The sequence below is a fragment of the Bradyrhizobium sp. IC3195 genome (assembly GCF_020193585.1).
Classification (GTDB): Bacteria; Pseudomonadota; Alphaproteobacteria; order Rhizobiales; family Xanthobacteraceae; genus Bradyrhizobium; species Bradyrhizobium yuanmingense.
Window position 1 is genome coordinate 169,182 of sequence record NZ_JADYVG010000006.1, and the last position, 169,850, is coordinate 339,031.

Sequence of the window (169,850 nt, forward strand, 5' to 3'; positions counted from 1 at the left end):
TCTGCCTGGGGTCGCCGGAGACTTCGCGGATCCGCTCTGACAACAGGCGGACGAGCCCGGCCTTGATCTCTTGCGCCTGCGAGGCGTTGGCTGCGGTGTCGCCGGTCTCGGTCATCAAGAGCGATCAACTAGCCCGGATAGTGCCGTTTCGCTAGGTTTTTTCACCCCGGATCGCGTCGGTTGCGGTGAAACACGCTGATGCTCCGGCCGCAAAGGTCCTGCGCGGTCGTTTCGTAGCGCTTGCTTTTGGGCGGAAACCTGTGACATTTCGACCGGCTCCTTCTTCCGGTGTGTGACCATGCGCGGCATTTTGACAGCAATGATGTTTCTGACCTTTCTGGTTCAGTCTGCTTCTGCACAAGGGACCAAGGATCAGGCCAACACGACTAGCTCCAGCATCGTGACGACGACCGACAAAAAGAAGCAGACCACCCAGGCTGCCTCGCGGCCTACGGCTGTCCGGAACGTGGGTAGCGGTTCTACCGGACAGGCGGCCCAAGGTGTCTGGAGGAATGGCAAGCTGATCGCGGTGCCTCGCTGAGGTCACCCGTGCCGCGGTGAGGTCGCGCAACGAACCGTGATGCCGTCGTGAAGGAACGGTGTTCCCTCCCTGACGTTCTTGCTCGGGAGATATCGCATGAAACGAATAGTCTTGATCACACTCGCCCTTGTGGTGCCTGCGGGCGCCTGGGCCCAGGGCGTCAGCGATCCGTCGACACCCAACCGCAATGTGATCATCGTCAACCCGTCGCAGCCCGCGCGTCCCAACGCGACGCCGAATATCCCGAGCCGGATCGAGCCTCCCGTGACGACTTACGGACGGGCCCGGCCCTATCACGGGAATACAACCCGGGGCAGCGGGTCGAGCCGCCGTTACTAAAGCGTTTTCGGGCGAAGTAGATACCCCTTCGCGCGTCGTGGGCCTGCCTATTGCGGGTTGACTTCGACCTCCAGAGTCGACGTCCCGGGATCATGACGGTTCTTGCCCGAAATCAGCAGCGTGAACTTGTCGGCGCCTCGCGCTTCCCTTTCTGCCGAATAGCGAAAGCCGGACCCGACCACCGCCAATTGTCCCCGTGATGGCCCGCTCACGACGGATACGTTGAAGATCTGCATGTAAGACCAACGCAGTCCCTGAATGCAGTCGGCGCCAGGGGCGATCGACATCGTCCATTTCACCGTGTCTTGCGACAAGGCGAAGGGCGTGCGCTCCTTGATGCAGAGCGGGCTGGCGTGAGCCGTGAGGGCGGACATGGCATACGCCGCAACGGCAACGCGCAACAACGATACCAGGCTTGCACGCATTCTCGCCAACTCCATCGACGGATGCCGAAGTCTAGCAGCGATGGCCTAACGAGGCCTTAGAACGACGCTATTGTCCTTGCGGCGCTCATCCGATGCCGATCGCAGATAGGTCGATCATCGGTCGGCCTCTCTCCGGATCATGCCATACTAGACCTGTTTTGCCCGACGGATCAAGTCAGGACTTCGGAAAATACGTAAGTCATTCATTCGGTTGGTGCCGGCTACTGTGCATGGGGTTGTTTTTCGCTTTTTGAAGGGACGGCCGCTGCGTTCCGAAAATGTTGCAATTGGCAGCCGTATCAGCTGAAGTTGCGGCTGCTGCTCGGCCCGCCATCGGAGTCATCGGAGTGCGACCCGTCCGCTGCAAGTCCCTGTCAGACCGCCGGAGACCGGCGCGCGCGCCGGTTCAGGCGGCCGTGGCTGCCGCTGTCGGATTGGCTCTCTACGCCTGCCCGCTCTCGTGCCGTGCTCAGACCGAGCCGGAGCCGTCCATCAACAACTATCTTCCGCCGAGCGAGCCGGAAGTCTCGCGCGACGAATGGCGGCAGCGCATCGAGGATGCGCGACGCCGTGCCAAGGGGGTTGCGCGCGAGCGGCGCGAGCATCCGGAGCTCTACAAGCCGGCTCCGGAAGATCCGGACCTCGTCGCGACCGAACGTCTGCTTCGCGATGACAGCCTGCAGCGAGGCGACATCGTCGCCACCAAGAAGGGCATGTTCGTCTACCAGGGGCGATCCGATCAGCCGCGCCGCGATCAGGACTTCGTGCCGGTCAACCCGAAATCGGTCCGCTGATTTAGTACCGCCGCAAGATCTCGTTGAATCTGGGATCGGTCACCTTCGTCGTCTCCAGCAGCAGCGACTTGCCTTGCGGCGTTGCCTGCACATAGGCCGCGATCAGCAGCGGCTCGTAACGCGAGCGGTTGGCCAGCGCCGACCGGATGTCGGATTGCGCCAGCAGCTTGATCTCCTCGTCGGTTGCCGCGGCGCTCGAGGTCACGGTGCGGACGCGTGAGAAGGCAACGTCGATCGGCACCGACCCGGTCAGGTACGACATCCTCACCGCAGGCGTGACCGCCTCGGCGGCCTGGGCCTGTAGCGTGCCGAGCGTGAGCCAGAGCGCCGGCCTGATCGGCGAGACTTTCAAGGCTGCCACGACAGCGGCTTGGGCCGTCTTGTTCTCGCTGGCCCTTCCGCCTGCCTCGGCCGACGGACGATGCAGAACGTCGGCGGCCATTGCCGCCGCATGATTTGCCAGGAGGTCGCCATCCCACGAAAAGGATGCCAGGCTGCCTGCGGCCGCGAGCTTGGCCTTGTCCGGCGGAATCTCGCCCGAGAACAAGTCGCTGGCGCGAAAGTTCGGCCGTACGAGATCGCCATAGAACGTCATGCCGGCGTGGAGCGCCAGCGCGATCGCGGTCAAGATGCCAATGGCGCGAAGCGTGATCACCGAAGTTGCGGCCTGAGCTTTCAAATTGCGAGAAGACTATCGCCTTGGATCGTCAACAGGGTCAAGTTGCCGGTCGCATAAGCGCCGGTGTCGATGTTGATGCGATTCGACCGGATATCGGGCGCGCTGACCGGCGTATGGCCGTGCACGACATATTTGCCGAAGCGCTCCTCGGAGGCGAGGAATTCCTCGCGGATCCAGAGCAGGTCCTCATCCTTCTGGCGATCGAGCGGGACGCCCGGTTTGACGCCGGCATGGACGAAGAAGAAGTCGCCGCAGGTAAAGGACGAGGGCAATTGCTGGAGGAAGGCGAGATGCTCCGGCGGGAGCGCACGTCTCAGTCCCTCGATCAGTTCGACCTGCTGCTCCGCGGAAGGGTTCATCGTCGGCGTGACGCCATAGGAGACCAGCGTCAGCAGGCCGCCATAGTGGCGCCACTCCTGCAGGCGGGTCGGGTCCTTGAGCACCTCGAGCAGGAAGACCTCGTGATTGCCCTTCAAACAGACCGTCTCGTGCGACTTCGAGCGTTCGATCAGGAGATCAAGAACGGCGCGTGAGTCCGGGCCGCGGTCGACATAGTCACCGAGAAAGACCTGAATGGCGCGTTGCGGCGCCGAGCGGGCCAAGTCGGCGTCGATCACGGTTAACAGCGATTGAAGCAAATCGGCGCGGCCATGCACGTCGCCGATCGCATAGACGCGGACGCCGTCGGGAAGCCGCGGCTTGGTCTTCTTGCGAAAGCGGGAGGAAAGGCCCATCGGGTCGGTCGAATCGCATCCAGCGTCACGAGCGGAAGTCGTGACCGCTCTTAGCAGAACAAGTCACACATCGGTATTCTTAATTGTTTCCGACCGATGAGCCCGCATTTTGATTAAAGCCTCGCGTGGCCTTTGAGCCGTATTTCAAGAGGTCTCGCGTAGCGTCTCCCCAACAAGAACGGGGAGCGCGACATGCGCAAAGTTGTGAAGTTCCTGGCGGCCGTCGCCGCCATCGTCGTTGCTGCGGGGGTGCAGCAGAAAGCGGAAGCCGCCTTCGTCGGGGCGCCCCTGGGGCTGCGTGGTGCCATCCACTACATCAAGTTCGACCAGCCGACGCTGCCGCCGATGGCGTTCACGCTCTTCTGCCTGAAGTACAAGGACGAGTGCAAGCCGCGGCCGCAGCGGATCGTCTTCCGGGGCGGCCGCCTGAAGCTGACGGCCGAGCGCATGGCGCAAATGCAAGAGGTCAACCAGCGGGTCAACGCCGCGATCCGCCCCGAGGCCAACCTGGAAGGGCTGCGCGGCGAAAAGTGGCTGCTGCATCCGGCGAGCGGCGACTGCAACGATTACGCCGTGACAAAACGCCACGATCTGATCGCCAAGGGCTTTCCGGCGCGCTCGGTGCTGCTGAGCGAGGTCGTGACCAGCTGGGGCGAGCATCATCTCGTGGTCGTGGTGCGCACCTTCTCCGGCGATCTCGTGCTGGACAATCTCTCCGGCCACATCATGTCGTGGTCGAAGAAGCCCTATCGCTGGGTCCGCATTCAGTCGCCCAAGAATCCGAACTACTGGGCCTCGCTCGGCGACCGCGCGGTCTGATCAACCGCGCGCTATCGTGATCCGGATTGACTGACGCTCTGCGACAGCCCCAGTCCCAAGATCACCGAAAGGCAAAGGATTGCTGCCGGGTGCAGCAATCCGGGACCGGCAAAGCTCTGAACCAGCGCAAACAGGACGCAGGCCGCGGCCGCCGCCGGAAAGAACGAGTCGCGTCCGCGCTGCAGGGCGCCGACGAACAGGCGGACCAAAGCGAGCAGGCTCACCGCGATCATGGCGACCAAGCCGACCCAACCCATCCCCGCGAACACCGATGTGGCCGCCGAGGGCGCCGTCAGGACGGCGCCGGCATCGCTCTGATAGATCCTGCCCACCGCAGCAAAGGTCCCCGCGCCGGCACCGTACCAGCGGGTGTCGGCCAGCATGCGCTCGAGGGCGGCCTTGGTCTCGGTCCCCATCTCCGGAACGAGCCGCAGCAGGATCGGTCCGGAATTCTTTTCGAACAGGAAGGTCAGCACGATCGCCGCGCCGATCAGGGCTGCCACCGACAAGGCGCTCGCGGCCAAAGGCGACAGATCCAGTCTGCGGATCACGAGGATCAGCAGGATCAGCACGACGCCAAAGGTCGCCGCGATGGCGCTGTTGGTCCCGGACAGCCCAAAGATCGCGGCGGCACTGACCAAGGCTCCGACCAGACCGCAAAGTCCGATCGCGACCGAGCGAACGATCGAATGATGCGTCTCCGCCCGTTCAGCGGCGAGCTGCATCACCGCCAGATTGAGCATGAGGCCGAGCCCGGCCAGGCTCGTCGTGAGGTCATGGGGCACGGATCCGGCAAGCGCCGGCGAGAGCCGATGCAGGTCCAACATCAAGGCGGAGATCGCGGTTACGCCGCTCAGCACGAACAGAACCAGCTCGGCACGGCCGCGGTTGCGGACCACCAGGATCGCGACGCCAAGCAATGAGATCGCGGCCAGCGCCAGCAGCAGCGCATTCACCGTCAAGCCGATATCGGCCGTGATCGGCCCGAGCGACAGGCCACCGATTACCTCGTGAGCGCTGGCCCAGATCGGATGCGCAAAGCGCAGCGGAAGCGGAGCGAGCTGGGCCGCGATGCACAGCGGAATGGCGAGCAGAATCCAGCGGCCCCAGGAGGTCGCACGAAGATAGTGCTCGTAGTCGGCCTTGCGCGAGCTCGAGGCCGCGGCCAGCAGGCCTAGCGCTGCGGCGATCGACCCCAGCTGCGCCCCCAATGAGGCGCCGGCGATTTCGAGAGCGGAAGCGGAAACGATGGAGACGATGAGGGCAAAATAAGCGAGGGACAAACGGCGCGCTCGAAGCGAATCCTGAAACGGTCAGGTCACCATACAAGCGGGCGGTGCGTTTTCAAACAGAGGCTTGCGTTGCGATCAGCGCGTGGCCTTGACCGGCCGACCGAAGACGCGGGTGGCGCGTGCGGCGGCAAGGGCAAAGCGCGCCCCCGAGCCGAAGAGGTAACCGCCTTGGAGGGCGATGGCGGCGAACGCCGCAGCCTTCATGCCGTCAAGGAAGCCCAGGCTGGTCATCATGCTGACCGGCAGCATGGTGAGCACCAGCGCAAATGTGACCGGCAGGAGCACGAACACGCGAAAGCGTTGGCCCAGCACGGCACCTGTGAGAAAGCTGAAAATCAAAAAGGGGGTCATCCGAAACACTCTCCGTGCTCCGGACCCTAGATTCCCCGCCTAAAAAGACCCTTAAGTTGTATGGCTAAATTTAGCCTATTGGCCGCAATTTGCCAGCAGCGAATGATAGGCCTCCCGCAGCCCGTTGAGCGCCACCATCCCCTTGATCTCGCTGTCGCCTTCCCTGACCACCACGGACAGCGAGGCCGTCGTCTGCCACTTTCCGGCAGCAAAGGCCGAGACCTCGTCGGGCAACAGCACGGCCGCTCCCGCGGCCGCCATGCTGCCTTCGAAGCTCAGGGTGCCGCCGCCGCTTGCGGCAATGGTCACCTTGGGGCGGCTCCGGGGCGGGAAGGGCCGGATCAAGGCCACCAGCACATCGACCTTGCCCTTCGGGGCGCAGCGCACGATCAGGCCGGCGAAGTCCGGGTCCGATTGGGTGGTGTCGGCGGTCTTCATGATGGCCGCGAAGCTTTCGCCGTCCTTGGCCCCTTGGGTCCGGGTGAATTTCCAGACGGACGTGGACGCAGGGGCGGCCACCTCAACAACGGCCGCGCCGCGACACCACGCACGGGCGCTGCCAGGGCACTCGGCGGCGGGGCCCCATGCGCGATCGGCGGCGCCAAGAAGGGAGCCCGCCAACAGCAGGATCAGAAGGAGGCCAGACACGGGGAGTTCCTATCCTTAATAGCCCCAGACTTAGCAGACGGCGGCGGGGTCAAGAAGCCTTGAGCCCGACACAGCGTCCCCACGATTGGGGCGAGCTGCTCACCGATCGGGCACGCGAAATACAACAAATAGTCACAAAGACTTAAACTAAGCCCGAAACAGTGTCCCGCACGCAACAGTAGCCGACCGATCGCTCCGTTAACTACCGGGAACCCTTGTCGCACCACCCCCTAGGCCGTACCAATCAAGGGCTAATTGGGGTCTCCTGGGGCGCGATTGATGCATTCCTTTGCCAAGTCATATCTTTTCAAGCCAGCATTTCTGGCCGCCGCTTTGGCGCTCGGAGCCTGCTCGACAAATCCCGGCTCGGGTCCGCTGACAGACGACGTCAACAACAAGATACAGACGGAAAACGCGCCGGCCTACGAGCTGGTGCCGCTCAATCCGGCGACCGTAAAGATCCTGCACACACACGAGCCCAAGGGCCTAGCCGGCGTGTTCACCGATCGCCGCCCGCCCGCCAGCATCGTGTTCGGCATCGGCGACGTTGTCAGCGTCACCATCTTCGAGGCCGCGGCAGGCGGTCTGTTCATCCCGGCGGAAGCCGGTGTCCGCCCGGGTAACTATGTGACGATCCCGGATCAGTCGGTCGACAATGATGGCTTCATCACCGTGCCCTATGCCGGTCAGATCAAGGCCGCGGGCCTGACGGCGGTCCAAATCCAGCGCGCGATCGTCGAGAGGATCGGCAACCGCGCCATCGAGCCGCAAGCGGTCGTGGCGATGTCCTCGCAGCGCACCCAGCTGATCAGCGTGCTCGGCGAGGTCAATTCGCCGGCGCGTTATCCGGCGAGCGCGGCGGGCGCGAAGGATCGCGTGCTCGATGCGATCACCCGCGCCGGCGGCATCAAGGGCCAGGGCTTCGAGACCTGGGTCATGCTGGAGCGCGGCGGACGTCGGGCCACCGTGCCGTTCGAGAATCTCGTGATGGCGCCCGAGAACAACGTCTATGTGCGGCCCGACGACAGTATCTACGTCTATCGCGAGCAGCAGAAGTTCCTGGCGTTCGGCGCCAGCGGCCAGAGCGGCGAGTTCAACTTCGACGCCTGGCGCATCAACCTCGGCGAAGCCGTCGGCAAGGCCGGCGGTCTGCTGGACGGCCAGGCCGATCCGGCTGCCGTGTATCTCTATCGCCGCGAGCCGCGCGAGGTTGCGGCCCAGCTCGGCATCGACGTGAGCAAGTACACCTCGGAGACGATCCCGGTTATCTTCAACGTGAACTTCCGCGATCCGGGCGGCTTCTTCCTCGCCACCAAGGTCATGATGAAGAACGGCGACATCATCTACGTCTCGAACTCGCGCAACGTCGAAGTTGCCAAGTTCCTGAACTACCTGCGTGTGATCATGGCGACCGGCAGCGATAGCATCAATCTCGCCAACGACGCCCTGATCTTCCGCAACAACATCAAGCTGGCGCCGTAAGACGCCGACTTGATCGACCAAAGACGATGGCACCGGGGCTTGTCCCGGTGCCATTTTCGTTTAGCGGACCAATCGGTATTGTCTCCGCCGGGGGCAAGCTCGGATCAAGGCGTCACTGAGTAAGGCGCTCCGGTCATCGGTCACCCGCAGCGCTGCAAGGGGCTTCATGCGCTTTCGAGCATTCTGGCATTTGGCTCTCGTCCCTTTCGCCGTCGCACTGGCGCCGGCCGGGACAGCTCTCGGCGCTGCCGCGGAGCTGGGCGTCCGCCATCGCATCGATGTGATGATTTCCGCCGAGCCTGATGCTCCCGTCCTGTCGCGCCTCAAGGGCGCCAGGGGCGAGCTGACCTTTACCGTCCGCCTCTCGGCGAACTCCAAGGAGAGCAAGTTCTTCGGCATGCTGCGCCCGTCCTTCCCCGACATCGTCGTTCCCGACGGCCCGGGCAAACCGCTGGTGCAGCAGACCAAACTCTGGGAGGAGGACGTCTGCCATCAGCGCCGCGGCCTGCCGAAGGTTACCGTGACCCAACTCGGCGGGCATTTTGCGCAAGGGGAGGGGCGGATCGAGATTTCCGCCATCAACCGGCACATCGGCGTTCTGGTCCCGCCCGACGAACTAACACCCGGAATAAAACTCGATCAGGGGAGTGATAGCTTTGGATTATTCTATGCGTTCCGCGCGCAGAGCCGGAACAGCCGCCTCAACGTGGATCTGAAGATCTATCCGATCGATTGCTTCCTCTAGGCGCGAGCAAGGCTCGCAAGACATAACGATGCGCCTTTGGCTTCCCAAAATTCGCTGGTCATGGAGCTTGCCCGCGGCCTTCATCCTGTTCTTCGTGGCCGCCGGCGCGCCGTTTCCGTTCGGCTCGACCAATGATCTGTCGATCGCGTTCTGGTGCCTGTGTCTTGGCGTCGCGGTGATCTTCGCGCCGACGCGCGATCTGCGCAGGCCGCATCTCTGGCTGCTTGCGGGCATCGGCGTGATCGTTGCCGCCTATGCCTTCGTGCTGCACGAGCAGCTTTCCGATCATCCCTTCCTCGCGCCGTTCCAGCCGATCTGGAAGCAGGCCTCGGATCTGCTCGGCGTCCCGATCGCCCCGTCGGCGTCGATCGTCAAGAACGAGGCGTTCTTCGCGCTCGGCGCGCCGCTCGCCAACATCCTCGCCATCGTGCTCGGCATTACCGTCGGCGCCGACCGGATGCGCGCGCGCCGCCTGCTCTGGGTGATCGCGATCTCGGGCGCGGCTTATGCCCTTTACGGCGTCGCCTCGTTCCTGATCGAGCCCACCATGATCCTGTGGCGGGACAAGACGGCCTATCTCGGCAGCGTCACCGGCACCTTCATCAACCGCAACACGGCAGCGGCCTATTTCGGCTCGGCTGCGGTGATCTGGATGCTGCTGATCCTGGAGGACGTTCGCCGCCGCCTGCCGGAGCGGCACATCGAATGGCGGCGTCTGTCGCTCGACCTGCGCGCGATCCCGCCAAGACAGATCCTGCCGCAGCTCGCATGCCTGTTGATCTGCCTGATGGCGATGTTCATGACGACCTCGCGCGCCGGCGTCGGGCTGTCGCTGCTCGCGATGATCGTCGCGTTTACGTTATTCCTCCGGAAAGACCTGCCGCCGCGCACCGGCATCTGGATCTCGCTCGGCTCCGGTATCGCCGTCGCGCTCGGCTTGTTGCAGCTTTTGGGCGGCCGAGTCTCCAGCCGCTTCGACAGCAACGGCCTGGTCGACGAGGGCCGCGTCGAGGCCTGGAAATCGACGCTTCGGATCATCGCCGACAATCCCTGGTTCGGCACCGGCATGGGCACCTTCCAATGGGCCTTCCCGCCCTACCGCAGCCCCAACATTTCGATTCGCGGCGTCTGGGATGCCGCGCATTCGACGCCGCTGGAGCTTGCCTCCGAGGTGGGCATCCCGATGGCGCTGCTGGTGGCGCTCAGCTGGGCCATCATGCTGCTGGTGCTGGCGAGGGGCGTGTTCACACGCCGGCGCGACGTCATCATCCCGCTGGCGGCGGCGGCCACCGCGACGCTGTCGCTGCTGCATTCGTGCCTCGACTTCACGCTGCAGGTGCCCGGCTACAGCATTCCGTTCTTTGCGCTTTTCGGCGCGGGCCTGGCGCAGTCCTTCTCGAGCCGAGACGGCCGCCCGGCGGCAGACGCGGTCGCCACCGCACCGCGAGCCGAGGGCCGCTCCGCAACCGCCGCCACAGCGGCGCTTGCGCAGGGCGAGCTTCACAAAAGTGTCTAGATTTGAAGCAGTTGCGCCGTTTACGAAGTCTTTAGAATAAGTGGACAGTCCTTTTCACTTCCGCTAGGTTCCTGCACTGCACAGCCATTTGCCCGGGCCGAGGAAGCAAATCGGGGCAGCTGATTTTTTGGAGGTTGATTTATGGACGTTATCCGCATGGCGCTTCGCATGGCTGCTGCCGCGGCCTTCGCCGCGACCATCACCACCGCCGCCAGCGCCGCGGTTTACCCGCCGCAGCGCCAGCTACCGGCCACTGTCATTTCCGACTTCAAGGCCGCCCCCAACAGCCTGTTGCAGCAATATCCGACCGGCGGCCCGCAGCTGATTTCGCGCGTGCGCGACCTCGGCGCCTCCGACCCGACCACGCTGCCCGGCCTGATCGCGCTGCTCAAGGATCCCGCGACCACCAAGGACCAGATGCGCGCGATCGTCGCCGGCCTCGCCCAGGTCGCCCGCATGGCCGCGCAGAGCGACCAGGCCTTTGCCAATGAGATCCAGACCGCGATCGCCGGCATCGGCAACCCCGAGGTGATCGCCGCCTACCAGGCCGCGACCGGTGACGTCGCGATCGCCGCGACCGGCGGCGGCGGCGGTGGTGGCAGCGGCTCGGGCGGTCCGACCGGCAACAACTTCCCCAACGGCGGCAGTGGCGGCGGCGCCGTCAGGTTCGGCAACAACAACAACGCCAACAATCCGCCCGCTACCGCCGGCGGCGGCGTCGGCGGCACTACCCCCAATCAGGTGAGCTCGCGCTGAGCGCGGATCAGTGAAGTCCTTGTGAACCTCCCTGCAGAGCGGCGCCATCGAGCGCCGCTTTCACGTTCGGATCGTTAACGTTCACGCGAATTCTCGGGTGAAAGCTGCGTTGCGCTGCATCAACGGCGTTCAACTCCAGATGACGCTGTGCTACTTTACATATAGCGACGGAGCAGGGGGCTTTGTTTCCGAAGGCCGCGAGGCAATGGCCAAGCCTCCATGAAGGCTTCCTTTGCTAAAAAGCAAATCGCGGATCGATTTCAGGAACCAATAAATGTTGCAGGTGAACAAGCCGACCTCGGAGATTAATCGGGAGTTCGTTGAGGCCGAAAGTTCGCCGGCGCAAACGTTGAGATCCTACCTCGACACTATCCGGCGGCAGTTCCCAACCATGTTGGCTGTTATGTCGGCTTGCGTTATCTTGGCTCTAGTCTACCTCTTCACCGCCGCCCCCCGGTATGCGGCGACGGCTTCGATGGTAATCGACACTCGCAAGGTGCAGTTGTTTCCGCAGCAATCTGTCGTAGGCGACACTGCGGTTACGTCCGCAATGGTAGAAACTCAAGTTGAAATTTTGAAGTCTGAAAATATCAGCCTTGCAGTCATCCGCGATCTTCATCTGACCGATGATCCCGAGTTCATCGGGAGTGGCGGCGGCTTTATTGGTGCGATTTTTAATACCATTTCCCCCAGCAACCGAGCTTCTTCCGAATTCGAGTCCACGCGCAAGGCACTGGGTAGATTCGAGAGCAGCCGCACGATCAGACGGCTTCCCCTTACATACGTTATGGAAATCGGTTTCACATCTCGCGACCCAGCTAAAGCGGCGCGAATCGCCAACGCGATCGCGGATGCGTATATCGTCGACGAATTGGAATCGAAGTACCAAGCGACACGCCGCGCTAGCGTGTGGTTGCAGGACCGGATCAGAGAGCTGCGTACGCAGGCCTCTACGGCTCAGAAGGCAGTAGTCGACTTTAAGACCGCAAATAACATCGTTGATACTGGCAAGGGGCTGATGAACCAACAGCAGTTAGCTGAGGTGAATAGCCAGCTCATAACGGGCCATACGGCAACAGCGGAAGCAAAAGCCCGAATGGACCGCATCAATGACATTCTCAAGCAAGATATTCCAGACGCGTCGGTCGCCGATGCGCTCAAGAACGACACGATTGTTAAGCTTCGCGGGCAGTACGTGGACATGGCGTCCAAAGAGTCGATTTGGTCCAACAAGTATGGAAGGGATCACCTCGCCGCGGTCAACTTGCGAACGCAGATGGCGGAAATCAAAAAGAACATCATCGACGAGTTGAAGCGGATTCAGCAATCCTACAAAAGCGACTATGATATCGCGCTGACCCGTGAGGAGAGCATCAAAGCGAGCCTCAACAATCTTGTTTCGGAATCGCAGCTGACCAATCAGGCGCAGATCCAACTCCGCGAGCTGGAGAGTAATGCACAGTCATACCAGGCAATGTATGACAACTTCCTTCAGCGCTACATGGAATCAGTGCAGCAGCAATCCTTCCCAATCACAGAGGCTCGGGTCATTAGCGCAGCGACCGCTCCATTAGGCAAGAGTTCTCCCAAAGGGACAGTGGTACTATTGGCTGCTCTTATGGGAGGGCTTATCCTTAGCCTTGGGATAGCAGTAGCACGCGAACTAACCGACAACGTATTTCGAACCACTGGGCAAGTCGAAGAAGTGTTAGGCGCGAGCTGCATTGCGATTTTGCCCGCGCTTAACCCCGCTGGTGTGCCGTCAGTGCTGCGTGGTGCACTTGGGACTAAATTTTTGAAGCAGCAGGATCAGCCAAAGCTCGATCTATTGCGTTACGTGGTCGACAATCCTTTGTCCCGATTTTCGGAGGCCATGCGCACTCTGAAGGTGGCGGTTGATCTCAATTCGATAGTACGCGAGAATCGCGTCCTAGCGGTCACTTCGACTCTTCCAAATGAGGGCAAAAGTACGCTCTCCACCAATCTTGCTCAGCTCATTGCCCATAGCGGCGCCCGAGTAGTTCTAGTGGACGCCGACCTTCGTAACCCGTCGCTCTCCCGTGCGCTTGTGCCGGATGCGCAGGGAGGTCTCGTCGACCTGGTGGCCCACAAGGTTCAGCTCGATGACGTCATCACATTTGATCCGGAGACAAAGCTCGCCATAGTATCCGCGGGCACCACTTCCAAGCTTCTGCATACCAACGAGATCCTCGCGTCCAAGCCGATGCGCGATTTCGTGACGCTGTTACGCTCGAAGTACGACTATGTCGTGCTCGACATGCCGCCGATGGCGCCGGTGGTGGACGTGCGCGTCACAGCGCCCTTCGTCGATTCTTACGTGTTCGTAGTGGAGTGGGGCCGAACAAAAACAGATGTCGTCCGACATAATCTGCGCAGCGCTCCGGAAATTCAGGGCAAGCTCTTGGGCATAGTACTGAACAAGGCTGATACAAAGCTTCTTGCGCGCTATGAATCTTATCATGGCCGTTACTATTATGAGAAATATTACGCGCGTTACGGTTATGTCGAGTGAAGGAAGTCGCCCTCCCCAGAGTGCCGGTAGCATTGTTCGGCCTTGTAGGCCTTGTTTGGTCGCTGCTTGCGATCGTTTCGTTCTGGATGATTTTTGAGGAACGAATTATTTCTGCACAGATCCTTGCGGATGGTCGGTTCAAGCGTGGCGTTCTGGCCGATGCATTGTCCCGCATGGAGGCAAAGTCCCCGCCGTTGCTGCATCCCGATTTTGCGCGGGCCAAAGCTCTCATCACCTTACGCGTCGGTGACGAAGCAGTGGCGGAAGACGTCTCTCTTAAGGGCGCTGCTAAGGCGCAGAGGTTGCGCTCTGCACTGGCTGTGAACCCAGCGGATTCTTTTCTCTGGCTTATGCTTTATTTGGTCGAAGTCGAACGGAACGGCTTCGACGTCTCTAAGCTGCCGTATCTTGAGCAGTCCTATGCAATGGGGCCAAGGGAGGATTGGATCACGGTTCGCCGCAATAGAATTGCGCTTGCGACTTTTGCGATGCTGAGCGATGCGATGCAGGAGAGGGTGGTGTCCGAGTTTGCCGCTCTCGTCGGGAGCGACTTGATTGAAAACGCAGCAGTTAATCTACTCAGCGTGGGGCGGCCCCAGAGAGACCGCTTGCTCGCTAGTCTGAGTTCCACAGACATTATGCTGCGAGAGGCGCTGATGAAGAGGCTCTTGCGCGATGGTGTGAAGGTGAATGTGCCGGGTGTAGTTACTGATGAATGGCCGCGGCAATGACGCCGCGACGGTGCGCTTCACGCTAAACGGGACAACCGATCTGGCCGAGAGAGCAGTCTCATCCAAATATGCCGCGTGGGCGATTCTAACTAATTTACTACGCCTTTAAGGTCCGATAGCGTGCGAAGGTGCCACGTTGTATTTTTGAACGTGATTTTTTGCTGTTTAGAGCTACAAATTTTACTAGTGATCAGCTATCCAATGACGTCCAATTTAGCAAGTGAAGGACGGCCGGTCTCCAAGGTCGTCGATCTGAGCATCTTGAAGATTCTGCACATTATCGGTACGGCCGATCCTAGAAGTGGGGGCCCGATCGAGGGCCTCATTCGCTCATCCGAAGCTTTGGCAAGGCTTGGCCACTTCCGGGAGATAGCGACCCTTGACCATCCTGGGGACTCTTGGGTCAAGGATTTCCCGCTTCCCATTTTCCCGCTCGGCACTCTTCCCGTCCAGGAGAGGCGACGTCTCGATTGGCGACCTTGGGTCCATTACGGTTACACTTCGCGCCTGGTACCCTGGCTGAGAAATCACGTGGGGAACTACGATTTGGTCATCGTCAATGGGCTCTGGAACTATTCCGCCAGCGGCGCCAGCAGGGTGTTGCCCGGCGCGGGAATTCCCTATTTCGTGTTCACGCATGGGATGCTCGATCCCTGGTTCCGAAAAGAATATCCTATCAAGACCGCGTTCAAGCAGGTTTCTTGGTGGCTCAACGAAGGGCCGCTCCTGCGGAACGCCAACGGAGTGCTCTTCACCTGCGAGGAAGAGCGCTTGCTCGCCCGCAAGGCATTCTGGCCGTACCGGCTTCGAGAATTTGTCGTCGGGTACGGCACCACCGACGTAACTGGCGACCGTGACATCCAGGTCACCGCGTTTCGGCAGCGACTGCCCGCGCTCGGAGACCGCAAGTTCTTGCTATTTCTGAGCCGCATTCATCCCAAGAAAGGATGCGATCTACTCGTCGATGCATTTGCCGAGGTTTCGTCCTCAGCGCCCGACCTTGATCTCGTCATCGCTGGACCCGACCAGTCCGGCTGGCTCGGCGAACTAAAGCAGCGAGCTGGCGCTGCGGGCGTCGGCCATCGCATTCACTGGCCCGGGATGCTTGATGGCGACGTTAAATGGGGCGCGTTTCATGGGTGCGAGGCATTTGTGCTTCCCTCTCATCAAGAAAATTTCGGAATCGTCGTAGCCGAAGCACTCGCCTGCGGGAAGCCAGTTCTCATCACCGACAAAGTGAACATATGGAGAGAAATCAAGCAAGATAGGGCAGGGCTTGTGGCCGCGGATGATCCAGCTGGCATTCTTTCCCTCCTGAGGGGATACTTGAGTTTGAGCCTCGACGAGCGGCAGAACATGGCAGCGGCCGGACGACAAGCCTTTCTGAAGCGGTTCGATATCGAGCAGAACGTCCTCTTGCTGCTAGATGCATTGCGCGCTGGGATTTCGCATGGACGTCCTTGACGCCAACAGCACAACGCCCATGGAAGGCGGTCCTAGTTTCTCGCTGAGGAATCGTCTGTTTCGCGTTGCCTGGAACGTTACTTGGAGCCTGCTCGCTTCGTGGACCCCGCCGTTTATGCACGCATGGCGGCGTTTCTTGTTGCGGTCGTTTGGTGCGAAAGTTGCCAGAACCGCTGGAATATATGGCAGCGCTAGGATCTGGTATCCCCCCCATCTGGAGATCGGGGAGCACGCCTACATAGGTCCTCGAGTGAACGTTTATTGCATGGCGAAGATCAGCTTTGGCGAGTATTCGCTGGCGTCGCAGGGAGCGCACATCTGCGCCGGTACTCACGATATCGACGACTTCAACTTCCAGCTAAGGACCAGACCAATTGAGATCGGGGCGCAGGCCTGGATCGCCGCCGAAGCGTTCGTCGGACCCGGCGTCAGAATTGGAGAAGGCGCCGTTCTCGGAGCTCGAGCGTGCGCTTTCCGTGATCTAGAACCTTGGACCGTGTACTCGGGAAATCCGGCTCAACCGCTCAGAAGGCGGAACTATCATCCGCGCGCATCGTCGAAAGCATGTTAATCCGATTTCGAGACATTTCCGATGTGCCGATTGCGGATTTCTGCGTCGTAGGTGCGGGACCGGCCGGCATCGCTCTCGCCTTAGCACTCGCCGATTTTGGGCATTCGGTTCTACTCGTCGAGTCGGGGGAGGAGACGCCGACTCTCTCGACACGCGAACTGACCTGGGCCGAACTTCGAAACAAGCAGACTCACGCCCCGTCGGAAATTGCATCATGTCGAGCCTTTGGCGGTACCTCGTGGTGGTGGGGCGGGAGATGCGTTCCGTTCGACCAAGTCGACTTCGAACATCGCCCTTTTGCGCCGGGAACGGAGTGGCCGCTTTCCTACAATGAGATGACGGGTTGGTACTCCAAAGCAGCTGAATTTCTTAACTGTGGGACAGGCACGTTCGAAAAGGAGCCGGGCGACTGGGCGCAACCTGGCCAGATCTCGATCTCAATTCGTGAACTAGAGCGCTGGACGCCAGATACCAATTTGCAACGCACGTATCTGAAACGTGTCCGTGAGTCACAAGCAATTACGCTTCTGCTCGGCGCGACGTTGACCGACATCCATCTCGATAAGGAGAGCGGGCAAGTTCGAGAGATATCGCTGGCAGACCGAAACAAAGCGACCAAAGCTTCCGTTCGGGTCTGTATCCTGGCCTGCGGTGGACTTGAAACCACTCGGATCATGCTCCTCTTGAAACGAAAGTACTCGACTATTCTCCCCAGCGCTGATGCCGTCCTTGGAAAATTCTACATGGGCCATATCTCCGGCAAGATCGCCGATGTGGTGTTTTCCGAACCAGAATTGATCGATGAATTCGACTTCTTTACCGAAAACGGTCATTTTGCTCGTCGTCGCTTCACGCTGAGCAAAGAGACACTAAAGCGACAGGAGCTCCTGAACATCGCGTTCTGGACGGACAATCCTCCCTTCCACGATGCGAGCCATGGTAGTGGGATTCTATCCGCAGTGTGGCTTATGCTCGCGACGCCGTGCATTGGCCGTCGCTTGGTTTCAGAAGGTGTTCGGGTCAGTCATGTTGGCCCTGGCCCCTACACGATCAAAAGTCACCTCATTAATATCGTTCGATCCCCCACCTCAGTGCTTTCCTCGGCGATGCTGCTGCTCCACGAGCGCTACCTTTCGTCGCCTCGCAAGCCTGGATTTCTGGTTCGAAACAAAGGTGGACGATACGCCCTACACTATCATGCGGAGCAATTGCCTACAAAGAATTCGTACGTAACGCTGTCCGACGAATTGGACCCGCTCGGCGTGCCTCGTTTGGCGATCGATTTCAACTACTCCGAGCTGGATGCGCGGTCGGTCGTTCGAGCACATCGAATCTTGGATCAATTTCTTCGAAGTTCAAGAGCCGGATATTTGGCTTATCGAGCCGCTCAAGAGGAACTCGTCACTCGCGTCATGGAGCAAGCCTCCGATGGCTATCACCAACTCGGAACGACGCGTATGGGCCGCGATCCTGCTTCGGGGATCGTCGATGAAAATTGCAAGGTTCACGGAACACGCAATCTCTTCCTGTTAAGTGGCAGTGTGTTTCCATCGTCCGGTCAAGCCAACCCGACATTTCTGATCGTAGCGCTCGCGTTCCGGCTCGCCTCACACTTGGCGGCAGCATCCAACACGCTCGCGGCAAGATCGGTTCACGCAGCGGTATAGGTTTCTCAATGCGCACCGTCTATCACCCGACCCTCAAGCGTGGCGTCTCTGTACTCGGATTCGGATGCGCGTCATTAGGATCCCGGATTTCTCGATGCGAAGGTATGCGATCGCTTGGACGAGCGTACGAGTTGGGGGTCAACTGGTTCGACGTCGCTCCACCATATGGGGACGGACAGGCGGAATCCATATTGGGATCTTTCCTTGGTGGCGGCCGCCGAGATCATGCTGTTATTTGCACAAAGGTTGGAATTGCTCGGCCCGAGATCTCGACCGTGAAAAGAGTTTTGCGGCCCCCCGCGCGCTGGGCTGTTCACGCGTTTCCAGGCCTCCGAAAACAGATCTCCCGAGCTCGTTCGGTTGGCTCGCGGCCGCCGCTTGAGCCTGCGACCATTCGAAAGTCATTAGAGGACAGCCTTCGACGGCTGAAGACCGACTATGTAGATGTACTCGCGCTGCACGAGCCACGCATCGAGGACTGCACAAATACGAAGGTCATTGAAGAATTGGAAAATCTCCGAAGGGAAGGGCTCGCAAGAGCAATATCTATCGCCGGATCTGTTGATGCGATTCTGGTGGGTGCCAAGTTCTCGAGAACATTCGACGGCGCTCAATTTCCGAATAGTCCGTTTTCCCGAAATATTGACGAGATTTGCAAGGTCGATGTTCTTGAGCGCCTCTTTCTAGTGACGCATAGTGTTTTCGATCCACAGGTTACAAGTCGCCTTGTCCAATTGCTGGAAAGCAAGGCCGGCCTACCCGAAATTGAGAAATCGCCGACCAAGCTTCTGATCGACTACGCACTAACCAAAAACTCTGCTGGCACTGTGGTGTTATCCATGTACTCCAGTAGACACATTATCGAAAATTGCATGAGAGCCTCGCGGGAGATTGATCCGAGCTTGTTGGATTTGGTCGACAGCCTTGTTTCGTCCACCGACAACAACTGCAACTCGACTGGCTGAGTTTCCCCGATGGCCGACCTAGCTGTCATTATCCTGACCTACAATGAGTCAATCCATCTCGAGCGAGCGCTACGGCACATCAAACATCTCGCTAACGAGATATTCGTCATCGACTCCTTTTCCACTGACAACACGATCGAAATTGCGAAATCGCACGGTGCGACCGTCCTTCAGAACAGATTTGTCAACTACGCTAAGCAGTTCCAGTGGGCCCTGGAGAATGCTCCCATTATGTCGAGCTGGATCATGCGGCTCGATGCGGATGAGATCATCGAACCCGATCTTTCGACCGAGATTAATGAGAAGTTGCCCTCACTGCCGTTGGATGTCACCGGTATAAATCTACGTCGGAAGCTTATTTTCATGAATCGCACGATCAAGTATGGCGGACGCGGAGTTTTAGTGCTCCTGCGCATTTGGCGTCGGGGTCATGCCGAAATAGAAGACAGGTGGATGGATGAGCATATGATTGTGCGCGAGGGAAGAACCGTGACTTTCCTTGGCGGTTTTTCCGATTACAATTTGAACAATTTGACCTTCTTTACGGAGAAGCATAACAAATACGCCACGCGTGAGGCTATCGATGTCCTCAATCAGCGACTGTGCTTCATGCCTAGACCGGAGCGCATGTTAATTGAGAAAAGCTCGCTTCAAGCGGCCGCCAAACGTTACGTAAAGGAAGAAATATACAACAAGATTCCCTTCCAGATCAGCTCCGTCGCGTACTTTTTGTATCGCTACATCGTTAGGCTGGGCTTTCTCGACGGAAAGGAGGGCCTCATCTACCACGTACTGCAGGGCTTCTGGTATCGCTTCTTGGTGGGAGCAAAGATTCAGGAACTCAGCAGCTCGGTCGATGACTTACGAGAGCCGGAAGCAATTAGGGAGAGACTGCACCGAATTACCGGGCTTACCTTGAAGTAACTTCTCTGGGCTGCACTCCGATGTGTTATTCCGACCGTTTGGTATTGTTCGAGTGTGAACTAGTAAGTTCGCTTTGGCGAGTGCCGCCTTGTGTATCTCGGCGGCTTGGAATCCGACTTATGAAATACTGGCCTGACTTCGCGCCGCTGAGTAGCCACCAGTACGCATTCGGTAGGCCGAAGGACTGCTTGGACTAATCAGGCGGCCAGCGTCGGATGTTCTTTGCATCCGGACGAGCGCGATCAGGTTTTCGATAGTGTGTGAACTCCAAGACGGTCTGTAACAGGTTGAAGCGGCGGCTCAATAACTAGTACGAACAAAGGGAGGGCAGTCGCCGTCGATCTTGCAAGGTAACGGATTGCTAAGTTCGAGGCGTCCGATAGTCCCGCTCAAAGACGATATGCGCGTTAGCGTTGCTCCACCGATTTGAAGCCAGTCTGGAACGAAAGGAAGTAAGTCCCCTGCCCGAACCCATTGAAAAGGAACTGCTAGCTCAGCCAACGAAGATCGAACCGACGCATGGCTTGAGCCATCATCGCCAAATATCTTCGTGCACTTGGAACTAGGGTAGTAGCGCCGCGCTACAGAAAAAACGAGACTTCCCTCATTCGTCGCGAAAACGCCGTCAGTGGTATAGCTCTGTCCATGGTCCGTCGTGCGCAGTCCAGTTAAACGGCGCAAGGTTATACTTGTGCTCGACGCATCCATACGCGAGATGGCTCTTACGTAGTAAACATCCCGACTGTGAGTATCATTTACGACGTCACCTGGCCCTAATAAGATACCTTCAACGGGGCCCTTGCCGAATCCAGGAAGGGCCGAACGCGAGATCGTGAATGATACCTCCGACCCTCTCCAACGAACCTCGTTCAGCGAGTATTTCTTACGGTCTATCTCGAAAGTAGGTGCACGCGGGATTGAGAAAACCTGATGACCATCGTGAAGTCGCTCAGCCCACCAAGGGAGATATGTGGGTTCTCCGTTCACGTTGGCGGCCGCAAAAACCGGAAAGTCTCCCGGTCCCATGCTGTACGCCCCAGCTAAGTTTGATCCTTGGATGGGGAGTTCCGAATGCTGAAGCATCACACGAGAATGGCCTGATGCCATGAACCCATTTGTAAACGCCTTCGCGATGATGCCGCTTACATGGCTAACGTCAGCCGCCCCGCCGGCGAGAAGTTGCATTGCCGCAACATCTCGCAACTCGACAGAGCAGTCGAACTGATGAAGTCCAAAGCCACCGAGAAACAAACAGCTACGAAAAACAGCTTTGCCGCGGGAGCCGGCGAGCAACACCTTGGGTGAAAATTCCTGTCGTTTAACGGAAAATTGAAATTTACAGTGGTCAAAAGTAATAGTTCCGCTCAACCGGCTTTCGGAAGGCAGAAAAGATCCTAACGAATGGATGCTCTCTCCATAGCAGCCTAAGAAAATTGGAGAGCTTCCGCCTTGCGGCAATCGCCCTCCGACGTCGATATCTAGCAGCAAAGCGACGTTGTCGAAAGAGCAACCGGAAATAACTCCCATCCAGGCGCCTCGTCCATTGCCAAAATTTACGCCGTCTAGTGCGGTGTGGCAAAAATGGATTCTGCAATTTTCAATATTGTTACACCGAGCATCGGATTGAGTCAGCGCAACACCCGTAACATTGTAAGAAATATCGCAGTCGCGTATCGTTAGGAAATCGCCATTTGATGCGTCGGGCACGTGGCTCGGTTGTACGATGATGCCAACACCAAAACCGTTAATTTGACAATCCTCGATAAAGACGTGTGACGAGAAGTTCTTTTCGTACTGCGTGGTAATTCCTGAATATGCCGGGTAGTGAACAGGAGGATAGCTAAATTTGCCCGGCTTGCCAGCATATGCGTCTATGGCGATACCGGCATATGGGGCGGTCCGATTGTTTGCCAAAAACTGGACGGAGTCGCCAAACCAAGATGCGCGATTTGTTCTATCGGGGATAAGATCATACTTACTGGTGAGGTAATCGTGGTTCACGCCCCGCAACGCCAAACGGCGTATGTGGACACGTCGGCCACCTTGCACATTTATGCATGGACTATCATGGAATGAAGGTTCAATCAGCGAGTTTGTGGCTTCTCGTCCAGTGGCGTGCTGGAACGTTTCGCCAAGCAGCGTAAGGGTCGAAAATCGGTTGCCATAGCCAATGTGAAGAGTCTTGCGGACGCGATAGCGCCCAGCAGGTAGCAACACCGTACCCGGAACCGCAGGTTCGTAAATCGCGCAGTCAATTGCCATCTGTATCGCTTCAGTATCATCTGCGATACCGTCTCCGACGGCCCCGAACTCGCGAACATCGATGTAACTATTGATAACCAGTTGCCAAAGCCCGCCGACGGCATCTGTTATCGCAGGTATGAATTGTGAGACTCTTTCCGCGCGTCGAAAATATCTCGGTTGATGACCTCCAGCTGCTATAGCGACGAGCTCGACCCCTCTTGGCACCGCGGCTCGCCTCAATGCCTGATCGTCAGCAAAAATAGTTACACTTGACGACTGGGCAGACTTTGCCCAGGCGGTAGCGCTTGGCCGCGCGGCTAACCCAGACGTAGCAAGCCGCATCAGGACACGACGGCTAAACAAGCCCTTCATCTGTTGCCCATAACTTCTCTTGCTGGTGGCAAGCTCGGAGCCTTGCGTCTGTTCGTAGTTGCGGAACCAGTAAAAAACCTATTCAGAGCTACGAGTACCGCAATGAAAGGAAGCTGACCTAGAAGCTCGCCCAGCGCTTCGAAGAGACTTGGCGGCACTTTCTTCACGGATAGTACAACGAAAAGGACCGAGTATAACCATTGCATGGCGGTGCCGCCACTACCCAAGAGCCGAGCCAAGAATGCGAAGAGTATTCCTGTCAACATGCCGTTGATGGGGATCCATAGCCAACCTCCCTCTCGGTATGCGACCAAGCCGCCGAACGCGGTGAGGCTTCCTGTTCCGCCGATCAGTGTGCTCCATGCCCAGACAGACAATTCGGTGTCCATTGTGCCATCAGTGCTCAAAAGAAACGGCTTCTCACCTATGAGTAGCTTTGGGAAGGGGATCAAGAAGACGCTGCTATAATACGTGAGTCCGGGGGGCGCTGAGCCGTCAATATGGGGCTTCATTCGAATAGTTACGTTAATAAGATCAGCGCGATCGACAATTGAGCGAAGGCCTTTTTCAAACGGATTGTCGCCTATCGAATAGCCAGTAATCGCTCCCTGACCTGTGATGCTACTTCGCTCGGTGCGCAATTCCCGCAAATAGATAGCGAAAGGGCTGAAAAACAAGAATGCAACAATTGCCGCAACTAAGAGACGTAGTGCGCGCTTCCTCTGTCTAGTCATGTATAAATTGACCAGCAGCATCATTACTGGCGTAAGGGCAACGAGGCGTTGGCCCAGGCCGGCGCTCATAACCAGCGCTACAAGGAACATTGAGCCCAATATGATGAGCTGTGCAAAACTTTGGTCTCGCCAAGTCGTTGCAACTAGTGTTGCCAGTAGCGCTAGACTAAGGCCGCCGAAAGCAGCAATAATTGCAAAGAAGGGAGACCGTTCCCGAAAATAGGCTTCGAAATCGGTAGCGGCGTAGCTCGTTATGTCCTGGGTCGAGATGTAGGTGACGAATACCGCGAACGCAGAAACACCGAAGAAAATGCGGTGTCGCTTGAGAAAGCTGTCGACCAGACTTAGTTCCGCTGGGCGCACTGTTTTGAAATACTTTCGTCCTAACGATGACCCAGCGACGACCCCGATCAGAAACAGTGTGTGTATAAGAAGTGCGACGAAGATGTCCTCGTCCGAAAAGCGATCTAGATTGGCGAGGCGCTCAAATAGCACAGGCAATACGAAATACCCAATTGAAAATAGAGCTATGACTCCAAGCTGGCAGTCGAGCACATGATTGCTGCCGAGCATGCGCAAGATGAGATAGGAGCACAATGACAAATGGACAAGCGCGAGTAGTGTCGCCATCTCTATGTCCCTTTCTGTTGACCCGTTCCGCTTATAGCGCCTTTTGAGGCATCGTTGAGCCAAAGGTCGCGATGGATCTTCTAGCCGCTATCAACGCCAAAGTGGATAGTTGTCTATCGGCGTACCAAGGCAAAATTGAATAGTCCTGTTGGAGCGTTGCGCCAACTATCCGCTTGGCCGCTCGGATGATTTGTCTCTTCCGAATCAACTGTCGGAATTCTCGGAAAGCTATCATACCCGGAAGTACGCGTGCCTGCAGTGAATCGCGCACGAATGACGCTGTCTCCTCAAAACATGATGACGAAGCAAAGAGCGATTGCCCTGTCGCACATTTTACGAGGTACTCCACCTCGCTCATGACACTGGAAGTCATATGATCAGCGAGTTTGGTGCGCGAGAGTCCGCTATCGTGAATGCGGTATTCAAGAAGCTTTTCGTTGAGCCGAGCAAAATTGAAGCGATCTACTGCTCGAAGCCAAAAATCGTGGTCTTCGGCATATCGAAACTCACGATAGCCACCAAGACTGTCAATTACCTGTCGTCTCATCATAACTGACGGATGAATTATGGGTTTCATCCTCCGTCGGTGCAGCAAGCCATCACGGACCAAACCATTGTTAACACCGAGCTGCACTTGCTGACCGACTCGCTTACCTTCAGCGGCGATTATAAAGACATCTGTGCATAGGATGTCGATTTCTGGATTGTTATCTAGAAAGGCGACTTGCCTAGCAAGGCGGTTAGGAAGTGCGCGGTCATCCGCATCCATGCGCGCGATAAGAGGCGCGCGGGCTTCAGAAACCGCGCGGTTTAAGGAGGCGACGAGCCCTGCGTGAGCATGTGATATCAGTCGGACGCGTTGGTCAGCATAAGACGCAATTATCGCAGCGCTATCGTCTGTGCTGCCGTCATCGATAATGACAAATTCAAAATCTCTGAAGGTTTGTGCGAGAATGCTATCCACGGACTCCCGGAGGTATCTCGACGCATTGTACGCAGCCATCACGATACTGACGCTCGGAACGCTCAAATCTTATCTCCTCTTGAGCTTTCAGTTTGAGGCGCAAAATTAGAGAGCTGGCGACTAAGAAACACAGATATCCAAGTTGCGATAGCCGCAGTGATGAGGGCTCCGAGTAGAGTAGCTAAACTAGACCGGTTTTTCTCACTGAGCATCGCAACAAAGACGAGGGCAGGGAAATGAACGGCGTAGATTGTGTAGCTTTCGTTGGCAACAGACCTCAGAAATGTGCCAGCTTTGAATATGATTTGCTGCGAGCAGCGCGCTCCTAGAGAAAACAGTGCTCCTGCCGCGCAGGAAGTGACCGCTGACAAGAGAGGCGGCAGAACATTCGCGAAAACAACTAGCGCGAAACCTGCCAAGAAGAGAGCTGATGGCTTGGACAATTGTGAGAGCGAGAGATTGCGGAGACATGCTCCCGTTACCCAAACTACGAAAAGTATGCTCCACTCCGGACGCACATAGCCGAACGCCAAGGTCGACCCAACAGTGACTGTTGCAGCAAGCTGTAGATTGAGTTGCGCGAGCTTCAAGATTGCAAATCCACAAAAATAGAACTGCGCGATATAGCCGAGAGTCCAAAGAGGACCATTTGATCCAAATGCATCCACAAACGTCGGCTGCAAGAAGAGCAGTGTGCCAAGGAAATTGGTTACGGTAAAAGCGGCTACAGCGTCATGTCCCAATACATTTCGGTAAAGATCGAGCTTGTGCATCGCGAGTAGGCCGAAGCCGTCAAATACGGCTGTTAGCAAAAGGGCGACGATCGCCGTGGGCAGAAGGCGAAATAGGCGGCTCCGGGCAAAGTCAGTTGCTCGAGGCACCCTCCCCTGCCGAAACTCGAAAAGAAGTGTCCCGCCGACCAGAAGTCCACTCAAAAAAACAAAAATATATGCGCTTTGCGGGCCAAAGCGAAAGAGCAGTTTAAGAAGAATATCTGAAACATTTTGAGTGGGAGCAATGAGGAGAAGTTGCATCGTGGGCAGAAATAGAGCTACGGCATGCCCGACGACAACTTGGAGGATGAGACATAGGCGTATGATGTCGAGCAATTGTGATTCAGGGCGCGTGAGTTGAATCTCGGGTCTCCACACGCTGCTCATGGTGCTGCTCCCCGAGACAATAAGCCTTGACGAGCAATGCGAGCGAGGCGACGGACACGATAGTCAATCTCGGCGCGCGTGAAGCGGGGGGAATCGTTTATGTGGTCGAGCAGAGGAGGCGTCGGAGTAGCGTTGCCGATGGGTATGAATCCTCTGGGAGTAACGTAAAATCGGTCTTCGTCCAATTGTGATGGGTTTGGAAAGTGGCGCTTCTGGAAATGGACATACATAAACTCTTCGATGTTTAGCACGTTATTCTTCCAAAATAGTCGTTTGGTCCTTCCTCGGTCAAAGCAGAATGCCTGATGGCGATAGTTTCTGTACCAACGATAATTGTTCGTCCTCTCAAATCTAGAAATATGAGGGTCAATATCGGCTACGACACTCTCGTCAGAATGGAACTTGCCACCGTGCCTTAACCAGATGCGATTTACTCCAATATGTTCGTCGAATCCGAAGTGGTTCGGGTCGCTCAGAATTCGTCGCCAATCAAGTTCAGGATGTGAGCGCCGGTAGAACGTATTGGTTTCCTCGTTGTTGCGGTACAATGTGAAGTGACCGACGGAGAAAATTTTGTCAAAGTTCGCGAGTAGGTTCGGGCGTATATAGGAGGCCAAATCCCCGAAGAGCATGTCGAGATCACAATGTCCCCAAAAGTCACAGGGTTCATTGCGCTCGACTAGTGCAGAAAAGAGAGGCCGGAGATCGCAGAGCTTGTACGGCGTGCTCAAGGCGACGCGAACTCCTGCAAAATCCGAGATGCGGTCGGCGAGGCTTCCGAGACTCATTGGACAGACGCTGACATTGATCGGCAAATCGTAGTCGACGGCGGCGTCGGTGATAAGTCGCCATCGGATTTGAGGATTGTATCGGCAAGACATCAGCCATAGAGGCAAATAGTTTGGTAACTGGCCAAAATAGGCTGCGATTACGACGATTGCTGGTGTAGGTGTCATTGCGGTTGCTCGTGCTTTGGAGGCGTCGAGTCGCCGGCGCTCAACGTTCCAATCGCGATTCTTTCGCGCTCGGCTCCGATCGATTGCAAGAACCTCCAGTAGCGTTCACCATAGGAAGACCAGCTGAAATGTTGTTGATCAGCCTCTGTGAGGATCGCTCGATCGGGAGGGAGAATGTCGAGCCGGCTTACCATGTTATCGAGGGCAGCGAGTAAGGAGGCGGCATCGCCTGCTGTGCATATCTCCACGTACCTTGGGTCGTGCAATTGCGCCCGAATATCCGGCGCGCCTGTCAGTTGACTGGCTACTATAGGTAGTCCAGCTGCGAGGGCCTCGAGCAGGACCATCCCGAACCCATCTTCGCGCGACGGGAGTACCAGCAAATGATGATCTTTCATGAGAAGAGCTAGTTGTTGGTGTGTGCGAACCCCGATATGGTGAATATTGGGAAGGTTGGACGCAGGCGCATCCGTGATGGCTCCAACGTGGGTTAGCGTCCAGTTGTTTCTGCGAGCCATCGCGGTCTGCAAAAGGTCTACGCCCTTGCGGATTGACCAGGCCCCGGTGAAGAGAAGTTTCAGGGGGGCTGACGGTCGTGGTTGAGGCCTGAAGACCGATAGATCAACCCCCAAGGGATTCAAAAACAATCGCTCACGGCTGAAACCGTGTTCAACAAAACTTTCTAGAGCGTGTCCCGAGAGAACCGATATGTAGTCGGCAACTGCGTAACCATCGAGCTCTCGCTGGATCCAAGCGTCGCTCAGAGGGGCGCCACCTCCCGCAACTACCAGCGAATTTTGAGAAAGGACATGTCGCGATCCGCGTTCGAGAATTACCGTTGCGCCAAAGCGACGTTTCGCCTCTCGCGCGGCGAGAACCGTCAGGCTCGATAGTCCTATGAATACATCACAAGGCGGAAGGCGATTTGCTATTGCGAGGTCGGTTGGACGGAATAATTTCTCCGTCGCCCAAGAACGCAACCGTGAAACGGACGGTGCAAGAGCAAGGGCAGAGAGGGGCAAGAGCCGCTCAAACAAAGAAATCGAAACCACATCCGAAATTCCGTCGCGCCGCAGTCGGAAACGCGGCACGTAACTGAAATAGGTAAGTTCAATCGGCTTATTCTGTAATAGGGCGGCGAGTCGACGGAGGTGGAAACCGGTCGTGGTGCCAATCACTACTCGTAGCTTGCGTTGCTCATCGTTCATTTCGCCTCCCTCATCCTAAGGGAGGAGGATAAGTACTTAAATAGTGCCCAGGTCCCAATGAATTTGGCCGCTTCGGCGAAGCATCTCGCAATTACAGCTCCAGCAGCTCCCATCCAGAAGACCCCGATCGGAATCATCATCACGGTGAATATTGAAAGGGCGGTCTGAATCTTTAGCAATTTGGCGCTTCGACCCAGGGCCAGTATGGCGTTGTCCATAGCATGGGTAGCAATGGAAATTGTTTGCGCGATGCTGAACACGAGCATTAAGACGGTAGCTCCCTGACGATAGGGGGCGGCTAGCATGAGGTCGGTAATAAAATCGCCTGCAGCGAAAATAGCGATAGCGCCGGCAGCTCCAATCAAGAGCGCCGCGAGAATCCATCTGTACATTGATTGCCTTAGAAGCGCGGAATCCTGCGCAGCAACATAGAGCTGAGGGCGAAAATAGTTTGTCAACACGGCAGTGGTGAGAGCGTATGGCCGAGATACTAGGCTTGTGGCTGCTACGTAGGTCCCGGTCTCCGCAGCTCCCATCATGGATCCGATGATAAAGCGATCCAAGAAGGTGGAAATCCACCCAAGTGGGGCCATCGCGGCGACCGGTACTCCGAAAGTAAGTGCTTGACCGATCGTCTTTCGAGCCGCCCCTACGTGTACGTGTCTAAAGAAGCTGCATCTGGCGAAGATGACAGTAAAGAGTGCACAGGACAACAATCGAGAGATGAAGTAACCTATGAGATACGACAGCCAATCTGCTCGCCATACCAGGAGCAACATGCAAGTGCAGCCAAAGCCCAATATTGCTTCACCGGTACTCCAAAAGGAGAGTCGAACGAAGTCGCTCTTCAAGCTGAGCAGAGCCTGTTGCGTCGACTTTGTGAGTTCTGCCGCGAGATAGGTCACTATCGCAATTGGAACCCAAGCGTAGAAAATAAGACGCGGCACCGTCAAAGATAGAAGTGCGCAAACAAGAGTCGCAACGAGCGCCAATGTTGCGCAACCGACTACTGCTAGATACAGCAACCCAACTGCTAAGCGACGCCGATCTTCTAGTCCCTGCAGACGTGAGCAGAGGGCAACGACGGTCTGATGAAGGGCCATGACCGAGATGCCGTCTAACAGGGAGACGGCTCCCATACATAGCATAGCAATGCCAAACGATTCTCGGTCGAGGAGCTCGGTGTAGACGCGAAGTCCACCAAAAGTAACCAGCGCTACAATGATCTGTCCCCAAAGGACGTGAACGATCTTCAGCATGAGGGCCGGACAAACAGAGATACCGAACACCTTACCGTCTTAACATAAGGAAGATACTGCTCCTTGAGCTGTGCATTGTCGCTGTATAGGGTCGAGGTTCGTTGCCGGCCTTCGAGGCGCTCAGTCAGTAATTTCATCAAACTGCACGATCTTTTTTCGATTCGCGGATTCTAAGTTCGAGTTCCGGTTCGCCCCACTTGTAAGCACGCTGACGCCCGGACTGCGGCGTCCTGTGCCGCAAGATAGAACTGTTGGTGATCTTTCCAGATTGTGCATGAGCAGCCGATTCTGCAGAGCCTCTAGTCATGGCAGAGTCCGCGATTGATCGAGAAAATGCTGATGAAGACTCATCTATATCGATTCCTGCCGACCCGCCCTTGAGCCACTGACGCGCTTCGACGGCATGCCTTGAACTAATCTTCCCACTCTCTGACAAGCGTAACGCAGCGTATCAACATCAAGGCCGTCAGTCCTGCGCTGTAGGGCCAAATTAGATAGGACATTCTCGCGACGTCGAATCTGCGTTCTATTCAATGCGCATTACTCGGCCGAATGCTGACAAGCATTGTACTAACGAGGATCCTAAGGTCCAACCACAAGCTCCAATTGTTGATGTACCACAGATCATACTCCACGCGTTTCTGCATCAGCTCGAGTGCGCGGGTTTCTCCGCGGTAACCATTAACTTGGGCCCAGCCGGTGATGCCAGGCTTCACATGATGGCGGAAGGCGTAGTTGCCGATGATCTGCTCGTATTCGGTGTTGTGTGCGGCGGCGTGGGGGCGGGGGCCGACCAGCGACATGTCGCCCTTCAGCACGTTGAACAGCTGCGGCAACTCATCGATCGAAGTCTTGCGCAGCCATTTGCCGATTCTCGTGACGCGCGGGTCGTTCTTCTGCGCCTGCACAATCGTCGGGCCGTCCTCGAGCACTCGCATGGTGCGGAACTTGAAGATCCTGAACGCGCGCCCTCCGAAGCCGTGGCGGGTCTGGCGGAAGAACACCGGCCCCGTCGAGGTCAGCTTGATCAGGAGCGCGGTCACCAGCATCACCGGCGCGAACACGAACAGCGCAAGGCTGGCGCCGGAAAGGTCGAGCGCGCGCTTGAGCGCGCGTTCGCGCCACGTGAGCGGGGCGCGGCGCAGCTCGGCGGTGAAGGTGTTGCCGGTGCCGGAAAGCGGATAGCGCAGGAAGCGCGCCGTGGTGGGGTCCGGCACCAGATGCACCGGCACGGGGAGGATCTTCAGCGCGTCCAGAATGCTGTCGATCGCATGCTGCCGGCTCCAGTTGATCAAGAGGAAGACGTGCTCGATCCGGTGCTCGCGCGCGTAATTGATCAGCTCCTCGAAGCGCGGCGCCAGCGAGGAGAGCAGCAGGGGCGAGGCGAGCTCCTTGGCCGGAATCTCCATCACGCGCATCAGGCGGTAGCCGTGCTGGCCGAGGCCGTCGACCGCGTTGGAGGAGGTGGCAAGGCCGAACTCGGCGATCAGAAGCGCCCGTCCATTGGCGAAGGCGCCGGTGCGCAAGGCATGCGCGGTCCAGCGCGCCGCCACGGTCTTCCAGGCCAGCAGCGCGGCGAGCCCTACCAGATAGAATGAGATCGTGGTGCCACGGGAGAACTCGTCGCTGACCTTCATAGTGAAGGCGATCGCCAAGAGCGCGCCGAACAGGAAGGTCCAGGTCGTCAGCGTCATCCGGAACGTGCGGGGCAGGTTGGTGACCGTCTTGAGGCGATAGCCGCGCTGCACGACGGTCAGCAGGACGAAGTTGATGGCCACCAGCACGCTCGCAGCCGCATAGACGTCCGCCTTGCCGAGCGTGCCCGCGGTGACGACGTGATACCCGACCGCGCAGCCGATGCCGCTGACCACGATCAGCGCCGCGTCCACCACCGCCAGCAGCCGCTCGACAACCACAGGTCGTAGCCAGCTCGGCGCAAAGCCTGCAGATGCGGACGCGACCGGCTCGACCACGCGAATTTCCGTCGTCGAATCATCGACGGGCACCGGCCGAGTGGAAAGAATCGTCATCCTGCCAAATCCGTTGACGCAAAATTCATTAGCCCGAACAAGCCGTGCTATCGGGCAAAATCGCTGTTAGAACAAGGCGAAGGAAAAATTAACCTTACCCCACAAGCGTGCATTGTAGCTCATCTCGCCTCGAGTGATATGTTTAATTTTACAAACCGTTAGGAAGTCCTCGTTGCCTCGCACCCAGTCCCGGCGGCGGACCCGATCGAGAGGGAAGCAGTACTTCGCCATTGGCCTCGCGGCCGTCGCGTTGGTGGGAAGCATTCTTCTCCTTCTTCGTCCCGATGCGGCCCCCATCCGAGCTCCGGTGGCGTCCAGGCCCGTCGCGATCAAGCTCCTCCTTGATGGGCCCTATGGCGCGCGGTTTGCCGGCGAGCTCGCCGCATCGAGACAGGGATATTTCTCCTCCCGCATTGAGGTGTCGGCGCAGCCCGAAGGCCCTAACTTCGTCCAAACCATTGCACGCCAACATGCCATCGGCGTGACGAGCGGCCAGAACTTCCTGCTGGCGAGCTGGCGCGGCGTTCCCGTGACGGCGTTTGCCGCAAGCCTCCTCGATACCTCTGTCGCGATTTTCACGCTCGAAAGCTCCGGCTTGCGGCGGCCGGCTGATCTGGTCGGAAAGCGGGTCGGCTACCGCAGGGCGAGTGAGGGAGACGTCGTCTTTGATGCCATGATGGCGCAGCTCGGGCTGCCCCGAAGCCAGATCTCCAAGGTCCCAGACCGCGACAGCTTCGAATCCCTGAGGGCCGGGGAGGTGGATGCGATCATCGCCGCCATCGATGAGCAGCCCGATCCCTCCAGTCCGACTTTCGCGAAGCTGAATGTCATCAAGCCGCAGGATTACGGCATCCATGTCCCGGGCCAGGTCTATTTCGCGAGCAATGATCTCATCCATGACCAGCCGTCCGTGATCGCCGACGTCCTTCAGGGGCTCATTCGAGGATGGCAGTTTGCCTACGCGGACTATGCACGGAGCGTGCCCGTTCTCGCCGGCACCGGCCCGGCGAGGCTGAATTCCGAGCGGCTGAAATTCGAGCTGCAGCAGCAGCGCCCGCTGGTGCTGCCGACGGGCGGCCGCATCGGCGACTACGACGAAAGCCGCTGGCGGACGCTTCGGGATATCCTCCTGTTCGCCAAGCTCGGCGAGGAAGACGTGCCTTTGGCTCAGACGGTCAGCTACCAGTTCCTACGGGATGTGTACCGCCGTTCACCCGACCTCGCGGCTCCAGGCGCCTGGAGCCAGGAGAAATAGGACCAAAAATAGGACCAAGAAGCCACACTTGCGCGCTATATCGTCCCAACAGGCCCTCGGCCGCCCCGGCATCGGTTGCATTTCCGTCGGTGGCCTTGGTAAAGTTCGGTTCACTATTTGGGCTAGTCGCGGAGTGGCTTTACGGACCGTGACGTTGGTCGGCTGGGGTCTGGCAAGCGCGGGTCGGAGTTCAAATCCGCAGGGGCGAGGAGCTTTTAGATGTTCAAGACGTTGATGCGAGCAGGTCTTTTGGCTGCAACCGTTACCTTCTGCGCAGCGAGCGGAGCGAGCGCCGCCATGCAGATGCCCGCGCCGGCCGCCTTGCTCACAGGCGAGAGCCAGGTGACGCCCGTTACGTTCTGGGCGCAGCCGTATCCCTACCGGTATGTGCCGCGGCGCCATTGTCCGTTGGTGCGGGTCGAGACACCCTATGGCTGGTACATGGATCGCGTTTGCGCGCCGGTCGGTCCGGTCCTGCGTCGCGCATACTAAGATTGACGTAAACCGAGAGCGGCGACTGCCGCCTGTCACCGATCCTTTTCAAGGCGGTCGCAAGATTTATGCGGCTGCCTTGCTCGTTTTTGTTTCATTGTGTGCTGACCTTTTGTGCGCGGAGCGCAGGTTCACTATGAATATCTTTGCCGGGCTGGGGCGGGCTGTCGCATGGTGAAGATTGTGTTACCTGTTCGGCGGGGCTGCATCGGCAGCGTGATTGCGTAAAGCGGCCGTCGCCGGATCTCGTCAGGTGTTGCGATCCAGCCAAACGGATGCTGACAGAGGATACAATGACAGGGGCTCCAACCTACGATCTCGCTGGCAAGCGTGTCTTCGTCGCGGGTCACCGCGGCATGGTGGGATCAGCTGTCGTGCGCCGGCTTGCGTCGGAGAATTGCACCGTGCTCACGGCTGATCGGCGTGAGCTGGATCTCACGAAGGAAGAGCCCACGCTCAGATGGCTCGAGGCCAATCGCCCGGACGTCGTGGTTCATGCCGCTGCAAAGGTCGGCGGTATCGCAGCCAACAACAATTTCCCGGTCGACTTTCTCTGCGACAACCTTGCGCTTGAATTGAGCGTGATCCGCGCAAGTCACGCGGTTGGTGTGAGGCGCCTCCTGTTCCTCGGCTCGTCCTGCATCTATCCGAAGCACGCCAAGCAGCCGATGGCCGAAAGCGAATTGTTGACCGGGCCGCTCGAACCCACCAACGAGTGGTATGCGATCGCCAAGATTGCAGGCCTCAAGATGTGCCAGGCGTACCGCCGGCAATATGGCGATGATTTCATCTCGGTAATGCCGACCAATCTCTACGGCCGCGGCGATAATTATCATCCAGACCATAGTCACGTACCGGCCGCGTTGATCCGGCGCTTCCACGAAGCCAAGCTCGCCAATGCGCCCAGCGTCTCCGTCTGGGGCACCGGCACGCCGCTCCGCGAATTCCTCAATGTCGATGATTTTGCGGATGCCTGCGTTTTCCTTCTGAAGAACTATTCGAGTGAGCAGCCGATCAATGTCGGCACTGGCGATGAATTATCGATAGCCGAATTCGCGACCACGGTCGCGGAGGTCGTGGGGTACGGGGGCAAGCTCGCGTTCGATATATCCAAGCCTGACGGGACACCACGCAAGCTGCTGGATAGCTCGAGAGTCCGAGCGCTTGGTTGGCAGCCGAAAGTTGCTCTACGGGCCGGCCTCACAGCGGCCTACGCAGACTATCTCTATGGCAACGGACGTCATCTGGAAGTCGGCGCAACGCGCTGAGTAGACTACTTAGATTGCTAGAGAGTTTTTTTATTCTGAAGTTTGAATTGGGGCGGGCTTTATGCGTGTTCTCTTGGTTGGCATCAATTATGCTCCCGATCTGATCGGTGTGGCGAAATACAACGCCGAGCTCTGCGAAAGTCTGGTAGCAGAAGGCCATGAAATCAGAGTGATTACGGCGCCTCCTTATTACCCCGCCTGGAAAATCCCTTCTGCATTCAAATCCTCGTACTTCAGATCGAGAGATGTTGACGGTGTTCGAGTAACGCGTACGCCGATTTATGTGCCCGAACATCCCTCTGGCGTTCGACGGCTAGTCCATCACGCTTCATTCGCGCTCACGAGCTCGGCGCCGGTTCTTCTTGAGGCGATATCCTGGCGGCCCGACGTCATGATCGCTGTCGCGCCGTCGCTGATGTCGGCAGCCTTCGTCTCTTTCGTCGCTCGTCGCGTCGGCGCCAAATCATGGCTTCACGTGCAGGATTTCGAGGTGGATGCGGCGTTCGATCTTGGTTTGCTGCGCAATCCTTCTTTGCGAAAATGGATGCTTCGAATCGAAGCGACGATCCTCAAATCGTTCGACAACGTTTCAACCATTTCTCAAGCGATGGTAGAGCGGTTGAGGGTCAAGGGACTGCGGCCCGACAAATCCGCGGAAGTGAGAAACTGGATCGACACCACTGCGATCTGTCCGGGGCCTCGAGCGACCAAATACCGTCAACAGCTGAACCTGGCTGAGGGCGATATCGTTGGACTGTATTCCGGCACGATGTCCAACAAGCAGGGCCTTGAACTCGTGATCGAAGCCGCGATTGGCCTGGAGCGAAGTCATCCGCATATCCACTTCATCCTTGCAGGCGAAGGGCCTCACAAGATGAAGCTCGAGCAGCTTGCAGCCGGGCATCGCAATATCCACTTCCTGGGGCTTCAGCCCAATGACAGCTTTAATCAATTGATGGCCACGGCCGATTTCCATCTGATTCCGCAGAAGGCCGAGGCCGCCGATCTCGTGTTGCCCTCAAAGCTCGGTGCGATCTTCGCATCCGCTCGGCCGGTCATTGCGATGGCTGAAGAAGGCACCGGTCTCGCGGCGGAAGTCACGAATGCGGGCCTTGTGATTCCACCGGGAGATTCGTCGGCTCTCGAAATCGCAATTTGCCAGCTCAGCGACGCGCCCGCCCTCCGCGAGCACTACGGCGAAGAAGGAAGAAGGCGAGCTCTTGATCGCTGGGATCGACGCACGATCGTGCGCCGGTGGTCGGAGGCCATGACAGGGCAGGGCAATGCGACAGGGCAGACGAGTGCCAGCCGGACGGGCGCTGCCAACGATATTGGGCATCCTGTGGAGGATGCCGTTCGATCGCCCTGAGGCATTCGACAGCAGTTGGATACGGTCCAAAAAGAATGAGCGCCGCAATGGGCGCTCATTTGCTTGCTTGAGTTGCTCGGTAGCCGATCTATGAGAACTACTCGTGGCGCGGATAATATCTAAACCCGTGCTGCTTGATGAGCTCGTCGCGCTTTGCGGACTCGAGATCTTCCTTCATCATTTCTCGAACCAGGCTTTCGAACGACGTCTTGGGCTCCCAGCCGAGTTTCCGCTTCGCCTTTGACGGGTCACCTAGAAGCGTCGCGACCTCGGTGGGGCGGAAATAGCGGGTATCGACCGAAACGACGCACTTGCCGGTCTTGGCGTCATATCCCTTTTCTTCGACGCCGCTTCCTTCCCAGCGGACCGTCATGCCGACTTCGTTGGCTGCGACATCGACAAACTCTCGGACCGAATGTTGCACGCCCGTAGCGATCACGAAATCCTCGGGCTTGTCCTGCTGAAGCATCAGCCATTGCATCTCGACGTAGTCGCGCGCGTGTCCCCAGTCGCGCAAGGCATCCAGATTACCCAGATAAAGCCTTTCCTGCAGTCCCAGATGGATGCGCGCCAAAGCACGCGTGATCTTTCGGGTCACGAAGGTCTCGCCGCGGACGGGAGATTCGTGGTTGAAGAGGATGCCGTTGCAGGCATACATCCCATAGGCTTCGCGGTAATTGACCGTGATCCAGTAGGCATAGAGCTTGGCGACCGCGTACGGTGAGCGCGGATAGAACGGCGTCGTCTCCTTTTGCGGGATCTCCTGGACCAATCCGTAAAGCTCGGATGTTGACGCTTGATAGAAGCGTGCCTTCCTCTCCAAGCCGGTAATACGCATGGCCTCGAGGATGCGCAGGGTGCCCAGAGCGTCGGAATTCGCCGTGTACTCCGGCTCTTCGAACGAAACGGCAACGTGGCTCTGCGCCGCGAGGTTGTAGATCTCGTCTGGCTGCACTTGGCCAACAATGCGGATCAGGCTCGAAGAATCCGTCAGATCGCCATAGTGAAGCCGAAAGGGCGGGTCGGGCTCATGCGGGTCGAGATAGAGATGATCAATTCGGTCCGTATTGAAGAGGGAGGTCCGGCGCTTCATGCCGTGGACCTCGTATCCCTTCTGCAGAAGAAGTTCGGCCAAATAGGCGCCGTCCTGCCCGGTGACGCCGGTAATAAGTGCTCGTTTCTTTGTCATAATAATCTCTAGGTTCTGTGAGCCGTTCGTACTCGAAAACGAAGAGAATAGGGAGATGGGCTGGGTCAGAAAAGCAAGCTTAGATTAACAGCGTTGAGGTCTGCGCAATAGGCAACAGAGTCCTGCTAAGGCTATTTCGAACTTGTATTCCCAACGGTGAAATTCTGGCTTTATGAATGTTGTACGATTTGTGAATTGAATTTGGCCTGGAGCTTCAGATTTTGAACAAACGCATAATCCCCCTGATCATGTGCGGCGGTGCCGGCACGCGGCTGTGGCCGGCCTCGCGCGAGGTTCGGCCCAAGCAGTTCCTGCCGCTGTTCGGCACGCGCTCGACGTTCCAGGACACGCTGCTGCGCGTGTCCGATCTCTCGCTGTTCGACCGGCCGATCGTCGTCACCAACGCGTCCTATCGCTTCATGGTGCTGGAGCAACTCGCCGAGATCGGCATCGAGGCCGACGTGATCCTCGAACCGATGCGGCGCGATTCCGGCCCTGCGATCGCGGCCGGCGCCGTGTTCGCGCAGAACCGCTCCAGCGAGGCGATCGTGCTCGCGCTCGCCGCCGATCACGTCGTGCAGGATAATGCCGCCTTCGTCGCCGCCTGCCGCGAAGGCCTCACCGCTGCGAATGCCGGGGGCATCGTTACGTTCGGCGTCAAGCCGGAGCGGCCGGCGACCGAATACGGCTACATCAATCCGGGCGAGGTGATCTCGGGCGAGGTGCATGCGGTTGCACGCTTCGTCGAGAAGCCGGATGCGGTGAAGGCCTCCGACTACGTCAATTCCGGCTATCTCTGGAACAGCGGCAACTTCATGTTCCCGGCGAGCGTGCTGCTCGACGAATATCGCAGGGTCGATGCGGCAAGCGTCGAGGCCGTCACCAATGCCGTCACCAATGCCGGCCGCGATCTCGGCTTCGTCACGCTGGAGCCCGAGGCGTTCGGCGCGGCCAAGGCGATCTCGATCGACTATGCGGTGATGGAGAAGACCTCGCGCGCCGCCGTCGTGCCGGTGTCGTGCGGCTGGTCCGACGTCGGCTCCTGGCATGCGGTTTGGGAGCTGTCGGAGAAGGACGCGCAAGGCAATGCCGCGCACGGCACCGCCGTGTTCGAGGATTCCCGCAATTGCAAGGTCACCACCGATTCCGCCCTGGTCGCGCTCGAAGGCGTCGACGATCTCGTCGTGGTCGCGACCGCGGACGCGGTGCTGGTTTCGCGGCAGAAGGATGCCAACGGGCTGAAGCGCCTGGTGACGAAATTGAAATCGGTCGCGCCGAAGGTCACCGAGGAGCATCTCAAGGTGCACCGGCCCTGGGGCAGCTATCAATCCGTCGACAATGGCGAGCGCCACCAGGTCAAGCGCATCGTGGTGAAGCCGGGCGGGCGGCTGTCGCTGCAGAAGCACCATCATCGCGCCGAGCACTGGATCGTGGTCCGCGGCACGGCGCAGGTCACCGTCAACGAGACCGTGAAGACGGTGCATGAGAACGAGTCGATCTACATCCCGATGGGCGCCGTCCACCGGATGGAGAATCCCGGTAAGATCCAGCTGGAGCTGATCGAGGTCCAGACTGGAAGCTATCTCGGGGAAGACGACATCATCCGGATTGAAGACGACTATCAAAGAGCCTAAGCGCCCCCGAACTGCGCATTGCGATGATCGTCGCTGTGTCCGCCGACTTCTTCGCGGATTTCGGTCACCGTGATCTGCGTCGACAAGGACCAGAAGAAAATCGCGACAAGATTACCCGGGCTTGACGAGCTGCTGGCGAACAAAGCCAAGCGGCTGAGCTTCACGACTGACATGAACGAGCCGGTCGCAGCGATCATGCTCTGTTCATCGTGGTTGGCATGCTCCCGTCGCGAGGACGGCCATGCCAATCTGTCCTATGCTTACGCCGCCGCCCGTGAGATCGAGTCGCAAACCGGCTTCACCTGGGGTAACGAGATTGACCGTGTGGGTCGGCACCGGGGACGAACCCATCATCCGGGAAGCCCAATCGCTACGCCGATGTGGTTGACGCCTTCACTTTCAAATTCCTGCACGCGACGATTCAATCTAGGATTGTTCTAGCCTTTAATTGAACGCGTAATTTCCTGGAGGTAGATAAGTCAATCTGAGCCACGTACTTTAGTAAAATTATGACGCGGGGACACTTTGAGGCGAGTTCAAACGGGAGAGATATATCAGCCGTGAGGCACATCGCCCATTGATCGCCATGCTGATTGCGTCCTAGATCGGAGGGGGCTGGAGGCGAGCCGAAGGAACGGCTGATGCCAACTACTCTCCAAGAACAACTGGACCAGGTTGAACGCGACCTAAAGCTATACATGGAGTTCGATACCAAGGAGAAAGATCGTTTCAATCGTGAGTCATACTTGTGGACTGCAGAGGATCGCATCGAGTGGCAGGAGATACAATCTGACAATGCTCAAAGACTCCGGGAACTGCTCGAGGAGCGCGACCGTTTGCGCAGTCGGCTCGGCCAATGAAGCGACAGTTGGCCGGCTGCCCTAATGGCAAGTGCGAAAGATCGCAGCCGCTCCGACATTTCCCTCAAAGGCCTGCACGCTTTGCCCGAACTTATCAGTCCGGCGAGACCGAGAGCGGCTGTCGCTCCTGCTTGGAATTATATGTGCGCTGCTTTCGGGGCGGTACATGGAATACTTTCATCTGTGTTGGACCTCCATTCCAAGCTCTACGGCGGGTACTCATTTGGCCTGCCGATGCTCGCGACAGAGAGCCTTGATATCTCTCCAGGCCGGCCCGCTCGCCGTCTGTTGATTCGTGAGCTCGCCGCTCACATCCGGCCAAATGTCCTCGCCTGTGTATGCTTGAGATGATATCGGTCCCGAGCGGCTCGCAAAAGGTTGTCACAAACGAAAGCGAGATGACGCGAGGTCCAGCGTCCGCGAGTCCACATCGCGCTCTGCCGCATTCCGCAATGCTTTCATGCGCGGAGCCTCATCGTTAAGAGCTATTCGAGGCACTTCGGCGTCCTTGGTTGGCTTTGTGGCTAGCAATGTGAGCGCGGTCCGCCGCATGCGAGCGTTGAAGGTTGTGAATCTCTTTCAGCAGCATCAATCGGCGGAGTTGTGCTCCGTTCAGGAGCGATTCAAACAGGACGAGGATCTCGCGCGCTTGAACGTACACTTCCATACTGATGGAGTGTTGATCGAAGCCGTACGATCGAAGGCGGGCTTCGATATCGAGCGCAGCAGAAGCGTCCAGTTGCCAGTCTAAGGCGTTATTGATGGTGTAGATTTCGGCTACATCCTGGAAGTCTGGGGCAATGCCTGCCAGATCGACACGGCGAAGGGTCATCTCGACGGCCTTTTGGCGACAGGCGCTCAGGAGCCTATGCCGCAGAATCCGGTAGCGTTGCATCTCCCAGGAGAGTTCAGCGATGTCGATAGCGAGCAGCCATTCGATGGCAGACTGAGGATCGAGGTCGCGGAAGATGACGGCCTGAAGAGCCTGGTAGTGGTCGATGTTCTCTCCGGGAAGAAGTTGCGGCGGAGGGCACAACGCCTCAAATTGAGGCGGCAAGACGCTCGTCGGCTGAGATTTAGACAGGTTGACAGGACCATTCATTGATCTTGCGCCTCCAGACGTGAAGGCGGTGCAGCAACTGTTGCTCCGTTCGCCAGATGGACGGGGCTGGCATTCCAAAGCTGCTTCGCGATCGGCAGAGGCGCAATCTGCAGGTTGGTCCACCAGGCCCTTTCGTCTCCGTGCCGATGTAGAGATTGATGATGCGATCGGCACAATGGCACCGTGAACTCGTCGCCAACCTTGCGTCCCAATGTGCGTGGTTGAGCAAACTTCAGGTGATGCGCATCAGCCGGTGTCTTCTGACAAACCAGACAGCCCTGGCTGCGGATAAAGGCGAGGTGATCCTTGCTCCGTCGGCGAGGCGGCTCTTTCGGGAAGGCAAGTCCGGCTCGCGCTCCGGGAGAGGCGTTGGCAGGTGCGTGAGCGTTGCCGGAGATCTGCGAAGGATGTTCCTCAAGTAGAGACCGTCCGGCCGCTGACACAGGCTGTTGGTCTGCTACATTGATATCCGGAAGGGCGGCTTCCTCGAACCTCTTCTGGTAGGCGGCTTCAAGCAAGCGAGCGTCTGCTTCAAGGAGGGTGTTCTTGAGTGGGAGGCTGATCTTGGCCCAGGCAAGCAGCTCGTCGCTGCCTTGCTGAAGAGTCAGTTCGCCCAAGAGCCGATCGAGAAGCTCGGCGGAGCGTTCCGGAGCCAAGATCGGGGGGCGGTTCAGGACGCGTCCAGGTGGCTTTCCTTTCGGTCCTGGCGCGGTCTGCGGCTCCGCGGCAGCAGCAGACCCGGTCACAACATCAGGCGCGTCCAGATCGTCCTCGCCGGCGATCCCGACCAGTGCAAATAGGGCATACCGACGGGCATAGCTGAGCGCCGCCCCCATCCGGTGCGGCGCCTCGACCTCCTTGGAGAAGCAGACCGGCAGGTCCGAGGAGATCCATTCCCCGGAGGCGTGGGCGAGAAGGGTGGTGAGATGGATCTGCCCAGTGACCTGCTCAATCCGGGTGGTCTGGATGGTGGCGATCTCCTGCTGGCTTAACGTCTTGCGGACGATGTCTAGGCCGGACGCGAGGGACGCGTAGCGGAAGGTTCGATCATCCTCGCGCGGGAATGGTGACCGGATCACCGCGGTCAAGGTTTTCTCCGGGTTTGTCAGTTCGGCCTGGGCTCGGGCGAGGGCGGCCGCGATAGTCCCGATGCGCTCACTGGATTGATGCATGGGGCTCCTCCGTCGCCTGAGCCTCGAAGCTGATCGCGCCAGACTTGGACCGCTTGGCCTTGATGCCATGGCCGGCTGCTTCCTTAGCGTCCTCCGGCATGAGTTTCTTCAAATCGGCTTTAGCAGCCTCATGCTGACCGTGTGGGTCTCGCGTGCGAAGATAGGTAGCCGCCAGTTCCGCCCATTGGTGGGACGAGGACATGTCGACGACTCTGACAGCCTCCAGCCTCGGGCGCGGCGTCTCGATGTTGAACAGAACGGGCGGCTCGCCGCTCTGAACGCAGCGCCAGAACTTCTTTTCGGCCGTCAGGAGGAGATGCTGGTAGAGCGGGTCGGCGTGGATCTTGATCTCAACCCATTTGCCGCCGCCGGTGATGATCGAGAGAACGGCGCTGCGGGAGGCGGTGACCCACATATTGTGCTGCAGCTGAGCCATATGCTTCTCGGCCGCAGCTTCCTCTGTGAAGGCCCAGGGCAGCATGAACTTGGCTTCGAACACGGCGCCGGTCTGCTCGACGGTCCCGTCCAGCGTTGCCGCCATCCATTTGTGAACGGGATGGCGGACGCGCTTTTGGATGTCCTTGACCGTGTGGCCGCTCGCCCGCTGGTACCAAGCGCGGTTCAAGACTTCCGTCACGGTCCCGAGCTGAACGATCAGATTGTCTGAGAGATCCTCAGGTTCTGCTTCGCCGCGCTTTTCACGCCAAAGGCGGACGAGGCTCTCCTGGTCATCCCCCATGATGATGCGAGCGTCCGAGCCGCCGATGAAATGACGGCGGTCGTTCGGGTTGAACCTGATGATTTGATATTGTGGCCCGGCCGGGCCGTCACTCTGTACGCTGCGCACCGGTATCTCCTACTCCAGAACAGCGGCGCTCCTCGCCGCACTGCCTGAAGCCTCGCATCTGCGAGGTGAGATACCGGCGGCGCTATCGCGCGCCGGCCGACTCAGTAACGCTCCAATCGCAGCGTAATGCCAGTTCTTTCTGCAGCAATCTTGTTGCTCTTATCGCCGGACTTTCAGCGATCGGCCGCCCAGCATGCCTCGCTCTCGCAAAGTGACAAATCGAAGCCAATCATCCCTGGACTGGGAGCTCTGCCGAAATCCATCTGGGTAGCGAGGTGAGCGTGAGGTGCTGGCTCCGCCGCAATCGGCGATCCAATTTCGGCATCTCGGCGACTTGCATGGGAGGCCTGCCTGAGCTTCAATGGATCAGTTTGAAGCTCAATTTGATATTGTGACTACCTCATTGTCCCGGATTATGTATGCGGGTCTATTTGATTGTCCTTGGCTGCTGGCTGCTGGTGAACTTGCTTTTTGTGATGATTGTGGTCCCGCCGCGCAAGTCGGCGGCCGCGAAGCCGCTAGTCAGGGTGATTAGCGCTATCAAGAACCTCTTTAGGAGGCCCACCAAATAGCGATATTCGGCTTGCATTCTGGTCTGCGAGCAGAGCGAGGCGGAGGCAGTTGCATCCTGTGCTGGACGGAGGAAACGTGCGGGCAGAAAAAGAATCGAACGAAGCCGTATGACCTCAGGGCGGAAAATCGAAGCGAACCGGCTGAATGCCAAGCGAAGTACTGGGCCCAAGACAGAAGCTGGAAAGGCCAGATCGAGCCGCAATGCTCGTCAACATGGGCTCTCGCGATGGAATTTCGAGGACGATGTCAGCGCAGACTTGGCAGATCGCCCAGTGAAAGCAGGGCATAAGCTGGACCAAAGTTCCCCCGACGTGGCTGAACTTGTCTGTGCGAATATGCGGTTGGGCCTCATACGCCACGCGCGTCACGAGTTGCTTGCTGCCTTGCTTAAATCCCCCAGTCTAAAGTTGGCCAAACGCTTGGCAGGATTGGAGCGCTATGAGAGGCCGGTCCGGGCCGCGCAACGGCGTTCCTTGAGACGGCGGCAAAGGCAGTACTGACATGGTAAGCCCGATTGCATAAGTCGCGCCTATTGACGGTGCCAATCTCGTTGTGTTCGGAGCAGGAAGAATCTCTAGCTATTCGCGTTATGGGCTCATTCGGGCAAGGGAGGCAACGGCGTCATCAAGCCGTCCGACGTCATAGATCAAGTGCTCTATTCTCATTGAGACTCAATTGCCTCAGCTAAGCGTTCAGCGGTATTTGGCGATGCTCGATCGGTTGCGCCGCTCTGAACTCCCTCCGCGAAAGACACTAGTTGCTCGTTTGCTCAGTTTTCTCAGCAGCTCGTCGAGACGTTAGCTTAGGCGAATCAAGTCAGCCGCAATTTGAGCCCAGAGTGGCTAGCTGTTGGGCAGGGGCAGATGGCTTGGAGGCCTGCAGCTTCGATCTGGCGATAGTGCGCTTTTGTTATTACTACCTTTAAGTTGCAATTCCCGCGCCGATCCAGCCTTGTCGATGTCCGGCCGGTGAGCTACTTTGGATTGTGCGTTACCGGTTCTCAGCAGCGGATTGAACCGGGACGTGGGTCAAGACGGGTCGTCCGATTAGCCGCTTTAAGCGACGTGCTGACCGGTCGCGTCGGTTGCTCCTAGGAATTCCATTCGAACAGTTCTCGGTTCACGCCAGCACCTTTTCTCTGAAGTCCTGATTTTGCGTCGTCGGAGATTGCGTTGTCGAATTTCGACCCTTTTGACGTAATCGTCATTGGAGGCGGTCCGGCCGGCTCCACCATCGCATGGGCGCTAGCTCGGCAAGGCGTGCGTGTGGCCGTTATCGAGCGCGCCATCTTTCCACGCGAAAAGGTCTGTGGCGATTTCGTCGAGCCGGCAGGCGTGCGGCTCCTGGAGCGAATGGGAGTTAGCGAGGCAATGAAGGTCGCTTCGCTGTCACCGATAACATCAACTCGTATCTACTTCGGCCCCAAGCTCGGTTTTCGGGGGGACATTCCCTATTATCAAACCGAACATGGATTGCCCCCGCACGGTTTTGTCGTACCGCGCCATATCCTTGACCAGCACCTCCTAGACCGTGCGCAAGCCGTATCTGCGAAACTATATGGTGGCTATGCGGTGGGGGGTATCCGACGGGAAGATGGCTGGATCTATGTGACTGCCCGAGCCAAGAACGCCGGCGTTACACTCAAATCTCGGCTGATCGTAGGTGCGGACGGAGCGGAGTCGTTTGTCGCCAGAGCGTTCAAGCTCGAATCCAGCAACCGCGCTCACATCTCGGTAGCACAGCGGGCCTATGTAGAGGGTGTCTCGGTCCAGAATGGAGAAGCAACCGTCTGGTTCGATGAAGACATCGTGCCGGGGTATGGCTGGTTGTTTCCGATGGAGGGAGGCAGGGCGAACGTCGGAGTTGGCACTCTAAGCGAGACCTGCAGCCGGCACGGCCATTCAGTACCCAGGGCTTTTGAGACGGCCATCGAACGACTCAAGATTCGGCACCCAGGCTGCTCCGGCATCAAGCTGGTCAGCAAGCCGATCGGCGGGGTCGTGAAGATGTATGGGGGTGCCGGTCCGAACTATTTCGACGGAGGAGTTTTGATTGGGGATGCCGGCTCGTTTGCCGATCCCATGACTGGCGAAGGTATCACGCAAGGCATGGAGTCAGCCTTAATCGCCTCTTCGACCTTGCTGAGGGCTCTCGAAGCCGGAAGATTTGATGCTGCATTCCTGGCGGCGTTCGAGCGCGACTTTCGAGCTTACTTTGATCCTGGCATGCTCTTCCTGAGCTTCTGCGCCGCCGTGATGCGAAATTGGCACTTTCGGGAATTTTGGATGAGATCGGCAATGCGCGGCTGCGAAAGGGCGATGGTCAACAAAGACTTTGCCCGTATCGCAGGCGCGGGTTTCGGCGGCTTGAATGTGCATCCCCTCGGAGTTTTGCGAGAGATTGGTGCGAGCCTGCTTCACTATCTCGGCGAAGGAGCGATGAACGTGATGCGCAATGTTCTCGTTCACCGATCAGTCGGTCGCGAAGCGGCATTTACCGATCTCGTGGCGTTTCGGGACGCATGGAAAAGGTCCGTCGAGGCCGATCCCGGTTGGCATGCGGCGTGGCTGGCGGACGTCATGAGAACAGCCGAAAGACTCGGCCCATCACTGGCAAACCGGGAGAATCCCAGAGTTCGAGGATTGGCGGTCTAACCATCATGAATCTTGAGGAGAATGCCTGTGGTCTCTACTGCATCTCAGCCCGAAGACTCTGTCCCACCCCTGCAAAACGAACGAGAAGTGGCAATCATAGGGGGCGGTATCGCCGGGTTGACCTGCGCGCTGCGCCTCGCAGAGCGCAAGTACAAGGTGACGCTATATGAAAAGGATGCTGTGCTGGGAGGCCAACTCTCCTCACAGAAGGGCGGAAAGAACGGGATGTATCATGACGTTTACACCCATTTGTTCTGCGACTGGTATGTGAATTTTTGGAGAATCCTAAAGAACGATCTCAAAATCAAACGAGAAGACGTGTTCGAGCCGCGTTTGAGCGTCAAGATTCTACTTAATCCCTCTGATCCCCGACGTTCGAGGAACAGCAACGCACCCACATACGTAGAACTAAAGAACCCCAACACGTTGCAGCACGTTTTGGACAACCTCTCATCAGGAGCATTGCCCCGACCCGACATGTTTTTGGTTGGTTTCACGCTCTTAGACTTGGTCTCTCAGCCGTTCAGCATGTCGACGCTCCAGCAACAGTCCTTGAATGGCTTCTTGTACTCGCGTCCGTACGCTACCGAGGATTGCGCCGATCTCCACAACACTATTCTGAACGAAATTTGGTGCACCTCGAGCAGCGATACGTCTGCTGCCGCCTACAAAGACTTCGTCAAGCACTCGCTTGGCAGTCGGGGTTTGCCTTTTGCCTGGCTATTGCGCGGAAGCCTTGAGGAGACGTTGATCAAGCCCTGGTATGATAAACTCAAGGAAGTTTGTGACATCAAAACGTCTGCTTCCGTCACAACTATCGAGATAGCCGAGGATAGTAGAGTCGAGCTTACGCTGAATGATGGTTCTAAGCAGACACACGCTAATGTGGTGCTGGCTGTGCCAGCTCCTGCGCTTGCAAATCTCGTGATGACAGGCTGCGCCGGGCGAAGCATTATCGATCGTATACCCCGACTTTCCGAACTCCAACGCATGCGAACGGCAAATATTCTCGTCGTTACGGTGGTTTTCAATCAGAGGCTTCCCGACATACCTCGCGAGCACGTTGGCTTGGCCGGCTCTCGCGGCTATTTGACGTACATCGATATTTCGCAGCTATGGACAAATTTAAGCAAAGGGTCTCAGACAGTTCTGGTGCTAGCCGCTTCGGATGCCAGTGGTTATCCCACGCCCAAAGATAAAGATGATGAACTGTGGGCCCATATGATGCTGGAGGAGCTGGCCAGGTATCTGCCTTCGGTGAAACCTGGAAAGGAATGGGGGGACGTGGACAGCAACATCGACTATTCAAATTCATTTCCGCAGAATAATCGCGCCCATCCCCTGTTTCTCAATGACATGAATTCAGAGCAATTGCTGGTGGAGCCACATTATCCGAACCACTTGCGAAACGTGTTCTTTTCCGGTGATTTCTGTCGCAACGATGTGAACATGGCGACGGTCGAGTCGGCCGTTCTGAGCGGGCTTCATGCGGCACACCAACTGGTGAAAAAGACGGATGGAAAGTCCGACATCACGGTTGCTGCTTACGATCTCCCGAGTTCTGCTCAATTTGCAGCAGCAAAGCTCACGTTGCTTCCGCTCGCTTATGGTGCCCTGGCCTGGTCAGCGGTGAATGCCGGGCTGCGTGATCTGGCGAACAGGGAGCCCGAACTCCCCAGAGAGGGACCAACACCCACCTCAACACTCGCGGTGATTCCCCCGAGATACCTTGCCGATCTCGTGATGAGCCTCGAAAATCTGGCGGTTGCGTTGCTTTCCCGCGACGAGCCAAGCGGTTCAAGCTGGCTCGTGCAGCAGGCTCTTGCAGCATTAGCGCAGCGCCTGATCGCTGCGAGCGATCGTTTGCGTGACAACTCAGAAGGGTCGGTCGACACACAGCGTACATTCGCGCTGGTGTCGGATGTAATGAAAACAATCGGTACTCAGATGAGTGAACCCCGTATCGCGCCTGTGGAAATGGCACGCTCGCGACCGACGCACAAGGGGACGAGCGGGTTGCTGCGCGGCTCAGGATACTACCGTCCAAACGACGCTTATGCTCGACGGCACCGTGCGAAGCCTTGAGGGAGGTGGGCGATCACGATTGTTGAAGAGCATGCGACGGAAGGGGGGACGATGTCGACGGCAACGACAGAAAACATAATAGCTCAGCTGGGTTTCAGAGAAGAGATACTACAGCTTCGGGAGATCCTGGATTCCTGGATTGGCGGCGTCCACGATCAAATCAAGCCGCTGCTAGAATGGCAATTCATAACCAGCTCAAAATATTTCAGGCCCCTGACCGTGTTCAGTGTTTATCGAGCGACGACGGACGAGCCGATTCCGAACCGGTTGATTTACTCCGCCGCTGTAGTGGAGATGATACACAATATGACGCTCGTCATCGACGACATCGTCGACGAGTCGGAAATGCGCCGGGGCAGGCCGACCTTGCACTGCCAATTCGGACTCTTGCAGGCTCTCATGGCAGCCGGCTACATCGTGGCGGACGGCTTTCGGATGACGGCGGGCGATAGGATCGATATCCGCTTGATTTCAGATTTGATCAAGCGCCTGGGGGCGGCCGAATGCCTGCAGTGGAACCTGCGACGGCAGCCGCTCGGTGTCGAGGATTGGCTGATGATCGCCGGTGAGGATACAGGTTCGATGTTTGAGACGTGCGCGTGCGTCGCGACCAGGGACGATCGACTGCGCAAGTTCGGTGGGCTGCTCGGTGTCCTCTATCATGGATGCGATGATGTGGGCGACGTGAAAGGGCTGGAATCGCTCGGCGGAGGCGGAGAAGAGGACCTCAGGGATGGGATCCTAACGCTTCCCGCGTCGATTGCCATTCAAGACCCCAACATTGCAGAGTTGTTCTGCAAGCCAACGCGAACCGCTGACGAACTCAAGGAAATCGCGCAAGCCGTGAAGGCGGCCGTGCCGGCTGCCGAGGAGCGGCTCGATCAAATTGCCGCCGAAGCCAAATGGGAGGCACATCTGCACTGCGCTAACCCGTCGATTCTTTACGCGCTTGTCGATCATACGCGAGAGCTGTCGCGCCGTTAGGCCTTAACCGACGCGGCAAGCCTGGACACTTCGGAAATGAGCGATTTGGCTTCCCTCAGGTCAGGAGTCTGGAAAGTTTCGCGAAGGGTCGAGTAAATCGGTCTCAGGGTTTCCAGCGCGGCGCTATGATCGCCTCCGAGTGATAGCAACCGCGCCAGGCCCGTCGCGGCACGAAGCTGCCAGGCCTTGTGGCCGAGCGATCGCGCCAATTCCAAAGCATTCCGAAAATCTGCCTCAGCCATCCCGGGCTGTCCCGTTTCAAGTCTGAGGTGGCCGCGCCAGGTGAGAGTATAGGGTCGCCAGATCAATTCCTGGAGGTTCGCGACCAAAGCGTCCTCCACGGTTTCCAATGCCTTTGCAAAATTGCCGGATCGGGCGTGGGCCTCCGAAAGCAATGTGAGGAAGTAGGTTATCGCCACTTTCGCGCCCGAGCTGGCGAAGCCAGCCAGCGCTTCGTTGATCAAGTCCACGCCCTCGGCGTTGCGCCCAAGCTGCGATCTGGACCAGCCGAGCAGGATGCGCGCCAAATCTGAGGCATAGCCGAGGCCATGTTGCTGCGAAACCGCGAAAAGCCTTTCAGCGACAATCTCGACCCGTCGTGGAGCCTTGAGACACCAATAGAAGTTACCCTTGAAATGCAACGCCATTGCCATGGCATAGGGATCACCACTTTTTTTGGCGAGGGTCATCGCACGAGACATCCGCTCACGCGCGACATCAAGGCGGCCCGCTTGCCAGGCGGCTCGGCTCGCAACCCCTATCGGAATGATGAGATAGGATGCGGCGGAGATGGACTTCGTGTCAAGCAACGGAGACAGCTTGGCGAAATATTCCTCCACTCCTGCAATGTCTCCGGAGTAGAACCGCGCCTGTACCTGCGCGTAGTGAGCAAAGAACAAGTGCTGAGAGTGGGGACCTTCCGTCAAGGCGATATCAAGGATGTCCTGTGCGAGCGAGGCGGCGGTTGTATAATCACCTGTGAAGAAAATGGATGCCCAGGTCCGGGCGCCCTGACGCACCAGCTGAGCGACGTCGCCAAGACGTTCCGCTAGCGTCCGGGCTCGTGCGCCAAGCTCCATCGTCTCCGGTGCAGAATAACCCTTGGTGACCTGCAGTACGCGCACCAGCAAACTGCAGAGGTCCAGGTCGACCCTGTCGCGTTCCTCCGATGGCGACAGCCGCTCCAGCAAAGCGCTTGCCTGACGAAAGGCTTCTTCAGCTTCCTTGAAAGCGCATCTTGCAAGCGCAGCCTGCCCCGCATTCTTCCAGGTCGCAATCGCGAGTTCGACTTCGGCTGCCTCCGACCAATGCCGTGCAAGCAATGCCGGCTGCGCGGCGGCAAGGGCGGGAAATTGTTCGGCTACCGTCCGCGCGACAGCGGAATGCAGCTCTCGCCGCTCGCTCTTGAGCAGCCCTTCGTAGGCAGCGTCGCGGATCAAGGCATGCCTGAATTGGAAAGTCGCCCTGGGCGGCTTGCCTTGCGTATAGATCACATCCGACCGGACCAGCGCATCGAGTGCTGCCTGCACAAAGTGGTCTGAACCCGGCATGACTGCTCGGAGCAAAGCATAGTCAAAGTCGCGCCCGATCACCGCCGCGACCTGCGCCACTCGCCGCGCTGGCCCCAGACGGTCCAACCGGGCTGTTAGCGAGTCGAGCAAGGTCGCTGGAATATCATTTGGTGTCAGATCTCGCTCGCCGTCCAGAAGAAAGGACAGCAATTCCTCGGCGAAGATTGGAATGCCATCGGAGCGCCTGACGATCCGGGCTACCACGTCCTCGGTCAGGCCAACGTTTGGGGATCCTGCTATCATCTGACCGATCTCGTCATCGCTCAGTCTTCCCAGCACGATCGACTTGTCGGTCTTCCGCAATTGCCAAGGCGGACCATACCCCGTCCTTGCGGTGGCAATCAGCAACAGCGGGATGTTGGCGCTCCGCTCCATCAACATCCCAATCAGCTCGATGCTCGAGGGATCAACCCAATGAAGATCTTCGACAACGAGAATCAGCGGCTGGCGCTTGGCGATTTGCAGTATCCATTCGGCCAGTCCGACCATGAGTCGCCCTCTGGCTTCCTCGGGAGCCAGCTGTTCGGGCGTGTCCTGCGCTGGAGAGAGATTCAGCATCTCCGCGATGAGAGGCATCATCGCCGCGGGATCAAGTCCGTTAAATCTGATTGCACGCTCGAGCTGCCTTAACTGATCCTGGTCGCTTTGTTGTTCCGCGCCGTCAAAAGCTTGCGCGAGGAGGCCGGTGACCGAATGGAATGGCGTGCTCTCAGCGAACCGTTCACCGGCACACTCCATCCAAATATGCGCATCCTTGATGCTGGCACGGAATTCTTCCACCAAGCGCGATTTTCCTATTCCAGGCTCACCGGTCAGAAGGACGTACCGCCCTGCGCCGTTGCGCGCGCAGGTCCAACTCGACCGCAGCGCCTCGAACTCACGCTTGCGGTTGACGAATGAACTAGGCCCGCGAACGCGACCCTGTCGCCAGGTTCGACGAATACCGCTCGGAGCAACTGCGCGGTAAAGGTGGATCGGGCGCGCAATGCCTGCGAGCGGGCAGCTGCCATGGTCCTCGACGACGAACTTGCGCGCCACGAGATCGTGCACGGCAGCGGTCATGAGGATTGAATTGGGCGCGCATTTGGCCTGAACACGCGAAGCGATGTTGGGCGTATCGCCAAAGACTTCGACTTTGTTGGTACCTAACTCGTCGATGACGACCCATCCACTATGGATACCGACGCGCACCGCGAGTTCGGTGCTTGTCTTGCCTGCAAGTTGCCGGTTCAGAGGACCCATGGACTCGATGATTGCGAGTCCGGCGCGGACGGCACGTTCTGCATCATCTTCACTGGCAGTCGGCCAGCCGAAATAGGCAAGCACGCCATCGCCCATGTATCGGGCGACGTAGCCGCCGAAACTCCCGATGGCGTCCCCGGCTGCCTCAAGACACTCGGTTACGATGTCGCGCCACTCTTCAGGATCGCGTTCGGATGCAAGGCGGGTCGAGTTGACAAGATCTGCAAACAGCACCGTCAAATGGCGTCGCTCGCGCCGAACACGTTCAGTCGGGCGCCGGAAGATGTCGGGCGGGCTCAGCCCGGACAAGGCAGATACTGATAAAGAGGCGCCGCAGTCCGCACAAAAACGCTTGGGCTGCGGACTTGTCGCGCCGCATTTCTTGCATCGCATGCCACGCTCGCAACGTTACGTCGCTCGATCCTAACCATACCTGGCCGAGCGTTAGATCGTACCCAACGGCATTGATGAGCCTAGGCTACCATCGTTTGAGATCATTGGGCAAAGACCAATTACCGTGGCAGGTGAGCCATGGGGCCTGAATGGTAATTCACTACTTCTAAGAGCAGCTGGCGGCGAGATCTATCAGAGCCACTGCTCACAGGCCTCCATCACAGAAGGGGAGGAGCGAGGGACAGCTCTGCGGGTCAAGATCAGGACCAGGATGGGGACGTACGCGCGCACTTCTGCGAGGTCTACTCACTAGGCGAATAGCCGCGGCAAGCGCTTACTGCTTTTTCGCACCCGCGCGGATGAACCGCCGAAGCAAGTTCAGTGGATCGGCTCCAAGCGCGTCGGCGATCGCGATGAACTCTATGATGTCGAGGCGTCGCTCACCGCCCTCGTACTTCGCCACAAAAGACTGCGGTTTGCGGAGCTTCTTGGCGAGGGTGTGTTGGCGGATGCCTGCCTTATGTCGCGTTGCGACAAGAAGGGCCATGAGGCGGGCATATTCGGCAGATTTGAGGGACTTTTCCATAGCCGCCGGGCGCGTTTCGAATCGGCGGCAGCCAATCTGATCCTGGAACGGGATTATCCCAAAACAGGATAGAATTAACCCTTACGTGCGAAGCTGGCTGGTGAGGCGCTCGGTTGCGCTGGACTTGTACGGCCAGCGGAGCGCAATGGCGGGGTATGACCAACCCCCAAAGGAGACTCACAATGCTCGCTGAACTGCATCAGGACGCGCTTACATCCCACTCCCGCGCCTCGAATATTCGGGAGCAGGCGCTGCTCCATCTCCTTCTCGGGCAGCTGATGGCGGCGCGCTGGCAGCAGGGCCGCCACGACATCGAGGTGCTGACGAGCGAGGTGGACCGGGGCGGCTACGACATCGTGCTGGAAGCCAACGGTATCCTCCGGCACGTCCAGCTGAAGTCGACCTTTTCCGGCTCCAGCGTCCGGCACGTGACGGTCAGCACCCGGCTGCTCGAAAAGCCCAGCGGCTGCGTGATTTGGCTCGAGGTGAATCAGCGCACGCTGGCCTTCGAGCGCTACTTTTGGTTCGGCGGCCAGCCGGGAGCGCGGCTGCCCGACCTGGGCTCAAAGGTCAGCCGGCATACGCGCGCCGACAGCAACGGGCAGAAGCTCGAACGTCCATTGCACCGCGACCTCGGCAAGGCTTGCTTCGAGCAGGTCGATAGCGCGGAACAGCTGCTCACCAGGCTGTTCGGCTAGCTCGGCGCAAGAGAGGAGAGCGGCCAGCCATCCGGAGTCTGGTAGGCACGGCCGTTCTCTCGTGGGACACCTGAACCTTGCGCTGCAGAGGGGTCTTGCGGCTGCGCGGGGCGAACAAGGGCAAAAAACCGATAGGCCTTTAAAGGCCCAGGGGAGGCCGTGGAGAAGATTTGCACTCGGCCCGCACTCCGACAGGTCCGGAATCCCATAAATCGAGCGCAAAATGCAGGTCTTTGCGAGCACGCTCATCGAATTCCGCCAAACAATATTCAATAAAAACAACAATGTGGTGCCTCGCCTAAAGCAGCGGGGACGGTCCTTCTGGTGCAAGTGTGGCCTGCGGCTGCGAGCGGACAGCTCGGCTCATCCGCGCGACGAGACAGTTGGCACAAGTTATGCTATAATTAGCTGATACATTTCTGAGGAGCCAACTTAATGCGTAAGCTTCCCGAAACGATACAATCGCCCGCCTTCGGCTTCGATAAGCCGGCAAAGGAACGCATCATCGAGGCCTCCGACAAATTATTCCGTCTTCTCGGAATCAGGGTCGCGGACAGCTTAATTGCCAAAGACGCGCATTCAAACGTGGACACCGTCCGCAAGTATTTTGGCCATGGTGATCTGCTGATCGCCCGCTTCGTCAAGTCGCTGATTGCGGAGTGCGAGGCGTATTGGCGCAGTCTCGCCGCGGAGTATCCGAACGATCCTGGGGCGCAGCTGCGGTGGTGGCTCACGTTCGAAGAGGATCAAGACGGCTATATGATCCAGCCGCGTGTGTTGCTCTCACGCACGGCAGCGGAATTGTTTGAGCCTCGCCAGCAGCATCACCCGCTGCTGCGGGAGATCGAAGAATATTGGCAGGCGGAACGGCGGCGCGTGGTTGGGCTGTGTCGGGCCGCGGGCTTGCGCGATCCTCTCGAGCTCGCGGACAAGCTACTGTTGCTGGTGCACGGCGCACGCAACGAACGAGGTGCTTACGGGCGCTTGACCCCGAGCCGCGTGCTGCAGAGGGCCGGAATTGAACTGATCGTTGCTCACGGAGCTTCTGGCAGGCCCGCAGCCGTGCACGCTCCCGACTTGGATTGAGGCTGGGCATGACCAAGACCGATGACGCTGCAGTGGTGGTCTTTACCTCGGAGACGCGGCAAGATCTCCTGGCTGGGTCGGGTTCGCGGGGCTGGGTCCTCAATCCCAAAAGCGTCGAGCGCTGCCCCTATCTTGTTTGCTGCAGGCGGCAGGACTGGAACAACAAGGCCGAAGGCATTCCTCCCCGGGCCGCCTTTCTGGTCGGCCGGATTTCATCGCTGACGCCGCTCGATGAGACCAAGAACTCGCGAGGGCAGGCTCGTTTCCACATTGGAATCTCGGACTTCGCCGACATCGCGGTTGCGGAGGTCTGGCGCAAGGAGCTGCGCAACCCCGTTGCCTATGCTGGCCTGAAGCAGCTCGGGATCCCACTCAAGCGGCTGACGTTTCAACCGGTGCCGGAGGCGCGGCCGACGGACTCCCATGCGTCGAAGGGTGGGCTGACCATCGCCGAGGCGAAGAAGGCGTTGGCCGCCACCTTTGGCGTGCGGCCCGAAGATATCGAGATCACGATCAAGGGGTGACGGATTAACCAATGCCGCAATGGCGGGCCGTCTATCGAGCGAGTCGATTTGAAGTATCTGCATAGATGATGATATAGTTTTGGCTTGTCTGCTGGAGAGGCCTCATGAGTGATTTCCGCGTTGACCACCTGCCCATTGCCGAGCTGAAGCCGAACCCGGCCAATGCCAGGCGGCATTCGCGCAAGCAGCTGCATCAGATCGCCGCCTCGATCCGCGAGTTCGGCTTCAACAGCATCGTGGTGATCGACGAGGACGGCATGATCCTGGTCGGTCATGGCCGTGTCGAGGGCGCGCGCATGGCCGGCTTGGAACGGGTGCCGGTGCTGCGGGTCGGCCATCTGACGGCGGCGCAGAAGATCGCGTTCGCGCTCGCCGACAACAAGATCGCGCTGAATTCGGACTGGGACATGGACCAGCTGCGCGAGCTCTGGCGCGAGCTGATGGGGGTCGAGATCAATTTCGATGTGGAGGTCACCGGCTTTGAGACCGCCGAGATTGATCTCTTGGTCGACGGCGAATCGGCGCGCGACAAGCCCGACAAGAGCGATCTGGTTCCGGCCGTGGGGTCAGATCCGGTCTCGCGGCTCGGTGATCACTGGGTGCTGGGCGAGCACCGCCTGCTCTGTGGGGACGCCTGCGATGCTGCCTCTTTCGCCGATGTGATGGATGGCGAGCAGGCGCGCATGGTGTTCACCGACCCGCCTTACAACGTGCCGATCGACGGACATGTCAGCGGGCTCGGCGCGGTCAAGCACCGCGAATTCAAGATGGCCTCCGGCGAGATGAGCTCTTTGGAGTTCGCCGGCTTCTTAAGTGTCGTGTTCGGCAATATGGCGCAGGTAAGCGTGGATGGCGCCATCCATTTCGTGTGCATGGATTGGCGTCACATGGACGAGGTGCTGAAGGCGGCCGGCGGGGTCTATTCCGAGCTGAAGAATCTCTGCGTTTGGAACAAGAGCAACGGCGGCATGGGCTCGTTCTACCGCTCCAAGCATGAGCTGGTGTTCGTCTACAAGGTCGGGCAGGGGCCGCACGTGAACACGGTCGAGCTCGGCAAGCACGGCCGCTATCGCACCAACGTCTGGGACTATGCCGGCATCAACAGTTTTGGCGCGAGCCGTGCAAGCGAGCTCGAAATGCACCCGACGGTAAAGCCGACCGCGCTCGTGATCGACGCCATCAAGGATTGTTCGCGCCGCGGCGATATAGTGCTTGACCCGTTCTCCGGATCGGGGACGACCATCATGGCCGCCCAGAAGTCCCGCAGGCGGGCGCGTGCCATTGAGCTGGATCCGCTCTATGTCGACGTCGCGATCCGCCGCTGGCAGAGCTATACCGGGCAGGCTGCGACAATGGCGTTGTCGGGCGAGACCTTCGCTGAGATCGAGCAGCGCCGAGCCGATCCACTGCAGTAAACGGCGTTCGGCGATGTTCGAGCTCAACAGAATTTGCAACGAGCGCACCCTTTTCAGGTCTGAATCCGGTGAATGCAGTGGTGGTGAGGCAAGCTTACCGTTCGGCAACCAATTTGCGGCGATCATGCGGGTTCTCAGCAAGGAGGCCGAAAATGGGCAAGCAGGCGGCCATGGCCAAGCTAGTCGCAAAGCGCCGCGCAGAGTCCGGTGGCCGCTATCATCACTTGCACCTTTATGATGGCGGGAGTTGGGACCTCGACTTCGTCGTGCCTTGGACAAAGTCGGCGTGCTATCTGGATGCGGACCTGATGATCATCGGGCAGGATTGGGCCTCTGAGGATTATCTCCGGCGCAACAATGATGCGAAACAGCGTGCTGATCGCGCTGTCACCGGACAGGACGCCCATCTCGCAACCAACCAGAATCTAAAGCGTCTGCTGACACTGCATTTTGGTCTGTGCTTTTCGCGGACCTATGCCACCAACGTACTGGTCTATATCAAGCCAGGCGGGATGAGCAGCAAGGTCCCGAAGAAGGATCTTACCCGCTGCGCCACAGCCTACACCTTGCCTGAGCTCGAGATCGTAAAGCCGCGAATGGCTTTATGCCTTGGGGCCGTGACATTCGATTCCGTCCGGTCAGCTCTCGGCTTGGGAAGGCTGGGATGGCAGGACGCCTGCATTCCCTCTGCACACACACGGTCGGGCCCCACGGAGATCTACGGCGTCCCTCATACCGGCAGTTGGGGTACGAAGAACGCGGGAGGACCACAAGCGGTCGACGCGATCTGGGCAACTCTCGCCCGCCGCTTCCACGTGCTCGCAGGCTCTGCTCGGGAGTCGTTTGCTGTCATCGATGTTGATCGATGTGTTGGGACGAAGAGCGCCCAAGCTCGATCAGCGCGCATCGCGTTTTTCAAGAATGCGCGCCTCTGTTGATTAAACCGCTGACCTGAGCTATGAAGAAGTCACCTCGCACCAGAGCTTCGGTTGAGCCCATGTGGGCTTTGCGTGATGCACAGACCGGGCAAGTAGTACGTAAATGATGGCGTGACGCCTGATGGGTTCAAATTCCTGCAAGCAGGAATTTGGTGAACCCGGAGGCCACGCCATTTTTGTGTGTGCGAGTGTCCTCCTGAAGTCATCAATCAAGACTCGAGGAGCTCACTATGGCTCGTAATCGCAAGGGACAGTTTGAAAAGGGGACGACTGGCAATCCGAGGGGGCGGCCGCGGAAGCAGCGGCATCCTATCTCCGACGATCAGGTCCGCCGCGACTTCTTCGAGGCGGAGGAGACGCTGGTGCCGATCGTCGTGGGAAATAAGCGCGAGATGGTCCCTGCGCGGGTGGCAATAGACAAGCAGCTGATCTTTAAGGCGGCGACAGGCGATCCGCGTGCTATGGCACAGTACTACAAGCGGAAGGATCGGTTTGTCGTTGAGTACGCCAACCAGCAGCTCGAGAATCTGCGCGTCATTGTCGAAAGCGAAGACCGCTTGCGTCAGTTCCCCGAGGACGTCACAGACGAATTTAAGAGAGCACTGAGCCTGCTGAAGCAGACTATAGATCGACATTACTATCCGATTTAGTCGGATCCGGCGCCGACCCGCCATTTTTGAGCTAACTACGAGAGGAGTGCATCATTGCACTCCTCTTCTAGTTTTAGCTTGTCCTTGTCATCGGCCAATCCGGCCGGCGCCCTCAAACATCCTGCCCTTCAGCATTGACGCGTGCGCCGAGCCTGCTAGCGCCCTGCTAAGACCCTGTAAGAGCCCTGATCGCCTCCTGTTCTGAAACCTGTTCGGATCGCGGCCGCGCTTCGCTCACCCCTCGCAAGCTCCTCAAAAGGCGCCGTTTTCTCCCGCGTGGCGGCCGTGGCGCGATTCCCGCGGCTATTTATCAGGCGCATCAGGTCAGGCCCGACAGCCTGGCCACGCAGGCCTCGAACCCCCGCGTCCGGCTCGGCAATCTTTTCAGCCGCCCAAATGAAAGCGGCCGCTACCGTTTGGTCGGCGCGGCGGGTTGATGATTGCGGACGTCCGGGTTGCGGTTAGCCAGTCGTTCCGGCGCGTCATCCGCACCGTACCAATATCTCCACCAGCGCTGCGACACCGGCCGTGCCCGCGCCTTCATGGCTGCGACTTCCTCGACCGGGCCAAGCTGCAACGCGTCGCATCGCTTCATGGTGCTGGAGCAACTCGCCGAGGTCAGCATTGAGGTCGACGTGGTGGTTCAATTTTGCGCATTGAGCGCCTACTATATCGAGTGGCCTCTTCGCGGGAGAGGATGCATACTATCCGAGTTGAAGATGCCTTCTTGACCCCGACGTCGGGTCTCACGCTGCCTCGATCTTAATCGCTTAACTCCATTAATTGACCGCGGGCGCGCATAGTCACGCAAAATACTTAGGTGTCGATTGACAGAAGAGAGGTTTGAAGTGCTAGACGCGCTTCGCGGCTTCGCCGCCATTGGCGTCCTGTTTTTTCACATCTCAATCGTCGGTGCGCCGCAGTTGGCACCTCACGGCTATCTGGCGGTGGATTTCTTCTTCATGCTTAGCGGGTTCGTGCTTTCGCACTCGTATGCGATGCGTCTTCAATCTCGCAGGCTAACAGTTGCCAAATTCCTGCAAATTCGCATGAAGAGGTTATTGCCGCTTAGTTTGTTGGGACTCTTGTTGGGAACAGGGTATTTCTTACTCCGATTGGTGCTTCAGAAACATTCGCAATACGCACTTTCTGACATCCTCGGCGGGACGGCCTTCAACGCGGCTTTGGGTAAGTCAGGCTCCCACAGACACGACATTTCCCACCAACACCCCAATGTGGTCGTTGTCATTTGAAATCGCCGTCAACTTACTTTGGGCGGCGCTGATATTGCGGGTAGATACGAAGTGCGCCTGGGTGATCACCGCTGTCACTGGTGGACTCCTTGCCCTAACGATCCTTAAACACGGTACCGCCGATCTTGGGGCTACGTGGACTACTTTTTTCGGAGGTGCTGTTCGCACCCTGTTCGGCTTCTTTACCGGCGTTCTGGTTTGGCATTACCGCCCCAAACCATTCCTGCCCACACTTCTACTTTGGCCAATGCTCCTTCTGCTCGCGACCGTCTTTTGCCTTCCGATCCGAAGCTCTGTGTTCGATGCTGTTTCGATCGTCCTTATCTTTCCACTCCTATTGTATCTGTCCGTCGCTTGCCATCTCCAGCAAAAGCAGCGTCTTCTTAGTGTGCTAGGCCGCCTTTCGTATCCACTCTACATCGTTCACGTTCCAATCCTTATGACGACGGTCGGTCTGCTAAAGGCAACTCATCTTGAGCAGGCAGCCTCTTGTTACCTCTTTACACTAGTACCGATTTGCATTCTGCTGGCGATCGGTCTGGACAAGTATTACGATTCCCCGATCACGTCGGTTCTTGCAAAGCACAGGGTCAGGTCTTTGTAGCTTCAGAGCCTGCCAGCGCCACCGGGCAACCCGAAAGTGCGCGTCATATTTTAGGCACTCGCTGCACAAACCTAAACCAGCTTCTCTGAGAACCTTTGTCGCGAAAACCGAGCGAGCTGCGCTGGCGCCGAGCAGGCGGCACCAGGAGCTTCTGCTCGCGATGCATCTAATTTGCTGGTCGCGCTTTCAGAAATGCGCTTCAATCATCCAATACATACCGGGTCACTGGATGGTCGCTGATGACGAACAGCCTTGACGAGGCGCGGTACGATGCAGTGGTGTTGGGCGCTGGAATCAGCGGCCTTGTAGCGACATCGATCTTGCTGCGCGACGGCGCGAGGAACGTCCTTGTCGTCGACGAGTACGCCTGGAGCGGTGGAAACCACATTGACTGCAAGGTCGGCGACTACACCTTCGATGTCGGCAGCTACATCTTCCAGGACGATTCGCCGTTATTGGCGCACTTTCCCGAGTTGTTACCGCTCTATATTCAAATCTACCCGTCGTGGGGGCGTCTCACTCCGCAAGGCGCAGTAAGTCACTATCCGCTATCCATCAAGGACGATCTGCTTTCAGCCGGCCCGTTGGAATGGCTTTGGATGGCGAGCTCGATCATCTTTGCCCGAACCTTCCGCCGCAGGATCCGAAGTGCCAAGGACTTTGCAACCTTCTGGATTGGAAGGCGGTTACTGGAGCGCACAGGGCTCGGTTATTATTTGAGCCGGTTCTACGGATTTCCTGCCGATCAGGTCGACGTCAAGTTTGCAGAGAAAAGGATGCTTTGGATTAAGGAGCATGCGACGCTGCGAAACCTTGTTGGGCGGGCCTTTCGTCGTGCCCCCAATGTGGCTTCCAATCAACAACTTGTTCGACCGCGGGAGGGCTTCGGATTCCTGTATCGCAAGGCAATGGAGCGGCTCGAAAGTCAAGGCGCAGGCTTTGTGCTGGGGACCAAGATAGCTCGCGTTCAAAGGCAGAACGGCGAGTTTTCGATTGTCCTGGCGAACGACCGTGCGATCTTCGGCCATCGCCTGGTCTCGACCATTCCCCTAGCACGCATCCAAGATCTGTGTGGTCTGCAAACGCATCGAGAGCTGAAAACTGTGACGTTGCTGACGTTGTTCTATAGCTTTTCCGGTGAGAGAGGCTTCAAGCAACCAATCCTGTACAATTTTTCAAGCGAAGGGGCGTGGAAGCGCCTCACGATTCATTCCGATTTTTACGGCAGGTGCCACGGCCGAGAATTCTTCTCCGTCGAAGTCAATGCTGAGCACGTGGCGCACGACATTGGTACGGCAGATAGCGACTTTAGAACTCACACCTGCGACAACAGACTGTTTTTGGGCGACCTTCGGCTCGAGGGCACGCATATGCTTGACAATGCCTACCCGATCTACACCGACCAGGCCGACGAACACGCGGCAAGCACGGTGGCCGCACTGCGCAAGTTAGGCATCGAATCGATTGGACGGCAAGGCAGATTTGACTATCAACCGACCGCTCGCGACTCCACCTTAAAAGCCGAAGCGGCGCTTCGTTCGGATCAGCCCGGTCAGACGTGGTCTGGATCAGATGCGAGCGCGCCCTAGACTTCATCAGGTAGATTGCAACACTTTGTACTGGGCCTGTTGAAGACGCGGTCAACGGGTGCTCGGGCAACAAAGGAGCCTTCGAAGCGGAAATTGGGCGTCACTCAGTGGCGGTCGAGCAGGGTGGGAGTGCGGGCGGCGGGCTCATGCGCCATCTTCCTGACCGCGCCAATGAGGCCGCGCAAGCGACCGCAGTTCGTGCAAAAAACTGGCGTGTCATCGAGGGCTCCGTCAGCACACTGAAACGTAACCGCCAGGGTCGCGCAGTTCGAGCAAACGGATTCGAAAGCTGTGGACTGGGTCGAACTCGCTCTCATCATCATCCCTCAATGGTTCGATCGATCTCGCAACTCGAGAGTGTCGCAACGGCTTCAAGTCGGATCTCCCAATCGAGCGGTGATCAAATCTTCGGTTCAAATGGTTTTCTGTGCTCGCAGAGGGTATCAGGCCTCCTGTCTTCAGAGATGTCCGGTCGGGGCGGCGAGTCGACTTTCAATATGCTGCATCCTCGAATAGAGCCGGGATGGTAGCCAGCATGATCTTGCTGTCGAGTACCATGGACCAATTGCGCGCGTAGAATGCATCGCAGGCAACGCGCCGGCGGTAAGTGGTTGTACTGCGACCGCTCACTTGCCAAAGGCCGGTAATTCCAGGACGGCAGGAGAGGTAGGCGTCGACCTTGTACGCGTACCGCGCCAGTTCTTCTTCGGTGACCGGCCGAGGTCCGACGATGCTCATGTCACCGCGAATGACATTGAACAACTGAGGCAATTCGTCGAGGCTGGAGCGACGCAGCGCTGCGCCCAACAGCGTGACGCGAGGGTCTGCGCGCAACTTGCGAGTGGCCTTCCACTCGGCGGCGGCCGCAGGATCCGACTCCAACAACCGTTGCAGCCGCTCCGCTGCGTCAGGGGCCATGGTACGAAACTTCAGACAGTCGAAGGTCTGACCATTAAAGCCAACCCGTCTATGACGAAACAGCACCGGTCCTGGCGAGAACAAAATCAAGGCCGAGCAACAGAGCAACAGCAAAGGAGAAAGCAGCAGAATGCCAAAAGCTGCCAATACAAGATCAACCGATCTCTTTACGCCTGTACCCACGGGACGCGGTGCCACGTGGGCGGGAGAACGTCTCTTTGCGGAAATGAAAGGCAACTCGCCGCGTGTATCGACCACATTGGCCATTGCGGGAACTCCATAAAACAAAACCTAAAATGCCTTCGAGCTCGTCCCCTCTTTTCTTGCTGTCTCATCGCCCCCCAATGCGAGCAGATTAAATTCTGACGGCGGTGCAAAATTAATACAAGTTTAAAGTTTCGGCAGAGCCAGCGGATTTTTTCGGCGCAGTATCAATTGAGCTCGTGATGACTTTGCGATTTGAAAAGGCGGAAGCAGCGCCTCTACCTTCCTTCAGTTTTGGTAATAGGAATAGCGCCGATCGGAATAACCCTCAAAGCGACGCATAAACGCTTCGTCGGTTTTGTTGAGGACGGTGCCAAGCAATCGCTCCGAAACAAGCGGCGATGACTGGATTGCCTTGAGGACCTCGTTGGTGGACGTGCCCCATTCAACCACCATCACAAAAGCGTCAAACAGGCTTGCGACCGCTCTGACGTCAGCGATGGGCAAGATCGGCGGCAAATCGCAAATGATGTAGTCGTAGTCCTCGCGAGCTCGCTCCAGTCCCAGCCTGACCGATGGCGCACAAAGCACATCCGAGCTGTTCGAGGGCGGTGCCCCAGATGGCGAGGGGACGACATCGAAGTTGAAATTGAGGTCGTTGATGATCGCGTCTTTGAGACGCAACCGATCGACCACCATCCGTTGCAGCCCCAACCGGCGCTCGTAGCCAAGCATTTTGGACAAGGCCGGTTTACGCAGATCGGAATCAATCAGAAGCGTGCGGGCTCCGCTTCTCGCAAGGAATGCGGCGAGCGCCGCGGTGGCGGTTGTCTTCCCTTCGCCGGGAAGGGCCGACGTAATGCCGATCACTTTTGGCTTGGCCGGATGCAGGTCGATGGCGACCTTGATGTAACGCAACGCCTCGGCCGTAGCTGAAAAAGGAGCGGCTTTGTTGATCTGCTGGAAGGCGCTGGCGTGACCGCCGCGCCATCGCGTCCGCAGCTTTGAAACAGCTGGGAAAGCGGCCAGGCAGGGCGTGCTCAACAGCTTCTCGAGCTGGTCACGTGTGTGGACCCTCCGGTACATGAATTGCTCTCGGGCTATTGCTGCGAGCGTGCCCAGGCCGAGCCCGCACATCGCTGCGAAAGCCAAAGCGATGGCGAGCTTGGGCGAGCTTGGCTTTGTAGGTGCCGACGCTTCCGTCACCACGCGGGCCTCGGTCGACGGAAACGACTGCTGTTGCACCGACTGGGTGAATCGAGATAGGAAGGCCTCGTAGATGCCACGATAGGTGTTTGCACCCGTTTCCAGCTCCCGCAGGTGAACCTGAGCTTGCCGCGTCGCCCCGGATTGCTGGAAGATCTCGATCATTCGCCTATCGATCGCCTCCTCCTGCGACTTCGCAATCTGGAGTTCGCTCTTATAGCTCTCCGCGATACGGGAGATTTCATCCCACATCGATCGTTGCAGCGCTGCCATTTCCGATCGCAGATTCCTGGCGGCCTCATGCTCGGCCCCATAGCGCGCGCTCCATTCGGCTTGCTTGTTTTGGTTCTCCAGGTATTTCTGACGTAGCTTGGTAATCACCGGACTGTTAAGCGCATCCGTGACAACCGGATCTGGGATCGTGAAATTCTCCTTCTCAGGTCGTTGTTCGAGAATGCGTTGTATACGCTCGAGCTTGGCGCGAGCTTGGCTGGTGTCGGCGCGAGCTTTGGCCAGTGCGACGCCGAGCTGATCGAGCTCAACCTCGCTCGCCAACTTGCCTTCGACGCCAATGATAATGCCGTTTTCGGCCTTGAAGTCCTGCACGGCTTTGTAGGCATTGCTGGCCTGCTGACGGAGTTCGCTGATCCGCTGTTCCAGCCAAACGCTGGCGCGTCGGGTAGCCTCGTACTTTGCCTGCAGCCGGTATTCGATATAGGCATCGGCGAAAGCATTGGCGATCCGTGCAGCCTTGTCCGGGTCAAGCGAAGTATAGGCGATCTGCTCGACGTAGCTGCGGCCCAAACGGGTGACGCGCAGATTGTCCTTGAGAACGCCAAGCGCGCGTCGCTCCAGCTCGGCAGACGAAGGCCTTTCTTCGGACGGTTTCGTTAGCCGCAACCATCGGGCCAAGCGGCTTGTGATTGCGTTGCCCGAGGCGACGAACTCTGGATCATCCGTGAGATGCAACTTGTTTATGACCGCTTTGCCGACCTTTTCTGACCTGGTGGTCTCGATCTCACTCTCCACAACAGCGTCGTCTACGCCTTGATGTTCCTGGGAATTCTCACTTCGTGGCGAAGTAATTCCCTTGGTATCAACGAACATGTCAGCCTGCGCCGTGAACTTGCGAGGCGCCATCCCGACGTAGAGCGAGCCAAGCGCCAACGAGGCGGCCGTCATGAAGGCAATAAGACGCCATTCGCGACGTAAGAAGTCGCGTAGCAGAAGCAGAGATCTTGCCTGATCAGGGGCGGCTTCTGTCGCCGTCGCATAGGGCCGAAATTCGCCGGCGATGTTCATTCCACGCCCTCAACTCAACTCGTTTTATGAACGCGTACAGTCCAAAAGGAGCGGCTCGCATCTGCTCGCACAAACAAGAATTGGCATTTAAACAAAAAGCAGTATCGCCCATTAAATTGATGTTACAGAGCCTAAATGCCGTGCAGGCTGTGCTCAAGGAACAGTCAATTGAGGGTTGATCTCATGCCGAGCGCTTCCTTGCTTTGCTGTCTCGATCTGGCGCGTTGGGCGAAAGGGAATCGATATGCGAACGCATTTTGCGGATGAATGGCTCGCGGCCAAACTGCTGGGCGTGAGCAACGATAGCCTCGGGCTCAAAGGTCATTCGCTCGAATCGGGCAATGCTATTGCTGATGGCATCAATGGTCTGCTCGTCGAAGAATAGACCAGTCAGGTCGTTTGCGACTGTTTCGGTAGCGCCCCCCCGCCCGAAAGCGATCACCGGACGTCCGCTCGCCATGGCCTCTACCGGGACCATGCCGAAGTCTTCTTCTCCCGGGAAGATGAGCGCGCGACAGCGCGCGTAATGGTGCTTGAGTTCCTCGAACGGCTGCGGTCCGAGCACGGAAACGGTCGGGCCGGCGAGGCGGCGAATCTCGGATAACATCTCGCCGCCGCCGATGACCACCAGCTTCTGTTTCAATTCGTTAAACGCGCGTACCGCAAGGTCGGGCCGCTTGTAGGACACGAGTTCGCCGGCCATCAGATAGTAGTCGCCGAGTTCGGAGGAGGGGCACGGCGAGAATGCTGCAGTATCCACTGGAGGATGAATCACGTTGGCGTCGAGACCGTAGTAGCGGCGGATACGGCCGGCGACGGTTGCGGAATTGGCAACGAAGCTATCGACCCGTGCGGCGGAAGCGACATCCCACAGTCTTAGATAGTGCGCAAGCGAGGGCATGGCCAGCCGCGCGAGCGAACCGGCGCTGGCTCGGTAATCGTGAAACATATTCCAGATGTAGCGCATGGGTGTGTGGCAATAGCAGACGTGGAGGGCGTGAGGAGGAGCAATGACGCCTTTTGCCGGTCCGGATTCGCTGCTGAGAATCAGATCATAGTCGCGCAAATCTAGCTGCTCCAGAGCGAGCGGCATGAGCGGGAGATAGGTCTTGTACATGCGTGGAGCGCGCGGTAGTCGATTGATAAAGGTCGAAACAACGCGGTGTTTGCGAATAGTTTCGGAAACCATTTCTGGAACATAGACGTGCGTATAGATGTCCGCCTCGGGATACATCTCGCAAAGAGCTTCGAGGACTTTCTCGCCCCCGCGCATCCCCACAAGCCAATAGTGAATGATCGCGACTTTCATGCAGTCAATCCTTCGCGAATTGATCAAAGATGTGCTGTGATTGCGCATTGGGATCGCGCGGACATCTATGCTTCAGCGTGGCAGGACCTCAGGGGCAGGCGGACAGCCTTCGGCCGGACCAGGCCCGCGCCCGTACACGTGGACATAGTCGACCAACAGCGTGGAAGGATTGGGTGTCTGATCGATCGGCCAACCACCGCCGAGGGCCAGGTTCACAAGAGGGTAGAGTGGACCGTCGAGTTCAGGTGGGGTTGGTTGGCTCCAGACCGGGGTTCTGTCGAAGAAGAACACAACGGCCTGGGGCGAGATATCTACGCCGAAAGTGTGGAAGTCTTGCACGAGCGCATCGTTCGGTACCGTGACCTTCTGCCCCTCGCCCCGGGTCTTCTGCGGTTGTTGCTTGTACCAGATGTGCGTGGCGGCCTGATAAGCGGATGTGAACTGCCCATAATATTCGATGACATCAAGTTCGACGTTTCCTTCCGTCACCGTGGCGGGCTTCAGAGCGGCAAGCCAGAATGCGGGCCACGTTCCCGGACCGGGCGGCATCTTCATACGTGCTTCGAAATAGCCGTACCGGGTTCCGGTCCCGGCGCCGGAAGCATCGGCCGCAGCCAGAAGACCCGACGTCCACTTGCCGTTCCGATCCTTCGAAGCGGTGATGGTGAGAACTCCGTCTTCCACCTTGAATGGCCCCCGCGGTCCCGGATTGGCAAATGCCGCGTCGCCGAAATCGCCCGACCAAGGGGTGTGTGCGGTCCAACGGGCAGCGCCCAGGCGGGTCGCTGATACACTGAGGTCGTTGAAGTCTTCAAGCAAGACGGGATGAAGTTCACAGGATGCAGGCTGCTCGGCCGCGAACGCAGAACCGAATGAAATCCCGACCGTGAGCACGACCGACGTGGCTGCCCAGGTCGGGCGTTTTGTTGCATGCCCCTTCTCGGTCATCTCGCTCTCCTTGATCCTGCATCGTGCACTTCGACATCACACCGCCCCTGCGCGGCCGCTGATCCGAACACCAAAGCCATACAGTGCCCCGACATAGACACTGGCGCCGAACAGAGAGATCACTCCCAGTTCAAAAAAGGCAGCCAGATGAAGCTCAGGCAGCTTGTATCGCAGGCTGATCACCAGAAGGGTCATCACCGCCGATGCGGCGGCGATTGGCCATAGATTGGCCGCCTCAGACGCGACGCTGGTCCCGACCAGTTGCCGGGCTCCCATCAAGGAGAGGACGAACATGATGAACGAGACCGCGGCCCGTGCCGCGACCACGCCTGCAAGCGAATAGAAGTAGAAACCCAAACACATAAGCAGGATCTTGGCGCACAGCTCGACCATTGTTAGGCGAAACACCAGATGGGTTCGATTGGTGGCCAGCGCCAACGAATGCAGAGGCTGATAGAACGCGCTGAGGACGGTCGACAATGCGAGCCACCGCAAGTAGAGACCAGCCTCGCCCCACTGGGGCCCCAGCAAGACCTCGGCGATCAAGTCCGCGGTCAACGACATTCCGATGCAAGCCGGCGCGGCAAGTGACATCGTGAGCCGGGACGCCTTCGAATAGGCATGACGGAGCCGGTCCTGGTTCTGGTTGATCTGCGACAGTGCGGCCATGAGAGGCTGCATCGCCGGGCCGATCAGGCTCTGGGTTGGCATCACCGATAGATCGCTCGCGATGGTGTATTGACCCAATGTGGCCTTGCTCGAGGAATAGCCGAGCAGGATTCGATCAAACTGCCAGCTCAGCGCGATGATGATCTGAGCGCCGCTCAGCCAACCGAGAAATGCCGAGAACTCCCGAAATCTCGACAGCGAGAGGTTTGGTCTGTAAGGGGCCAACAGGTACGACATCGATGTGGCGGCCAAGGACGCTGCGATGCCGCTGGCGACGATGGCCCAGTACCCAGCGCCAAGTTTGACTGCTGTCGCTGCAATGATCGCTGCGGCAAGTTTGCCAAAGATCTCGGCAACAAAGACTGGTCTGAAAACCAGGCTGCGGGTGTGCTCGACCATTCCAGGGCTATACAGGCTGCGAGCCAAGGGTCCGATGGCGCTCACCATGATCAAGCTGGCCAGGCGGGAATCCTGGTAAATCTGCGCAAACGGCCACGCCACCAGCAAAAGCACCAATGTCAAGACGAGGCCTCGGAGCGCGCTCAAGGTGAAGGCAGTATCCAAGTGCGACTTCGCTACGCTTGGCAAGCGGGTCAAGGCCTGCAGCGTGGGTACCTCGAGCACCATGTCCGCAATAATCGTTACGGTAGCGGCGAGGGCGGTGAGGCCGAAATCAGCGGGCGTCAGGATCCGTGCGAGCACCAGAAGCGTGACGAAATCGATAGCCCGGCCTGTTAGCCTAGACGACACAGTCCAAGCGGCGCCCAACAGGGTTTTGCGGGCAAGCACGACTCAATGCCTGCACGTTGCGACGAGGCACTGCCTGGTCGTTGATGCAGAAAGAGTGCCGGCTCGCGCGGCTTCATGAGGCAGCGGCGTCATCGCGAGTGCCTTTAATTGGAGTTGCAGGTCGCGGGCCCGAGCTCTTGTCGCTCGGTATGAGGGTCGCTGCGCGCTCCGGTTCAAGACGGCCTCTCAGAACGTCGGCGAAACCGAGCACGTTGCCGCGAAGTCGGCCCCGCCGATCGATGAAAGGTTCAGGTCTGGCGGCGCGCGCCAGGTTGATGGCGACGTTCCGAAAGATCTGCATGGTTGCCTGGCGAGGCGTCATCGTGCCTTTGCGCAGCAGGTAGATTGGATTGACGACTTGGGAATAGCCCAGGCGATCTCCGGCAACACGGCCCGCCTTCTGTCCCATATGCACGCCGCGGGCGCGGGGGGATTTGATCAGGCGGCCGCCTCGCTTTGCGAGCGCTGCGCCAAAATCCCGATCTTCCTGCCACCCATAGAGCACGAGCCGCTCATCAAAGGTGATGTTGCCGATCGCAGACATGCGGAAAGCCATGTTGCAGCCGTATGGGCTGAATGGTTCGATGCGCGGCGCTGCTTCGGGCGGCAGCGTGCTTTCCGTCAAGATGCGCAGCGCTTCATCAAAGCTGAGACCCGCTCCGAGGATGCCGTCAGCATAAAGATACCCAGTGAAGCCGACGACCTCTGGTTCGTCTCGAAACGTTTGCGCGGCCGCCGCCAACCAATCGGGATCTGCCAGAAAATCATCGTCGAAGAACACGATCACGTCGGCCTCATTACTGAGCGCGGCCAACGCGGTATTTCGCTGAGCCGGCAAGCCGCCGGGGCCGGTGACAAGCCGAACGCCGGGCAGCTTGGCGGCATTGCCCGCATCCTCACGGTTGACGCAAGACACGATGACGGCGTCCGGCTTGAGGGTTTGGGCCTGCAGCAAGTGAGTCAGGGTTGCCGTCACCGTTTCGGGTCGTCCTCGTGTCGCGATTGCCACTGCCACTCTGGGCATGCGTCCAACGGTGGTCTCACGCGCTCTCAGACCCGATGTAGGCTCTCGCATCAGCTCGACATATCCAGCCGCAGTGCGCGCCCAGGAGAACATCCCGATGCGCTCGCGGCCACGCCCGACCAGTTCTTCGCGCTGATCGCCGGATGTCGAGAGTTGCCGAATGCACTGCACCCATCGTTGTGGATTGTCGGGGGGAGCAAGCAAAGCGGCATCGCCACATACTTCGCTCATGCTGGCGCGATCCGAGGCAATGACGGGACAACCACGCGCCATGGCTTCGATGATCGGAAGCCCAAAGCCTTCTGTCCATGATGGAAAGATCAAGCACAAGGCGCGATCCATAAGATAGGCGAGATCGTCATCCGTGACGCGGCCGAGCAAGGTCAGGCCGCGAGCGTCCGTTAGACGTTCAGGCGAAAATATGTCGGCGCCGCCACCGGCGACGATCACGCCGATGTTCATTGCGGCGAGTTCCGGCGCGATGGTGCTAACCAGCTGCAGGTTCTTATGCGGAGCGCGCGATCCGAGCGCCAGCACGAACCGGGTGCCGGCCGCAACCTGGCAATCCTTGCGCGCAAGGCTGGGGTCCCAGGCCAAGGCGTGCTCGTGTCCATTTGGAAGCACTGCAATGTCCGCGTCGCGTAGCGGCAGGTGCCGGGCAAGTTGTCGGGCCGAATAGGGGGAAACGGTGGTGATCCTTGCCGCGCGCTTCGCCAACAGCGGTTGCAGGGTGCGATAGATCGCGCGAAACGCTGGTCGATAGCTCTCCGGTGCGTCGAACACGTTGGCGTCGTGGATACACACGACCTGATCCGGTTTGACGGCCGGCGCTGTGTTGCCAAGATTGAGCAACGGACCGGGCCACCGCCCGGGAAGAACCAATTGCTCCCAGAGGTGTCCGCCGAGAGGCCCCGCCGGGATAAGCGGCATAGCCTCAAGCCGAGGATCGGGGGCGGCCTTGGGGGCAATGATCGGAACGATTGCGCCAGACCCGACGAGCGCCTGGTTCATTGCCGTCGCGACGCACTGGGCGTAGCGCTGCACGCCGCTCGTGGGCTGAGTCAGATAGCGGCCATTGACCGCAAAACTGCTGGATGCATTCATGCTTTGGCTCCCGATGGTTCGGACGGCGTTAGCAACACTCCTTCGAGGTGATGCCGCGGTGAGGCGCAAGCCAGCGCGGCGAGGGCGTAGAACAGCAGACCTTGCTCCACGGATGGAGCCGCCAACGTGTCGCCGATGATGAGAGCAAAACATGCATTGCGCGCGGCTAGGCGAGCGTCGGTCTCATAAGTACGCGGACCATTCAATGGTGCGAACAGGGCTGTTGCCGCGAAAAGGAGGTAGAAGGCAGTTCCCGGAATACCAACGTTGGCAAGCAGTGCGATCGGAAAACTCGATGTGCGGATAGTTCCGAGCCCAACGCCGAAACCAAAGGAGTCAAAGAAGTTCTGCAGGGCAGCCGCGTTCCACTGGCTGCGCTCGACGGCCGAGGTCGAAGAGGATTTGTTGAGAATCAACGTATCGACATAGCTACGCGCCGTTTCGCTGGCTCGCTCGTCGAGGAGCACGCCCAAGATCACGATGACCAAGAGGATCGGCGTGCATAGCACGGCCGCGGAACTGAGCGGACGGTTCGGTTGAAAGCCCGATCGCCGCAGAAGGCCGGCGTAGAGGATCAAGCCGACCAGTGGAGCCCCAGCAAATCCTGTCGAGGAGGTTGACAGAACGACCAGCGCCAGCGATGCAAGCGCCATCGGGCCGGTGAGCATTGGCATGCTGCCGCTCAGAAAGAGGGTGCCGGTGAACGCGAACGCTCCGAGAGTGGCGCGCGCGAATGCGGAAGCTTCGGGAAAGGAACCGACGATCCGCTTTACACCGTTAACCTGATCATCGGCGTGCATTGTGTACCGGGCGTTCCGCATGAAATCGAGGAGACTTTGGGTGCCCGTCGCATACGTTCCGATGTCCAGCACGGCGAGCAGGACGTTTCCGGCGCAATAGCCGAGTACTGCGGCGACAACGGCGCGAAAACCGGCATGAGTCGTTGCGATCGCGGCCGTGATCCCGAAGCAGGCAAGATCCGCTGCCATGTAGACGGACTGAGTAAAATTGCTGGACACGGGCCCAAGCGGGACGGTTGAGCCGGTGTCGGCGTATTCCGACGCGCCAAGAGGAACGATCTGCGTTGCGCCAGCCAGTAAGCGCGGCATCAGGACAGCAGAGCCGACGCCAAAGATCACCAAGCACAACAGCCAGAATCCGGGTTGGCCGAAGCTCAGGGCTCGCATCGCAGCGGCAGCCTCGTGGCGCCGAACGAGCACTGCCGCCATGGCAAAACTTAAGAACAGGTGTGCCGGTTGAATGTTTGCGCCGCCGACGAGGATGGCGGCGGCCGCGCCAAACAGGGCAGTGCCCATCAGCACGCCGAAAGTGGCGCGATAACCGAGCGGCAGGCAGAGCAACCCGAGTAGGATGGTCAAAATCCCGATCGGTTCTAGCGACATGGCGCACCGCCGGGGTTTGACTCGAGTACGCTGCGACACGTCATAACCGGAGTCGCGGAGCCAGCGCGGCTGACCGGAGATGGCACGTGAAGTGCTGCTGGATTCGGCATCGGCATTTTCAATGCTGGCGAGCCATCATGCCCCTGATAGAATGTATGGAATCAAGCATCGGCAGCAGAGCGTGCTTAAGAACGGGGAATTGCCGAGCTATTGCGCCCTCACGCCAGAGTTCAAATCGCAGCGATGCCAGCCTGCTCAACACCGGCTGGGGTTGCTCGGCGCGCAATGCCTGCAGCACATCGGGTCTGCCAAAGTCGACGGATCGGCCCGGCACTTCGAGGCATCGCAATTCGCCGGCGGTAGGCCGCGTAATGGCCCGCTTGAGCCGAACCCAGGCGGCATCGGCATCGCGTAATGCCGCTGCCCCGCCGTCGATCGGAAGGCTGTCTACGTAACTGAGCGCGCCGAACAGCAATTCGTTTCCGAGGCTGGAATCGCTGATCCCAAACCGGATGTCGCCGCAATTGGCCGCGACATCCTCTCCCTCGTCGACAAAAGAAGTGACCGAGGGGATCCTTGGCTCGAACAGGCTCTCAATCAGATGCCAATACCGCAGGACTGAGGAACGGACGTCGAGCGGACTATAGCGATTGCGCTCAAGCAAGAGACCGAAAACCTGCTTGAAATGTTCTTCGCTGTGTCCCTTATAGTTTGATCGGGCAAACTGAATGGTTTCAATTTGTAGCGCCGGAAAGGCACTGGCCAATAGCCGCTGCGTGCTTCCGTAGAGACCGGTATCGCACAGCAGAATTCGGCGAGCATCGCCTCGGAGTTTGGCAAAGTGCCGCTCGAATAACGCGTTCTGCACGCGGATGTCAGACAAAACCGCCTTCGCGCGATCGTCGAACAACATGGTCAAGAATACGTCTGCACGAAATGGCTGCTTCCATTCCTCTGACAGCTCGTAGCGTCCTCCACCAAGGGCACGAGCTACATCCAGAAACGAGCGGCCGCGAAACTCACGGGCAATCTCCTCGAGCGCGGAAGCGCTGCGAACCAACACCGCAGCGCGCGCCGCAACGAGGCGTGAGACCATGAAGTTCTGCCGTGGCATGCCGAGCGGCAGCGAAAGCCGAGCGATGACTCGTTCGAAGACTTCCCTTATTCCAACACCGCCCCGGGCGCAAAACAGCAAGGTCGCCTTGTCGCATGCGTTCACTTCGGCGGCGTATAGCCAAATCAGCAAACAAAACTGAGTGACGATGGGCCCAAGGACAACACGTCCAAACGCGTACGCATTTTCGGGTGGCTCCGCTGCCGAGCATTTGCCGCGCTTTGGTCGCGACAATGCGGCCCGAGCAGCAACCAAACCGCCATTCGCCTTGCGCAAATAGCTGAACCAGACCGGCCGGGGTGTATGAATGACAGTTAATCCATGTGCCGAGGCGCGACGGACGTCGGCATGCGGATCATCGCCGATGTGCAGAATTCGTCCTAAGGACACCCCTTCTGCTTCGGCGACCAGGGCAAACAGGGCACCGTCACGCTTGGTGCATCTCTGATCGGCGCTGCTGTAGATCTGATCAACAATATCGTGCCCATGAAAATGCGAGATTAGTCCATCGAGGTCAGCAGACGACAGCATGGTGTCGCTGACGGCGACAACGCGGCTGCCCGCCGCTCGGCGTGCGCGCAGAAATCCGGCCAAGGTCCGGTTTGCAACGAGCGAGGTCTTCTCGATGTCGAGTTCAATTGCCAATCGCGCAACGCTCAAGGAATCCGGAAGACCCAGCAAGCGAAGTTGCCGATGGATCACGTCGGGCAGTCGGACTTCACCGGAACCGCGCACGGCGAGCGCTCGGAAGGCAATTCGCTCGGCTTCTTGTCTGGCTCTCGCCAGCAGAACAGGTTCGATTTGCCAACCGCGCGCCCGAAGAAGGTTGCTGAATAAATGCTCACCTTGCACAATACGTGAGCGAGCGGAGCGCACGGTTCGCAGCAGAAGCGTATCAAAGACGTCGACGGATATCAGATCGATTCCATCGGCGGCTCTGACGCGCTCGGCTAGCCTATGTGATTTCATAAATTACCAAACTCCAACGCACCGAATGACGCAAAACACGCGTAACGGTCGCAAATTGATTTGTGCTAGGCGGGCTCCGCAATTAGATGTTGCTCAGATCAATAAATTGCTTGTAGCATTTTGCGTGCCAACTCTGAGGGGCGTTCATATTTAAGAATTATATGGACCGGCGAATTACCAGCCGAATTCTCACGATCTCAGCTGACCGTTCCAGCGAGGGGTATTTAGAGAATAATGATGCGATCGCTTACTAAGCATGGGATTTCCGCGCTCGCTTCTGTTGCCTCCAGGGCCGCACAAAGCGCGTCGTTGCGCAGGATGATCTTCAATGGCATCCGCTTGCGGCGCCCTGAAGTGGAACGTTTTGGTCGGATGGACGAGATCCGCTTCTTGGCCTATTGCTTTCTGAATCGCGATCGATCGCGATCGCAAATACTTCAAGACCTGTGGGTCAGCTACGAGCTCGGAGAGAAGCAGGGCGGATTCTTTGTTGAGTTTGGTGCAACCAACGGCGTTACGAATAGCAACACCTGGCTGTTGGAAAAGGAATACGGCTGGCAAGGAATTCTAGCTGAGCCGAATCCAATCTGGCACGACGCGCTCGCACAGAACCGGACTTCGCGCAAGGATCGTCGGTGCATCAGCTCTAGCTCAGGCAAGAAGGTGCGTTTCTTGGTAACGAACGAAGTGGATCCGGAGCTCAGCGGGGTAGCCGAGTTCGCTTCGGGTGACCACTTTGCAGCTGTGCGTTCTGCCGGCCAAGAGATCGAAGTTGAGACGGTTTCGCTGAACCAGCTTCTGGCGGACTGCAATGCCCCTCGCAGGATTGACTACATGTCGATCGATACCGAGGGGAGCGAGTACGACATTCTAAAGAGCTTCGATTTCTCCCGCTACAGCATCGATTTACTCAGCGTGGAGCAGAATCGGCAAACGGAAGCTGCGATTCAGGCGCTTCTTGCGACGCACGGATACAAGCGAGTCTTCGCGGAGTTCTCGCAGTGGGACGGTTGGTATGTCCATTCGGAGCGCATGACCACTCGGCGTGGCACGAATCTTGACCGGCGCTTTGGTGCAAGCCCCGTTCAGGTGACGTTGGTCGAGAAAACGAATGGCTGACCAGACCCGGACTGAGCTTTGAATGAAAGAGTTTTCAGCACGAGCAAGAATGCCGAACACATGTCATCGTTAGAGCCCGCGGCTGAAGCAAAGCGCATCAATGTCGCGATGCTGCTCAGCTGCAGTTCCTTCGAAGGGTTTTTTGGGTGGGTGCAGGGTCAGACGCGCGCTAGCTATCTCGAGCGGTATCGAAACGATTGGGCGTGGTACTATGCTCGCGGTTTGAGCCGAAACGGGATTAGGCCGATGCTCTATATCCCCTCACTGCGGGAGTCGGGAAAGTTTGCCACCGATGTTGGGATCGACGTTCGATTTCTGCCGCTCGAGAGTTGGTACCAGCTGATCGAACGGGTGTGGGTCAAGCGCCTGTCGCGCCGTTCGCGCTGGTCCCTATATGCTGAGGAACGGTTGAACACGATTGCATTTTTGCGGCCGCTTCGGAAAGCGCTGGCAGCGGACAGAATTGATCTGCTGTACGTGCAGGAATATTGGAGCGGCAGGTTCGATCACCTCGCAGGTCGAATTGATTTGCCAATAGTCGGTGCAGATCATGGCGGCCTGCCGGATCGTGTCGTGAAGCTGTTCAAACGCGATAGCTTTTGCAGGGCGGCGTTGCTCTATGGTCAAACCGAGCAGGAGTGTCGCATCGTCAGTCGCTATGGCGGTCGATCCCGTCTCCAGCCGAACGGCTGCGACGTATCGGAGTTCTTTCCGGATGCGGCCGCGAGCCGTTCCAAAACGATCCTGACAATCACGCGTTTGACCAATAGGCAAAAGCGCACGACCGACCTCATTCGCGCACTCGCCAACCTGCCAGAGGAATGGACACTGGATATTGTCGGCACGGGGCCGGATAAGGCCCTGATGCAGGGGCTCGCCGCCAAGCTCGGCTTGTCGCACCGGGTGCGATTTCATGGATTTGTCGACCGATCCAAGGTGCGCTCCTTGCTGTGCCGGTGCGGCGTATACGTGATGCCCTCGGCGAACGAGGCGGTGGCACTTGCTGTCCTGGAGGCAATGGCTTGCGGTGCGGCGGTGGTTCTGAGCCGCATACGGGCGTTTGAGCAATTGGTCACGCACGGAGTTAATGGCGTGCTATTTCCCGTCGGTGACGTAACAGGTCTATCCGCCGCCATCCTCGATGCCTGGCGCAATCACCAATCACTTGGCCGAGCAGCAATCGAAACTGTCCACCAAAGCTACAATGCGGAGAAGCTGTACGCGGAGCTGGCAGATAGTCTGCGAAGATCCGCTCATCACGCTGTAGCCACCGCGGCGGAATCAAGCTTGAACTTGGAGGCTTTGTCTTAGCGGCATGAGGCAGGAAATCATAGGCGACGCTCCCCCATCTTTTGAGAAGGTTTGCGTAATGAAGGAATTGTACGAGGGTGATGCTTACGGAAAGAACAATCCGACATGGCATGAGGAGGATGCGCCGTGGAAGGCGGGTCACGTCGCGCAGATGATTCGGCGAAACAACATCCCGACCCAGCGTATATGCGAGATCGGCTGCGGGACGGGCGAGATCTTGTTGAACCTGGAAAGGACGTTTCCGGATGCGCGCTTATCGGGGTACGAAATCTCGCCCGATGCGTTCAGGCGCGCAGCAGCAAAAAGTACTCAACGTACGAAGTTTCACTTAAGCAACCTCCTCGGCGAACACGATTTAGAATTTGATGTTATCCTCGCGATTGACGTGATCGAGCACGTTGAGGACTATATCTCATTCATAAAGCAGTTGCGTAGGTTTGGAACATTTAAGATCTTTCACATCCCGTTGGATCTCTCCGCGCAATCCATTTTGCGGGCTTGGCCGATTGCCGACCTCAGACGCAATGTCGGACACATTCACTACTTCTTCAAACAGTCAGCGTTGGCCACGCTCGAGGATTGCGGCTACACGATTGTCGATCATTGTTACACCGCTAGTCGGTTGGAATTGCCCAATCAGGCCTTCACAAGCCGTCTCATGCGAGTGCCCCGCCGCCTGATGTTTGCCTTCAATGCGGATCTCGCGGTGCGCTTGCTAGGCGGCTACTCGCTGCTGGTCGTCGCAAAATGAGGACCGATCGGAAAGTCGGCTGGGAATGCGGTCATAGGCTGAGCCCGGTGATCGGCCTCAGTTGGAAGCGATCGATTCTGAATTGGACCTTCGCTTATCCGCTGCAGCCAGCTGGTCTGGCGCAATCAGCTTGCGCGGATAGGCGCGATACAGCGCGCGGATAGTGACCCCGACAAAGTAACCGCCTTGCAAGATGGCTTGGGTGGCCAGAACTGCAAGCACGGCTTCAAGCCCGCCGAGACGCTGATTAAGTGTCAGGAAGATCGTGACAAACAGGACAAGCAAGGCAAAGGGGAGCAATGCCCGAAATCGGAAGCGCAGCCCCAATACCGCTCCGAAAATTGCTAGTCCAATCGCCGCGTATTCCATTCCAATGCCCTGCGATGCGCGAAGTCCCTTCGGGAGAGCTGAGCTGAACCAACGTCCTTGCGAGCGGTTTCGTGCCCCTCACGCCGCTTGGGGCCGTAGTTCGATACCTTGCCTCGCTTCCACTGACGAACCCGTCAAATTACGGAATCACCTGTTGCGAGAACGTAAACTCGTAGTGTGGCAAGATCTTGTGGCGGTGCAGCACTCACCGGGCGCCAAACCGGTTTGGTGCATTCGAACAATAACTTAGGCCTGCTTGTCAGGCCAAGCCCTGTGAAAGCCACCGACGAGCCAGAATAGCAAGCAGAGGAACCAGATCAAGTTGGAGGTTCCCCCCGTCAACGGATTTTTTCGCCACAGGGTTTGGTGTTTCGACCGATGGCACCTTGGCAGGGTATTTGCAGCGCAAGCACCGTTGTTTGTATTTTAGCTGAGGTCAATCATCCCGGTGAACGCGCTGGACCAAGGACTGGGGTCTGTTGCCTCTTCCCTGGCTATCTGCCGCAGGTGTGCATGCGTATTGTACAATTACTCAATCATACACGCCGGCTGAACGGTCATGTGCATGCGGCCGTGGACCTCGCCTGTGCGCAGGTGAAACTCGGCCATAAAGTCGCAATCGTGAGTGGCGGCGGCGATTTTGATGCCCTGCTCGCGGACAACAACGTCGAAACCATCCGCATCGGTTTGGAGCGTCGACCGAAGCAGCTGCTGCAGGCCACGCTGTCGCTCTATCGGCTGATGCGCGATTGGCGGGCGGAGGTGGTTCATGCCCATATGATGACCAGCGCCGTCATTGCCTGGCCAATTTGCAAGTTGCTCGGAATCCCGCTCATCACGACCGTTCACAATGAATTCGAGCGAAGCGCAGTCCTTATGGGCCTCGGAGCGAGAGTGATCGCGGTTAGTGCAGCCGTTGGCAAGTCAATGCGAAGACGAGGCATCCCACAGTCGAGGATCCGCGTGGTTCTGAATGGGACAATCGGTGCAGCGCGTTTCGAGCAAAAGGACCGCACGCCAGCCTCCCTTCAATCACCGGCGATCGTGTTCGTTGGCGGACTGCATCCGCGAAAAGGGCTATCGGACCTCTTTTCAGCGTTCGATATGGTTTACGCTGCGCTCGGAGCAGGACGCCTATATATTGTCGGAGACGGTCCGCACCGCGAGCAATATGCCGTCCAGGTCAGCTCGATGGCATGTGCGTCAGCGGTGACCTTCTTGGGCGCTCAAGATAATCCGTTTCCGTTCCTGTCAGGAGCGGACGTATTCGTGTTGCCCTCGCATGCTGATCCCGCTCCGCTGGTGCTGTCGGAAGCGCGGGAAGCTGGCTGCGCCATCGTGGCGACTGAGGTCGACGGAATTCCTGAATTGCTTGAACAGGGAAAAGCAGGCGTTCTCGTTCCCGTGGGCGACCCGCAAAGACTTGCTGAAGTATTGCGCTGTTTACTCCAGGACCGACAAGCCGTGCTGGAATGGAAAAAGAAAAGTCAGTTCAATGTAGAGTTTCTTACAATTGAGCGAGTCGCTCGGCAAACGCTGGCGATTTACGAAGAGGCGTCTGGTCACATTCATGCTCACGCCTGAAGCAAGCAATGTCAGTGACCCAGCTCCAGCGACGGCGTGCTCGAGAATAGAGGCAATCGATGCTCCTAAGCTCGCTGTCATCATCACCTGCTTCAATTACGAGGCTTACATTGAGCGAGCGATCAAGAGCGTCTTAGACCAGAACTGCGATGCCTGCGAACTCCTGGTGGTGGACGATGGCTCAACTGACGGCTCCTGGGAGACGATTACCCGCTGCGCGGTGACTGCATTCAAGATCGAAAACCGAGGGCAGCTAGGGGCGTGCCTGTTTGGGCTAGAAAAGACCCAAGCAAGATTCATCTTGTTCCTCGACGCCGACGATGAGCTCAAGCCAGGTTCACTGGCCAGAATCTTGGCGGAATTGGACGAGCGGGTTGCAAAACTTCAATTTGGTCTGACGCTCATCGATGCCGAAAGCAGGCCTATCGGATCGTTTTCGTCGCTCGAATCGTTTCGGGAGCGCGACCGATTGGTCAATGAGGTGCTCAAACGCGGCGTCTACAAGACGCCACCGACGTCTGGGAACGTATTTCGTCGGGATGTCTGCGAGCTGCTGCGCGAAGTGGATTATGACAAGGCCGTTGACGGGGTGGTTTTGTTTGTTGCTCCGTTCCTTGGGGACGTCGTCAGCCTTTCCGAAGAGCTGGGAAACTACCGCGTGCACGGCCTCAACGATTCGCAGCTCGGTCAGCTTCCAAGCGCTTCGTTGCTACAGCGCGATATCAAGAGGTTTGTGGCGCGTACAGAGCATTTGCGCACGATTCTCGCTCGAGTGGCTCCGGGCCGAAGATTGGTTGAGCCGCAGGGCGCCTTTTACTATCGCGAGCGCAGCTTCTGCCTCCAGATTGTATCGGGAAGCAGCTCACGCGCTTCGATGCTGCCGAAACTGATGGCCAGTGTTGGCTCTGAGCCTTTCCCAATCGTTCAAAAAATTGCACTGGTTGCTTTCTTTGCGCTTGCGGCCATGCTGCCTCGCGAACCAGCCAGAGCACTGATGGCCTACAGGTCTCGAAACCGGAGACGATCGGGACGCCTCCGCTTGGTTTCGCGGCGCTAGATAAGGCGCTGCCATTGGCTCAGTTGCGGCCCTTCTCGGTGTCGCCATTCACCCCTGGGAGCCGACCGTTCACGGGCCGAGCTATCGGTTCCACCCATCTATCAAACTAGATCATGGAAGCTGAAGAGTTGGCCGAGCACGTTTCCGATCGCGCCCTGCGGCAGGTTCGTACCGTTGAAGCTGACGGAGTCCACGTAAAGATTGCGGTCAGTTTCGGGGGTGCCGTCCCAGCGGTCGTTGAGAAGGTGGACCAGGACAGTGTGATCGCCGGGTCCCCAATCGCCGTGCACGGCAATGGTCTCGGATTGATTTGCCGCATGCGATGCATGGGCCGTCAATGTCCCACCGACTTGGTTGCCATCGACCGAGATAGTGTAGAGCGCGTCGCCCAGATAGGCATCTTCGCTGATCTTGAACACGAGTTGATCCGGACCGGCGCCGATCGATGTCGATGAGCCGTTTTGTGTTTGGGAAGGCGTACCGGTCGGGTTTGTCTGCAGTACAGGCGTGGTCGCTGGCGCGCTCGTGTCGGGCGTTGCACCATCATGGAAGCTGAAGGTTTGTCCGAGTACGTTTCCGATGGCGCCTTGCGGAAGGTTCGTACCGTTAAAGCTGACGGAGTCCACGTAAAGATTGCGGTCGGTATCCCGGGTGCCATCCCAGCGGTCGTTAAGGAAGTGAACCAGGACAGTGTGATCGCCGGGTCCCCAATCCCCGTCCACGGCAATGGTGTCGGATTGACCGGCCGCATGCGATGCATGGGCGGTCAATGTCCCGCCGATCTGGTTGCCATCGACCGAGATGGTGTAGAGCGCGTCTCCAAGATAGGCATCTTCGCTGATCTTGAAGATGAGTTGATCCGGACCGGCACCGATTGATAGTGATGAGCCGTTTTGTGTTTGTGAAGGCGTACCGGTTGTATTTGTCGGAGGTGGGGTCGTTATCACCGGTGTGGTCGGTTCGGCCGATGCAGCATCATGGAAGCTGAAGGTCTGTCCGAGTACGTTTCCGATGGCGCCTTGCGGAAGGTTCGCTCCGTTGAAGCTGACGAAGTCCACGTAAAGATTACGGTCGGTATTCGGGGTGCCATCCCAGCGGTCGTTAAGGAAGTGAACCAGGACGGTGTGATCGCCGGGTCCCCAATCCCCGTGCACGGCAATGATGTCGGACTGACCGGCCACATGCGATGCATGGGCCGTCAGTGTCCCGCCGACCTGGTTGCCATCGACTGAGATGGTGTAGAGCGCGTCTCCAAGATAGGCATCTTCGCTGATCTTGAAGACGAGCCGATCGGGACCGGCGCCGATCGATGTTGATGTCGGCGTTGCTTGGGGTGTGCTCGACGCAGTTACAGCACCGTAGGTCCCGGGATCATCACCCGCGGGAGATGAGACTGGCTCTAGAGAAACGGCTGTGGCCGACGGGTCGGCAGAATAAACGCGGATGTAATCGATCTTAATGGTGATAGGTACCTGCGCGAGGCTGGCGGGCTCTTGCGTAGCCAGATTCGCCAGAAGGTACATTGGTTGATGCATGTCGCTCGGCGTTGCGCGACTCCCAACCAGCTGGCCATCGACATAGAAACTGATCTGCTCATTCTGCCAATTCACGCCATAGGTATGATAGCCACCAGGATTTGGCAATTCGCTGTAGACCTGGAGCTGCGTCTGCCAGTTTTCATTCAGCACTGGGTCGGTTGTGTGAATGGTGCTGTATACCCCTTTGCTCCAGATGCCATAGTGCTCAACCACATCGAGTTCTTGCCACCGCCCGAGCCCGTTCGGGTCAGGAAGATTTTTCACGGGCAGCAGCCAAAATGCGTCCCAAGCACCCGGTGAGGACGAGAACTCTGCCCGTATCTCGAAGTAGCCGTACTGTTGCGAGAAACTTCCCTGGGTTGTTATCAGTCCGGACTCCCAGCTTCCCGGAACTCCGAATGGAGTACGATCCGGAACAGCGGTAATCGCAAGCGCTCCTTGGGAAACAGAGAAAGGATCGTATCCCGAGCTGGGGTCGACGAACGAGCTGGTGCCGAAGCCAACGTCGGACGCCGCATCGCCCCGCCATTCGGCTCTGGTGTCCGCCCACTTCGTGCCGACGCCAGTAAGTGAAATGCTCCTGGAATTGAATTCATCGTCGAAAGTCAGCTTGTAGCCGCTAAGATCGATCATCGAAAATCTCCGCGAGTAAAGCCCTGAGCGGTACGAACGAAATATCTGCGCGAGAAACGAATGCTTCGAAGTTGCTGCGGTTAAACGTGCGAGAGACTTGATCGCGATGCGTTGTTCGTTCGACGGCTCGGAGTATCAAACTTGCGTCAGTACACAGTTCACACGAATCGGATCGTCAGTGTCGGCATGTGAGGGCCTGACATACCGCACGCCCTTCGAGAGCGAACTTAATGGACCGGATTCACCGCGATCTCTCTCGACTATACGCCCGTTAAGCCTGGAAGTGCATGGTGACGGAAGCGCATCCCTGCACCAATTTTAGGCGATTGCCCCGGCGCGGACGCTGACCTCGCGGTCCTGCGTGAATCCTCCTGAATCACAACAGACGCAGAGCAGTGGGCTTGGGCTCGAGCCAGTCAGCTGCGGTCGGCTGATAGCGCGTCATAAGCCAACCCGCCATGACTTCGGACCAAGGCGCGCATGGACCAGGTCTCGTCGACTCTCGGCAATTCCACGGAGCTACGATACGGTAAGCCTGCGTGTCCAGAGTTGCGGGTCGTGACGCGATTGTATGCGCAGGAAAGCGTATTGGTCGGAAGCTTCGTTGACGTTGAGAATGGCCGTACTCAGATTGTCGAGAACCAAAATAGCTCTACCTTCTCGGACAAGCAGAACCAGGTGGTTTTCTCCGGTTGCCCGAATGCCAACCTCCGCAAGGAGAAGAGACGAACTCGGCCAACCAGCTCGCAGCAGGAGATGGCGCTTTGTGACAGCATAGTCCGCGCAGTTTCCCTCGCTGGGAAAGATCTGCCAGTCATAGTCATTCCGGCTTGCCGCTAACGCCTTCGGCATGATGCTGAAATTGACCATGGAATTGATCTGGTTGAGCTGTCGCCATCGCTGACTACGAGAACGGAAATCTGTGATGCGCAGATCGCCATGTTGCTGGCAATCTTCGGGATATCGGACGCAGAACAGCGCGAACGAAAGGGGTGCGGCGACTTGCTGTTCAAAACCGCAATAGGCCGGTTGGCCGCAAATCCAATACATTATGGCAAGTGTGCTTGCAGCATATCGGATCATCACTTGGGCGCCTGACAGAAACGACTACACCATCGCTCCATCTTGCAGGCGCAAAAATTGGAGCGCTATATCAATTATGGGGCAATTGATGCCTAGCCTTGAAGCGTCGCTGCCGCAGCTGTTTGCCAAACCAACAACGCGGCGCTGGCGCGCGAACGTGGTCGCAAGGATGCAATCACCGCTCCAGAGAAGCGGGACAGACTTCCACCTGAAAATTGGCTTCGCTGTCCAAAAACCTGCTTAGTACACTGAGGGCGCCAGCGTCGTTTCGAGCAGCCGCCGGCCCAATTTGCGGTGCCATCGCGGTGGCTGTTGGACCCGCAGAATGCACCCGGCTCTCAAGCCGAGCGACAACATAGCTGCGATCAGCCAGAGATCATCCATGACGGGGTTAGCCTAGCTATTCGCGCCGCCTCAGCTTGTAGCGGTCGCTAGGAGCAGACGTATTTCAGAGCCGTCGCCCGATCATCCGCGAGATACGATCTTGGTCATTGCCTGAGTTATGCCGACGCGCGCGAGAATGACGACAGAGATCCCGCAGACACCTCCAGCCACTTTGACCAGCACATCCATGAGGTGACCATGTCTATCAGCAGTTAGCAGCTGCAAGGCCTCCAGGATAACTGCGCTGCCGACGACGATTAGGGTTATGAGGATAGTGCGATTCGAGTAGGCCAGCACGAGCACGAGACCGAGGATGAAGAATCCGGCAAAGCGCTCGACGTTAGGCGGCGCAATCATGGGCCGATCGTAAATGGGAGCGAGCGTCACAACAGCGACGAGGGCGAGGGCCAACCATCCCGCCGCCAGAAAGAATTTGACCATGTCTTTTTGATCCAGGGTTCGTGTTCGGTGCAATGAGGCGAACAGCGCGAACATTTGGCCCTGTGCCGCAGCGGTTATCAACCGTATCGGGTGATGAAAAGGTAGGCAGGGGCCGCACGATCGATTGGCAGAGACCGTTTTACGCGCGAGCCTGTATTTGCGTTCGTCCGAGTGAACGAGTTGTGAGCGCCTGCTATGGCGGTAGTTCGCAGCGGTTGACGGCTCCGAAGCTTGCGGGTGCGATGCCGCTACTCCGATGTTGCTGCGCATCCCGCGTTCGGGACTCCCATCAAGCGAACATCTCCGTGAGCGCAAACTGGAATCGAGAGTGCGCCGTCGGGAATTTCGATCTGATCCTTCAGCGCGGCCGGCGCATCGGCGCGCTAACGAAGCGCTGATTTCTGCTCTCGCGTAGCAGCAACACCCGTTTGGTTTGTGCGGCGTTCAGCAGGCCATCGAACAGGATCAGGACTTCGCGCGCCTGGACGTAAACTTCTGTGGTGACGGCGTCTCGATCGAAGCCATAGGCGGCAAGCCGCGCCTCGATCTCGGTCGCAGCGATGAGATCAATGCGCCAGCTCAGCGCATTTTTGCTGCGTGTAGTCTTCGGCCTGGGGTTCGAAGTCGGGATCGATCCTGGCCATGTCGATGCGCCGTAGCGCCGCTGCGATGGCCTGTTGGCGATGGGTCTCGAGCAATTTGTGCCGCAAGGTGCGGTAGCGCTGGATTTCCCAGGACAGTTCGGCGACATCGATGGCGAGCAGCCACTCGATGGCGGATCGGGGCGCAAGGTCGGCGAAGATCGCCTGCCGCAGTGCCAGGTAAAGCTCGAGGTGTTCGCCGGGCAGCAGCAGGGGCGGCAGTGCCAAGGCCTCAAACTCCACTGGTAGCGCGGTCGCGGTCAGCTGGTGTGTCGTTTGGATGGGACCGTTCATCGTGGTGAGGCCTCCAAGCCCAGGCTAGCGGGAAGGGGCGCGGCCTCGGTCGGACCCTGCGCCGGGCTCGTTGCCCACAGCTCCTGCGCGAGCGGCAGTGGGGCGATCTGCAGGTTCGCCCACCACGCCCGCTGGATCGAGAACAGCCACAACCCGAAGCAGATCCGGCCGTGATGGGGCATAGCTCGATCAAGGTTATATCTGACGTCTACGGGCACTTCTTTCAGACGCTGACGCGGATCAACGCGCCGCCGAAGCATTTCAGGCCCGATTGCTCGGGAGCTAATTTGATGTTGGATTGGTTTAAGTCTCTGTTTGGGCAAAACAAGGTAATCGCCCCCTCCTGGCCCTTGCATCTCGATGCCAGCTCCGAAGTTGCCTATCTGCGGCTCTCAAAAGCTTACCCGTCGGCGCGAGCGAATGGATTAGCGAGGCGGCCCAACTCTACTCAACCAGCGATGTTGTCTTCGATGAATGGGACAGCGCAGGCATACTCGCTGTTTCCGAATTCACGACTTACGCCAAGCACGACTGCGATTTTCGCTTGGAGTCCGATCGCGTGATTTTCACTCGCAAGTGAGCGCAACACCAGCGCAACATCAAGGAGCTAAGCCATTGATTAGCTCAGCGCCCAAAACGTTTCTACCCCGCCGGTTGCAGGCTAGAGTCCTGCCGGGAGCGTAACTACCCCCTAAAATATCAATAGCTCGGCCGCTGTGCCTGTCTGAACGCACACCAGATGACAATTAAATTGCTGAGTTCACACGGTACCTCACCTGACCCAATGCTTCTGTTGCCCCGTTAGCCGCGCATACGTGCCGCTCTCATGCTGCTCTAGCCAGCCTCGCTCCTGTGCCAGCGCGACTGGGGCGCGGAACTGCTCGCCGGTCCCGCTCTGCCAGGAGGGGATGAAGATGCGTCGCGAAGCGTTGCATATTTGCAACCCGCGACGCCGGGCCGGTTAGTAAGCTCGTGGACCGGAATGACGAAAACATATTTCGCTTTGATATGATCGCGGGGACGAAAAATGTTTGATGTTTATCGCAATGGCAAGCGTGACGTGCTCGTTCTAAGCGCAGGCTCCTCAATCCCAGGCGCTTGTTCTACAAATAGGTGGCGCAAGAGCAGAACAAGAATTCTCAAAGTAAGCGAGGAGATTAGGTCAACGGTTCAGCGACAAGGGTATTACGTCCGTAGCTTGCGGGTCACGAAAAAAGGACTGATCTAATTCGGGCGCACGGAGACCCCGGCACACTACCACCAAGCCGCTATGCTCTCGCTTTTCTGGGTGCCAGCCGCTACTTGCCTAAATTGCCGCCGGCGCTGGCCCGGCCATTCCCGAGCCGACGTTTGCCGAATTCCGATAGCGTTCTCGACGCAACCTGCATACCGCAACTCGGCTGCTCGCAACCTCCTGGCTGTTTGTCAATCGCTTTGGCGTAAAGTTCGGAGTACGACATTTCTACGGGAGGTGCGAGCATGGTCGTGATGGCCAAGCTCGTCCGAGTTGGCGTGTCCAGATGTTCTCGCGTAACCTCCGCCTAGGGCGTCGAGATCAATCCGCTTGCTGTGGCAACTATCCAGCGATTGCCCCAGCGCAAGATAGAGTCAATTCGCCCGATGCCAGGGACCACGTCACCGCGTGCTGCCATTCGAATTCCGTCGGGCCCTTCGAGCACCGCCGTTCCCCCGCGAACGTCCAGCACGGCCCAACCTGCAATGGTCGTTGGTCTTGTCTCGACGGCCGACAGGAGCGGCCCCGCGGGCGCGAGCGAGCCCGTTACAGACGCGTCCGCGTCGACAGCCGAAGAAGCTGGGCTCGAAGTGTCCGCGGATTGCGCCCCACTCGCGGTTTTGGCCAGAGGCCTCGCAGCAACGCTCGCGATGACTGTGGAGGGTTGCGTTAAAGCAGGCGCTGTTCGCGAGGCCGACGCTGCCACACTCTTTCGGGCGCTTTCGGCCTTACCGCCTGACTTTGTGTCCGGCGTGCGGCGCGAAGCCGTTTCTACCTGAGCAGCCGGGCTGAGAGCCGAGAGAGCTGCAGGACCATACCAAGCAACAGCCCAGCCCAATCCGAAGCCCCCAGCCAAAGCGAGCACAACGAGCCAAATAGTGGGTTTTGAGGGACCGCTTGGCGCCAATAACGCCAGGACCTCATCTCGCGTAGAGGTCGAGAAATCCAATCGGTCGAGAGTGACAGGCCGTGTGGCGACCTCGCCACTGCCGTGATCTGCGACGGTCACGATCCTTTCCAGTGTATTCGCATGGTGCAATGGCATGCTTAGGTCCCTTGCGGTCGCCAATGATCGTGCCGGGACCTAAACCAACCCTTAACAGCCGGTGCACTCAGCACGCGTAACGGAGCCGTGGATCGAAGGGCTATCCAAGTGATAAGGGCGCCACCCCTGCTGGGCAGCCGTCGCGCGAGTAAAGGGCAGAATGGGACTACCAGCCTGAGAGACCGGGCGCGCGTGAATGCTGCGGTACCGGGCGTGTAGCTTTGCCGAACAGACCGAGCTTGCGGAACGAAAACGACCCGAAAGACAAGCGAAAGGAATGCGCTGTGACAATGGTGTAGGGGACTTAGCGTAGCCCTTTTAATCCGCTCGTCATTTATGGGTTGTATACTCCAACCCTGGATTGCATATTTTTCCCCGTTGTCGACCGCCTTTGCTTTCAACAATCATGATTTGGGCAGTAATGAGTAATCGAAGTCGGGTTTGCAATTATTCGACTATTCTGGGCGAGCGGGTCGAGGGACTGCTCGCACTGTTTCGAGAACTGCAGACCCTCCGGCGTCGCCTACGAGCCGCGCAGGCGAGAACGATTGCGAGCACTAGCCGTACTCCTAAAGCTCGTCGTAGGAGAGTGCTTCGGCGGAGATAGCGATTGCGAGCTCGTACCGCGGTTCAGTGCGATGATCGAACTTGCCGTTTCCGCTTTCTGGGAAGCTCGCGCCAGATCGCTCGACCGCGACCTCATGATTCACGACCCGCGGAGCACCGAGGCATCGCAGCAACAGTCGCACAGCTCTTTGGATCGGTGCACGATAGTTAATTTGCGTCGCGTGCGCGATTCAGGCCTGCTCTCTCCTAACCAACCAGTCAAATCTATGGGGGCGAGAATGATCGTACGGGCCGGGGCTATTGTTGCGTTGTTGCTGATCCCGCTGGGGTCCGAAGCCTTCGCTTCGCGTCACCAGAGGCTGACGGGGCGCATCTCGTGCAGCGAGGTTAGATACTACGTCGCGAAATATTCGGCACCAGTGGCCGAGATGTACGCACGCAATCATGGCGCTACTGACGCACAGATCGAACGGGCGCGACGTTGCTTGGCCTCAAACGAGACTGCAGAAACCGAGCGACCGCGCGCTTATATCGATTAAGGTCGTAAATCGGCCCCCATGGAAGTGCTCTTGTGTGTCGTCTGCTACACAAGGATGTAGAGCTGAGTGCTAGCATTGCCGAACGGATCGTGCTGCGGATGCCAAACGGCTCAGAGATCGGCCGAAGAGTGCGGGGTACGCGCCGAGATCATGAAGAGCTGGGTGGCCCGCGACAGCCACTTAAAGCTTGCTGAGGCTTACGAAGTTCTGGCGCAATAAAGCAGGTCGGCACCTCTTTTGCTACATCCCGCCGGGAAAAGGGGCTCCAATTCTTGTTTCGCGCTAACCTTCACGACATGTGAGTCGGGGGGATTCATGGAACGGAAGCCTTTCGAGAGCATGGCTCTTGAAGAGCTCTGGCAACTTCATACCGTCGTCAATGATATTCTGGCCGAGAGGCTTTTGGCGAAGAAGGAGGAGCTAGAGCGACGACTGGAGCTCCTCAAGCGAGAAGACAAAGCTTCCCATTAAAGCCTCGCAATCGGCTCGCGGGTTCACGCTGGCGAGACTAGCCGCTTGAGGGAACCGTGATTGCTGGCGCGAACCGTTCGGAGAATGTTGCAGCCTTTGCATCCCGTGCCGCGGAAAGGGCGGCCGAAATAAACGTGGAACATCCGATGGTTGCGAACGCTAAGAGGGCCGTACCGAAAATTAGGCTACGCATTTGAGCCTCCCGCAACGGGCGTTACCAGCAGAGTATCGGATTGCATTGTTTCAGCTTCGCTTCGTTGGGAGCCTCAAATGGCTTCGTACACGCGGCCGTGAATGGGCTCCATATGCACGATAAATCTCACGGTTGATCGCCGGGCGGCTAGCGGCGTGCTTGTTCATTGATCTACGCAGCATGCTGTAGTGTTCCCTCCAGGAACAACGCGACCTGGCTGGACGCGGTAGCAGTGGTTTAAATTTGTTAAGGACTACGTTCGCCGAAAAGGGAAGACTTCGAGCGGGTGCCCAACGGCGGGCCCAAAGAAGAATAAGTTGGGGGCGTCCATGAGCACCCGCGGTCGAGCGGTGACTCCTGCTGCTGCAATTCGCGAACGTCTTCAGAGCATTGTTGCTGCACTGTTTGAATTAGAGGAAATCCGAGCCCGAGTTCTCGCGGCTGAACAGAGGGAAAAACCAACAATGCCCAAGCCGAAGAAGCGCCCCCGCCGAGGCAAGCCCACTGGCAGGAAGCGCTAGCCACCGTCGCCCATGGCTTGCGACCGCGCGCCGGGCGGCTAGGAGCGACCGTGCCTGCTCTCAGTTCGACTGTCGGTCTTGCGTGCCATCCCTCGCACGACCTGTTGCCAGCTCCTCCCCGAGGGGGCTTGGGTATTTCCATGGAGCCCGATTCACAAAAGTGAATCCCAAGTAGCCGATTTCTTGGAATGAAGCTGTGTTTGCCGACCAGACGGCGGCAGACCTCTCGGTCCCAGCTCGTTTTTCGATCCGGAAAAACCTCCAGGCTGGGGCCGATGTGGTCTACTCCGGAAGCGAGCCTTTTCCGTCTAGCAGCCGCAACATAAGTGCAGCTCGAGCCAACGTCCGGCACGCCGGCCGATGATGGGGCCTGCTCATTGATCGATAGCAATGGTCTTCTCGGGTGGCGAGGGATGGTCGGCTTCCAGGGAGCTTGCGATGGGCACCGATTACATTGGCGGAAGCCGCCCCCGGCATCGGCACGTAGCAGAGGAGTACCGAACTATAGCGTTAGGTACGTCAGATGAGGGCTGCGTGGGATCTACCTTAGACTTGCAGACGATTACGATCTGCTCGCTGCAAACGAAGATAGGATTGCCAGCAATGGCAAGCTCGTAAACTAGAGGTCGCTCCATTGCGACTTTATGCCGAACTTGGCATTGGCCCATCTCGGATTTCTAGGCCCTTATGCTCGAGTGGCACTGACCTCGGCAGGTGACCACACTTCGACTGCTGTTGCAGCTTGAGCCGGACATCGGCCGGCAAGCCGATCATGAGTACGCCGGCCCAGTTTTGGGCTATGCGGGCCTCTGTCTGAGGTCGCGATGATGCACTCAACGCCGGCGGGCGCAACCATGGCCCGCGGATCACAGGACGCATCCGCACCGAGCCGATTGGGCGTAGGCCGACAGGCGCGGGTCGATCCCGGCATGCGCCTCGCAGAAGCGGTCTATGATTTGGGTGACTTTGTCGCTGTAGTCGCGGTGCCAGTGCCCAAGGCCGTGGAGAGCACTTTCCTGACAGGCGATCGATTCAAGCTGAAGGATACGGTCCATGGTTTGCAGCGCGCAATCGTGGAGCGTTGGGAGGTCGGGATCATCGGCAAGAGCCAAGTTCGGAAACGCATCCCACCACTTATAGCAAACACCGTTGAGTACATTGCTCGCGGCTTGGCTAAGGTGAGACAGGCGATGCTCGCAACGCGGCTCGAACAATTTGACAAATAGAGCAGCGACAGACCTGACGCAGCGAACACGGCCTTCGACCGGAACATCAGTTGAACAGAGCCACCGGCGGTCGCCGCCGGCATTGGTATTCATCAGGTAGGTTAGGCCCTGCGCGATTTGGACGTCGGCAAATCCCTGTAACGCAGGCTCCGGGTCTTCAAATAGTCGAGTGAGATAAGCTACGACTTCAAGCACCGGCGGATACCACCAATCATGCTCGGGATCGAAGTACCAAAGGTGCTCGCTGAAAGCGAACCTCGCGCCCAAATGCGTGCTCCAGCCAAGCATCAAAGCTGAGGTGTTGAAGGCGCATCGCAAGTGCCGCGGCTTAAACTAGCAAGTCGATCAATGACGTCGCGGCTAGGCAGTGCCGGCAATGACCATTCTCCTCATATGCAAATCATAGCCCTGATCTTCAGCCAAAATTCCCTGTTCTGTGGTGGCACCCGACCACCGCGACACGCTTGTATTCGAAGGCGTTTCTGTCGTTTCTTACGTTGCCACGGCGGCGATTGCGCTGCGGTTTCCCTGTAATATTCCCTGTTACCAGGGAAGGTCGGCCTGCTTTCCGCGGCCCCGACCAAAGACCCCGGCGCTTTGAGAAAAACGAGCGTGATCAGCTTCCGCTGGCGAGGTGCCCGGCGCTCGTGAAGTCGATCGAGTTGAGGTTGATTGCGGAAGCCGTTTGGGCGCGACATTGTCGATGCGACTCTTACGAGCCGCGCGTGCGTAGCCGTCGTGGCTGGATGGCGCGGCCCCAAACGAAAACCGCCGCCAGCGTTTGCACATGGCGGCGGTTCAACGAAGCTCGGCTCTTGGCCGAACCGCTCCGGCGGCGCGTTACCGCACGTACCAATATCCCCACCAGCGCTGGGACACCGGCCGTGCCTGCGCCTTCATTGCTGCGACTTCCCCGACCGGGCGAAGCTGCGGGCCATAGATCGCGGGCGGGTAGACGTCGTCCCAGAACACAAGTCCGCCCTGGACGGCGGCCGCCCGGTGTGACGGAGCAAGTGCGAGCTCGGCGGCCGGCGCGACGGAGACCGTTACGGTAAGGCCAAGAGCGGCCAGGGCAATGGATGGAATAAGGGCACGGAAGTTCATTGGATTGAATCCCTCATGAAATGCGATGGGTGATAATGCGACGGGTTCCGGATGGTTGCAAGGGCACGGGCTGGCCGGCTGACGCCGAACTTCCGGTTGCAGGGGCGCATGGTGTCGCCAACGCGCGTCGGATCGACCGCGACGGACCTTGATGCATTGGGCTGCGAGAACGTCTCTTAGATATGTCGTCGACATATATATAGAGAGAGTATTCGATGATCATCTCCGGCCGAGACGAGATCAGCCCGAGGTCGGCAGCGTTGCCGCGCGCGCGACGTGCATGCAAAGGAGACCGAACCTTGAACATTTTTTTGGCGCTCGTGAATCCCCGAGAACCATGATGTCGACACACTGCTCACTCTTGATAGGACGCGCACGATCCAGGACGACTCCCAGGACGACTCTCATGACTTCTGCGTTTGTCTCTGCTTCCATTTTCGGCGCTGGCCTCATTCTCGGATACGCGCTACGCGCCTGGCGCGTCCAACGAAGAGCCGTGAGCTCATCCAGCAGCGCCTCGCGCCGGGCCTCGCGGCCCGCTCCGACCTCGACGTTCGGCCACGCCCGGCGAGCCTTTTAGGCATCATCCCATTCGATGACGGTATCCAGCTTCACACTGAACCCGATGGGACATGACGACATGAGTGAGCCCAAGAAGGATGCGCCGCGACGCTACATCGTGGACGGCGCCGGACAGCGCGTGCTTGTCGGTCTGACGATCTCGGAAACGATCGAGTTCGAAGCGCTGGACAAGCCGGACGCCCGTCCCGGCGCCGAGCTGCTCGGGGAGGCGGCGCGCGTCCGAGAGGCCAGGCTTGGCGAACGTTGGGTGGAGCTCTACGTCAAGCACGAGCGAGCGTGGAGTGACTGGATGGCCCAGACGCGTGCGCAATCGCCGCTGCCGTTTCTCAACTGAAAATGGTGAACGTCCATTCCCTCCCCAGACCGTCTCGCGCCTCGGTGGCAGGAGGCTGAAGATCATCACACCGCGAGCATGCGGCTTCCCTGGATGCTCATCAGGGTGAGGTTGCCGGTCGCATAGGCACCGGTGTCGATATTGGCGCGGTTGGCCAGCAATTCGGCGCTGCGGACCGGCGTATGACCGTGGACGATATATTTGCTGAACTGCTCCTCACTGCGCAGGAATTCCTCGCGAATCCAGAGCAGATCGCGCTCGGTCTGCTCGGCGAGCGGCACGCCCGGGCGAACGCCGGCGTGGACGAAGAAGAAGTCTCCGCAGCTGAAGCTCAACCGCAGATTGTCCAGGAATTCCAGATGCTCGGTCGGCATGGCGCGAATCAAGTCGCGCAGGATCGATGCCGGCTCGTCGCGCTTGAGATCGGGGGGAGCAAGCCCGTAGGACATCAATGTCTGGGTGCCGCCGAAGGCAATCCAGTCCTCGAATAGGGAAGGATCTTCGAACACCCTCACCAGAAAGGCCTCGTGGTTGCCCTTGAGGAAGACCGCATTTCCCCGGCGGCTCCGCTCGACCAGGATGTCGAGGGTTGACCGCGTATCCGGGCCGCGATCGATGTAATCGCCCATGAAGACTTCGACGGCATAGCGCGGCCGGCTGCGCGCAACGTCGGCGTCGATCACCCGCAGCATGGGCTCGAGCAGATGCGCGCAGCCGTGAATATCCGAGATCGCATAGATGCGGACGCCGTCCGGCAATTGCGGTTTGGGAAGCGACGGCTGGGATCGCGCAAAAGATTTCATGGCGCTCATCGATCGGGTGGTCGGAATAACATCCCCAAGTCGCCGGCACCGGAGAGCGTCCATCCAACGCGAACACGGCGAGTTCCATCGGGGCGCAACCCGTTGTCCGTCCCGATCACGCCAAAAGAAGGGCACGGCATTTTTTGCCGACTTGTTTGATGCACTTCAGGAACGAGAGGGGTCCGTAGGAATTGCATCGCTGCCTCGAAGCGTGCGGCAAGTCTGCATGACTCGCCGCGGATTCTCGCATACACCCGCAGATAGAAATCCGATGAAACTCTCGCGAGTGATTCGATGTTGCGTTCGTCGGCAGCAAGCGGCGCCTCAAACTTGAGCGAACAGCGGCTCGTGCAACGACAGTGTCGCATTGGATGCGGAACTTGATTCAAAATAGGGCAGTTCGTTCGCTCGTATGTCAGCACTGTGACGACATTTTCAGCGCACCGAATTTCGCCGCGCATCTCAACGCGACACATCGTCCGTGCGCCGCAAAAGTTTCGCGTGCAGCGCCACAATGTCGCTGCGATCGACCAACACTTTCCGTGCGGGGAATTGACGAGTCTTCAGCATCACGATGAGCGTCAGGCACTCTCTCGATACGCAGAGGTTCGAATGGCTGTTGCAACTTACGGTTCTGAAAGCGCTCATGCGCTGTCATCTGCGCGCGGCAGTGCGCTTCAGAGGCCCTTTCAGGTCGTCGTCATCGCTGCTGACTTTCTGTTGATCCTGCTGAGCTACGCGGCGGGAGCTTCGCTGTATGGCGTGGTGGTCGCATCGCCGCCCGACGGTGCATCGGTGGGGGCCGGATTGTTTGTCGGTGTGGTGTTCGTCGGGATCGCCTATTTCCGGGACGTCTATTCCACGCACCGCCTGCTCAATCTGGTTTGGCAGCTTCGAATGGCGGCCTTTATCTGGCTGACGTCGCTCACGATCCTCGCCGTCGCGGCCTTCCTGCTGAAATCGACGGACAATCTGTCGCGCGGCACCGTCATCGTCTTTGCCGTGATCGGCGGGCTCGGCTTGATCAGCCTGCGCTTCGTCTGGCAGGCCGTGTTCGGCACGAGCTTTGCGAGAAGCCGCCTGGTCGACCGCAAGGTGATCCTGCTCAGCCTGAAGCCGCTCGACTTCACCTCGAGCCGCTTCAAGGATTTGCGCAGGAACGGCTTCGACGTCATGCGCCATTTCGTGCTCGGAGAGGACCGGGATGACGGCCAATGGGAGCGGCAGATTCGCGACGTCATCCGTCAGTCGCGCGCGGCCGATGTCGATGAATATCTGCTCGCGATCGACTGGAACGAATTGCCGATGCTGCGCAAGCTCGGGCCATATTTGCGCGCCGTTCCGCAGCCGATTCGCCTGCTGCCGGACGATTCCGTTGCCGACCTCGTGACCCGCCCGTTCCTGCCGGTCAGCGGAACCGTCGCGGTCGAGATCCAGCGGCCGCCGCTGACCATTCTCGAGCGGCTGCAGAAGCGCTGTCTCGACGTCGGCGTCGCTCTGTTCGCGCTCGTGCTGCTGACGCCGCTGCTGCTGACCGTAGCCGTGCTGATCAAGCTGGATTCGCCGGGAAGCGTCATATTCCGGCAGTCGCGCCGCGGCTTCAACGGCAAACCGTTCGAGATCTGGAAGTTCCGCACCATGACGGTTGCCGAGAATGGCGAGACGGTGACCCAGGCGACCAAGGGGGATGCCCGGGTCACCAAGATCGGGCGCTTCCTGCGCATGACCAGCATCGACGAGCTGCCGCAGCTCTGGAACGTGCTACGGGGGGACATGTCGCTGGTGGGACCGCGTCCGCACGCGCTTGCCCATGACAATTATTACGACGAGCTGATCAGCAAGTATGTCTACCGCCATCACATGAAGCCGGGCCTGACGGGCTGGGCTCAGGTGAACGGATTCAGGGGCGAAACGCCAACGATCGATCTGATGGAAAAGCGGGTCGAGTACGACGTCTGGTACGTCAGCAATTGGAGCATCTGGCTCGACCTGAAGATCATGGCCCGCACCGCGTCCGCCGTGATGTTCCAAGAGGCCTATTAGCCGCTCGATCTCTCAATCGCCGGAAACCTCCGTGGACGGGGCCTCAGGTTCCATTTCGCGGTGGCCTGCGGAAGAGCCGCATGATCGCATCGCGCAGCGCGAGCAGCGGCGGCACGAGCACGAAGAAGGCTCCCATTGCGACGGAGACGATGACATGGCGGATCGAGAAAGGCTCGTCCTGCTCGATCTGGCGCCGGTTCGGGTCGATGGGCGCGGGTGAGAGCGTCGTCGCCATGGGGTGGCGGAGCGGCTTGCGTGGAGGGACCACGATCAACACGAACAGAATGTTGAGCAGGACCCAAACAGTCAAAATCGTCAGGACGATCAGCATCCGAGCCTACCGGAAAAATAACTGCGAGTATGAGCCGAGTTTAGCCCCGGGGAACCGAGAAAGAAAGATGCCTAAAGTTTCGGCATTTTCAGGCCTCAAGGCTCGGATCGTCTCGTCTTATCGACAGCTGCTGGCACCGGCACAAACTTTCCCGGCGACCACCGTATCCGTCAATCCTTGCTTTTGGCTAGAGCAATAACTGCAAGTTGTGGATTCCGGACGAATACGGAGCCCGCGAGCAGGTCCGGAGCGCTTGCCGCATCTCGGTCCGTGCGCGAGGGCGCACGGGATGCCCTTCAAGCGACCGCCAAGCACGAATAAGGCCCGCTGCCAATCGGCAACGGGCCCGAGCTCATTCCAGTTGTTCAGTGGGAGCGGCGCCTCGCCTCCGCCTAGGCGTGCTCGACGTAATAGCTGTTGTGGTGCTTGCCCTTGTAGGCCTCGATGCGCTTGAGCATCTTCGGGTTCGCGCGGTTGAGCACGGCGCCGATCAGCTTCTTCTGGAGGACTTCCGAACCCGAAACCGACTCCTGCAGAGCGGTCCGCGTGGTCTGGCCCCATTCGATCACGTAGACCATGGCGTCGATCAGGAAGCTGACGGCCTTGGAATCGGCCACCGGCATCACCGGGGCGAGATCGATCACGATGTACTCGTAGTGCTCCCTCAGCACCTTGAGCAGCTCGGCCATTGCCTTGGATCCGATGACGTCGGCCGAATTGACCATGCGCGAGGCCACCACGGAGGGCAGGAAATCCAGTCCCGTCTCCTTGCTTCGCTGCACGTGGTAGCCGAGGTTCGCGGGATCGTTGAGGGCCTCCACGAGGCCGGTCTTGGCGTTGGGCGCGAGCTCCCGCGTCAGCGAGCGCGTGTGCAGATCGCCGTCGATCAGAACCGTGCGATGCCCGGTGAGGGCGATCAGCTGCGCGAAATTGGCGGCCACCGTCGTCTTGCCCTCCTTTGGAAGCGAGGAGACGATGCCGATCACCTTGATCTCGCGGGTCAGACGCGCGACGTCGATCGAAACTTTGATGTTGCGCAAGGTCTCGGCAAAGCGTGAGAACGGATGATCGACGACGTAGCGGGACAGATCGGGAGGGCCGGTCTTCGCTGACGTCGGGAGCAACGTGCCGGCCGTCGTCGGCGAACGTATGTCCGGCAGCACGCCAAGGCATTTCACGCCGAGCTCATCCTCGACCTCGCCGGGGGTCCGCAGCACGTCGCTCAGCAGTTCACGCGCAAATGCCGCGCCGAAGCCGAGGCAGAGGCCGCCGACCAGGCCGCCCACGAGGGCGAGGACCGTTCGCGGCGAGCTCTTGCGGTCCGGCTTGGTGGCGGTGCTGATGAGGCGGGCCTCGCTGAGGGGAAAGCTCTGGTTCTGCGTCGCGCTCTGCAGCTTTTCCAGGAAGTTGTTGTAGAGATTGCGGTAGGTGTCGGCGGCACTTTCGAGATCGCGCAGCTTGACCTCGGCCTGGCCCTTGTTGCCGGCCTGGGCGACGAGCTCCTTCACGTTCTTCTCGAGCGAGGCCTCCCGGCTCTTCGCGATCTCGTAGTCGCTGCGATAGGCGTCTGCGATCCGACGCAGTTCGTCGGCGATGTTCTTGCGCAGCTCCTCCATCTTGTTGGCCAGATTGACCGCCGCAAGGTGGGACTTGCCGTAGCGCCTGGACCAGTCGGCATATTGCGCCTGGAGGTCGAGATATTGAGCGCGCAGACGGGTGATCACCGAGTTGTTGAGGGCGTCCGTCACGGTTGATTGCGCAACATCCTGATCGGAGATCGTGTCGATCCGGTCAAGCCGGGCCTTGGCTTCGGCGGTCGCAGCCCGCGCCTGAACTAGCTGCGTGTTGAGGTCCGACAATTGCTGCTCGGACATCAGGCCGCGGCTGGTTCCGACGATGTTGTTCTCGGCCTTGAAGGTCTGGACGGCGCGATCGCTGGCCGATGCCTGCTCGCTCAGCTCGAGGCTGCGCTGCTGCAGCCATTCGGTGGCCCGCTTGGTGGACTGATATTTGGCCTCCAGGGCGCCGACGAGATAGGCATTGGCGATCGCGTTGGCGATCTTGGCGGCTTTGTCGGGGCTCCGCGCTTTATAGCTCAGCGACAGCACATATGTCGTCAGCACACGCTCCGTACGCAGATTCTTCTGAATCTGCTGGACGACTGCATGTTCGATTCGCTCCTGGCTTGCTGGTTCGCCGGAGCCGAATAGCGATGTCAGCTTGCCGATGATGATAGAGAGCAGGCCGGGCTTGGAGCCGTTGAACTCCGGGTCTTCTGTCAGCTTCAGGCGGCGGACGACGGACAGAATGAGGTCGTCCGAGTTGATGATCTCCACCTGGCTGTCGACGTAGCCCGTGTCGATCAGGGCGCTGCTGGCGTTGCTGTCCTTGTCCAGAACTTGCGTCTGCCGCGTATCCATCATGATGCGGGCGTTTGCCGTATACATGGGCTGCGCCATGGCCAGGTAGACGATCACCAGGGCCAGCGAAGCTCCCGTACAGACCGCGATGATCGGCCATTGGCGGCGAAGGACGTCGGCCACGCGCTCGAAGCTGAGGACCGCCCCGCCGAATTCGATGCCGAATCGGTGCCCCGACTGGAAATGTTCCCTAGGCTGGTACATGTGCTAATTCGCTGCCTTTGACGATCATGGATCAATTCGGAAGGGGGACGGGCTTGAATGGATTGGCCAGCTTGGTTCTCCACTCGCCTTCGAGGAGTGCTCCGCCACGGCCCGGCTGCGGCGAGGTCTTGATTTGCGATTGGGCCTGGACGCCGGAGCTGTCCTCTCCGGCGCCGGAATAACCGGCCTGCACGTTGAGATCGCCGATCCGCTGCACGAAATCCCTGATCTTGCGCGCGGCGTCCGGCTTGGTCGACGTGCAACGTGCTTCGGCAAGGCGCAGCGCAGCGCCGATGGACGAGCGATCGGCTGAAGCCGACGCCGAGATGAGCGTCTGGACGGACGGCAGCACCGACGGATTCGTCGCGACATAGCGCGCGAGCCAATACCGCAACTTCTCCTTGTCATTGCGCAACCGCTCGAGGAGCGAGGACGGCGACTTCACGAAGGTGTCGAGTTCGAGTTGCGAGGCGCGGTCCGAGAATTCGACGCACTGCGCGCGGCAAGCACCAGCGCTCGACACGATCAGCGCAGAACCAATCAAGACAATCGCTAGCCATCGCGGCTGCGCATGACGACGTGTTAGTCCGCGGCCCATCCGTGTTCCTTGCTTCTGTTGCAATAGGAGAACAGGCGAAACTTGACAGGTAACTGTGTCATCTTTTTGTGCGACGCAAAAGCTGGTGCAAAGCTGGCGACAAAACAAGCGCGAGCCCGCTTGTTCGCCGGTTGCAAAAACAAGTTCTACAATGCCTGCGAGATCGGCAAATCACGCCCATGAATGTTGCAACCTGAAAACATATCGGGCACTCGCGCAGCCGCTCGTCGCAAAGCCGACACAAGTCACGAGGCGCGTTTATTGTTCCCCGTTGGCGAAAGAATTTTTCGTGCGACATTGGCACGCAGCAATCAACGTGCTCAAGAGCCTCGATCGCAACAGTGCCGAATTTCGCGCACACTTTGCGCGCAAATACTCGCAATCATCCCATGCCGATTGGCTTGCGCGCCGAAGCAGGCGTACGTCGGATGAAAAGTGGCATGAACTTGGCGCTCGCATGTCCGAATGATCTGCAAGCTTTGAAATTATTGTCGGTCGTCATGCATCGAATGCGGCTCCGCGATTGCAGAGATTGATCACGCGTTGAGACCTGATACACACTGCTGCGGTGCAACAGCTACGGAATGTTGATGTGACGGAGTTGGTTCATCGTGAGAAGGCGCACGTCCTGCCGCTCGACAGCATCCGAGGGATCGCCGCGACTTCCGTGGTGATCCACCATCTGCTGCTGATGCCAACCTTTCTCGCGGCATTCCCGCACAACGCCTGGATCAACTGCTCCTTCTTCAGGAGTGCATGGCTGCTGGTCGATCTGTTCTTCGTTCTCAGCGGAATGGTCATGGCGCTCAGCTATGTCGAGAACGACTTCACGCGCTTCTCGCTGCGCGAATTTATGGTACGGCGCCTGGCGCGAGTCTACCCGCTGCATATCGTCATGCTGCTGGCAAACCTCGTCTTTCGCCTGCTGCGCATCGGCCTGGTCATGGCGGGGGTGGTCGTCGCCGCGCCTGCGGCGTTCGAAGTGAACAATGCCTATTCCTTCGGCCTCAACGTCCTGCTTCTCCACTCGATGGGGTTCATCGACTATCTCAGCTGGAATGCGCCGAGCTGGAGCATCAGCGTTGAGTTCTACACCTACCTGGTGTTTGGTCTGATCGTTCTCATTGCCCTGCGCATGCGCTCGCTGGCGTGGTTCTATGTCCTCTCCGGGCTGCTCGCGGTCGGAAGTCTCGTCTTCATCATCTTCGTGCTCGAAAAGAAGAGCATCGAGCTTCAGACGGATTTCGGCTTGCTACGCTGCTTCGTCGGCTTTTTCCTGGGCGTCTTGATGGTGAGGATCGTCGATCGCCTGCCGGCCAAGCCGCGGCCTGCCGCGCAGGGCGCATTGCAATTCGTCGCCATGATCGCGAGCATCGTCCTGGTGTCCCTGGCTGAGGCCAATCCTGCCGCGACCTTCCTCGCGCCAGTGATGTTCGCGATCTTCCTCGGCAGCCTGCTGGCCTTTCCGGATGCGCTGCTGGTGCCGCGGATCCTGGTGGCCAAGCCGCTGATCTGGTTGGGGCGTCGTTCGTACTCGATCTATATGGTGCACGCGCTCGTGGTGCTGCTGGCTGAATACTTCGTGCGGGGCGTGGGGGCGGGGCGAATCGCCGCCCTGGATTCGATCTGGGCAGGCCTGCCGGCGACGCTGAATCTCGTCGTTTCACTGGCCGCCGTGCTCGCGGTTTCGCACCTCACCTATCTCTATGTCGAAATTCCCGGCGGCAGGCTCCTGCGAAATGCATTCGGAAGCCCCCCGGATTTTGCGCCATCCCCCGCCCGATCGGCGCGGCTGAGCAACTGAGCCGCGCATGAGCACCTTCGCGCTGCAACCCCGCAGGATGATGCTGATCAGCCTCAATATCGAGGCGATCGCGCTCGCAGCCTATCTGGTCCGGGATGCCTTCGGCGGTATGATGCGGTACTACACCAGCATCATGCATTTGGACGCGCTTTGGTTCGTGCCGGATGGCATTGCGCTTCTGTGCCTGGTCCAGTTCATCGTGCATTGCATCTTGCGCAATCGCAGTATCATGGCTGCAGTTGTCCTCGTGCAGATCATGCTGTCGCTGGTGCTCGGCTACTTCATGCTGGGGACGGTCAACGCGGCGATGTCGTCGTTTAAGATGATGCTCCCGGTGTTCGTCGGATTTTGTTTCTGCGACACCAGTCTGGGCTCCTACAAGAAGTTGCTGTCGGTCATCGCCGCGACGTTCTACCTCTCGCTGATCGGCGTGCTACTGACGAAATTCTACTTCATGCCCTGGGTCGGATACAAATATGAGTCCTTCGGCGCCGTTCGTGAGGCGGGTCGCTTATGGTGGGCCTATGGCGGTGACGATCAGCGTCTCACGGGCTTTGCTGCCGAAAGTACCATGGCGGCCTTCTTCATACTCGTGTCCTTCGCAATTACGTCGATCCGTAAGAGCACGCTTTGGTGCCTTCTGTACGGCTCTCTTGCGGTCTACATCATCCGTCTGACGACCAGCAAGACGACCATGATCGTCCTCGTGCTCTACTTGATTCTGCTGGTGTTCGTGCGGATGCTCCCGGAGAAGTCGCGCTTCTCCGCGATACGGAACATTGCATTGTGGTCGTTTGCCGCGATCCTGGTGCCGTTCTTCATGATCGTGCTCGCTTCGGGTACCGCCGCGGTGCCGCACACGACCCTGTTCAGCATCGTCGACCGCATCAACAACAGCTGGCAACTGCCGTTCGTCTACCTGAGCCAGCTCATGCCCGTTGGTCTCGTGACCGGCTGCGGCGTGGGCTGCTTCAACTATCCGCAGAAGCTGTTCTCGCCGCTCGCCGCCTTCTGGGTTCCCGTCGACAATTTCTACATCGGCACGTATCTGATGTTCGGACTCCCGTTCGTCGCATTCATGGTGATGGTATTCCGGGCGACGTTCGGCACGACCGACGTCTACAAGCTGACGCTGATCTTCGTCGTCAACTTGTTCACGATCACCGTTCTGAATTACGGCCCGGCGTCCGGCCTGCTGATCATCGCGTTGAGCTTCAGCGAGGTGTTCTCGCGGCGCGCGACCACCGCGCGGGCGGGCGACGCCGTGCCAATCATCGTACGGCCACCGATGCCGTCATTAGAAGGCTTCCGCCCGGATGTACCGGCGGCGAGCGGAAGCAGGTGAGAACGAACAATGCATAAACGGCTCGCATTCATCGACACACTGCGCGGCATTGCCGTGCTGGCCGTCCTGGTCCAGCACGTGTTCGAGGTCATCCTGGAAAAGCACCCGACGGGTGTCTATTACGGGCCCCTCCACGACATATTCGGCTACTACATGAACTTTGGCCGGTTCGGGGTCGTGTTGTTCTTCTTCGTGAGCGGCTTCGTCATTCCGTTCAGCTTCCCGGACAGCGCCACGCCTGTGCGCGATTTTACGATCAGCCGCTTCTTCCGGCTCTATCCGGCTTATTGGACTTCGATCGTTGTCGGGCTCGTGTCGGTGCAGCTGCTGGATTCGAAGAGTTTTCCGCTGGGGCAGATCGCCGCTAACGTGACGATGTTGCAGACTTTCGTAAACGTCCCGAATCTCTGGGTGTTCTATTGGACGCTGGCGATCGAACTCTTGTTCTACGTCGGATGCACCATTCTCTTTGCGATGGGGCTGCTCAACCGGCGCCTCACGGCGGTGACCATCGTCGTTGCCGCCGCGCTGGTGGGAACCACAGCTGCACTTTTCGTTGAGAGCAGGGCAGTCTCCTCGGTGATGGAGGTCGGCTTGAACCTCTCGGCGATGTTCCTGGGCAAGATCATCCGCGACACCGTCATTGGCGGCAAGCTGCGGTGGACGCATGTGACCGTCTGCACGCTTCTGTATGCGGTCTTCGCCGCCACCCTGTCCGACCGGCGGTTCGGCGGCGTGTATCACGAGAATTTCTTCTACAGTTATTCGATCGGATCGGCCTATATCTGCGCGGCGCTTGTCTTCATCGGCTTTGCCGTGTTCGGCGAACGGATGGCCTGGCGCCCGATGGCATTCGTCGGCGTGATCAGCTATTCGGTCTATCTGATGTCGCCGTTCGCGATCGTCTACGTCCACCGCCTGGTATGGTTCGGCGACGGACCCCTCGGATGGTCGATCTTCCTGGTCGTCATCCTGGCATTGTCGATCCTCGTCAGTTGGATGACATACACGTTCATCGAGAAGCCCAGCATTTCCTTCGGGCAAAGATTCCGCTCCGCGCGAAGAAAGCCTGTCGTCCTCGAGCCAGTGCTCAGCACCCAGGGTGCCGCAGAGTGATCAAGGCACCTCACCAGCCGGGCGCCGCCTATGATGGATCGTTCCTTCCTTCGGTCCAGGGCCTTCGTGCCATCGCAGCGCTGAGCGTGCTGATGGATCATTTCTACGACATGCCGAAGGCAGGCATGTACGACATCCCGAATCCCGGTTTTCTGCCGCCGCTCTGGCCCTGGCTGCAGTCGGTGATCAATGTCGGCGGGCACGGTGTCGAGCTGTTCTTCATGATCAGCGGCTTCCTGATCCCGGCCAGTCTGATACGCCACGGTTCTCTGTCGCGGTTCTTCTTCGACCGCGTCCTGCGCATCATGCCGGTGTTCGTCGTGCTGCATCTTGCGCTGTTCGCGATCGGGCCGATCGTGGCCTACAAGTTCTTCCGCGGGATCGATCTCACCAGCTATCTCGCGATCTTTGCGGCCAACCTGTTCTTCGTGCAGGACGCGCTCGGGTTGCCCATTGCCCAGCAGAATGCCTGGACGCTGACCTATGAGTGGGCATTCTACATCTGGTTTGCGCTGACATTCTCGATGTGGCGCGCCGGCGGCAGGCTGCTGGCTGCGCCTCTGATCCTGCTGGGCGTGGCCTGCCTGATGCGCTGGCCGATCACCGCGTTCTTCTGCATCGGGATGCTGTTCAGCGCGACGGGATTTCGCATTTCCATTCCCGGACGGCTCGGTCTGGTCGCAGGGCTCGTCTGCGGGGCCGCGCTGTACGCGAGCCTGGTGCTGTTTCATCCGTTCGTGGGCCTCATTCCCGGATTTCTGCTGTTCGCCATGGTGCTCGCCCCGGAATCAGGCCTCGGGAAGGCCCTGAGCACGCCGGCGCTCCAATATATCGGCAAGATCAGCTACAGCCTCTATCTCGTGCACCCCTTCGTGCTCTTCCCCTTGCAAGTGGTTGGCCTGAAGCTGGTTGCCGCCGGCGTCGACCGCTGGCTGCTATGGGCGGCTTTCATCGGACTCGGGCTGGTGATGTCACTGGCTGCAAGTGCGATCAGCTATGAACTGATCGAGGTCCGGCTGAGGCGCTTGCTGGACGGCGCGTTCCGCAGCACGTTCTTTCGACCGCTGAAAGTGGGGCAATCGGCTTGAGAAAGCGCGTGTCGCGCTCACACGGTACGACCGGCGAGCCTGTGATAGGATCCAAGCAACCGTTCGGCAATGTGGTCCCAGTTCAGAGGGCCGGCCGCGGTCTGCCGCGCGCCGTCAGCCAACGTTGTGGCGAGTGAATTCGACGTCAGCACGCGCTCGAGTGCATCGGCGAGCGCAGTGGCATCGCCGGGAGGGACCAGGAGACCATTGACGCCGTCCGTCACGACGTCGGGAATGCCACCGGTGGCGCTGGCGACGACGGGACGCGCATTCCCATAGGCGGATGCGAGCACCCCGCTTTGTGATGCATCCTTGTATGGCAAGGCAACCACCGTAGCAGATTGAAATAGACGTCCGGTATCCGCAGGCGAAATGTAGGCATTGATGGTCTTGACCGTCGGCATTGCCTCCATCCGGGCGCCGAGCCGTGTCATCTCGGGGCCGCGCCCGGCGACGATCGCTTCATGCGCGACGCCGCGCTGGGCCAACATGTCGATCGCGTCGATGAAAACGTCGAGGCCCTTGTAAGCCCACATCCGTCCAAAAAACAGGATGCGTCCGGATTCGGGCTCGGTGAACGAGCTTTTGTCCGGCGGAACCATCAGCACGCCGTGCATGCTGGAAACCGTCTCGCCCTTGAAGTCGGGCGAGGCGCGATGAAAATCTGCAATGCAGCTCTCGCCGTGCGTCGTGACGATCGAGGCGGCCGCACGCATGCGTCCGCGCCAGGCATCTTCACGGGGCGAGGTGCCGGAGCCGCCCTCCGAGTGCGGGATAGCATCGTGAACGGTCAGCACCAGGGGAATGCCGAGCGGACGCAGGAGCTGAATCAGCTTGGACGTGTAGATCTCGGGAACTTCGTGACAATGGATCACGTCCGGGCGGAAGGAAATTATGTCGATGAACGAGGCAGGGATGCCGATTGCGCCGCCGCGCCGCAGACTGAGGTCGCGAATCCGTGTCTCGAACGGCGCCGTCACAGCGATATCGGCAAGCTCCCATTGCTGGTTCGCGTCTTTGCGGTTGAGCACAAGCCGAACGTCGCAATGATGCGCCAGTCCCGATGCGAGCCGGTAGGAATATTCCGCAAAATGCGGCGCGTAGATGGCCACGCGAAGGCGCTTGGCCATGTTAGTTCTTTCCGCTCCAGAGGTCGATCGGGAATGCACTCATCAAGGCACGATGATCAAAGTTGAGGCGCGCAGCTCCCCCCATCTCGCGACCTTCGTCAATACTCGTCGCAAACTCGACGGCGAACCGGCCGGTGCCCTCATAATAGTCATGATACTTGAACTCGGCCTCTCCGCTGCTCAGCCGTACGTATCGAGCCGGTATCCCGAATGCCTCGGCGACGATGATGCCGTGGAGCGAGCTGGCCAGAACCAGTTCAGCTTCGAGTATGGCGTCAATTCGGCGGTTCCAGGATCCCAGCGGTGAGACCACCGTATCGGCGGCAGGGTCGACGATGTTCAAATCGTGCAAATTCGGAACAAACACCCACGGCTTCTTGGCAGTAGGGCGAAAACGATTTGGAAACAGCTGAGGAAGCAGCAACGCCGGATCTCCGAACACTTCGGGAACCGCGATGCCCCGGCGCTGCAGAACTTCCCGGGTACGGGGGCCGCGCACCGCTCGCACGTCCAAATTCTGCACGCGATGGTTGAGGTCGCCTTGGCCGGGGCGTCCGTTTACGCCGCTTCCCCAGATCACATCGCCATTTCGCGCGTAGTGGAGCACGGAGCCGATCGCGAACAAGCGCGCTTGCCGCGGCACCTCATCGGCGAGCGTATAGCCGAATTGCCGCAAGAGATGGTCAACGACAACGATCGAAAGATGATCACCGAAATTGATCGTTCCATCGTCGGGACGCCAGAAGAACAAGTCCACGTGCGGATAGGGCAGTTGATGAATAAAGTCGCAGCCGACCTCGTTGATCAGCCGTCGTAGATTGCCTCGAAAATTCATGCTGCCTCGGATGTAGCTGCTTTCTTGCCGTAGTGTCCTCGTAAACAAGGCGACTATTGGACCATAGCAGCCAATGGCTCATCGACGAATGTCGACCTAACCCCGAATTGTGACAGGCTTCCAGTTGCGCCACGAGATTATCAAGCCGCGCTCGATCGTTTCGGGCGTCATTTGGTCGGCGCTCGATTCCGCGGTCGGGCAGGCGCTCACGCTCGCAATCTACATGATCATGGCGCGGCTGCTGTCGCCGCAGATTCTCGGCATCGTGGCAACGGGAGCGCTGGCGCTCGAGTTCTGCCGGGCAGTCCTGATCGAGAGCATCGCGATTGCCGTCCAGGCGCGTCCCGATCCGAAGGATGAGGATTACACTGCCTCGTTTTGGCTCATCGCGGGCCTCTCCTTGTTTGCAGCACTCGCACTGTTCGCCTCGAGCGGCGCCATCGAACGATTCTCCGGTCTTTCGGATCTTGCCATCGTTCTCAAAGGATTTTGCATCGTGGTGGCCGTGCAAGGCCTGTCACGGACGCACGAAGCCTGGCTGACGCGCAATCAACTCTTTCGATCCCTCGCCATCCGTTCGCTTTCTTCAATCTCGGTTGGCGGAGCCGTAGGGATCGCGCTGGCGATACAGGGTTACGGGATCGTTGCGCTGGTCGGACAGCTCGTCTCGACTTCGTTGATCTCGCTGGTCAGCCTTTGGATCCTGACGCCCTGGCGCCCTCGGCTCCGGGTCAGCCGGCAGGCTGTTATCGATCTCCTGAGCTATGCGCGCTACGTGGCGCTGACGGGAATCACGAACTTTGCCAATGCCAATTCCGATCTGATTTTCGTCACTTGGTATACCGGCGCCGCCGGCGCGGGCTTCTACAGCCTTGCCAAGCGCCTGGTCAACGCCGTGAGTACCGTGATCGGGAATGCGTTGAACCGCGTGTTCTTTTCGACCATCGCTGGCCTCCAGCATGACCGGGAAGCATCGCGTTCGACGCTGGTCGACTTCGTCAAGTACACGTCACTGCTGACGGCCCCGCTTTTCGCGGGCATAGCGGCTCTGGCACCGGATCTCATCGTCGGTTTCTTCGGATCCAAGTGGGGCGAGGCCGCCCCTCTACTCGCGATCATGTCGATCACCGGGTTCTTGACCACGATCGGCCTCTACAATCACTCGGTGATCCTGGCATTCGGCAAACCGCACTGGCAGACTTGGCTGACGCTGATATACGCGGTTTCGAACATAACGATCTTCATCCTCGCTGCGCCATTTGGCCTTATCGCCATCGCTGTCGGCTATGTCGTTCGCGCCTTGTTGCTGTATCCACTGTCCGCCGGAGCCTCGATGCGGATCTTGGCGCTCGGCATCAGGCCCTATGCCGCGGCGCTGATGCCGGCACTTGCGGGCTCCGCGGTGATGGCGTGCGCGGTGGTTGCTGCCTCCATTACCATGCCGGCCACGTCGCCATGGCTGCGTCTCTCCGCGCTCGTGCTGCTTGGTTCTTCGGTCTATCTTGCCGTTGTCATGGCGGTCGCCCGGCCGGCCGTGGTGCGGATATGCCAGGAAGTCTGGGGTCGTGTGCGGCGATCGTCTAAGACCTAGCCAGAATTCGGCCTGCACGCACCAGCTAGCTTGCGTTGGCCGCCTGTCTGGCCTCGGCAAGATCGAGCGGCTCGGGCTTCGGGACGCGGGCTGATCTTGCCCCGCCAGGCGCAAGCCGGTTGATCAATCTTCTAGCGGGATCTTCGACGTAGCGATATGTCACGTCGGCAACGACTGTCAGAACGATGCAGCAGACCAATGCAAACACCGGAAACATGCTTGGCTGAAGTCCGAAATAGTGCCAGGCCGGCTTGAAGAGCAGGATCAACAGCACTTCGTGCATCATGTAGATGGCATATGACGTGTTGCCGAGGCGGCCGAGCCAATCGGAGCCGGGAAACCGCGCGAAGGCGCTTTCTCCCGTGGCTGTGACGAGGATCGCGAGAGAGAACAGTATGATTGCAAGGTCGGGCTTGGCAAAGAAGTTGAGAACCAGAACCGAGACGGCAAACAGCGCTATTCCGGCGAATGCAACCGGCTTCTTGCGATAGTCGCTCGAGAGCCTGAACAGGACGGTTAGGAGAATCCCGTTCAGGAAGCTCGGAAGCGCCCGTAACATCCCGAAATCGAAAGTTGCCCCGTACATCTGAGAGCGTTCCTGCCAGATCGGCAGGTGAGCATGGGCAAGGATGCCGTAAGAGAGCGCGACGATGATCGCCAGCATCAGCGGCGAGATCCTCCCGGCCAGCAGCATGAACAATGGGAATAATAGGTAACAGAACAGCTCGGCGCTGATGGACCAAGCCGGCGAGTTGAAGCTGAGATGATCTGTAATACCCCATGCCTGCACGAGGAAGAGGTTTTGAATGAAATCCGTCAAGCTCGCGTGCGAGGTCGGACCGGATATGCCCATGAGAGCAAGGACCGCGAATATCAACAATGTGAGCAGATGCAAGGGGTAGATTCGCGCGATCCGCCTGATGAGGAAGCGCGCATAGGAGCGCGGGCCTGTCGAGGTTGAAGGATAGGAGTAGGAAATCACGAACCCGGACAGGATGAAGAACATGTCCACGAACAGGCCATAGGACCCGTTCCAGGCCGGTGAGATGCCCTTGTCGATCAGCTTCAGGTGGAAGATGAAGACCCCGAGCGCGGCGACGAAGCGGTAGAAGTCGAGAACGACAAAACGTCTTGCTTCACTGGCTTCCATCGGGGCTCGGTTTCCTTGCACGTTTCGTCGCTCTTCTAGAGACGAATTGTGACGCAAGTTCGCAAGCGCGGCGGCCGATGGCGGCACAACCCGACGATCCCTCCGAATTCATGGGGCTCATCCAATTGCGGATGGCAGAGAGCCCTTTGCTCATCGATGAGGCAGGCGCCCGACCAACGAGCGATCAGGGGCCGGGACATGGTCCCGGCCCCCAGCGACGTTGGCGCCCGTTTGGGCAGGTCTCACCGGCTCAAACGAACACGAAGTCGTGGCTCGTCAGGCTGGAGACGTAGACGTTCTTCAGCAGAATCGAGTCGGTCGCCGAGAACGTGATGAGCGCGTTCGTGCCGGACTGCGTGATCTGGAGCTGGCTGTAGTCCTCCGCCAGCAGTTTCGAGATCGCGATCGTGTCGTGCGTCGTCCCGCTGCCGGCCTGGAAGTTGAGGATCTGGTCCTGGCCGTGGTCGTACGCGATGGTCGTCGAGTTCGGCGCCGCCGAGAACACGTCATTGCCGGCCCCGCCCTGGATCGTCACGCCGCTGGCGACGGCCGTGACGTTATGGGTGCCATCGGACTTGGTCTGATCGATGAACTCGAGCGCCTTGGCGGTGTTGTAGCTCTCGTGCTGCGTGACGCCGGCCTGTCCGTTGAAGTTGAACAAGAAGACGTCCCTCGAGCCGTCGGCGTGGCTGGCGATCTCCTGGGTCTTGATGCCGGCACTGTTATAGATGTCGGTCAGCTTGCTGCCGTCATTGTTGATGACCTGGGTATAGTCCAGAGTGCCGTCGGCGTGGGTCCTTGTGATCTCGACGATCTTGCCCGAGGCATCGAGGTGCTGGTGCTGCGTCGTGTAGGACTGGCCTGTGATGTTGTAGTTCCAGTTGTCCGACGTGCCGTCGGCGTTCTTGATGTAGGCAGCGGTCTTGATACCGCCGGTGTAGACCGTGGTGGAACTGTAGCCGTCGCTCTTGGTCGTCACCTCGGTGGTGATAATTCCTTTGGCGTCATACCAGCCCGAGGTCTTGGTGCCGTCGGCGCTCTGCACAAGAGTGAATGCCAGGCTGTCGTCGGCGTGGGTCCGCACGATGTGCGTCAGGAAACCGGTGGTATCGTAGGTATCGTGCTCTTTCGTGTAGTTCTGACCGATGACGTTGAAGAGATAGACATCCCTCGAGCCGTCGGAGTGATAGTCGGTTTGTGTCTTCTTGAGGCCTGAAGCGTCGTAATTGGTCACGACGCTGCCACCGTCGCTGCCGACGACCTGGGTATAGTCGAGCGTGCCGTCGGCGTGCCAGCGGGTCACCTCCGTCGTCTTGCCGGTCGGATCGAGATGCTGGTGCTGCGTGGCATAGCTCTGCCCGGTGATGTTGTAGGTGTAATTGTCTTGGCTCAGGTCGGCATTGGTGATGTAGGCCGCAGTTTTCAGGCCGTTGGTATAGACCGTTGTCGAGCTGTAACCGTCGGCCTTCGTGATCACCTCGCTGGTGAGGACCCCCTTTGCATCGTACCAGTCCGTCGTCTTGGTCCCGTCCTTGCTCTGCACCAGCTTGAACGCCATGCTGCCGTCCGCGTGCTTCCGGATCAGCGTCGTAAGGAAGCCGGTTGCATCGTAGACGTTGTGTTCGGTCGTGTAGTTCTGGCCGGTGATGTTGAAGAGGAAGACGTCCTTGCTGCCATCAGCGTGGTACTCGGATTGTTTCGTCCGTACTCCCGTCGCGTCATAGATGGTGACGACGCTGCTCCCGTCGTTGTTGACGACCTGGGTATAGTCGAGCGTGCCATCCGCGTGCTTGCGGGTGACGGACGTGACCTTGCCGGACGGATCGATGTGCTGGATCAGCGTGGCGTAGCTCTGGCCGGTGATGCCATAGGCATAATTGTCCAGACTACCGTCGGCGTTCTTGATGTAAACTTTCGTCTTGACGCCGTTGCTGTAGAGGGTTGTCGAGGCGAAGCCGTCGGCCTTTTGGACCACCTCGCTGGTGAGGCTGCCGGCGGCATTGTACCAGTTGGTCGTCTTGGTGCCGTCGGCGGTCTGCATCAGCTCGAAGGCCAGGCTGCCGTCGGCATGCAGGCGCGTCAGGGTCGTGAGGAATCCGGTCGAATCGTAGACGTCGTGCTGGGTCGTATAGTTCTGGTCCTTGATGTTGTACGTCCAGACATCCTTGCTGCGATCGGCATGGTAGGCCGTCTCGATCAGTTTCACTCCCGTGGCGCTGTACAACGTGATCACGCTGCTGCCGTCACTATTGTAGACCTGGGTCGAGTCCAGCGAGCCGTCGGCATGGCTGCGGATCACCGAAGTGACCTTCCCCGAAGCGTCGAGATGCTGCACCTGGGTGGTGAAGCTCTTGCCCGTGATGTTGTAGGTATAGTTGTCCTGCGAGCGGTCCGCGTTCTTGACGTAGGCGGCTGTCTTCACGCCGTTGGTGTAGAGCGTGGTGGAGTAATAGCCGTCGGGCTTCTGGACGACTTCGCTCAGCAGGGTGCCGGCCGTGTTGTAGGTGTCGGTTGTCCGGGTTGCGTCGGTTCCGACATGAACGAATTTCGTCTGCACGCCGCCGGTGTAGCTGATCACGTCCTTGGAGCCGTCGCTGTGGACGATGGTGGTCGAGGTCGGCTGCCCGCTTGAATTGAGGCCGGTGTCGGATTTCGAGAGCAGCTTGCCGCTCGAATCGTAAGTCCTCGTGCTGGTCCAGGTCGCCGCCGAGTTCGTCACCGAGAACGAATATCCGCCCTGGATCTTCGAGAGCGCGTTGCCGTAATGGGCGATCATGTAGTCCATGGTCGCCTTCGACGCGACCTGCAGGACGTGGGAGTCGGTCAGGGTGATTGTCTGCAGCGCCGTCGAGTCGCTCAGATCGGACAGTTGCGGCACGATCTCCGCAGCCGTTCCGGTGACGCTGGTCCTTGTGTCCGGGGCGGGCGGCGTGGTCGGGGGCGCGTCGATCTCGATGATCACAGGGTGATCGCTGACCGGAATGGTGATGGTGCTGACGTCGGTGTAGCTGGCGATCGCTGTGGTGCCGGTCAGCGTGTCGTACACCTTCACGGTATGATGGACGGCGCCGAGGTTCACCGTCACCGTCTGGGCCGCATTGGACAGCTCGGTATCGGTGGCATCGTTCCAGAGCTTCGGCTCGGCCCAGACGACGAGTTCGTAGGCGCCATTGCTCTTGCCGAGCACCATGCTGTTGCCGGTGGCCGGCATGTTGCTCAACGTGTAGTTCAATGGGTCAGTCGGCTGCAGGCCGCCCTTGCCGTCGTCGGCCAGAATGGTCGTCAGGTTGTGAATCGCCGTCGCGGCGAGCTTGGGCGTGCCGTCGGAATTGAACAATCCGAAATTGGCTTCCGGATTGGTGTTGGCTGCAGACGAGTCGCGGTCGAACAGCTCGTAGAGGTAAGTTGCACTCACGCCGGCCTTGTAGGCGACGACAAGCGTGTTCAGGATCGATTTGGCCTGCACCGTCTCGTTGGCGCCGAGATACTGGGTGTTGTTTTGCGTGGTGTAGCCGGTTTCCGTGATGACGACAGGCTTTCCCGGAGCCGCGGCCATGACGGCGCTCAGCGTCGCCGCAATGGAGCTGCTCGGATTGAGGCCGGTGCTGACATAAGCGTGGGCGTTGGCATAGTCGACCGAGCCCGACATGTTGCCGAGCTGGCTGTAGCCTTGCGGATCGTTGTAGGCCAGTGACAGATTGTAGACGGGGATGCTGGCGAGCGTCGCGTTGGCATTGACGGCCTGATAGAGCGCACTCTGGAACTGGGCCGCGGCCGAAAGGCTGGAGCTGCCATTGTAGCTGAAGGGCTGGTGATTGGCCTCGTTGAGCCCCTCGATGGCGGTGATGCTACCCGAATAGCTCGTCGCGAATTTTTGGAGCGAGGCGATGTAGTTCTGCAACCCGACCGTACCGGACTGGGGCAGCGCAGACGATACCAGAAAGTCGAACTTGTAGCCGGCGGCGGCCAGGCCCTCGACGACCGGCTGCGCAGCGGGGTTCGTGCCCATCGCGTCGCGGAGATGGGTGACGCCGATATATTCGAGGCTGTCGGCCATCAGCGCGAGGTTGTTGTAGCCGGTCCATCCGAAACCGGCGTGCGTGTTGACGCCGATGGAGTTGATGAAGCCGCTGGCGGACAGGATGGTTTGATCAGGCATTGCAAACTCGGGTTTCAGCGCGAACGAAATTGCTCGCAGGGATTTGCGTCGAAGCTTCTCTGTCGAGTGTGAATTTCAGATAAAAATCGAAGCTACAAATCGCGAGTGAAATGCGGTTCCTTGTGCAGGAACAGCTCGACTCGTGTTGCAGCAGAATGCTGATGCGATGCCCGTGCAGGATGGCGTGAGAATGGCGCTTTCAAGATTTCCACGATTCACGCTGCTAAATATATGCGCAAGCCGTGCGAGTTCGATCCAACGCTTCGGCTTGAGAGCGTGTCATACGAACGCGGCGGTGGGGTGCGACTCTTTCGTCTGCGTCATCGGATGGCACAGGGAGTCGGCAGATGCCATTTTCATGGGCGATCAATCTGAAAGATTTTATCGCACTGGTTGTATCCGTATTTTCCCGGATATGACCGCTTGGTTTGATCGGGGAGGCGCAATGGTTCCGTCCAGGACCTGAATTTGAGCCGTGGCCCAACGGCTCAGTTGCTCGCCCGCTGTGTTCCGATCCGTGCCGGATGCGGCGAATTGGGCTAGCCGCGACGGGCCAGCATCAGAAAGTCACCGCGCCATCCGACGATCGCCGTTGCGAGCGCGGCGATCACGATCTTGCCGGCAAGCCATGTCGCGGGCTCGGTCGGCATCGCGCCGAGTGATCCGATCAGGACGGCGGCCACCAGCGCCTGCGCGACCAGTGACCAGCGCGGGAATGCCTCGAACCGCAGGGTCGGACCGAGCGCAAACAGAATCGCTGCCAGCGTGGCGAGGCAAGCGCAGCCGACCGCCTGGTGCGGCGACAGGCCGGCCCATGCCGCGGCCAGCGCGACGGCAGCGACGATCGCGAGCTGGCCGGCCGCAACGATCACGAGCCTCGTTGCGAGCTTCTCCAGGTGCGGAACGACCGCGACGGTCGCCTGGAGATGCGTGTGCAGGAAATAGAAGACGGCCACAACAGGTGCCGTCGTCAGGAAGCCATCAAGGCTCTCCCGCGGCACCAGGATACGGGCTGCATCCGGAATGAAGCCGACGAGACCGCCGAGCAGCACGAGGGTCGTGCAGACCATGAACTCGAACATTCGCCGCGTCGATTGCACCGACTTCATGACGGTTCCGTGCTCGAAATCCTTCACGACATCGGGATAGCTCACGGTGTGGATCGCTGCATTGAGGACCCAGAACGGGCGTTGCAGCAGGTCGAGCGCAATCGAGAATCCGGCGCCGGCGCCCGTCGCGCCCAGCCGGCCGATGATGATGAAGCGGAGCAGCACCGGCACCGAGAGATGGATGACGGACGCACCCGCCGCCAGCATGCCGTAGCGGGAGAAATCCTTCCAGTCGGCCAGCATCGTCCGCAGCGGAACGCGCTCCAGGGGGGTGCGATAGGCCACCAGCCCCGCGAGCAGGCCCAGGGCGTGGCCCGCACTGACGCCGAGCAGCGCCGCTTCCGCCGTTCCCCAAATCGCCGCACCCGCGGCGGCTCCGGTCAGAAGGGCGGTAGCGCGAAACGCCAGGAGAGAGGAGGCGACACCCAGCCGGTCGGACAGGCGGACCGACAGCAAATAGAGGTCGGTCAGGCCCTGAAGCACGGATATGCCGAGGCCCAGCGCGATGATCCCGGCCGGGAGTACGCTGGCCAGAGATGCGCAGCCGCCGACCACGACGAGCGCGCCTGCGCTCGACAGGCCCGCGGCAAAGAGCGACCACCTCAGCCGCGCCGCCTCGTTCTCCCCGGCTGCTGCCAGGAAGCGCAATCCGGCGAGCTGCAGCCACTCGAACATCAGGACGCAGAGCAACTGGCTCGAGGCCAGTGCCAGCGAGAAATTGGTGTAGTCGGAGGCGGGCAACAGATGACTGATCGCGAAGATCAGGATGATCGCCGCGGCGCTCTGATAGAGGTAGCCCGCCATCGCGAAGAGGCGTGTCATCTCGGAATGAGGCGCTCCTTGCCGACGGCCCGCGGCGCTTCAGTCGTTGCTGCGCGCACGCGCGACATCCGTTGCTCGCGCAGTTGCTCGTACAGATTCTTGTAGGATGACAGCACGTCGGCAAATACCCATTTGTTGGTATCCGCGATCAGGCGCCGGCTGATCTCGTCGATCTTGTGCGGATCGGAGGCGACTGCGAGCATGCTGTCGGCCAGGGATTGCGGATCGGCTTCGGTCAGCCAGCCCGTCACGCCGTGCTCGATGACCTCGGGCATGCCGCCAAAGCGCGTTCCGAGCAGCGGCCTGCCGGCCGCCTTGGCGTCGGCGACGACGAGCGGACCGGGGTCGTGCCAGATCGAGGGGGCAATCACCACGTCGACCTGCTTGTAGAAATCGTCCGGCACCACGAATCCCATGAACTCGATACGCGCATCCGGCGCGAGCGCCCTGAGGCGCCGTTGTTCCTCGTCGCTGACGCGACCGGCGATCAGCATCCGGATGCGATCCCGAGGCAGCATGGCAAGGGCATGCATCAAATTGTCGATGCCCTTCTCCTCAGTGAGCCGGCCGATGAACCCGAACGTCACTTCCGTGGTGCAGACCGGGCGAGGGTAGGGCTCGCGCGGCGGCTCGGTCGAGGCGTTGCGGATCACGGTGCGGATCGGCGTCTCCGCGAACATGCCCATGTCGGTATGGATCGACAGCACGCGCTCGCTCACGCCGACCACGGCGCTCAGCCAATGCGTCGCCCGCTTGCGATGAAAGGTCAGGATCCCGCAGCTCGTGCAGGTGTGCTCGCAGGAGTGCCCCTTGTCGAAGCGCGAGCAGCGCGGGCAGGTCAGATAATAGTCGTGAAGCGTATGCAGCACCGGCACGCCGAGCTGGGCGGCAACGCGCCAGATCGCGGTGGTGAGACCTGACAAATTGTTGGAGTGCAGCACGTCCGGCTTGAAGGCCCGGATGCGTTCCGCGATCAGCGGCGCCTGCATCTGCCAGTCGTCGACCGCATGCCAGATGCTGCGCTTTACGATGTTCTTCGGCAGCGAGAAGGGCAGATGGAAGTTGCGCACCGGCGCAGAATAGACGTTGATGCCGTTGCAGCTTTCACGAATCTGCTCGGGCGCGGATGCGCTGCGGATCACCTCGACCTCATCTCCGCGCTGCACCAGGCCTTCGGCGAAGCGCCGCGCGAAGACCTCCGCACCACCGACGATCTTCGGGGCCTGAGGCGTCGGATAAAGCGTGGACGTCAAAAGAACTTTCATCACTTAACCTCATGTCTTGCAAAATCGCGCTTACCGCGCCGGCCTTATCTCCAAAGCGGGCATGGCACCGTTGCTCGCTGCAATGAGAACCGGCGTGGTCGAAACCGGAATCCAGGCACCGGACGCAGGTCTTGCGGCCGAGTCGCACGGCATCGCAAAGGTTGCGCCGTCCTGATCGCCCTTGATCCGGACCTCGTAACGCCGCTCGGGAGTCTCGGACCACACCGCAACTCTGGCGCCGGACGTCGTCGTTGCATTGATCGACACGACGCCACCGGCGAGCTCGCGTTTCTCGGCGCTCAGGCTGGAGCGGATGAAAGCCCAGGCGCCCTGAACCGCGCAGGCGACGGGCTTCGGCGAATTGTCGAAACGGTAGAGCCCGAAATTGTGCTCCAGGTCCGATGCGTCCTTTCCACTGTCCTTGAGTTCGTAGAACCACATTCCTTTGAGCCAGCGCGCCGCGGTCGATGCCCACAAGATGAGCTGCGCACTATTGTCGGACTGGGCTTGTTCGCTGACGCCGCATTTATTGCTGGCAGCCGTGGTCCACCCCGTCTCGGTGACATAGATCGGAAAATCGGGGTTTCCGCTCGCCTGGCCGACCAGGCGGTGAAACGCCGTCAGCCTGTCGATGATTTCGGCCGAGGTGCGCTTGCTCGGCCCCATACAGAAATTGTAGAGATGGATCGATGCGCCGTCCGCATATTGAAGAATGCCGGTCCGCAGCATCTTCTCGGTCCATGTCCAGCCCAGATCGTCGCCGAGGGCGCCGACCAGGAAGGGTGCATTCGGCGCCACCCGCTTGACTACCGGCCGCGTGACCTCGGCAAGCGCCCGATAGTTTTCCGGCGAGAACGCAGGATCTTTCTTCGCGGCCAGGTTCCATTCGTTCCAGAGCTCGAACAGCGGATGCTGCGCCACCACGGATTGCGCGGCCGCCGCCGCATAATCGGCGAACCGCTGCCGCGCCTCGTCAGTCGTCGGTGGCGAGGAATTCGGAACGAGATGATGGCCGAAGGCGAGGATCAGGAGAGGGCGGGCGACGCCGGACTTGACCTGCGCTTCGAGCCTGCCAAGTCGGGGTGTGAAGCCCATCCGGCGTCCCCCAACCTCGAACTCGGACCAGGGAAAATCATCGCGAAAGGAATTGAGACCAAGTTGCTTGATCTGGGCGACGTTTTCCGAAGGCACGTATCCGCGCGCGCTCACCGGGCCGCCCAGCCCCTGATGCGTGCCGACCCCGAGCAGAAATCGGGCATCGAGCGGTTGCGCCTGCTGCGCGCAGACCGAGACCGGAAGAAGAATGGATGCGATGAGGCTCGCGAGGCGGCAACTGCCGCGACCCAAGGTGCGTCGAAGCGGTGGTGCCATCAGAAATTCTTCGAGAGATCCGACTGCAGCCCCGCCTTCGCTTCGAGGGGCGTCTGGTCGTCCCGAAGCAGCTCGACATAGACCTGCTGCAATTGCGCATGCGTCTTCTCGACGTCATAGAGCTGCTTGAAGCGGTCGTAGCCGCGCTGTCCCAGCACCTTGAGGTCGAGATCGAGCGCGCGCCGGAAACCATCCACGAGCGGCTGCACCGCGACGGGCTCGCAAAGCACGCCGGTGACGCCGTCGACGACGATCTCGGGCAAAGCGCCGCTGCGGAATGCCAGGATGGGCTTGGCCGCCCGCATCGCTTCCAGGGCAACGAGGCCGAAGGCTTCCCATCGTGACGGAATAACGACGAGGTCGGCCGCCTCGAGCTGGGTCTCGATGGTCGGCCGGTCCAGCCAGCCCAGCAGGGACACGTTGGACGGCACCGTCGGGCCTTCATACTTGTTCACGACGGAGGCGCCGATCATGCGGATGTCGAGGACGTCCTCGAGCGCGCGCGCCGCTTCGATCAGCAGATCGAAGCCCTTCTGCCGATCCAGGCGTCCGATGAACAGCACCTTGACCTTCTTGGAGGTCCAGTCCGCCGAGACCGGCTGCGGCGTGCGGCTCTTCGAGATGCCGTTGTGGACCACGGTGAGGCGGTCGGCGGGAATTCCCGCACGCACCGCCTCGCTATACTCGTCGCCGGAGATGCAGATGATTCGGTCTGACGTGCGCGCAAGCAGGTTCTCCACCGCCTTCGTCAGCTTATGACTGAAGCGGCCGGTCTCGCGCGAAAATGCCCAGCCGTGCGGACAATAGACGACGCGCGGTCCGCCCGAGCGGGCCGCCAGCGCGGGCCGGAGCACGAGCCCCGCAAGGGACGAATGCAGGTGCACCACGTCCGGTCTGAAGGCATCCAGCGCTTGCATGCTTGCACGCAACATCTGGAATAGGCCGGCGACGCTGCGGCCGGATCGCTCGAATGTCGTAATCTGGTTGTCATCGATCGCGCCGAGGTCGCCCCGATGATCCGACGGCACGACATAATGCACGTTCTCGGCACCGAAGCTGGCCTGTTGTTGAGGATGCAACTCGTTCAGATAGCTCGCGATCCCGCCACGGATCGTTTCGGCGATGTGCAGCACTTTCATCGTTTGCCTTGCGTAGGGCCGCGTTGGAGAGCCGGACATCTGTATCCCTGTTCTGTGTTCGCTAGTGCGAAATACAGTTCCTCGAATACGTAGCGATATTGGGGCAGCGATGTGGTGATGTTGCGCCAAGGCGCTCGTGCTTGCGATCATCGCAAGAACGAAGAAGAAATTTCATGGAACCAGGCAAAGAGCCGCGAGTTGCAAATCGTTTGTGCAAAAACCAATGCGCGCGATAGGCGAACTGCGTGGTGTTTCACGCGGCGCTGGCGACGTTCGCCGGCACTGCGAGGTGATCGAGCAACGTCTTCGCCGATTTCTTCCACGAATAGAGTGCAAGGCGATCCTGTTGCCGTCGGCGTTCCTGGTCCGAGATCGCGCCGATTGCCAATCTTTCGAGCATGAGCTGCTTCAACGCCTCGGCATCCGTGGCGTCAAAATACGCAGCCGCGTCGCCGCACGTCTCCACGACGGCGTCGGCCCTCGAGGCGATGACCGGGCAGCCGAAGATCATGGCTTCGAGCGGCGGCACGCCGAACCCCTCGTAGAGCGAGGGAAACACGAAGGCCGATGCATGCGCATAGAGCGCGGCAATCTCGCTGTCGGTCAGACGGCCGGCCAGCACCAGGCCGGAAGCCCCTTCGCCCGAATTATCCTGAAAGACCTTGCTGTTGTCGCCGCCGACGATGACCAGGGGAACGTCAGCCCGGTCGAGCAGCTGGATGGCGCGGATCGCGACGGGCAGATTCTTGTTCTTGGTTTTCGAGCCCACGAAGAGGAAGAACTTCTGCGGCTGAACGCCAAGTCGGGCCAGGATGCCGGGATCGGGCTTCGTGGCTGCAAAGTGCTCGGCGCTGTTGGGGAAGACGGGAATGCGCGATGCCGAGAGATTCAGCACGTCCGCAAGCTCCTTGCGGGAAAATCCCGACACCGTTGCGATGCTTGCGTGCCGGGCGAGCATCCGCCCCATCGTGCGATGGACGGTCAGATAGCGCCAGTTGAAGAAGTCGGGCCTGCGAAAGACCTGGGCGTCGTGAATCACGACGATGTGGTCGCGATGGAAGACCGGTCCGGAATTGGCCAGGCTGATCAAGCGGCCTCCGGCGGCAGCGCGGGCGAGATCGATTTGATCCCACGCGTGCCCATGCAAGCGGCCGCTGGCGCGAATCTTGATCCGGTCGAGATCAAGTTCCTCGCTTGCATCCGCGGGCTTCAACAATTGCCAGTCTGCGTTGCGCAGCGAGGCCGGAATCTGCTCCGACGCGAGCAGCACGTCGATCGCCTTGACCATTTCAGCGGCATAACGCTGCACGCCCGTGAGCTTTTGCGACAGAAAGCGGCCGTTGATGAAGAATTTCAATTGGGGACCACGATGGTTCATGGAGTTCCGGCCGGGTTCGCGGGGAGCTCGCGGTGGAGGAGCCGCACGTGAGCAATCGTTAGGTACAGAAATATGACGCAGCCGGGCATGGCTCGGAGGCGCCGCCTGCATGGCCCGGCGTCGCCTTGCTGCGTGCCAGGCCGGGGTGTAGAGGTCGGCCATGACCGATGACACCCACTCCTTCCGCTGCGGCTCGCTCACCGCGACCGTCAAGGCGCACGGCGCCGAGCTCTGCTCGCTGAAGGGCGGCGGCACCGAATTCCTTTGGCAGGCCGGGCCGGAATGGCCGCGTCACGCGCCGCTGCTGTTTCCGATCGTCGGGCGCCTTGCCAACGACGAATTGCGGCATCAGGGCAGGACGTATCGGATGACGCAGCACGGCTTCGCCCGCGACAGCCGCTTCGTGTGGGCAGAACGCGGCGAGAGCCGCTGCACCCTGGTGCTCGATGATAATGAGACGACGCGCGCGCTCTATCCGTTCCCGTTCCGGCTCACGGCGGCCTATGCGATCGATGAGTCCGGCCTCGATCTGACGCTCACGATCGCCAACACCGGCAAGGAGACGTTGCCGGCCTCGCTCGGCGGTCATCCCGCCTTCAATTGGCCGCTGCAGCCCGGCGCGGCGAAGGAGAGCCATGCGCTGACTTTCGCGAGCGCCGAACCGTCTCCGGTCCGCCGTCTCGAAGGTGGATTGCTGCGGCCGGCAGCGGAGCCGAGCCCGGTCAAAGGCACCTCGCTTCCCTTGTCGGACTCCCTGTTCGTCGACGACGCCATCATCTTCGACCGCATCGAGAGCACTTCGGTCCGCTATGCCGCGGCGGGCGGTGCATCGACCGGGCCATGGCTGAAAGTGTCCTGGCGCGGATTTCGCGAGCTCGGCGTCTGGTCGAAACCGTCAGGCGCGCCGTTCCTCTGCATCGAGCCCTGGCGCGGCTACGCAAGTCCCGCCGGCTTTCAAGGCGAGTTTACCGACAAGCCGGGGCTGATGCACATCGCGCCGGGCGCTGAGGAAGAGCTATCCTACCGGATCGAGGTCGGATCGTCCTGACGCCGGACGGCTTCCGCACGCATGATTTGTTGCGGCGCGCGTGCTTCGATGTTCGATCATCCTCAGACCTCGATGCGCGTGAGATCCTCGCCGAGCACGACCGGTCCTGCATAGTCCCGCCTGACGTCATCAAGCAATGCGTTCAGCATGGCATCGTCGGTACGCGGACGGTGATGGGTCAGCGCGAGCTTCTTGACGCCGGCTCTGGCCGCGATCTTCCCGACCGTGTCGCCGCAGGCGATCGTGTATTTCGCGAGCCGGCGCAAATGCTCGTTGTTGATCTCCGGCGTGGCGAGGAAGCAGCACTGCACCAGCAGGTCGGCTCCCTCGGCCAGCCGCTCGAGCCCGGGGCAGGGGACGGTGTCGCCGGAAATAGCAATGACCTTGCCTTCCGCTTCGAAGCGATAGCCGAGACAGATCCAGCGCGCCAGAAAGGCCGGCGGCATGTCGAGGCCATCGCCATGCGAGACCAGTTCGGCACTGATCTTCCAGCGACCGGTGTCGAGCACGGGGCCTGGAATGATGTCCGTTGCGGCGACCGGCTTCCAGCCGCCGAAGCTCGGCTCGCCCTGGTCCCGCCAGATGATGTCCTTGTCGTAGACCTGCGTGATGAGCGTGTTGACGAGCCGCTCAGTGTCCGGCGGCCCATAGATGCGCAACTCGTCCTTGCGCCCGTGCATCCACGAATTCAACATCACATCGTAGAGATCGCCGATGTGGTCGAAATGGTGATGGGTGAGGAAGACCGTGTTGATGGCGCCGAGCGGCACGCCGGCCTTGTGAAGCTGCACCATGACGCCACGGCCGGCGTCGAACAGGATGTTCTCCTCGCCAAGCCTGATCAGCGTGGTCGTTGCCATGCGGCGCGGGTCCGGGCGCGGGCCGCCGGTGCCGAGCAGTATGACCTCCATGCGCCACCTCCGAGTGCAGGCTTTTGGAGGCACAGTAGATGCGAAGCTCACGGGGGAGCAAGCCGCAGAGCGCCGCTCGAAGTACAATCTGCTTTTCCGAAAATCGGGAGACTGCCGGCGCGACGGTGCGCGGAATGAGAATTGTGGGCCAATTCATACTTAATGTGCCAAGAGCATGACCAATATTGTTTGCGCATCACAAGGCGCCTAGTATCGCGGCAGGCAATTTCGGGGCTCGAACAGGCTGTGAATGTCCGTTCGCATGACGGCGCGTTGCGCGGCGACTTGAATCTGCAGGTCGGGACGCAGGCACATGGGACCGCCAGGACGGCGGTAGCTTCCGCTCGTCCGCCCGGCCGCGAGCGGCTGATCGTCGTCGAGGACGATCCGGTGACGCGGACCATGCTGGTCGACTATTTCAGCGACAACAATTTCGACGTGGTCGGCGCCGGCACCTGCACGGAGTGCCGTCAGGCGCTTCGCGCGCGCACCGATCTCGTCTTCCTCGACGTGCAACTGCCTGACGGGGACGGCTTCGAGCTCGCCAAGGAGATCCAGGCCACCAGCAACGCGGGCATCATCTTCGTGACGCGGCGCGACACCGACGTCGACCGCATCCTCGGCCTCGAGGTCGCCGGCGACCATTACGTCACCAAACCGATCAACCTGCGCGATCTGCTCGCGCGTGCGCGCAGCGTGCTGCGGCGTCGCTCGATCGACCGCAAGGCGGCGCGCAACCACAATTCGATCGCGTTCGGCGACTGGATCATCGACCTGACCCGGCGCGAATTGCTCGGCAACGACGGCAAGCCGGTGGCGCTGACGCGCGCCGAATTCGACCTGCTGGCGGCGCTCGTCGGCGCCGACGGCAGGCCGCTCAGCCGCGACTATCTGATCGAGGTGGTCAGCAACCGCCAGGCCGAAGTCGACATCCGCACCGTCGATGCGCTGGTGGCGCGGCTGCGCCGCAAGCTCGTCGGCAGCGGCACGCCCGTGATCGCGACCGTCACCGGCGTCGGCTACAAGCTCGCGCTCAGCGAGCGGCTGTAGCGCAAGATCCGGAAAAGCGTGCAGCGGTTTTCCGGCAAGATCATGCTCAGACAATAGCAACATCGCCGTCAGCGCGATGCGACGCGCTTCCAACGTGCTTCGATGCGCGCCTTGATCCGGCTGACCCTGGCCTCATGGGCCGCCCAATAGGCGCGGCTGGCGGCCGCGGTGCCTTGACGATAGCGGGCATAGACCGCCTTCGGCTGCACCGGCATCTTCGGGCGGCTCGCCGGTTTCACGGGCGCCGCAGCCGCAACCGCAACGGCAGCTGCAACCGTGGACGCCGGATCCGGAGCAGCCGCAGCTTCGCGCTCTCCCGGCATCGCGCTCATCGCGACAAGCCGGTTGCGGGCCCGGTTGCAATAGACCTGCGACCGCGCGCTCATCTCCACTTCGCCATGACCCGCCCGGTATTTCATCAGGGCGCGGCAGAGGTCCCCGCCCGAAAGCCGCCAGGCTTGGCTGAGATAGAGCACCCCGTAATGGATGTTGACGTCGGGTTCGGCCAGCTCCGCGCTGCTGCCGCGGAAGCCCAGCATCGCCGCGGTCTCGGGGCGCACCTGCATCAGGCCGATTTCGCCCGCGCTGCCGATGGCCGCCGGGTTGTAGCCGCTTTCGACGAAGACGACCGCCTCGGCGACATCGGCCGGCAGATTGGTGCTCTTGGTTTCCCTCTCGATGATCTTCCGGATCGTGGCCCGCGACGACGGCGTTTCGCCGGCGCCGAGCTCGCTGCTGCCGTCGGCCGCATGTGCGCCGATCGGAGCCGACACGAGCAGGACGACCGCGACGTGCTTCCACGTCGCGCCGAGAATGGAGCGTGCCCGATCCCGCAGCATGGGCCTGTCATAGAGCGCCGGAGTTAACAAACCGGCCTCAGGCGTTTGTGCGTCACGGTCGCGCGCGGGCGCTCTGGTCGGTGGATCTGGCCTGCGACGGCTCCTCCAGCTGGTCATCGACCGCATAGAGCATGCAGCTGGGCGACCATTTCATGCAGGCTGCCAGCGAGTCGCGCCGGGCCTCCTCGGTCGTCGCCCGTCCGGCGCGCCAGCCGTAGCCGCCGCTCGGCGACACCGCAAAGGCCTTGTGCGGCAGCAGGCTGGCGAGATAGCGCGCGAACTCGGCCCGCGCGGCCTCGTTGAGCTGGCGTGGCGGCGGCAGCGGATCGGGCAGGCTCAGGAGGTCATGGCCGAGCCCGCGCTCGCGCAGGAAGGCGTCGAGATACGGCGTCCATTGCGGCCGGCCCGCGACCGAATAGAGATAATGCCCGTCTTCGCCGTAAGCCGGCGCCGCGACGAACCTCGCATTGCCGCCGCCCGCGCGAAATCCGTCATGGAGCCGGCGCGCGAGGTCGGGACCGAAATAGGAATCGTTGCTGGCATAGACCCATAGCATGGGCACGTGCGAGGTCTTGCCGAAGGTGGCGAAGGCCTGCACCAGCCCATCCGGATTGCAGACATCGTCGTCGTTGCGCGAGCCGCGGCCGCCGGCAAAATTGATTGCGGCGACGAGGCCCGCCGGCGCCTGTGCGCTCAGCGCCATCGTTGCAAGGCCGCCTGCGGAATGGCCGGCCGCGATCATGCCCGATGTCGTCACGTCGCCCCGGTGCGCCATCGCATCGATCGCGGCGCGCAGATCGGCAACCGCGACGGCGGCCGCCGGCAGGTACGCGGCCTTTGCGCAACCGCCGACGCTGTCGACGCGCCCGCCCGGCGAGGTGCCGTAGCCGCGCCGCATCACCACCAGCGCCGCAAAGCCGCGCCGGGCGTATTCCAGCGCGATGCCATAGTATTTGTGTGCCGACATGGTCGCGCGGTCCTCGAACTTGCGCGGCGAGCCGTGGCTGAGCAGCGCCAGGGGATAGCGCTTGGTCCCCACGGGCCGCACCAGGAAGGCCTCCAGCCCCTGCGGTCCGGCCTCCGCCATCGGGATGCGCAGGTCCTCGGTGTAGAACTCCGCGGCGCGCGCCGGTGCACCGGCCAGGACGAGGCCGGCGATCAGCACGAGCAGCTTGCGCGATGGGATCATGAGACGATTCGAAAGGGCGGTGCTGCCGAGCATAGCACGAAGGCCGCTCATGGGGACTGCAGCGCCTCCAAGGAACGCCTTCCCCCTCGCGCGTGTTGTGCCCTTGGCGGGGGCTTAGCCGATGCTATGGTGTCCCGCACTCACGACAGGACGAGGGTATTCCAGTGGCTGATGTTCATCCCGCGGCGGGCAAGCAGGCCTCGTCGGACGCGCTCACCAATATTCCGCGGCTGGTGACGGCCTATTTCGCCGGCAAGCCGGATGCGTCCGATCCGGCACAGCGTGTGGCATTCGGCACGTCGGGCCATCGCGGCACCTCGTTCAAGAACACCTTCAACGAAGGCCACATCCTCGCGACCACGCAGGCGATTTGTGATTACCGCAAGGAGAAGGGCCTGACCGGCCCGCTCTTCATCGGCATCGATACCCATGCGCTGGCCGAGCCGGCGTTGGTCAGCACCATCGAGGTGTTCGCAGCCAACGGCGTCGAGGTCATGATCGACAAGGATGGCGGCTACACGCCGACGCCCGTCATCTCGCATGCGATCCTCACCTATAACAAGGGCCGCACCTCTGGTCTTGCTGACGGCGTCGTCATCACGCCGTCACACAATCCCCCCGAGGACGGCGGCTACAAATACAATCCGCCTCATGGCGGCCCGGCCGATACGGACGTGACCGCTGCCGTCGAGAAGTGCGCCAACGCCTATCTCGCCGGCGAGCTCGAGGACGTGAAGCGCATCGACTATGCCAAGGCGCGCAAGGCCGCGAATGTCCACGCCTACGACTTCGTCACGCCTTACGTCGCCGATCTCGGCAATGTCGTCGATCTCGACCTCGTCAGATCCGCCGGGGTCAAAATCGGCATCGATCCGCTCGGCGGCGCCGCCGTGCATTACTGGCATCCGATCATCGAGCGCTATGGCCTCAACGCGAATGTCGTGAACGAGGCGATCGACCCGACCTTCCGTTTCATGACGGTGGACTGGGACGGCAAGATCCGCATGGACTGCTCCTCGCCTTACGCGATGGCGAGCCTGATCGGCATGCGCGACCGCTTCGACGTCGCCTTTGCCAACGACACCGACGCCGACCGTCACGGCATCGTCACGCGCACCGGCGGGTTGATGAACCCGAACCATTACCTGGCGACCGCGATCTCCTACCTGTTCGCGCACCGTCCGGACTGGGGCAAGGATGCGGCGATCGGCAAGACCGTGGTGTCGAGCTCGATCATCGACCGCGTCGCCAAGAAGCTCGGCCGCAAGCTGGTGGAGACGCCGGTCGGCTTCAAATGGTTCGTCGACGGCCTCGTCACCGGCGGCTTCGGCTTCGGCGGCGAGGAGAGTGCAGGGGCCTCGTTCCTGCGCCGCGACGGCGCGGTGTGGACCACCGACAAGGACGGCGTCATCCTCGGCCTGCTCGCTGCCGAGATCATGGCCAAGACCGGCCGCGATCCCAGCCAGATCTTCAATGATCTCACCGCCGAATTCGGCATGCCGCATTACGCGCGCATCGACGTTGCCGCCACCGGGCCGCAGAAGAACATCCTGAAGTCCCTCACGCCAGAGCAGCTCGGCCTCAAGGACCTCGCTGGCGATCCGGTTCGTGCGACGCTGAGCAAGGCGCCCGGCAACGGCCAGCCCTTCGGCGGCATCAAGGTCGAAACCGATTTCGGCTGGTTCGCCGCGCGGCCGTCCGGCACCGAGGACGTCTACAAGATCTACGCCGAAAGCTTCCGCAGCCCCGAGCACCTGAAACGGATCCAGGAGGAAGCCCAGGCGGGCCTAGCCAAGGTGTTCGCGGCGTAAGTTGTTCCGAGAGGTCGCCGCTGTCTTACCCTCCCCAGGGGAGGGTAAGCGGAGCCGGAGCCGGACGCGGTCATTCCCCCGTTATGTATACAATCACGAGGATAAAGGTATTAAGGTAGAGCCATTCCATGTTGAACAATTCCATCACCCAAGCTATTGTATACAGAACGTATTCATAAGCCGAGTGAGACATGACAAAACCCTTCCCCATGAATGCCTGGTACGCCGCGGCGTGGGACGCCGACGTCAAGGCTGCGCTGCTGCCGCGGACCATCTGCGGCAAGCATGTCGTGATGTATCGCAAGGCCGACGGCGCGGTGACCGCGCTGGAGGACGCCTGCTGGCATCGCCTGGTGCCGCTGTCCAAGGGCCGGCTCGAAGGCGACATCGTCGTCTGCGGCTATCATGGCCTGAAATACAACGCGCAGGGCCGCTGCACCTTCATGCCCTCGCAGGAGACCATCAACCCCTCGGCCTGCGTGCGCGCCTATCCCGTGGTCGAGCGTCACCGCTACGTCTGGCTCTGGATGGGCGATCCCGCGCTCGCCGATCCCGCGCTCGTCCCTGACATGCACTGGAATCACGACCCGGCCTGGGCCGGCGACGGCAAGACCATCCACGTCAATTGCGACTACCGCCTCGTGCTCGACAATCTCATGGATCTCACCCACGAGACCTTCGTGCACGGCTCCTCCATCGGCAACGATGCCGTCGCCGAGGCGCCGTTCGACGTCACCCATGGCGAGAAGACGGTGACGGTGACGCGCTGGATGCGCGGCATCGAGCCGCCGCCGTTCTGGGCCAAGCAGCTCGGCAAGCCCGGCCTCGTCGACCGCTGGCAGATCATCCGCTTCGAGGCGCCGTGCACCATCGCGATCGACGTCGGCGTCGCGCCGACGGGCACCGGTGCGCCGGAAGGCGACCGCTCGCAGGGCGTCAACGGCTTCGTGCTCAACACCATCACGCCGGAGACCGAGAAGACCTGCCATTACTTCTGGTCCTTCGTCCGCAACTATCGTCTCGGTGAGCAGCGCCTCACCACCGAGATCCGCGAGGGCGTCTCCGGCATCTTCCGCGAGGACGAGCTGATCCTCGAAGCGCAGCAGCGCGCGATGGACGAAAACCCCGACCGCATCTTCTACAACCTTAACATCGACGCCGGCGCGATGTGGTCGCGCAAGCTGATCGATCGGATGGTGGCGAAGGAAAACGCCCCAAAGCACCTTCAGGCCGCGGAGTAGAACATGGCCGAGCGTGAGGTCGACCGCTCCATCTCGCAGACCGTGAAGGCGCAGCTCGCGCTGCGCGACCAGATCCTGTCGGGCGCCTTGCGCCCCGGCGAGCGCATCTCCGAGCTGCAGGCGGTGGAGACCACAGGCGCCTCGCGCACGCCGGTGCGCATGGCGCTGGTGCGGCTGGAGGAGGAGGGACTCTTGGAGGCGATCCCCTCCGGCGGCTTCATGGTGAAGGCGTTTTCCGAGCGCGACATCTCCGATTCCATCGAGCTGCGCGGCACACTGGAAGGCCTGGCGGCGCGCTTTGCCGCCGAGCGCGGCGTCTCTGCGCGCGAGCTCGAGCCGCTGAAGGAGTGCCTTGCTGCGATCGACGAGCTGCTGCGGCAGGTCCCGATCTCGGTCGATGCTTTCTCGTCCTACGTCGCGCTGAATGCGCGCTTCCACGCCCAGCTCACGGAGCTGTCGCGCAGCCCCCCGCTGATCCGGCAGATCGACCGCGCCTCGGCGCTGCCGTTTGCCTCGCCGAGCGGCTTCGTGATGGCGCAATCGGCGTTGCCGGAGGCACAGCAGATCCTGATCATCGCCCAGGAGCACCATCGCGTCGTGATCGACGCCATCGAGAACCGCGAAGGCGCGCGCGCCGAGGCCGTCATGCGCGAGCATGCCCGGCTCGCGGTGCGAAACCTGCGGCTCGCGCTGCGCAACCGCACCCATCTCGACCTCTTGCCGGCGCTCGCGCTGATCAAGACCGCAACCGATTGAGGGCAGTCACCATGCGCTTCATCGAGACCTGGACTCCCGCAACGCTCATCGCCACCCGCGATCTCACCCCGAACGTCCGCGAATTCCTGATCAAGCCGGATCAGTTCGAGGCCGCGGCCTATCCGGTCGGCAGCCACATCAATGTCAGCGTCACCATCGACGGCCTGCCGGAGACGCGGTCCTATTCGCTGGTCGGCGAGGCCTCGTCGCACGGCCTCCGAATTGCTGTGCGCCGCGCGGAGGATTCCCGTGGCGGCTCCCGCTACATGTGGTCCTTGCAGCCGGGCGCGCGGCTCGACATCACCCAGCCCGCCTCGCTGCTCGCGGTGGACTGGACTCGCGAGAATTATTGCCTGATTGCCGGCGGCATCGGCATCACCCCGATCCTCGGCGCCGCGCAGGCGCTGGCGCGGCGCGGGGCGGATCTCACGCTGCATTATGCCGTACGCTCGCGCCGCGAGGCCGCCTATCTCGACGATCTCGCCGCGATGCTTGGCGATCGCCTCGTCGTTCATGCCAGCGACGAAGGCAGCCGGCTCGATATGGACGCCCTGTTCGCCTCATTGCCGCAAGGCACGCTAGCGCTGTTCTGCGGCCCGATGCGCATGCTCGACGCCGCACGCCATGCCTGGATCGGCGCCGGCCATCCGCTCCCCGATCTCCGCTACGAGACGTTCGGCTCCAGCGGCACGCTGCCCACCGAAACGTTCAGGGTGCGCCTCAAAGACTCCGGTGTCGAGCTCGAGATCCCGCGCGAGCGCTCGATGCTCGACGTGCTCAATGCCAGCGGCTTTGAGGTGATATCCGATTGCAAGCGCGGCGAATGCGGCCTCTGTGCCATCGACGTGGTCGATGTCGACGGCGAGATCGACCATCGCGACGTCTTCTTCAGCGACCATCAGAAACAGAGCAACCAGAAGATCTGCGCCTGCGTCTCCCGCGCGCGCGGCACGATCACCGTGGATACGCTGCTAAGGGCGGATGCGGTTTGACACTGGGAAAGGTCGTCATGCACGGGCTTGTCCCGGGCATCCACGTTCTTCCGCGTGAGGTTAGGCGTGGATGGCCGGGACATAGGCGAGCGGAAGCGACGCCGTCCTTCGGACGGCGATGCCCGGCCATGACGCTGTCGAAGCGTGAGCATCCCAAACTGGTGCTTACGCCGCGTAAATCGCCCGGTACTTCTTCGTCTCCAGCAGCGCCATCACCCCGTCCGCGGCCACCGGCCGGCTGATCAGATAGCCCTGCACCTCGTCGCAACTGATCTGCCTGAGATATTCGAGCTGGTCGGCGGACTCGACCCCCTCCGCCACGACGCCGATCCGCAAATCGCGCGCAAGCGAGATCACCGATTTCACGATGGCCGCGCAGTCCGGCTGCACCAGCATGTCGCGGATGAAGGACTGGTCGATCTTAATGCGGCTGAACGGCAGTTTGCGCAGGTAGGTCAGCGAGGAGAAGCCGGTGCCAAAATCGTCGAGCGCGAGGGTGACGCCGAGCTCCAGCAGTGCGTTCAGGACCGTCGCGGCCGAACCGTACTTCGCCAGCAGCATCGATTCCGTGATCTCGATCTCGAGCCGTTGCGGGGCGATCCTGGCCTCGGCGAGCGCCTGCACGATGGTCTGGAGGATGGCCGTGTTGTGAAATTGCGCGGCCGAGAAATTCACGGCAACCCTGATGTCTTCGGGCCAGTCCGCCAGCGTCGCGCAGGCGCGGCGGATGACCCATTCGCCGATCTCGTGGATCAGCCCGGTCTCTTCGGCGACTGGTATGAATTCACTCGGCGGAACCAGCCCGCGCGAAGGGTGCTGCCAGCGCAATAGCGCCTCGAAGCCGGTGATCCGGTTGGTGCCGAGATCGAGGAATGGCTGGAACACCAGGAACAGCTCGTTGCGCGCAATCGCGCCTGCGAGGTCCGCTTGCAGCGCCTTGCGCTCGCGGGACGATTTGTCGTCGGCCTGTTCGAAGAAGCAGACCGTGCCCGGCCCCGCCTTCTTGGCGCGGTAGAGCGCGGCATCGGCATTCTTCATGAGGTCGAGCGGCGTGTTGCCGTCGCGTGGCGCCAGCACGATGCCGACGCTGATCGCGCCGACGATCTGCCGGCCTTCGATCTGAAACGGCTCGCTGAAGGCCGCAACGAAGCGTTCGGCGATCTCGAGCGCATCTTCAGGCCGCGTCAGATTGGCCATCAGCAGCGCGAACTCGTCGCCGCCGATCCGCGCGACGTGCTCGGCGGCGCGCGTGCAGCGTTGCAGGCGGCTGGCGACCTGGACCAGGAATTCGTCGCCGGCGGGATGGCCGAACTGGTCGTTGACCTCCTTGAAGCGGTCGAGATCGAGCAGGAGCACCGCGAATTCCTCGCCGGATAGCGCCAGCCGCTTGAGCGCGGCATCGAGCGTTTCGTTGAAGGCGACGCGGTTGGGCAGGTGGGTCAGGGGATCGAGCCGCACCGTGCGCTCGGCCTCGATCTGCCGCATCACCCGCCGGGCGAACGAGAACGAATTGACGAACACGCCGCGCAAAAGGACGCTGCCGTAGACCACGACGAGAAAGGCGATGAGGAGAAAGGCGAGATCGCCGTTCTGGCCGAGGCAGATGGCGATGCCGAGGAAGATCGGCGCCGTGAAGGCGATCGCCGCGATCGGAATGGTGGCGAAGGCGAGCGCGCCGCCGGCCAGCATGCCCGCGCACAGGCAGGTAATGACGAGCTGGCCGCCGCTGGAAGCGTCGGCGAAGAAGGCGACCGGGACGATGCCCCAGGCGGCGCCGAGGATGAAGGCGTTGCGCACCAGCCGGTACATCGCGCGACGCGAGACGAATTGCGGCTTGGTGATGCGGCGCGCGACGTGGGATTGCAGGCCAAATCCGATCGCGGCGGCGGCGACAGCCGCCGCCCAGATCAGGGCGGGCATCCTGTCCGGCGACTGCCACAGCGCGATGGCGAGCACGATGGCGTTGCAGGCATTGGCCAGCATGATGCCGACCGAATAGCCGAGCACCAGCGACATCTGCTCGGCGCGGATATGCCCGGCCACGGCCTCGTCCGTTGCGGGACCGCCAAAGGCCGACAGATCGCCGGCGAACAGCCGTGCGACATAGCTGGTCGTTTGAGTCCGCATTCAATAGCCTAGTAGCACGGGCCGTTCTTTTCGGCTCGATCCGGAGAATTCGCCGTAAACCTTTGACGAACTATGAATTATCCCCGCTTGCCGCGCCGGCCGCGACCACTACTGCGTGCTCTTCACGCAGTATCGATAACAAATCGATACAAATGCCCGACAGGCCGGACATCAAACGGGGCGGGGGCGCGGTCTCAGCTGGGCGATGGCGACCCCGGAGATCGCGAGCAGTCCGCCGACGATCAGCTTGGGCGTAAGCCGGTCGCCGAGAAACAGTACGCTCGAAAGCAAGGCAAACACCGGAAGTAGCAGACCGAAGGGCGCGACGCGCACCATCGAGCAACGGGCGATCAGCCAGAACCAGAGGCCAAACCCGACAATTCCCCCGGCGAAGATCGTGTAGGCGAGCGCCAGCCAGCCAAGTTCGCCCGCCGTCACAAGGCTCGCCGCTTGTCCATGTTCAAGGAGCAGCGACATCAACATGACCTGCGGTACCGTGAGCAGCGAGGACCACCCCATCAACATCAAGGGATCGAAGGGGCCATAACGCTTCGTCAAGACGTTCGACACCGCGAAGGCGAAAGCCGCTCCGACTACAAGCAGCAGCGGAAGCGGGTTGGCGGACTGGTCAGGCTCCGCTGCCAACACCGTCACGCCGACGAAAGCAAGCATCACTCCGGCGCAGGTGGCGAGTGACGGTCTCTCCGCGAGCAGCAGCCATGCGAGCAGGACGGTGAAGGGCGTGGCGAGTTGGTATGCGACGGCCGACATGCTTCCCGAGCCGAGCCCAAGGCCAACGTAGAACAGCCCGAAATTCAGTCCACCAAGGAAGAGCGAAATAGCTGCGACAGGGCCGAGCTGTTGACGCGTGGGCCTGTCCACGAACGGAACAAGCAGCAGCGCAATGGCCAGAAAGCGCAGTGCGAGGAAGAAGAGCGGTGGAAACTCCGCAACGCCCACTTTGATGGCCACGAACTGATAACCCCAGATCAGGGGAACGGCGATCGCGCAGACGATCTGGATGGCAGACATGGCGGATGTCCTTTTTTAAAGACCGATCAGTCCAACTATGGGCGCACCATCAGGCGTCACGGGGTTGCTTACCTGACGAAACGACCGATGAGAGCGTCGACGGCCGCTTGCGATGTGGTCCGTGCCGGTGCCGTCTTGCCGACCACGCGCAGCCCTTCAACGAAACAGACGAGAACCCGAGCGGCCGTTGCGGGCTCGACACCATCGGCCAACCTGCCCGCCGCTTTCGCGCGGGACAGTGCATCGGTCACTTTGGCCTCCATCGCCTTGAAGAAGCCCGCAACGCGTCGACCGACGTCGGCATCCCCGCCAGCCAATTCCATGGCCGTGGCCACCAGGAGGCATCCACGCCGACCGTTGCTCCCGCTGGTGCGCTCGACGTAGCCGGCCAGGTAGGTCCGCAGGCCGTCGACCGGATCGTTCCGGGGATCGAATTCGACATCCATCCGCGCCAAGGCATCCGCGATGTAGCGATCGAGCGCGCGCAAGAAGAGCGAATGCTTGTCGCCGAAAGCGGCGTAGAGACTGCCCCGCGACAGCCTGGTCGCGCGAAGGAGATCTGGCAGCGCCGTGGCGTGATAGCCGCGCGACCAGAACACATCCATCGCGCGTTCGACGGCAGCGTCCACGTCGAAACTTCGCGGCCGGCCACGGGGCATCGGCGTTGCAGTATTTTGCCTCATGCCGATATATAGACCGATCAGTCATCAAATGACAAGGCCAAGCTCCGGGGATCATCAGCCTCCTATCCGGACCTCAACACCGGAATCTGCGCTGATGTTTTCTTCTCGTCAGCGGATCGAGACGCCCCCTCGATCGCGTGATACGTTTCGTGGACCGGCAGGCCACCGTGCGCCGCGTCGGCACCGGATGCGTTCGAAATTCCGGGGGCCTGTCCATGAGCGAGCCTTCAGCCGACGTGTCGGCAACGGTCGAATACACGATGGACAAATGGCGGATGGACCGCCTTCCCTGGGCCATGTGGGCTTGCGTCGCCGGCCTTGCGATCGCGCTTCACGCAGAGAGCCGCGGCCAGAATGGAGCGGTTTTGGCAGTCGTCTATGTGGCTCTGCTGGGGCTGGCATTCGCAGGCTATGCCCTGACGAGCCTGATCGGGCGGTCCGGCCTGCCCTTGCTGCTTGAGTTGTTGATCGGCGTCCTGGTCCTGATCATCGTCTCCGGCTTGATCGGTGTGATCAGCGTATTCGTCGGCGGGCCAAGCGGCGGCTCCAGCTATGTCGGCACGATGCGCAGTCACTATTGGACTCATCTCGTGAACCCATCGCTGAACGTTTTCGGCTGGATGTTGCTCTATCTGGGTTTCGGATGGATCGCGTTTTCAGCTTACCGGCACTTCTACGCGGATCGGGCGGTCGTCTCCATGTCTTCCGCGGGCATCCACTTTCACAGGCCATGGCTCAAGGGTCTCTTCATTCCCTGGCAGGAGGTGCGCGGGGTGGGCCATCTGGTCGTTCCCGGCATCTCGGGGGTGCCGTATGTCAGTCCATACGCTGCGGCCGTCACGGTCGGTCAAAACTTCTATGAGCAGCATATCGCCCCGAAGCGCAGCTTCTTCTCGCCACCCGGGGCCGAGGCCATGTTCCAGCCGAAAGGCGAGGCGATCCAGGTGGTGCTGAGCAGCGCCGACATGGCGGTCAAAGCGGAAGATTTTCTCGGGCCTGCCGAGGCGCGGTGGAAGACATTTCGGGATCAACCGGCATCGCCGCCCCAACGCGGCGGCACCGTCTTCTACGGACGGTGGTCGATCGATGGCTCTCGGTGGCAGGCCGTTCAGTTTCTTGCGCCTCTCGTCGGTCTGGCCGTGGTCATGCTGTACCGATAGGGGAATCCCGCTCAGCGTCCGAGTTGCTTCGGATCGTAGAAGAAGCGCTCCTCGATGATCTCATTGCCTCGCCAGGTCTGCCATGCGATCTCCTCCAGCGTCCGCGTCGCGCCCTCGGCGTCGGTGAAGGAGAACTTCCAGCGGCTGGCGACGACGTCGCCATCGATCAGGCTCGGGCCGAGGCGCACGGCAGTGACCTCCTTGAACGCCGCCAGCACGCCGCGCTCCTTATCCGCGAGCTTGTCGCGCCCGACCACCGGCGCGGCGAGATTCTCATAGGTCGCGGTATCAGCGGTGTAGTAGTCGAGGATCGCGCCGACGAAGTCGCCATCCTCCAGCCGCTTCGCAAAGGCTTCCACGATCTCACGGCTCGGCATGGTGACCTCACAATTTAAAACCGACTAATAGTCGGTAATTACCGACCGATAGTCGAAAAGTCAACTGGCCGGCTCTCGCGAATTCGACTAGACGAGAGCTTATGGCCAAACAGGCGGAGCGGCGGGCGGCGACATCGGAGGCGATCCTGACGGCGGCGCGGCGCCTGTTCGGGACGCAAGGCTTTGCCGCGACCACTATGGACGACATTGCCGAAGGCGCTTCGGTGGCCAAAGGCGCGGTCTATCATCACTTCAAGACCAAGGAGGCGGTGTTTGAGGCTGTGTTCGACCAGGTGTCGCGCGACCTCGTTGCCGAGATCGACCGCACGGCACGCGCCGAGAAGGACGTGCTCGCCGCCATGGTCGCCGGCACCCAGCATTACTTTGCCGCGACCGCGAAGGGGCCGACCGGCCAGATCATTCTGCGTGACGGCCCCGCCGTGCTCGGCTGGGAGCGCTGGCGCGAGATCGACGCGCAGCACTTTGGCGGCAAGATGCCGCGCGCGCTCTCCGCCGCGATGGAGGTCGGCCTGATCGCGCGTCAGCCGGTCGAGCCGCTGGCGCGCCTCCTGCTCGGCGCGGTGACGGAAGCCGCAGTCGCCTGCGCTGGTCGCGCTGACATCGCAAGGGCGGGCGCGGAATATGCCCGTGCGTTCAAGTCGCTGGTCGAGGCGCTGCGCGTCAAGGCTTGATTGTGCCCAGTGATATCACTCCGGCAGGCAGCTTTGCTCCGCTGAGCAACACCGAGATACGGGATCTAGGAAAAAAGCTCACGATCCCGAATCTTCCGCGCGTCCTTATAGTCGTCTTCCCACCAGGGTTTCTCGCCCTTCCTGCGTGGCGGCTTCTTCAGCTGCAATTTTGTGCGTTTTTTCTTGGCTTCCAGCTGAGCGACACGAAAATGGTAGTGATCGAATATGCGGAGGGCTTCAATCATGTAGCTCACAGCGATGCGCCGATCGCGAACGACCACAAGATTCTCTCCGTTCTTGCGGTCGGCGGGAATTGAGAAATTATAGGAGCCAAAATACACTCGAGCCGAGGGCTTGTCGAAATCGATCACCATAAATTTGTGATGCATCCGATTGCCTCCCCCGCCTTTCGGCTCCTTGGAGAAAGGCGCTGGAAGATTCTTCTCAAGCGCAGCTGGATAGACGGGCGAAACATTGCCGTCCGGCTTTTGAAGCGCGAGACCCCCAACCTTCTTATCAGAAATCCCGTACACGAAGATGTTGCTCTGCTTCGATACCTTCTTGATGGCGTCCTGGATCACGCCAGGTGTTTGATATAGGAATGCGAGTGAGTAAAGAAGGCTTGATTTAGTGTTGTCGCCGACATCGTTGGCGATCTGTTCAAGAACAGCGTTTGACGAGGAATGCGGCGAGAAGGTTACGCGTGCATTGATGGAAGAAAGCCCAAGGTTGGCCCATTTTGCAGCCGACGGCGCGTCCCCAAAATTGTCTTCGTCATTCCAGTAGCTATCAAACGCCTGCTTAAAGAGACCAACGGCTGATTTGCCCTCCAAGATAACCGCATTGTTGGATTGGACGTAAAAACCCCGCCAGCTAAAGTTTGTTGAGCCGCAAACAACCTTCTGAACTTTGTTGCCATCGACAACGATCATCTTGTTGTGCTGCAAGCTACCCATATGCTGGCGTTTGACGTTGCCAGCGCCGGCGGACTTGGTCAGCCGCTTGGCCGCCTGGGTTTCGGCGGCGGCGGTGGGCTTGTGTTCCTTGCTGTCATCGATAATGATCCTAAGGCGTCTGCCGATCTTCTGAAGTCGTTTAACGAATTCCGGCTCGCTGAGATCATATGCGACGACACGCACCTGGGCCTTTGCTTCAATTGCTTGGTCTAGCGATTCAAGTATAGCCTCGCGTGCCTCAAAGCCCATCCAAGCGAGTGCTTCCTTAGCCCTAGGATGAGTAGGCTTAAACTTGAGTCCATCCTTCGCCTTTCCAGGAATGAGCGTGTTGAACGAACCTTCCTTTTCGTATCGTTCGACAAAGGCTTGGGACGACACAAATCCGCGGGTGAAGGTGACGTTCAGCTGGCCCGGATATGTCTCCCGCCGCAATTGAATAGCTGCTTGCTGTGGCTCCCCGTACGACAGACCATCCTCGTCGTTCATGAAAACCGGCTTGACGCGGTAAATGAATTCCCCATCCAGGTTTGCGTTGCGGGGAAAATGTACCCAGCGAAACTTCTGGATCGGCGACTGCAATGTTGAGAGCTTCTTTGGGTTCACGCTGCCGTCAGGATTGGGGAACGCGATCCGGTTATTCAGCGGGAAAAAATCTGTCCCCTTCGGCTCCTTGTACTCAATCGCGAAACCTACGAAATCGAGCGGAGGCTTCGCCGTTTTCCAGTCCATGGCGATCAACGCCATCCCATCGCCGCGGTGAATCTTCAAGGTAAACAAGGCAGCCTTATTGGTGCCGCTGACCTGGAATTCGGACATGATCTCCCCCCCACAATCGCTTGCTTTAAATATGTCTAGACCTAATCAACATCAGTACAATCTAGAGAATAGATGAAACTTGACTACACGCAATAGAAGTTTGGATCGGTGCGCGACCATTGGAAGCTGAGACGCGCGCCGCACTTCGCAGGGGCGATGAGTGCTGCGCGTTGAGGGCGCTAGCCGAGGCAGTGCAAGTCAGGCCGTGATTGTGCTGGTGCGAGATTAGTTTGCTGGACGATGCTCGCCCGATCTTGGCTCAGTTCGCAGTAAGGGCAGGTCGGATGGCATCGTAGAGGCCGATCCGGGTGAGGGGTTACGGTCTCGCTTGCCGTTGCGGCCCCTCACCCGGATTGCTACGACGATGCTTCGCATCGCCGCGCGCAATCAGACCTCGCCCCGCTGGGGAGAGGTGAAGTCACGAAACGCCCACGCCAACAAGAAGAACAGTAGCGCATGAACGCAAATTCCGCCCTCACACCCACCGATCCCGAATTCGACTACATCATCGTCGGCGCCGGCTCCGCCGGCTGCGTGCTTGCCAACCGCCTCACCGCGAACGGCAAGCACAGCGTGCTGCTGCTCGAGGCCGGCCCGAAGGATTCCAACATCTGGATCCACGTTCCGCTCGGCTACGGCAAGCTGTTCAAGGAGAAGAGCGTCAACTGGATGTACCAGACCGAGCCGGAGCCGGAGCTGAAGGGTCGCCAGGTGTTCCAGCCGCGCGGCAAGACGCTGGGCGGATCGAGCTCGATCAACGGCCTGCTCTATGTCCGCGGCCAGCACGAGGACTACGACCGCTGGCGCCAGCTCGGCAACACCGGCTGGGGCTATGACGACGTGCTGCCCTATTTCAAGAAGGCCGAGAACCAGTCGCGCGGCGCCGACCAGTATCACGGCACGGGCGGGCCGCTGCCGGTGTCCAACATGATCGTGACCGATCCGCTGTCGAAGGCCTTCATCGACGCTGCCGTCGAGAGCGGTCTGCCCTACAATCCTGATTTCAACGGCGCGACCCAAGAAGGCGTCGGCCTGTTTCAGACCACGACGCGCAACGGCCGGCGCGCCTCGACGTCGGTGGCCTATCTCGGTCCCGCGAAGGCGCGCAGCAATCTGAAGATCGAGACCTCCGCCCACGCTCAGCGCATCCTGTTCGAAGGGCGCCGAGCCGCAGGCGTCGAATACCGGCAAGGCGCCACCTTGCGCCGCGCCCGCGCGCGGCGGGAAGTCGTCGTGTCGAGCGGCGCCTACAACTCGCCGCAGCTGCTTCAGCTCTCAGGCGTCGGGCCCGGCGATCTCCTGCGCAAGCATGGCATCGAGGTGGTGCTCGATGCTGCCGGCGTGGGGCATGATCTGCAGGATCACATGCAGGTCCGCATCGTCATGCGCTGCTCGCAGAAGATCACGCTCAATGACACCATCAATCATCCGCTTCGCCGCACCATGGCCGGCGCACGCTATGCGCTGTTTCGCAAGGGATGGCTGACGATCGCAGCCGGCACGGCGGGCGCCTTCTTCAAGACCAGTCCGCGCCTCGCCTCGCCCGACATCCAGGTTCATTTCCTGCCGTTCTCGACCGACAAGATGGGCGAGAAGCTGCACGATTTCTCCGGCTTCACCGCTTCGGTTTGCCAGCTCCGTCCTGAAAGTCGCGGTTCCCTCCGCATCAAGAGTGCCGACCCGGCCGTGCCGCCGGAAATCCGCATCAACTACATGTCGACCGAGACCGATCGCACCACCAACGTCGAGGGCATCAAGATCTTGCGCAAGATCCTGAACGCTCCGGCGCTGAAACCGTTCGTGGTCAGCGAGTACGACCCCGGCGCGAAAGTATCTTCGGATGCCGAGATCCTGGATTACTGCCGCGAACGCGGCAGCACCATCTATCATCCGACCTCGACCTGTCGTATGGGCAATGACGCGCTCGCGGTGGTCGATCAGCGGCTGAAGGTGAGGGGACTCGAAGCCTTGCGTGTCGTCGACGGCTCGGTCATGCCCGATCTGGTGTCAGGGAACACCAATGCGCCGATCATCATGATCGCCGAAAAGGCCTCCGACATGATATTGGAGGATGCGCGTTAAATTCGCGCTTTGAAAGGATTTGGACTTGGCTACGCGACTGAAGATCGGCACACGCAAGAGCGCCATGGCGCTGGCACAGACGGAAGAGATTGCGCGCCGCCTGACCGCCGCGGTGCCCGGTCTCGACGTCGAGATCGTCAAATTCGATACCACGGGCGATCTCGACCAGACCAGCAAGCTGCTGCCGCATGGCGGCAAAGGCGGCGCCTTCGTGGCGCAGATCCGTGCCGCCGTGCTGTCGGGTGAGCTCCAGGCGGCGATGCATTCGTTAAAGGACATGCCTGGTAACGAGGACACGCCCGGCCTCGTCATCGGTGCCACGCTGTCGCGCGATCCGCCTGGTGATGCGCTGGTGCTGCGCGAGGGTGTGACGCTGGAGGCGCTGCGGCAGTCCCGCGGCAAGGGTTTCAAGATCGGCACCAACGCGGTGCGCCGTGCAGCCTATGCGCGGCGGCTGTTCCCTGATGTCGAGGTGATTCACTTCCGCGGCGCCGCCGACACGCGTGTGCGCAAGCTCGACAATGGCGAGAAACAGCGCCTGCCGGATGGCGGCGCTGTGGGGCCCGCGGATGCGCTGATCATGGCGCGCTCGGGCCTCGATCGCGTCGGCCTGTCCCATCGCATCGCCTACGAATTCACAGCAGTGGAGATGTTGCCCGCGGCAGGGCAGGGCATCGTCGCGGTCGAATGCGCCGCGCAGGACTGGCAGACGCGACAGATCCTGTCGTCGATCGACGACGCCGCTGCGCACGCCTCCGCCGACGCCGAGCGCGAGGTGCTGTGGGTGCTCAACGGCCACTGCAATTCACCGGTGGCGGGCTTCTCGACCATCACGGGCGATCGGATGTCGCTCACCGCCTCGGTGCTCGATCTCTCCGGCAACACCATCATCGAAGCCTCGCATACGGGGCCGGCCAACCGTCCGCGCGAGCTCGGCCGCGCGGTGGGATTGGACCTGCTGACGAAGGGTGCGGCGGAGATCATCGAGCGCAGCCGGCCGCGGTAAGCATGCCGAAATCACGATCTCTGATGATGTCATTTTGCACCTGTTTTGCCCGACAAGTCAAAACGCACGGGCGAGTCATGCCCGCCTAATATTTTCAACGACTTGCCTACTGTGCATGGGGTTGTTTTTCGCACTTTTTGCAAGACCCGATCACAACGGCTCGTCATGCCGGGCTTGTCCCGGCATCCACGTTCTTCGCGTCGCATGGCAAGGCGTGCATGGCCGGGACAAGCCCGGCCATGACGACGTGGATAGACGGCCCTCACCCCCGCACGCGCCGGATCATCTGCTCGACATGGGCGATCGGCGTCTCCGGCTGGATGCCGTGGCCGAGGTTGAAGATCAGCCGCCCGGCAGCAAAATTGGCCAGCACGTTGTCGACCGCGCCATCGAGCGCGGCGCCGCCCGTGATCAGCACCAGTGGATCGAGGTTGCCCTGCACCGCGACCTTGCTCTGCACCCGCTCGCGGATGAAGGCGGGCTCCGCGGTCCAGTCGATGCTGACGGCGTTGACGCCGGTGGCCTCGACGTAACCGGGGAGCTGCGCGCCGGCGCCGCGCGGGAAGCCGATGATCTTCGCGTCCGGCACCTTGGCCCTTACGCCCTCGACGATGCGCCGCGTCGGCTCGACCGACCAGCGCGCGAACTCGGTCGGCGGCAGCACGCCGGCCCAGGTGTCGAAGATCTGCAACGCGTCGGCCCCGGCGTCGAGCTGTGCCAGCAGATACTGAATAGAGTTCTCGACCAGGACGTCGATGATCTGCGAAAAAGCTTCCGGATGCCGGTACGCCATCATCCGGGCCGGCGCCTGGTCCGGCGTGCCGTGGCCTGCGACCATGTAGGTCGCCACCGTCCACGGTGCGCCGCAGAAGCCGATCAGCGCGGTCCTGGGATCGAGCGCGCCGCGCACGATCTTCAACGCGTCGAACACCGGCTCGAGCTTGCCGAAATCGGCGCGCGGCGCCAGCGTCGCCACCTTGGCCGGATCGTCCAGCGGCTCGAGCCGCGGGCCCTCGCCGACCTCGAACCGCACCGAACGTCCGAGCGCATAGGGGATCACCAGGATGTCGGAAAAGATGATCGCCGCATCGAAACCGAACCTTCGGATCGGCTGCAGCGTCACCTCGGCGGCAAGCTCCGGGTTGAAGCAGAGGTCGAGGAAGCCGCCCGCCTTGGCGCGCACCTCGCGATATTCCGGCAGGTAGCGCCCGGCCTGGCGCATCATCCACATGGGCGGGACGGTCTGGCGCTGGCCGGAGAGGACGTCGATGAAGCGTTTCGTCGAAGACTGGGGCACGAATGGTCCTGAAGCAGGTTGTGCCTCCTGATACACCGCCGCGGCCCGCAGCGGAACAGGGGAACCTGGATGATCGGGCCGCGTTGACCAGCCAATGGAGGAGATCATGGCTGAGACATTCAATCCCGCGCCGCACGACAAGCACGCCGAGGACCTGCGCGAGGCGCTCGCTGCCGATCGGCAGTCCAAGCTCGACGACGGGCTGAGGGACACGTTCCCAGCGTCCGACCCGGTGAGCGTGGCGCAGCCGACGCCCTCGAAGGCCGACGCCGATGCCGAGCATCCTTCGCTCTGGGCCAAGGTCAAGGCCATCTTCAGCTAGCGGCGGCGGGCGCCGGATTCCGATCGGCCCGCTAATGTCTTGTTAGCGATGCACCGATCGCCGCGTCCGTAAGACTACTGGAAAGGGCGGAAACCGCCGCGTAGTCCGGTAGCGATTTCACAATTAAATAACAGAAGCGGCAGAGGTTTCCGAACGATCGGAGAACCCTGCCACATGAGCGCTACCCAACGAGCCGGATGGAGCCGCCTGCCGCTGCGCGCGGCGGCCTTCGTGGCGCTGACCTGCGCGACGATCCTCGGCGTCAGCGGTTGGCGTGAATGGACGGCACGCGATGCGGTGCTCAAGGCCGCCGAGATGGAGATGGCGAACGTGGCCCGTTCGCTGACCCAGCATGCCGAAGACAGCCTCGATCTCCTGGATTCCGGTGTCGTCGGCGTGGTCAGCCGGTTGGAGATGGACGGCACCGCACCGGTCACGATCGCGAAGCTGCGCACCTTGCTGGATGTGCGCAAGAAGGCGATCGCGCGCATTCACAGCCTCGCCATCATCGACGATCAGGGCAACTGGCTGACCTCACCCGGTACGATCGGCACGACCTTCAGCGACGATGCCTTCTTCCGACATCACCAGCTCTCGCCGAAGCGCGAGGCCCATGTCGGCCGTCCCGTGAAGAGCCTGCTGGACGGCGAATGGGTCGTCACCCTGTCACGCCGCTTCAGCAAGCAGGACGGCAGCTTCGGCGGCGTGGTGCTCGCGACCATCAGCTCGAACTATCTGTCGCACTTCTACAAGCAGTTCGAGATCGGCCGCAACAGCTCCGTGTCACTGGCGCATGGCGACGGACTGATCGTCGCGCGCAATCCCAGCAACGAGACATTCGTCGGGCGCAGCGTCGCCGACAAGCCGTTGTTCCGCGAGCCGAGCCTGCAACGGCCGAGCGGCGCCCATCATTTCACCTCGTCGCTGGACGGTGTCGAACGCGTCAGCTTCTTCAATCGCAGCGGTCGGTTCCCGCTCCTCCTGCTCGCCACCGTCGACAAGGACGAGCTGCTCGCGCCGTGGCGCGCGGCGGCGATCTCCCGCATGCTCTACGTGTTCGCGCTGGTGATGCTGATCGCAGTCATCGGCGGCGTGCTGGTGCGGCAGTTGCAGCGCGGCCAGCGCATGGCTGTCGCGCTGACCGAGACGGAGGCGCATTTCCGCCTGCTCGCCGAAGGCTCCAGCGACATGGTGACGCGGATCGGCCTCGATGAGCGACTGCGTTATGTCTCGCCCTCGTCGGTCCGCATCGTCGGCTGGCGTCCCAATCAACTGGTCGGTTCGCCGGCCCTCGCGGGTATCAATCCGGAGGACCTGCCGGAAGTCCAGGCGATCGTCGACGCGATGAAGCGCGGTGAGAAGGAGGAGGCGCGTCTCACCTACCGCAACTCGCATCGGCAGAACGGCGAGATCTGGCTCGAATCGACCATGCGGGTGACGCGCAAGGACAATGGCCAGGTCGATGGCGTGGTCGCGATCTCCCGCGACATCACCGAGCACAAGAGGCTGGAAACCAGGCTCGAGACGCTGGCGATCGAGGACAGCCTCACCGGCCTTGCCAATCGCCGCCGCTTCGACGAGCGCCTGAAGGAGGAATGGGCGCGTGCCTATCGCGACCGCTCAAGCCTTGCTTTGCTGATGATCGATGTCGACCACTTCAAGGCCTACAACGACGAATATGGCCATCCCGCGGGCGATGCCTGCCTGCGCCTGATCGCCAAGATCATCGCGGCCGAAGCGCAGCGCGCCGGCGATCTGGCGGCGCGTTACGGCGGTGAGGAATTCGCCATGCTGCTGCCGAACATCGATGCCGCCGGCTGCGCCCGGATCGGCGAACGGATCCGCAACGCCATTCACGAGGCCGGCCTCGCGCATGGCAGCAATGAGGCGGCTGGATGCGTCACCGCTTCGCTTGGCGGCGCAGCCTGCCGGCCGGCGTTCGAACGAACCGCGGGGGTCGCTGCGCTGGTCGAAGCTGCCGACCGGGCGCTCTATGCCGCCAAGGCCGCAGGCCGCAACCGCCTGGTGATGTCCGGCGAGGTCATGGATCTGCTGCCCAAGGCGTCCGGCCAGTAACACCGTTCAGTAATGCGGCGGAGGCTCGTTGGCAGGCCCTGGCGCATTTGCCTCGGCGTCCTGCAGCCGAGCATTAAGCTCGGTGATCTGCCGCGTCAGCCTGTCGATCTGCTTCCACTGCGCGGTGATGGTCTGGTTCAACGTCTCGATCGTATCGTCCTGATAGGCGAGGCGCGTCTCCAGCGTGTCGATGCGCTCGCTCAGCGTCTTGATCTCATTCGTCACGCGTTACGTCCTTGTTTCGCTCGCGCAAGCCGTGGCCGAGCGCCACGCGCTCGTCGAACACGAAGCATTCGCCGCGCCAGCGGCTCTCCGCCTCCGGCACGTCTTCCAGATATCTCAGGATGCCGCCCTTGAGGTGATAGACCTCGCCAAAGCCGCGCGCGAGCAGATGCGCGCTCGCCTTCTCGCAGCGGATGCCGCCGGTGCAGAACATCGCGATCCTGCGGTGCCGTGCCGGATCGAGCCGCTCGGCGGCAAAGTCCTTGAACTGGCCGAAGCTCTTGATGCCGGGATCGAGCGCGCCCTCGAACGTGCCCATCGCGACCTCGAAGGCGTTGCGGGTGTCGAGCACGAGCGTATCGGGTGCTGCGATCAGCGCGTTCCATTCGTGCGGATCGACATAGGTGCCGACCTGACGCGTCGGATCGGCGGCCGCATCGCCCAGGGTGACGATCTCCTTCTTCAGCCGCACTTTCAGCCGTCCGAACGGCATCGCCTCCGCGGCGGAGAATTTCAATTCGAGATTGTCGAGCCTGCCGCCGAACATGTCGCCGCGTGCGAGCTCGTGAGCGAAGGCCTCGATCGCCTCCGGTGCGCCGGCGACCGTGCCGTTGATGCCCTCCTGCGCCAGCAACACGCTGCCCTTCAGCCCAAGACCGGCGCAGCAGGCGCGCAGCGGCTCGCGCAGCTCGCGGTAATCCGGGAGGGCGACGAATTGATAGAAGGCGCAGACCTTGTAAGGTGTATCGCTCGACGTCATGGACGCTCGTTTAGCAGGCGGCTCGCGCCCGGAAAACCCGCATCGCAAGAGCCTGCAAAAGGTTCATACGCCCAGCGGATAGCAGCCATTTTCCTGGTATGCCAGCATTGCCCCACGGGGCGGGAATGTGTCATGTAGACGCGGTTTTCGAGATGGCGCCAACCGCGCCGACGGCCAAGAGAGCAAGACATTCGATGAGAAACTTCCATTTCCCCGGCAGGTCCACGGTCCACGCCACCAACGCGATGGTGGCGACCTCGCATCCGCAGGCCTCGCTCGCCGCGATCGAGGTGCTGCGCGAGGGCGGCACCGCGGTGGACGCGGCGGTTGCCGGCTCGGCCCTGCTCGGCGTGATCGAGCCGCAATCGACCGGCATCGGCGGTGATTGCTTTGCGCTGATCCAGCCGCGGGGCGAGGGCAAGATCGTCGCCTATAACGGCTCCGGCCGCGCGCCAAAGGCGGCGAATGCCGACTGGTATCTCGAACGCAAGATCAATTCCGTGCCGCTCACCTCGGCGCATGCGGTCTCGATCCCTGGCGTGATCGATGCCTTCGCGACCGTCTTGCGCGATCACGGCAAGTTCGGTTTCGACCGGCTGCTCCAGCCCGCGATCAAGGCGGCCGAGGAGGGCTACGTCGTCGCGCCCCGCATTGCCTTCGATTGGAAGAACCAGTTCGAGAAGCTGAAGAACGGTACCAACACCGTGCGCTATTTGTTGCCGGGCGGCCAGCCGCCGGTCGCCGGCGACGTCATTCGCCAGGTCGAGCTCGGCAAGACGCTGCGCGCGATCGCCAGGGACGGCCGCGACGCGTTCTACAAGGGCGAGATCGCGGAGGACATGGTCGAGACCCTCAGGGGCATCGGGGGCCTGCACACGCTCGACGATTTCGCCGCGCACACGACCGAAGTGACCACGCCGATCGGCACCATGTACAAGGGCTATGACGTCTGGCAGTGCCCGCCGAACGGCCCGGGCGTCACCGCGCTGTTGATGCTCAACATCCTGTCGCGGTTCGATCTGACCAAGTACGCGCCCGTGAGCGTCGAGCGCTTCCATCTCGAAGCGGAAGCGGCACGCATCGCCTACATGAACCGCGAGATGCATGTCGCCTCTCCCGAGCACATGAAGATCAACGTCGCCGAGATGCTCGAGAAGGGCTTTGCCGACGAGTACATCAGCAAGATCCGCCTGGACGGCATGCTCGACCTGCCGAACGTCGCGCCGCCGATGAATCCCTCGACCATCTACATCACGGTCGTGGACAAGGACCGCAACGTCTGCTCGTTCATCAACTCGGTTGCGCATTCCTTCGGCTCGGCGATCGTCTCGAACAAGACCGGTGTCCTGTTCCAGAACCGCGCCGGCGGCTTCCGCATCCAGCCGGGCCATCCCAATTGCATCGAAGGCGGCAAGCGCCCGCTGCACACGATCATGCCGGGCCTGCTCACCAAGGGCGGCCGTTCCACGATGTCGTTCGCGGTCATGGGCGGCCAGTACCAGCCGACGGGCCAGACTCATCTCCTGACCAACATCCTCGACTACGGCTGCGACGTGCAGGAAGCGATCGACATGCCGCGCGGCCTGCACTACGAGGGCCAGTATCAGCTTGAGGACAGCGTGCCGGCGGCCGTCGTCGAGGGCCTGAAGAAGCTCGGCCACAAGACCACCAGCGTGGTCGGCCCGCTCGGCGGTGCACAGGCGATCTGGATCGATTGGGACAAGGGCACGCTCACCGGCGGCTCCGATCCGCGCAAGGACGGCTGCGCGCTGGGTTATTGATCGCCGGCGCAGTTCCCCACGCGAGATCAGGAAAAGTTGACGAAGGGCGGCGCGGCATTTGCTGCGTCGCCCTTCTCTCATCCGGAACTGCGCCCATTGCTCCAGGTTAAGGGGCGATGAGCGGTGCAGGCGTGCGCTGCTTTGCAGATCAGCGGCGGAGGCCTGCCATGCCCGACAAACCAGGTTCCAGATCATCCGGATTCGACCGACGGGCCTTCATGGCCGGCGCGGCTGGCAGCGCGCTGATGCCGATCGCGGCGCGTGCGGCGTCGGAGGACGCGCGGGCGCCGGCGGCGCAGGATCCGTCGCTTCCTGCCGACGTCACGCTGAACGTCAACGGCAAGGACAAGCGCCTGAACATCGATGCGCGCACCACGGTGCTCGATGCCTTACGCGAACATCTCAAGCTCACCGGTAGCAAGAAGGGCTGCGACCACGGCCAGTGCGGCGCCTGCACGGTGCTGATCGACGATCGCCGCGTGCTGTCGTGCCTGACGCTGGCACTCGCCGCCCAGGGGCAGGAGATCACGACCATCGAGGGCCTCGCCACCGACGACCGCCTGCATCCGATGCAGCAGGCCTTCATCGACAACGATGCGTTCCAGTGCGGCTATTGCACGCCCGGCCAGATCATGTCGGCGATCGCGTGCGTGAAGGAGGGCCATGCCGGCAGCGAGGCCGACATCCGTGAATATATGAGCGGCAATATCTGCCGCTGTGCCGCCTATCCCAACATCGTCGCCGCCGTGAAGCAGGCCGCGCCCGAGATCATGAAAGGCTAGGCGCATGCGACCGTTTTCGTATCAGAGAGCATCGGACCCGGATATGGCCGTGCAGGCGCTCGGCACCGCCGCGGCCGCCAACGATCCGCTGACAAAGGCGGCGGCGCAGCCGCTTGCCGGGGGCACCACGTTGATCGATCTGATGAAGCTCGACGTGATGCGGCCCACCGCGATCGTCGACATCAATCCGCTGGCCCACGCCTGGTCGGCGATCGCGCCAGGCGACGACGGCTTGCGCCTCGGCGCGCTTGCCAAGATGTCCGAGGTCGCCGCGCACGCCGAGATCCAGCGCAGCTATCCCGTGATCGCGGATTCGCTGAAGCTCGCCGCCAGCGCCCAGCTGCGCAACATGGCAACGCTCGGCGGCAACGTGATGCAGCGGACGCGCTGCAACTACTTCCGCGATGTCTCCTATGAGAACTGCAACAAGCGCAATCCCGGCTCCGGCTGTGCCGCAATGGATGGCGTTAATCGCATTCATGCGGTGCTCGGGACCTCCGATCAGTGCATCGCGACGTATCCTGGCGATTTCGCGCAGGCGCTGATCGCGCTCGATGCCATGGTCGAGATCACCGGCAAGGCCGGTACGCGCAGCATGCCGTTTGCGCAGCTTCACAGGGCACCAGGCAGCACGCCGGACATCGAGACTGCGCTTCAGCCCGGCGAGCTGATCTCGGCGTTCTCGATTTCCGGCCGCTGGCCACGCTCGGTGTATCTGAAGGCCCGCGACCGGCAATCCTACGAATTCGCGCTGTCGTCAGCCGCGATCGCGCTCGACGTCCAGGGCGGCGCGATCCGGGACGCCCGCGTCGCGCTTGGCGGCGTCGCCACCGTGCCCTGGCGGGCGCGTGAGGCCGAGGCGCTGTTGAAGGGACAGAGGTTCGACGAAGCTCTGGCACAGCGCGTCGCCGATGCAGCTTTCGCAGACGCCCGCGGGCGCCGGCACAACAGCTTCAAGATTGCGCTCGGCAAGCGTGTCGTGGCACGCGCGCTCCAGCAGGCCGTAACGATGGAGATCTGACCATGACCGCTGCAGCTCCCGGGCCAAGGACGAATATGGGGCAGCCCGTGCCGCGCTATGATGCGGCCGCAAAGGTGACGGGGCGGGCGACCTATGCCTCGGACATGCCGCTGGACAATCCAGCCTACGCGTTCCTGGTCACCAGCGCCATCGCCAAGGGCCGCATCGACCGCTTCGACCTCGACGATGCCAAGCGCGTCCGCGGCGTGATCGACATCGTCACGCACGAGAACGCCCCGAAGCTGAAGGAGTCGAAACTGTACAGCAATGGCGGCTATGCCGGCACCACGATCCAGCCGTTGAAATCGGCCGAGATCGCCCATGACGGCCAGATCATCGCCGTGGTGGTGGCGGAGAGTTACGAGGCCGCGCGCGAAGCGGCCAACCGCGTCAAGGTCAGCTATAGCGCTGCTGCGCCCACCGCGACTTTCGATTCGCCGGGGACGACGACGGCCGCCGCGAAAGGACAAAACTCGCAGTTCAAGGAAGACCCGAAGGTCGGGGATTTCGCCAAGGCGTTCGACGCGGCCGAGGTCAAGCTGACCGCCTCCTACGAGACGCCGACGCAGCATCACAATCCGCTGGAGCTGTTCACGACCAGCTGCACCTGGATGGGCGACAATCTCGTTATCTACGAGGGCAGCCAGTATGTCCATGGCCTGAAGCACGGCGTGGCCGAGCAGCTCGGCATCGACGCCGACAAGGTGCGCGTGGTCAATCCCTATGTCGGCGGCGGATTCGGCTCGCGAGGTTCGATGACGCCGCGCACCGCCATCATCGCCGCCATGGCTAGGCGCCTGAACCGTCCGATTAAGCTGGTCCCGACCCGCGACCAGGGCTTCACCATTACCACTCATCGCGCCGAGACCCGTCACGAGATCAAGCTTGGTGCGAGCCGCGACGGCAGGCTGGTCGCCTTGAGGCATGAGGGGGCCGAAGTCTCCTCGCGCCCCGACGCCTATTGCGTCGGCGGCACCAAGACCACGACCCGCCTCTATGCCTGCCCGAACGTGGATAGTCTGGTCTCGATCGTGCGTGCCGATCGCAACACGCCGGGCTTCATGCGCTCGCCCCCCGAGGTGCCGTACCTGTTCGCGCTGGAGAGCGCGCTGGACGAGCTCGCGGTGAACCTGAACATGGATCCAGTCGAGCTTCGCCGCATCAACGACGCCGCCAGGGATCCCATCGATGGCAAGCCCTACACGTCGCGATCGCTCATGGCGTGCTTCGACGAAGCCGCCAAGGCGTTCGGCTGGTCGCAGCGCTCGCCACAGCCGAAATCGATGTCGGATGGCGACTGGTTGATCGGCTACGGCTGCGCCGCCACGTGCTATCCGACGCTGGCGGGACCGTCCGCCGCGCGCGTGCGCCTGCAGCGCGACGGCCGCACGCGCGTCGAGATCGCCGGCCATGAGATCGGGACCGGCGCCTACACCGTCATCGCCCAGACGGCTGCCGAGCGGCTCGGCGTGCCCCTTGAGAAGGTGGCGGTCTTCATGGGCGATAGCGACCTGCCGCCCGCGCCGGTTGCCGGCGGCTCCAATTCCACTGCCAGCACCTGCTCGGCCGTGATGATGGTGTGCGACCAGATCCGACAGCGCCTGTTCAAGGCGCTGATGCCCAGCGACAGCCTTGCCGACAAGGCCAAGGAGACCGTCGGCATCAGCCCGGCACCGTCGACCCAGGCCGCCAAGGGCGATCGCTCGCTCGATATCGAGAAGGCGTTCGATGCGCTCGGCGTCGGCGTGGTCGAAGAATATGGCGAGTGGAAGCCGGAGGGCGCGCCGCTGGATTCCTTCAGGGCCATGCACAGCGGGCAGGTCCGGCTGGTCGGCGGCCATCAAATGAAGGACCAGATCGCCTATGCGTTCGGCGCCGAGTTTGTCGAGGTCCGCATCAACCGCTTCACGCACGAGATTCGCTGCCCCCGCCTGGTCGGCGCGTTCGCGGGAGGCAGGATCATGAATCCGCGCACCGCGCGCAGCCAGCTCATGGGTGGCCTGATCTGGGGCATGTCCTCGGCGCTGCTCGAGGCCACCGAGATCGACGAGCGCAATGCGCGCTACGTCAACGACAATCTTGCCGATTACCTCGTGCCCGTGAATGCCGATGTGCCCGGTGTCGAGGTCATTCTGCTCTCCGAGGAGGATGATCGCATCAACCCCGTCGGCGTGAAAGGCCTCGGCGAGCTTGGCAATGTCGGCACCAATGCTGCGATCTGCAATGCGATCTACCATGCCACGGGACAGCGTATCCGCAAGCTGCCGGTCCGGCTCGAAGATATCGAGCTCTAAAGGGGTGGAAACGGCGACCGCCTTGGGTTAGACACCTCCCGCCTCAAACGGAAGGTGTTTTATGCAGCGTTTCCAGCGCGCGCTCCTCGCCCTGATGTCGGCACTCGCGATCACCGTGATCGCCAGCGTGTCGCATTACGTTTCCACCACGGCCTCGGCCCAGACCGCAGGAAAGACCATGACCACAGCTTCAGGCTTGCAGATCATCGACTCCACCGTCGGCACCGGTGCCTCGCCGCAGCCCGGCCAGATCTGCGTGATGCACTACACCGGCTGGCTCTATGAGAACGGCCAGAAGGGCAAGAAATTCGACAGCTCCGTCGATCGCAAGGAGCCGTTCGAGTTTCCGATCGGCAAGGGCCGCGTCATCGCCGGCTGGGACGAGGGCGTTGCCTCGATGAAGGTCGGCGGCAAGCGCACGCTGATCATCCCGCCGCAGCTCGGCTACGGCGCCCGCGGTGCCGGCGGCGTGATACCGCCGAATGCGACGCTGATGTTCGACGTGGAATTGCTCGCGGTGAAATAACTGACGTCGTCACGCCCGGGCTCGTCCCGGGCATCCACGATCTTCGTGCCGCGCGGTCAAGACGTGGATGGCCGGGTCAAGCCCGGCCATGACGGATGAAATCGATACAAGCAAAAGACCGGCCTTAGGGCCGGTCTTTTCACTTTCAATCTTACGCGCGTCACTCCGCCGCGCGGCGAGCCGCAGCGGCGGCGCGATCCATCGCATCCTTCGCGGCGTCCTTGGCATCGCCCATGGCCTGCTGGCCCTTGCCCTTCACTTCCTGCACCACGCCTTCGCCTTTCATCCGATCGGATCCGGTGGCTTCACCGACGCCCTGCTTGGCCTTGCCGATCGCCTCGTTGGCGGTGCCCTTGATCTTGTCGGTCGTGCTGCCCATGGAAATCTCCTTTCGATTTGCTTGGAATGACAACGCTGGGCGGCTATGAGGGTTCCGATTTTGGCATGGCTTGCGGCTGCGGCTTTGGGTTAGTTTGCCGCGCACGGAACCAACAGAAAGCAAGTCTCATGACCGGCCCTGACCATTCGCATTCCCACCATGACCATGGTCATCATCATGATGACCGCTGGAAACATGACGGCGTGCGGGTCATTCCCGGCAATCAGCTCGATACCAACGTGCCGTCGACAGCGGGCATGGACCGTGCGGCCGCGATCAATTTCGCCCGCGTCGGCGCCCAGAAATTGTGGGCGGGCACCGTCAGCATCAAGCCGGATGCCAAGACCGGCGCGCACCACCACGGCCATCTCGAAAGCGTCATCTATGTCGTGAAGGGCAAGGCGCGCATGCGCTGGGGCGAGAGCCTGCAATTCACCGCGGAAGCCGGCCCCGGCGACTTCATTTTCGTCCCGCCCTACGTGCCGCACCAGGAGATCAACGCCAGCCCCGACGAGGTGCTGGAATGCGTGCTGGTGCGCAGCGACGGCGAGGCGGTGGCCATCAACCTCGACATCGAACCGGTCGAGAAGCCCGAGACCGTGCTGTGGATCGACCCGGTGCACCGGGATCCCAACGATAAGAAGTAAGGCCCCGCAGTCGGGGTCCGAAAAATTTGTCGGAAGTGATGTCGGATGGCGGCCTGGCCATCCGTCCTTGGCCAGAACCCCGCCAAGGAGCTTCCGATGCCCAAGATGATCTTCGTCAACCTGCCGGTGACCGACCTCAAGCGCGCGACTGCCTTCTATGAGGCGGTCGGCGCGGTCAAGAACCCGCAATTCAGCGACGAGACCGCGAGCTGCATGGTCTTTTCCGAGACCATCTTCGCCATGCTGCTGACCCACGACAAATTCCGCCAGTTCACGCCGAAGCCGATCGCGGACGCCAGGACCTCGAACCAAGCGTTGTTCTGCCTGTCCGCGGACAGCCGCAGCGAGGTCGATGACATCGTTGGCAGGGCGGAGGCTGCAGGAGGCGTTGCCGATCCCAGCCCGAAGGACGAATACGGCTTCATGTACGGCCGCAGCTTCGAGGATCCGGACGGCCACATGTGGGGCGTGAACTGGATGGACCTTTCAGCCGCCCCTCTGCAGCCCGACCTGGCGAACGCCTGAGCCGAAACAGCAGACCTCAAGAGGAGCATTCACCATGTCCAAGCTCGTGCCCTGCATGTGGTTCAACGGCGATGCCGAGGACGCTGCAAAATTCTACGTCTCGCTGGTCCCGAATTCGGCGATCACACACGTTCAGCGCAACGTTTCGGACGGCCCCTCCGGCAAGGAAGGCTCCGTGCTCGTCGTCGAGTTCACCGTGGCCGGACAGAAGCTGGTCGCGCTCAATGGCGGCATGAAGATGGAATACACCCACGCCATTTCGCTGATGATTCATTGCGACGACCAGGCAGAGGTCGACAGTGTCTGGAACGCGTTCCTCGCCCATGGCGGCAAGGCGGAGCAGTGCGGCTGGCTGAGAGATCGCTGGGGCGTGGCCTGGCAGATCGTGCCAAAGGTGATGTTCGAGTTCCTGTCGAGCCCGGACAAGGCCGCAGCCGCGCGCGCGATGCAGGCGATGATGAAGATGGTCAAGCTGGACGTCGAGGTGCTGCGGCGCGCGTTCGAGGGCAAGTCGGCGGCGTGAGGGCGGGTCGCTCTCGCCACATACTCACTGTCATCGCCCGGCTTGACCGGGCGATCCAGTACTCCGAGACGGCAGTGATTAAACCGATGGGCCGCGGCGTACTGGATGCCCCGGTCAAGCCGGGGCATGACAGCGGAATGTGAGGCGGGATTCTCGCCGGCTAATAATTGATCCGCAGCCCCACGCCGCCGTGGATCGTGTTGCCGACCGGCTGCGGGCCCAGCGTGCCGTTGGCGAAGAGGTCCACGATCCAGCCCTTCTGCACGCGGAAACCGAGGCGGCCGCCATATTCGAACCAGCCCTGGTTGCCCATGGTCGGCACCACCGTGCCCTGGCCGGTCACTGTGGCGACGATGCCGCTGTGGCTGGCGAAGGACTGCACCCAGCCGCCATTGATGTTGGTCTCGATGCTGCTGCCGAACAGATGCGTCCACTGGCCGCCGATCTTGACCAGGCTGGTGCGGTCGGTGCCATCAGCGATGCTGGCGTCGAATGGATTGAACGCCACCGCGCTGTCGCGATAGCCGGAGACGCGTTGCCAGAGCTGCCAGACCTCGATCGAGGCCGCGACCTCGTCGCGCGGCGAGAGGCGGCTCATCCAGCCGGCGCGGCCGTAAACGGCGTAGTTGGACGCGTTGGTCGAGCTCGTCACGGTCACCGGCCCGAGGCTGGTGTCGTAGCTGCGCGTGTAGCGCGCCTTCTCCCATGGCGTCAGGATCGCGCCGACGTCGAAGAACGGGCGCGACGAGCCCCAGTCGGTGAAGTCGTAGCGCAGCGCGAAAGCGCCGATCGGTGCGCTCGTGATCTTGTAGCCGCCCTCGTTGTAATGCGTGTAGGCAATGCCGGCGAGCAGCGACAGATTGTTGGTCAGCTGCTTGCGGCCGTGGATGCCGGCCGAGAACGAGCCGGCCGAGCCGAACGCGCTGATGCAGTCGCCGCAATTGATCTGCTCGTTGACGCCGAGCAGCACGGTGCCGAGCACCCGGTTGGTGATCATCTGATTGAAGCGCTGATTGGCAAGGCCGCCGATCGAATTGCCGCTGGAATCCGCGCCCGTCGGTCCCGACGGGGACGGAGCCGGGCTCGGTGAAGGCGACGGATAGGGGCTGGGCGATGGGGAGGGGGTCGGCGTGGGCGAGGGATTCGGCGACGGGGAATAGGTCGGGGACGGATATGGCGACGGCGAATAGGTTGGGGACGGAGTGGGCTCTGGTTCACCGCACTCGGACCCGCACTCCGAGGCCTGTGCAGCCGCCGGGCGGGCATCGAACGTGACGAGCGCAAACGCCGCAGATGCGGCCAGCGCAGCGGCAAGGATGAGGCGCCGAACGGTGAATTTCGCCATCGTCAGCGCCCGCACAGCATGGCGTCGTCCTCGACGGCAGGCGTGATGGTCGGCGAGGCGCCGGCATACTGGTTGACTGCGCACAACCCGGCGCTCGCGGCGCAATTGGCGGCGAAGGTCCAGGGCGGCGTGTTGCTCTTGGTGATGCTCACCTTGCCGCCAGTCGAGGTGATGATGGCGGTGTCGCCGGGCTGGGTGAGTTGCACGCACTGGGCGCTCCTCGTGCACACGCTGGCCGCGCCGTCCTGAAGCACAACGACGGAGCGCCCGCGCTGCGAGAGAATGTCGAGCGTGGTGCCGCGCACGCCGATGGTGGCGAGCGGTGTCGTGATCTTGTAGGCGGCCTTGTCGGAGCGTCCGGTGACGAAGCGGAAGGCGCCGGTGGTCATGCGGATCGCGACGTCACGATAGCTGTGCTCGTCGTTGAAGACGGTGCGGTCGAGCTTCAGCGTGGCGCTCGGCCCCAGTGATAGATTGGTGCTGTCGGCCATCACGAAACGCGCCGCGCTGTCGGCGCCGGTTCGCACGGTCTCGTCGCGCAGCATGCTGTCGCCGACATTGATCGGCGTCGTGGTCGCGGCGACGCGCACCACTTCGTTCTGAATGACGACAGCCTGGCCGACGCGCGTCTGCGCTTCGGCGCCGGATGCCGCACAGATTGCGACCGTGAGCAGTGTGGAGAAAAGGCAAAAACGCAAATTCATTTCGCAACCGATCGATGTGTCCCTGATCGTACCGGATCGCGCGCGCTTCTGATGTGGCGGAATTATCACAAGCGGCGCAGGACCTGCGTCATGCTTAGTGACAGTTGCGGCAGAATGCGTTCAATGACGGGAAGCAGTTTATTTTTCTCCGCGGTGAAGCCAATTTGCCACGCAAGACAGCCCCACAAAAGATGCGCGAATTGCCTGCGGTTCCTGAGGTGTCGCGGAGTGCAGTGATTGCTGTCGCGATCTTCCTGATCGCGCATCTGGCGCTGTTGATCGGCGTCGTCACGCCGGAAAAATTCGTGTTCGATGAGGTGCATTACGTGCCGGCGGCGCGCCAGATGCTGACGCCCGCGATGTCGCAGCCGATGCTCAATCCGATGCATCCGCCGCTGGCCAAGGAGATGATCGCGGCATCGATCGCAACGTTCGGCGACAACGCGCTTGGATGGCGTTATCCCGCGACCTTGTTCGGCGCGCTCGCGATCGTCGCGATCTATCTGTGCGGACTCGCGTTGTTCGCCGCGCAGGGGCCGGCGATCGCCGCCGCGCTGATCGCAGCCTTCAACCAGATGCTGTACGTCCAGGCGCGCATCGCGATGCTCGATGTCTTTGCGCTCGGCTTCGGCCTGCTCGCCACCGCCGCCTTCATGCATGGGTTTCGCAGAGAGCGGCCGCAAGCGCTGTTCGCGGTGGCGGGCAGCCTGTTCGGCCTTGCGGCCGCGTGTAAATGGAGCGGCCTGTTCCCGCTCGGCGTCTGCATCGTCATTGTTGCGGTGATCCGCCTGATGCAGGGCTGGCATACGCTGTTCGCCGACGCGAAGCCGGACGACTGGTATCGGCCGGAGCTTTGGCCCGGCCTGAAGCTGCATCATGTCGCGCTCTGCTTCGCCGTCCTGCCGGCATTGGCTTATCTTGCCGCCTTCGTTCCGCTCTACGGGTTATCGCTGCCGGACTTGATCGAGGCGCAGCGGCGGATCTTTGCCGACAACACCACGACGGCCATCGCCGGCCACACCTATATGAGCGCATGGCCGTCCTGGCCGCTGCTCGCGCGCCCGGTCTGGTTCCTGTTCGACAAGACCGCGGAGGACCACATCGCCGCGATCGTCTTCCTCGGCAATCCGCTCGTGCTGTGGCCGGCTCTGCCTGCACTCGCCATGGTGCTGCGCGATTTCATCGTGGTGCGGCGCTGGGATGCATTCCTGATCGCCACATTCTATTTCGGTCCCTGGCTCGCCTGGGCGTTGCTGCCGCGCACGCTGGGCTTCATCTATTACTATCTGCCGGCCGCGACCGCGGCGTCCCTGGCACTGGTCTATGTGCTGCGCCGCGAGGGTCTGCCGCGCTGGATGTTGTGGGCTTATGTCGGCGTCGCGGCGGCCGGCTTTGCGGTGATGCTGCCGATTTCCGCGGCCTTCGTCGGCACCTCGATGGGGGGATTCAACCGGCTGATGCTGTTCCAAAGCTGGATATGATTTCGCCGCCCGCCGGGCTGCGGCAGGCGGCGTGTCTTAACTCAGGGGACGAGAGTCACTTCGCTGCGGTCTTGGTGTCCATGTTCACGACCTGGACCCGGCGGTTCATGGCGTCGGCGCCGTTGGCGGCATCCTTCAGCTTGGTCTCGCCGTAGCCGACGGTGACGAGATCGTTGCCGTTGAGGCCGTAGTTCTGCATCAGGTACTTCTTGATGGTGTCGGCGCGCCGTTCGGAGAGACCTTGATTGTATGCTTCGCCACCGGTCGCGTCGGTGTGGCCGGCGACCACGAAGGTCGAGCCCTTCAGCGCCGGATCGGACAGCGCCTTGCCGAGCGCCTGCACCGAGGCCATCGAGGTCTTGGCGATGTCGGCCGAGTTGTAGTCGAACTGGATCTCCAGATCGATCTTCGGCTTGGTGGCAGCGAGCTCGGCGATCTGCTCGCGCTCGCCTGTCGAGAGCGACCGGGTCGAGCGGTTGCGCACGGTGTTCAGGAAGGTCGCCTCCTTGGCCTGCACGGTCGTGTCGGTCTGGGGGCCAACGGACAGGCCGCGGGTCGCCGGCTTCGGCTTCAGCGCATCGACGATCTGGCCGGCGGAGATGTTGTTGTCGCCAGCCAGCGCAAGGCCGGCCGTCATCGACAGGACGGCTGTCAGGGTGATCGCCGTCAGTCCAAAAGACTTAGTGAAATGGGTCATGGTGGTATCCTCGCTGTTACGCCTGATGGCGATTTGATGCTGCGAGCGTAGGGCAGGTTCAACGGCTCTGATGTGATCTTGGTCACATTCGAAACGGCGAGCCGAGCTCACTTTGCTCCGGTTCGAATCATTCGCACTTTGCTTTCGAGCCGGCCGTACTGGGTTCCGGGAAACCCGAACGTCGCAAAGGCGTCGCCTCACCGCCCGCCCGCGAACAAGAATTCGTCCAGATGTCCGCCTAACACACTTCAATCATTCGATAATTTGACGCGAGGGGAGCCGAGTTCCGTCCTGTGCCGAGGCCAAGTGACTATCAGCGCGACTATCAATTCCATCGCAGCGGCCCGCCGGATCGGACAGTGACCCTGAACGCAATGCCCATCTATATCGGTGCGGCGATGATCGCGGTGGCCATCCTGCTCTCGACACTGATCACCGGGATGACCTCCCGCTATGTCGGGCTCGAAGGGCCGACCGACGAGAACGTCTGGCTGGTCGATCGCCTCACCGGCAGTGTCTATCGCTGCCAGGCAGAAGGACGTGGCAAGGCCATCTGCGACCCGGAGGTCGCCACCGGCAGCGTCGGGGAGCGCCCAAAAGCCGCACGCTGAAAAGCGGGTATCACTGCAGCGCAGCAACGAAATTGTCTTTTCCCTGCAAACTTGTGGCTGAAGAATGGCGGTGCGTTGGCCGGCATCAGGCCGGCTGCCTACTCGAGGAGAGAACTTGATGAAGACCCTGTTGCTCGCGACGGCATTCGCCGCACTTGCTCTGTCCCCCGCATCCGCCGCCAAGATGGCGTGCACCAGTGCAAACATGGCAAAGCTCGTTGCCGGCATGGGCGGCGAAGACACGCCCGCCAAGATCGCGGCGAGGAAGTCGATGGCCGCGGCCAATTCCGACATGAGCAAGGGCAACATGCGTGGAGCATGCAAGCACTATATGAACGCCGAGAAGTCGATGGCGATGAAGAAGTAGGCTTCCGCCTGATCCCCACACGTCATGGCCGCGCTGGCAGCAGATGGCAGCGCGGCCTTTTCGTGTCCCGCTTCTTTCCTCGCGGCGAATCCCGCTACATTGCACGCTGCAATGCCCCGCACGTCCAAACCGCTTCCGCTCTCGACGACACAGGCCCGGCAGATCTGGCTGCATGCCCAGCGGCTGACCGACCGCGCTCCGTTCGGCGAAGGCGCAGAGGCCGTCTCGGCCGCTGTCGCCCATCTCGGCTATGTGCAGATCGACACCATCAACGTCATCGAGCGTTGCCATCACCACATCCTGTTCAGCCGGATCCCGACCTACCGCCGCGCCGATCTGCGCCAGGCCCAGAGCATCGATAAGACCGTGTTCGAGTACTGGACGCACGCGCTCTCCTACGTGCCGGCGAACGACTTCCGCTTCTTCCTGCCGGCGATGCGCGAGCACCGCCGCGAGGGGCACAAATGGTTCGCCGCGGTGAAGCCGGCCGACACGCGCAAGGTGATGCGGCTGCTGCGCGGCGGGCCGCTGACGATCCGTGACATCGACGACGACGTGCTCGTCGAGAAGGAGCATCTGTGGCAGAGCCGCAAGCCCTCGAAGCGGGCGCTGCAGCTCGCCTTCTATACCGGGGCGGTCACCATCAGCGCGCGCCAAGGCATGCTCAAGACCTACGAGCTGACGACGCGTCATTTCGGCTGGGACAGGCTGCCGAAGCCGGCGCCGGCAAGCGAGATCACGGCCTATCTGCTCGACCGCGCGTTGCGCTCGCAGGGCGTGGTCAGCCTCGATTCGGTCTGCCATCTCGATGCGCCCAGCAAGAAGGCGGTCGCGCGCCTGATCGCCTCGCGCGCCCGCCGCGGCGAGCTCGTGCCCGTCGCGATCGAGGGCGCCGGTAAGCAGGAGCACTGGGCTTCGCCCGCAGCGCTTGAGCCGCATGAGGTGTCGCCCGATCTCGTCCACATCCTCTCGCCGTTCGATCCCCTGATCATCCAGCGCAAGCGCACCAACCTCATCTTCGGCTACAACCACCTGTTCGAAGCTTATGTGCCGAAAGCCAAGCGCAAGCTCGGCTATTTCGCGCTGCCCGTGCTGGTCGGAGACGAGATCGTCGCCGCGCTCGATCTCAAGACCGACCGGCAGAACAAGAAGCTGTTGATGCAGAAATGGACCTGGGTCGGGCAGGGCAGGAAGACGGCGGGCCGCAAGGAGCTGAAGCGCGTGATCGAGGAGGAGCTCGACCGTTTCGAACGGTTTCAGCTCGCGGAGTGAGGCTCCGACGGCAGTCTTGTAGGGTGGGCAAAGCGAAGCGTGCCCACGTTTTGCCTATTCGATGACGAGACGTGGGCGCGGCGCTACGGCGCCTTTGCCCACCCTACGGGACCGCGCATGGCAACGCGATCGATCCACATGCCAAACGCAATCCCAACCGCATAGGCCAGCAAATTCCAAAGCGAGAAGATGCGGCCGAGCAGCAACGCGCCGGCGGTGGTGAGGCGGAACGCATCGAGCCAGGGAGTATGCATCAGGCGGGAGAACTCGACGACTGCCGCGATCACTATCGCGATGGCTGCGAGCTGGCTCCGTGTCAGCCGCGGCAGCACGACTCCTGCCAGCAGAAACACCATCGTCGCCCACAGCAGCGAGCCGCCGTACTTCACGATGAACGCAGGCAGGCCGAGCGGGAAGCCGTACCAGCGAAGGGACAGCCCACAGGCAATCACTGCGAGCGCGAAAGCAGCGCGGATCAGTGAGGTCCGTAGAGGCGCAACAGGCGTGCCCGGCTGCGTCTCGTGCATTGCTTGCTCCATTGACTCTTTGCTCGCGATGCTGAAAACGGCCGCAGACCCGAAAAAAGCAACAACCCCGGGGGAAGCCATGAGCCAGACCACGACCTATGCCGGTTCCACCGGTGCCACCAAGTCGGACATCGAAACCTCGACCATCCGCGCCATCTCCTGGCGCCTGATTCCGTTCCTGGTGCTGGCCTACTTCTTCTCCTATCTCGATCGCGTCAATCTCGGCTTCGCCGCGCTGACCATGAACGCCGATCTGAAATTCACGCCGCTGATCTACTCCTGGGGTGCCGGCATCTTCTTCATCGGCTATTTCATCTTCGAAGTGCCGAGCAACCTCGCCCTGGAGAAATTCGGCGCGAGCCGCTGGATCGCCCGCATCATGGTGACCTGGGGCATCATCTCGGCGCTGATGGCCGTCGTGAGCGGTGTTACCAGCTTCTACGTCCTGCGCTTCCTGCTCGGCGTCGCCGAGGCCGGCTTCTTCCCCGGGATCATCCTCTATCTCACCTATTGGTATCCGGCCGAATATCGCGCCCGCTTTCTTGCGGCCTTCGCGATCGCGGTGCCGGTCTCGACCGTGATCGGCGCGCCGATCTCGGGCCTGTTGCTCGGGCTCGACGGCATGATGGGCCTGAAAGGCTGGCAGTGGCTGTTCATCATCGAGGGCATCCCATCGGTGCTGCTCGGCATCGTCACCTGGTTCTATCTCACCGACAAGCCGGAGAAGGCGGACTGGCTCTCGGCCGAGCAGAAGGCCTGGCTGAAGGCGAAGCTGGATGCGGAGATCGCGGCCAAGCAAGCGGTGAAGCATTTCTCGCTCGGCGAGGCGCTGTCTTCACCGAAGGTGATCGCGCTCAGCCTGGTCTATTTCGGCTTCGTCGGCGCGCTCTATGGCATGCAGTTCTGGCTGCCGCAGATCGTCAAGGCGTTCGGCCTCACCAACGCCCAAACCGGATTCGTCACTGCGGTCCCGTATCTGTTCGGCACCATCGCCATGATCCTGTGGGCGAGGCATTCGGATGCGAGCCGCGAGCGCGTCATGCATGTCGGCGCGCCGCTGCTGCTCACCGCAGTCGCGCTCGGCATCTCCTCCTATCTCACCGATCCCACGCTGACGATGGTGGCGCTGACAGTGGCCGCGATCGGCGTGTTCTGCTGCTTCGGTGTGTTCTGGACCCTGCCGACCGCCTGGCTGTCCGGCACGGCGGCCGCTGGCGCCATCGCGCTGATCAACTCGATCGGCAACCTCGCCGGCTTCGGCGGGCCGTACCTGATCGGCTGGGTCAAGGAGGCGACGGGCCAGACCTCGACGGGCCTCTTGGTGCTCGCCGTGCTGCCGTTGATCGCGGGCATCCTGGTGTTCGTCGGCGGACACGACAGCAAGCACGAATTCGCCGACCAGGAGCGGTGAGGGGGCACGCACGTCGCGCGCTGTACCCACCATCTTCGCCGCAGAGCGGTTCTGGTGGGCACGCTCCGCTTTGCCCACCCTACAATAACACCTCGCGGCCAAGCCTATCCCTCCTTACAACTCCTTCACGATCACGCATTCCTGATGACTGACGATTATTGACTTTTATCAGTGAACAGTCGACATTCCTCTCAGTCGAGATGCAGGAGTGTCCTTCGATGTTGGTCCGGTCGATTTTGTCGAGCTATTCCAAGCTTTTCGCAGGAGCCGCGCTCGCCCTGATGGCCGTTTCGCTGGCAGGGTGCAATGATACCGTCGCCGAGAAGGCCGAGCCGCCGCGGCCGGTTCTGGTGGCAACCGCCCACTACGCTGCCGAGACCCCGGAGCGCAGCTTCGTCGGCACTATCCGTCCCAGGATCGAGAGCGATCTCGGCTTCCGCGTCGCCGGCAAGGTGGCCAAACGCCTCGTCGAAGTCGGCCAGACAGTCGAAGTCGGCCAGCCGCTCGCCACCCTCGACGAGGTCGACCTGAAGCTCCAGGCCGAGCAGGCCGTTGCCGAGCAGACCGCCGCAACCGGCGTGCTGGCCCAGGCCGCCGCCGCCGAGCAGCGCGCCAAGGATCTCAAGGCCAAGGGCTGGACCACGGACGCCCAGCTCGACCAGAGCCGCGCCGCCGCCGATGAAGCCCGTGCGCGCTTGAACCGGGCCGAGCGCTCGGTCGAGTTGACCAAGAATTCCCTTTCCTACGCGACGCTCAACGCCGACGCCCGCGGCGTCGTCACCGCAACGCTGATCGAGCCCGGCCAGGTGGTTGCCGCGGGCCAGGCTTCGATCCGTGTCGCCCGCTTTGCCGAGAAGGAAGCGGTCGTCGCGATCCCTGAGACGCTGGTCGGACGCGCCAAGTCGGGCGTCGCCAGCGTCACTCTCTGGTCCGAGCCGAACAAGAAATACACGGCCAAGCTGCGCGAGATCGCGCCGGCAGCCGATCCCGCCACGCGCACCTATCTGGCAAAGTTCTCGCTGCCCGAGGCCGACGACAAGGTCGCGCTCGGCATGACGGCGACGCTGACGCTGTCGGATGCCGCGACCGAGCGCGTCGCGCGGTTGCCGCTGTCGGCGCTCTTCAACGAAGGCGGCAAGCCCTCCTTCTACGTTGTCGACGACAACGGTGGCGTCACGCTCAAGCCGGTCACGGTGAAGTCCTACGAGAGCAAGGACGTCGTCATCACCGGCGGCGTGGAGGAGGGTGCCAAGATCGTCGCCCTCGGCGTGCAGAAGCTCGATCCCGGCCAGCGGGTGCGGATCGTGTCGTCCTTGTCGTTCTGATCCGTCGTTTGAAAGTCTGGTCCTTCGGACCATCCCGGAATGACAAGAGAAGTGAGTTACGTCGTGTGAGGTGAGTTTCGGCCTTTGTCCCTAAGCAAAGGCTGAAGCGGCGAAGCGATCCAGAACCTGCCCAGCCCCCTGGATTGCTTCGCTGCCTCGCGACGACGGTTTGAGCAGAGCGGCTGTCGTTGTTTGCAACTGGATCGTCTTTCGGAGAGTGCGATGAAGCGCTTCAACCTTTCGGCCTGGGCCGTCAGCCATCCGACGCTGGTGCTCTTCCTGATGATCATCCTCGGCGTCGCCGGCTTCTTCTCCTATGAGAAGCTCGGCCGTGCCGAGGATCCGTTCTTCACGGTGAAGGTGGTCAACGTCTCCGTGATCTGGCCCGGCGCGACCGCGCAGGAAATGCAGACCCAGGTTGCCGATCCCATCGAGAAGAAGATCCAGGAGCTGCCCTATTTCGAGAAGGTGCAGACCTATTCCAAGCCCGCCTTCACCGCGCTCCAGGTCACCTTCCGCGACAACACGCCGCCGAAGGACGTGCCCTACCTCTTCTATCTCCTGCGCAAGAAGCTGGTCGACGTGCAGGGCCAGCTGCCGTCCGGCATTCTCGGGCCCGTCGTCAACGACGAGTTCTCCGACGTCGATTCCATCCTCTACATGATGACCGGCGACGGCGCCGATTATGCCCAGCTCAAGAAGGTCTCCGAAGGTTTTCGCCAGCGCCTGCTCAAGGTGCCCGGCGTGACCAAGGTCGACGTCTACGGCAACCAGGATGAGCGCATTTTCGTCGAGTTCAGCCACGCCAAGCTCGCCACGCTGGGCATCACGCCGCAGGCGCTGTTCGATTCGCTCGCCAAGCAGAACAACGTGACGCCGGCCGGCACGGTCGAGACCTCCTCGCAGCGCGTGCCGCTGCGCGTCACCGGCGCGCTCGACGGTGCCAAGGCCGTCGCCGAAACGCCGGTCGAGAGCAACGGCCGCGTGTTCCGTCTCGGCGATATCGCCACCGTCACTCACGGCTATGTCGATCCGCCGAGCTTCGTCGTGCGCCAGGAAGGCAAGCCCGCCATCGGCATCGGCGTCGTCACCGCCAAGGGCGCCAACATCCTGGATCTCGGCAAGGAGGTCGAGAAGGCGACGGCCGACTTCATGAAGGCGGTGCCGCAGGGCGTCGACGTCAAGCTGATTGCCGATCAGCCCAAGGTGGTCGAGCACGCCGTCGGCGAGTTCGTGCACTCCTTCATGGAAGCGCTCGTCATCGTGCTGTTCGTCTCGTTCCTGGCGCTCGGCTGGCGCACCGGCATCGTGGTCGCACTGTCGGTGCCCCTGGTGCTCGGCATCGTCTTCATCGTCATGAACACGATGTCGCTCGACCTGCACCGCATCACGCTCGGCGCGCTGATCATCGCGCTCGGCCTGCTCGTCGACGACGCCATCATCGCGGTCGAAATGATGGTGGTGAAGATGGAGCAGGGCTGGGATCGCATGCGTGCGGCGTCCTTTGCCTGGGAATCTACTGCGTTTCCGATGCTCACGGGAACGCTGGTCACGGCCGCTGGCTTCCTCCCCATCGGCTTTGCCAATTCCGCGGTCGGCGAATATGCCGGCAGCATATTCTGGATCGTGGCAATCGCGCTGGTCGCCTCCTGGTTCGTGGCGGTGATCTTCACGCCTTATATCGGCGTCAAGCTGCTGCCCGAGATGAAGGCGCACCACAACCATGATCCGCATGCGGTCTACGAGACCCGCATGTACCGCGGCCTGCGCGCCATCGTGAAATGGTGCGTCAACCACCGCATCACCGTGGTGGTCGCGACCGTCGGCGTCTTCGCCGCCTCGATCGTCGGCTTCGGCCAGGTCCAGCAGCAGTTCTTCCCACTCTCGGAGCGCCCCGAGCTGTTCCTGCAGCTGCGCCTTCCGGAAGGCACCGCCTTCAACGTTACCGAGAAGGCGGTGAAGAAGGCCGAGACGCTGCTCAAGGACGACAAGGACATCGAGACCTATACCGCCTATGTCGGCCAGGGCTCTCCGCGCTTCTGGCTCGGCCTCAACCCGCAGCTTCCGAACGAGGCCTTTGCCGAGATCGTCATCGTTGCCAAGGGGGTCGAGGCGCGCGAGCGCATCAAGGCCAAGATCGAGACCGCGGCCGCCGAGGGCTTCCTGACCGAGGCACGCGTGCGCGTCGACCGCTTCAATTTCGGTCCGCCGGTCGGCTTCCCCGTGCAGTTCCGCGTGATCGGCCCCGATGCCAACAAGGTCCGCGAGATCGCCTACCAGGTCCGCGACGTCATGCGGGAGAACAAGAGCGTCAAGGACGTCCAGCTCGACTGGAACGAGCAGTCGCCCTACCTCAAGCTCGTCGTTGACCAGGACCGCGCCCGCGCCATGGGCCTGACCCCGCAGGACGTCTCGCAGGCGCTGGCGATGCTGATCTCGGGCTCGCAGGTCACGACCGTGCGCGACGGCATCGAGAAGGTCGGCGTAGTCGCCCGCGCGATCCCGTCCGAGCGCCTCGACCTCGGCGGCGTCGGCGATCTCACCATCACCTCGCGCAACGGCGTCGCCGTGCCCCTGCAGCAGATCGCTCGAATTGAATATGCCCATGAGGAGCCGATCATGTGGCGGCGCAACCGCGACATGGCGATCACCGTGCGCTCCGACGTCGTCGATGGCGTGCAGGCCCCTGATGTCACCAACCAGATCACGCCGAAGCTGAAGGCGATCAAGGATCACCTCGAGCCGGCCTACCGGATCGAGCCGGGCGGTGCGTTCGAGGAATCCGCCAAGGGCAACGCCTCGATCTTCATCCTCTTCCCGGTGATGGTCATGGTGATGCTGACGCTGCTGATGATCCAGCTGCAGAGCTTCTCACGCCTGATCCTGGTGTTCCTGACCGCGCCGCTCGGCATCGTCGGTGCCTCGCTCGGCCTCAACGTCGCCAATGCCCCGTTCGGCTTCGTGGCGCTGCTCGGCCTGATCGCGCTCGCCGGCATGATCATGCGCAACACGGTCATCCTGGTCGACCAGATCGAGACCGACGTCAGCCACGGCCTGACCCGGCGCGAGGCGATCGTCGAGGCGACCGTCCGCCGTGCCCGGCCGGTGGTGCTGACGGCGCTCGCCGCCATTCTCGCCATGATCCCGCTGACGCGCTCGGCCTTCTGGGGCCCGATGGCGATCACCATCATGGGCGGCCTGTTCGTCGCGACCTTCCTGACGCTGCTGTACCTGCCGGGCCTCTATGCCCTGTGGTTCCGCAAGAGCCTGGACGAGGCCGGAACGCCCGAGCAGCCGGCCGCGCCGCAGCATGGGAGCGATGACCCGCACGCAATTCCGCTTGCCGAAGCGGCTGAATAGATGAGAAGACTGTTGACCAGCGAGTCCTGACTGATGGCCCTTGTTTCGGAACATATCGAAGTCGACACCCGGGATCGCATCCTCGAGGTGGCCGAGCGGCTGTTCCGCCAGATCGGCTACCAGAAGACGACCGTCGGCGACATCGCCAAGGAGCTCAGGATGAGCCCCGCCAACGTGTATCGCTTCTTCGAATCGAAGAAGGCGATCCATCAGGCGGTGGCCCGCTCGCTGATGGGCGAGGTCGAGCTGGAGGCGCAGCGGATCGTGGCAAGGCCCGGTCCGGTGCTGCCGCGCTTCCGCGAGCTGCTCATCACCATTAATCGCATGAACACCGAGCGCTATGTCGGCGACAACAAGCTGCACGAGATGGTCGCGATCGCGATGGAGGAGGACTGGGAGGTCTGCGTCGCCCATATGGAGTGCATCGCCGGCGTCATCGGCCAGATGATCGCGCAAGGCGTCGCCTCCGGCGAGTTCGAGGCGCCGGACCTGCAACTGGCCTCGCTGTGCGCCTGCACCGCGATGATCCGCTTCTTCCACCCCCAGATGATCGCCCAGTGCGCCACCAAGCCGGGCCCGACCATCGACCAGATGATCGATTTCGTCATCGCGGGTCTGTCGCCGCGCCACTGACGGGCGGGGCGTTTTCTCCTATAAGCAGACTGATCGCCCCGGCACGACCGCCGGAGGCGGACCGGGACGGACCCACAAACTCCGTCATTGCGAGCGCAGCGAAGCAATCCAGACCGTCTCCGCGGAGGGATTCTGGATTGCTTCGCTGCGCTCGCAATGACGAAAGGAAGCAGCGCGTGACCGACAAAGACCTGTACTTCTACGAACCCTCCAAGGGCCACGGACTCAAGCACGACCCCTTCAACGCCATCATCGCGCCGCGGCCGATCGGCTGGATCTCCTCGCGCGACGCCAGGGGCCACGTCAACCTCGCGCCCTACAGCTTCTTCAACGCGTTCTGCTACGTGCCGCCGATCATCGGCTTCTCCTCGACCAACTGGAAGGACACGGTCGAGAACATGCAGCAGACCGGCGAGTTCGTCTGGAATCTGACGACGATGGATCTCGCCAAGCACATGAACGCGACCGCGGCACATGTCGCCCCCGAGGTCGACGAGTTCGAGGTCGCGGGCCTCACCGCCGTGCCCGGCAAGCTCGTCAATGTCCCGCGCGTCGGCGAGAGCCCCGTCGCCTTCGAGTGCAAGGTGTCCGACATCGTCCGCCTCAAGGGCGCCAATGGCAAGGAGGCCGACGCCTGGCTGACGCTCGGCGAAGTCGTCGCCGTCCACATCGACAAGGCCTTGATCAAGGACGGCGTCTACCAGACCGCCGCCGCCCGCCCCATCGTCCGCGCCGGCCGGCGCGGCGATTATTTCGAGATCAAGCCGGAGAACATGTTCGAGATGGTCCGGCCGGACTAGGCCACTTCCGTCATTCCGGGGCGACGCGCAGCGTCGAGCCCGGAATCCATTCATCGACCAACGCTGCGGCACGATGGATTCCGGGCTCACGCTTCGCGTGCCCCGGAATGACAGTGGAGAGACATTCAGCCCCCACCCCCTCCCGGA

139 protein-coding genes and 1 pseudogene (1 of these 140 only partly in view) are annotated in these 169,850 nt (G+C 60.6%); 75 read left to right on the forward strand and 65 right to left on the reverse strand.

The features are described 5' to 3' along the window. A protein-coding gene (locus I6F09_RS15105) for a hypothetical protein (RefSeq protein ID WP_225188402.1) crosses the window boundary here: on the reverse strand, positions 1 to 115 show its beginning. It extends 1,097 nt beyond the left edge of the window; only the first 115 of its 1,212 coding nucleotides appear in the window; its start codon is at positions 113 to 115; the stop codon falls past the left edge of the window. A gap of 183 nt (positions 116 to 298) precedes the next feature. Here I6F09_RS15105 and I6F09_RS15110 point away from each other — a divergent pair, with 183 nt between their 5' ends. Next, complete coding sequence (locus I6F09_RS15110; RefSeq protein ID WP_057026181.1) at positions 299 to 541, forward strand: hypothetical protein; 243 nt, start codon at positions 299 to 301, stop codon at positions 539 to 541. A 96-nt stretch (positions 542 to 637) separates the two neighbouring features. Next, complete coding sequence (locus I6F09_RS15115; protein ID WP_128262894.1) at positions 638 to 880, forward strand: hypothetical protein; 243 nt, start codon at positions 638 to 640, stop codon at positions 878 to 880. Positions 881 to 927: 47 nt separating this feature from the next. Here the strand turns inward: I6F09_RS15115 and I6F09_RS15120 are convergent, their stop codons facing one another. Beyond that, positions 928 to 1,305, reverse strand: a complete 378-nt coding sequence (locus tag I6F09_RS15120; RefSeq protein WP_225112342.1) for a hypothetical protein — start codon at positions 1,303 to 1,305, stop codon at positions 928 to 930. Between the two features lie 416 nt (positions 1,306 to 1,721). Between I6F09_RS15120 and I6F09_RS15125 the strand changes: the two genes are divergently transcribed. Continuing rightward, entirely contained in the window at positions 1,722 to 2,099 is a 378-nt protein-coding gene (locus I6F09_RS15125) for a hypothetical protein (protein ID WP_225188403.1), read from the forward strand. A 1-nt stretch (position 2,100) separates the two neighbouring features. On the opposite strand, the gene I6F09_RS15130 is transcribed toward I6F09_RS15125, so the two are convergent. Both I6F09_RS15130 and I6F09_RS15135 read right to left on the reverse strand, forming a co-directional pair. After that, positions 2,101 to 2,754 carry a hypothetical protein gene (locus I6F09_RS15130; protein ID WP_225188404.1) on the reverse strand — a complete coding sequence of 218 codons (654 nt, stop codon included), beginning with the start codon at positions 2,752 to 2,754 and terminating at the stop codon, positions 2,101 to 2,103. Between the two features lie 20 nt (positions 2,755 to 2,774). Beyond that, positions 2,775 to 3,512 (reverse strand): metallophosphoesterase family protein, encoded by a 738-nt coding sequence (locus I6F09_RS15135; RefSeq protein ID WP_057026183.1) that lies wholly within the window; start codon positions 3,510 to 3,512, stop codon positions 2,775 to 2,777. 192 nt (positions 3,513 to 3,704) lie between these two features. Between I6F09_RS15135 and I6F09_RS15140 the strand changes: the two genes are divergently transcribed. Then, positions 3,705 to 4,331 carry a transglutaminase-like cysteine peptidase gene (locus I6F09_RS15140; RefSeq protein WP_225188405.1) on the forward strand — a complete coding sequence of 209 codons (627 nt, stop codon included), beginning with the start codon at positions 3,705 to 3,707 and terminating at the stop codon, positions 4,329 to 4,331. A gap of 11 nt (positions 4,332 to 4,342) precedes the next feature. On the opposite strand, the gene I6F09_RS15145 is transcribed toward I6F09_RS15140, so the two are convergent. The 3 genes from I6F09_RS15145 to I6F09_RS15155 all read right to left on the reverse strand — a co-directional run bounded on the left by I6F09_RS15145 (position 4,343) and on the right by I6F09_RS15155 (position 6,622). Next, the gene (locus I6F09_RS15145) at positions 4,343 to 5,614 is read right to left on the reverse strand and encodes a hypothetical protein (RefSeq protein ID WP_225188406.1); all 1,272 of its coding nucleotides are present in this window, start codon (positions 5,612 to 5,614) and stop codon (positions 4,343 to 4,345) included. Between the two features lie 84 nt (positions 5,615 to 5,698). Further along, positions 5,699 to 5,974: a hypothetical protein gene (locus tag I6F09_RS15150; RefSeq protein ID WP_225188407.1), complete on the reverse strand. Its 276-nt coding sequence runs from the start codon at positions 5,972 to 5,974 to the stop codon at positions 5,699 to 5,701. 75 nt (positions 5,975 to 6,049) lie between these two features. Beyond that, positions 6,050 to 6,622 carry a hypothetical protein gene (locus tag I6F09_RS15155; RefSeq protein ID WP_225188408.1) on the reverse strand — a complete coding sequence of 191 codons (573 nt, stop codon included), beginning with the start codon at positions 6,620 to 6,622 and terminating at the stop codon, positions 6,050 to 6,052. Between the two features lie 279 nt (positions 6,623 to 6,901). Between I6F09_RS15155 and I6F09_RS15160 the strand changes: the two genes are divergently transcribed. From I6F09_RS15160 to I6F09_RS15210, 10 genes are all read left to right on the forward strand, one after another. Further along, positions 6,902 to 8,104: a polysaccharide biosynthesis/export family protein gene (locus I6F09_RS15160; RefSeq protein ID WP_057026186.1), complete on the forward strand. Its 1,203-nt coding sequence runs from the start codon at positions 6,902 to 6,904 to the stop codon at positions 8,102 to 8,104. Between the two features lie 166 nt (positions 8,105 to 8,270). Beyond that, positions 8,271 to 8,849 carry a hypothetical protein gene (locus I6F09_RS15165; protein ID WP_225188409.1) on the forward strand — a complete coding sequence of 193 codons (579 nt, stop codon included), beginning with the start codon at positions 8,271 to 8,273 and terminating at the stop codon, positions 8,847 to 8,849. 28 nt (positions 8,850 to 8,877) lie between these two features. Continuing rightward, a complete protein-coding gene (locus I6F09_RS15170) occupies positions 8,878 to 10,365 on the forward strand; it encodes an O-antigen ligase family protein (RefSeq protein WP_225188410.1) in 1,488 nt (495 codons plus the stop codon). Positions 10,366 to 10,506: 141 nt separating this feature from the next. Beyond that, positions 10,507 to 11,121, forward strand: a complete 615-nt coding sequence (locus I6F09_RS15175; protein ID WP_225188411.1) for a hypothetical protein — start codon at positions 10,507 to 10,509, stop codon at positions 11,119 to 11,121. Between the two features lie 274 nt (positions 11,122 to 11,395). Next, complete coding sequence (locus tag I6F09_RS15180; RefSeq protein WP_225188412.1) at positions 11,396 to 13,654, forward strand: polysaccharide biosynthesis tyrosine autokinase; 2,259 nt, start codon at positions 11,396 to 11,398, stop codon at positions 13,652 to 13,654. Beyond that, positions 13,651 to 14,385 carry a hypothetical protein gene (locus tag I6F09_RS15185; RefSeq protein WP_225188413.1) on the forward strand — a complete coding sequence of 245 codons (735 nt, stop codon included), beginning with the start codon at positions 13,651 to 13,653 and terminating at the stop codon, positions 14,383 to 14,385. The genes I6F09_RS15180 and I6F09_RS15185 overlap by 4 nt, the downstream gene beginning before the upstream one ends. A 201-nt stretch (positions 14,386 to 14,586) precedes the next feature. After that, positions 14,587 to 15,849, forward strand: a complete 1,263-nt coding sequence (locus tag I6F09_RS15190) for a glycosyltransferase (RefSeq protein ID WP_225188493.1) — start codon at positions 14,587 to 14,589, stop codon at positions 15,847 to 15,849. A 489-nt stretch (positions 15,850 to 16,338) separates the two neighbouring features. Continuing rightward, on the forward strand, positions 16,339 to 18,087 hold the full coding sequence (locus tag I6F09_RS15200) for a GMC oxidoreductase (protein WP_225188415.1): 1,749 nt from the start codon (positions 16,339 to 16,341) through the stop codon (positions 18,085 to 18,087). 8 nt (positions 18,088 to 18,095) lie between these two features. Beyond that, entirely contained in the window at positions 18,096 to 19,052 is a 957-nt protein-coding gene (locus tag I6F09_RS15205; RefSeq protein WP_225188416.1) for an aldo/keto reductase, read from the forward strand. A gap of 9 nt (positions 19,053 to 19,061) precedes the next feature. Next, the gene (locus tag I6F09_RS15210; protein WP_225188417.1) at positions 19,062 to 19,976 is read left to right on the forward strand and encodes a glycosyltransferase family 2 protein; all 915 of its coding nucleotides are present in this window, start codon (positions 19,062 to 19,064) and stop codon (positions 19,974 to 19,976) included. Positions 19,977 to 20,276: 300 nt separating this feature from the next. On the opposite strand, the gene I6F09_RS15215 is transcribed toward I6F09_RS15210, so the two are convergent. The 8 genes from I6F09_RS15215 to I6F09_RS15250 form a co-directional block, all read right to left on the reverse strand. Beyond that, positions 20,277 to 22,592 carry a glycosyl hydrolase family 28-related protein gene (locus I6F09_RS15215; RefSeq protein WP_225188418.1) on the reverse strand — a complete coding sequence of 772 codons (2,316 nt, stop codon included), beginning with the start codon at positions 22,590 to 22,592 and terminating at the stop codon, positions 20,277 to 20,279. Then, positions 22,589 to 23,956, reverse strand: a complete 1,368-nt coding sequence (wzy, locus tag I6F09_RS15220; protein ID WP_225188419.1) for an O-antigen polysaccharide polymerase Wzy — start codon at positions 23,954 to 23,956, stop codon at positions 22,589 to 22,591. Before wzy ends, I6F09_RS15215 begins: the two co-directional genes overlap by 4 nt. A gap of 31 nt (positions 23,957 to 23,987) precedes the next feature. Continuing rightward, positions 23,988 to 24,986, reverse strand: coding sequence for a glycosyltransferase (locus I6F09_RS15225; RefSeq protein ID WP_225188420.1), 999 nt, complete (start codon positions 24,984 to 24,986; stop codon positions 23,988 to 23,990). Continuing rightward, positions 24,983 to 26,080, reverse strand: a complete 1,098-nt coding sequence (locus tag I6F09_RS15230) for an acyltransferase (protein WP_225188421.1) — start codon at positions 26,078 to 26,080, stop codon at positions 24,983 to 24,985. Before I6F09_RS15230 ends, I6F09_RS15225 begins: the two co-directional genes overlap by 4 nt. Continuing rightward, positions 26,077 to 27,036 (reverse strand): DUF6625 family protein, encoded by a 960-nt coding sequence (locus I6F09_RS15235; protein WP_225188422.1) that lies wholly within the window; start codon positions 27,034 to 27,036, stop codon positions 26,077 to 26,079. Before I6F09_RS15235 ends, I6F09_RS15230 begins: the two co-directional genes overlap by 4 nt. Next, a complete protein-coding gene (locus I6F09_RS15240; protein WP_225188423.1) occupies positions 27,033 to 28,244 on the reverse strand; it encodes a glycosyltransferase family 4 protein in 1,212 nt (403 codons plus the stop codon). Before I6F09_RS15240 ends, I6F09_RS15235 begins: the two co-directional genes overlap by 4 nt. Continuing rightward, positions 28,241 to 29,533, reverse strand: a complete 1,293-nt coding sequence (locus I6F09_RS15245; RefSeq protein WP_225188424.1) for an oligosaccharide flippase family protein — start codon at positions 29,531 to 29,533, stop codon at positions 28,241 to 28,243. Before I6F09_RS15245 ends, I6F09_RS15240 begins: the two co-directional genes overlap by 4 nt. Positions 29,534 to 30,033: 500 nt before the next feature. Further along, positions 30,034 to 31,533 carry an undecaprenyl-phosphate glucose phosphotransferase gene (locus tag I6F09_RS15250; RefSeq protein WP_225188425.1) on the reverse strand — a complete coding sequence of 500 codons (1,500 nt, stop codon included), beginning with the start codon at positions 31,531 to 31,533 and terminating at the stop codon, positions 30,034 to 30,036. Positions 31,534 to 31,705: 172 nt separating this feature from the next. Between I6F09_RS15250 and I6F09_RS15255 the strand changes: the two genes are divergently transcribed. The 4 genes from I6F09_RS15255 to I6F09_RS15270 all read left to right on the forward strand — a co-directional run bounded on the left by I6F09_RS15255 (position 31,706) and on the right by I6F09_RS15270 (position 35,917). Beyond that, positions 31,706 to 32,788 (forward strand): ABC transporter substrate-binding protein, encoded by a 1,083-nt coding sequence (locus I6F09_RS15255; protein ID WP_225188426.1) that lies wholly within the window; start codon positions 31,706 to 31,708, stop codon positions 32,786 to 32,788. A 219-nt stretch (positions 32,789 to 33,007) separates the two neighbouring features. Continuing rightward, complete coding sequence (locus I6F09_RS15260) at positions 33,008 to 33,280, forward strand: hypothetical protein (RefSeq protein ID WP_225188427.1); 273 nt, start codon at positions 33,008 to 33,010, stop codon at positions 33,278 to 33,280. A 293-nt stretch (positions 33,281 to 33,573) separates the two neighbouring features. Continuing rightward, entirely contained in the window at positions 33,574 to 34,548 is a 975-nt protein-coding gene (locus I6F09_RS15265; protein ID WP_225188494.1) for a GDP-L-fucose synthase, read from the forward strand. Positions 34,549 to 34,609: 61 nt separating this feature from the next. Then, positions 34,610 to 35,917, forward strand: coding sequence for a WcaI family glycosyltransferase (locus tag I6F09_RS15270; RefSeq protein ID WP_225188428.1), 1,308 nt, complete (start codon positions 34,610 to 34,612; stop codon positions 35,915 to 35,917). Positions 35,918 to 36,014: 97 nt separating this feature from the next. Here the strand turns inward: I6F09_RS15270 and gmd are convergent, their stop codons facing one another. Further along, positions 36,015 to 37,106, reverse strand: a complete 1,092-nt coding sequence (gene gmd, locus I6F09_RS15275) for a GDP-mannose 4,6-dehydratase (RefSeq protein WP_225188429.1) — start codon at positions 37,104 to 37,106, stop codon at positions 36,015 to 36,017. A 221-nt stretch (positions 37,107 to 37,327) separates the two neighbouring features. On the opposite strand from gmd, the gene I6F09_RS15280 reads away from it, so the two are divergent. Together I6F09_RS15280 and I6F09_RS15285 are read left to right on the forward strand one after the other, a co-directional pair. Continuing rightward, positions 37,328 to 38,740, forward strand: coding sequence for a mannose-1-phosphate guanylyltransferase/mannose-6-phosphate isomerase (locus I6F09_RS15280; protein ID WP_225188430.1), 1,413 nt, complete (start codon positions 37,328 to 37,330; stop codon positions 38,738 to 38,740). 23 nt (positions 38,741 to 38,763) lie between these two features. Then, positions 38,764 to 39,132 (forward strand): annotated as a pseudogene (locus tag I6F09_RS15285) (UDP-glucose 6-dehydrogenase); the annotation flags it as partial. A gap of 946 nt (positions 39,133 to 40,078) precedes the next feature. Here I6F09_RS15285 and I6F09_RS15290 read toward each other — a convergent pair. Genes I6F09_RS15290 through I6F09_RS15300 form a run of 3 tightly spaced genes read right to left on the reverse strand, consistent with a single transcriptional unit; the run spans position 40,079 to position 42,721 of the window. Continuing rightward, complete coding sequence (locus tag I6F09_RS15290; RefSeq protein WP_225188431.1) at positions 40,079 to 40,702, reverse strand: hypothetical protein; 624 nt, start codon at positions 40,700 to 40,702, stop codon at positions 40,079 to 40,081. Beyond that, entirely contained in the window at positions 40,699 to 41,874 is a 1,176-nt protein-coding gene (locus I6F09_RS15295) for an ERF family protein (protein WP_225188432.1), read from the reverse strand. Before I6F09_RS15295 ends, I6F09_RS15290 begins: the two co-directional genes overlap by 4 nt. Further along, positions 41,858 to 42,721 (reverse strand): YqaJ viral recombinase family protein, encoded by an 864-nt coding sequence (locus tag I6F09_RS15300; RefSeq protein WP_225188433.1) that lies wholly within the window; start codon positions 42,719 to 42,721, stop codon positions 41,858 to 41,860. The genes I6F09_RS15295 and I6F09_RS15300 overlap by 17 nt, the downstream gene beginning before the upstream one ends. A gap of 361 nt (positions 42,722 to 43,082) precedes the next feature. Here I6F09_RS15300 and I6F09_RS15305 point away from each other — a divergent pair, with 361 nt between their 5' ends. From I6F09_RS15305 to I6F09_RS15320, 4 genes are all read left to right on the forward strand, one after another. Further along, the gene (locus I6F09_RS15305; protein ID WP_225188434.1) at positions 43,083 to 43,256 is read left to right on the forward strand and encodes a hypothetical protein; all 174 of its coding nucleotides are present in this window, start codon (positions 43,083 to 43,085) and stop codon (positions 43,254 to 43,256) included. Positions 43,257 to 44,466: 1,210 nt separating this feature from the next. Continuing rightward, positions 44,467 to 45,948 (forward strand): NAD(P)/FAD-dependent oxidoreductase, encoded by a 1,482-nt coding sequence (locus tag I6F09_RS15310; RefSeq protein ID WP_225188435.1) that lies wholly within the window; start codon positions 44,467 to 44,469, stop codon positions 45,946 to 45,948. A gap of 27 nt (positions 45,949 to 45,975) precedes the next feature. Continuing rightward, positions 45,976 to 48,033, forward strand: coding sequence for an FAD-dependent oxidoreductase (locus I6F09_RS15315; protein WP_225188436.1), 2,058 nt, complete (start codon positions 45,976 to 45,978; stop codon positions 48,031 to 48,033). A 51-nt stretch (positions 48,034 to 48,084) separates the two neighbouring features. After that, positions 48,085 to 49,017 carry a polyprenyl synthetase family protein gene (locus tag I6F09_RS15320; RefSeq protein ID WP_225188437.1) on the forward strand — a complete coding sequence of 311 codons (933 nt, stop codon included), beginning with the start codon at positions 48,085 to 48,087 and terminating at the stop codon, positions 49,015 to 49,017. On the opposite strand, the gene I6F09_RS15325 is transcribed toward I6F09_RS15320, so the two are convergent. Beyond that, on the reverse strand, positions 49,014 to 52,223 hold the full coding sequence (locus tag I6F09_RS15325) for an adenylate/guanylate cyclase domain-containing protein (RefSeq protein ID WP_225188438.1): 3,210 nt from the start codon (positions 52,221 to 52,223) through the stop codon (positions 49,014 to 49,016). The genes I6F09_RS15320 and I6F09_RS15325 overlap by 4 nt on opposite strands. 334 nt (positions 52,224 to 52,557) lie before the next feature. After that, a complete protein-coding gene (locus I6F09_RS15330; RefSeq protein ID WP_225188439.1) occupies positions 52,558 to 52,809 on the reverse strand; it encodes a helix-turn-helix transcriptional regulator in 252 nt (83 codons plus the stop codon). 182 nt (positions 52,810 to 52,991) lie between these two features. On the opposite strand from I6F09_RS15330, the gene I6F09_RS15335 reads away from it, so the two are divergent. The 8 genes from I6F09_RS15335 to I6F09_RS15370 all read left to right on the forward strand — a co-directional run bounded on the left by I6F09_RS15335 (position 52,992) and on the right by I6F09_RS15370 (position 61,566). Further along, the gene (locus I6F09_RS15335) at positions 52,992 to 53,507 is read left to right on the forward strand and encodes a hypothetical protein (protein ID WP_225188440.1); all 516 of its coding nucleotides are present in this window, start codon (positions 52,992 to 52,994) and stop codon (positions 53,505 to 53,507) included. A gap of 435 nt (positions 53,508 to 53,942) precedes the next feature. Continuing rightward, positions 53,943 to 54,593, forward strand: coding sequence for a hypothetical protein (locus tag I6F09_RS15340; protein WP_225188441.1), 651 nt, complete (start codon positions 53,943 to 53,945; stop codon positions 54,591 to 54,593). Between the two features lie 8 nt (positions 54,594 to 54,601). Next, on the forward strand, positions 54,602 to 55,117 hold the full coding sequence (locus tag I6F09_RS15345; protein ID WP_225188442.1) for a hypothetical protein: 516 nt from the start codon (positions 54,602 to 54,604) through the stop codon (positions 55,115 to 55,117). Positions 55,118 to 55,221: 104 nt separating this feature from the next. Further along, a complete protein-coding gene (locus I6F09_RS15350; RefSeq protein ID WP_225188443.1) occupies positions 55,222 to 56,532 on the forward strand; it encodes a DNA methyltransferase in 1,311 nt (436 codons plus the stop codon). A 152-nt stretch (positions 56,533 to 56,684) separates the two neighbouring features. Continuing rightward, positions 56,685 to 57,470, forward strand: a complete 786-nt coding sequence (locus I6F09_RS15355; RefSeq protein ID WP_225188444.1) for a uracil-DNA glycosylase family protein — start codon at positions 56,685 to 56,687, stop codon at positions 57,468 to 57,470. A gap of 230 nt (positions 57,471 to 57,700) precedes the next feature. Beyond that, positions 57,701 to 58,120: a DUF5681 domain-containing protein gene (locus I6F09_RS15360; RefSeq protein WP_225188445.1), complete on the forward strand. Its 420-nt coding sequence runs from the start codon at positions 57,701 to 57,703 to the stop codon at positions 58,118 to 58,120. A gap of 827 nt (positions 58,121 to 58,947) precedes the next feature. Further along, entirely contained in the window at positions 58,948 to 59,373 is a 426-nt protein-coding gene (locus I6F09_RS37385) for an acyltransferase family protein (protein WP_249784488.1), read from the forward strand. 843 nt (positions 59,374 to 60,216) lie between these two features. Next, positions 60,217 to 61,566, forward strand: a complete 1,350-nt coding sequence (locus I6F09_RS15370) for an NAD(P)-binding protein (RefSeq protein WP_225188446.1) — start codon at positions 60,217 to 60,219, stop codon at positions 61,564 to 61,566. 492 nt (positions 61,567 to 62,058) lie between these two features. Here the strand turns inward: I6F09_RS15370 and I6F09_RS15375 are convergent, their stop codons facing one another. The 8 genes from I6F09_RS15375 to I6F09_RS15410 all read right to left on the reverse strand — a co-directional run bounded on the left by I6F09_RS15375 (position 62,059) and on the right by I6F09_RS15410 (position 74,525). Then, positions 62,059 to 62,751: a sugar transferase gene (locus I6F09_RS15375; protein ID WP_225188447.1), complete on the reverse strand. Its 693-nt coding sequence runs from the start codon at positions 62,749 to 62,751 to the stop codon at positions 62,059 to 62,061. A gap of 225 nt (positions 62,752 to 62,976) precedes the next feature. Next, on the reverse strand, positions 62,977 to 65,196 hold the full coding sequence (locus tag I6F09_RS15380; protein ID WP_225188448.1) for an AAA family ATPase: 2,220 nt from the start codon (positions 65,194 to 65,196) through the stop codon (positions 62,977 to 62,979). Between the two features lie 181 nt (positions 65,197 to 65,377). Then, complete coding sequence (locus I6F09_RS15385) at positions 65,378 to 66,505, reverse strand: glycosyltransferase (protein WP_225188449.1); 1,128 nt, start codon at positions 66,503 to 66,505, stop codon at positions 65,378 to 65,380. A 72-nt stretch (positions 66,506 to 66,577) separates the two neighbouring features. Then, positions 66,578 to 67,453 carry a glycoside hydrolase family 16 protein gene (locus I6F09_RS15390; protein WP_225188450.1) on the reverse strand — a complete coding sequence of 292 codons (876 nt, stop codon included), beginning with the start codon at positions 67,451 to 67,453 and terminating at the stop codon, positions 66,578 to 66,580. 36 nt (positions 67,454 to 67,489) lie between these two features. Beyond that, complete coding sequence (locus tag I6F09_RS15395) at positions 67,490 to 68,911, reverse strand: lipopolysaccharide biosynthesis protein (protein WP_225188451.1); 1,422 nt, start codon at positions 68,909 to 68,911, stop codon at positions 67,490 to 67,492. A gap of 73 nt (positions 68,912 to 68,984) precedes the next feature. Further along, positions 68,985 to 71,039 carry a glycosyltransferase gene (locus I6F09_RS15400; RefSeq protein WP_225188452.1) on the reverse strand — a complete coding sequence of 685 codons (2,055 nt, stop codon included), beginning with the start codon at positions 71,037 to 71,039 and terminating at the stop codon, positions 68,985 to 68,987. After that, complete coding sequence (locus I6F09_RS15405) at positions 71,036 to 72,442, reverse strand: hypothetical protein (protein WP_225188453.1); 1,407 nt, start codon at positions 72,440 to 72,442, stop codon at positions 71,036 to 71,038. The genes I6F09_RS15400 and I6F09_RS15405 overlap by 4 nt, the downstream gene beginning before the upstream one ends. Before the next feature lie 118 nt (positions 72,443 to 72,560). Then, positions 72,561 to 74,525 (reverse strand): hydrolase, encoded by a 1,965-nt coding sequence (locus tag I6F09_RS15410; protein ID WP_225188454.1) that lies wholly within the window; start codon positions 74,523 to 74,525, stop codon positions 72,561 to 72,563. A gap of 237 nt (positions 74,526 to 74,762) precedes the next feature. On the opposite strand from I6F09_RS15410, the gene I6F09_RS15415 reads away from it, so the two are divergent. The 3 genes from I6F09_RS15415 to I6F09_RS15425 all read left to right on the forward strand — a co-directional run bounded on the left by I6F09_RS15415 (position 74,763) and on the right by I6F09_RS15425 (position 77,706). Continuing rightward, positions 74,763 to 75,644, forward strand: coding sequence for an FkbM family methyltransferase (locus I6F09_RS15415; protein ID WP_225158304.1), 882 nt, complete (start codon positions 74,763 to 74,765; stop codon positions 75,642 to 75,644). Between the two features lie 108 nt (positions 75,645 to 75,752). After that, the gene (locus I6F09_RS15420; RefSeq protein ID WP_225188495.1) at positions 75,753 to 76,955 is read left to right on the forward strand and encodes a glycosyltransferase family 4 protein; all 1,203 of its coding nucleotides are present in this window, start codon (positions 75,753 to 75,755) and stop codon (positions 76,953 to 76,955) included. 58 nt (positions 76,956 to 77,013) lie between these two features. Beyond that, positions 77,014 to 77,706, forward strand: coding sequence for a class I SAM-dependent methyltransferase (locus I6F09_RS15425; RefSeq protein ID WP_225188455.1), 693 nt, complete (start codon positions 77,014 to 77,016; stop codon positions 77,704 to 77,706). A 57-nt stretch (positions 77,707 to 77,763) separates the two neighbouring features. Here I6F09_RS15425 and I6F09_RS15430 read toward each other — a convergent pair whose 3' ends face one another. Beyond that, positions 77,764 to 78,075 (reverse strand): hypothetical protein, encoded by a 312-nt coding sequence (locus I6F09_RS15430; protein ID WP_225188456.1) that lies wholly within the window; start codon positions 78,073 to 78,075, stop codon positions 77,764 to 77,766. 513 nt (positions 78,076 to 78,588) lie between these two features. On the opposite strand from I6F09_RS15430, the gene I6F09_RS15435 reads away from it, so the two are divergent. Beyond that, entirely contained in the window at positions 78,589 to 79,659 is a 1,071-nt protein-coding gene (locus tag I6F09_RS15435) for a glycosyltransferase family 4 protein (RefSeq protein ID WP_225158288.1), read from the forward strand. Further along, positions 79,646 to 80,716 carry a glycosyltransferase family 2 protein gene (locus I6F09_RS15440; protein ID WP_225188457.1) on the forward strand — a complete coding sequence of 357 codons (1,071 nt, stop codon included), beginning with the start codon at positions 79,646 to 79,648 and terminating at the stop codon, positions 80,714 to 80,716. The genes I6F09_RS15435 and I6F09_RS15440 overlap by 14 nt, the downstream gene beginning before the upstream one ends. Before the next feature lie 101 nt (positions 80,717 to 80,817). Here I6F09_RS15440 and I6F09_RS15445 read toward each other — a convergent pair whose 3' ends face one another. The 4 genes from I6F09_RS15445 to I6F09_RS15460 form a co-directional block, all read right to left on the reverse strand. After that, positions 80,818 to 82,887 (reverse strand): carbohydrate-binding domain-containing protein, encoded by a 2,070-nt coding sequence (locus tag I6F09_RS15445; protein ID WP_225188458.1) that lies wholly within the window; start codon positions 82,885 to 82,887, stop codon positions 80,818 to 80,820. Positions 82,888 to 83,406: 519 nt separating this feature from the next. Continuing rightward, positions 83,407 to 83,970, reverse strand: a complete 564-nt coding sequence (locus I6F09_RS15450) for a transglutaminase-like cysteine peptidase (protein ID WP_225136188.1) — start codon at positions 83,968 to 83,970, stop codon at positions 83,407 to 83,409. A 465-nt stretch (positions 83,971 to 84,435) separates the two neighbouring features. Next, positions 84,436 to 84,849 carry a VanZ family protein gene (locus I6F09_RS15455; RefSeq protein ID WP_225186835.1) on the reverse strand — a complete coding sequence of 138 codons (414 nt, stop codon included), beginning with the start codon at positions 84,847 to 84,849 and terminating at the stop codon, positions 84,436 to 84,438. A 512-nt stretch (positions 84,850 to 85,361) separates the two neighbouring features. Next, positions 85,362 to 85,730, reverse strand: coding sequence for a hypothetical protein (locus I6F09_RS15460; protein WP_225147024.1), 369 nt, complete (start codon positions 85,728 to 85,730; stop codon positions 85,362 to 85,364). A gap of 3,124 nt (positions 85,731 to 88,854) precedes the next feature. On the opposite strand from I6F09_RS15460, the gene I6F09_RS15470 reads away from it, so the two are divergent. Continuing rightward, on the forward strand, positions 88,855 to 89,115 hold the full coding sequence (locus tag I6F09_RS15470) for a hypothetical protein (protein ID WP_225147068.1): 261 nt from the start codon (positions 88,855 to 88,857) through the stop codon (positions 89,113 to 89,115). Between the two features lie 315 nt (positions 89,116 to 89,430). Beyond that, entirely contained in the window at positions 89,431 to 89,586 is a 156-nt protein-coding gene (locus I6F09_RS15475; RefSeq protein ID WP_225186836.1) for a hypothetical protein, read from the forward strand. A gap of 1,580 nt (positions 89,587 to 91,166) precedes the next feature. Here the strand turns inward: I6F09_RS15475 and I6F09_RS15480 are convergent. Both I6F09_RS15480 and I6F09_RS15485 read right to left on the reverse strand, forming a co-directional pair. Further along, positions 91,167 to 91,793 carry a hypothetical protein gene (locus I6F09_RS15480; protein ID WP_225188459.1) on the reverse strand — a complete coding sequence of 209 codons (627 nt, stop codon included), beginning with the start codon at positions 91,791 to 91,793 and terminating at the stop codon, positions 91,167 to 91,169. A 573-nt stretch (positions 91,794 to 92,366) separates the two neighbouring features. After that, entirely contained in the window at positions 92,367 to 92,630 is a 264-nt protein-coding gene (locus tag I6F09_RS15485; RefSeq protein WP_225128151.1) for a hypothetical protein, read from the reverse strand. 640 nt (positions 92,631 to 93,270) lie between these two features. Here I6F09_RS15485 and I6F09_RS15490 point away from each other — a divergent pair. Next, positions 93,271 to 93,546 carry a hypothetical protein gene (locus I6F09_RS15490; RefSeq protein ID WP_225188460.1) on the forward strand — a complete coding sequence of 92 codons (276 nt, stop codon included), beginning with the start codon at positions 93,271 to 93,273 and terminating at the stop codon, positions 93,544 to 93,546. 65 nt (positions 93,547 to 93,611) lie between these two features. Here I6F09_RS15490 and I6F09_RS15495 read toward each other — a convergent pair whose 3' ends face one another. After that, a complete protein-coding gene (locus I6F09_RS15495; RefSeq protein ID WP_225188461.1) occupies positions 93,612 to 94,349 on the reverse strand; it encodes a metallophosphoesterase family protein in 738 nt (245 codons plus the stop codon). Between the two features lie 612 nt (positions 94,350 to 94,961). On the opposite strand from I6F09_RS15495, the gene I6F09_RS15500 reads away from it, so the two are divergent. Next, a complete protein-coding gene (locus I6F09_RS15500) occupies positions 94,962 to 96,392 on the forward strand; it encodes an undecaprenyl-phosphate glucose phosphotransferase (RefSeq protein ID WP_036035390.1) in 1,431 nt (476 codons plus the stop codon). Between the two features lie 43 nt (positions 96,393 to 96,435). On the opposite strand, the gene I6F09_RS15505 is transcribed toward I6F09_RS15500, so the two are convergent. From I6F09_RS15505 to I6F09_RS15515, 3 genes are all read right to left on the reverse strand, one after another. Then, a complete protein-coding gene (locus I6F09_RS15505) occupies positions 96,436 to 96,723 on the reverse strand; it encodes a hypothetical protein (RefSeq protein WP_225138986.1) in 288 nt (95 codons plus the stop codon). Positions 96,724 to 97,115: 392 nt separating this feature from the next. Beyond that, positions 97,116 to 99,347: a Wzz/FepE/Etk N-terminal domain-containing protein gene (locus I6F09_RS15510; protein ID WP_225188462.1), complete on the reverse strand. Its 2,232-nt coding sequence runs from the start codon at positions 99,345 to 99,347 to the stop codon at positions 97,116 to 97,118. Positions 99,348 to 99,378: 31 nt separating this feature from the next. After that, positions 99,379 to 99,945, reverse strand: a complete 567-nt coding sequence (locus I6F09_RS15515) for a hypothetical protein (protein ID WP_225128145.1) — start codon at positions 99,943 to 99,945, stop codon at positions 99,379 to 99,381. Positions 99,946 to 100,537: 592 nt separating this feature from the next. On the opposite strand from I6F09_RS15515, the gene I6F09_RS15520 reads away from it, so the two are divergent. From I6F09_RS15520 to I6F09_RS15535, 4 genes are read left to right on the forward strand one after another with little or no spacing between them, the layout of a single operon-like run. Beyond that, positions 100,538 to 101,749, forward strand: a complete 1,212-nt coding sequence (locus I6F09_RS15520; RefSeq protein WP_225136233.1) for an acyltransferase — start codon at positions 100,538 to 100,540, stop codon at positions 101,747 to 101,749. Between the two features lie 7 nt (positions 101,750 to 101,756). Continuing rightward, a complete protein-coding gene (locus I6F09_RS15525; protein WP_225112413.1) occupies positions 101,757 to 103,094 on the forward strand; it encodes a hypothetical protein in 1,338 nt (445 codons plus the stop codon). 9 nt (positions 103,095 to 103,103) lie between these two features. Then, positions 103,104 to 104,210 carry an acyltransferase gene (locus I6F09_RS15530; protein WP_225188463.1) on the forward strand — a complete coding sequence of 369 codons (1,107 nt, stop codon included), beginning with the start codon at positions 103,104 to 103,106 and terminating at the stop codon, positions 104,208 to 104,210. Continuing rightward, positions 104,207 to 105,298, forward strand: coding sequence for an acyltransferase (locus I6F09_RS15535; protein ID WP_036013946.1), 1,092 nt, complete (start codon positions 104,207 to 104,209; stop codon positions 105,296 to 105,298). Before I6F09_RS15530 ends, I6F09_RS15535 begins: the two co-directional genes overlap by 4 nt. A gap of 17 nt (positions 105,299 to 105,315) precedes the next feature. Here I6F09_RS15535 and I6F09_RS15540 read toward each other — a convergent pair whose 3' ends face one another. Together I6F09_RS15540 and I6F09_RS15545 are read right to left on the reverse strand one after the other, a co-directional pair. Next, positions 105,316 to 106,428 (reverse strand): glycosyltransferase, encoded by a 1,113-nt coding sequence (locus tag I6F09_RS15540; RefSeq protein WP_050995919.1) that lies wholly within the window; start codon positions 106,426 to 106,428, stop codon positions 105,316 to 105,318. A 1-nt stretch (position 106,429) separates the two neighbouring features. Continuing rightward, on the reverse strand, positions 106,430 to 107,263 hold the full coding sequence (locus I6F09_RS15545; RefSeq protein WP_050991696.1) for a polysaccharide pyruvyl transferase family protein: 834 nt from the start codon (positions 107,261 to 107,263) through the stop codon (positions 106,430 to 106,432). 124 nt (positions 107,264 to 107,387) lie between these two features. Between I6F09_RS15545 and I6F09_RS15550 the strand changes: the two genes are divergently transcribed. Beyond that, the gene (locus I6F09_RS15550) at positions 107,388 to 108,854 is read left to right on the forward strand and encodes a lipopolysaccharide biosynthesis protein (protein ID WP_225188464.1); all 1,467 of its coding nucleotides are present in this window, start codon (positions 107,388 to 107,390) and stop codon (positions 108,852 to 108,854) included. A gap of 25 nt (positions 108,855 to 108,879) precedes the next feature. Here I6F09_RS15550 and I6F09_RS15555 read toward each other — a convergent pair whose 3' ends face one another. The 7 genes from I6F09_RS15555 to I6F09_RS15585 all read right to left on the reverse strand — a co-directional run bounded on the left by I6F09_RS15555 (position 108,880) and on the right by I6F09_RS15585 (position 121,226). Then, positions 108,880 to 110,004: an acyltransferase gene (locus I6F09_RS15555; protein WP_051057155.1), complete on the reverse strand. Its 1,125-nt coding sequence runs from the start codon at positions 110,002 to 110,004 to the stop codon at positions 108,880 to 108,882. Between the two features lie 250 nt (positions 110,005 to 110,254). Next, positions 110,255 to 114,163 (reverse strand): RHS repeat protein, encoded by a 3,909-nt coding sequence (locus tag I6F09_RS15560; protein WP_225188465.1) that lies wholly within the window; start codon positions 114,161 to 114,163, stop codon positions 110,255 to 110,257. A 539-nt stretch (positions 114,164 to 114,702) separates the two neighbouring features. Further along, positions 114,703 to 116,094, reverse strand: coding sequence for a hypothetical protein (locus tag I6F09_RS15565; RefSeq protein WP_225188466.1), 1,392 nt, complete (start codon positions 116,092 to 116,094; stop codon positions 114,703 to 114,705). After that, positions 116,091 to 117,359, reverse strand: coding sequence for a glycosyltransferase family 4 protein (locus I6F09_RS15570; protein ID WP_225188467.1), 1,269 nt, complete (start codon positions 117,357 to 117,359; stop codon positions 116,091 to 116,093). The genes I6F09_RS15565 and I6F09_RS15570 overlap by 4 nt, the downstream gene beginning before the upstream one ends. A 30-nt stretch (positions 117,360 to 117,389) precedes the next feature. Beyond that, positions 117,390 to 118,730, reverse strand: coding sequence for a hypothetical protein (locus I6F09_RS15575; protein WP_225188468.1), 1,341 nt, complete (start codon positions 118,728 to 118,730; stop codon positions 117,390 to 117,392). Further along, positions 118,730 to 119,869: a glycosyltransferase gene (locus I6F09_RS15580; RefSeq protein WP_225188469.1), complete on the reverse strand. Its 1,140-nt coding sequence runs from the start codon at positions 119,867 to 119,869 to the stop codon at positions 118,730 to 118,732. Before I6F09_RS15580 ends, I6F09_RS15575 begins: the two co-directional genes overlap by 1 nt. A 253-nt stretch (positions 119,870 to 120,122) precedes the next feature. Continuing rightward, positions 120,123 to 121,226 (reverse strand): glycosyltransferase family 1 protein, encoded by a 1,104-nt coding sequence (locus tag I6F09_RS15585; protein ID WP_225188496.1) that lies wholly within the window; start codon positions 121,224 to 121,226, stop codon positions 120,123 to 120,125. Between the two features lie 181 nt (positions 121,227 to 121,407). Between I6F09_RS15585 and I6F09_RS15590 the strand changes: the two genes are divergently transcribed. Next, positions 121,408 to 122,295: an aldose 1-epimerase family protein gene (locus tag I6F09_RS15590; RefSeq protein ID WP_225188470.1), complete on the forward strand. Its 888-nt coding sequence runs from the start codon at positions 121,408 to 121,410 to the stop codon at positions 122,293 to 122,295. A 62-nt stretch (positions 122,296 to 122,357) separates the two neighbouring features. Here I6F09_RS15590 and I6F09_RS15595 read toward each other — a convergent pair whose 3' ends face one another. Next, positions 122,358 to 123,206, reverse strand: coding sequence for an MBL fold metallo-hydrolase (locus I6F09_RS15595; protein ID WP_225188471.1), 849 nt, complete (start codon positions 123,204 to 123,206; stop codon positions 122,358 to 122,360). 246 nt (positions 123,207 to 123,452) lie between these two features. Here I6F09_RS15595 and I6F09_RS15600 point away from each other — a divergent pair, with 246 nt between their 5' ends. Continuing rightward, a complete protein-coding gene (locus tag I6F09_RS15600; RefSeq protein ID WP_225188472.1) occupies positions 123,453 to 124,256 on the forward strand; it encodes a response regulator transcription factor in 804 nt (267 codons plus the stop codon). A 68-nt stretch (positions 124,257 to 124,324) separates the two neighbouring features. Here I6F09_RS15600 and I6F09_RS15605 read toward each other — a convergent pair whose 3' ends face one another. Together I6F09_RS15605 and I6F09_RS15610 are read right to left on the reverse strand one after the other, a co-directional pair. Then, positions 124,325 to 125,095, reverse strand: a complete 771-nt coding sequence (locus I6F09_RS15605) for a transglycosylase SLT domain-containing protein (RefSeq protein ID WP_225188473.1) — start codon at positions 125,093 to 125,095, stop codon at positions 124,325 to 124,327. Between the two features lie 52 nt (positions 125,096 to 125,147). Continuing rightward, on the reverse strand, positions 125,148 to 126,284 hold the full coding sequence (locus tag I6F09_RS15610; RefSeq protein WP_225188474.1) for an alpha/beta hydrolase: 1,137 nt from the start codon (positions 126,282 to 126,284) through the stop codon (positions 125,148 to 125,150). A gap of 164 nt (positions 126,285 to 126,448) precedes the next feature. Between I6F09_RS15610 and pgm the strand changes: the two genes are divergently transcribed. From pgm to I6F09_RS15630, 4 genes are all read left to right on the forward strand, one after another. Beyond that, positions 126,449 to 128,095 carry a phosphoglucomutase (alpha-D-glucose-1,6-bisphosphate-dependent) gene (gene pgm / locus I6F09_RS15615; protein WP_225188475.1) on the forward strand — a complete coding sequence of 549 codons (1,647 nt, stop codon included), beginning with the start codon at positions 126,449 to 126,451 and terminating at the stop codon, positions 128,093 to 128,095. A 191-nt stretch (positions 128,096 to 128,286) separates the two neighbouring features. Beyond that, a complete protein-coding gene (locus tag I6F09_RS15620; protein WP_225188476.1) occupies positions 128,287 to 129,336 on the forward strand; it encodes an aromatic ring-hydroxylating dioxygenase subunit alpha in 1,050 nt (349 codons plus the stop codon). Between the two features lie 3 nt (positions 129,337 to 129,339). Next, a complete protein-coding gene (locus I6F09_RS15625) occupies positions 129,340 to 130,092 on the forward strand; it encodes a GntR family transcriptional regulator (protein ID WP_036013918.1) in 753 nt (250 codons plus the stop codon). A gap of 11 nt (positions 130,093 to 130,103) precedes the next feature. Beyond that, a complete protein-coding gene (locus tag I6F09_RS15630) occupies positions 130,104 to 131,084 on the forward strand; it encodes a PDR/VanB family oxidoreductase (protein ID WP_225188477.1) in 981 nt (326 codons plus the stop codon). A gap of 165 nt (positions 131,085 to 131,249) precedes the next feature. Here the strand turns inward: I6F09_RS15630 and I6F09_RS15635 are convergent, their stop codons facing one another. The 3 genes from I6F09_RS15635 to I6F09_RS15645 form a co-directional block, all read right to left on the reverse strand. Continuing rightward, positions 131,250 to 133,211 (reverse strand): EAL domain-containing protein, encoded by a 1,962-nt coding sequence (locus tag I6F09_RS15635; RefSeq protein WP_225188478.1) that lies wholly within the window; start codon positions 133,209 to 133,211, stop codon positions 131,250 to 131,252. A gap of 171 nt (positions 133,212 to 133,382) precedes the next feature. Further along, complete coding sequence (locus tag I6F09_RS15640) at positions 133,383 to 134,243, reverse strand: EamA family transporter (protein WP_225188479.1); 861 nt, start codon at positions 134,241 to 134,243, stop codon at positions 133,383 to 133,385. Between the two features lie 68 nt (positions 134,244 to 134,311). Then, the gene (locus I6F09_RS15645) at positions 134,312 to 134,926 is read right to left on the reverse strand and encodes a TetR/AcrR family transcriptional regulator (protein ID WP_225188480.1); all 615 of its coding nucleotides are present in this window, start codon (positions 134,924 to 134,926) and stop codon (positions 134,312 to 134,314) included. A gap of 149 nt (positions 134,927 to 135,075) precedes the next feature. Here I6F09_RS15645 and I6F09_RS15650 point away from each other — a divergent pair, with 149 nt between their 5' ends. Next, on the forward strand, positions 135,076 to 136,086 hold the full coding sequence (locus tag I6F09_RS15650; RefSeq protein ID WP_225188481.1) for a hypothetical protein: 1,011 nt from the start codon (positions 135,076 to 135,078) through the stop codon (positions 136,084 to 136,086). Between the two features lie 11 nt (positions 136,087 to 136,097). On the opposite strand, the gene I6F09_RS15655 is transcribed toward I6F09_RS15650, so the two are convergent. Then, entirely contained in the window at positions 136,098 to 136,463 is a 366-nt protein-coding gene (locus tag I6F09_RS15655) for a nuclear transport factor 2 family protein (RefSeq protein WP_036013913.1), read from the reverse strand. Between the two features lie 101 nt (positions 136,464 to 136,564). Here I6F09_RS15655 and I6F09_RS15660 point away from each other — a divergent pair, with 101 nt between their 5' ends. Then, entirely contained in the window at positions 136,565 to 137,155 is a 591-nt protein-coding gene (locus I6F09_RS15660; protein ID WP_036013912.1) for a TetR/AcrR family transcriptional regulator, read from the forward strand. Positions 137,156 to 137,220: 65 nt separating this feature from the next. Here I6F09_RS15660 and I6F09_RS15665 read toward each other — a convergent pair whose 3' ends face one another. Beyond that, a complete protein-coding gene (locus I6F09_RS15665) occupies positions 137,221 to 138,930 on the reverse strand; it encodes a phospholipase D-like domain-containing protein (RefSeq protein WP_225188497.1) in 1,710 nt (569 codons plus the stop codon). 453 nt (positions 138,931 to 139,383) lie between these two features. Here I6F09_RS15665 and I6F09_RS15670 point away from each other — a divergent pair, with 453 nt between their 5' ends. Further along, positions 139,384 to 141,009, forward strand: a complete 1,626-nt coding sequence (locus I6F09_RS15670; RefSeq protein ID WP_225128118.1) for a choline dehydrogenase — start codon at positions 139,384 to 139,386, stop codon at positions 141,007 to 141,009. A gap of 25 nt (positions 141,010 to 141,034) precedes the next feature. Then, positions 141,035 to 142,015: a hydroxymethylbilane synthase gene (gene hemC / locus I6F09_RS15675; RefSeq protein WP_225112434.1), complete on the forward strand. Its 981-nt coding sequence runs from the start codon at positions 141,035 to 141,037 to the stop codon at positions 142,013 to 142,015. A gap of 262 nt (positions 142,016 to 142,277) precedes the next feature. Here the strand turns inward: hemC and hemE are convergent, their stop codons facing one another. Then, positions 142,278 to 143,312 carry a uroporphyrinogen decarboxylase gene (gene hemE, locus I6F09_RS15680; RefSeq protein WP_225188482.1) on the reverse strand — a complete coding sequence of 345 codons (1,035 nt, stop codon included), beginning with the start codon at positions 143,310 to 143,312 and terminating at the stop codon, positions 142,278 to 142,280. 106 nt (positions 143,313 to 143,418) lie between these two features. Here hemE and I6F09_RS15685 point away from each other — a divergent pair, with 106 nt between their 5' ends. Further along, positions 143,419 to 143,634, forward strand: a complete 216-nt coding sequence (locus I6F09_RS15685; protein ID WP_036013926.1) for a hypothetical protein — start codon at positions 143,419 to 143,421, stop codon at positions 143,632 to 143,634. Between the two features lie 174 nt (positions 143,635 to 143,808). After that, complete coding sequence (locus tag I6F09_RS15690; RefSeq protein WP_225158260.1) at positions 143,809 to 145,710, forward strand: diguanylate cyclase; 1,902 nt, start codon at positions 143,809 to 143,811, stop codon at positions 145,708 to 145,710. Positions 145,711 to 145,716: 6 nt separating this feature from the next. On the opposite strand, the gene I6F09_RS15695 is transcribed toward I6F09_RS15690, so the two are convergent. Next, positions 145,717 to 145,935, reverse strand: a complete 219-nt coding sequence (locus tag I6F09_RS15695; RefSeq protein WP_036024763.1) for a SlyX family protein — start codon at positions 145,933 to 145,935, stop codon at positions 145,717 to 145,719. Continuing rightward, entirely contained in the window at positions 145,925 to 146,692 is a 768-nt protein-coding gene (locus I6F09_RS15700; protein WP_225188483.1) for a rhodanese-related sulfurtransferase, read from the reverse strand. The genes I6F09_RS15695 and I6F09_RS15700 overlap by 11 nt, the downstream gene beginning before the upstream one ends. Before the next feature lie 194 nt (positions 146,693 to 146,886). Between I6F09_RS15700 and ggt the strand changes: the two genes are divergently transcribed. From ggt to I6F09_RS15725, 5 genes are all read left to right on the forward strand, one after another. After that, entirely contained in the window at positions 146,887 to 148,473 is a 1,587-nt protein-coding gene (ggt, locus tag I6F09_RS15705; protein ID WP_225188484.1) for a gamma-glutamyltransferase, read from the forward strand. A gap of 167 nt (positions 148,474 to 148,640) precedes the next feature. Further along, the gene (locus I6F09_RS15710) at positions 148,641 to 149,255 is read left to right on the forward strand and encodes a (2Fe-2S)-binding protein (RefSeq protein WP_225188485.1); all 615 of its coding nucleotides are present in this window, start codon (positions 148,641 to 148,643) and stop codon (positions 149,253 to 149,255) included. A 4-nt stretch (positions 149,256 to 149,259) separates the two neighbouring features. Beyond that, positions 149,260 to 150,276 carry a xanthine dehydrogenase family protein subunit M gene (locus I6F09_RS15715; RefSeq protein WP_225188486.1) on the forward strand — a complete coding sequence of 339 codons (1,017 nt, stop codon included), beginning with the start codon at positions 149,260 to 149,262 and terminating at the stop codon, positions 150,274 to 150,276. A 2-nt stretch (positions 150,277 to 150,278) separates the two neighbouring features. Then, positions 150,279 to 152,570, forward strand: a complete 2,292-nt coding sequence (locus tag I6F09_RS15720) for a xanthine dehydrogenase family protein molybdopterin-binding subunit (RefSeq protein ID WP_225145242.1) — start codon at positions 150,279 to 150,281, stop codon at positions 152,568 to 152,570. 61 nt (positions 152,571 to 152,631) lie between these two features. After that, complete coding sequence (locus I6F09_RS15725) at positions 152,632 to 153,096, forward strand: FKBP-type peptidyl-prolyl cis-trans isomerase (protein ID WP_109145027.1); 465 nt, start codon at positions 152,632 to 152,634, stop codon at positions 153,094 to 153,096. A 160-nt stretch (positions 153,097 to 153,256) separates the two neighbouring features. On the opposite strand, the gene I6F09_RS15730 is transcribed toward I6F09_RS15725, so the two are convergent. Then, positions 153,257 to 153,475: a CsbD family protein gene (locus tag I6F09_RS15730; protein WP_036013900.1), complete on the reverse strand. Its 219-nt coding sequence runs from the start codon at positions 153,473 to 153,475 to the stop codon at positions 153,257 to 153,259. Positions 153,476 to 153,603: 128 nt separating this feature from the next. Between I6F09_RS15730 and I6F09_RS15735 the strand changes: the two genes are divergently transcribed. From I6F09_RS15735 to I6F09_RS15745, 3 genes are all read left to right on the forward strand, one after another. After that, a complete protein-coding gene (locus tag I6F09_RS15735; RefSeq protein ID WP_225188487.1) occupies positions 153,604 to 154,122 on the forward strand; it encodes a cupin domain-containing protein in 519 nt (172 codons plus the stop codon). A 96-nt stretch (positions 154,123 to 154,218) separates the two neighbouring features. Then, positions 154,219 to 154,647: a VOC family protein gene (locus I6F09_RS15740; RefSeq protein WP_225112441.1), complete on the forward strand. Its 429-nt coding sequence runs from the start codon at positions 154,219 to 154,221 to the stop codon at positions 154,645 to 154,647. Between the two features lie 34 nt (positions 154,648 to 154,681). Then, on the forward strand, positions 154,682 to 155,170 hold the full coding sequence (locus I6F09_RS15745) for a VOC family protein (protein ID WP_225136298.1): 489 nt from the start codon (positions 154,682 to 154,684) through the stop codon (positions 155,168 to 155,170). Between the two features lie 160 nt (positions 155,171 to 155,330). Here the strand turns inward: I6F09_RS15745 and I6F09_RS15750 are convergent, their stop codons facing one another. Beyond that, the gene (locus I6F09_RS15750) at positions 155,331 to 156,515 is read right to left on the reverse strand and encodes a hypothetical protein (RefSeq protein WP_225145239.1); all 1,185 of its coding nucleotides are present in this window, start codon (positions 156,513 to 156,515) and stop codon (positions 155,331 to 155,333) included. A 2-nt stretch (positions 156,516 to 156,517) separates the two neighbouring features. Continuing rightward, positions 156,518 to 157,219: a FecR domain-containing protein gene (locus I6F09_RS15755; RefSeq protein WP_225138965.1), complete on the reverse strand. Its 702-nt coding sequence runs from the start codon at positions 157,217 to 157,219 to the stop codon at positions 156,518 to 156,520. A gap of 191 nt (positions 157,220 to 157,410) precedes the next feature. Here I6F09_RS15755 and I6F09_RS15760 point away from each other — a divergent pair, with 191 nt between their 5' ends. Then, positions 157,411 to 158,700, forward strand: coding sequence for a glycosyltransferase family 39 protein (locus I6F09_RS15760; RefSeq protein ID WP_225188498.1), 1,290 nt, complete (start codon positions 157,411 to 157,413; stop codon positions 158,698 to 158,700). A 55-nt stretch (positions 158,701 to 158,755) separates the two neighbouring features. Here the strand turns inward: I6F09_RS15760 and I6F09_RS15765 are convergent, their stop codons facing one another. Beyond that, the gene (locus I6F09_RS15765; protein ID WP_225188488.1) at positions 158,756 to 159,397 is read right to left on the reverse strand and encodes an OmpA family protein; all 642 of its coding nucleotides are present in this window, start codon (positions 159,395 to 159,397) and stop codon (positions 158,756 to 158,758) included. A gap of 374 nt (positions 159,398 to 159,771) precedes the next feature. Here I6F09_RS15765 and I6F09_RS15770 point away from each other — a divergent pair, with 374 nt between their 5' ends. The 3 genes from I6F09_RS15770 to I6F09_RS15780 all read left to right on the forward strand — a co-directional run bounded on the left by I6F09_RS15770 (position 159,772) and on the right by I6F09_RS15780 (position 161,647). Beyond that, positions 159,772 to 160,008 carry a hypothetical protein gene (locus I6F09_RS15770; RefSeq protein WP_036013890.1) on the forward strand — a complete coding sequence of 79 codons (237 nt, stop codon included), beginning with the start codon at positions 159,772 to 159,774 and terminating at the stop codon, positions 160,006 to 160,008. Positions 160,009 to 160,126: 118 nt separating this feature from the next. Further along, entirely contained in the window at positions 160,127 to 160,375 is a 249-nt protein-coding gene (locus tag I6F09_RS15775) for a hypothetical protein (RefSeq protein ID WP_036013887.1), read from the forward strand. A gap of 111 nt (positions 160,376 to 160,486) precedes the next feature. Then, positions 160,487 to 161,647 (forward strand): crosslink repair DNA glycosylase YcaQ family protein, encoded by a 1,161-nt coding sequence (locus I6F09_RS15780; protein WP_225188489.1) that lies wholly within the window; start codon positions 160,487 to 160,489, stop codon positions 161,645 to 161,647. 83 nt (positions 161,648 to 161,730) lie between these two features. Here the strand turns inward: I6F09_RS15780 and I6F09_RS15785 are convergent, their stop codons facing one another. Next, complete coding sequence (locus I6F09_RS15785) at positions 161,731 to 162,174, reverse strand: DUF2809 domain-containing protein (RefSeq protein ID WP_225115082.1); 444 nt, start codon at positions 162,172 to 162,174, stop codon at positions 161,731 to 161,733. 79 nt (positions 162,175 to 162,253) lie between these two features. Between I6F09_RS15785 and I6F09_RS15790 the strand changes: the two genes are divergently transcribed. The 5 genes from I6F09_RS15790 to I6F09_RS15810 all read left to right on the forward strand — a co-directional run bounded on the left by I6F09_RS15790 (position 162,254) and on the right by I6F09_RS15810 (position 169,703). Next, entirely contained in the window at positions 162,254 to 163,585 is a 1,332-nt protein-coding gene (locus tag I6F09_RS15790) for an MFS transporter (RefSeq protein ID WP_225173035.1), read from the forward strand. 218 nt (positions 163,586 to 163,803) lie between these two features. Further along, positions 163,804 to 164,910, forward strand: coding sequence for an efflux RND transporter periplasmic adaptor subunit (locus I6F09_RS15795; RefSeq protein WP_225188490.1), 1,107 nt, complete (start codon positions 163,804 to 163,806; stop codon positions 164,908 to 164,910). Between the two features lie 222 nt (positions 164,911 to 165,132). After that, positions 165,133 to 168,270, forward strand: coding sequence for an efflux RND transporter permease subunit (locus I6F09_RS15800; RefSeq protein WP_057026238.1), 3,138 nt, complete (start codon positions 165,133 to 165,135; stop codon positions 168,268 to 168,270). A 33-nt stretch (positions 168,271 to 168,303) separates the two neighbouring features. Beyond that, positions 168,304 to 168,903, forward strand: coding sequence for a TetR/AcrR family transcriptional regulator (locus I6F09_RS15805; RefSeq protein ID WP_036013870.1), 600 nt, complete (start codon positions 168,304 to 168,306; stop codon positions 168,901 to 168,903). A gap of 176 nt (positions 168,904 to 169,079) precedes the next feature. Next, positions 169,080 to 169,703, forward strand: coding sequence for a flavin reductase family protein (locus tag I6F09_RS15810; RefSeq protein WP_036024785.1), 624 nt, complete (start codon positions 169,080 to 169,082; stop codon positions 169,701 to 169,703). The last annotated feature ends 147 nt before the right edge of the window (positions 169,704 to 169,850 follow it).

What these genes read in the sequence shown, in the direction of transcription:
- I6F09_RS15180 (WP_225188412.1), top strand. Translation starts at nt 11,396, where the DNA reads ATGTTGCAGGTGAACAAGCCGACCTCGGAGATTAATCGGGAGTTCGTT.
- I6F09_RS15305 (WP_225188434.1), top strand. Translation starts at nt 43,083, where the DNA reads ATGGATCAGTTTGAAGCTCAATTTGATATTGTGACTACCTCATTGTCC.
- I6F09_RS15510 (WP_225188462.1), bottom strand. Translation starts at nt 99,347, where the DNA reads ATGTACCAGCCTAGGGAACATTTCCAGTCGGGGCACCGATTCGGCATC.
- I6F09_RS15415 (WP_225158304.1), top strand. Translation starts at nt 74,763, where the DNA reads ATGCGATCGCTTACTAAGCATGGGATTTCCGCGCTCGCTTCTGTTGCC.
- I6F09_RS15215 (WP_225188418.1), bottom strand. Translation starts at nt 22,592, where the DNA reads ATGAAGGGCTTGTTTAGCCGTCGTGTCCTGATGCGGCTTGCTACGTCT.
- I6F09_RS15760 (WP_225188498.1), top strand. Translation starts at nt 157,411, where the DNA reads ATGCGCGAATTGCCTGCGGTTCCTGAGGTGTCGCGGAGTGCAGTGATT.
- ggt (WP_225188484.1), top strand. Translation starts at nt 146,887, where the DNA reads ATGAGAAACTTCCATTTCCCCGGCAGGTCCACGGTCCACGCCACCAAC.
- I6F09_RS15575 (WP_225188468.1), bottom strand. Translation starts at nt 118,730, where the DNA reads ATGGCACCACCGCTTCGACGCACCTTGGGTCGCGGCAGTTGCCGCCTC.
- I6F09_RS15430 (WP_225188456.1), bottom strand. Translation starts at nt 78,075, where the DNA reads ATGGAATACGCGGCGATTGGACTAGCAATTTTCGGAGCGGTATTGGGG.
- I6F09_RS15435 (WP_225158288.1), top strand. Translation starts at nt 78,589, where the DNA reads ATGCGTATTGTACAATTACTCAATCATACACGCCGGCTGAACGGTCAT.
- I6F09_RS15750 (WP_225145239.1), bottom strand. Translation starts at nt 156,515, where the DNA reads ATGGCGAAATTCACCGTTCGGCGCCTCATCCTTGCCGCTGCGCTGGCC.
- I6F09_RS15330 (WP_225188439.1), bottom strand. Translation starts at nt 52,809, where the DNA reads ATGGAAAAGTCCCTCAAATCTGCCGAATATGCCCGCCTCATGGCCCTT.
- I6F09_RS15120 (WP_225112342.1), bottom strand. Translation starts at nt 1,305, where the DNA reads ATGCGTGCAAGCCTGGTATCGTTGTTGCGCGTTGCCGTTGCGGCGTAT.
- I6F09_RS15230 (WP_225188421.1), bottom strand. Translation starts at nt 26,080, where the DNA reads ATGAGCAGCGTGTGGAGACCCGAGATTCAACTCACGCGCCCTGAATCA.
- I6F09_RS15260 (WP_225188427.1), top strand. Translation starts at nt 33,008, where the DNA reads ATGTTCAAGACGTTGATGCGAGCAGGTCTTTTGGCTGCAACCGTTACC.
- I6F09_RS15175 (WP_225188411.1), top strand. Translation starts at nt 10,507, where the DNA reads ATGGACGTTATCCGCATGGCGCTTCGCATGGCTGCTGCCGCGGCCTTC.
- I6F09_RS15735 (WP_225188487.1), top strand. Translation starts at nt 153,604, where the DNA reads ATGACCGGCCCTGACCATTCGCATTCCCACCATGACCATGGTCATCAT.
- I6F09_RS15190 (WP_225188493.1), top strand. Translation starts at nt 14,587, where the DNA reads ATGACGTCCAATTTAGCAAGTGAAGGACGGCCGGTCTCCAAGGTCGTC.
- I6F09_RS15240 (WP_225188423.1), bottom strand. Translation starts at nt 28,244, where the DNA reads ATGAACGATGAGCAACGCAAGCTACGAGTAGTGATTGGCACCACGACC.
- I6F09_RS15455 (WP_225186835.1), bottom strand. Translation starts at nt 84,849, where the DNA reads ATGTTCGCGCTGTTCGCCTCATTGCACCGAACACGAACCCTGGATCAA.
- I6F09_RS15345 (WP_225188442.1), top strand. Translation starts at nt 54,602, where the DNA reads ATGACCAAGACCGATGACGCTGCAGTGGTGGTCTTTACCTCGGAGACG.
- I6F09_RS15720 (WP_225145242.1), top strand. Translation starts at nt 150,279, where the DNA reads ATGACCGCTGCAGCTCCCGGGCCAAGGACGAATATGGGGCAGCCCGTG.
- I6F09_RS15555 (WP_051057155.1), bottom strand. Translation starts at nt 110,004, where the DNA reads ATGGAAGCCAGTGAAGCAAGACGTTTTGTCGTTCTCGACTTCTACCGC.
- I6F09_RS15770 (WP_036013890.1), top strand. Translation starts at nt 159,772, where the DNA reads ATGCCCATCTATATCGGTGCGGCGATGATCGCGGTGGCCATCCTGCTC.
- I6F09_RS15515 (WP_225128145.1), bottom strand. Translation starts at nt 99,945, where the DNA reads ATGGGCCGCGGACTAACACGTCGTCATGCGCAGCCGCGATGGCTAGCG.
- I6F09_RS15265 (WP_225188494.1), top strand. Translation starts at nt 33,574, where the DNA reads ATGACAGGGGCTCCAACCTACGATCTCGCTGGCAAGCGTGTCTTCGTC.
- I6F09_RS15385 (WP_225188449.1), bottom strand. Translation starts at nt 66,505, where the DNA reads ATGAAAGTCGCGATCATTCACTATTGGCTTGTGGGGATGCGCGGGGGC.
- I6F09_RS15775 (WP_036013887.1), top strand. Translation starts at nt 160,127, where the DNA reads ATGAAGACCCTGTTGCTCGCGACGGCATTCGCCGCACTTGCTCTGTCC.
- I6F09_RS15660 (WP_036013912.1), top strand. Translation starts at nt 136,565, where the DNA reads ATGGCCAAACAGGCGGAGCGGCGGGCGGCGACATCGGAGGCGATCCTG.
- I6F09_RS15755 (WP_225138965.1), bottom strand. Translation starts at nt 157,219, where the DNA reads ATGAATTTGCGTTTTTGCCTTTTCTCCACACTGCTCACGGTCGCAATC.
- I6F09_RS15160 (WP_057026186.1), top strand. Translation starts at nt 6,902, where the DNA reads ATGCATTCCTTTGCCAAGTCATATCTTTTCAAGCCAGCATTTCTGGCC.
- I6F09_RS15740 (WP_225112441.1), top strand. Translation starts at nt 154,219, where the DNA reads ATGCCCAAGATGATCTTCGTCAACCTGCCGGTGACCGACCTCAAGCGC.
- I6F09_RS15560 (WP_225188465.1), bottom strand. Translation starts at nt 114,163, where the DNA reads ATGCCTGATCAAACCATCCTGTCCGCCAGCGGCTTCATCAACTCCATC.
- I6F09_RS15785 (WP_225115082.1), bottom strand. Translation starts at nt 162,174, where the DNA reads ATGCACGAGACGCAGCCGGGCACGCCTGTTGCGCCTCTACGGACCTCA.
- I6F09_RS15150 (WP_225188407.1), bottom strand. Translation starts at nt 5,974, where the DNA reads ATGACCCCCTTTTTGATTTTCAGCTTTCTCACAGGTGCCGTGCTGGGC.
- I6F09_RS15295 (WP_225188432.1), bottom strand. Translation starts at nt 41,874, where the DNA reads ATGCATCAATCCAGTGAGCGCATCGGGACTATCGCGGCCGCCCTCGCC.
- I6F09_RS15115 (WP_128262894.1), top strand. Translation starts at nt 638, where the DNA reads ATGAAACGAATAGTCTTGATCACACTCGCCCTTGTGGTGCCTGCGGGC.
- I6F09_RS15570 (WP_225188467.1), bottom strand. Translation starts at nt 117,359, where the DNA reads ATGAAAGTTCTTTTGACGTCCACGCTTTATCCGACGCCTCAGGCCCCG.
- I6F09_RS15545 (WP_050991696.1), bottom strand. Translation starts at nt 107,263, where the DNA reads ATGAATTTTCGAGGCAATCTACGACGGCTGATCAACGAGGTCGGCTGC.
- I6F09_RS15620 (WP_225188476.1), top strand. Translation starts at nt 128,287, where the DNA reads ATGACAAAACCCTTCCCCATGAATGCCTGGTACGCCGCGGCGTGGGAC.
- I6F09_RS15635 (WP_225188478.1), bottom strand. Translation starts at nt 133,211, where the DNA reads ATGCGGACTCAAACGACCAGCTATGTCGCACGGCTGTTCGCCGGCGAT.
- I6F09_RS15730 (WP_036013900.1), bottom strand. Translation starts at nt 153,475, where the DNA reads ATGGGCAGCACGACCGACAAGATCAAGGGCACCGCCAACGAGGCGATC.
- I6F09_RS15595 (WP_225188471.1), bottom strand. Translation starts at nt 123,206, where the DNA reads ATGGAGGTCATACTGCTCGGCACCGGCGGCCCGCGCCCGGACCCGCGC.
- I6F09_RS15500 (WP_036035390.1), top strand. Translation starts at nt 94,962, where the DNA reads ATGGCTGTTGCAACTTACGGTTCTGAAAGCGCTCATGCGCTGTCATCT.
- I6F09_RS15765 (WP_225188488.1), bottom strand. Translation starts at nt 159,397, where the DNA reads ATGACCCATTTCACTAAGTCTTTTGGACTGACGGCGATCACCCTGACA.
- I6F09_RS15445 (WP_225188458.1), bottom strand. Translation starts at nt 82,887, where the DNA reads ATGATCGATCTTAGCGGCTACAAGCTGACTTTCGACGATGAATTCAAT.
- I6F09_RS15610 (WP_225188474.1), bottom strand. Translation starts at nt 126,284, where the DNA reads ATGATCCCATCGCGCAAGCTGCTCGTGCTGATCGCCGGCCTCGTCCTG.
- I6F09_RS15110 (WP_057026181.1), top strand. Translation starts at nt 299, where the DNA reads ATGCGCGGCATTTTGACAGCAATGATGTTTCTGACCTTTCTGGTTCAG.
- I6F09_RS15165 (WP_225188409.1), top strand. Translation starts at nt 8,271, where the DNA reads ATGCGCTTTCGAGCATTCTGGCATTTGGCTCTCGTCCCTTTCGCCGTC.
- I6F09_RS15250 (WP_225188425.1), bottom strand. Translation starts at nt 31,533, where the DNA reads ATGACGATTCTTTCCACTCGGCCGGTGCCCGTCGATGATTCGACGACG.
- I6F09_RS15460 (WP_225147024.1), bottom strand. Translation starts at nt 85,730, where the DNA reads ATGAACGGTCCCATCCAAACGACACACCAGCTGACCGCGACCGCGCTA.
- I6F09_RS15335 (WP_225188440.1), top strand. Translation starts at nt 52,992, where the DNA reads ATGCTCGCTGAACTGCATCAGGACGCGCTTACATCCCACTCCCGCGCC.
- I6F09_RS15140 (WP_225188405.1), top strand. Translation starts at nt 3,705, where the DNA reads ATGCGCAAAGTTGTGAAGTTCCTGGCGGCCGTCGCCGCCATCGTCGTT.
- I6F09_RS15540 (WP_050995919.1), bottom strand. Translation starts at nt 106,428, where the DNA reads ATGGCCAAGCGCCTTCGCGTGGCCATCTACGCGCCGCATTTTGCGGAA.
- I6F09_RS15355 (WP_225188444.1), top strand. Translation starts at nt 56,685, where the DNA reads ATGGGCAAGCAGGCGGCCATGGCCAAGCTAGTCGCAAAGCGCCGCGCA.
- gmd (WP_225188429.1), bottom strand. Translation starts at nt 37,106, where the DNA reads ATGACAAAGAAACGAGCACTTATTACCGGCGTCACCGGGCAGGACGGC.
- I6F09_RS15745 (WP_225136298.1), top strand. Translation starts at nt 154,682, where the DNA reads ATGTCCAAGCTCGTGCCCTGCATGTGGTTCAACGGCGATGCCGAGGAC.
- I6F09_RS15380 (WP_225188448.1), bottom strand. Translation starts at nt 65,196, where the DNA reads ATGAACATCGCCGGCGAATTTCGGCCCTATGCGACGGCGACAGAAGCC.
- I6F09_RS15410 (WP_225188454.1), bottom strand. Translation starts at nt 74,525, where the DNA reads ATGAAATCACATAGGCTAGCCGAGCGCGTCAGAGCCGCCGATGGAATC.
- wzy (WP_225188419.1), bottom strand. Translation starts at nt 23,956, where the DNA reads ATGGCGACACTACTCGCGCTTGTCCATTTGTCATTGTGCTCCTATCTC.
- I6F09_RS15475 (WP_225186836.1), top strand. Translation starts at nt 89,431, where the DNA reads ATGGAACGGAAGCCTTTCGAGAGCATGGCTCTTGAAGAGCTCTGGCAA.
- I6F09_RS15655 (WP_036013913.1), bottom strand. Translation starts at nt 136,463, where the DNA reads ATGCCGAGCCGTGAGATCGTGGAAGCCTTTGCGAAGCGGCTGGAGGAT.
- I6F09_RS15370 (WP_225188446.1), top strand. Translation starts at nt 60,217, where the DNA reads ATGACGAACAGCCTTGACGAGGCGCGGTACGATGCAGTGGTGTTGGGC.
- I6F09_RS15780 (WP_225188489.1), top strand. Translation starts at nt 160,487, where the DNA reads ATGCCCCGCACGTCCAAACCGCTTCCGCTCTCGACGACACAGGCCCGG.
- I6F09_RS15580 (WP_225188469.1), bottom strand. Translation starts at nt 119,869, where the DNA reads ATGAAAGTGCTGCACATCGCCGAAACGATCCGTGGCGGGATCGCGAGC.
- I6F09_RS15725 (WP_109145027.1), top strand. Translation starts at nt 152,632, where the DNA reads ATGCAGCGTTTCCAGCGCGCGCTCCTCGCCCTGATGTCGGCACTCGCG.
- I6F09_RS15350 (WP_225188443.1), top strand. Translation starts at nt 55,222, where the DNA reads ATGAGTGATTTCCGCGTTGACCACCTGCCCATTGCCGAGCTGAAGCCG.
- I6F09_RS15630 (WP_225188477.1), top strand. Translation starts at nt 130,104, where the DNA reads ATGCGCTTCATCGAGACCTGGACTCCCGCAACGCTCATCGCCACCCGC.
- I6F09_RS15495 (WP_225188461.1), bottom strand. Translation starts at nt 94,349, where the DNA reads ATGAAATCTTTTGCGCGATCCCAGCCGTCGCTTCCCAAACCGCAATTG.
- I6F09_RS15565 (WP_225188466.1), bottom strand. Translation starts at nt 116,094, where the DNA reads ATGACACGCCTCTTCGCGATGGCGGGCTACCTCTATCAGAGCGCCGCG.
- I6F09_RS15340 (WP_225188441.1), top strand. Translation starts at nt 53,943, where the DNA reads ATGCGTAAGCTTCCCGAAACGATACAATCGCCCGCCTTCGGCTTCGAT.
- I6F09_RS15640 (WP_225188479.1), bottom strand. Translation starts at nt 134,243, where the DNA reads ATGTCTGCCATCCAGATCGTCTGCGCGATCGCCGTTCCCCTGATCTGG.
- I6F09_RS15205 (WP_225188416.1), top strand. Translation starts at nt 18,096, where the DNA reads ATGCGCACCGTCTATCACCCGACCCTCAAGCGTGGCGTCTCTGTACTC.
- I6F09_RS15405 (WP_225188453.1), bottom strand. Translation starts at nt 72,442, where the DNA reads ATGTCGCTAGAACCGATCGGGATTTTGACCATCCTACTCGGGTTGCTC.
- I6F09_RS15530 (WP_225188463.1), top strand. Translation starts at nt 103,104, where the DNA reads ATGCATAAACGGCTCGCATTCATCGACACACTGCGCGGCATTGCCGTG.
- I6F09_RS15170 (WP_225188410.1), top strand. Translation starts at nt 8,878, where the DNA reads ATGCGCCTTTGGCTTCCCAAAATTCGCTGGTCATGGAGCTTGCCCGCG.
- I6F09_RS15135 (WP_057026183.1), bottom strand. Translation starts at nt 3,512, where the DNA reads ATGGGCCTTTCCTCCCGCTTTCGCAAGAAGACCAAGCCGCGGCTTCCC.
- I6F09_RS15450 (WP_225136188.1), bottom strand. Translation starts at nt 83,970, where the DNA reads ATGATCCGATATGCTGCAAGCACACTTGCCATAATGTATTGGATTTGC.
- I6F09_RS15485 (WP_225128151.1), bottom strand. Translation starts at nt 92,630, where the DNA reads ATGAACTTCCGTGCCCTTATTCCATCCATTGCCCTGGCCGCTCTTGGC.
- I6F09_RS15605 (WP_225188473.1), bottom strand. Translation starts at nt 125,095, where the DNA reads ATGCTGCGGGATCGGGCACGCTCCATTCTCGGCGCGACGTGGAAGCAC.
- I6F09_RS15420 (WP_225188495.1), top strand. Translation starts at nt 75,753, where the DNA reads ATGCTGCTCAGCTGCAGTTCCTTCGAAGGGTTTTTTGGGTGGGTGCAG.
- I6F09_RS15625 (WP_036013918.1), top strand. Translation starts at nt 129,340, where the DNA reads ATGGCCGAGCGTGAGGTCGACCGCTCCATCTCGCAGACCGTGAAGGCG.
- I6F09_RS15375 (WP_225188447.1), bottom strand. Translation starts at nt 62,751, where the DNA reads ATGGCCAATGTGGTCGATACACGCGGCGAGTTGCCTTTCATTTCCGCA.
- I6F09_RS15270 (WP_225188428.1), top strand. Translation starts at nt 34,610, where the DNA reads ATGCGTGTTCTCTTGGTTGGCATCAATTATGCTCCCGATCTGATCGGT.
- I6F09_RS15320 (WP_225188437.1), top strand. Translation starts at nt 48,085, where the DNA reads ATGTCGACGGCAACGACAGAAAACATAATAGCTCAGCTGGGTTTCAGA.
- I6F09_RS15440 (WP_225188457.1), top strand. Translation starts at nt 79,646, where the DNA reads ATGCTCACGCCTGAAGCAAGCAATGTCAGTGACCCAGCTCCAGCGACG.
- I6F09_RS15715 (WP_225188486.1), top strand. Translation starts at nt 149,260, where the DNA reads ATGCGACCGTTTTCGTATCAGAGAGCATCGGACCCGGATATGGCCGTG.
- I6F09_RS15670 (WP_225128118.1), top strand. Translation starts at nt 139,384, where the DNA reads ATGAACGCAAATTCCGCCCTCACACCCACCGATCCCGAATTCGACTAC.
- I6F09_RS15290 (WP_225188431.1), bottom strand. Translation starts at nt 40,702, where the DNA reads ATGAATGGTCCTGTCAACCTGTCTAAATCTCAGCCGACGAGCGTCTTG.
- I6F09_RS15710 (WP_225188485.1), top strand. Translation starts at nt 148,641, where the DNA reads ATGCCCGACAAACCAGGTTCCAGATCATCCGGATTCGACCGACGGGCC.
- I6F09_RS15800 (WP_057026238.1), top strand. Translation starts at nt 165,133, where the DNA reads ATGAAGCGCTTCAACCTTTCGGCCTGGGCCGTCAGCCATCCGACGCTG.
- I6F09_RS15505 (WP_225138986.1), bottom strand. Translation starts at nt 96,723, where the DNA reads ATGCTGATCGTCCTGACGATTTTGACTGTTTGGGTCCTGCTCAACATT.
- I6F09_RS15390 (WP_225188450.1), bottom strand. Translation starts at nt 67,453, where the DNA reads ATGACCGAGAAGGGGCATGCAACAAAACGCCCGACCTGGGCAGCCACG.
- I6F09_RS15690 (WP_225158260.1), top strand. Translation starts at nt 143,809, where the DNA reads ATGAGCGCTACCCAACGAGCCGGATGGAGCCGCCTGCCGCTGCGCGCG.
- I6F09_RS15590 (WP_225188470.1), top strand. Translation starts at nt 121,408, where the DNA reads ATGACCGATGACACCCACTCCTTCCGCTGCGGCTCGCTCACCGCGACC.
- I6F09_RS15685 (WP_036013926.1), top strand. Translation starts at nt 143,419, where the DNA reads ATGGCTGAGACATTCAATCCCGCGCCGCACGACAAGCACGCCGAGGAC.
- I6F09_RS15425 (WP_225188455.1), top strand. Translation starts at nt 77,014, where the DNA reads ATGAAGGAATTGTACGAGGGTGATGCTTACGGAAAGAACAATCCGACA.
- I6F09_RS15470 (WP_225147068.1), top strand. Translation starts at nt 88,855, where the DNA reads ATGATCGTACGGGCCGGGGCTATTGTTGCGTTGTTGCTGATCCCGCTG.
- I6F09_RS15700 (WP_225188483.1), bottom strand. Translation starts at nt 146,692, where the DNA reads ATGACGTCGAGCGATACACCTTACAAGGTCTGCGCCTTCTATCAATTC.
- I6F09_RS15490 (WP_225188460.1), top strand. Translation starts at nt 93,271, where the DNA reads ATGAGTGAGCCCAAGAAGGATGCGCCGCGACGCTACATCGTGGACGGC.
- I6F09_RS15235 (WP_225188422.1), bottom strand. Translation starts at nt 27,036, where the DNA reads ATGACACCTACACCAGCAATCGTCGTAATCGCAGCCTATTTTGGCCAG.
- I6F09_RS15360 (WP_225188445.1), top strand. Translation starts at nt 57,701, where the DNA reads ATGGCTCGTAATCGCAAGGGACAGTTTGAAAAGGGGACGACTGGCAAT.
- I6F09_RS15325 (WP_225188438.1), bottom strand. Translation starts at nt 52,223, where the DNA reads ATGCGATGCAAGAAATGCGGCGCGACAAGTCCGCAGCCCAAGCGTTTT.
- I6F09_RS15400 (WP_225188452.1), bottom strand. Translation starts at nt 71,039, where the DNA reads ATGAATGCATCCAGCAGTTTTGCGGTCAATGGCCGCTATCTGACTCAG.
- I6F09_RS15805 (WP_036013870.1), top strand. Translation starts at nt 168,304, where the DNA reads ATGGCCCTTGTTTCGGAACATATCGAAGTCGACACCCGGGATCGCATC.
- I6F09_RS15525 (WP_225112413.1), top strand. Translation starts at nt 101,757, where the DNA reads ATGAGCACCTTCGCGCTGCAACCCCGCAGGATGATGCTGATCAGCCTC.
- I6F09_RS15210 (WP_225188417.1), top strand. Translation starts at nt 19,062, where the DNA reads ATGGCCGACCTAGCTGTCATTATCCTGACCTACAATGAGTCAATCCAT.
- I6F09_RS15795 (WP_225188490.1), top strand. Translation starts at nt 163,804, where the DNA reads ATGTTGGTCCGGTCGATTTTGTCGAGCTATTCCAAGCTTTTCGCAGGA.
- I6F09_RS15790 (WP_225173035.1), top strand. Translation starts at nt 162,254, where the DNA reads ATGAGCCAGACCACGACCTATGCCGGTTCCACCGGTGCCACCAAGTCG.
- I6F09_RS15645 (WP_225188480.1), bottom strand. Translation starts at nt 134,926, where the DNA reads ATGAGGCAAAATACTGCAACGCCGATGCCCCGTGGCCGGCCGCGAAGT.